General features: G+C 61.0%; 161 protein-coding genes (2 of these 161 only partly in view). 34 read left to right on the forward strand and 127 right to left on the reverse strand.

Annotated elements, in window-relative coordinates:
• The 7 genes from KB449_RS25180 to KB449_RS25210 form a co-directional block, all read right to left on the reverse strand.
• On the reverse strand, positions 1–694 hold the 5' portion of the coding sequence (locus KB449_RS25180; RefSeq protein ID WP_282910997.1) for a sugar phosphate isomerase/epimerase family protein. 158 nt of this gene lie to the left of the window's left edge; 694 of the gene's 852 nt are visible here — the first part of the coding sequence; it begins with the start codon at positions 692–694; the stop codon falls past the left edge of the window.
• 30 nt (positions 695–724) lie between these two features.
• Positions 725–1,900: an N-acetylglucosamine-6-phosphate deacetylase gene (locus KB449_RS25185; protein WP_282910998.1), complete on the reverse strand. Its 1,176-nt coding sequence runs from the start codon at positions 1,898–1,900 to the stop codon at positions 725–727.
• Positions 1,897–2,676 carry a glucosamine-6-phosphate deaminase gene (locus tag KB449_RS25190; RefSeq protein ID WP_282910999.1) on the reverse strand — a complete coding sequence of 260 codons (780 nt, stop codon included), beginning with the start codon at positions 2,674–2,676 and terminating at the stop codon, positions 1,897–1,899. Before KB449_RS25190 ends, KB449_RS25185 begins: the two co-directional genes overlap by 4 nt.
• Positions 2,673–3,719 carry a Gfo/Idh/MocA family protein gene (locus KB449_RS25195; RefSeq protein WP_282911000.1) on the reverse strand — a complete coding sequence of 349 codons (1,047 nt, stop codon included), beginning with the start codon at positions 3,717–3,719 and terminating at the stop codon, positions 2,673–2,675. Before KB449_RS25195 ends, KB449_RS25190 begins: the two co-directional genes overlap by 4 nt.
• A 2-nt stretch (positions 3,720–3,721) precedes the next feature.
• A complete protein-coding gene (locus KB449_RS25200) occupies positions 3,722–4,576 on the reverse strand; it encodes a sugar phosphate isomerase/epimerase family protein (RefSeq protein ID WP_282911001.1) in 855 nt (284 codons plus the stop codon).
• Positions 4,577–4,754: 178 nt separating this feature from the next.
• Complete coding sequence (locus KB449_RS25205; protein ID WP_282911002.1) at positions 4,755–4,952, reverse strand: DUF4177 domain-containing protein; 198 nt, start codon at positions 4,950–4,952, stop codon at positions 4,755–4,757.
• Between the two features lie 24 nt (positions 4,953–4,976).
• Positions 4,977–5,297 (reverse strand): hypothetical protein, encoded by a 321-nt coding sequence (locus KB449_RS25210; RefSeq protein WP_282911003.1) that lies wholly within the window; start codon positions 5,295–5,297, stop codon positions 4,977–4,979.
• Positions 5,298–5,619: 322 nt separating this feature from the next.
• Here KB449_RS25210 and rpoD point away from each other — a divergent pair, with 322 nt between their 5' ends.
• Entirely contained in the window at positions 5,620–6,513 is an 894-nt protein-coding gene (gene rpoD, locus KB449_RS25215) for an RNA polymerase sigma factor RpoD (protein ID WP_255374041.1), read from the forward strand.
• A gap of 276 nt (positions 6,514–6,789) precedes the next feature.
• On the opposite strand, the gene KB449_RS25220 is transcribed toward rpoD, so the two are convergent.
• Positions 6,790–7,917, reverse strand: a complete 1,128-nt coding sequence (locus tag KB449_RS25220; RefSeq protein WP_282911004.1) for a D-alanine--D-alanine ligase — start codon at positions 7,915–7,917, stop codon at positions 6,790–6,792.
• Positions 7,918–7,968: 51 nt separating this feature from the next.
• Positions 7,969–9,051, reverse strand: a complete 1,083-nt coding sequence (locus KB449_RS25225) for an amidase domain-containing protein (protein WP_282911005.1) — start codon at positions 9,049–9,051, stop codon at positions 7,969–7,971.
• 378 nt (positions 9,052–9,429) lie between these two features.
• Here KB449_RS25225 and acnA point away from each other — a divergent pair, with 378 nt between their 5' ends.
• Together acnA and KB449_RS25235 are read left to right on the forward strand one after the other, a co-directional pair.
• A complete protein-coding gene (acnA, locus tag KB449_RS25230) occupies positions 9,430–12,144 on the forward strand; it encodes an aconitate hydratase AcnA (RefSeq protein WP_282912902.1) in 2,715 nt (904 codons plus the stop codon).
• A 126-nt stretch (positions 12,145–12,270) separates the two neighbouring features.
• Complete coding sequence (locus tag KB449_RS25235; RefSeq protein WP_282911006.1) at positions 12,271–13,437, forward strand: SepM family pheromone-processing serine protease; 1,167 nt, start codon at positions 12,271–12,273, stop codon at positions 13,435–13,437.
• A gap of 150 nt (positions 13,438–13,587) precedes the next feature.
• Here KB449_RS25235 and KB449_RS25240 read toward each other — a convergent pair whose 3' ends face one another.
• Complete coding sequence (locus KB449_RS25240) at positions 13,588–14,331, reverse strand: IclR family transcriptional regulator (protein WP_282911007.1); 744 nt, start codon at positions 14,329–14,331, stop codon at positions 13,588–13,590.
• 212 nt (positions 14,332–14,543) lie between these two features.
• On the opposite strand from KB449_RS25240, the gene KB449_RS25245 reads away from it, so the two are divergent.
• Together KB449_RS25245 and KB449_RS25250 are read left to right on the forward strand one after the other, a co-directional pair.
• Positions 14,544–15,584, forward strand: coding sequence for an alpha/beta hydrolase (locus KB449_RS25245; protein WP_282911008.1), 1,041 nt, complete (start codon positions 14,544–14,546; stop codon positions 15,582–15,584).
• Positions 15,585–15,666: 82 nt separating this feature from the next.
• Entirely contained in the window at positions 15,667–16,809 is a 1,143-nt protein-coding gene (locus KB449_RS25250; RefSeq protein WP_282911009.1) for a superoxide dismutase, read from the forward strand.
• 116 nt (positions 16,810–16,925) lie between these two features.
• Here KB449_RS25250 and KB449_RS25255 read toward each other — a convergent pair whose 3' ends face one another.
• The 4 genes from KB449_RS25255 to KB449_RS25270 all read right to left on the reverse strand — a co-directional run bounded on the left by KB449_RS25255 (position 16,926) and on the right by KB449_RS25270 (position 33,579).
• A complete protein-coding gene (locus tag KB449_RS25255; protein ID WP_282911010.1) occupies positions 16,926–24,614 on the reverse strand; it encodes an S-layer homology domain-containing protein in 7,689 nt (2,562 codons plus the stop codon).
• Positions 24,615–24,744: 130 nt separating this feature from the next.
• On the reverse strand, positions 24,745–29,931 hold the full coding sequence (locus tag KB449_RS25260) for a hypothetical protein (protein ID WP_282911011.1): 5,187 nt from the start codon (positions 29,929–29,931) through the stop codon (positions 24,745–24,747).
• 768 nt (positions 29,932–30,699) lie between these two features.
• Positions 30,700–32,304 carry a sensor domain-containing diguanylate cyclase gene (locus KB449_RS25265; RefSeq protein ID WP_282911012.1) on the reverse strand — a complete coding sequence of 535 codons (1,605 nt, stop codon included), beginning with the start codon at positions 32,302–32,304 and terminating at the stop codon, positions 30,700–30,702.
• Between the two features lie 198 nt (positions 32,305–32,502).
• The gene (locus tag KB449_RS25270) at positions 32,503–33,579 is read right to left on the reverse strand and encodes a Gfo/Idh/MocA family protein (protein WP_282911013.1); all 1,077 of its coding nucleotides are present in this window, start codon (positions 33,577–33,579) and stop codon (positions 32,503–32,505) included.
• Positions 33,580–33,783: 204 nt separating this feature from the next.
• Between KB449_RS25270 and KB449_RS25275 the strand changes: the two genes are divergently transcribed.
• On the forward strand, positions 33,784–34,536 hold the full coding sequence (locus KB449_RS25275; RefSeq protein WP_282911014.1) for a GNAT family N-acetyltransferase: 753 nt from the start codon (positions 33,784–33,786) through the stop codon (positions 34,534–34,536).
• Between the two features lie 75 nt (positions 34,537–34,611).
• Here the strand turns inward: KB449_RS25275 and folE are convergent, their stop codons facing one another.
• The 5 genes from folE to KB449_RS25300 all read right to left on the reverse strand — a co-directional run bounded on the left by folE (position 34,612) and on the right by KB449_RS25300 (position 39,650).
• Complete coding sequence (gene folE / locus KB449_RS25280; protein ID WP_282911015.1) at positions 34,612–35,205, reverse strand: GTP cyclohydrolase I FolE; 594 nt, start codon at positions 35,203–35,205, stop codon at positions 34,612–34,614.
• Positions 35,206–35,262: 57 nt separating this feature from the next.
• Positions 35,263–35,499, reverse strand: coding sequence for a YneF family protein (locus KB449_RS25285; protein WP_282911016.1), 237 nt, complete (start codon positions 35,497–35,499; stop codon positions 35,263–35,265).
• 224 nt (positions 35,500–35,723) lie between these two features.
• A complete protein-coding gene (locus KB449_RS25290) occupies positions 35,724–36,743 on the reverse strand; it encodes an HD-GYP domain-containing protein (protein WP_282911017.1) in 1,020 nt (339 codons plus the stop codon).
• Between the two features lie 187 nt (positions 36,744–36,930).
• The gene (locus tag KB449_RS25295; protein WP_282911018.1) at positions 36,931–39,021 is read right to left on the reverse strand and encodes an S-layer homology domain-containing protein; all 2,091 of its coding nucleotides are present in this window, start codon (positions 39,019–39,021) and stop codon (positions 36,931–36,933) included.
• Positions 39,022–39,035: 14 nt separating this feature from the next.
• Positions 39,036–39,650, reverse strand: coding sequence for a hypothetical protein (locus KB449_RS25300; RefSeq protein WP_282911019.1), 615 nt, complete (start codon positions 39,648–39,650; stop codon positions 39,036–39,038).
• 177 nt (positions 39,651–39,827) lie between these two features.
• On the opposite strand from KB449_RS25300, the gene KB449_RS25305 reads away from it, so the two are divergent.
• Positions 39,828–41,918, forward strand: coding sequence for a helix-turn-helix transcriptional regulator (locus KB449_RS25305; protein WP_282911020.1), 2,091 nt, complete (start codon positions 39,828–39,830; stop codon positions 41,916–41,918).
• Positions 41,919–42,110: 192 nt separating this feature from the next.
• Here KB449_RS25305 and queG read toward each other — a convergent pair whose 3' ends face one another.
• The 4 genes from queG to KB449_RS25325 form a co-directional block, all read right to left on the reverse strand.
• Positions 42,111–43,250, reverse strand: coding sequence for a tRNA epoxyqueuosine(34) reductase QueG (queG, locus tag KB449_RS25310; protein WP_282912903.1), 1,140 nt, complete (start codon positions 43,248–43,250; stop codon positions 42,111–42,113).
• Positions 43,251–43,337: 87 nt separating this feature from the next.
• The gene (gene lepB / locus KB449_RS25315) at positions 43,338–43,922 is read right to left on the reverse strand and encodes a signal peptidase I (protein WP_282911021.1); all 585 of its coding nucleotides are present in this window, start codon (positions 43,920–43,922) and stop codon (positions 43,338–43,340) included.
• Entirely contained in the window at positions 43,919–44,515 is a 597-nt protein-coding gene (locus KB449_RS25320; RefSeq protein WP_282911022.1) for a DUF402 domain-containing protein, read from the reverse strand. The genes lepB and KB449_RS25320 overlap by 4 nt, the downstream gene beginning before the upstream one ends.
• Before the next feature lie 148 nt (positions 44,516–44,663).
• Positions 44,664–45,086, reverse strand: a complete 423-nt coding sequence (locus KB449_RS25325) for a GNAT family N-acetyltransferase (protein WP_282911023.1) — start codon at positions 45,084–45,086, stop codon at positions 44,664–44,666.
• 475 nt (positions 45,087–45,561) lie between these two features.
• Between KB449_RS25325 and KB449_RS25330 the strand changes: the two genes are divergently transcribed.
• Positions 45,562–46,173 (forward strand): superoxide dismutase, encoded by a 612-nt coding sequence (locus KB449_RS25330; protein WP_282911024.1) that lies wholly within the window; start codon positions 45,562–45,564, stop codon positions 46,171–46,173.
• Between the two features lie 348 nt (positions 46,174–46,521).
• Here KB449_RS25330 and mutY read toward each other — a convergent pair whose 3' ends face one another.
• Together mutY and KB449_RS25340 are read right to left on the reverse strand one after the other, a co-directional pair.
• Entirely contained in the window at positions 46,522–47,907 is a 1,386-nt protein-coding gene (mutY, locus tag KB449_RS25335) for an A/G-specific adenine glycosylase (RefSeq protein ID WP_282911025.1), read from the reverse strand.
• A complete protein-coding gene (locus KB449_RS25340) occupies positions 47,904–48,803 on the reverse strand; it encodes a helix-turn-helix domain-containing protein (RefSeq protein WP_282911026.1) in 900 nt (299 codons plus the stop codon). Before KB449_RS25340 ends, mutY begins: the two co-directional genes overlap by 4 nt.
• A 79-nt stretch (positions 48,804–48,882) precedes the next feature.
• Here KB449_RS25340 and KB449_RS25345 point away from each other — a divergent pair, with 79 nt between their 5' ends.
• Entirely contained in the window at positions 48,883–49,248 is a 366-nt protein-coding gene (locus tag KB449_RS25345; RefSeq protein WP_282911027.1) for a c-type cytochrome, read from the forward strand.
• Between the two features lie 220 nt (positions 49,249–49,468).
• On the opposite strand, the gene acpS is transcribed toward KB449_RS25345, so the two are convergent.
• The 5 genes from acpS to KB449_RS25370 all read right to left on the reverse strand — a co-directional run bounded on the left by acpS (position 49,469) and on the right by KB449_RS25370 (position 53,237).
• Entirely contained in the window at positions 49,469–49,864 is a 396-nt protein-coding gene (gene acpS, locus KB449_RS25350; RefSeq protein WP_282911028.1) for a holo-ACP synthase, read from the reverse strand.
• Between the two features lie 7 nt (positions 49,865–49,871).
• A complete protein-coding gene (nadE, locus tag KB449_RS25355) occupies positions 49,872–50,681 on the reverse strand; it encodes an NAD(+) synthase (protein ID WP_282911029.1) in 810 nt (269 codons plus the stop codon).
• 130 nt (positions 50,682–50,811) lie between these two features.
• Positions 50,812–51,246: a BrxA/BrxB family bacilliredoxin gene (locus KB449_RS25360; RefSeq protein ID WP_282911030.1), complete on the reverse strand. Its 435-nt coding sequence runs from the start codon at positions 51,244–51,246 to the stop codon at positions 50,812–50,814.
• A 131-nt stretch (positions 51,247–51,377) separates the two neighbouring features.
• Positions 51,378–51,506, reverse strand: coding sequence for a hypothetical protein (locus KB449_RS25365; RefSeq protein ID WP_282911031.1), 129 nt, complete (start codon positions 51,504–51,506; stop codon positions 51,378–51,380).
• 63 nt (positions 51,507–51,569) lie between these two features.
• Complete coding sequence (locus tag KB449_RS25370; protein ID WP_282911032.1) at positions 51,570–53,237, reverse strand: ATP-binding protein; 1,668 nt, start codon at positions 53,235–53,237, stop codon at positions 51,570–51,572.
• 176 nt (positions 53,238–53,413) lie between these two features.
• Here KB449_RS25370 and KB449_RS25375 point away from each other — a divergent pair, with 176 nt between their 5' ends.
• Positions 53,414–54,700, forward strand: a complete 1,287-nt coding sequence (locus KB449_RS25375) for a BaiN/RdsA family NAD(P)/FAD-dependent oxidoreductase (protein WP_282912904.1) — start codon at positions 53,414–53,416, stop codon at positions 54,698–54,700.
• Between the two features lie 1,066 nt (positions 54,701–55,766).
• On the opposite strand, the gene KB449_RS25380 is transcribed toward KB449_RS25375, so the two are convergent.
• From KB449_RS25380 to xylA, 5 genes are all read right to left on the reverse strand, one after another.
• The gene (locus KB449_RS25380) at positions 55,767–56,171 is read right to left on the reverse strand and encodes a hypothetical protein (RefSeq protein ID WP_282911033.1); all 405 of its coding nucleotides are present in this window, start codon (positions 56,169–56,171) and stop codon (positions 55,767–55,769) included.
• 63 nt (positions 56,172–56,234) lie between these two features.
• Positions 56,235–57,566: an ABC transporter permease gene (locus KB449_RS25385; RefSeq protein ID WP_282911034.1), complete on the reverse strand. Its 1,332-nt coding sequence runs from the start codon at positions 57,564–57,566 to the stop codon at positions 56,235–56,237.
• Positions 57,563–58,330 carry an ABC transporter ATP-binding protein gene (locus tag KB449_RS25390; protein WP_282911035.1) on the reverse strand — a complete coding sequence of 256 codons (768 nt, stop codon included), beginning with the start codon at positions 58,328–58,330 and terminating at the stop codon, positions 57,563–57,565. The genes KB449_RS25385 and KB449_RS25390 overlap by 4 nt, the downstream gene beginning before the upstream one ends.
• A 223-nt stretch (positions 58,331–58,553) precedes the next feature.
• A complete protein-coding gene (xylB, locus tag KB449_RS25395) occupies positions 58,554–60,050 on the reverse strand; it encodes a xylulokinase (RefSeq protein ID WP_282911036.1) in 1,497 nt (498 codons plus the stop codon).
• Between the two features lie 42 nt (positions 60,051–60,092).
• Positions 60,093–61,412, reverse strand: a complete 1,320-nt coding sequence (xylA, locus tag KB449_RS25400) for a xylose isomerase (RefSeq protein ID WP_282911037.1) — start codon at positions 61,410–61,412, stop codon at positions 60,093–60,095.
• A 190-nt stretch (positions 61,413–61,602) separates the two neighbouring features.
• Here xylA and KB449_RS25405 point away from each other — a divergent pair, with 190 nt between their 5' ends.
• A complete protein-coding gene (locus KB449_RS25405; RefSeq protein WP_282911038.1) occupies positions 61,603–62,769 on the forward strand; it encodes an ROK family transcriptional regulator in 1,167 nt (388 codons plus the stop codon).
• 176 nt (positions 62,770–62,945) lie between these two features.
• Here KB449_RS25405 and KB449_RS25410 read toward each other — a convergent pair whose 3' ends face one another.
• The 4 genes from KB449_RS25410 to KB449_RS25425 all read right to left on the reverse strand — a co-directional run bounded on the left by KB449_RS25410 (position 62,946) and on the right by KB449_RS25425 (position 68,831).
• Complete coding sequence (locus KB449_RS25410) at positions 62,946–63,380, reverse strand: RbsD/FucU family protein (protein WP_282911039.1); 435 nt, start codon at positions 63,378–63,380, stop codon at positions 62,946–62,948.
• A 242-nt stretch (positions 63,381–63,622) separates the two neighbouring features.
• Positions 63,623–63,907 (reverse strand): hypothetical protein, encoded by a 285-nt coding sequence (locus KB449_RS25415; RefSeq protein WP_282911040.1) that lies wholly within the window; start codon positions 63,905–63,907, stop codon positions 63,623–63,625.
• Positions 63,908–63,965: 58 nt separating this feature from the next.
• The gene (locus tag KB449_RS25420) at positions 63,966–64,424 is read right to left on the reverse strand and encodes an RrF2 family transcriptional regulator (RefSeq protein ID WP_090109055.1); all 459 of its coding nucleotides are present in this window, start codon (positions 64,422–64,424) and stop codon (positions 63,966–63,968) included.
• 138 nt (positions 64,425–64,562) lie between these two features.
• Positions 64,563–68,831 carry a fibronectin type III domain-containing protein gene (locus KB449_RS25425; protein ID WP_282911041.1) on the reverse strand — a complete coding sequence of 1,423 codons (4,269 nt, stop codon included), beginning with the start codon at positions 68,829–68,831 and terminating at the stop codon, positions 64,563–64,565.
• Positions 68,832–69,018: 187 nt separating this feature from the next.
• On the opposite strand from KB449_RS25425, the gene KB449_RS25430 reads away from it, so the two are divergent.
• A complete protein-coding gene (locus KB449_RS25430) occupies positions 69,019–72,135 on the forward strand; it encodes a hybrid sensor histidine kinase/response regulator (RefSeq protein WP_282911042.1) in 3,117 nt (1,038 codons plus the stop codon).
• Positions 72,132–73,253 carry a response regulator gene (locus tag KB449_RS25435; protein WP_282911043.1) on the forward strand — a complete coding sequence of 374 codons (1,122 nt, stop codon included), beginning with the start codon at positions 72,132–72,134 and terminating at the stop codon, positions 73,251–73,253. Before KB449_RS25430 ends, KB449_RS25435 begins: the two co-directional genes overlap by 4 nt.
• Before the next feature lie 60 nt (positions 73,254–73,313).
• Here KB449_RS25435 and KB449_RS25440 read toward each other — a convergent pair whose 3' ends face one another.
• The 7 genes from KB449_RS25440 to KB449_RS25470 form a co-directional block, all read right to left on the reverse strand.
• Positions 73,314–75,140 (reverse strand): extracellular solute-binding protein, encoded by a 1,827-nt coding sequence (locus KB449_RS25440; protein WP_282911044.1) that lies wholly within the window; start codon positions 75,138–75,140, stop codon positions 73,314–73,316.
• The gene (locus KB449_RS25445; protein WP_282911045.1) at positions 75,137–76,561 is read right to left on the reverse strand and encodes a response regulator transcription factor; all 1,425 of its coding nucleotides are present in this window, start codon (positions 76,559–76,561) and stop codon (positions 75,137–75,139) included. The genes KB449_RS25440 and KB449_RS25445 overlap by 4 nt, the downstream gene beginning before the upstream one ends.
• Entirely contained in the window at positions 76,539–78,293 is a 1,755-nt protein-coding gene (locus tag KB449_RS25450; protein WP_282911046.1) for a sensor histidine kinase, read from the reverse strand. Before KB449_RS25450 ends, KB449_RS25445 begins: the two co-directional genes overlap by 23 nt.
• A 199-nt stretch (positions 78,294–78,492) precedes the next feature.
• The gene (locus KB449_RS25455; protein WP_282912905.1) at positions 78,493–80,283 is read right to left on the reverse strand and encodes a type 2 periplasmic-binding domain-containing protein; all 1,791 of its coding nucleotides are present in this window, start codon (positions 80,281–80,283) and stop codon (positions 78,493–78,495) included.
• Positions 80,284–80,463: 180 nt separating this feature from the next.
• The gene (locus tag KB449_RS25460) at positions 80,464–81,360 is read right to left on the reverse strand and encodes a carbohydrate ABC transporter permease (protein ID WP_282911047.1); all 897 of its coding nucleotides are present in this window, start codon (positions 81,358–81,360) and stop codon (positions 80,464–80,466) included.
• 18 nt (positions 81,361–81,378) lie between these two features.
• Positions 81,379–82,347: an ABC transporter permease gene (locus KB449_RS25465; protein WP_282911048.1), complete on the reverse strand. Its 969-nt coding sequence runs from the start codon at positions 82,345–82,347 to the stop codon at positions 81,379–81,381.
• 628 nt (positions 82,348–82,975) lie between these two features.
• Positions 82,976–84,220 carry an MFS transporter gene (locus tag KB449_RS25470; RefSeq protein ID WP_282911049.1) on the reverse strand — a complete coding sequence of 415 codons (1,245 nt, stop codon included), beginning with the start codon at positions 84,218–84,220 and terminating at the stop codon, positions 82,976–82,978.
• A gap of 272 nt (positions 84,221–84,492) precedes the next feature.
• Between KB449_RS25470 and KB449_RS25475 the strand changes: the two genes are divergently transcribed.
• Together KB449_RS25475 and KB449_RS25480 are read left to right on the forward strand one after the other, a co-directional pair.
• On the forward strand, positions 84,493–85,116 hold the full coding sequence (locus tag KB449_RS25475; protein ID WP_282911050.1) for a TlpA family protein disulfide reductase: 624 nt from the start codon (positions 84,493–84,495) through the stop codon (positions 85,114–85,116).
• A gap of 136 nt (positions 85,117–85,252) precedes the next feature.
• Positions 85,253–86,248, forward strand: a complete 996-nt coding sequence (locus tag KB449_RS25480) for an oxidoreductase (protein ID WP_282911051.1) — start codon at positions 85,253–85,255, stop codon at positions 86,246–86,248.
• An 83-nt stretch (positions 86,249–86,331) separates the two neighbouring features.
• On the opposite strand, the gene KB449_RS25485 is transcribed toward KB449_RS25480, so the two are convergent.
• Entirely contained in the window at positions 86,332–87,015 is a 684-nt protein-coding gene (locus KB449_RS25485; protein WP_282911052.1) for a queuosine precursor transporter, read from the reverse strand.
• Positions 87,016–87,559: 544 nt separating this feature from the next.
• A complete protein-coding gene (locus tag KB449_RS25490) occupies positions 87,560–90,208 on the reverse strand; it encodes an S-layer homology domain-containing protein (RefSeq protein WP_282911053.1) in 2,649 nt (882 codons plus the stop codon).
• 185 nt (positions 90,209–90,393) lie between these two features.
• On the opposite strand from KB449_RS25490, the gene KB449_RS25495 reads away from it, so the two are divergent.
• The gene (locus KB449_RS25495) at positions 90,394–93,027 is read left to right on the forward strand and encodes a winged helix-turn-helix domain-containing protein (protein WP_282911054.1); all 2,634 of its coding nucleotides are present in this window, start codon (positions 90,394–90,396) and stop codon (positions 93,025–93,027) included.
• A gap of 62 nt (positions 93,028–93,089) precedes the next feature.
• Here KB449_RS25495 and KB449_RS25500 read toward each other — a convergent pair whose 3' ends face one another.
• Positions 93,090–93,296 carry a helix-hairpin-helix domain-containing protein gene (locus KB449_RS25500; RefSeq protein WP_282911055.1) on the reverse strand — a complete coding sequence of 69 codons (207 nt, stop codon included), beginning with the start codon at positions 93,294–93,296 and terminating at the stop codon, positions 93,090–93,092.
• A gap of 198 nt (positions 93,297–93,494) precedes the next feature.
• Between KB449_RS25500 and KB449_RS25505 the strand changes: the two genes are divergently transcribed.
• Positions 93,495–94,799, forward strand: a complete 1,305-nt coding sequence (locus tag KB449_RS25505) for a beta propeller repeat protein (RefSeq protein ID WP_282911056.1) — start codon at positions 93,495–93,497, stop codon at positions 94,797–94,799.
• 72 nt (positions 94,800–94,871) lie between these two features.
• On the opposite strand, the gene lspA is transcribed toward KB449_RS25505, so the two are convergent.
• The 3 genes from lspA to KB449_RS25520 all read right to left on the reverse strand — a co-directional run bounded on the left by lspA (position 94,872) and on the right by KB449_RS25520 (position 96,778).
• Positions 94,872–95,393: a signal peptidase II gene (lspA, locus tag KB449_RS25510; RefSeq protein WP_282911057.1), complete on the reverse strand. Its 522-nt coding sequence runs from the start codon at positions 95,391–95,393 to the stop codon at positions 94,872–94,874.
• Between the two features lie 129 nt (positions 95,394–95,522).
• Positions 95,523–96,359, reverse strand: coding sequence for a M56 family metallopeptidase (locus KB449_RS25515; RefSeq protein ID WP_282911058.1), 837 nt, complete (start codon positions 96,357–96,359; stop codon positions 95,523–95,525).
• 2 nt (positions 96,360–96,361) lie between these two features.
• Entirely contained in the window at positions 96,362–96,778 is a 417-nt protein-coding gene (locus KB449_RS25520; protein WP_282911059.1) for a BlaI/MecI/CopY family transcriptional regulator, read from the reverse strand.
• Between the two features lie 160 nt (positions 96,779–96,938).
• Here KB449_RS25520 and KB449_RS25525 point away from each other — a divergent pair, with 160 nt between their 5' ends.
• The 4 genes from KB449_RS25525 (at position 96,939) to KB449_RS25540 (ending at position 100,637) form a co-directional block, all read left to right on the forward strand.
• Positions 96,939–98,063, forward strand: a complete 1,125-nt coding sequence (locus tag KB449_RS25525; RefSeq protein WP_282911060.1) for a carbohydrate kinase — start codon at positions 96,939–96,941, stop codon at positions 98,061–98,063.
• A gap of 37 nt (positions 98,064–98,100) precedes the next feature.
• Positions 98,101–99,012, forward strand: coding sequence for a pseudouridine-5'-phosphate glycosidase (locus KB449_RS25530; RefSeq protein ID WP_282911061.1), 912 nt, complete (start codon positions 98,101–98,103; stop codon positions 99,010–99,012).
• Positions 99,013–99,384: 372 nt separating this feature from the next.
• The gene (locus KB449_RS25535; RefSeq protein WP_282906615.1) at positions 99,385–99,705 is read left to right on the forward strand and encodes a transposase; all 321 of its coding nucleotides are present in this window, start codon (positions 99,385–99,387) and stop codon (positions 99,703–99,705) included.
• Between the two features lie 11 nt (positions 99,706–99,716).
• On the forward strand, positions 99,717–100,637 hold the full coding sequence (locus KB449_RS25540; RefSeq protein ID WP_282912706.1) for an IS3 family transposase: 921 nt from the start codon (positions 99,717–99,719) through the stop codon (positions 100,635–100,637).
• 336 nt (positions 100,638–100,973) lie between these two features.
• Here the strand turns inward: KB449_RS25540 and KB449_RS25545 are convergent, their stop codons facing one another.
• The 19 genes from KB449_RS25545 to KB449_RS25635 all read right to left on the reverse strand — a co-directional run bounded on the left by KB449_RS25545 (position 100,974) and on the right by KB449_RS25635 (position 133,573).
• The gene (locus KB449_RS25545) at positions 100,974–102,011 is read right to left on the reverse strand and encodes a glycoside hydrolase family 88 protein (RefSeq protein ID WP_282911062.1); all 1,038 of its coding nucleotides are present in this window, start codon (positions 102,009–102,011) and stop codon (positions 100,974–100,976) included.
• 136 nt (positions 102,012–102,147) lie between these two features.
• Positions 102,148–102,954 carry a response regulator transcription factor gene (locus tag KB449_RS25550; protein WP_282911063.1) on the reverse strand — a complete coding sequence of 269 codons (807 nt, stop codon included), beginning with the start codon at positions 102,952–102,954 and terminating at the stop codon, positions 102,148–102,150.
• A 2-nt stretch (positions 102,955–102,956) separates the two neighbouring features.
• A complete protein-coding gene (locus KB449_RS25555; RefSeq protein ID WP_282911064.1) occupies positions 102,957–104,918 on the reverse strand; it encodes a cache domain-containing sensor histidine kinase in 1,962 nt (653 codons plus the stop codon).
• Between the two features lie 87 nt (positions 104,919–105,005).
• Positions 105,006–111,164, reverse strand: a complete 6,159-nt coding sequence (locus tag KB449_RS25560; RefSeq protein ID WP_282911065.1) for an S-layer homology domain-containing protein — start codon at positions 111,162–111,164, stop codon at positions 105,006–105,008.
• An 86-nt stretch (positions 111,165–111,250) separates the two neighbouring features.
• A complete protein-coding gene (locus tag KB449_RS25565) occupies positions 111,251–112,930 on the reverse strand; it encodes an extracellular solute-binding protein (protein ID WP_282911066.1) in 1,680 nt (559 codons plus the stop codon).
• 87 nt (positions 112,931–113,017) lie between these two features.
• Positions 113,018–113,893 (reverse strand): carbohydrate ABC transporter permease, encoded by an 876-nt coding sequence (locus KB449_RS25570; RefSeq protein WP_090109118.1) that lies wholly within the window; start codon positions 113,891–113,893, stop codon positions 113,018–113,020.
• 18 nt (positions 113,894–113,911) lie between these two features.
• Positions 113,912–114,901 carry an ABC transporter permease gene (locus tag KB449_RS25575; protein ID WP_282911067.1) on the reverse strand — a complete coding sequence of 330 codons (990 nt, stop codon included), beginning with the start codon at positions 114,899–114,901 and terminating at the stop codon, positions 113,912–113,914.
• 159 nt (positions 114,902–115,060) lie between these two features.
• Positions 115,061–116,839 carry a glycoside hydrolase family 36 protein gene (locus tag KB449_RS25580; RefSeq protein WP_282911068.1) on the reverse strand — a complete coding sequence of 593 codons (1,779 nt, stop codon included), beginning with the start codon at positions 116,837–116,839 and terminating at the stop codon, positions 115,061–115,063.
• 163 nt (positions 116,840–117,002) lie between these two features.
• Complete coding sequence (locus KB449_RS25585; RefSeq protein WP_282911069.1) at positions 117,003–121,199, reverse strand: Ig-like domain-containing protein; 4,197 nt, start codon at positions 121,197–121,199, stop codon at positions 117,003–117,005.
• 219 nt (positions 121,200–121,418) lie between these two features.
• Positions 121,419–122,423 (reverse strand): DUF4432 family protein, encoded by a 1,005-nt coding sequence (locus tag KB449_RS25590; RefSeq protein WP_282911070.1) that lies wholly within the window; start codon positions 122,421–122,423, stop codon positions 121,419–121,421.
• A gap of 101 nt (positions 122,424–122,524) precedes the next feature.
• Positions 122,525–124,111 (reverse strand): extracellular solute-binding protein, encoded by a 1,587-nt coding sequence (locus KB449_RS25595; RefSeq protein WP_282911071.1) that lies wholly within the window; start codon positions 124,109–124,111, stop codon positions 122,525–122,527.
• A gap of 58 nt (positions 124,112–124,169) precedes the next feature.
• Entirely contained in the window at positions 124,170–125,117 is a 948-nt protein-coding gene (locus KB449_RS25600) for a carbohydrate ABC transporter permease (RefSeq protein WP_282911072.1), read from the reverse strand.
• Positions 125,118–125,154: 37 nt separating this feature from the next.
• A complete protein-coding gene (locus KB449_RS25605; RefSeq protein ID WP_177244178.1) occupies positions 125,155–126,066 on the reverse strand; it encodes an ABC transporter permease in 912 nt (303 codons plus the stop codon).
• 826 nt (positions 126,067–126,892) lie between these two features.
• Positions 126,893–129,178: a helix-turn-helix domain-containing protein gene (locus KB449_RS25610; RefSeq protein WP_282911073.1), complete on the reverse strand. Its 2,286-nt coding sequence runs from the start codon at positions 129,176–129,178 to the stop codon at positions 126,893–126,895.
• A gap of 172 nt (positions 129,179–129,350) precedes the next feature.
• Positions 129,351–129,800: a CBO0543 family protein gene (locus KB449_RS25615; protein WP_282911074.1), complete on the reverse strand. Its 450-nt coding sequence runs from the start codon at positions 129,798–129,800 to the stop codon at positions 129,351–129,353.
• A gap of 26 nt (positions 129,801–129,826) precedes the next feature.
• A complete protein-coding gene (locus KB449_RS25620) occupies positions 129,827–130,285 on the reverse strand; it encodes a hypothetical protein (RefSeq protein ID WP_282911075.1) in 459 nt (152 codons plus the stop codon).
• Positions 130,285–131,073: a hypothetical protein gene (locus KB449_RS25625; protein ID WP_282911076.1), complete on the reverse strand. Its 789-nt coding sequence runs from the start codon at positions 131,071–131,073 to the stop codon at positions 130,285–130,287. Before KB449_RS25625 ends, KB449_RS25620 begins: the two co-directional genes overlap by 1 nt.
• Positions 131,074–131,269: 196 nt before the next feature.
• The gene (locus KB449_RS25630; RefSeq protein WP_282911077.1) at positions 131,270–132,265 is read right to left on the reverse strand and encodes a Gfo/Idh/MocA family protein; all 996 of its coding nucleotides are present in this window, start codon (positions 132,263–132,265) and stop codon (positions 131,270–131,272) included.
• Between the two features lie 186 nt (positions 132,266–132,451).
• Positions 132,452–133,573 (reverse strand): Gfo/Idh/MocA family protein, encoded by a 1,122-nt coding sequence (locus KB449_RS25635; protein WP_282911078.1) that lies wholly within the window; start codon positions 133,571–133,573, stop codon positions 132,452–132,454.
• A gap of 153 nt (positions 133,574–133,726) precedes the next feature.
• On the opposite strand from KB449_RS25635, the gene KB449_RS25640 reads away from it, so the two are divergent.
• Complete coding sequence (locus KB449_RS25640) at positions 133,727–134,635, forward strand: AraC family transcriptional regulator (protein ID WP_282911079.1); 909 nt, start codon at positions 133,727–133,729, stop codon at positions 134,633–134,635.
• A 231-nt stretch (positions 134,636–134,866) separates the two neighbouring features.
• Here the strand turns inward: KB449_RS25640 and KB449_RS25645 are convergent, their stop codons facing one another.
• The 10 genes from KB449_RS25645 to KB449_RS25690 all read right to left on the reverse strand — a co-directional run bounded on the left by KB449_RS25645 (position 134,867) and on the right by KB449_RS25690 (position 145,616).
• Positions 134,867–135,031 (reverse strand): hypothetical protein, encoded by a 165-nt coding sequence (locus tag KB449_RS25645; RefSeq protein ID WP_282911080.1) that lies wholly within the window; start codon positions 135,029–135,031, stop codon positions 134,867–134,869.
• A 157-nt stretch (positions 135,032–135,188) separates the two neighbouring features.
• Positions 135,189–136,439, reverse strand: a complete 1,251-nt coding sequence (locus KB449_RS25650) for an acyl-CoA dehydrogenase family protein (RefSeq protein ID WP_282911081.1) — start codon at positions 136,437–136,439, stop codon at positions 135,189–135,191.
• Positions 136,440–136,455: 16 nt separating this feature from the next.
• Positions 136,456–137,826: an LLM class flavin-dependent oxidoreductase gene (locus KB449_RS25655; protein ID WP_282911082.1), complete on the reverse strand. Its 1,371-nt coding sequence runs from the start codon at positions 137,824–137,826 to the stop codon at positions 136,456–136,458.
• Positions 137,827–137,846: 20 nt separating this feature from the next.
• Positions 137,847–138,884 (reverse strand): ABC transporter ATP-binding protein, encoded by a 1,038-nt coding sequence (locus tag KB449_RS25660; protein ID WP_282911083.1) that lies wholly within the window; start codon positions 138,882–138,884, stop codon positions 137,847–137,849.
• On the reverse strand, positions 138,865–139,884 hold the full coding sequence (locus KB449_RS25665; RefSeq protein WP_282911084.1) for an ABC transporter ATP-binding protein: 1,020 nt from the start codon (positions 139,882–139,884) through the stop codon (positions 138,865–138,867). The genes KB449_RS25660 and KB449_RS25665 overlap by 20 nt, the downstream gene beginning before the upstream one ends.
• A gap of 76 nt (positions 139,885–139,960) precedes the next feature.
• Entirely contained in the window at positions 139,961–140,869 is a 909-nt protein-coding gene (locus KB449_RS25670; RefSeq protein WP_282911085.1) for an ABC transporter permease, read from the reverse strand.
• A 22-nt stretch (positions 140,870–140,891) separates the two neighbouring features.
• Positions 140,892–141,836 (reverse strand): ABC transporter permease, encoded by a 945-nt coding sequence (locus KB449_RS25675; protein WP_282911086.1) that lies wholly within the window; start codon positions 141,834–141,836, stop codon positions 140,892–140,894.
• Between the two features lie 81 nt (positions 141,837–141,917).
• The gene (locus KB449_RS25680; RefSeq protein WP_282911087.1) at positions 141,918–143,546 is read right to left on the reverse strand and encodes an ABC transporter substrate-binding protein; all 1,629 of its coding nucleotides are present in this window, start codon (positions 143,544–143,546) and stop codon (positions 141,918–141,920) included.
• A gap of 156 nt (positions 143,547–143,702) precedes the next feature.
• Entirely contained in the window at positions 143,703–144,893 is a 1,191-nt protein-coding gene (locus tag KB449_RS25685) for an amidohydrolase (protein WP_282911088.1), read from the reverse strand.
• 18 nt (positions 144,894–144,911) lie between these two features.
• Positions 144,912–145,616 (reverse strand): carboxymuconolactone decarboxylase family protein, encoded by a 705-nt coding sequence (locus KB449_RS25690; RefSeq protein ID WP_282911089.1) that lies wholly within the window; start codon positions 145,614–145,616, stop codon positions 144,912–144,914.
• 161 nt (positions 145,617–145,777) lie between these two features.
• On the opposite strand from KB449_RS25690, the gene KB449_RS25695 reads away from it, so the two are divergent.
• Positions 145,778–146,743 carry a LysR family transcriptional regulator gene (locus KB449_RS25695; protein WP_282911090.1) on the forward strand — a complete coding sequence of 322 codons (966 nt, stop codon included), beginning with the start codon at positions 145,778–145,780 and terminating at the stop codon, positions 146,741–146,743.
• 129 nt (positions 146,744–146,872) lie between these two features.
• Positions 146,873–148,228, forward strand: a complete 1,356-nt coding sequence (locus tag KB449_RS25700) for an LLM class flavin-dependent oxidoreductase (RefSeq protein ID WP_282911091.1) — start codon at positions 146,873–146,875, stop codon at positions 148,226–148,228.
• A 122-nt stretch (positions 148,229–148,350) separates the two neighbouring features.
• Here KB449_RS25700 and KB449_RS25705 read toward each other — a convergent pair whose 3' ends face one another.
• From KB449_RS25705 to KB449_RS25715, 3 genes are all read right to left on the reverse strand, one after another.
• Positions 148,351–154,431 (reverse strand): immunoglobulin-like domain-containing protein, encoded by a 6,081-nt coding sequence (locus KB449_RS25705; protein WP_282911092.1) that lies wholly within the window; start codon positions 154,429–154,431, stop codon positions 148,351–148,353.
• Between the two features lie 246 nt (positions 154,432–154,677).
• On the reverse strand, positions 154,678–157,233 hold the full coding sequence (locus KB449_RS25710) for a winged helix-turn-helix domain-containing protein (protein WP_282911093.1): 2,556 nt from the start codon (positions 157,231–157,233) through the stop codon (positions 154,678–154,680).
• Positions 157,234–157,332: 99 nt separating this feature from the next.
• Positions 157,333–158,208 (reverse strand): helix-turn-helix transcriptional regulator, encoded by an 876-nt coding sequence (locus tag KB449_RS25715; RefSeq protein ID WP_282911094.1) that lies wholly within the window; start codon positions 158,206–158,208, stop codon positions 157,333–157,335.
• 147 nt (positions 158,209–158,355) lie between these two features.
• On the opposite strand from KB449_RS25715, the gene KB449_RS25720 reads away from it, so the two are divergent.
• Positions 158,356–160,326 carry an alpha-amylase family protein gene (locus KB449_RS25720; RefSeq protein ID WP_282911095.1) on the forward strand — a complete coding sequence of 657 codons (1,971 nt, stop codon included), beginning with the start codon at positions 158,356–158,358 and terminating at the stop codon, positions 160,324–160,326.
• Between the two features lie 166 nt (positions 160,327–160,492).
• On the opposite strand, the gene KB449_RS25725 is transcribed toward KB449_RS25720, so the two are convergent.
• From KB449_RS25725 to KB449_RS25780, 12 genes are all read right to left on the reverse strand, one after another.
• The gene (locus tag KB449_RS25725; RefSeq protein ID WP_282911096.1) at positions 160,493–164,380 is read right to left on the reverse strand and encodes a CARDB domain-containing protein; all 3,888 of its coding nucleotides are present in this window, start codon (positions 164,378–164,380) and stop codon (positions 160,493–160,495) included.
• A 300-nt stretch (positions 164,381–164,680) separates the two neighbouring features.
• Positions 164,681–165,244 (reverse strand): NADPH-dependent FMN reductase, encoded by a 564-nt coding sequence (locus KB449_RS25730; protein WP_282911097.1) that lies wholly within the window; start codon positions 165,242–165,244, stop codon positions 164,681–164,683.
• A 214-nt stretch (positions 165,245–165,458) separates the two neighbouring features.
• Positions 165,459–166,457, reverse strand: coding sequence for a type I glyceraldehyde-3-phosphate dehydrogenase (locus tag KB449_RS25735; RefSeq protein WP_282911098.1), 999 nt, complete (start codon positions 166,455–166,457; stop codon positions 165,459–165,461).
• A gap of 47 nt (positions 166,458–166,504) precedes the next feature.
• On the reverse strand, positions 166,505–167,479 hold the full coding sequence (locus tag KB449_RS25740) for a ring-cleaving dioxygenase (RefSeq protein ID WP_282911099.1): 975 nt from the start codon (positions 167,477–167,479) through the stop codon (positions 166,505–166,507).
• Between the two features lie 51 nt (positions 167,480–167,530).
• Complete coding sequence (locus KB449_RS25745) at positions 167,531–167,932, reverse strand: DoxX family protein (RefSeq protein ID WP_282911100.1); 402 nt, start codon at positions 167,930–167,932, stop codon at positions 167,531–167,533.
• A 1,017-nt stretch (positions 167,933–168,949) separates the two neighbouring features.
• Positions 168,950–170,158 (reverse strand): low temperature requirement protein A, encoded by a 1,209-nt coding sequence (locus tag KB449_RS25750; RefSeq protein ID WP_282911101.1) that lies wholly within the window; start codon positions 170,156–170,158, stop codon positions 168,950–168,952.
• Positions 170,159–170,251: 93 nt separating this feature from the next.
• Positions 170,252–171,607: an ABC transporter substrate-binding protein gene (locus KB449_RS25755; protein ID WP_282911102.1), complete on the reverse strand. Its 1,356-nt coding sequence runs from the start codon at positions 171,605–171,607 to the stop codon at positions 170,252–170,254.
• 185 nt (positions 171,608–171,792) lie between these two features.
• The gene (locus tag KB449_RS25760; RefSeq protein WP_282911103.1) at positions 171,793–172,674 is read right to left on the reverse strand and encodes a DMT family transporter; all 882 of its coding nucleotides are present in this window, start codon (positions 172,672–172,674) and stop codon (positions 171,793–171,795) included.
• Positions 172,675–172,776: 102 nt separating this feature from the next.
• On the reverse strand, positions 172,777–173,337 hold the full coding sequence (locus tag KB449_RS25765; protein ID WP_282911104.1) for a Uma2 family endonuclease: 561 nt from the start codon (positions 173,335–173,337) through the stop codon (positions 172,777–172,779).
• A gap of 138 nt (positions 173,338–173,475) precedes the next feature.
• Positions 173,476–174,888 carry an alpha-galactosidase gene (gene melA, locus KB449_RS25770; protein WP_282911105.1) on the reverse strand — a complete coding sequence of 471 codons (1,413 nt, stop codon included), beginning with the start codon at positions 174,886–174,888 and terminating at the stop codon, positions 173,476–173,478.
• A gap of 24 nt (positions 174,889–174,912) precedes the next feature.
• Positions 174,913–175,962 carry a Gfo/Idh/MocA family protein gene (locus KB449_RS25775; RefSeq protein ID WP_282911106.1) on the reverse strand — a complete coding sequence of 350 codons (1,050 nt, stop codon included), beginning with the start codon at positions 175,960–175,962 and terminating at the stop codon, positions 174,913–174,915.
• Between the two features lie 5 nt (positions 175,963–175,967).
• Entirely contained in the window at positions 175,968–177,053 is a 1,086-nt protein-coding gene (locus KB449_RS25780) for an FG-GAP repeat domain-containing protein (RefSeq protein WP_282911107.1), read from the reverse strand.
• Positions 177,054–177,207: 154 nt separating this feature from the next.
• Here KB449_RS25780 and KB449_RS25785 point away from each other — a divergent pair, with 154 nt between their 5' ends.
• The gene (locus KB449_RS25785) at positions 177,208–178,035 is read left to right on the forward strand and encodes an AraC family transcriptional regulator (RefSeq protein ID WP_282911108.1); all 828 of its coding nucleotides are present in this window, start codon (positions 177,208–177,210) and stop codon (positions 178,033–178,035) included.
• Positions 178,036–178,782: 747 nt separating this feature from the next.
• On the opposite strand, the gene KB449_RS25790 is transcribed toward KB449_RS25785, so the two are convergent.
• From KB449_RS25790 to KB449_RS25820, 7 genes are all read right to left on the reverse strand, one after another.
• Positions 178,783–179,682, reverse strand: a complete 900-nt coding sequence (locus KB449_RS25790; RefSeq protein WP_282911109.1) for a hypothetical protein — start codon at positions 179,680–179,682, stop codon at positions 178,783–178,785.
• A 145-nt stretch (positions 179,683–179,827) separates the two neighbouring features.
• Positions 179,828–180,955, reverse strand: a complete 1,128-nt coding sequence (locus tag KB449_RS25795; RefSeq protein WP_282911110.1) for a CapA family protein — start codon at positions 180,953–180,955, stop codon at positions 179,828–179,830.
• Between the two features lie 463 nt (positions 180,956–181,418).
• Entirely contained in the window at positions 181,419–182,186 is a 768-nt protein-coding gene (locus KB449_RS25800) for an SDR family NAD(P)-dependent oxidoreductase (RefSeq protein ID WP_282911111.1), read from the reverse strand.
• An 18-nt stretch (positions 182,187–182,204) separates the two neighbouring features.
• Complete coding sequence (locus tag KB449_RS25805) at positions 182,205–183,044, reverse strand: fumarylacetoacetate hydrolase family protein (protein ID WP_282911112.1); 840 nt, start codon at positions 183,042–183,044, stop codon at positions 182,205–182,207.
• Positions 183,045–183,058: 14 nt separating this feature from the next.
• The gene (locus KB449_RS25810; protein ID WP_282911113.1) at positions 183,059–184,057 is read right to left on the reverse strand and encodes a galactitol-1-phosphate 5-dehydrogenase; all 999 of its coding nucleotides are present in this window, start codon (positions 184,055–184,057) and stop codon (positions 183,059–183,061) included.
• A gap of 13 nt (positions 184,058–184,070) precedes the next feature.
• The gene (locus KB449_RS25815; RefSeq protein WP_282911114.1) at positions 184,071–185,222 is read right to left on the reverse strand and encodes a mandelate racemase/muconate lactonizing enzyme family protein; all 1,152 of its coding nucleotides are present in this window, start codon (positions 185,220–185,222) and stop codon (positions 184,071–184,073) included.
• Positions 185,223–185,343: 121 nt separating this feature from the next.
• Complete coding sequence (locus KB449_RS25820) at positions 185,344–185,979, reverse strand: GntR family transcriptional regulator (RefSeq protein WP_282911115.1); 636 nt, start codon at positions 185,977–185,979, stop codon at positions 185,344–185,346.
• 87 nt (positions 185,980–186,066) lie between these two features.
• Here KB449_RS25820 and KB449_RS25825 point away from each other — a divergent pair, with 87 nt between their 5' ends.
• Entirely contained in the window at positions 186,067–186,696 is a 630-nt protein-coding gene (locus tag KB449_RS25825; protein ID WP_282911116.1) for a GntR family transcriptional regulator, read from the forward strand.
• Between the two features lie 134 nt (positions 186,697–186,830).
• Complete coding sequence (locus KB449_RS25830; protein ID WP_282911117.1) at positions 186,831–187,724, forward strand: SMP-30/gluconolactonase/LRE family protein; 894 nt, start codon at positions 186,831–186,833, stop codon at positions 187,722–187,724.
• Positions 187,725–187,983: 259 nt separating this feature from the next.
• Here the strand turns inward: KB449_RS25830 and KB449_RS25835 are convergent, their stop codons facing one another.
• The 10 genes from KB449_RS25835 to KB449_RS25880 all read right to left on the reverse strand — a co-directional run bounded on the left by KB449_RS25835 (position 187,984) and on the right by KB449_RS25880 (position 204,915).
• Positions 187,984–189,228 (reverse strand): IS4 family transposase, encoded by a 1,245-nt coding sequence (locus tag KB449_RS25835; RefSeq protein ID WP_282906628.1) that lies wholly within the window; start codon positions 189,226–189,228, stop codon positions 187,984–187,986.
• 743 nt (positions 189,229–189,971) lie between these two features.
• Positions 189,972–193,241: a DUF6259 domain-containing protein gene (locus KB449_RS25840; protein WP_282911118.1), complete on the reverse strand. Its 3,270-nt coding sequence runs from the start codon at positions 193,239–193,241 to the stop codon at positions 189,972–189,974.
• A gap of 35 nt (positions 193,242–193,276) precedes the next feature.
• Positions 193,277–194,776 (reverse strand): glycoside hydrolase family 32 protein, encoded by a 1,500-nt coding sequence (locus KB449_RS25845; protein WP_282911119.1) that lies wholly within the window; start codon positions 194,774–194,776, stop codon positions 193,277–193,279.
• Positions 194,777–195,658, reverse strand: coding sequence for a carbohydrate ABC transporter permease (locus tag KB449_RS25850; RefSeq protein ID WP_282911120.1), 882 nt, complete (start codon positions 195,656–195,658; stop codon positions 194,777–194,779).
• Positions 195,659–195,676: 18 nt separating this feature from the next.
• Positions 195,677–196,576 carry an ABC transporter permease gene (locus KB449_RS25855; protein WP_282911121.1) on the reverse strand — a complete coding sequence of 300 codons (900 nt, stop codon included), beginning with the start codon at positions 196,574–196,576 and terminating at the stop codon, positions 195,677–195,679.
• A gap of 134 nt (positions 196,577–196,710) precedes the next feature.
• Entirely contained in the window at positions 196,711–198,435 is a 1,725-nt protein-coding gene (locus tag KB449_RS25860; protein ID WP_282911122.1) for an extracellular solute-binding protein, read from the reverse strand.
• 142 nt (positions 198,436–198,577) lie between these two features.
• Entirely contained in the window at positions 198,578–200,263 is a 1,686-nt protein-coding gene (locus tag KB449_RS25865) for an extracellular solute-binding protein (RefSeq protein WP_282911123.1), read from the reverse strand.
• A 103-nt stretch (positions 200,264–200,366) separates the two neighbouring features.
• Positions 200,367–202,073 carry a response regulator gene (locus tag KB449_RS25870; RefSeq protein ID WP_282911124.1) on the reverse strand — a complete coding sequence of 569 codons (1,707 nt, stop codon included), beginning with the start codon at positions 202,071–202,073 and terminating at the stop codon, positions 200,367–200,369.
• The gene (locus tag KB449_RS25875) at positions 202,070–203,827 is read right to left on the reverse strand and encodes a sensor histidine kinase (protein WP_282911125.1); all 1,758 of its coding nucleotides are present in this window, start codon (positions 203,825–203,827) and stop codon (positions 202,070–202,072) included. The genes KB449_RS25870 and KB449_RS25875 overlap by 4 nt, the downstream gene beginning before the upstream one ends.
• A 128-nt stretch (positions 203,828–203,955) precedes the next feature.
• Entirely contained in the window at positions 203,956–204,915 is a 960-nt protein-coding gene (locus tag KB449_RS25880) for an alpha/beta fold hydrolase (protein ID WP_282911126.1), read from the reverse strand.
• 120 nt (positions 204,916–205,035) lie between these two features.
• Here KB449_RS25880 and KB449_RS25885 point away from each other — a divergent pair, with 120 nt between their 5' ends.
• Together KB449_RS25885 and melA (KB449_RS25890) are read left to right on the forward strand one after the other, a co-directional pair.
• The gene (locus KB449_RS25885; RefSeq protein ID WP_282911127.1) at positions 205,036–205,908 is read left to right on the forward strand and encodes an AraC family transcriptional regulator; all 873 of its coding nucleotides are present in this window, start codon (positions 205,036–205,038) and stop codon (positions 205,906–205,908) included.
• Between the two features lie 137 nt (positions 205,909–206,045).
• Positions 206,046–207,437 (forward strand): alpha-glucosidase/alpha-galactosidase, encoded by a 1,392-nt coding sequence (melA, locus tag KB449_RS25890; protein ID WP_282911128.1) that lies wholly within the window; start codon positions 206,046–206,048, stop codon positions 207,435–207,437.
• Positions 207,438–207,672: 235 nt separating this feature from the next.
• Here the strand turns inward: melA (KB449_RS25890) and KB449_RS25895 are convergent, their stop codons facing one another.
• Complete coding sequence (locus KB449_RS25895) at positions 207,673–207,870, reverse strand: hypothetical protein (RefSeq protein WP_282911129.1); 198 nt, start codon at positions 207,868–207,870, stop codon at positions 207,673–207,675.
• 158 nt (positions 207,871–208,028) lie between these two features.
• On the opposite strand from KB449_RS25895, the gene KB449_RS25900 reads away from it, so the two are divergent.
• From KB449_RS25900 to KB449_RS25910, 3 genes are all read left to right on the forward strand, one after another.
• Positions 208,029–208,508, forward strand: a complete 480-nt coding sequence (locus tag KB449_RS25900) for a carboxymuconolactone decarboxylase family protein (protein WP_282911130.1) — start codon at positions 208,029–208,031, stop codon at positions 208,506–208,508.
• 310 nt (positions 208,509–208,818) lie between these two features.
• On the forward strand, positions 208,819–209,370 hold the full coding sequence (locus KB449_RS25905; protein WP_282911131.1) for a TetR/AcrR family transcriptional regulator: 552 nt from the start codon (positions 208,819–208,821) through the stop codon (positions 209,368–209,370).
• Positions 209,371–209,545: 175 nt separating this feature from the next.
• Positions 209,546–210,286: an SDR family oxidoreductase gene (locus tag KB449_RS25910; protein ID WP_282911132.1), complete on the forward strand. Its 741-nt coding sequence runs from the start codon at positions 209,546–209,548 to the stop codon at positions 210,284–210,286.
• Here KB449_RS25910 and sigJ read toward each other — a convergent pair.
• The gene (sigJ, locus tag KB449_RS25915; protein WP_282911133.1) at positions 210,283–211,197 is read right to left on the reverse strand and encodes an RNA polymerase sigma factor SigJ; all 915 of its coding nucleotides are present in this window, start codon (positions 211,195–211,197) and stop codon (positions 210,283–210,285) included. The genes KB449_RS25910 and sigJ overlap by 4 nt on opposite strands.
• Positions 211,198–211,421: 224 nt before the next feature.
• Here sigJ and KB449_RS25920 point away from each other — a divergent pair, with 224 nt between their 5' ends.
• Entirely contained in the window at positions 211,422–212,057 is a 636-nt protein-coding gene (locus KB449_RS25920) for an NAD(P)H-dependent oxidoreductase (RefSeq protein ID WP_282911134.1), read from the forward strand.
• A 969-nt stretch (positions 212,058–213,026) separates the two neighbouring features.
• On the opposite strand, the gene KB449_RS25925 is transcribed toward KB449_RS25920, so the two are convergent.
• The 12 genes from KB449_RS25925 to glpK form a co-directional block, all read right to left on the reverse strand.
• Positions 213,027–214,586, reverse strand: a complete 1,560-nt coding sequence (locus KB449_RS25925; RefSeq protein ID WP_282911135.1) for an extracellular solute-binding protein — start codon at positions 214,584–214,586, stop codon at positions 213,027–213,029.
• Between the two features lie 80 nt (positions 214,587–214,666).
• Positions 214,667–215,554, reverse strand: coding sequence for a carbohydrate ABC transporter permease (locus tag KB449_RS25930; protein ID WP_282911136.1), 888 nt, complete (start codon positions 215,552–215,554; stop codon positions 214,667–214,669).
• A 2-nt stretch (positions 215,555–215,556) separates the two neighbouring features.
• The gene (locus KB449_RS25935) at positions 215,557–216,507 is read right to left on the reverse strand and encodes an ABC transporter permease (RefSeq protein WP_282911137.1); all 951 of its coding nucleotides are present in this window, start codon (positions 216,505–216,507) and stop codon (positions 215,557–215,559) included.
• 182 nt (positions 216,508–216,689) lie between these two features.
• Positions 216,690–218,297 carry a response regulator gene (locus KB449_RS25940; RefSeq protein ID WP_282911138.1) on the reverse strand — a complete coding sequence of 536 codons (1,608 nt, stop codon included), beginning with the start codon at positions 218,295–218,297 and terminating at the stop codon, positions 216,690–216,692.
• The gene (locus tag KB449_RS25945) at positions 218,294–220,099 is read right to left on the reverse strand and encodes a sensor histidine kinase (protein ID WP_282911139.1); all 1,806 of its coding nucleotides are present in this window, start codon (positions 220,097–220,099) and stop codon (positions 218,294–218,296) included. Before KB449_RS25945 ends, KB449_RS25940 begins: the two co-directional genes overlap by 4 nt.
• On the reverse strand, positions 220,096–220,974 hold the full coding sequence (locus KB449_RS25950) for a helix-turn-helix domain-containing protein (protein ID WP_282911140.1): 879 nt from the start codon (positions 220,972–220,974) through the stop codon (positions 220,096–220,098). The genes KB449_RS25945 and KB449_RS25950 overlap by 4 nt, the downstream gene beginning before the upstream one ends.
• A 148-nt stretch (positions 220,975–221,122) precedes the next feature.
• On the reverse strand, positions 221,123–221,572 hold the full coding sequence (locus KB449_RS25955; RefSeq protein ID WP_282911141.1) for a Rieske (2Fe-2S) protein: 450 nt from the start codon (positions 221,570–221,572) through the stop codon (positions 221,123–221,125).
• Positions 221,569–222,699, reverse strand: coding sequence for an amidohydrolase family protein (locus KB449_RS25960; RefSeq protein ID WP_282911142.1), 1,131 nt, complete (start codon positions 222,697–222,699; stop codon positions 221,569–221,571). The genes KB449_RS25955 and KB449_RS25960 overlap by 4 nt, the downstream gene beginning before the upstream one ends.
• Positions 222,700–222,870: 171 nt before the next feature.
• Complete coding sequence (locus KB449_RS25965) at positions 222,871–225,987, reverse strand: fibronectin type III domain-containing protein (protein WP_282911143.1); 3,117 nt, start codon at positions 225,985–225,987, stop codon at positions 222,871–222,873.
• A gap of 246 nt (positions 225,988–226,233) precedes the next feature.
• Complete coding sequence (locus tag KB449_RS25970) at positions 226,234–227,508, reverse strand: prolyl oligopeptidase family serine peptidase (RefSeq protein WP_282911144.1); 1,275 nt, start codon at positions 227,506–227,508, stop codon at positions 226,234–226,236.
• 24 nt (positions 227,509–227,532) lie between these two features.
• Entirely contained in the window at positions 227,533–229,290 is a 1,758-nt protein-coding gene (locus KB449_RS25975; protein WP_282911145.1) for a DUF5605 domain-containing protein, read from the reverse strand.
• Positions 229,287–230,686 carry the 3' portion of a glycerol kinase GlpK gene (gene glpK, locus KB449_RS25980; protein ID WP_282911146.1) on the reverse strand. 127 nt of this gene lie beyond the right edge of the window, so 1,400 of the gene's 1,527 nt are visible here — the last part of the coding sequence; the start codon falls outside the window, past its right edge — the gene reads right to left on this strand; the stop codon is at positions 229,287–229,289. The genes KB449_RS25975 and glpK overlap by 4 nt, the downstream gene beginning before the upstream one ends.

Genomic DNA, 230,686 nt, shown 5'->3' on the forward strand with positions numbered 1-230,686 from the left:
GCCGGCTCTGCAGGAACAGCTCCCTGCCGTGGCGGGTCGTATCCGCGAACGTGCCCGGCGCGCCGAGCTCCGCGATGCGAAGCTCATCCTTGACGTGGACGTGCATCAGGCGGCGGCCCAGCCGCAGAACGGATTCCCGGCCGTAATCCGTGTCGGTGATGTACATGTTGCCGGCATCGTGAATCATTCCGACGTTGTCGCGCCCGATCAGGTCGAGCAGGCGCAGGCTGCTGTCCACCGTTTCGACGAGCGAGTTGTTGTGAATCTCCATGAGGACGTTCACTTGATGCTTATGCGCTTCCTCGGCGCACAGGTTCATCCAGTAGGCTGCTTTGGCATAGTGATAGTCCTGCGCCTTGAAGGCGTTGGGACCGCCGGGGAAAACGCGGATCATGCGCGTGCCCAGCACGCCGGCGATCTCGAGCAGCCGCTTGAATTCCTCGAAGTAACTCTCCGCCTGGCTGTCGTCGGCATCGGAAAAGCCGCCGATATAGCTGGCCAGCACGGGGATCGGGAGCGCCAGACTGTCGGAAAGCGCCTTGACCTCTTTGACCCTCGTCATGCTGCTGGATGGGGAGATATGAGGCTCCCGTACCGCGATCTCGATGCCGTCCAGGCCCAGCCGCTTCGTTAGCTGCATCGCCTCCTGGATGCTGTGCTCGATGAAGACGCCGCTGAATGCCGCGAATTTCATTTGCGTTCCCCCTGTTCTCGATTGACGCGCTTATCGTCCGTTTGCATTCGTGTTGTACCGGTATACGACTTTGCCCGCCTTGCAGGTCTGTTCGATACGCAGCTTGCCGCCGTCGTGCCGGAACAGCACGATATCCGCCGGAGCGCCTACGGACAACCCCGCCGCAGCGGGCAATTTCATGAATCCCGCCGGCCTGACCGACGCCATCTCCCAGGCGTCGGCCAGGCTCGCGATGCCGCGCTCCGTCATCTGCCGGATGCCCCAGAGCAGCATCTGCGCGGATCCGGCAAGCAGCCCCTCCTGCTCGGCCAGATGAAGCCGGCCTTGCGGCGTCAGAACGACGCGTCCTCCGATGTGCGTCTCGTATTCGCCCGGCGGCATGCCGCTCAGATAGACGGCGTCGCTGACCAGCATCGCCTTCTCGCCCTTTACCTTGAGGACGACCTTCAGCACCTGGTCGGGCAAATGGAACCCGTCCGCGATCAAACAGCTGTACAATTCGTCCTGGGCCAGCTGTTCCCAGAGATAATTCGGATGGCGCGGCAGCATCAGATGGGCCCCGTTGCCGAAATGCGTGGACATGCGCGCGCCGGCCGCCACCGCTTCCTTGATCTGCTCCGCCGTTGCGGCCGTATGACCGATGGAGACCGTGACGCCGTTATCCGCGCAGCGGCGGATGAACGCGTCGCTGCCCTGCCATTCGGGCGACAGCGTGACGATCGAGATCCGGCCCCCAGCCGCCTCCTGCCATCTGCAGAACAGCTCCCAGTCGGGCGCCCTGACGTATTCCCGCGCATGGGCGCCCCTCGCGCCGTCTTCGGGCGAGATGAACGGCCCCTCCAGATGGATGCCTGCGATGCACGCTGCCGCATCCGTATCCTGCTCGCAAGCCTCGGCGATAGCCGCAACCTGGGAAGCGATTGTCTCCGGCCCGTTTGTGACGACGGTCGGATAAAAGGCGGTGACGCCCTCTCGCCGCAGCTCTCGCGCGACCGTGCCCGGCAGCGCCGTAGACAGCGGCGACCGGTTGAAGTCATGCCCTGCGAACCCGTTGATCTGCAGGTCGACCAAGCCCGGCGCTGCGTACGGCAGCGCATCCCGTTCGGCTCGATCCGTCTCCGCCGGCGCGATCCGGGCGATTCTGCCCGCCTGGACCTCGATGTCTACAGGTTCGCCAGTCCGATAGTGGAGCGCTCTGAGGATCATCGTTCCTCCGCTCCGTACGAATCGACATCCGCATACAGCGTGCAGTCCGGATGCCTCCGCAGAATCGTTGAAGGACACGCGGTCGAGATCGGTTCGCCGAGCGTCCGGCCGACAGCCTCCCTTTTCGTAGGGCCCGGCACGACGCAGAACAAATGGGCGCCGGAGAACAACGCCGGTACCGTCAGCGTCAGCGCATGGGTGGGCACGTCGTCCATTCCGGGAAAACATCCGTCGTTCACCTGCTGCCGCCTGCAAACCTCGTCGAGCTCCACCGGTTTGACCAGCAGCGGATCGTCGAAGTCGGCGACCGGCGGATCGTTGAAGGCGATATGCCCGTTCTCGCCGATGCCGAGGCAGACGATATCGATCGGCGATTCCGCCAGCAGCGCCGCGTACCGGTCGCACTCCGCCGCGCCGTTCGAGCTGTCGATCAGATGGACCTTACCCGGCTTCACCCGATCGAACAGCCTGCCCTGCAAGTAGCGGCCGAAAGCTTGGGGAGCGCCCGGCGGCAGTCCCAAATATTCGTCCATATGAAAAGCGGTAATCCGCGTCCAATCGATCTCCGGATCGGCCGCAAGCGCATCCAGCATCTCGTTCTGCGAAGGGGCTGCCGCGAAAATCATGCGGATGCTTCCCTTTGCACGAAGCAGCTCTTTGATCTTCACAGCGGCGTCCGCCCCCGCCGCTGCGCCCATTTCGCCGCGGGTCCGGTACACCCTTATTTTCAAATCGCCCGCCTTCTTCTCCTTGACCGGCTGCTGCAAGCTCGTCATTCGGCTCGTCCCTCCTCTAGTCGGTCTCCGATCGCAATCTCCGTCCGGCGCCTCGCGCTCTCATAGATCGCTTCGACCAGCCTGACCGCTCTCCAGCCGTCCTCGCCCGAGCTGAGCGGCTCGATTCCCGTCTCGATGGCGGCGATGACGTCGAGCAGCTGGCTCTGATGAAATTCGGCGACGATGCTCTTCGGATCGGTCACGCCGCCGTACGCTTGCTCCTGCGCCCAGTTCGGCTGCTCCCAGCCAGGCACGCTCCAGCGCACGAGCGAGCTGCCCTCGAGCTTGATCGTTCCCTGCTCGCCATAGAGCGCGATCGTCGCGGGATAGCCGGGCTGCACGCTGGTCGAAGCCATCACCGTGCCGTAGGCGCCGCTCTCGAACTGCACAATCGCGAGTCCCAGATCCTCGGCCTCCATGCGGTGCGTAAGCGTGGCTGTTTTGCCGAACACCGTGCGCGCATCCCCCGCGAACCAGAGCAGCAGGTCCAGCCCGTGTATGCCCTGATTCATGAGCGCCCCGCCGTCCTGCGCGATCGTCCCCCGCCACTCGGCGCTGTCGTAGTAAGCTTGGCTGCGGTAAAAAGGCAGTGTCATCTCCGCAAGCAGCAGCCGGCCGAGCGCGCCTTCGTCAAGCACCCGCTTGATAAGCTGGTTGTTCGCCTCGAATCTGCGCTGGGCGATCGACGAAAGAACGAGCCCCCGCTCGCGGGCCGTATCCGCCATTTGCCGCGCGTCGCGCGCGCTCATGGCCATCGGCTTCTCGACGACAAGGTGCTTGCCGGCGTTCAGCACGTCAAGCCCCACGGACGCATGACTGCCGCTTGAAGTCGTCACGCAGACGATATCGATATCTTCGCGCCTCAGCAAGTCCGAGTAGTCGGTGACCCAGTCGCAGCCTTCCCGCTCCGCGAACGTTCTTGCCCGGCTCTCGGTCCGGCTGGAGACGGCGACAAGCCTTGCATCTTCGATCTGACCGATCGCCTCGGCGTGTCTCTCCGCGACGTCGCCGCATCCGATTATGCCGAATCTCCATTGCGCCATCCCTATACCTCCTTCGCGAGCGCGCGCAGCGCGTCCAGCGTCATGCGAGTCCCGGTCATCCGGCTGCCGTCTCTGGGCACATAGTGCGTCTCGATGGTAAAAAGGCCTTCATATCCATCCGCGGCAAGCGCTCTCAGCTGACCGATGACCGGTACATCCCCGGAGCCGAGCGGTACGCACCGCGCCTTGCCGTCGGGTCCGAAGCATGCGTCCTTGAGATGCACATGAGCCGCATAGGGCTTGATCGTCTCGTAACCTAGCGGGTATGCCTCCATGCCCGCATGCGCTTCGTTGCCGGGATCCCATAGCGCGCGCAGCGCCGGCGAACCGACCGTTCGCACAAGCTCCGCGACCTCTCGCGCCGAACCTCCATTGCACGAAGATTCATTTTCCAGCAGCAGCATTACGCCTTCCCTATGCGCGATGTCGGCCGCCCGCCGCAAATGTCCCGCGATCTCCTCGGCATAGCGCTCGGGTTCCTGCTCGCGCCAGAAGGAGAAAATCCGGATCCGCTCCGTACCCATCAGCTTCGCCAGCGCGATGACCCGCGCCAGCTTCGCGAAGTGGGCGTCCACGCTCTCTTCGTCCTGACCGAACGTATCTCCCGATGCGACCGGCCTCTCCGGATCCAGCGCGCACTTGAACACCGGCGAGGCGATCGCGGATATGTACAATCCCCTCGTTTCCGCCTGACGGCGAACCTCCGTTGCCTCCGCGTCGCTCAGGCTCGCGGCATTCCGCCCATCGACGACGCGCACCTCCACGTGCGACAGCCCCTGCTCCGCCGCCCAGTCCAGCGCTTCCTCGTAGCGGTCGGACACTTCATCCGTCAGCACGCCCAATCTGCTTGTGAACACTCGCTCCGCTCCCTTCGCTTGACGCTTTCTTCCTCTACTATAGCAACTTCGTCCGGAAAGAAGTTGACGTATTTTGCGAAGGATTTTTACATTTTTTAAGGATACAAAAAGCCCCCGGCCTTAGCCGAGGGCAGCAAGCGTATGTAAGTCGAGCGGGACTGCCGCTCTATGTTCGCTTCTATAGTTGGCGCTTGAAGACGACGATAATGTCCCGGGATGCGCCTTGACCCTGGCTCGTGTCGAAGCAGGACACCAGCTCCCAGCCTTCGTAGCCGTAGCGGTTAAGCTCATCCTGGAACTCCTGCTCGTCCACCTTGCCGCCTAGCCAGCCGCCGGTCTTGTATTTCAACGTGCAGTATTCCCACTTCGGCCCCATCGCGATTCTCCTCCCGGTCTGCGCCTAGGCTTGCTGCTCCCCGAAAAACATCTCGTGCGCGAGCGCGGTCTGCACGCGCGACTCCTCATCCGTGAGCTTGCGGATCAGCTCCATCTCGACCTGCGTCACTTCTTCGCCCTGGAAGTTGATCTCGGCGATCGAAGCGACGATGCGGACGATGGCGACCGCCCGGTTGTCCGGCGCGTAGGCGATGACCTTCTGTCCCGTAGGGAAGACGCGGAACTGCTTCTTGACCATCTTGCCCCGCCCGTACTCGAGCAGCTCGTACAGCTCTTGCTCGGACTTGAATTTGCACACCGAATTGAACTCCGTCTGGAATCCCATCTGCATCCCTCCGACCTTGGACTTTTGCTGCTATTATAAACCGTAGGCCGCATGCAAAGAAAGTAACGGCGTCCGAATCCAACCAAAAAGGACCGGCACCCGGCTCGTCCGAAAACGAAGCGCTGGGTCCGGTCCAAATTTATTCGAAGTACTTGTTGTATAAATGCCCACTTGGTGATATAATGAGAAATGGTACTTATCAGACATCCAAAGCATAAACTTCCTACTTCAGGATAGCACATACTTCATCGGATGTCAATTCCCGTTATTCTATACCGTTCCGCCCCAGCACTTTTACCGGATGGAGGGATGCGCTTTGACGATGGATACCGATTCTCCCGTTGTCGACTTCATGGACGACGGCGACCTGAAGGTGCCTGCGGGCATTCGGATGGACGACCCGGTCCGCATGTATTTGAAGGAGATTGGCCGCGTGCCCCTGCTCACGGCCGACGAAGAGATCGCGCTCGCTCATCGGATTGAGGAAGGCGACGAAGCAGCCAAGCAGCGTCTGGCCGAAGCCAATCTTCGGCTGGTCGTCAGCATAGCAAGACGATATGTCGGACGCGGCATGCTGTTCCTGGACCTGATACAGGAGGGCAACATGGGCCTGATCAAGGCCGTCGAGAAGTTCGATTACCGCAAGGGCTTCCGCTTCAGCACATACGCCACATGGTGGATCCGTCAGGCGATCACCCGCAGCATCGCGGACCACGCCCGCACGATCCGGATTCCCGTCCATATGGTCGAGACGATCAACAAGCTCGTCCGCATCTCCCGGCAGCTGCTGCAGGAGCTCGGCCGCGAGCCGACGCCCGAGGAGATCGCCCAGGCGATGGACATCACGATCGACAAGGTCCGCGAGATCATGAAGATCTCGCAGGAGCCCGTGTCGCTAGAGATGCCGATCGGCGAGGAGAACGATTCCCGGCTCGGCGAGTTCATCGAGGACCAGGACGCGCCCGAGCCCGCGGACGCCGCGGCTTTCGAGCTTATGCGCGAGCAGCTCGAGGACGTGCTCGACACGCTCACCGAGCGCGAAGAGAGCGTGCTGCGCCTCCGGTTCGGCCTCGACGACGGCCACACGCGGACGCTTGAAGAAGTCGGCAAGGCGTTCGGCGTCACCCGCGAGCGGATCCGGCAGATCGAAGCGAAGGCGCTGCGCAAGCTGCGCCATCCGAGCCGCAGCCGCAGGCTGAAGGATTTTCTTGACTGAGACTTAGGCAAAAAAGCACCGCCGTCAGCGCTGACGGCGGTGCTTTTTTGTAGTTGATGGTTTTTCCCGGCTAACTTGCTCGAACGTGGCTTGATATGCCGGACGTTACGCGATTTTTTCCGGCTAACTCGCGCAATCGCAGCTCCATCCGGCGCAGCTGCGCGGTTTTTCCGGCTAACTCGCGCAAATGCAGCTCCTTCCGACGCAATTACGCGGTTTTTCCGGTTAATTCGCCCCGCCCGCATAACCGTAACTCCCAGCCGCGTTCGAACGCATTCAGCCGCCGTAATCGATCAGCTGCTTCTCCGCGTGACGGGCAAGCGCGAGCGCGATCAACGTGTCCAGCAGCTCGCGGTAGGAGACTCCCGTCTCCTGCCAGAGCAGCGGATACATGCTGAACGGCGTGAAGCCCGGCAGCGTGTTAACCTCGTTGATCAACAGCGCGCCGTCGCTCTTGCGCAAGAAAAAGTCCGCGCGGCACAGCCCCGAGCCGTCGATCGCCAGAAAGGCGCGGACCGCCATCTCGCGGACCGCCTGCGCGGTCTCATCAGGGATCTCCGCCGGAATGATCATGGCGGATTTGCCGTCGATATATTTGGCCTTATAATCGTAGAATTCGTTCGAGCTGACGATCTCGCCGGCGACCGATGCCCGCGGCTCGTCGTTGCCGAGGACGGCGACCTCGATCTCCCGCGCGTCGACGAACTCCTCCACGATGACCTTGCGGTCGTACCGCAGCGCTTCTTCTACCGCAGCAGCCAGTTCCTCGCGATTGCGCGCTTTGGATACGCCGACGCTGGAGCCGAGGTTCGCGGGCTTGACGAAGCTCGGATAGCCGATATCCCGCTCAATGCCGTCCAGCAGCGCCTCCCGCTCTTTGTTCCAGTGAAAACGCGTGAACGCCTTGTACCCGACCTGCGGCAATCCTGCCGCCGCGAACATCGTCTTCATCGCCGCTTTGTCCATGCCGACCGAGGAAGCGAGCACGCCCGCTCCTACGTAAGGCAGGTTCGCCATCTCGAACAGTCCCTGAATCGTCCCGTCCTCGCCGAAGGTGCCGTGCAGCAGCGGGAATACGACGTCCACCGAGCCGATGCCCTCGTGGCGGCCGACTTCGGCTACCGCCGTTTCCGCCATCCCCTGCATGAGGGGAATGAGCGACGAGCCTGTCTCCGCCGATTCGCCGGTCCGCTCGAACTGCAGCTCCGCGACGGCCGCAGGCGGCGCCGCAAGCAGCGAGCCCGAACGCCATCTGCCTTCCTTCGTTATATAGTAAGGAATAAGTTCGTATTTGTCGTAATCGAATGCCTTCAGCACCGCCAGCGCGGTCTGGAGCGATACTTCATGCTCGCCCGAGCGGCCGCCGTAGACGAGCCCTACGCGAATCTTCTGTCCAGTTCCCATTGTCAGCTTGACCTCCGCCTTGTTCGACTGCCTCGTATGATTGCCTGCCGATCAAAAAATCGCCTCGACATGATAAAAGCGATACCGGGTATTCTCCGTCCAGGCGTAGGAATCGCGATAGTCCCAGTATCTGTGCCTGCTGGGCACGGTGTTGGCGTTGACCAGCGGCATGCCGTCGCCGTCGGTTGCCGTCACGATCGTATTGTGCCTGAATTGGCCGTTGCCGTCCCAATCGTAGCAAATGACGTCGCCCGGCGACAGCTGCTCGGGGCGCTCGACGCGCAAAGCCCGCAGCCCTGCCGGCCGCGGCTGGCTCAAAAAATGCTGCAGGCTGTTCGCGACCGCCCAGCTGTAGCTCCAGCGTTCCTGGCCGCCCGACAATCCGTGATACCACCAGCCCGATTCTCTTTTCCCAGTATAGTTCATGGGCGCGCCCCCTGCAAAGAGACACTGGGAGACGTAGTTGGTGCAATTCACCTCGAAAAGCTCGTACGCCGGATTCGCCTTATCCCACCATGACTCGGCATACGCGACGGCGGCTTCACGGTCGTAGGGCCCGCTGCGCGCGGGCGATCCCCCGTAGGGATTCGCCCAAGGCGCGGCTTGAACGCCGCCGCTCGCGGTCCCTTGCCACGCGGCATACCCGTCCCGGGTCGGAATAAACGGAACGGACGGCGCCACCGGCCACTCGTCCCCCGGGCCAAACGCTCCCTCGGCGCCGGTTCCCAGCAATGCAGCGGACGAGCGTTCGTCGCCCAGCGGCTCCGCGCGGTCCAGCCGCCACTCGCCGCCGAAGGGCACGAGCCGGATTCGCTCGCGCTCGATCCGCTCTTCGGCATAGACTGCCTCGCCGGTGCCGCAAGCTCTTGCGATCCGCAGCTGCAGATCGACGAAGGCTTCCTTTTCCCCGGCGTTCCAGCGCAGGACGCGAGCGCGGATCTCGCCTCTCCGCGGTCGAGACGACGATACGGCGTCCCGGCGCCGAATAGCGCGCGTCCTGCGCTGCAGCCGCCAGCGGTGCGCCTCGTCGCCAACCTGCGCGAGCGCTTCAGGCGAACGGTTCAGATCCGCCTCGTTCACCGCATTTACATATTCAACCAGCGCCCTCTTTATCCGTTCGTCCAATTCCGGCACCGGACACCCCTCCCGTACGGCACAGATTGCATCCGTTCAAATGTATGCGGGCGAAGGCGGTTCCATGCTTGGGGCGAGGGGATGTACCGTCACTGCAAACGCCAGCGCGCCGTCACTCTTCCCACGCTTTATTCGCATCCGTTCCCGGATGATCCATCGCGTTTGCGGCATGCTAAACCTAGGACAACGCAGGCCGTTTTTACCCCTATTGGTAACAAACTGGACACAATCTCTCTTTACTGTACGCCGGGATAACGCTATAATAATGAGGAAGGTTTATTTTGAAATCGGGTTTCACAGAATGAAACGTAAACGAGAATGCTTCTCATCCTCGCAACGCTTTTTTTCGAAATCCGTGCAATCTTATCTAGGAGGCCGATTATTTTGTCCACCCTTCCGTACAACGTACAGGCCGACCTGCAGGCAGCGGGCAACTCGTATCGCTACTACAACCTGCAAGGTCTGGAAGAGCAAGGCCTGGGCCCCGTGTCCAAGCTGCCTTTCTCGATGAAAGTCCTGCTTGAAGCCGCAATCCGCCAGTTCGACGGACGCGCCATCACGCTGGAGCATGTGAAGCAAATCGCCAATTGGGCGAACGGCCGCGAAGATAAGGAAGTTCCATTCATCCCTGCCCGCATCGTGCTGCAAGACTTCACCGGCGTACCGGTCGTCGTCGATCTCGCCGCGATGCGCGAGACCGTGAAGCAAGCCGGCGGCGATCCGAAGCGCATCAACCCGCTCGTTCCCGTCGACCTGGTCATCGACCACTCCGTCATGGTCGACGCATTCGGCACCGCGGACGCGCTGCAGACCAACATGGACCTCGAATTCGAGCGCAACGAAGAGCGCTACCGCTTCCTGCGTTGGGCGCAGACCGCGTTCGACAACTTCAGAGCCGTTCCTCCGGCTACAGGTATCGTCCACCAGGTCAACCTGGAGTACCTGGCATCCGTCGCGGCAACCAAGACCAAGGACGGCGTCATCGAAGTCTACCCGGATTCGCTCGTGGGCACGGACTCCCATACGACGATGATCAACGGTCTCGGCGTCGTGGGCTGGGGCGTCGGCGGCATCGAAGCCGAAGCCGGCATGCTCGGCCAGCCGCTTTACTTCGTTATGCCCGAAGTCATCGGTTTCCGCCTGACCGGCAGCCTGGCCGAAGGCGCTACGGCGACCGACCTCGCGCTGACCGTCACCCAGATCCTTCGCAAGAAGGGCGTCGTCGGCAAGTTCGTCGAGTTCTTCGGTCCCGGCCTGTCCAACATCAGCCTGGCCGACCGCGCGACGGTCGCCAACATGGCGCCTGAGTACGGCGCGACGATCGGCATCTTCCCGGTCGACAACGAGACGCTGAACTACCTGCGCCTCACCGGCCGCGACGAGAAGCAAATCGAGCTCGTCGAAGCATACTACAAAGCGCAAGGCATGTTCCGCACCGACGCCACGCCGGATCCGACGTTCACGGACGTTATCGAGCTCGACCTTTCCACCATCGTGCCTTCCCTTGCAGGTCCGAAGCGTCCGCAAGACCGCGTCGAACTGACGGCGATGAAGGAAGAGTTCAACAACATCATCCGCACGCCGATCGACAAGGGCGGCTACGGCCTCTCCGACGAGAAGATCGCCCAGACCGCGCCGGTCAAGCACCGCAACGGCCAGGCGAGCACGCTCACGACGGGCGCCGTCGTCATCGCGGCGATCACGAGCTGCACGAACACGTCCAACCCGAGCGTCATGATCGGCGCCGGCCTCGTCGCGAAAAAAGCCGTCGAGCGCGGCCTGACGAAGCCTGCATACGTCAAGAGCTCGCTGACTCCGGGTTCGCTTGTCGTTACCGACTACCTGGTGAAGGCCGGCGTGCTTCCTTACCTGGAGAAGCTCGGCTTCTACGTCGCCGGCTACGGCTGCGCGACCTGTATCGGCAACTCCGGCCCGCTGCCTGACGAAGTCAGCCAAGCGATCGCCGACAACGACATGACCGTCGCCGCCGTCCTCTCGGGCAACCGGAACTTCGAAGGCCGCGTGCACGCGCAGGTCAAAGCGAACTATCTCGCTTCGCCGCCGCTCGTTATCGCCTACGCGCTGGCCGGTACGGTCAACATCGACCTCGCGAACGAACCGATCGGCTACGACCCGAACAACGTGCCGGTCTACCTGAAGGATATCTGGCCGACCAACGAAGAGATCCAGCAAGCCGTCGCGGCTTCGCTCGATCCCGAGATGTTCCGCAAGAAGTTCGAGAACGTCTTTACCCAAAACGAACAGTGGAACAAAATCCCCGTGCCGGAAGGCGAGCTGTACGAGTGGGACGACAAGTCGACCTACATCGCGAACCCGCCTTTCTTCACCGATCTGGGCGACCAACCGGGCGACATCGGCGACATCAAGCGCGCCAACGTGCTGGCCCTGCTCGGCGATTCGGTCACGACGGACCATATCTCTCCTGCGGGCAACATTAAGGTCGACAGCCCTGCCGGCGAATATCTGATCAAACACGGCGTCGACAAAAAGGACTTCAACTCGTACGGTTCCCGCCGCGGCAACCACGAGGTCATGATGCGCGGTACGTTCGCCAACATCCGGATCCGCAACCAAGTCGCTCCGGGTACCGAAGGCGGCGTGACGACGTACCTGCCGACCGGCGAGATCATGTCGATCTATGACGCATCGATGAAGTACCAGAAGAACAAGACGAACCTCGTCGTCATCGCCGGCAAGGAATACGGCACGGGCTCCTCGCGCGACTGGGCGGCCAAGGGCACGTTCCTGCTGGGCGTCAAGGCGGTTATCGCCGAGAGCTTCGAGCGTATTCACCGTTCGAACCTTGTAGGCATGGGCGTGCTGCCGCTGCAGTTCCAACCGGGTAACGGCTGGAAAACGCTCGGCATCAGCGGCCACGAGAAGTTCGACATCGAAGGCCTTTCGAACGACGTGCAGCCGGGCCAGACGGTTACCGTTACCGCTACGCGCGAAGACGGCACTACGTTCTCCTTCCCTGCCATCGTCCGTCTCGACTCGATGGTCGACGTGGACTACTACCGCAACAGCGGCATCCTGCAGACCGTTCTGCGCCAGATGATCGCGAACCAATAATTCGTATCGCAACCAGCCGTATCCCGGGGTCGCTCCCGGCGATGCGGCTTTTTTCATGCGGCAACGTCGGGCTGACTTGATCGGTTTGGGAAACGGGATACGGATGCGCTATAATGAGGGACGGAGGTGACGATCGCATTGACAACCGAGAATAAAGGTTTTATCCGGCGTTACAGACCGGCGATCATCCTCGCGGCGCTTATCGTCGTCGTGGTCGTCGCCAGCAACTGGTCCTTGCCGTACGTTCTGTACGGACCGGGTTCGGCAGAGCCCGTGCATCCGCGCGTCGAGACGGACCACAAGGTCGTACAGAAGGGCGAGCTGCTCTTCACGACCGTATCGTCCTACTCCAAACCGAACGTTTTTTCCATCATATACGCCTGGCTCAATCCGAAGATGGACATTCAGACCCAAGCCACTGCTACGGGCGGCACGGTCAGCCTTAGCGCCTATCGCAACCTGATGGCCTGGATGCGGGACAGCTCCGAGGCCAACGCCCTGCTCGCCGCCTATACGGCGATGGACAAGAAGATCGACGTGAAGGAGCAAGGCATCATCGTCAATTCGTTCATCAAAGAGACGAAAGCGCGGGAGCATGGTCTTCAGGAGGGGGATATCATCACCTCGGTGGACGGCGTCAAGGCGAACAACGCGGAGGAGCTGAGCAAGTACCTTTCTTCCAAAAAAGCGGGAGACACGGTTAAGCTGACGGGTACCCGCGGCGGCAAAGCGTTTGAGGCGAAGGTGCCGCTTATCTCAATGCCGGGCACGGGCAAGCCTGGCGTCGGCTTCACCAATCAGACCGTGCTCAAGGTCACGCCGCCGGACAAAGTGAAGTTCGACTTCGAGGACACGGGCGGTCCGTCCGCCGGTCTGATGATGACCCTTGAGATTATCTCTCAGCTGCAGGACAAGGACCTGACCAAGGGTTACCGCATCGCGGGCACAGGAACGATCGCGGCCGACGGCAGCGTCGGTCTCATCGGCGGCATCCAGTACAAGCTTATGGCGGCCGATCGGGAAAAGGCGGACTATTTCCTCGTCCCCTACACGCGCGTAGCCGCCGACCATTGGCAGGACAACGAAAAAATAGCGCCGAAGGACGCGATCAACGCCGTGCTCAACGGCTTCGGCAACTGGAGTCTCGCGCAGCAGACGGTTGCCGATCTCAAGCTGAAGCCCAAGCTCGTGCCCGTCGCCTCGCTGCAGGACGCGCTGGACTTCCTGAACGGCCTGGAGCCGAAAAAAGACGAGAGCGCAGCGAGTCCGGCGCCTAGCGCCAAAGCTTCCTGAAGTTAAAAAGAGCCTTGATTGCCGGTTTAAGCGGCGAGCAAGGCTCTTTCTTATGGGGCGGGCGGATACGGGATCCGCTATTTCTGCTTTGATCGCGTTTTTGCAGCGCTCACGGACCCCGAGTCCGCTATTGATGAGCGCGAGCAGCCGCTAGTCGAGCAGCGCGCCCATGCGCGTTGCGGCGCCGACGATCGCCGATGCGCGCTCCTCCATGACGTCCGGCGTAAGCCTGTTCGAAGGGCCCGAGACAGCGAGCGCGGCGTACAGCTTGCCCGTACGGCTGAAGATCGGGGCCGCCAAGGCGGCGGCGCCCGGCTCCCGCTCTTCGAAGCTGGTCGCATAGCCGGCGGCCACGACCTCGTCCAGCTGCTTGGCGTAGGACGGCCCGCGTAGCCCCGCGGGCCATGCCGGATCGCTCAGCAGCGCCTCGCGCGTATTGCGCTCCTCGAACGCCAGCAGCACCTTGCTGGACGCGCCTACGGACAGCGGCAGGCGGATGCCGACCTGCGCGACCCGGCGAATCGCCTGTCTGCTCTGCACCGCCTGAATCCGCACTCGCTCGAGACGATCGCGAATATAGAGGCTGACCGTCTCCCCCATCTGATCCCGCAGCTTCTCCATCTCGCCGATGAGCACGACCGTCGGATCGTCCGACCGCGCGAAATGCGCGGACAGCTCCAGGACGCGCAGCCCCAGCCTATATTTTTCCGTCGCGTCGTCCCGAATGACGAAGCCCTTCTCCTCGAGCGTCGCGAGCAGCCGATGCACGGTGCTCTTGTGCAGCTCGCACTTCGCCGCCAGCTCTGTCAGGCTCCATTCGCTCCCTGTCGTGAAGACGAGCAGGATGTCGAGCGCGCGTTCGACGGCGCGCACGGTTTTCTTTTCCTCTTCCAAAGGGCCCACCTCCGTTTCACCACATGAAACCCTGTTACACACAGTATAACTCACTGCAGTCCCAACGTAAATCTCCAAAGCTAGTATTACAGTTCGATTACATGTACCTAACAAAACGACAAAGTCCGTTGACGCCTTAGGACATAAGCACTAAATTTGAATTATCAGATAATAATGCGCTTTCAGTGCTAGATTGATAGGAGGCGATCCCCATGAGCACCACCGTCCTGACCCCTATGCCTCTTCACGCCGGATCGCTTCACCTCGAAGAAGATTCCCCGCGTCTCACTGCCGCCCGTCGCCTGGCCCGTATTTTCGGCGCCGTCACCGCTTCGCTCGCCTTCGCCGCCGTACTGATCGTCTTCGTACTCTACGGCTATATGAGCTGGCGCTTCACCCACCCGCCCGTCGCCGCGCTTAATACCAACCCGATGTCCGCCATAGGACTGCCCTACGCCGACGTCTCCTTCCCCGCCGCTGGCGGCGGCCGCGAGACCGACGGCTGGTGGATTCCCGCGCAGGCCGACAGCGCCCGCACGGTTGTTCTCAGTCACGGCTTCGGCGCCAACCGCGAGGAGTATTGGGTTCCGATGTACGATATTGCCGCCATGCTGCACAAGCAGAACTACAACGTGCTGATGTTCGACTACGGCTATGCCGACCCAACCGGCAGATCGGCCGCGACGTTCGGCATCGGCGAATCGAAGCAGCTCATCGGCGCCTTGGAATATGCGCGCGCGCAGGGCTCGAGCGAGCTGATCGTCTGGGGCTTCTCCATGGGCGCCGGCACCGCGCTTCAAGCCGCCCTGCAAACGTCCCTGATCGACGGAATGATCCTCGACAGCACCTTCGTGACGAACGCCGATACGATCGCCTACAACCTCAAGCAGTACGGGGCTTTGTCCTCCCGTTTGACGATGAACCTGCTCTCCCTCTTCACGCCGCTCTGGGCGGGCGTTCGGCTCGATCAGATTCCGTCCGACGAGATTCAGTCCACGGCCTACAGCTTCCCGCTGCTGCTGATCCATGGCACGCGGGACGACAAAGCCCCGTACGAAATTTCCGAACGGATCGCCAAGTCGCAGACGAACGCGGACTCTTCCCTCTGGCTTGTTAAGGATGCCATCCATGAGATGGTGTTCCGCACGCATCCGGAGGAATACGTCGCCCGCACCACCGCCTTCCTGCAAACCGTCGATACGGACCTCGCGGCGAGCCGCGCCTCGAATATGGGCATGCTCGAGTCCGCCTGACCCTTTTACCGGAATGGGACAGCTTTCCCCCCGCATACGATGGGAACGAAGCCATCATCAGGGACGAAGGGAGGCTGGTCCAATGCTGCCAGGCAAGCTGCTTGCCCAACTGATCGACAGCAAATGGCGCGAATACCGGCATGCGGAAGCGCTGCTCGAAGCGGTGCCCGATCTGGAGCCGCCTTATGCCGAGCTGCTTCGGCAGTGGGAAGCCGCATTCGGCAGGACGATCTCGGCCGCGCAATTCGCCGCGCAGGAGCAGGCTGCGGACGACGCGCAGGGCATTTACGTCGAAGCGCCTGTCCGAGAGGCAAGGCTTAGGAGCCTGATCGCCGAATCGATGCTCCAGACCCGCGAATTCGGCAAGCACCTGCTGCTCATGGGGAGCGGCAGCGAGGCCGTGCGACGGTTCGGTCGAGATATTCGGCTCCCCGCCGACGATTCCGATTCGGTCGAGAACGGCGACTATACCGGGCCGGAACCCGCGGATGCCGCTCGGGCCCCCGCCGCCAAAAAAGCGGCGGGCCAACCGCAAGGCAGCGGCGCAGGCTCGAATGCAGCCGCGCCGCTATCCGCAGCAGCGAGCCCCGGCTCCGCGCCCGTGCCGATCGGCGGCCACAAACTGCCGCCGCTGCCCTACGCTTACAATGCGCTGGAGCCCTACATCGACGAGAAGACGATGCGCATTCACCACGACAAGCATCACCAGGCGTACGTCGACGACCTGAACAAGGCGGAGCTCAAGCTGGCGGAGGCGAGGCGCAAAAACGACTTCGAGCTCGTCAAGCATTGGGAGCGCGAGCTGGCGTTCAACGGGGCCGGCCATTACCTGCACACGTTGTTCTGGGACACGATGACGCCGGGCGGCGGGGGCAATCCCACCGGCTCTCTCGCGGCTCAAATCGCGAAGGACTTCGGCAGCGTCGACGCCTTCAAGCGGCAGTTCTCCGAAGCGGCCGGCAAGGTCGAAGGAGGCGGCTGGGCGATTCTCGTCTGGAGCCCAAGGGCGCACCGCCTGGAGATCTTGACCGCCGAAAAGCACCAGAACCTGTCGCAATGGGATAACGTGCCGATCCTCCCGCTCGACGTATGGGAGCATGCCTACTACCTCAAGCACCAGAACAAACGGCCCGATTATGTGAAAGACTGGTGGAACGTCGTGAACTGGCCGTACGCCAACGCCCGGTTCGAGGAGGCAAGCAAGCTGAAGTGGCCGCCTTACTGAAGGCGCCAAGACACGCAAAAGCCCCGCCGTACCGAAGCTTGCGCTCGGTATTGCGGGGCTTGCTTTGCTTTATTGCAGGATGGAGGGGCGCGAGTCAGAAAAATCTCGCTGTCTTTTTAATCAATCAAGTTCGCTTTTTGCAGCATTCTGCGGACAGCCGTGGCCAGCTCCGCTCGCGTCATGTTCGCTTTTGGCGCTAGCTTGTCCGCCGTCTGTCCGGCGATGACGCCCGAGGCGACGGCAGCCGCGATGCCTTCCTTCGCCCAGGCCGATGCCTGGGACACATCCTTGAAGCGGCCTAGCGGTCCTGCTGCTCCATTGGCGCCCGGCGCCGCGTCCGCGCCGGCCAGCTTCATCGCCTTCGCGAGAATGATCATCGCTTGCTCGCGCGTGATCTTGTCGCCCGGGCCGAATCGGCCGTCGCCGTAGCCGCCGATCAAACCGTACCCGCTAGCCGCGCGAACGGCATCGTAGTACCACGCCTGGCGGGACACGTCCGTAAATGACGTCCGGTCGTCCGCCGAGGTCTTAAGCCCAAGCGCCTTGACGAGGATCGCCGCGAACTCCGCCCGCGTCATCGGGCTGCCGGGCTTAAACGTGCCGTCTCCGCCGCCCGACACGATCAGCCTCGAGGCCAGGTCGCCGATCGCTTCAGACGCCCAGTGACCCGCGGTATCCGTGAACTTGCGTTCGCTGCGCACAACGGCGTAGAGACTGTTCGTCAAGCTGGACATTTGCGCATAATATTGCCCTTCTCTGACCGACACCTTGGTCGGCACCTGGCGAAGGCTGCCGTCCGCCTCCAGCACGACCGCCGTCGTGAAGTCTTTTTCGGTCTTGCCGGCCGGCAGCGGAATTTCTCTTGGCGCGAACGCCGCGAGCCGCTCGATCGCCTTGGTCGCGCCGCCTGCGGCAGCCGTGAGCGAAAAGCTCGCGGGCGCGCCGACAAGCGCGATGCCCGGACTGTCGCCGGCTTTGCCGGCAAGGGCCAGCTCGGCGTCGGAGGGCTTCGCCACCGACAGCGTGATCGCGATATCCTTGAGCTCGATGCCCGGATACGCCTTCCGGAGCGCCGCCAGATCGATCGCGCCTGCCGGCAAGGTATACCGCCCGCTATCCGATTCAATGTCCAGCGCGACGTCTTTTTCCTGGAGCACCCGAACCAGCTCGGCATCAAGCCGGAAGGCCAGCTGCTTGATATTACCCTTGATCGGCAGCGACAGCGTCTTGCTTCCGCTTTCGACCGCCGCAAGCAGCGCTTCCCGCACCGGCTTCGCCAGAATGTCCAGGCCGCCGTCCGTCTTCTTGATGTCGGCCTCGATCAAGCCTTGCGTCAATGCGCCGCCCAGCAGAATCGGCAGCTTCACGTTGGCGCCGCCTTCTCCGAGATCGATCTCGGTGCCGCCAATGACGATCTTGCCGTCCGGCAGGCTCGGCTTCGCGACCGACTCGTAGACGTACGCCCTTGCAGGCGCCGACACCGCCGTCGCCAGCTTCGGCGCATCGGACGTCCGCTTCGCCACGACGACGCGGTCGCCGTCCTTCGCTTCGATGACGCCGTCGGCCGGAAGCGGGCTCCATGTCGAGATGTCCTGCTCGAACACAGGGAGCTGCACCTGCTTGGCGTCCGCGTACACTCTGTACGCCAGCTCGCTGCCTGCCATATTGCCGCCGTGTCCCTTGTCGGTTACGATGACCCGCGTTTCGTCTTTTTTGCCCGTGCCCGCCGTTACCGCGCGGATCGTCGCCATCTCGGTCGGCGCGGATTCGCCTTCCGCCGCTTCGACCGCGACGACATCGGTGCCCGATACCGTCAGGCCTTCCCACGGCTCGTAGGCGGCCGTGATCAATGCGCTGCCGGCCTTGCGGCCCGCCAGCTTGCCGTCCTCGGACAGATTGACGTTGGCGTCTCCCATGTCCACGGAGAAGCTCAGCTTCGCGCTGTCCGCTTTTTCCTTGCTGCCGTCCGTATATTCGACGACCGCTTCAAGCTGAACGGGGCTGCCGCCTGCGACGAGCGTATCCGGCAGCTTCAGCGACAGCTTTCTAGGCAGCTTCAGGTCGTCGTTGAACGCTTCGACGACGGCGCTGTTCGCATTGCCCGCGGCATCCTTCGATTCGATTCGCAGCGCGACCGTCTTGGTCGCAGACGTGACCTTTATATCCTTCGCGAACTCGCCTTTGTCGTCCGGCTTGAACGCGGCCAGCACCTCGTCCGTGTCGGCGTTCGTCACCGTCACCGCGGCGTCCGTATTCGTCGTTCCCTTAAGCGCGAGCTTGCCGCCGGCGATCCGGTAGCCGCTCTCCGGCGTATCGAGGTAAATCATCGGCGCCGTCGTGTCGACCGTAAGATAGAGCATCGTCACGCCGTAATCGCCGGTCGTTTTATTGCGCGCGTGCAGCTCCACGGCATAAGTGCCGTCCGTGTCGAAGCCCGCCAGCGACAGCTTGCCGCTGTGCCCCGTGCCCGCCAGCTCGGCGCTGCCGAGCGCGCCGCCGTCCGCGTCGACGGCTTCGACCACAACGCCGGCTTGATCCGCGCTCAGCGCGAGCTCGTGCTTGCCGCCCGCGACCGTCAGGTCGTACCGCCCGTTCGCGGCCGGCTTGCCGTCGATCGAGAGCGTCGGCTTGGACGGCTTCGGCAGCAGCTTGCTGCCGGAATACACCGTCTCCGAGTAGCGCATGTTGTCGCTCGCGCCGTCCTGCTCGTTCGGCACCCGCACCGTCGTCACGCCGACGCTGTACATTTTGCCCGTTTCCAGACCGGTATAGCGGTCCTGCACGTTCTCCATGACGATGCCGCCGTTCGCGTCGCGCATCAGCGAGCCGCTCTCGTCCAGCTTCGGCTTGCCGACGAGCGTCCAGCCGCCGACATTCAAGCGGTAGCGTCCGTTCTTGAGCGAGCTCTCCAGCTGGTCCTCGGTGTACATGACTTCGCCGAACGGCTCGTACAGCCGGCCTTTGTCGTCCAGCGCCGTGAGGAGATAGCCGTACTGCGCATCCTCTTGGCCCGCCTTCTTGACGGCCTGCGGGAACTCGACCTCGAATTGGCCGTTGCCCGCCGCCTTCAAGCCGACTTCGCCGACCGCCGCAGGCGCCAGCCCGTCGACGAGCTTGAAGGGATCTGCCGATGTCAGCGCGGAAAATGCAGTCTCTGTCTTGAGCTCCGTGCGCAGGTAATAATCGCCCTGACGCAGCAAGCCCCGGATATCGGCGCCGTCCAGCGATGCCACCCTGCGCACGTCGATCGTCAGCTCGCCCGAAGCGGTGCCGTCCGGACCGATGTCCCCGGCCTTCACAGCAATGTCCCTGGCGATCAGCAGGCCCGGGTCGATCTCCGCCGTCGGGTCCGGCCGCTCGGACAGCTTGTCCTTGGACAGATACAGGCTGACCGTGTCGCCTGGCGACGCGTTCTTGACCGTCCAGCTTGCTTTGAATACATCCTTGTCGGACTGCGTCTCGATCGCCGTATCCGTCAGCGACGCCTGAACCGGCAGGTTCATCAGCTTCGTGCGGATCTGCTGATCCGACGTCAGCGTCCAGCGGCCGGTCTTGGCCTCGTCTGCCGGAACCGCGATATACAGCCTGCGCACGTCCGTCGATTGCAGCGCATCCAGCTTCGTCGCCTTCGTGCCGTCAGGCTTAAGTTCGCCTTCCTTGACTGCTTTGACGATCTGCTCGAAGGCCGTCGCGTTCGGCGTGGCGCCCGGATTGGCGACATCCCCCACGACGATATCGTAGCTGCTGCCGTCCGCCCGCTTGAAGGTAAGCTTCGGACGCTTCGTCTCGAAGTATTCGACCTCAAGCAGCGCGTCTCCGGACACCTTGTCCATCGGAATGCTGTGCACCTTGGAGCCGTTCGACGTGACGATGCCGCCGATGCCGATGTTCTGCGAGCCGTCGTCGATGATATCGACGCCTTCGCCGACCGCCGTGTACTTGATCTCCTGTTGTTCGGGCTCCTCGTTTTTCCAGGACGTCGCAATGACGCTCGCGCCATTGCCGATCGCCATGACCCGCGGCCCGAGCTCAGGATCCTGGACAAGCAGGTACATGAGCGCGTCCTTGTCCTCCACGGAGCCGTTCGTGCCGAACTCGATGCCGCCGCCCCAATAATACGTAATCCCGAGCGTCACGAACAGCAAGGTGATGCCCGCCCATACTTTGTCGTTGTTGGCGCCGGCACGCACGCCGAAGCCGATGCCGCCGACGACCGGGACGCTGCTCGGCACCTGAATCTTCGAGCTGATCATGCCCTCGAAGTCCGTGCGATGCTTCTCCAGGTTTTGACCGATGAACAGGCTGGCTTTGCCGACGATAATGTCCCACCCGCCGATATCGACCGTTGCGCGTGCCGAGAGGAACATCGGGGTCACCCATTGGGTCTGGATGAGCGCTTCGGTCAGCATCTTGAGGACGTCGTCGCCCTCGCCGAGTCCGAGCGAGCCGGCGACCTTGAAGCCGGTCGTCTTCAGCGTGAGATCGACCGCGCCGCTGAACACAGCGGGCTTCACGCCCATCTTCATGTCGATGCCGGCTTCGAGCGTCAGCGGCACGTTGTGCTGGCCGCCCGCGATCGTGTTCGCGAGCTCACGGATCGCGCCGCGAATGCTCGTAATATAAGTCGCGACGCCGACGGCGACGCCCGGATCGGGCAGATCGCTGCCGAAGGCGATGACGTCGGGCAGAATGCGCCCGTCCGCCACCTGCTTGAACGCCAGCTCCGCATTGATCGACATGACATTTTCCAGCTTGGCCTCGAAGTTGATGCCGTAGGTGTTTTCGACGCCATACTTGTTCGGATCCTTGAAATGCGTAATGTCGATGCCCCCGCCGACCGAGTCGTCGCCGTCCGGCTTGAACAGGCCGATCGACTTGTCCAGCTTGAACTTGAGCGAGGTCTCGATGCCGACGAAGCCCGATTGGTTGAACATGACGTTCTTGACTTCCCCGTCGACGATGTACAGCTTGACGGCACCGCCGAACGATACCCCGTCCTGGCGGAGAATGAAGTCCGACAGCTGCAGGCCGAAGCCGGATACGGAGAAGCTCGGCGTCGCGAACAAGGTATGCTTGTTAAAAAATACGTTGGACACGAGCAAGTTCTGATACGGGTTGATCGCGTCTCCGATCAGGCCGTTCGCCCAGCTCAGGTTGCCGTTTACCGAATCGTCCTGCGGATTTCTGGCCTCCTCCCACGCCTCCTGCTCGGGCGACGTATCCGCCAGCCCGGTGCCTAGCGTCTTGTCGAAGCCGTTGTAAAAATCGATCGTCCATTCGCCCTTGTGGAACACGAACCCGCTGTTGGCCACGCTGAGCGTGCCATCGCCGGACGCGTACAGCGTATGCAGGAACGGCGTGTCCGTGCTGACGCTAATACGGGAAGCAAGCGCAAAGTCGCCCGCCGGGAACGTCAGGTCCTTGCCCTTGTAGGCGACGCTCTTGTTGATGATCGCCGGCTCGGTATCCGTGTTCACCGTATACTGCGCGTTCTCTCCCTCGCCGGACAGCACAATATTGCCTCTGACCTCGAGCACGATTTCCTGCCCTTCGTCCTCTTCCTGGAGCGAAGCCGCGAACGCTTCGAACTCGGCCTCCGTTGCGAAGGCTTTGATGCCGTATACGGGCACGGCGGCCATGTCGACCGCTTTGTCGAGGCTAAGCTTCGGATTGATGCGCTTGGCCGCCGCAGCAATCGCCTTGCTCGCAGCTGCCAGCACCGCTTTGTCCGATAACAGCTTGGCGCTGAACGCGCCGCCGTCGAGGCCGCCGTAGTCGGCGGGCAGCGCTGCGGCGAAATGCGCCTGGTCCGGGCTGCCCGTCAAGTCGAGCAGCATTTTGTAGACGGCCAGCACGCCGGCCTTGCGGACGCGCGTCTCTTCGTTCTGTCCGACCTGGAACGTCTGTTCCGTCTTGAAGCTCAGCGCCTCCGCGACGTCCGGAACCGACTTGTCCTTGAAGTCCACGGACACGGCATACTCGCCGAGCGGCAGCTCCTGCGCGTTGATCGTTCCGATCGTCAGTCCGTCGGCGTCCACCTTGTCTCCGCCGCGGAACGAGACGCGCATGTCGCCGGCGAAGCCGTTGCCGAGCGGCTGCGTCTTGACAGACTGGGACACGGGAACCTTGTAGCGGTCTCCGTTTTTAACATTGACCAAATAAAGATCGAAGTTCGCCGCCGCGCCCGTCTCCTGATTGCCCGGATCGTAGGCCGCGATGTTCGATACGTTCACCGAGATGAGCTTGTCGTCCTTGTAGAAGGTCTCCTTCGGCGTCATGCCGTACACGATCGTCGGACGCAGCTCGCCCACCGGCGGCAAAAAGACGAAGTTCGACTTCGACGATTCGTAGATCGCGCGGATCTCAGCCTCCTGCGCCTTCCCGGCCTCCGCTACCTTGTCCTCGAGCTTGGCCTCGGTCTCCGGGCTGCTGACGGTGACCAGGTACTGACGCGTCGTCGGCCAAGGCTTCCCGCTGGCCTTGACACGCCATTTCGCGGCGATCGTCTCGCCCGGCTTGTAAGGGATGACCTCGATGCCCTGAGCGGCTTCCTCCGGTGGAATTTCCTTGCGGAATTCCATCGTCTGCGATCTCGCGCCCAATTCCTTGCCGTTTTCGTCCACGAACGACAGCCCGTTCTCGAGACTGATCGTGACCTTGATCTTGCTATGCGTCATATCGAACATCGCGAGATTCTCGATCTCCGCGTTGATCTCGAAGATGCCGTCGCCGACATAGCCGGTCTCGTCCGCGTTCGTCTCGAGCTTCTGGACCGGGTCCAGATAGCGGATGTCGAACACCTTGTCCGGCACGACGATCTCGCCCAGTCCGTAAACGACCTCGTAGGTCTGGCTTTCCCCCGCCTTTATCGCGGCCGGCTCCCAATAATAGGCGACCGCGGTGTCGGCCGTGCCGTACGTGTTGGTATCGGTCGTGAAGTCCAGGTTCTCATTCGGCTCGTAAGCCCACTTGGTGGCGGCCAACCCGCTCCAGTGGCCGACGATCATCTCGTCGACGATATGGATGCCGCCCTCGAACAGGTTGTTGAAGCCGTAGGCGATCACGTTCGTCGCAAGCGGATTGGACAGGTCCAGCTTGTCGCGCATGACCCAGTAAGCGGGCAGCTTGTGCAAATTGTACGCCTGCTCGTCCTTTTCGATATCGTAGCCGAGCTTCTCGGGCTCGTGCACGAGCTTGCGCTCGACGGTCAGCGGCTGCCGGTAGTTTTGTCCGATCTGAAAAGCGGGACCGTCGTTGCCGCCCACGGACGTATCGAGCAGCACGCGCGTGCCGACTTCGACCGACGCTTTGGTCGTGTTGTCGACTTTGTAGGAGATGCGGGCGTTGCCGGCGTTTTCCAGATCGTCGCCCAATATGAGGGTGATGACCTGGCTGATCCGGATGCCCTTGATTGTCCATACGGTGATCAGGCTCTCGGTGCCGTCCGCGTTGCGGACGGTCTCGGGTACGCTGACTTCGGAAAACCATTCGGGCGCCAGCTTGTACGGGTTCCCGAAAATAAAGTCAATGCCGTCGATTTTAAACGTCGTGAAGGAGCTCTCCGGATTGTCTCCGCCGAACGTCAGCTCCATGCCGTTGTCCTTCTTGCGGATCGGCTGTCCGTCCACGGTCCGCACGCTGAACCTTCCGGTCGCGTTGTCGACGGTCGCCTTGACGAATTCGTTCTGGATCGATGTCGTCTTCGGCGCGGCGACGACAGCGGCGATCGCGTGCAGCGGAATGCTCGATAGCAGCATCGCGACGGCGATCACGGCCGCGATCGCTCTGTACGCCTGTTTCTTCATTGCAAAGTCTCCTCTTTAGCCGCTATATGCTCCGTTCCCTCCCGGAGACGCGGCTTTCGAATGGGTCGATCGCTCGCTAGACGGTTAGATCGTGTTGGCTCATTTGGGCGAATCGCTTGCTAGCGTTCGTTTACTTTACCTTGCTGACGAGCAGCGTCGCGTAGATTTGCTCCCGCTCCTGGTTGCGCACGATGATGGTATACCATCCGGCTTTCGGCAGCTGCACGGTGAAATTGCCGCTCAGGAGCTGCTCGTAGGTGAGCTTCGTCGCGATATATTTCAGCTGGCCTTCGCGCACCAGCCCCGGCACGTACAGCAGATCGAACGTACCCGCTTCGTTCTCGAGCTTGCCGCCTCCGGTTCGAACGATGTTGAAGTTCTCTACCTTGAACGTCACGGTCGCCGTATTCAGAATCGCGGTCTCCGTCTCCGCCTCGGAGAGCGGGATGCCGTTCGCGGTGACGAACATGCCGTCCGTCGCGGTGACGTAGACGAGCTGCGTCGCATAGCCTTCGTTGCCCACCTGGTCGACCGCGATATACTTCACGGTGTGCTTGCCCGGCTTCGACAGGTCCGGCACGGTGTCGACGTACTGGCCGTTTTCGAGCCTCTGCTCGACGACGCGAACGGCAATATCCTCGGCCGCGGACAGATTGTCGGACACTTCGTAGCCGCCGAGACCGGCGATAACGTCAAAGTCCGGCTTCGCTTGCATAATGGAAACCGACGGCTTGTTCAGCTTGATCTCGGGCGCCTTATTGTCCAGACCTTCGACCGTAAGCGCATAAACGTAACGGTTGCCAAGCTTGTCGGTCAGTACGAGCGACTTCTTGCCGTTGTCCGTATAATCGCCGCCGAATTCGGATACCGGCACGCCGCTTACGGACACCGTATTGCCCTGCACAGGCGGCGAAGCAAGCTCCAGCGAGATGCGGATCTTGCCTTTGGAATACACCTTTCCGTCGATGGTAACGGTTTTCCCGCCCGGAATCGCGTTGCCTTCCGCGTCGACCCGGCTCGCCGACACGCGCTTGATTTTCGGAATGGCGCTTGCCACGCTTGTCAGCTTGACCGATTCGACCGTCGTCGTATTGCCCGCCGCATCCGCAATCGTGAAGGTAGCCGCGCCGTTCTGCCGGACGACGATCGAGGCGTCATTGGTGCCGGCGCTGTTGCCGACGACCTGATAATCCTGCTGCTGCCCCGTCTTCGGCCTGACCTCGGCCACGACGAGGTTGGCGGCAATCACGTTGTCCGTCGTCGGAAATGCGTAGAACTTGTGCTCTCCGGCATCATCGTAGCCGTAGCCGGAGCTGTCGACGACGACTTCCTTGCCATCGAAGGAGATGAGGGCGAGCATATCGGGACGATCGTAATGAAGCACGACGTCGGCTTCCGGCGGCGTATTGTCGATGTTGCCGACGACCGCTTCCGCCGTTCCGGCGAACCCGACCGCATCCTCGTATTCGAACGTAAAGGAGCCGTTTTCCTTGAACGTTTTCGTAGACTTGTCGAGATTCGTGATGCGGATCGGCTTGCTCGACTGCAGGCTGGCGACGACGCTGCCGCTCGTCTTGGCGATCTTGGAGTACTTGACGGATACGACCGGCGGCGTGTCGTCAAAGTTGGAGACGACGATGAACACGGTCGACGACTTGCCTCCGTCTTCCACGGCAAAAGAGTAGCTGCCGTTCTGATAGACGCGGTACCGCTTGCCCGCTTCGATCGTCTCCGGCATCTCCGGATTCGCTTCCGTCGGCGCCAGCGTCTTGCCGTCCGTCTCATCGAACACGATGTCGAGCCCGTCGTTCTGCCCGCCTTCCGCGCGCTTGTCGCCGCCCCGGACGGGCTCGATCTTGTCGAGCGACGCGAGCGCATAAGCGGGCGCATCCTGCAGACGGACGCCAGGCGAATAGAGCTCGCTAATGTTGGTGCCGTAGTAGCCTTTGAACTTCACCTTGATGTTGTTCTTAAGATCGGTCGCGTTGTTCGTGTCGACCGGCACCCCAATGTAGTTTGTGTACGGGCGCCAGGTGCTCCAGTTGTCCCCGCCGTTGGTGGAGACGGAATAGAAATAGCCGACCTGCGAAGGCACGTCAATGCCGAGTTGGAGAATGGCCGAGTAGCCTTCCGTCTTGTCGCCTGCGACATAGATCAGGTCCGCGCTGCCGACCGGCGGCTCGTCGCTGAGCAGGAAGGTTGCGAACAAGCCGCTCGTCTTGTAGATCTTGCCGTTGCCGAGACTGTCCTTGGCATATACGTACAGCCGATAATTGCCGTTGTCTGCCTTGTCTTCTACGGTCAGCTTGATGTCTCCGTCCTCCGGCGACTGGCGCCAGCCTTCCGAAGCTTCCGTCGGCGCTTGTTCGGTCTCGCCCTCTTTGACCTTGATCCATTGGTACAAAATGTTCTTGCTGGCGACGCCGGCGAAGTCGACGAGCGTATCCTCGACTGCGATCGTCACGCTTTGCTCGGGCATCGGATACAGGTAACCTTGCGAGCCAAACGTCACGGTCGGCGGCAGATGGTCGAACTTGTACTCCTGATAGTAGTAATAGTAACGGTTCATGTCTTTTTGCTTGACGCGAATATGCGCATAGACGGTGCCGTTCTTGGTTTTATCTGCGGGGATCTGATATTTGAAGCCCGTCTCGCCCTTCAGCGTCGCATCCTCCGGCGCAGCGGAGACCGGCTGCCATCCGCCGTCCGGCCTTGAAGAGGTGTCCGTGTATTGATACGCCACGGAATCGACCGGAACGCCGGCGATCGTGAAGTGCGGTCCGTCGTTGATGGCATACGTGCCGGGATAGCGCTGGAACTCGTTGAAAATGACGAGCACGTCCGCCTCCTGCAGGCGCGACTCCTTGACGTTGCCGGCGATATCGGTGGCTCGAACATACAACGCGTACTTGCCGCCTTTGTCGATCGCGGGATCGCCGAGCGTCGCCACGGTCGCCGAGCCTTGACCGTTAAGGTTCGCTTCCTGCCAGCCGCCGGCTGCCGGGGAGGCATCCGCCTTTACGAACTGATACTGTACCTTCCCGTCCTTGATCGTCGAAGTCGGATCCCAGGCTTTGAACGTCAGACGGACGTTGTCCGTCATGTTGTCCGCCACGCTGCCGGCTTCGATCTCGGGAAGATCGTTGTCGAGCGTGATCGCCGCGCGATGGTACGACCAGTTCGAGTCGTCCCGGCTGAAGTCGGACAGCGGCCATTGCGCGAGATCGTCGTACTGCGCGAGCTTCGGCATGATGTTCTGCCGGAAGTTCGTCTCGGTGTCGGCCGGCGTCGCGTCCGGATGCTCCGCCAGATATGCCGCCCGCTCGACGGCGCCCTTGTCGTACTGCATCAGTTGCCGCGACGAATCCCAGGTCATGTCCGCGGTCCAAGTATGCAGATACCAGGTGCCGCTTTGACCTTGCGCTTCCGGCGGCAGCGATACCGTCGTACCGTTTTGCCCGACGCTAAGCTCGACATTTTCGAAGCCGCTCGGGTACAGATCTTCGGACGGCTGCTTTTGCGTCAACGAATAGCGTTTGACGGCGGCGAAGTTGTCGTTTTTGTTCGCGAACGGATCGTCCGGACTTTGGCTCAGCCAGTAGTAGACAAGTCCGGAGCCGCTGCCGGGACGGAACAACCCCTTGCTCGGTTGTCCGTTCAAGTCGGGATCGTAGGCGTTGATCGTAAATGAGCCGCCCTTGACGTACTGTCCCTCGGGCACTTCGGTCCCCTTTTCGTTTTTGTACACGTAATTGACGAGCGGCGCGGTATTGTCGATGGACAGGTCTGCCCATGCGATCGACTTGACCGACTCGATCAGGTAGTTATGCGCATAATCCCATAGCGCCTTGCCGTCGCCGGGATTGGACGGGTGCTCGAGCGCCTTCGTATTCAAGGCGTTCGTCTCGACCGTCGTGCCGTCCGGCACGACTGCCGTGAACGTCCAGACGTCGCTGTTCGAGCCGCTTGTATACGCTGCGGTCATGCCGTTGGCGAACGACAGCTGGGTCGACTCGAGCGGCGCGTTGGCGGCGACGACCTTCTCGTTCAAGTTGACGTTAAAGCTGACGCTCCGTCCTTTATTCAGCACGAGGCCGGTGAGGATATTCGGTTGAACGCCGTTGCGTACGGCGGAGTATTGCGGCGGACGGGCGTCGACGATCGTCCGGTAGGTGCCGCCTGGGGCGGCATTGTCCGCCAGCGGACTGGTGCCGATGCTGCCGAGCGTCTGCACCGGGTTGCCGGCGCCGTCGACGAAGGCCGCATCGTTGATCCGCTGCAGCAGCGTCGGACGCTCGTCGTCGGACGACTTGGTCAGACGCGCAGGATCCAGCGGCACGTTGCCCGTGCTGTCGTTGGCCGCGGCCGTATATTTCATGTTAAAGGTGGTGCGCGAGTTATTGTTTAAAGTCAGTGCGCCCGAGCTGAAGCCGTCGAAGCCGGCGTCCGCGCTCTTCAAGTAGTAAGTGGAAGGCGTGAATCCGTCTCCGCCCGGATTGCTGTACAGCTCGGTGCGCATGAGGCTGTATTTGTTGTCGACCTTGTCCGAAGCCAACTCGGCCATGGAGGGGAACACCGGCTCGCTGAAGTTGAGCGCCATATTCATGTAGGCGTCCTGCTTCAGGAACAGCTCGTTTTTTTGTACGGCCGGATCGTCGTTGAATCGGACGGCGCCGTCGGTCGTGAAGGTATTGCCGTTGTATGCAGGTGCGTCGATGTCGGCGAAGTAGAGCTGAACATCCTGGATAACGCCTGCGCTGAGCCCGTGGAAAAAATATACGGTGATCGTATCCGTCGCTCCGAACGAAATCCAGCCGGTATTGATTCTCCCGCCGTCCTGGATCGAACCGCTTGACTTGGAGCTGCCGTTGATGCTGACCCCGTAGCTGAGGACCCAGCCGTCCAGCTTCCCCGTCCGCAGCATGAGCTTCGCCGTGCCGCCCTGTGCGAGTCGTTTGAGCGAAGGATTATCGGCAACCTTGATGTCGGCCTCGAAGACGTTTGCATCCCAGCTTGCGAATTCAACCGAGTTGTTGGTATACGACTTGACATCCGACCGCGTCACCTTTGTGCCCGCCGCCTTGGCCTTGAACAGGCCGAAGTTGTTCGCCTCGTCCAGCGTAAAGCTGTTGCTCCAGCTCGTCATGTTCTCGCGATTGACGATTTTGCCCCCGCCGCCCGGGATATAAATATCCATATAAGACGGCGCCGCCGCGGCTGCGGCAGGCAGCGAGCCTCCATAGCTTAGCGGCCAGCACAAAGCGACGGCCAGCGCGGCCGCCATTATTTTTGCGAATATCGAATGCCGTTGCGTCATTCCCGTTCCCCCTGAATCCTGTTCTGATGTCTGCCACGAAAAATGGAAAGTTTACATCGTAAACTAGTTTAATAAATGACACTTAAAAAACGCTAAAAAATAAGGAATAAATTACCTTTAAAAAGTTGATTTGCGAAAACGCCTATTGATGGCTCATCCGACAACCGTTCCTAGGGGCACACGTAATCCCGCCCGCGTATTGCCGCCCACGTATTGCCGCCCGCATATTGCCGCCCTCGTACGCCGCCTGCGTAATCCCACCCACGTAATCCCGCCCGCGTCAGCCCGACCTCGTATTGCCGCCCGCGTAATCCCGCCCTCGTATTGCCGCCCGCGTCTTCCCTTGCCGCAATGCCTGCAAATATACATCTTTTTTTATCGATGTCGACCCTTTTGTACTGAATAGATGCCAAAACGCAGTTATTTCCCTTCATCAGTCGGAATTCCGGCTTGCGCTTTGGATTTACCTGCACATTTGCAGGTATTTCATCACGTGTCACACATCGGCAGAAAATACATGTTCAAATGCAGGTTTTTCGCCCTGCCAAACTTCAGAAGAAGCTCCGACACGCCGATAAGTGCGAGCGCCTGTCCTCGACTTTACGCAGCCAGATTCAGGAAGAAACGCAAAGCCTCTTTCTCTAATTTTCGATAACCTGACGCAGACCTGTCGTTTTATACCTTCTTAAAGGTTCAAAAAAAAACGTCAGCAACCCGCGCGGTCGCGAGTTTCTGACGTTTTGTGAGCCCGATTTTGTAAATGCGATATTATGGATTTGACTGGATTGACGCCGCATACATGACCGAACGGTTTCGCCCTTTTTCCTTGGCCTGATAGAGCGCCAAGTCCGCACAGTGAACGACCTCGGCGGCGCTCGCGCCGTCTTCCGGATAGGAGGCGACGCCCAGCGACAGCGTGACCGGCTTGCCGATCGGCGCATCCTCCACCATCAGGGCGATGCGAATGTTCTCTGCGAGCTGATAAGCCAGCTCTTTGTCCCCGTAAGGCAGCAGCAGAACGAACTCCTCCCCGCCGTACCGGCATGCATAGTCGCCGTCCCGCTTGCCGGCGATCAGCCGCGCCGCCAGGAAGCGCAGCACCTCGTCTCCTTTAAGATGGCCGTACGTGTCGTTGACGGACTTGAAGCGATCCAGATCCATGAGAACGACCGCATAGGGCATCTGCTGACGATCCCAGGAAGCAAGCAGCGAGTCGAAAAACCGTCTGTTATGCAAGCCTGTAAGCGCATCCGTCTGTGCTTCGAGAGAGAGCGCCTCGGTGCGGTCGCCCATCACGCGGAAGGCATCGATCACCGCTCTGTTCAATTCATTGGCTTCATAAATCAGATGATGCCGCAACCGTAGAGCGGGAACCTTGTCCGTCTCCCCCTTATTAAGCAGGGAGGCATATACCGCCAGCCGGCGAAGCGGAAAAGCGAGCCGGTGTGATACGCCGATGACGAGCAGCGCGAGCAGCAGAATAAACGGCATGGACACCAGGGCCATGCGGGCCACGATGCCTCTGACGCTGTCGGTCACCGTTGCGGCAGGCGTCTGGGAGACGATACCCCACTGCACGGACGGCACGATGGCGTAACCGGAGAGCATCGGAACACCCTTGGTGTTCACGAGCTTCATATGACCGCCTTTGCCTGCCATGATCTCGGCGACCGCGGGATTCGACGCGACGTTGTCCCCGATTCGAATTTTCTCCGGGTGATAGATGATATTGCCCTTCTTATCGACGACATAGTAATAGGAGCCGTTGAGATTCGGACCTTGCTTGCCGAGAATCTTGTCCAATACGTTGCTGCCGTGCAGGTAGATCGTACCGCAGATAAAGCCGCGATACGTCCCGTCCCCGTCGAAAATCGGCTGGCTGACAAGCACGATCAGCCGGTTGGTCACGGCTACGTAAGGCTCGGATACGAGCGGCTTGCGCTCGGTCAACGCCTGCTTGGAGGCGGCCGACTTCAGCACCTGTCCGACCAGGTCTCCGTTGTCCGGCGAGGCTGCGGTAATCTTGCCGCTCTCGTCCACGAGCGCCAGCGAGTTGAAGAAGGACATGCTGCCCCTGACAAAGTCCAGCCATTTGGCTGCCTCCTTGACTCTATTTTCCGAAATCGAAAAGTGGGCGCTCGCCGAGTTCAGGGACTGTGTCATGGAGTCGAAAATCGTATCGACGGCGACGCTCAGCTCGTTGGCCGTGATCTGGTTCAGCTCGAGCGTATTGCGGGACAACGAATCCTTTTGCGCCTCGAAGCCCACGATCGTATTCAGCGCAGCCGTCAACGTAACGGACAGTACGACGACGGCGGTGAAGATGACGGATAGATGGATCCCCTTGCCCCGCCAAAACCTTAATCTATGCATGGACGTTCTCCAGTCTTTAAAATAGCGGAACGCGTCTCTTTTAACAGCTTTCGACAACAATCCAACGAACCGTATTCTACCACACATTGATAGATCAATATAGTTAAAGTAAAAACAACCACAGTCCGAAGCCTGCGGCTTCGGACTGTGGTTGCGTGACGGAACGGATGATGCGCGCGCAGAACGGAAGATCGCCGCTTACAGCGACCAGTCGAGCTTGACTTCGCCGCCCGTGCGCGACGATTCGTAAATCGCGTCGATGATCAGATTGCTGCGGAGACCGGTCTCTGCCGAAGTGATCGGCGTCTGTCCGGTGACAACGCAGTCGATGAAGTGACGGCTCAGCTTGACGCGGGCTCCCTCGTCCTCGATCGGAGCGATGAGCGGGATGTCGACGGGCTGGTCGAAGCGCTCCGTTAGAAACTTTCCTTCGTTGCCCTTGAGGAAGGCGCCGCCCTCGGAGCCCATCAGATGGACGAACGGCGTGCTGTCGGTGTCCATATGGACCGCCCAGCTGACCTCCAGCGTGAGGGACGAGCCGTCCTCCATCTTGATGATCGCCGTCGCCAGATCTTCGACGTCGTAAATGCCGTTCCAATCCGGCTTGCCCCAGCTCCCGATCCCTTTCTTGCGGGGGCCGAACTCGGCATACGTCGAGCCGTATACAGACACCGGCTTCGGCTCGCCCATCAGGTAAAAAGCCAAATCGAGCATGTGCACGCCGATGTCGATCAGCGGTCCGCCGCCGGATTGCCCGTGCTGCGTGAACCAGGTGCCCCATCCCGGTATGCCTTTGCGCCGGTACCAGCCGGTCTTCGCCGTGTAGATATGTCCCAGCTCGCCGCGATCGATCTGCGACTTCACGAGCTGCGGGAGCCACTCCCAGCGCATCTGGTGAGCGACCATGACGGTCTTGCCGCTCTTCTGCTGCGCCCGTACGATGTCCTTGGCCGCCGCCGAGTCCAGACCCATCGGCTTCTCGACCAGCACGTGCTTGCCGTGCTCGAGTGCGCTGATCGTCAGCGACGCGTGACTCTGGTTAGGCACCGCCACGATAACCGCATCGATATCGAGACGCTCGATAAGCGCCTGCGGCGTCGGGGCGACGGACTCGATGCCGTACTGCTGCGCCCTGGCTTCCGCAAGCGGAAGATACGTATCCGTAATGGCGACGATCTCGCAGATCTCCGCCAGCTTGCCGAACTCCTGAAGGTGAACGTTGCCAATGTTGCCGGCGCCGATCAAGCCGATGCGGACTTTATTCGAATTTCCCATGATAGCCTCCAATGGATTGCGGTTTTTAATTCCTGTGATACCGCTATCATAGCCCAATTCCACCGGCCCGGCGATGAGCGATTTAGCCCTGTTTTTATCCGGGTTAGGCTTTGACTGGCTGCATGCGATAGGGTTTGCATATTTATAAATAATTATGTATATTTATTCTTATCGAATTTGATTGATAGGGGAGGCGCGTACGCCTTGCACGATGACATCCGCGTCATAGAGACCAAAGCGCTGAACGCCTGGCCCGCCCTGCAGCAGATGTCGCATGACGGCTGGCTGCTCAGGCAGTCGAAGGGCTACACGAAGCGTTCCAATTCCGTGCAGCCGCTGCGGACCGATCCCGGCGCGGACCTCCGCGCGATGGTCGGCTACTGCGAGGATGCGTATCATCGCGCGGGTCTGCCGACGATATTCAAGATTACGCCGCTGTGCGAGCCATGCGGGCTCGACGGTCGCCTGGAAGAATACGGATACGCTGCGGCAGATCGCTCCCAGGTTCTGACCAGACCGCTTGAGGAGACCCTCGACGAGGCTTCCGTGGAAGGGCTGCGTGTCGACGCCGGCCTGACGGAGGAGTGGATGGCCGCCGCCGCCGCGATACTGTCGCTCAAGCCGGAGCAACGGGGGACCTCGTCCGCCATGCTCGCGGACAGTCCGCTCCGCAGAGCTTTTTTCCTCCTACGCTCGAAAGATACTCCCGTCGGGATCGGAATCGGCGTCGTCGACGGCGGATATCTGGGGCTGTTCGATATCGCCACGTCGTCCGCCTATCGGAACCGCGGATTCGGCGAGCGGCTCGTCAGGCAAATCCTGCGCTGGGGCCAAGCGCACGGCGCGCACACGAGCTACCTTCAAGTCGTGGCCGGCAACCTGCCCGCGCAGCGCCTGTATGCCAAGCTTGGCTATCGGAGACTTTACGATTATTGGTATCGCGTGCGATGGCCGTGACCGTCTGCGCTATCTTATCGATACAAAAGCCGCGCTACCGAACGCCGTCTGCGGCCGGTAACGCGGCTTTATCGTTTATTCTTTTAACAGAGAGAGGAACTCCGAGCGAAGCGCAGAGCTGCCCCGGAACTGCCCCCGCACGGCCGAAGTGACGGTCTTGCTTCCGTACTTTTTCACGCCGCGCGAGCACATGCACAGATGCTCCCCTTCGACGACGACCATGACGCCGTTAGGCTTCAGCACGTCGTCCAGGATGTCGGCGATCTGCGAGGTGATCCGCTCCTGGACTTGCAGCCTGCGCGTCACGGCTTCGACTAGCCGCGCCAGCTTGCTGAGGCCCGCGATCTTGCCGCTCGGAATGTAGCCGATGTGCGCCTTGCCGAAAAACGGCGCCATATGGTGCTCGCACTGGCTGTAATACACGATATCCTTGACGATGACGAGCTCCTCGTGCTGCTCGTCGAACGTGACCCCAAGCGCGTCGCGCGGATCGATCGCATACCCGCCGAAAATCTCCTCGTACATGCGCGTGACGCGAGCGGGCGTGTCCAGCAGGCCTTCGCGCTCTACGTCTTCGCCAATCAGCTTGAGAATCTCGCGCACGTGATATTCTACCTGCTCGCGGTTGCGCGTGACGTTCGTATTCAGATAGTCCTTCAGACCGGCCATCTTATACCCTTCTTTCATCCTTGGCGGCGATTACGGTATCATCGCGCCGCATATCGATTATCTGCGGGGCTTAAAGTTCTGGTTCTGATTTTGGTTTTTCATCATTTGCTGCGCCTTCTGAAGCTGCTGCTTGTTCATATTGTAACCCATCTGCTTGGCCATCTTGGCCAGCATGTCCGGATTGTTCTGCATCTTCGTCATCTGGCTGCGCAGATAGAATACGCCGCCGAGGAAGCCCAGCACAAGTCCGACGATCAACGTCAGAACCGGAATCAGAATATCCCAAAAGCTCATCTGCCATACCTCCAAATTTTACGCATAAGTGCGTGTGTGCAGTCCTTGTAAATCTGCGGGACAGCCAGCCTATAATAGCATGAGCCCGGCAGGCGAATCAACCACGATCGCAGGCAAAGCGCGGCCGCAGATTGCCTGGACCGGGTTGGGCCAGGTCTGCTTGGCTCGGCTTGGCCCGGCTTGGCCCAGCTCGTATCCGGCCGCGATCTTGCTTGATCGCGCCGTCAATTGATGACGCCTTCGATGAACAGCGTCGGCAGCTTCGCCAGATCGAGCTCGCGCGCGGCGGAGGACTCGCCCTCCCGGGCGATGACGCGTACGATCGGCCTGCCCGGCAGCCCTCTGTGCTGGGCCACGACGATGCCGATCAGCCGGTTGGACAGCCTTACCGAGACGCCATTCGGGTAGACGGACACGATTTTCAAAAATTCGATAAGCGTATCGCGGTCGAGCGTCGTGTCGGAGAGCGCGTGAAGACGCTCGATCGCCTCGTGCGGCTGCAATCTGGGAAGCTCCGCCGTGCCGTGCACGAAGTTGTCGTACATATTGGCGACTGCGGTGATCTTGGCGTAAATATGGATCTCTTCGCCGGTTATGCCTCTGGGCTGGCCGCTTCCGTCCGGAGCCTCGTGATGCTGGAAAGCGACGTGGGCGGTTAGCAGGCTGTATTCGCGCTTCAGCTTGAGCAGCTCGAAGCCCCGCCAAGCGTGATGCGAGCGCCCTTCCTCTGCGCCGGTCGCCCCCAGCTTGCCGATGTCGTGCAGCAGCGCCCCGATCGCCAGCTCCTTCAGCTGCAGCATATTCAGCCCCATGTTGACGCCGACCATCGTCGCCATCATGCAGACGTTCATGCTGTGCAAGTAATGCGCGTTGTCCGCGGTGCGGATGTCGGAGAGCTGGATGAGCACGTTCTGGTTGCGCAGCACATCCTCCATCAGTTGATCGACGGACAGGCTGATCGCCCTCGCGCTGAATTCCTTGCCGGAGCGCAGCGCGTTGAAGGTGTCGGACATCTGCGCGATGACCGCCTGCTTGGTCTGCTCGGACAGCACCTCGTCCGGCTGGATCTCCTGGGCGCCCGGCTCCGAGATATAGACCATCGGCACCCCGAGCCTGCGAAGCGTGCTGATCATGAACACGGTCAGCTGCACGCCCGCCGACAGCAGCACCGTACCGTTTTCCGAAAAGAGCGTCTTCCCGAGCAGTTGCCCCGGTTCGAGATTGTCGATGTCAACCAGCTTCATATCTCATGTTCTCCCGTGGATGCGCCTGACGTTAAAGGCCGGATTTTCTTCCTATATGAATATATTATCCGCCGGTTGTCGGTTATAGCAAATAAAGATTCGCCTGCAAGCGCTTGTCCGCAAAAAAAAAGGAGAAAATGCGCAATGCATTTTCTCCGTATCGGCGATCGAATAGGACTTTGGACTTCTACTTCCGGCCCGCAGCGTCCAGCATCCGGACGATCCAGGCCGCCGCTTCGGCCCGCGTGGCGAACGCGCCCGGGGCGAAGTCGCCGTCCGTCCTGCCGCCGACGACGATAATGCCGCTTTTCTCGGCGGCGGACACCGCGCCTCTGGCCCAGTCCGGAATGTCGGCATCGTCCTCGTATGCGGTGGCGGCCTCCGCTGCGGGCGGCAGGCCGGAAGCTTTGAACGTCATCGCCGCCATCTCGGCGTGGTTGACGTTGGCCGCGGGTCGGAACGTCCCGTCCGGATATCCGCCGACGATGCCGAGCGCGACCGCCCGCGAGATCGCCGCGGCTGCCCAGGCCGGAATCCGGCTTCGATCCTCGAAAGCCAGCGCCTGACCGGCCGTTCCGTTCTGCAAGGCGTTCATGAGCATGACGGCGAACTCCGCTCTCGTGACGCCACCCTCTGGACGGAAGGTGCCGTCCGGGTAGCCTTTTACGATTTTCATGGCAAAGGCCCGCTCAATTTCTTTGCTTGCCCAATGATCCTTCGTATCGGAAAACGATGGATTGGACGACGACCCGGCATCCGAACCCGCGCCTGAACCGCTGCCCGGCCACGCGCCCGATCCGTTGCCGCCGGTCCCGCCGCCAGCCACCGCCATAACCGTTACTTCGCAGTCCGCGATCAAGCCGCCGTCGTCGCTGCGAGCCGCGACGATTGCCGTTCCCGGCGACACGCCCTTGACGTTGCCTTCGTCGTCCACAGCGGCGATCGCCGCATTGCTGCTCGTCCAGGCCACCTGCTTGTTCGTCGCGTCGACCGGCGACACGATCGCGGACAGGCGCGTCGTGCCGCCCATCGCCAAGGACTGCTTCGTCTTGTTCAAGACGATGCTCGAGGCCTTGATCCGCAGCGCGTAAACGCCGAGCTTGACGCCCTGCGTGGCGACCGCATAGACCGTGCCGTCCCGCCCGACGCCCGGCGCGACGACGCCGTTGGGCGTGCCGAGGCCGTACCGCCACCGCATATGCCCGTCCGCGGGATCGAACGCGCTCGCGCGCCCGTCGTCGGCCAGCATGTAGACCATTCCGTCCTTGCCGACGGCAATGTCGGCCGATGCGGCCGTGACGGCAGCCTTCCACTTTCCCTTGCCGTCGGGCGCTACGGCGTAGAGCGCCGGGTCGGCCGCGGCGGCATATAGCGTCCCGTCTGCCGCGGCCGCGAGAGATACCGGATTGCCGACGAGCGCGAACCGCCACTGCAGCGAGCCCGCAGGCGTAACCGCGTGCACCTTGCGGTCGTCCGTCGCGATGTAGACCGAGCCGTCGGGGCCGACCGCGGGTCCGGCCTTGATCGTTCGAGTCGCCCGGTATATCCATCTTGTACGGCCGTCAGGCGTCACGGAGGCGAGCGTATCGCCGCCGCCGGCAACGTAGAGCGTACCGTCCGGAGCGATCGCGATCCGGGGCGTGCCCGCGAACAGCGCACCGAGCCGCCACTTTTCCGATCCGTCTTCCGGCCGAATGGCGCTCAGCGTCCCGTCGCCTTCCGTGGCGTACACGGTGCCATCGGTGCCAAGCACGAGCTTCGCCTTGGCGCCGCCCCGCCCCGCGGACGACCATTTGCGCTTCCCGTCCGCGCCGACGGCTACGATCGCGCCGTCGCCGCCGGCGGTGCCGACGCTCGCGTAAAGCGTGCCGTCCGGTGCCGCGACGGCCGGGCCGAGAAGCGGCGCCGGCAAGTCCGCGCTCCACTTCGGCTTGCCGTCGTATCCGAACGCGATCGCTTTGCCGAGTGCGTCGCCGAAGATGGACACCGCATTATACGTCAAGTAAACCGTGCCGTCGGCTGCCGCTGTCGCCGGACCGCTCGGATCGGCGATCGAGCCGCCGTCCGACATCCAGGACCAGACCAGGCTGACGTCGGCCCCCTTGACCGGCTTGATGACGATATCCGGGATGACGACGCCGGGCAGTTCGATCGGCGCGACCGGCTTCACGATCTCGACTGACGGGACGGCCGCGGCAGCCCCTCCTTCGATTCCCCCGACCGCGGCGAGACAAGCTGCGAGTCCCAACCAGCCTTTTTGCCGCCAACGCAAGTTCATCCCCGCGGCCTCCCTCACATATTCGCCGTTATATCGATGCTGATCTGCGCTTGCCTGACTTGCGTCGGATCCTCCGGATTTTTGAAAATACTGATCGTCAGCTGCCCGGCCATGCCGATCGCTTCTCCTAGCGCCTCGCTCGTATAGGTGATCGTCTGGATTTTGGACTCGGGGTTCTCCTCTTCCTTCGTCTGAACGGCGTCTGCAGGCAAAAACTGCTTGATAAACGCCAGCGCGTCGTCCGGACTCGCCATCTCCTTGCGATCCACGTACGCATTATAAATGTTGAATGCGCGGCCCTGATCCTCCGTCACCTTGAGCTTTCCGTCCATATAGCTCACGATGATGCCGTCGTCCTGCCGGGCGCCTGCGCCGAACTTTTCGTCGAAGTATCGAAGCTCGCCGCCTACGACCGCTTTCTGCATGACCGAAACGTCCGCTGCGGACGCTCCGCCTTTGTCGCTGTTATGACTCTCCGCGGCGGCGGTTGGCGACGATACTGAAGTCCCGCTCTCCGAAGAAGCCGGCTGGGACGCGCCCCCTTCGCCGTTCCCGCCGCAAGCCACGAGCAGGCAGGCCAGCGCAAGCGCCGGCACGACGGCGAGCGACCGTCTTCTTTTCCGCTTCATGATGCACCCCGTTTCCGCATATTCGAATTCAATCGAGACTACATTAGCACGTCGACCCCCAAGCGAATACGACCCGAAGGGAGTAAAAAAGGAGTATTTTGCACAGACGCGGCCTTCGATTAGGAAAAAAGACTTTTGTCTAATCCTCACCCAATTGATAGGATATTTGTAAAATGCATGCCATTCGAAGTCGGGACGGTGAACCCGCGCGTCATGTCTCCTTATTATTCAAACGCAAGCACCGGCAACGAGATCGAAAGACTGGAACAGCATTATCTGGTCGGCCGCGAAACGGAGAAGGCCGCCTATCTCTCCTGGATTGCGGATGCGGCGCCGCGCCGGAAGATCCTCAACCTGTTCGGGACGGGAGGTATCGGCAAAAGCTACCTGCTGAACGAATTCCGCAGGCTGGCCGACGGCGCCGGCGCGCGGTTCGTCTCGATGGACTGCCGCTCGCTGCGAACGCCGGAGGACTTTTGCCTCCTGCTGCTGAGGCGGCTGCGGTACAGGACGGAGACGATCGAGCGCGATGCCGACGCAGACCGGCTGGCCGCGGTCTGCCTGGAAGCGCTGGCCGAGCAAGCCGGGCTGCGCAAAACCGTACTCGCGCTGGATACGTTCGAGGATCTGGGGGAGCTGGAGCACTGGCTGCGGGAAGCGTTCCTGTCGCGCATAGCGCCAGGCGTGCTCGCGGTCGTGTCCGGCAGATCGCCGCTCGGCGGGCCTTGGCTTACGTCGCCCGCATGGCGGCAGTGGATCCACCGGCTCCCGCTGGCCGACTTGGACTTCGATGCGGTCAGGCTGTACGCCGAGCGATCGGGCGTGACGGGCGAGGCGGACCAGCGGACCGTCTGGCAGAAGACGAAGGGACATCCGCTGACGATGTCGCTGCTGGTGGCGACGATGATGGCGCATTCGCCCGGGGGGCAGGCCGCTCCGGAAGACGGCGCCGTATTCGGCCGTGTCGCAGCGGCCTGGCTGAGGGAAGTACCGGAGCCCGCGATGAAGGAGCTCGTCGAGGCGGCGGCCGTGCTGCGGGTGTTCAACCAGGAGATCGTCGGCTATGTGCTGGACAGGGAGATCGGAGCGGACGATTTCCGCAGGCTGGCCGAATACTCCTTCGTCCAACGCATCGACCGCGGCTGGCTGCTGCACGACCTGCTGCGCGAGGCGATCGCCGAAGATTTGCGGCTGCGCGTGCCGCAGCGGTATGAAGAGCTATGGAAGCGATGCGTGCTGTATTACTACCGCAAGCTCAAGCGCTCGGCGCGAAAAAAAACGATATCGTGGGAAAACGCGGAGTGGTTTTACTATATCGGCAACCAGCTGATCCACGCCCTGTTTTACCAACAGTCGGTCACGCACCGGATGGAGCCGCTGTCGCCTGCCAACTGGGAGGAGGCGCTGCGCTACGTAGAACAGCGGTACGCCACCGTCCGGGAATATCCGGTTCGGCGCGTCGACCCCGTCTCGGGGCAGACGTTCGACTATTTGTACACGGTGCAGGACAGCTTGTTCGGCCTGAAGCACATCCATCTGGACTCGCTCTATGCGCTGGATCCGGGCAGCGTGAAGCTGGCGCGCGATCGCCACGGCACCGTTTGCGGCCTTTTCGTCTTCATCGCCATCAACGCGCGGACGATCGATTATCTGAAAAGGGAGCCGCTGTCCGCCGCCTACTTTTCCAGCCTGGACGAATCCAGGCTGAACGAGCTGCGCGTCCCGGGCCACGAGCGCGCAGGCTACTTCGTCAAGACGCTCGACGTCTGCGATCCCTCCGACGGCGCGATGATGCAGGCCGCGGGCATCGCCTTCATCACCCATATGCTGTCGGCCGGCTTCGTCGTGGCGGCGCCTCCGCCCCATCCGCTGCCGAGGGATATCTTTCTGAGCTTCGGCGCGGAGATTCCCGACGTCGTTCATTACGATTACGACGAGCGAATCGCGACGCCTTATTACGTCCTGGACACGCGCGGGCCCAAGCTGCAGGACTACTTGAACCGGACGATCGCGGCGATCGGTCTCGCCGACGAGACCGAGCTCGAGACGGAGCCGGAAGCGGCGCCGGGGCCGTATCTCACGAGCCGCGAGCGCGGCGTGGCTGACCTGGTCGCCGAAGGGCGTTCCAACGCCGAGATCGCGGAGCGGCTGTTCATCAGCGAGACGACGGTCAAAAAGCACGTCGCGCATATATTCAAAAAGCTGAACGTGAGAAGCAGGGCACAGCTGATCGGCCTGTATGCGGCGCGCGCTAAGCTCAAGCCGTAGCCGGCCGCACGCGGGCCGTCCGGCATGCATAAGAAAGAACCTTCAGGGAATTCGAATATCGCCCCGAAGGTTCCTTCGTTTCGCAGCCGCGCAGTAGTCCCGCTCCAGTCCTGCTCCAGCCCTGCTCCTGTGAACGCGCCATTCGTTATAAGCGCTTCATCCCACGACTCCATCATGCAGCTTTCGCCGTCTTTATTCGCCGGCGCGTCTTCCCCGCTTCGGCGCAGGTTCCGAGAGCGCTGCCAGCGCGCGGCTGGCCGCCGCGCGGACGCGCTCGTCCGCGTCGGCTTCGGCGGCCTCGGCCAGAGCCGCCGAAGCGACGTCGCCGCGGATGCGTCCGAGCGCCCAGGCCGCCGTCGCGCGCAGCTCGAAGCGCGGATCCTCGCGCAGCACGCGGGCGACGTCGCCGGCGGATGCCTCGTCGCGGAAATTGCCGAGCCCGATCAGCGCGTTGCGCTGGATCGGCTTGCGTCCGCGCCAGGAGGCGCTGCTCGCGCCGTACGTCTCCTTGAATTCGCGGTTGCCCATCTGCAGCAGCGGACGGAGCAGCGGCTTCGCCACCTCCGGATCGGGGAGCGTCTCGGCCTGATGCCTGGAATCGATGCCCCGGTTGATCGGACACACGATCTGGCACGTATCGCAGCCGTACAGCCGGTTGCCCATTTTGACCATCGCGTCCTCGTCGAGCAGCCCCTTGCTCTGCGTCAGATAAGAAATGCATTTCTGTGCGTTCAGCTGACCCGGGCCGACCAGCGCTCCCGTCGGACAGGCATCGATGCATATCGTGCAGTCCCCGCACTGGTCCAGGAGCGGCGCATCGGGCGGCAGCGGCAAATTCGTAATCATCTCGCCGAGGTACATCCACGACCCGAGCTCATCGTTCATGATCATGCAATTTTTGCCGCTCCAGCCGATGCCGGCGCGTTCGGCAACCGCCCGGTCGGAGAGCGCGCCGGTGTCGACCATGGACAACCACCTGAGCTCGGGCGCCCGCTCCGCCAGCCATTCGGCCAACCGTTCGAGCCGCCTGGCGAGCACGCGATGATAATCCTCGCCCCATGCCGAACGCGATAAAATGCCGCGGCGGGCACCCGGCTCGGATACGGGCGGATTTTTCAGCTTCGACGGATAAGCGACCGCGATCGCGACGATCGAGCGAGGCGCCTCGAACAACAGGGACGGCTGCGTCCGCTTGTCCAGATCAGGCTCCTCGAAGCCCGACTCGTAGCCGAGCGCCCGATGCAAGACTAGCCTCTCCCGCAGCTCCGGGAAAGGCTCGGCCGACGTCACGCCGATCCGGTCGATGCCGAGCGACTTCGCCGCTGCGAGCATATCCCTTTTCAATGACGACCAATATGCGGGGCTGCGGTTAAATGCCGCCACGCCCTTGTTATCCAACGTCAGGTCTCCCTTCCCGCGCTACAGGCTCTTCCAGCGCACGATCGGCCACATGATGAATTCCGTCCGCCCGAGCAGCAGCGACTTCGGCACTTCCCCGAACGTTCGGCTGTCCTTGCTCGCGCCCAGACGACGATTGTCTCCCATAATAAAGTATTTCCCGTCTTCGACTTTAATCGGTCCAAAGTCTCCGTCCTCGATCGGACTATCGGTATATGGCTCGACGCGCAGCTCGCCGTTCACGTACAGCTGTCCGCCTCTGCCCTCGACCGTATCGCCCGGCACGCCGATAATTCTTTTAACGAGAAACTTCTTCTTGTCCGGACCGTCGCTCGGATCCTTCAAGATAACGACGTCGCCGGCCTTGGGCTGTCCAAGCTCGTAGGCGACCTTGTTGACGAACAGCCACTCGTGCTCGTACAGCGTCGGCTCCATCGACTCCCCCTTGACCGTCGACAGCCGGAATACAAAAGCCCACAGCAGAATGACGATCGTAAAGGCGATGCCCAGGGCGCGAAGCCACTCCCACAGCTCTCGCCGCAAGGCGGATTCGGGCTTGACCGAGCGGGATCTGCCCGGCTGCGGGATGCTTGATGTCTGCTTCATGGATACGACTCATTCTCCTTCGCCTGGGGGCTGTCTCTCCACTCGCGGTAATAGCGTCGCGCTTCCTCGTCGCCGAACGGCTGTCCGAACGTCGCCACGCGCTCATGCAGCGCACGCAGTCCGTCCTCCACCTGTCCGCGGACGGACACGCTGTAACGGTATTCTTCCTTGTGCTTGTCGTATTCGTCACGGTCCAGATCCAGTACGGAGCCGCCCGGCAGGAGCACGACATCCAGGTCGTAGTCGATATAGGTCAGCACGTTGTGGTACCGATAAGGCGGCGATGCCACATTGCAATAATAACGCACGCCCCGGTCCTCCAGCAGCGCCACCACGTTAAACCATTCGCCCGGCAGAAAAAAAGAAACGGCCGGCACCCGGCTGATCCATTCTTTGCCGTCGGCTTCCCGAATCGGCGTATGGTCGTTCACGTATACCATAATGCCCGCTTCCCGATGCGCGGGATGGAGCCTGTCCTCCGGGACCTTCCAGTTCTCGAGCCACATGCGGTGGAGCGAGCCGTTGTGCTTAAAGCTCTTGATCGTACAGCTCTCGTATATAGATGTAGATATTAGGCCGCCGCTGCGCTCCATGCCAAGCCCCCTGCCGTAGAACCAAATAAGATAATATAAGAAAAGCATATCTTATGGCCAAAAGCAACCGGTTTTCGGCGCCTGTCGACACGTAAGATATGCTCTCCTGATGGTAAGGCCGTCTTGCGAGGGACCTTGCGATGGGCGTTTAGCCTGCTACGATGGATAGTGGACGCTGAGGCGTCACGAGATCGAGCATCTCTTCGCTCAAGGACTGGTAGAAAGGAAGCAGCATTTCGTTGTGCTTGTCCACCGCGACAAATACCTTTTGCACGTTCCGCTGGCGGAATCGCGCATTCATGGCGGTGACGAGCGTGCGGCCTACGCCTTGGCGGCGACGATCCGGATGTACGGCGATGCGGTAAACATAACCTTTGCTGTGGTCGATCGTGCCGATCATGATGCCCGCCAGCTCGTCATCCTTCAGTGCCACGAGCACGAGCTCGCTGTCCCAGGACAATTGGCGGGATAAGGCCGACATAGTTTCTTCACAGCATTCCTCCGACAAAGCTACCTTCAGAAGCTCGGATACGGAACGATAATCCGACAATTGAAAAGTCCGAATCTGCATATGCCTGTCTCCCCGGATTCAGTTAAAGTAGAGGCTAAACTGTGAACATCGCTTTAACGTCTTTTTATATTACGACAAATACGTGATAATTTCATGCTATTTTAGGGATATCGCCTAAATAATTTTGGAGAATCGGCGCGCAACACCGTGTAAACGCTTTAAATAAAGCGTTTACATATGAATAAATCTAAAATATTGCCGAATTTCGCCGAATTCGCGCCAAAATCGGGATCGTTCCTTTTTTTCGTGTTTTTACTGGAACTAGATGAGCGAATTTACATCTATGTATCAAGCATTACTTTATGGACAAAATTTACTGGTATAATCCAGGAAAAAGTGCCCATGCTGATGGAGCGCGATGCCAAAATCGGCCGGAGACTTTCTAAACACCCATGTTGATTTAGTATTTGAAATCAGGGATAATACAGAGGTAGATTTCCATTCCAGATTCATAATCCAAGGAGGCTGTTCCATTATGGCACACGTATTGCCCGCTCTTCCTTACTCCAACGACGCACTCGAGCCGCATATCGACGCGCTCACGATGGAGATCCACCACGACCGCCATCACAATACTTACGTAACGAACCTCAACAAAGCCCTCGAGTCCGCTCCCGAGCTGGCAGACAAGAGCCTGAACGATCTGATCTCCGACCTGAACGCCGTGCCTGAGGCCATCCGCACTGCCGTTCGCAACAACGGCGGCGGCCACGCTAACCACTCCCTGTTCTGGGAGACGATCGCTCCTAACGCTGGCGGCGCTCCTACCGGCGCTCTGGCTGCTGCGATCGACAGCGAGCTCGGCGGCTTCGACAAGTTCAAGGAAACGTTCGCAGCTGCGGCTACGACCCGTTTCGGCTCCGGCTGGGCGTTCCTGGTTGTAGGCAAGGACGGCAAGCTGAAGGTATACAGCCTGCCTAACCAAGACAGCCCGATCTTCGAAGGCGAGACGCCGATCCTGGGCCTCGACGTCTGGGAGCACGCTTACTACCTGAAGTACCAGAACAAGCGTCCGGACTACATCGGCGCGTTCTGGAACGTCGTTAACTGGGAAGAAGTCGGCAAGCGTTACGACGCTGCCAAGTAATATTCCTTACGAAAAAAGCCAGCGCCGATTCAAGCGGCGCTGGCTTTTTTGCGTGCGGCGGGTTGTTTGCGCGTGTCATGGCGCCCGCTGATCTGCGTCCTGCGCAGCCAGTCCGAGGAACGAAGGAGATAGCTGGAAGAAACCGGATGAATCGGACTTAAGGAGCCGTTACTTCGGCGAAATGGGTCCATTCAACGAGGTTTACGGACGCAGGGGAAGTTATTTCCGCCTGGAGGTGCGTTTGCGGGCCTGCTGGAGGAGAATAGCGGATCCACTTGTCCGCCAGCCATCGTTTATCGGACCTCAAACACAAAAGAACGGCTCTCCGGTCCGATACGCCGGGAGGCATCAGCGTTTGGGTGCGATTTCGTACAACGTGCCGCTGAAGTGCGCGCCAAGAAGTTTGCTGAACACGTTCGGCCAGGCGAGGCGCTCAAATTCGGCAGCATCGATCCATCGATAGCCCGGCGGCAGCGAGGCAGCTGCGCTGGTACCTTCGCCCGGCAGCGGCGAAGCGGCAGCTCCGGCACCATCGCCCGGCCGCGGCGAAGCGACGGGGCTGGTGCGATAGCCTGCCTTATCTTCGGCTGCCGCTTCTACTCCGCCTGACGCCGCAGCTGCCGTAACTTCGGCCGTCGCAGTCGCAACTGCGTCAGCCGCAGCCGCAGCTTCAGCAACCTCAGCCGCCGCAGTCTCTGCTTCCGCATCCGCAGCCGCCACAGCAGCCTCTTCGGCTCCTGCGCCATCAACGCTCCGCCCAGCACCCAGCACGCGCAAATACCAGTGCAAATGCGTGAACACATGCTCCGCGTCGGCCACGTGGCGCAGCGCGTCGGCGCGAACGCCCGCGAGCCCCTCGGCATCCAGCGAAGCCGCAAGCAGCGCCCCTCCCAGCGAGTGGGAATCCCAGACGCCCCGCTCGGGCGCCACCACATGCGGCAGCTCCCACATGCGCGCGAGCAGCCCGCTCTCCGGCCGCTGCCGCACGAGCACGCGGCCCTTCGCGTCCTGCAGGAGCACGGCGAGGCGGTGCTCCGGCCGTGGCGGCTTGGCTTTGCTCTTGATCGGCAGCTCCGTCTCGCGGCCAGCCAGCCGGCCCTGGCAATGCGCCATGACCGGGCACAGCAGGCAGCTCGGCGACTTCGGCGTGCAGACAAGCGCGCCTAGCTCCATGAGCGCCTGGTTAAAGTCGGAAGCTTCCCCTTCGGGGATGAGCTCCCGGGCCAGCCCTTCCATGCCGACGCGCGTGGCCGGCTTCGCGATGTCCTCGTCGATGCAGAAATAACGCGACAACACGCGCATGACGTTGCCGTCCACCGCCGGCTCGGGTCTGCCGAAGGCGATGCTGAGGATCGCGCCGGACGTGTAAGGGCCGACGCCCTTCAGTCCCGCGACGACGCTCTTGTCGTCGGGAAGCCTGCCGCCGTGGTTATCGGCGATCTCGCGGGCCGCGGCCTGGAGATTGCGGGCGCGCGAATAGTAGCCGAGCCCTTCCCAGGCCTTAATCACCTCTTCTTCCGGCGCCTCGGCCAGCGCCGTTATCGTCGGAAACTTGGTCATGAAACGGTTGAAATAAGGGATGACCGTATCGACACGCGTCTGTTGAAGCATGATCTCGGACACCCAGATATGGTACGGATCCCGGCTGCGCCGCCAGGGCAGGTCCCTCTTGGCCTGCTTGTACCATTGCAGCAGCTCGCCGCTGAAAAACGATTTGATCTCGAGTTCGTTCAAGCTCCCGGCCCTCCCTTTTTTTGCGATTCGGCATGGCCCTCGTCGTCTTTGGCCCCGCCGGCGCCGAGTCCGAGCACCAGCTTTTTGTAGCGGCTGGGCGTGAGGCCTGTATAGGCTTTAAACATTCTCGAAAAGTAGTAGATCTTCATGCCGATGCGCGCCGCGGCGTCCGACACGTTGCAGGCGGGATCCGCGAGCAGCGTCCGTGCGATCTCCAGCCTTCGCTGATTCACATATTGTATCGGCGAGCAGCCCATCAATCCTTTGAAAAAAACGATAAAATAGTTTGGATGCAAATAAATGAGCCCCGCCAGATGCTCAACGGTAATCGTGTCGGCCAGATGCTCGTCCACATAGCTAAGCACGATCTCCAGCTTTTCGAATTCCGGGGACAGCGGCGCCCGTCTCTCGGAGTCGGCGACGAAGTAATCGATGAATATGCCGATAAGCTCCATAAAGGAGGTCTTGATTCGAAGTCGGGCCGACGGCTGCTGCGAGAACAGGTTGCTCCGGATCCGGGCGAACATCGCGATCGCCTCGCGCGGATCGGGAATGCGCACATGCTCGGGCAAGCCGATTGCCTGATAGAGCGCCCGGTCGGCATAACTCGCGCGGAAGTGGCACCACCAATACGACAGATTATCGCCCGGGCTGGGCTCGATCCAATGCGCCTTGCCTGCCAGCAGGAAGCTGAACGTCCCCGCATCCATGGAAAAAGACCGGTCTTCCATATGCAGCAGGCCGCTGCCGCCGGTCACGAGCAACGCCCGATTGCAGTCGTAAACTTCCGGTCGTCCCTCTTCTACGCCCGCATGTTCCTCGAAGGAAGCGGCGGCGACCTCGAACTGCATCTTTTCGAGATGATTCATTAATATGTTAAAATAGCGTATGCTCATCGTTTGCACTCCAGGAAGCTTGTCTTAAGATGTCTATTAGGTTCTATTTATTATACTTAACATTGGGAGTCGGGTAAATTTGAAAAAATATGCCTTCGCGCGTCGCGGATTGCGGATCGCAGCGGCTTCTGCCTTGATCGGGGCTCTTCTATTGACGGCGGCTTGCGGCAAAGGCAAGACGGAGGAAAATGCCAAGCCGTCGCTGCCGGCCGGCCCGGCGGAAACGATCGCGCTGTACCGCAGCAATTGCATCTCCTGTCATGGAGGCGGCCTTGAAGGCACAATGGGGCCGGATACGGATCTTCGCTCCGTCGGCGCGCGTCTGACGGAGGTTCAGATCGCGGCCCAGATTACGAACGGGGGACAGTTAATGCCCGCCCTAAAGGATCGCCTTACCTCGCAGGAGATCGATAAGATCGCCGCCTGGCTGGCCGCCTTGCATTGATTCGTTTCTCAAAAACATCATACAACCGCCACACATAATCGTCCTGGTATTTATTCGTTTATTTGCACAAATTATTTTAATTTATCGAATATTCTCTCGGGTTGTATTGAATTATCCAATATCGACATCCAGTACCGATCCGACAACTTGCGATCCGTCGATTAAAACGTTCTGATAACAAGCACGAGCCCGGCCAACAAGGACCGGGCTCGTGCTTGCCTTATTCAATTCGTTCCAGTGTAGCCGTCGCTGCCGCGAGCCGCCGTTCGTGCGTAATCGCCACGTGTACGCGATACGAGCGCTCTGCCATTCCAAGCCGCTCCCAGGCCTCCGGAGAGAGCCGGCAAGACGGCCGGCCTCGCTCGTCCGGCAGCACTTCGATGTCGCGAAAGCCGACGCAGCTGCCGATGCCGCAGCCGATCGCCTTGACGACCGCTTCCTTGGCGGCGAACCGGCCTGCAGCGAATTCGACCGCGCGTCGCGGCTGCATCTGCGCATACCGATCGAGCTCGCTTGACGTCAGCACGCGCGCGGCGAATTTGCCTCCGGTGTCTCCCGCGAGCAGCTTGGCCATCCGCTCCATCTCGACAACGTCGATCCCGATCCCCTCGATCATCCTTATCTTAGATGCCAGGGATCGCTTGACGCTTGTGCTGTGTACGCTGGTAATGTTTCTCCAGAATCTCCCGCGCCGCGTCCGGGATCTGCTTGCCCTCGAGGTAGTCGCTGTTGTCGTCGTAGCTCACGCCCAGCTCGGCCTCGTCGGTCTGGCCTGCCCACAATCCGGCCGTCGGCGCCTTGTCGACGACATCGGCCGGCACGCCGAGCGCGCGCGCGACCGCGCGTACCTGACGCTTGTTAAGCGAGCTGAGCGGCGTAATATCGACCGCGCCGTCGCCCCACTTCGTATAGAAACCCGTCAGCGCTTCGGACGCGTGATCCGTGCCGACGACCAGCAGATTGAGGTCGAACGCGAGCGCGTACTGCACGACCATGCGCGTGCGCGCCTTGACGTTGCCCTTGCCGCCGCGGCTGATATGTCTGGACATACCCAGCGACTTGAAAGCGTGCTCGGTCTCGAGCGAGATCTCGTCCACCGCTTCCTCGATGTTCGTCTCGGCCTTGTACTTGAGATCGAACGCTTCGGCCACGGCGTAGCTGTGCGCGATATCCTCCTGCTGCCCGTACGGCTGGAATACGCCGAGTGTCATGTATTCCTTGCCCGTCTCCGCTGTCAGCTCGTCCGTCGCGCGCTTGCACAAGCCCGCTGCCACCGCGCTGTCCACGCCGCCGCTGATTGCGATGAGCAAGCCGGACGCGCCCGCCTTTTTCACATACTCCTTCAAAAATCCGACTCGCTTTGCGATCTCGGCTTCCGGATCGATCGACGGCTTCACGCCAAGGAGCGAGATAATATCCTGCTGCAAACTCATACCAACGCCTCCAATCTATAGGTTCCTTAGTTATGTAAGACGTACGGGCTCGTATGAAACAATACGGCCCGCCGTCGTCGTCATACGAAAAAACCGCGGATGCGCAATGTCATCCGCGGCGGCGCTCCTGTCAACGGCAGAAACGGTCGAACGCGTCGGTCAAATCTGCGGCGATATCGTCCGCGCTGCGGTTCTCGATCTGATGGCGTTCGATGAAGTGCACGAGCTCTCCGTCCTTAAGCAGGGCGATGGAGGGCGAAGACGGCGGATATGGCGCAAAGTACTCTCTGGCCTTCGCAGTCGCTTCCTTGTCCTGTCCCGCGAACACGGTGTACAGGTGATCCGGCAGCACTTCGTGGCGAAGCGCCTCAGCTACGCCCGGGCGCGCCTGGCCGGCCGCGCAGCCGCATACGGAATTGATGACGACGAGCGTCGTGCCCTTGCTGTCCGGCAGCGCCTGCTCGACTTCCTCCGGCGTTCTCAGCTCCGTGATGCCGACCCGGGTCAGGTCGTCTCGCATCGGTTGGACCATGTCCAGCATATATCGTTCGAATGACATCGACATGTCTATCCCTCGCTTTCGGTAGAATCGCAATTCGGCGGGCGTGCCGCTTACCTTATTATAGCGCGGCCATGCGCGAACCGTCAAAAGCGGCACGAGCCCGGCAGCGCCGGGACCCGCCTCGATTCATGCGCTTAAGTCGAAGGACGGTTGGGACCGTCGAGCTTCTTGTCGTATCCCGCGGACAGCGGAGACGCGTCCTCTTTCCCTTTCGAAGATGCCGGCGCGTCGGCGCGTCCTTTTTGCTTGGGCTGCTTGGCCATCGCAATCCCTCCTCCCGCATCTTGTGTGGTTATCGGAGGTAGTGTAAGCCGGAGGCGGCCCGCTTATTCGGCGGCAACCCAGCATTCGTAACCGCTTTTGCAAAAAGTAACGATAAAGGTCGTCCCCTGCCCCACCGCGGATTGCACTTCGATGCGGCCGTCATGCCGCTCGGCGATGCTGAGGCAAAGCGCGAGCCCAAGGCCCGTCCCCTGCTCCTTCGTCGTATAAAACGGCTCGAACAAGCGCTCCACCTTTTCCGGGGGTATGCCGTTGCCCGTGTCCGATACGTACAGCTGGACCCGGTCTTCGAGATCGCGCGTCCCGATCCGAAGCACGCCTTTTTCGTCCATCGCCTCAAGTCCGTTGCGCGCCAGGTTCAAGATGAGCTGCTTGATCTCCTTGCCGTTGAGTTCCAGCACGTCCTGTTCCTCGCACAGATCGAGCTCGACGGATTGTCCGCGCAGATTGGCGTCCGCCCAGATGAGCGGCAGCATGTCCTTCAGCACCGACTGCAGGCTGCTCGTTTCCTTTTCCACGATGCGGTTCTGCGCCAGCGACAAAAAGTCGTTGATGATCGCGTTGGCCCGGTCCAATTCCTCCATAACGATGCGAAAATAGGAACGCTGTTCCGAGGGACTACGCTCGTTGAGCAGCTGGACGAAGCCCCGGATGACCGCCATCGGATTGCGGATCTCGTGCGTGATGCTGGCGGCCATCTGACCGACCAGGCTCAGCCGCTCCATTTTATCCAGCTCGTCCTTCAGCCGCTGCGTATCCGTCACGTCCTGGGCGATATAGACGACGCCTTCGGATAGACCTCTGGCTCCCGTGTCGGTAACGGAACTGGCCGTCGCAAGCATCGTCCGCCCCTGGATCTTGAACATTTCCGAGGATACGCGCTCCCCCTTATTCAGGATCAGTTGAATTATGGAGGCGGTTGCATCAAGTCCCATAAGGCGGGCCAGCTCCGTGTAATGCATCCCTACGACGTTGTGGGCTACATTTTTACCCATCTCCAGCGCGATTTCGTTCACGTGCGTGATAATGCCTCTGGCATCGATAAAAATAACCGCAAGGGGCACCATATCGAGAAAACGGCGCATGCGGATCGATTCCGATTTATATTGACGGGTGAGATCGAGCAGCTGAGACTGCAGGCTGACCCGTTCGTAAGCGATCTCGATAAAATAAACCGAGAGATGCGCGATGAGGATAAATGCGATCAGATACGCGGCGCAGGCCAGGAGAAAGCCCGGATCGCGTTCCGCGGTGTCGTCTAAGTACAAAGCGACTGCGGGAACTAAAAACGATAGCGAGGCGACGGCCCACAGCAAAGCGACGGTTCGCATTTTCGCATAACGGTTTTTGATGTGGAACGCGGGAGAGACTTTGTACAGAATGAAGTGGTAGACGAGAAAAAAAGCGAGAAAGCCGACGATGTCCGCTATACTCTCCCCATGGACATGGAGCAGCATGTAGGCCGCGCTGAGCAAGACCGCGAACGGAAAGCCGCTGTACAGCGAAGCGGTGATGACGGCAACAAAGCCTAAATCAAGGATGACCGGGCCATTCTGAATCATATAGAAATGTCCCAGCAGCATGCAAAGTCCGCTGACGACGCCGATGAAAAGGCGGGAATGGCGAAGCTGGCGCTGGCGAGAAAACCAGACCTGAAAAGTGCCAACTGGCAGCAGGGCGATAAGAACCTGTAGAAGCAGGCTGTTAACCAAAGTGGATCCCCCCGCAACGAACGTCCGTTATACTTAAACAATTCAATCTGATTAAAACATATAAACAATCCGCTTACAATAATAGGAATATAGTTTAGACTATATATATCGAGAATTAAACCTGCGGCGGCAAAACGGAGAGGAACGAGCACGTGGAGTATACATTTAGTAACCCAATTGAAGATAATTATAACATCGTTATTATAGGCGGAGGTTCGGCGGGCTTGATGGCCGGTATCGCAGCCAGCCGTTCGGGCGCAAGCGTCCTGCTGCTCGACAAAGGAGACAAGCTCGGGCGCAAGCTGGGCATCTCCGGCGGGGGGCGCTGCAACGTTACGAACGCCAAGGAAACCGACGAACTCATCCGGCATATTCCGGGTAACGGGAGGTTCCTGTATTCCGCGTTGTCGGTGTTCGGAAACCGGGATATCGCGGCTTTTTTCGAAGGAATGGGCATCCGGCTGAAGGAAGAGGACAACGGGCGCATGTTTCCCGTATCAGACAAGGCCAAGACGGTCGTGGACGCGCTTGTGCGCAAAGTCAGGGAACAAGGCGTGCGGATTGAGACGCATGCACCGGTAGCCGAGGTACTGTATGACAGCGGGAGCGTCACGGGCGTTAGACTTGGCGACGGACGCGTATTCGCCGCGCCTTCCGTCATCGTAGCGGTCGGCGGAAAGTCGGTGCCGCATACCGGGTCGACCGGCGACGGATACGCCTGGGCCGAGCAGGCGGGGCATACGATCTCCGAGCTGTTCCCGACCGAGGTGCCGCTGACTTCCTCGGAGCCGTTCATCCGCAGCCGCGAGCTGCAGGGCTTGTCGATGCGCGACGTCATGCTGACGGTATGGGGCGACAAGGGCAAGCCGCTCGTCTCGCATCGCGGGGACATGATCTTCACGCACTTTGGCCTGTCGGGGCCGATCGCGCTGCGCTGCAGCCAATTCGTCGTGAAGCAGCGGAAAAAGACCGGGGGCGGTCCGGTCCGGCTCACGCTGGATCTCTATCCGGACAAGAGCGTCGCGGAAGTTTACGACGATACGTACGCTTTGACGAAGGCTGAGCCCAAGAAAGCCGTCAAAAACCTATTAAAAAGCGTCGCAGCCGAGCGCCTGCTGCCGCTATTGCTGGAGCGGGCCGGGCTGGACGGCGATACGACGCATGCCAACATTCCAAAGCAAGCCTGGCAGAGCCTGGCCGGGCTGCTGAAGGCCTTCCCCGTCGATGTCGATGGGACGCTGTCCATCGAGGAAGCGTTCGTCACCGGCGGCGGCGTCAGCCTGAAGGAGATCGATCCGAAGACGATGCAGTCGAAGCTCATGCAAGGCCTGTTCTTCGCCGGCGAGGTTCTGGACATCCATGGCTACACCGGCGGCTACAACATTACGGCGGCGTTCTCCACCGGCTACGTGGCCGGCTTGAATGCAGCCATGCATGCGGAGGAAGCGGCTGGCGCGCGGTAAGCTTGGCAGCGCACGCGGCGCTTGCGTGGCGCTTGCGTGGCGCTTGCGTGCGCGCTTGCGTGGCGCTTGCGTGCGCGCTTGCGTGCGCGCTTGCGTGGCGCTAGCGTGGCGCTTGCGTGGCGCTTGCATGGCGCTTGCGTAGCGCTTGCGTGGCGCTTGCGTAGCGCTTGCGTGCGCGCTTGCGTGGTGGGCCGGGGCGCACGCGGGGAGGGTCAGCGCGCACACGGGGCTCCCCACTCCCCACGCCGTCGCCGACAGCTGCGGACAGCAGCTGCTAATTCCTCTCATAGCCACTTTTTTTGACAATCATCTTGCAAAGAAGTGACATCACAGTCGGCGTTAGTGCCTTTATGCGCTTATCGGCACCTTCTTGAGCGACTCGAAGGCAGCGTTAGTGTCTTTATGCACTTATCGGCACCATCTTGAGCCACTCCAAGGCAGCGTTAGTGTCTTTATGCACTTATCGGCACCATCTTGAGCCACTCCAAGGCAGCGTTAGTGCCTTTATGCGCTTATCGGCACCATCTTGAGCGGCGCGGAAGCGGCGTTAGTGCCTTTACTCGCTTATCGGCACCATCTTGAGCCACTCCAAGGCAGCGTTAGTGTCTTTATGCACTTATCGGCACCATCTTGAGCCACTCCAAGGCAGCGTTAGTGCCTTTATGCGCTTATCGGCACCATCTTGAGCGGCGCGGAAGCGGCGTTAGTGCCTTTACTCGCTTATCGGCAACATCTTGAACGTCCCGGAGCGGCGTTAGTGCCTTTACGAGCTTTATTAGCACAGAGTTACACGGTTTTTCCGTGCAATTCTGCTCCCGGCTGCGGTTGCCGCGACAATTACAAGATTTTTCCGTGCACCGGCGCTATTGACTGCGATTTCAGCGACAGTTACACGGTTTTTCCGGGCACCGGCGCTATCGACTGCGAATTCAGCGGCAGTTACACGGTTTTTGCGTGCAACTGTTCTCGTCCTCGTCGTTTCGCTACCAATAGCAGAGGAAGGGGGGACGCCGCAAGTCGCGTTTATTTTCCAAAATGTCGCCTCGGAAATCAGCTGCTGCTCTCTCTAGTATGCCTCGAAATGATTGTAGCTGCCGTCGTCCGCCACTTCTTCGCCGAGCCGAGCCGGCGCACCTTCGTATGCGCTCCCCGGTGCAGCCTCATCCGGTTCGGTGCCGAAGTATGCCGGATCCCAGTCCTCGTTCACGGTGTGCGCGGGAATCTGCAGCTCGTCCAGCGCGTATGCGTTCGCCGTAAGCTCCTCATCGACGGCCGGCGCTTCGGACAACAGCTCGCCGCCGTGGCTTTGGGCGATTTCCAGGGCGCTTGCGAGATTATCGCCGTCGACATGAATGTGAAGCCTGCCGAAGCCGTGCGGCTGCGGCTCGTACCCCAGCTCGTCCAGCGTTCCGCATGCCTTGTGCGCGCTGCCTTCGTCCGGAAACTGAAACATCAGTGCTCTATAAGCCATTTGAAAATCTCCTCTTCTCGGTTAGCGGTGGAATGTCTGTAGCATATCCGCCCGCAGCCGCGTTCATGTAGGTGCCTCAGTATCCTGCCGCGACCTCCCCGCCCGCCGGGCAAAGAACATATCGGTTGCCGTGCGATTCATGCGGCTCAGCAACGGATAGCCCACAGCAGGGAGCAGCACGACCGCGAGCCACCACAGCCCCCCGTACATCCATCCGGCATGCAAGCCGAGAATCGCGCACCACGCCAGCGCGATCGGACGGAGCAGCAGCGATCGTCCGATTTCCCGCCCTTCGCTCCGAAGCTCCTTTCGCCAATCGTACAATCCCATATAACGCTCCGTTTCCCACTTGCCCCACAAGCCGTTGAACCACAAGATCAGCAGCGCGCACATGCCGAGCCAGGCGATTGCCGCCAGCCAGAGCGGAGACAGCCAGATCGCCACGATGCCGAGCGCAGCAAATTGAAGCAATAAGCGCATCGTTCCCGCCTCTCGCAGCATGGCGCGCAGCCACAGCTCGGCGACGCGAGCCGCCTCGTCGCGTCGCTTCAGCAGCGGCCGGGAATTGCGCAGCACCCAGGGCCTGCGCCCCGCAGGCGGTCTACTCGCCTGCTCCGTGTCCATCAGCACCCAGCCGACGTTGTCCGCATAGGCTTGCCGCTCCGCCTCAAGCTCGTGCGCGAACGCGCCCGTGAGCCCCGCACGGCGCCAGCCAACCCAAGCGCAGATCGCTGCCAGCAAGGCAAACGCCGCTGCAGCTGCAATCGGCTCGTCCCCGCGCATCCCCCATGCCGCCGCAGGAATCCACGCTGCGACAAACGCGGCTCGCAAGCCGTAGACGGCCAGCACGCGCCTCAGGCCATGCCATCTCCGCTCCGCCGCGTCGCGGATGACAGCCCAGACGAAGCCCATCAAGCCGGCGGCCAACGCGAGGGCGGCGCCAGCGCCGAAGCCCCAGCCCGTCGCGTGCGACAGCAGCGGCAGCAGCAATCCCGCACCCGCTCCCGACACGGCCATGCGGGCGACCAGCGTATAACAAAGGCCGGCCATCGTCATACCCTTCACCCACCCGCCGTTCGAGCGCAGGAACAGCCCGTCGCCATACTCCGCGAAGGTCCGCAATCTGCCGCGCACCATGATGATCGCCAACACGACGATCGGCATCTGCATGGGCACTCGGCCGATCCAGTCCGGCGGATGCCGCAGCAGATCCAGGTACATCCCTCCGGCGACCCATAATGCAGGAACAACGAGGTAGAGCAGCACGGTCCAGTCGAGCGTCAGGCGCCAGGCGCGGATCGATTTGAGCCAAAAGGCGCCGCAGCGGCCCGCTGCCAGCTTCGCCGGCCCGCTTTTCCCACGAAGCCGTCCGACCCTGCCTCCATCCGGCTTCATAATCCCTCCGCCGCCCGAGTCAGGCTGTGAAAACAATCGAACAGCGGCGTACCGTCGGACATGCCTGCCGCCGCCCGAATATCGGCTACCGTCCCCGACGCCGCCGCGCTTCCTTCATGTACGAGCACAAAACGGTCGCACAGCCGCTCCGCCGAGTCCAGAACGTGCGTCGTGAGCAGCACGCCTGCGCCACGGGCACGTTCCTCGTCGAGCGCCTCCAGCAGCTCGATGACCGCGGCGGGATCGAGCCCGATGAACGGCTCGTCCACGAGATATACGCTCGGTTCGAGCAAGAAGGCGGCTACGAGCATCGTTTTTTGCTGCATGCCCTTCGAGAACTTGATTGGATAATCGTCCCTCACATGCCCCAGGCGAAATCTGGCCAGCAGCCCCTCCGCCCGCTCGGCGAGCCGCTCTTCCGAAATGCCGCACACCGCTGCGGCTAACTGCAGATGCTCCCACAGCGTGAAGCGCTCGTAGAGGATCGGCTGCTCCGGAATGTACGCAAGTCTGCTATTCATGACGCCTCCCGACCCTACGTTATTCTCGCCTGAAGCTCCTCGCCATTCGACATTCGCCACCCAATACGGCAGCTGTCCGAGCAAGCCCTTCATCACCGTGCTCTTGCCTGCGCCGTTCGGCCCGAGCAAGCCGACGCGCTCTCCCCGCTTCACCTCGATCGCCACGTCCCGAAGCACCGCCTTGCCCTGCTCGTATCCCGCCGCTTCGATCGCGGCTCGCATCAGCCATTCTTCGCCGTTCATCGAACCCCACCTTTGCATCTTGACCTCGTCTACCAATAACTACGAGGCGCAAAGCCGAGAGTTGCGGACGACCGGCGTCGTTCCGGCTCCGTTCGAATGTGCAAATCCACGCCAAAGAGCCCCTCATCCGGTTACCGGCCGGATCATACGAGGGACTCTCTCACTATAGGGAGGCACCCGTCCGCAAAGACAAGCTCCTCCCGTCTATCTTATCACCGCACCCTCAGATTCGGAAAGGCTGCAGCGCTTCGTTCAGCGGCTTCGTGGCGTCGTACACGTCCCGATAGATGTCGAACAGCTCGCCGTAGCGGCGCGCCCGCGCAGCGTCCGGCACATACGTGGCCGCGTGTTTGACGAACGCGTCCGCGCACGCCTCCAGGCTGCCGTACCAGCCGGCGCCCGTCGCCGCCAGCATCGCGGCCCCTAGACCCGGTCCCTGCTCGCTCTCAAGCCGCACGACCTCCGCATCGAACACGTCCGCCTGCATTTGCAGCCAGTCCGGATTTTTCGCCCCGCCTCCGATGGAGACGACCTTCGTGACCGACTTGCCGGCTTGACGGAAAACGTCGACCGACTCGTTCAGCGAGAACGTGATGCCTTCAAGCACCGCCCGCGCAAAATGCGTCCGCGTGTGCGAGCCGTCCATGCCGACGAAGCTCGCCCGGATGACCGCATCGGCGTGCGGCGTCCGTTCGCCGACCAGATAAGGCGTGTACAGCAGGCCGCCGGCTCCCGGCGCGATGTCGCCGATGCCCGCGAGCAGCCGTTCGTAGGGCTCGCCGGCCGCGAACGTGTTGCGGAACCAGCTTAAGGAATAGCCCGCCGCCAGCGTCACGCCCATTGCATAAAACGCGCCGGGTTTGCCGTGGTTGAAGAAGTGGACTTTGCCGGCATAATCGGCCGACGCGTCCGGCTCATGCGTGAGCACGACCCCCGATGTTCCGATGCTGCACAGCGTCAGGCCCGGCTTCAGGATGCCGGCGCCGATTGCGCCGCAGGCATTGTCGGCGCCGCCTGCGAACACGCGCGTCGAGGCGGGCAGGCCGGTCTTGCGCGCCGCAGCATCGTCCAGCGTACCCGTCTCTGCGACCGACTCGACGAGCGGCGGACAGAAGGAGGCGGGGATACCGAATGCCGCCAGCACTTCCTGGCTCCACACGCGATCCGCAACGTCCAGCATCAGCGTGCCCGCCGCGTCGGAGAGATCCATGTGCACGGCACCGGTCAGTCGGTAGCGCACGTAATCCTTGGGCAGCAGAAACGATTCTGCCTTGTCGTACAGCTCCGGCTCATGCTCGCGCACCCACAGCAGCTTCGGGAGCGTGAAGCCCTCAAGCGCCGGGTTGCGGGTCAGGCTGAGCAGCGACTGGCCGAGCGTGCGCTCGATCTCGCGGCATTGTTCCGTCGTGCGCGTGTCGTTCCAGAGGATCGCCCTGCGCAGCGGCTTGCGGTCCCCGTCCAGCAGCACGAGGCCGTGCATCTGGCCGGAGAAGCTGATGCCGTCGATGCTGCCGCCCGCGGCCGCCGTCTTTTCGCCTAGCTCCTTCAGGACCTCGATCGTCGCGCGGACCCAATCCTCCGGATCCTGTTCGCTCCAGCCCGAGCGCTCGTGGTACAGCGGGTATTCGCGGGAAGCCTCGGCAGCCACCGCTCCGTCCTGCCCGACGAGGAGCGCCTTGACGGCGCTCGTGCCGAGATCGATGCCGATGACATAGTTCATGTTAGGCCCGTCTCCTTCGATTGCTTATAAGCTTGCTAAGCTTTATACGCTGAAAATAACCTCGTTCACCGCTTGGCGAATCTGCTCCAGACGGCCGGAACGGTTTACGATCGGCTTCTGCCCGCTCAGCACGTAGGCTTCGAGCGACGCGAGGGTATGCTTGCCCGCGACGATCTCGGCGCCGATGCCTTCGCCGTAGCTTGCGTAGCGGCCGTCGACGATGGCGTCCAGCGTCTTGTTCTCGATCAGCTTGGCGGCGGCCTTCAGGCCGTGCGCGAACGAATCCATACCCGCGATGTGCGCGAAGAACAGATCGTCGTCCTCGAAGGAAGTGCGGCGAACCTTGGCGTCGAAGTTGACGCCGCCCTTGCCGATGCCGCCTTCGTTTTTGAGGATTTCGAACATGGCCAGCGTCGTCGAGTACAGATCCGTCGGGAATTCGTCCGTGTCCCAGCCGAGCAGGTAATCGCCTTGGTTGGCGTCGATCGAGCCGAGCGCGCCGTCCAGGCGGGCGACGCGGAGCTCGTGCTCGAACGTGTGGCCGGCCAGCGTGGCGTGGTTCGCTTCGATGTTCAGCTTGAAGTGGTCCTTCAGACCGTACTTGCGCAGGAAGCTGAGCGTCGTCGCGGAGTCGAAGTCGTACTGGTGCTTGGTCGGCTCCTTCGGCTTCGGCTCGATCAGGAATTGCGCCCCGAACCCGATCTCCTTGGCATAGTCGACAGCCATATGCAGCATGCGGGCCAGGTTGTCCAGCTCGAGGCCCATATCCGTGTTCAGCAGCGACTCGTAGCCTTCGCGGCCGCCCCAGAAGACGTAGTTTTCGCCGTTCAGCTCCTTGCCGACTTCGAGCATCTTCTTGATCGTCGCGGCGGAGTAAGCGAATACGTCCGCATTGTTGCTCGTCGCGGCGCCGAATACGTAGCGCGGGTTCGTGAACAGGTTGGCCGTGTTCCAAAGCAGCTTTTTGCCGGTGGACTGTTGGAATTCCTTCAGCTTCGCTACGATGACGTCGATGTTCTTGTTCGTCTCGGCGAGCGAAGCGCCTTCGGGCGCGATGTCGGCGTCGTGGAACGCGTAGAACGGTACGCCCAGCTTTTCGAGCAGCTCGAAGTTCGCTTCGACGCGAACCTTGGCCCGGTCGAGCGGAGACAGAGAATCCCAGCTGCGGACCGCCGTGCCGGCGCCGAACGGATCGGTGCCGTTGGCGTTGAACGTGTGCCAGTAGGCGACGGCGAAGCGCAGGTGCTCCTCCATCGTTTTTCCAAGGACGACCTCGCTGGCGTTATAGTGTTTGAATGCGAACGGATTGTCGGACTTGCGGCCTTCGTACTTGATTTGCGGCACATTCGAGAACAGGCTCATAATTACGGTATGCCTCCTTAAGGATGTAAAGTTGTTGAATTCGTTTACAAGCTGAGTTAAGCATAGCACCCGAAACTTAGTTTGTCTATTGGCTAAACTAAGTTTTATGCTATGATGACGTTAACGATTAATGGGACGAAAGAACGACGCGTAAATCGGAATCGCCCCGCGCGAAGGAGCCGCATGCCGCATGAAGACCCCGACAGGAGATCAAGCGCTCATCAAAAGAATGAATACCGCCATCGTGCTCGAATCGGTGCTGCAGGGGGCACCGCTGTCGCGCGCGGACATTTCCGCGCTCACGGGCCTCAACAAGGCGACCGTGTCCAGCCTCGTCCAGGATCTCATCGACAGCGGCCTGGTCCGCGAGATCGGGACGGGACAGTCCAGCGGCGGGCGCAAGCCGGTTCTGCTGGAATTCGTGGCGGAGTCGGGCTACGCCGTCGGCGTCGATCTCGGCGTCAACTATGTGCGCGGCGTGTTGACGGATTTGCGGGGCAACGTCGCGGTCGAACGTACGGCGCAGCTGTCCAAGACATCGCCGGATGAAGTATTCGGCATATTGCGTCCCTTTATCCAGGCGCTCGTGGACGAGGCGCCGGAGAGCGCGTTCGGCGTCGTCGGCATCGGCGTCGGCGTACCCGGGCTCGTGGACCGGGGCGGCGCCGTGCTGTATGCGCCCAACCTCGGCTGGCGGGACGTTCCGCTGCAGGACGCGCTGAACCGGGCGTTCGGCATTCCCGTGCTCATCGACAACGAAGCCAACGTCGGGGCCATCGGCGAGCGCAAGTTCGGCAGCGGGCGCGGCATCGGCAGCATGATTTACGTGAGCGTCGGCATGGGCATCGGGACCGGGCTTATTTTGCAAAAGGAGCTTTATAAGGGGGCGGCGGGCTTCTCCGGGGAACTCGGACATCTGTCCATCGAGGCCAGCGGGCCGCCTTGCCGCTGCGGCAACCGGGGCTGCTGGGAGCTGTACGCCTCTGAGCAGGCGCTGCTCGCCCGCGCGTCGGAGGCCGGCATCGGCGAAGGCACGCTGGACAGCCTGCTCGCGCTTGCCGAAGACGGCGACGAACAAGCGCGCGCGCTGTTCGCCGGCATCGGCGAGTCGCTTGGCGTGGGCATCGCCAACATCGTTAACGTCTTTAATCCCGAAGCCGTCGTCATCGGCAATACGATGAGCCGCGCGCGGCCTTGGCTCGAGGAGGCGATGAGCCGCACGACCGAAGCCCGTGCGCTGAACTTCCATCTGCGCGGCATCCGGCTGCTCTTCGCCGAGCTCGGCGACCGCTCCGCAGTCATGGGGGCCGCGGAGACCGCGATCGCCGCGTTTTTCAAGCGGCTGCGGTCGGCTTGAATCAGCCGCGGACCGATTTTGTTTCTAGCCTGCAGCACCAAGACGCTTCCTTGCCGCCGCAAATCGCTTGTGTTTCTCTTCAGAGTTATGCACAAAAAAAGCCGGGTACCCTCTCCTGCCGCCATAGGCGCAAAGAGAAGTATCCAGCTTTTTCGGTTCGTCATGCCTGTTTGCGGCTATTCGGCCGTGATGACGCCTTTTTTGAGAATGATGTTGGCGTACAGCGCGCCTTCGCCCGTCGCCACGATTGCGTAAGCTTGCTTCGCCCGCTCGTAAAACGCGAATCGCTCGACTTCCTCGAACGGCTCGGTCAGACCGGACCGATCGCGGATAATCTCGCCGTAGCGGCCCCAGATCGGCGTCTCGACCGTATCGCCTGGCACGATCTGCATGAGGGCGGCCGGCCGCGCCGAGTACTGGTCGAGCGGCATCAGCTTCAGCACCGCGTCGAGCAGTTCAGGAACACCGTGGCCGTCGCAGCGCACGAGGCGCTGCGCGTGGCTGGCCGCGGGGAAGTTCCCGTCGCCCAGCACGATCTCGTCGCCGTGCCCCATTTCCATCAAAATCTTAAGCAGCTCTGGCGACAATATCGCCGGAATTCCCTTCAACAATCCAATCGCCCTCCCGCCGGCTTCTGCGCATGCACACGGTCAGAACGCGCGGGCCGCCCGATCCGGACATCTGCCCCAGCACCAGCCGGAGCTCCCGATTCTGCCGTCTTCTGCCAGTATAACCGAAGCGGTCCGCCTTGTCTTTATCGAGCCGCGCCCGCCAGCGCATCCGAAATGACCTTAACGCCGGTTCTGCGATCGATCGGCCCCATTCCCAGATACTTGCGGAACTGCGCCGAAAATTACTTTGGCCCAAGCACAAGCCCATGCCGCTCCGCCAGCCGGTGAAGGGTGATCGGTTCCGCATTGTGCGCATGAATCAGCTTGAGCGTCTCGCTCACCATTTGCGAAGCTGGACCTTGTTTGACCGCGCGAGCGGACATGAGCAGCCGATTCTCGAGCTGAGTTGGCCGCTCTATGTGATCCGTATATGCCGAATCGGCTGCGAGGGTCGTGCGGTAAACGCCGTGAACGGACAGGTTCGCGCCTTCGAAAGCTTCAGCCAGTTGTTCGCACGTGTAGGACATGTTCGCGCTGCCTCGACCTTTTAAGCAAAATATAAAGGGCGGCACCGCCGCCCGCGAATTATACCTTCTGCCCGAATACCTGCCCGATCATGTCCGCGATCGTACGGCCGTCGAGCACCTCCATCATCCTGCGCTCGGTCTCGCGAATGACGTCGCCGAACGCCTCCTTCATGCCCGAGCCGAGCGCCGTGCAGTCGTCCGCGCTGTCCAGCATACCGCTGTGCAGCGGCTCCGCGATCTCGAGCGCCCGGTATACCTCGCCGAGCGTGATCGCCTCAGGCGGCTTAAGGAGGAAGTATCCGCCTTCCCTGCCCTCGCGCGCGCCGACGATCTGCGCCCTGGCCAAACGCGAGAGAATGCGCCGCATAAGCGTCGCCTCCGTCGCGCAGTTGCCCGCGATCTCGCCGCTCGGACAGCGATCGTCCCGGTCGGCGTGATGGGCCAAGTAAACGAGGGACTGCAGCGCGTAACCGAACCATCTCGGCGTCGCTACGCCTCCGCATTTATCGATTGCCATAAACACACCTCCATCGGCGTAATCGCTCATTAACACAGTATAGCGCATCGGGACGCAAGCTGTCTCTTGAAAAAGAAGATCTTCATCGACCGCATGCGGACAATGAAGATCGATTTCCATAAAACGGAATGGCCGCGCCTATTCGGTACGGGATGCGGCCTGGATCGCGCCGTATGCCCAATGTGCCGCGGTAACGTCGAAATAAAGCGGCGCGGGCGACCGATCGTCTTGACGCCCAAGCACTTTGTTCAAGATCGTGACCGCCTCCGCTCGCGTCAGCGGCCGGTCAGGGAGGAACTTGCCGTCCGCATAACCCCCGATAATGCCGGAGGCTTGCGCTTGAACAATGGCGGATTCGGCCCAGTGGCCTTGAATATCGGTAAAGCCGGTACCGGCCTGCTGCGCGCTCTTCATTCCGAGTTTATGCAGGAGTACGACCATCTCTGCCCTGGTCAGCGCAGCGTCGGGTCGGAATTTCCCGTCAGGATAGCCGCTCATCCAACCGTGCTTCGCAGCTTGGGCAATTGCCTGCGATGCCCAATGCGTCTCAGGAACGTCCTGGAAATGCGCTTCGGCGCCGGCATCGACGACGTTGCCGAACAGCTTGGTTAAAATGACAGCCATCTCTGCGCGAGTAAGGCCGGCATTGGGTCTGAAAAGGCCGTCGGGATAGCCGCCGATGTAAGCGATCCCCTTGTCCGGCAGATTTCCGCTTGTTTGACCAGGTCCTGGGCTTGGACTTGGGCTTGGGCTTGGGCTTGGGCCAGAACCGGAGTCCGGCCCGGGGCCTCCATCGTCTCCGCCATTAGATGCGCTTAAGGGCGTAACGGTGTTGGAGGCGGCCGAAGGTTGCGATGCTCCCTTCACGTTCACGGCCTTCACCGTGAACGTGTACGCCGTGCCGTTCGCGAGACCCGTCACAGCGACGGCGATCCTGCCGTCAGCCGCCGTACCTGGGCTCTCGACCGTCTTCGCTTCCGCGCCGTTCGACCATGCCGTCACCTTGTAGCCCGCGATCGGCTTGCCGCCGTCGTTCGAAGGCGCTGAGAACGACACCGTCGCCGATGCATCGCCTGCCGACGCGCTTACTCCGGTCGGCGCATCCGGCACCGTGGACGTATCCGGCACGATCGGCGCCGTCGGCGTCACCGCGTTCGATGGTGCCGAAGGCGACGACTCGCCGTACTCCGTCTTCGACATCACGGTAAACGTGTAGGTGCGCCCATTCGTCAGATTCGAAACGGTGACAGTGCTCGAATCGCCCGTCGCCCGGCCGGCTTGCTCGATGCCGTCCCAGGCGGTGACCTCGTAGCTTGCCTGCGTTCCTCCATACAGCTGTCCGGGGACAAAGCTTATCTCCGCGGAGGTGTCTCCGGCAGCCGCGGTCACCTCCGTCGGCGCATCGGGCGAGCCGTAAGGAACGACAGGCGCGGCTGCGGCAAAGTCGGACAATCCGATGTTATTTCCGGCCGCCACCTCGACCGTATAGGAAACGCCCTTTTCCAGTCCGCCAATAGTGCCCGAACGTTTGTCAGGAGCGATGGTTCTGGCAGAAACCTCCGCGCCGTCCTTCATCGCGCGGATCCGGTAAGCGACGACCGGCGTGCCTCCGTCCGCCTCGGGCGCTTCGAACGTGACCGTAGCGCTTCCCTTGCCCGGCACAGCCACGACGCTCCGCGGAATTCCCGGCTTGCCTAATGGGACGACCGGATCCGTCAAGTCCGATTCGGCGGACCAGCCGTTCGCATTCAATGCCCTGGCGGAGAACTTGTAGGCCGTCCCGTTCGTCAGCCCGTCAATGATCGCCGGCAGGAGATTGCCTTCACCGTCAGGGTCAAGATAAAGGTCCCTGATATACCCGCCGTCCTCGTCGTAAACGGTGATCTGATAGCGCGTAACCGCTGCTCCGTTTTCCCAGCTGGGCAGCACGTCCACGGACGCGCCGCCGTCTAGCGGATTCGCCGATACAAGCGGCGGCACGGGCTTGCCGCTCGCCACCGCCCGTGCCGACGGCAACGAGTAATCCGACAGGCCCACGGCGTTTTTCGCCTGCACTTTAAACGTGTACGCATACCCGTTGGACAGTCCGGTGACGACGATTGGACTGCCTTCGCCTTCCACGGTTTTCAAGATCCGGTCATTCTGATCGGGGAGTATGACCATCACGACGTATCCGGTAACCGTGCTGCCGCCGTCGTCGCCCGACAGGAATTCGATCTCGGCCTGCTGGTCCCCGACGTGTACGACGCTTAACGACGGCGCCTCGGGCGCGACTGCTGCCGCCGTATCGAAGCGCCAGCCCTGATCGTTCTCATAACCCGCGAAGGGATTCCCCTCCTGATCCTCGAACGCGCCCGGATCGACGAGCACGTAGACGGTTGACTGCGCAGGCAGCCGGCCGGGCAAGTTTATCGTCGCTTTTACCCCGTCGATCGCGGTCTTCGACGCATCCACCTCGGCGAACAGCGTATCGGGGCCGCTTCCGTTTTTGACGTAGACCCGGATCGATTTCCCCTCGACGGACCTGACCGCCTTGTCGAAGGTCAGCTGCAGCGCGGCGACGCCCCTCGCTCCCGTCGAATTGGCGACTGGTGTCATCGTGTACACGCGAGGCGCATTCTCGTTAAACGGGGAGAACGTCCACGCCGTTTTATCCGCGATTCCCGCGAACGCGATGCCTGCCTCATCCTTGAATGCGTCGCCGTCGATCAGCACGTAATAGCTTGCGCCGTCAAGCGGCAGCTCCGCGTTGCCCGAGACGACCAGCCATTCGTCCAGCAGCACCGTGCTGCTTGAGGTCACATGGATGCGATCGATCTCGGCGTCGTCGGACGCGCGGTACACCGTCATATAGCCGTCGTCAGGCACCGTTTTTTCGTCGAACTTCAGCATATAGAGCGGCCTGTTGGACGCGCTGCCGACGCCTGCGGGAGCGCGCTCGGTAAGAAGAGGAGGACGGGCGGCTACGGTGAAGCGCCATCCGCCGGACAATCCGGCGTATGCATTGCCGCTCCTGTCGGCGAACGCGCCTGCCTCGATCGTCGCGATCAGCGTCGCGCCTTCGCGCCATTTGCCGTCCGGGGCGATCTTGACCGTTTCCCCGTTCGCCTGAACGCGGACGTCGGAGGCGTCGATCTGTTCGCAGACGGCCTTTTCGTCGCATACGACGATCTTTTTACCGGCCACGCCCCTCACCGCTTCGTCGAAGGTCAGCTCCAGCGTACCGTCCTCGGCGAAGTCCTCGCTTCCGTCCGCAGGCAGCGTACCGATAAGCGACGGCGGCGTCGTGTCCATATATCCGGCGACCCGAAGCTCGTCGTCTGCCGATACATAGGCCACGTAGGGCGTTCCGTCCGGGCCGACGGCGAGCGACAACGGCATATACCAGGAATTGTCCTGCAGCGACAGCGCGCCCAGAGCGGGCCATGCCGAGCCGTCCCACTTGACGACATGCACGCTTCCTCCGGGATCGCGCGTCTCCCTGTACGCGACGACGGGCCGGCCGTCCGTCGGGTCGACATTCATCGCGCCGTCGAATCCTGCGAATTGGCCGATCAGGCTCCATCCTTCGGCCTGCGTCCATTTCCACACGTAATTTTGATTGTTGGTGCCGTTGCCTCCGTTATAATACAAAAACAATTCGCCATGCAGAGCCGGCTTCAGCGTGTAGGAATTTCCGCTGATGTAAGTAGATAGTCCGGTTGAACTCCACGGCTCGTTCGCTTCGCGGGACTTGACGACCGGCTCGTAGTATCCGCTGGCGCCGTTGCCGTAGACGACGAACGTCCGATCGGATTCGTCGATCGCGATCGCGGGCCGGAAGCCGTTGTTGCCCGATATGACTTCGGGCTCGCTCCAGACGCCGTCTTCCATTTTGCGCACCGTTGCAGCATCGCCGTTGTTCTTGTCTCTGTAGACGATGCTGATGCCGCGTTGCGAATCGACCGCGATGCCAGGCGGCTCATCGGAGGCGCCCTGCGGGATCGTGCCTCCGAGCTTCTGCCAAGAGCCGCTGCCGTCCGGCGACGCGACGGCGATCTTGTTGCCGTCGACCCGATCCTCATAAGCGATATACGGCCTGCCCCTGGCCGTGACGAACAGATCATAATCCCATACATTTTCAATCGCATACGTATCTTCGCTATCAAGCTCCCAGCTCCCCCCCGCCAGCTGATAGACCGACAAGCCGTTGCCGGACGTCAAGTACGACATGTAAAGTCCGCGTTCTGAAGCGGCCAGCTTGTAGCTCCGCGGGCCGTCGACGGGCAGCGCGCCGCCGACGGCCTGCCACGCTCGGCCGGTCGAAGCGGCGGCCTTCTCCGCCGTCCCAAATCCGGCCGCAAGCTGCAAGAGCAGCGCGAGCGCAAGGCCCGCGAGCAGCGGCCGGGATCTCTTCTTTCCGTTCATGAACGAAATCTCTCCTTTTCGTCCGATTCGGACGTTTGTCTGCATTTGTCGAAGATAGCACCGGCCGCTCACAAATCGCTCCCAAAAGAAAGAGAGATTTGCCATAATAGCGTTGAGAGCGTTTTGGGAGCGCAGAATTGTAAGCTATCGGGTAGACGAGTGCAGGCGGGGCGAGGACGGGATGACGATGGGACGCGGGAAAGCGGGCAGAGACAAGAAAATCTTCTACATAACGCTGGGAATGACGATCATTCCGCTGCTGTCCTTTGCCATATTGACCTGGATGTATCAATTCACGGTGCCGAACCGGGACGCGCCCAAGGCCGTCCGCGGGTCGCTCGACCTGAGCGACTGGGATCTGGGCGCGCGCGGGCTCGTCAATCTCGACGGGGAATGGGCTTATTACGCGGATCGTCTGCTTACGCCCGATGATCTAAAGGGCGTATCCGCAGCCCGGCCTGACACCTATATTCGAATTCCGAACGCCTGGGGAGGCGGCAAAGCGCCGGATCCGGCAAGCGGAGCTCGCCTTGGCACTTACAGGCTGAAGGTACTGCTGGGCGGGACGGAGAGCGGGTACGGCATTCGGGTATCCAACGTGAACCGGGCGCATCGGCTGTACGTGAACGGCGAGCCCGTCGGCAGCGGAGGCGTCCCCGCTGCCGACGCGAATACGTACGTGCCGGGCAACAAGCCGTACACGACGTTCATCCGGACAGGAGAGCGCGAGCTCGACGTGGTGCTACAAGTGGCCAACGACAGCTATTCGTCCAAGGGCGGCTTCGACGACATGCAGCTCGGCCTTCAAGACGCAATGCAATTCAAAGGCCATATCCAGTTCGCAGTGGAATTTTCGGGTCTATTTATCCTCCTTCTGTTCGCGGGGTACCACCTGAATATTTACGCGCTGCGGCCGCAGGACAGGGCTTATCTGTACAGTGCGCTTTACTTTCTCACGCTGCTCGCCCTGATCGTGATGGACGGGGATAAACTGGCGCTGCAGCTGTTCCCCAGCTTCTCCTACGAGGCATCGCGGAAAATATACAGCGTCGGCGGCTTCGGCAACATCGTCGTGCTCGGCTTGTTCCTCCACTCCCTGGACCGCCGGCTGCTGCCGCGAAAACAGCTGGCGATCGCATCGGCGCCGCTGGCGCTGACGATCCTCGCGGCGCTCGTACTGCCCTCGCGCTTGTTTTCCTACGCCGGCAACTGGCCATGGAACTACGTTTTGCTGCTCGTATCCTATTATCTGTTCCGGGCGATACGTCACCTTTTCCGGCAGGACGGACAGTTGGACCGCAAAGAGACGGCGCTGCTCGCCGGCATGATCCTCTCCATCGTCGCGATCGACGTGTCCGGCCTGTTCTACTCGCTTGGCATGCTGGAGACGGATCTCATCCGCCGCATCTCCTTTCTCTCGGTCATCTCTTTCATGAACGCGCTGCTCGCGCTTCGCCTCGTCCACGCTACGGGACGTACCGAGCAGTTGACGGAGCAGCTGATTCTGCGGGACAAGCTCAAGGACGAGTTTCTGGCCCAGACCTCGCACGAGCTGAAGACACCGCTGCACGGCATCCAGAACATGACCGCCTACTTGCTGGACGGCAAGGCGGGCGCGCTCACGGACCGGCAGCGGGGCGAGCTGTCGCTGATTCAGGACACGTCCACGAAGCTGGGAAGCCTGGTGAACGATCTGGTAGACGTCGTGCGGCTTAAGCACGGCGACTTCCAGCTTAAAAAAACCGTACTCGATCTTCGCGTCGCCGCGCGTACGGCGCATCAGGTGCTGGAGTACGAACTGGCCGGCAAGGATGTCCGCTGGGAGAACGCCATTCCGCCGGGCACCTGCTTGCAGGCCGACGAGAACCGGGTACGTCAGGTGCTGTACAACCTGATCCACAACGCGATCAAGCACACGCGGCAGGGTCGAATCGAGATCGGCGCTGCCGCGGAAGGCGAGCTGGTCAAAGTGTGGGTGGAGGATACGGGGGTCGGCATACCAAAGGAGAATCACGAGGCGATCTTCGGTTACTTCGAGCAGGGAGAGACGGCGCCGAGCCACGACGGCTACACCGGCATGGGGCTCGGACTCTATATCAGCCGCCAGCTCATCGAACGGATGGGCGGGACGATTGGCGTGGAGCGGTCCGCGCCAGGGCAGGGCACGCGGATGTCGTTTACGCTGCCGGCCGCCGCAGCGCCGGAGGTGCCGGACGGGGCGACGATCGAGGCGGCGGCCGCGGCGGAGCCGCCCGTTCGCTTCGCGCCGGCGACGCTCGACATTGTAGACGGCCTGCGGGCGCAGACTGTGCTCGTCGTCGACGACGAGCCGGCCAACGTCAGGGTGCTGCTCAACCTGCTCGGCGAGCAATACAACGTACTGGCTGCGCTCTCGGCAGGCGAGGCGCTGGCCAAGCTGGATCGGGCGGCGCGCGTGGATCTGTTGATTCTCGACGTGATGATGCCCGAAATGTCGGGGCTCGAGCTCTGCCGGATCGTCCGGGAGCGGTTCCCGGCGATGGAGCTGCCCGTGTTGTTCGCTACGGCGAAGGACTCCCTGCACGATATCGAGTTGTGCTTCCGCGCCGGCGGCAACGACTTTATCGCCAAGCCGTTCGATCCGCGGACGCTGACGGCGCGGGTCCGTACCCTGCTGTCCATGAAGCAGTCCATGGACCGGGCGCTGCGCAGCGAGATCGCCTTCCTGCAGGCGCAGATCAAACCGCACTTTTTGTACAATGCGATCAGCAGCATCGTCTCCTTCTGCTATACGGACGGCGAAAAAGCCGCGCATCTGCTCTCGAAGCTGAGCCGCTATCTGCGCATCGTGTTCCAGCGGGACCAGCGGACGGCGGACGTGCCGCTCGGCATCGAGCTGGAGCTGATCGGCGCCTATGTCGAGATCGAGCGGGCCCGCTTCGGAGAGCGTCTGCGCTTCCGGCTTGTGTGCGATCCGGGGCTCGAGGCGGAGACGATCCCCTCGCTTGCGATACAACCGTTCGTCGAGAACGCCATCCGGCATGGCTTGTTCGACAAGGACGGTCCCGGAACGGTGACGCTCGCGATCGCGGACGGCGACGGCTATATTCGTTGCGAGATCGCGGACGACGGCGTCGGCATGGCGGACGACCTGCTGTACCGGCTTCGCACGGGCGACCCGCCGGAAGGCGCGGGTATCGGCATCGTGAACGTCCGGCGGCGTCTGGCGGCCATGCCGGGCACGAGCCTGCTGATCGAATCGAAGCTCGAGCAAGGAACGACGGTCACTTTGTTTCTGCCGAAAAAAAGGAGAAATAGCCCATGATACGCGTCATCGTCGTCGAAGACGAAAAACCGACGCTAGAGCTGATGACTTTGCTCATCGGCCGCCATCCCATGCTGGAACTCGTCGGCGCTTATACGAGCCCGTTCGAAGCGCTCGAACGCTTCGCCGAGACGAGGCCGGACGCCGCGTTCCTCGACGTCGAGATGCCCAAAATGGGCGGCATCGCGCTGGCGGAAAAACTCAAGGCGATCGACGGGGAGCTGCAGGTCGCCTTTACGACGGCTTATCCGGCGTATGCGGTCGAAGCCTTCCGGGTCAGCGCCGTCGATTATTTGCTGAAGCCGGTGACGCCCGACGACCTCGCGCGCGTCGCCCTTCGCTTCGGGCGCAGTCAAGAGATTCGTTCGGCGCTGAAGTCCGCCGCTCCCTCGGGGAAGGCCCCCGCAGTACGCTGTCTGGGAACGTTCGAGACGCGCGGCGCGGACGGGCGTCCGATGAGCTGGCCTACCCGCAAGACGGAGGAGCTGTTCGCCTACCTGCTCGCCTATCCTGACCGGCTTCACGGGAAATGGCAGCTGGCCGATTTACTCTGGCCCGAGCTGGATGAAGAGCGGGCGCTGCACAATTTGCACAATACGGTATACCGCCTCAAAAAGTCGCTCAAGACCGCCGGCGTCGGCATCGAGCTCGCGCACGGCAATCAGGGATACCGCTTCCGTGCGCAAGCCGGGCTCTCGGACCTACAGCTGCTGAGGGAATATGGCGGAAGCGAGCCGGACACGGTGGCGGTCGCCCGCGAAGCGCACGAACGGGTGCTCATGCTGGTCAAGGGAGAATTATTCGCCGGCAAGGATTACGCCTGGAGCGCCGGCCTCGCTGTGGAGGTTGCCTCGCAGCAGGCCGCGCTGACGAGAAGGTTTGCCGCCAAACTGCGGAAAAGCGCCCCTTCGCTGGCCAAGTCGCTCATGTTCGCCTACTTGTCCGAGTCCCCGCTCGACGAAGAAGTGAACGAAGAGCTGCTTGAACTGCTCGCCGAGCTCGGCGAATCGGCCCTTTTCCACCGGCACTATACGCAATACGCAGAAAGGCTCGGCGCCGAATTGGACGCCGAGCCGTCGGCCGCGCTGCGGAAGCTCGCCGCGCGGATGAATGGTTAGTGGTTCCTGCCGCCTTCGGGAGGCTTTTATATCAGTCCGGCACGGGCCTGCGTCCGCGCCCTACCCGCGGTTCGCCTCCCGCACCGCCTCGGTCATCTTGTCGCCGCCATCCGCGTGCCAGCGCTGCGCATAGTCGTCGAACGCCGACAGCGGCAGCTCGCCCGTGATGATCTTCGCGTACGTCTCGGCCTCGAGACTCTGCAAGTTCGTCCACATCGTCGCGAGCGACGGCGGCGGATCCGCGAAGAAGCTCCCCACCTTGACCGTCTCCGCCTGCCCGACGCCGCCCCACAGCCGATAAGCCGTAGAGCTGGCCCAGGCGTCCAGGTTTTTCAACGGATAATCCCGCTCGGTCAACGAATCCTCGTACAAGCGTTTCGTCTCCTGGTCCAGCTGCTCGGGATCGAGGTCGCCGTTCAGCGCCTGCGTCAAGCGGTCGTGCCGCTGGGCGATCGCATCCGGATAGTCGAGCAGCAGGTCGAACGGATAATAATTGCGGAGCTGCGTGTCCAACTGCTCGGTCACCGCCAGCAGCCCTTTGGCTCCCGGGTCCTGATTGCGCTCGATCCGCGTGAACACATTCAGCAGCTTGAGCGCGGCTTCGGGATGCTCGTAGCCCTTGCGAACGACCAGATAGCGGTCGGTGACCGGCGATTCGCTCACGTTGAACCGCCCCGTCTCGTCCACCGGTACGGCATAAGCCCGCCAATCCGCCTTCGTATCTTGCGAGATGGACTTGGACAACGGGTAATACGGCGCCCACCATGGTCCGAAAAAGATGCCCGTCTTGTTCTCCGTCACCAGGTCTTGCGAATCCTGCCGCAGCATGAACTGCTGGTCCAGCACGCCTTCCTTGAACCACGCGGCGAGCAGCTTGAGGGCATCCTTGGCCTCGCGCTGGACCGAACCGTATACGGGCCGGCCGTCCGAACCGGCGATCCACTTGCGCGGATAAGCGCCGAAGGCCGCGAAGACACCATTCAGCCCGTTGTTGCCGGTCTTCTCCCCGTAGACCATCCCCCGATCGACCGGGATGCCGACCGTATCCGCTTTGCCGTTGCCGTCCGGATCGATCTGCCGGAACGCCTTCGCGATCTTGGCGATATCGTCCAGCGTCTTCGGCGCTGCGAGGCTCAGCTTGTCCAGCCAGTCCTGGCGCACCCACAGGTACGTCGGCGCGTCCGCCTCGATCGCGACGTTCGGCAGCCCGTACAGGCGTCCGTCTATCGATGCCTCCTGAAGCGCCTTGCCGCCGGTCGCGTCATAGATCGACTTGACGAGGGTGGACGCATACTCGCCGTAGGTCTGCGTAAGATCGGCCAGCTCGCCGGCCTGCGTCAGCTCGCGGAACTGCTGCCGGTCGACGACGAACGCGTCCGGCAAGTCGCCGCTGCGGATCGCGTAGTTCATCGTGGCCGCATACTGCACGCCGCTCGGCGTCTCCCAGGCGTACTTGATCGAGATGCCCGTCTGCTCGCCGAGATACCGGCTAACGAAGTTGTTCTCGCTCGTGTCGCCCTCGGGCAGGACGATATCCGAATATTGATGCGGAATGCGCAGCGTGACCGGCGTCTCGTACTTGGCGAACGCCTGACGGTCGGCCGGATCGACGCTTGCGCTCGCCTCGTCCTTGGCCTTGCTCCCGGCGCCGCCGAAGCAGGCGGTCAACGACAGCGCGCAGACCGCCAACGCGCAGGCGATCTTCGATAGCGCCGCAATCCCGGGCGCCCCGCCGTTGCGCACGCCCCTCTGGCTCTCTTCGGCGAAGCGTGCCATGCTCTGCTTCTTCGGTACGGCCGCAATCCCGGGCGCCCCGGCGGCGCCAACACCGCTTGCGGCCTCTCCGGCCATGCGTGCTTTGCTTTGCGACTTCGCGGCGCCGTTCACGGACGGCCTCCTTCGTGCAGCTCCTGGCCCGCGCTCCGGTATTCGGAAGGGAGCAGTCCCGTTCGGTCGCGGAACAAGCGGCTGAAGTACTTGTCGTCCTCGAAGCCGACGCGGCCCGCGATGTCGCGAATGGGCAGGTCCGTCCCGACCAGCAGCTCCTTCGCCGCCGTCAGCCGAAGCTTGCGAAGCGCGTCTCCGAACGCTTCGCCGGACGCGAACTTCTTGAAGCACTGGCTGAAATAGCTGCGGCTCATGCCGATGCGCCGCGCCACTTCGTCCTGGTTGAGATCGCGGCCGGCGTTGCTCTTCATATAGAGGACGGCGCGGATGAGGCTGCCGAACACCTCCCGCGACAGCGACAGCTCCGCAAGCCGCTGCTGGGTGAGAAGCGCGGCGGCGGACAGCCAGCTTTTCCACTGCTTCCAATCGTTCAGCGTCTCCGGGTCCCCGAGAACGTCCGCCAGCCCTTCCTCGTCTCCCGCACCGCCGCGCCATCCCAGATACGACGCCCCTTCGACCGCGAGCGAACGAAGCCACTCCTGCAAGCGAGCCGGATCGACCTGCCACTGCTCGACCCGCGCGGCGAACTTGCGCCAGTCCTCGCCGTACAGCAGCCAGCGGCATTCGGACCACTCCGCGAACGCAGCTTCCAGCTCGGCCGGCGCCGGCCCCGCATCGGCCTTGAGCTCGCTCAGCGCGACCGCGCGATCCGCCGCTTCGCCGCCGCGATAGAACAGATGGACCGGCAGCCGCTCCGCAATCGTGCGCTCCGCCTCCCGCGCCGAGACGCGGTCGTGCTCCCCGGCAGTCACGAGCGCCGCCTGCCATCTGCCTGCGACATGCGCCGGCAGCTCGCGCAGCCATGCCTCGGCCTGCTCAGCCTCCGCGGTCCAGATCCACAGCCCGCCTTCCAGACGGCGCGGCTTGCTCTCGGCCGCCAGACTTGCCGGCGGCGTCTCGTCCCTTGCCGCGCGTCCCTTGGGCGCCAGCACCATCGCAGACTCGAACGGACGCTGCGCCGTCCCTGTCGTCTGGCGCCGCTCCCATTCGAAGCGCTTCACGATGCGCTGCAGCGTTTCGTCCACGTTGCTCTTGTTCAGCAGCGTCTTGACGATGTAGTCGATTGCGCCAAGCCGCAGCGCCTCCTGCACGTAGTCGAACTCATGGTAGCAGGTCAGGATGACGGCCCTCGTCTTCGGATAGCGGCTCCGGGCCTGGTCGATCAGCTCGAAGCCCGACATGCCGGGCATCCCGATATCGACGAACATCATGTCGACCTCGAGCTCGCCGAGCAGCGTCAGCGCGGACGCCCCGTCCTTCGCCTCGCCGACGATGGAGATGCCGTAGGCGGACCAGTCGGGCAGCGCGATGAATCCGCGGCGCACGCGTTTTTCGTCGTCAACGACAAGCGCTTTGATCATAGAGCTCCACCTCGCTTCGAATCGGTATATGCACGGACAGCGTCGTTCCCTCTCCGGGCGCGCTGCGAATGCGCAGCAAGTCGCCGCTGCCGTAGTAGCTCTCCAGCAGCCGCTTGACGTACTTGAGGCCGATGCCCATCCCTCTGCGGGAGGCCCCCTCGTCCTCGAGCAGCGCGGCAAGCGTCTCCTCGTTCATGCCCGGACCGTTGTCGGTGACCCGGAGCGTCAGCATGCCCGGCGCGTCCTGCTCACGCTCGACGACGATGCGGATCTCCCCGCCTTCCTCGCTCTGTCCGTGGTAGATCGCGTTCTCTACGAGCGGCTGCAGCAGGAAGCGCGGCATCGCAACCCGCTCCGTGCCGGGCTCAACGTCAATGCTGAAGGTCAGCTCGTCCTCGTAGCGATAGCTTTGCAGCTCAATATAATGGCGCAGCGCCTCGAGCTCCTGCCCGACGGTGACGATCAGGCTGTTTTTCCCCATATTGTATTGAAGCACCTGGACGAGCAGCGTTACGATCCGGTCGATCTCCTCCTGACCGCCCGCTCTGGCGACCCATTGCACCGTATTCAGCGTGTTGTGCAGAAAATGCGGGTTGATCTGGCTCAGCAGCTTCTCCGTCTCCAGCTGGTACTTCGCCCGCTCGTTCTGGCCGATCTCCTGGATCAGCCCGTTGACCGTCGTCTTCATATGCTGGAAGCTGCCTAATAGCTGATCGAACTCCTCCACCTTCATATACTGGACCGGCGCTTCCCGGTCACGGGTCATGCGGACGATCTCGCGGTTCACCTTCCGGATAGACCCGTATACCTTGCGCCAGACGAGCATGGCGAGCACGATCGCGAGTCCGAATGCGAACGCGAACAACAGCGCCAGCCGTCGGAACCAGTCGTTGATCTCCCGGTTGAATTCGTTTTTGCTGACGGCCGTCATCAGCTTCCAGCCCTGCGGGCTCTCGTAGCCGAACAGGTAATAGCCGCGATAAGGCCCGCCGTCCGAGGCGGCGATCTCTTCGTAGCGCAGCTGCTTCGGATCGAGCGGCGGGTCGCCGTCGTCTGCGTACAGCGCGTCGCCCTCCTCGTCGAACACGTAATGCGATACCTTCATGCCATACAGCGCGCTGTTTAAAATTTTGCGGAACAGATTGTAATTCGATTCCAAATAAATGTAAACCGGCGTCTGCTGCTCCGTACGCACGACGCGCAGGGACGAGATGACCGTATTGTCGCTGTTCTTGTACTGGGTGCGGTGCGGTCCATGGAAAACGGCGCCCTTGTACTGCACGAACGGCGGCAGGTTCTCGATCGAGAAGCCTTCCGCTACAGGAAGGTTATTGAAAAGTACCGGCTCCGCGGCCTTCGGCATGTAGTACACGGTGAGTCCCACGTTCGGGCTTGTGAAGTTGACCAGATTCAAGCTGTCCTCGATATCCTGCTTGATCTCCGCTTTATCGTAGGTCTGGCTCGTCTTCAGATAACGGTTGACCAGCTCGGCCAGCCGCCCGTCCAGCGCGAATTGCTTGGAGACGAAGTCCAGGTCGTTCAGCATGTTCTCCATCCCCGTCGCCTCCTGCTTGAGGCTCGCGTCGATGCCGCTGCGGATCTTGCCGGTCAGGATGGAGTGAAGCGACGAATACGTGTAGGCCGAAAACAGAATCGGCGGAAACAGACAGGCGATCAGCAAATAGATGACGAGCGTACGTCTCAGCGTGCCGGACTTGAAGGGATGAGGCATCTTCAGATATCGTGACAGGAACAGTTGCGTGCATCCCCTCTCGTTGCGTCGGGCTCGCCGCCCCTGTATACGCTTTCTAGTTTAACAAATTGCGCGACTTCCCGACAGCGGAAGCCGTTTCCCGGCGACAATGCCGGAAAAGCTTACCGCCACCCCGACGAGGGCGGCGATAAGCTTCAGGCTCCGGCGTTTTCCAATCTTACTTGTTGCGGTACTCGAATACCTTTTCGTTCTGCGCTTTGTTCCAGTTGAAAACGTCGTCGTAGCCGAGACCCTTGGCCTTCGTAATCATTTCCTTCTTGAGCTTGTCGAACTCGGCCTGGTTCTTCGCGAATACCATCTTCCAGGAATATTGCTTGATGACCTGCGAGACCTGGCCTTGCTTCTGCGACAAGTCGTCGGAGATGACTTCCGGCGCGGTGCCGGTGAAGATTTGCTTGTTGATCGCGATCTTGTCGTTCTTCTGCAAGTAATCTTTGGCGCTCGTCGCGCCGCCCATCGCGGCTCTCCAGTTTTCCTCCAGCTTGTTCGGCGCCGCTGCGAGCGTCGAGGTCCACAGCGTATAGTCGTACGGATCGCCAGTCTCCGGATTGATGCCGGTCATCTTCAGCGTCGTGTTGTTGATCTGGTTCTGGCCGTCCTTCCACGTGCCGCCGCCGAACTCTTCCGGTACCGCCGTAGCGTTGGACGGGAGCGCCTGCTTGCCGAAGTCCGTCAGGACGGGCTTGCCGTTTTCGAGCTTCCAGTTGAGGCCTTCCGGACCGTAGTTGGCGACCATCGTGCCTTCCGGGCTGTACATCCAGTCGAGGAACTCGAGCACGCGCTCCGGATGCTTCGCCTTGGCGCCGATCGCCCAGACGCGGTTGCCGCCGTACGGATTGTAGCCGTAGGAGAACGTGCGCTCTTCTTCGAACGGCACGAGCGCGAAGCCCTTGCCTTCGGCCAGACGCTCAGGCGTATTGTACGTGTTGAGCCACGGGAACCAGGTGAACAGCAGCTGGCCGTCCGTCATCTTATTGACGACGTCGTCGAACTTTTGCGTCATGGAGTCCGGATCGACCAGTCCCATTTGGTTCGCGTCAAAATACAGCTTCAGACCGCGCATATAGTAGCCGTCTTCGTCGAGCACGCCTTGCACTTCGCTCTTGTCGGCCGAGATCAGCGTGAAGCCGCCGTTGTTGAAGCCGTCCGTCTCGTCGAAGCCGTTCAAGCCCGCCCAGGCCTTGGTGTTCATCATCATATTGCCGTCCCAATCCTGCCACATCGAGAAAGCGTAGGTCGGCCGGCCAGAGTCGCTCTTCGGCTCCAGCTCCTGCATCTTCTTGAGCACGGGGAGGTAATCCTCCATCTTGGTGATCTTCGGACTGCCGGCCTTCTGGTACAGGTCGAAGCGCAGGTTCGGGTTGTAGGTCATGTCCTTGCCTTCCGATGGACCGTCTCCTTCGCCGACGTCGAAGCCGATGCCGTATACCTTGGAGCCGCCGCCGAAGTTAACTTTGTTCTTCTCGATCGCTTTGGGCGCGTACTTCAACAGGTTCGGTCCGTACTTGTCCAGCAGGCCGTCCTGCGTCCAGTCGAGCAGCATGCCCGCCTTGATCGCATCCTGATACTTCTGCCCGTCGTCGCCGAACACGACCAGATCGCCCAGACTGCCGGCCGACATCATCGCGGAGAACTTCACGTCGCCGCCGCCCTCGAGATTCGAGGAGATGATGTTGAGGTCGAGATTGAACTTGTCCTTGACGACCTTGGCAAACCAGCCCTGCTGCTCGCCCGAGAAGTTGGACAGCATCGAGAACACGTCGATCTTATAGGCGTCGCGCTGCGGCGCGCTCGACGCGGAAGCGCTTGCAGAAGCGCCGGACGATGCCGAGCCGGATGGCGCTGCGGATGGCGAAGCGTTGTTGCCATTGTTGCCGCCGGAGCAGGCGGCGAGGCTCGTCGCGAGCAGAACGGCGACGGATGCGGTTAGCGCTTTTTTCTTTTTCATCTGAACCACGGGGTAGTCCTCCCTTTGATAGATAGCTATTGGTAAACGCGGTCTACAACATGAAGCTGTCTGCCATTCCGGTCACATCGCGGGCTCCGGATTCACCTCCTTAGGTGGGCCCGCTGGGACTGTCGGGGATTGCCGGCGACTGCCGTCTACTGTGAGCCGACGTTTCGACCCTCAGCCTTTAACCGCGCCGATCATGATGCCTTTGACGAAAAAGCGCTGGAAGAACGGGTAAACGAACAAAATCGGGATGACGACGATCATCGAGACGGTCGTGCGGATCGAGGTCGCCGTCTGCATCTTGGACAGATCGACGTTCGCCGATCCCCCGCTGCTGCGGATGATGGCCGCGAGCGAGTTGGATTCGTTCAGGTACTTGTAGAGCACGAATTGAAGCGTGTAGTACTTCTGGTCGGTCATGAGGAACACGGTGTCGATAAAGGAGTTCCACTGCGTGACGGCGGCGAAAATGGCGATGGTGGCGGCGATCGGCATGATGAGCGGCATAATGATGCGGAAGAACAGCGTCATCGTCCCTGCGCCGTCGATCTCGGCCGATTCCTGCAGTACGTCGGGCAGCGATTCGACGAACGTTTTGACCAGGATTACGTAGAAAGGCGAGACGATCATCGGCAAAATATAAGCCATGAAGTTGTTGGTCATGTGCAGCTTCAGCATGATGACGTACCATGGGATGATGCCCGCGTTGAAGTACATCGTGATCATGATGAACCGGTACCAGAACGTGCGGCCCCACATCTTGCGCTTGGTGAAAATGTAGCCGAGGAACGCGGAGCCTGCGACCGTAGCCAGCGTCCCGATAACCGTGCGTCCGACGGATACGATCGCCGCTTGCGACAGGCCTTTGAGTTTCAGCACCTGAAGGTAGTTATTGAAGTGAATTTCCTTCGGGTACCACATGACCATGCCTCTTGAGCTTAGATCGTTGCTGCTGATCGTATTGATGAACAGATAATAGAACGGAAACAGGCACAGCAGCGTAAAGATAGCGAAGAACAGGTAGTTGAACGTGTGGAACACTTTGTCCCCGGTCGAGCTGCGGATCTTCAAGTTCGGCCCCTCCTTTGCTTAGATGATCGATTCCCCGCGCACCCACTTCGACAGCCGGTTGGCGAAGAACAGCAGCCCGATGCTGATGATCGACTTCAGCATGCTGACGGCCGTCGCGAAAGAGAAGTTGGTGCCGAGCATGCCCGTGTTGTAGACGTAGAGGTCTAGCACCTCGATATGGTCCTTGTTGATCGGGTTCTGAAAAACGAAGTACTGCTCCATCCCGTTGTTGATGAAGTTGGCGATCGAGAGCAGCAGCAGCACGAAGTACGTCGGCATGATGCCCGGCACCGTGATGTTCCACATCTGGCGGAAACGGCCCGCGCCGTCGACCTTGGCCGCATCGTACTGCTCCTGGTCGATGCCGGTGATGGCCGCGATGTACATGATCGCGCCCCAGCCGAGACCTTTCCAGGTGGCCCACAGAATCATGGCGAGCCAGGTGTGGCTGTCGTTCGCCAGGTAGTTGAAGCCGCGGTCTTGAAGTCCGAGCTCGATCAGGAGCCGGTTGATAAGACCGTTATCCACGTTAAACATCATGAAGGCGATTGCATAAACGAGCACCCAGCTGATGAAGTTCGGCAGCGTCGTCAGGATCTGCACCGTCTTCTTGAAGCGCATCGACCGGATCTCGGACAGCAGGATGGCGAAGGCGACTGGCAGCACCGAGGTCAGAATGCCGAGCGCGCTCATCGCAACAGTGTTCTTCATGACCCGCAGCACCTCTTGGGTCTGCGTCGGGTTGGCGAAGATCGAGCGGAACCACTGCAGGCCGACGAACGGCGTGTCGCTCAGCTTGAAGCCGGGCCGGTAATTGTAGAGCGAGTAGATCCAGCCGTACAGCGGCATATAGCTGAATATGAACACGAGCGCAAGGAAAGGAAGCGCATACAAAAACAATCGGTAGCGTTCCGCGATGCCGCGTTTTTTGGCGGCTGGCTGGACGACGGTCTGAGAATGCTGCGAAGTGCCGACAGCCGAACTCATAAGATTCCTCCTTCTGGGATTGCGGATTGCGGGATTGCGGGATTGCGGATTGCGGGATTGCGGATTGCGGGATTGCGGATTGCGGGTTGCGCCTTCGGTCCGATCGAGACGTCCGGCAGGCTTGCTGCGTTAGAAAGGGCGCTCGGCGGCGGTGGCTGATGAGAATGATGACGGAAATCGTTTTCCATCCTGCGGCTCGCCATCCCTTTCCGCTCTTCTACGCCTCTTATTGTATCTGGCGCGAGTTATGTAAGGGGATACAAAACGGTTGCTGCATGCGGGACAGCCGTCGCCAGACATCGAACGGGATTCCGCCGGTTGTAAACGATTTTCTACCTTCGGGGACGTACCGGGAAGACGGCATGCCCTGCTCCAGCTCACCGCCGTGGTGGGAAATCCGTCGGTTGCGGCGTCTATCCGGGCTATTTTTGCGCATTTGAACGATATCCCCTTCGCACAGGAAGGGGGACGGCAAGCGCTTGGGGGAGGTTTGGTGTACAGCGGCGGATAGCTTGGAGCGGCGGGTGTGCCCGGTCCGGGAGCTGAAACCGCAGATTTTGCGCTTCATTGCATATAAAAAAGTACAGTGCCTCCAAGTTTCTCACCTGGGCACTGTACTTTTTTTGCATTATGCGGTGCGTTTGCGGTCGGACGGCAGCAGCATGGCCAGGAATCCGACGACGGGCAGGATGCCGATCGTGTGCATGACCTCTGACATGCCGAAGACGTCGGCGGCTTTGCCCAGGACGACGGCGCCGATGGCGCCCATGCCGAACGCGAGTCCGGTCGTCAGGCCGGAGGCCATGCCGACCTTGGTGGGCAGCAGATGCTGCGCGTAGACGACGGCGACGGAGAAGCCGGACAGCAGGATGAAGCCCATGATCGCGATGGCGGGATAGATCGCCCACAGCGGCAAATACGGCAGCGCGAGCGAAAAGGGCAGCGCCCCCACGATCGAGAGCACGATCATTTTTTTGAGCCCGATCCGGTCCGCCATGACGCCGCCGAAGAAGGTGCCTGCCACGCCGGTCGCTAGGAACAGGAAGAGCGGGATCTGGGCCGACGACTTGGACAAGCCGTAGTGGTCGATCAGGTAGAACTGGTAGAACCCGCTGATCCCCGAGTGGTACCAGGAACGGCCGAATACGATGAAGACAAGCAGCGTCATGGCGAACAGCGCTCGCGGATGGTTCGTCAGCTCGGCTGCGGCAGCGCCTGCTTTGCGCTTCGCGCTGGCCGCTGCGCTTTTTTCCCGCCAGGCGTTGAGCTGTCCCTTATACCACGGTATCAGCCACATCAAGGCTGCGATGGCGAATGCCGCGAACAACGTCCCCCAGATTGCGCCATGCTGACCGAAGGGGATAAAGATGGCCGCCGCCATAAGCGGCGCCAGCGAGCTGCCTGCGTTGCCGCCGACCTGATAGATCGATTGGGCCAGTCCTCGCTTGCCGCCCGCCGCGAAGTAGACGACGCGCGAGCCTTCGGGATGAAAAATGGAAGAGCCGAGACCGATGAACATGACGGCGATCAGCACGCTCCAGAAAGCCGGCGCGAAGGCGATGCCGACCATGCCGATCAGGCTGAGACACATGCCGAGCGGCAGCAGGTACGGCCTTGCGGTCTTATCCGTGTAGGAACCGACGACCGGCTGCATGACCGACGACGTCATATTGAGCGCGAACGTGATCCATCCGACTTGGGCGAACGACAGGCTTAACGACTTTTCGAGAACGGTGAACATCGCGGGGACGACCGCCTGCATCGAATCGTTCATCATATGAACGAAGCTGATGCAGAGCAGCACTGGCATGACGGCGAGAGAGGCGTCGCGGGCGCTGCCCGGCTCGGCGCGCGTCGATGCGGTGGATGCCATGAATGATTCCTTCTTTCAGTTTCTTTCGGATTTTTCCGCTTGTGAAATTAAAGTTTAGGAGCGGTTCTCCATGAAGTCAAGCGAAGAATATCGATCGGGGCCATCGGAATAAAACATGCATGGACGGACAGCCGCCGATGCGCCCTATGTCGATTCGTCCGTGGAGGGATTGCCGATGTTGGAAGCGGACATATTGACTACTGAGACGCTCTTCCGTATTCGTTTTCGAGGAGGTCTCTCCGATTAAGCGACATTGGGAGGCTAGACCGAACGTGCAAAAGCAAGTATTACGCGATTGGGCGATGCTTGCCGTCTTCGTGACGGTTGCGATTGTATTGATGCTGTCTTACCGCGGTCCCTCACAAGCCGCACATGGCTCCGCGTTGTCTGTCGGGGACGGACAGGTCAGCGAAGCCGCCGCCGTCCGGAACGTAGCGCTCTCCACTCGTCCTGCGGCTCCCAAGCTGCTGGACATGGCCCCGGACTTCTCGCTGGAAGGCTTGGACGGCGCCACGCATTCCTTGTCCGACTACCGGGGCAAGCTAGTTGTTCTGAACTTTTGGGCTTCCTGGTGCGGCCCGTGCAGAGAGGAAGCTTCGGCCCTCGTCAAGACTGCCGCGCACTATAAAGACAAAGCGACCGTCGTAGCCGTCAATCTGACCGCCTCCGATGACGAATCCTCCGCACGCTCCTTCGCAACCGACCAGCATTTCGCGTTTCCCGTGCTGCTCGACCGCCTGGGGACCGTGGGAGAGCTTTACCGGATCCGGCCGATTCCGACGACGTTGTTCATCGACGCCCGGGGCGTCGTCGCGGACGAAGCGCTCGGCGCGCTCGGCGAGGACGAGTTCGCACGGCGCATTGAAGCGCTGCTCGCGCCGACGGGCCGGGGATAGTCCCGCGCAAGCGCCGGGACTATCCCCGTGCCATTGCAACCTGCACCCGGACGGTTAATAATGAAGGAGTACGGTCTTGAGCGCGCGACGCAGCGCGGGAAATGCCGTGCCATCACCGCCCGGGAGGCATTGCCAGATGAAGCATTATCGAGCCTTGGTAGCCAGATTAAGCGGAGAAGAAATTCTCGCTTCAGTCGAGCAATTGGAGCTGCCGTCTCTGAGGGACGGCGAAGTTCGCATTCAGGTCGCGTACTCTAGCGTGAACTATAAGGACGCCCTGGCGGTCAGTCCTCGCGGCAATGTCGTCAAAAGGTATCCGCACGTGCCCGGTATCGACCTCGCCGGCACGGTCACCGCTTCGAAGGACGCGCGCTTCAGCGAGGGAGACGCGGTGCTCGTCACCGGCTACGGCCTCGGCGTATCCGCGGACGGCGGCTATGCCGAGCTTGCGCAGGTGCCCGGCGACTGGATCGTCCCCCTGCCCGCCGGCCTCACGGCGCGGGAGGCGATGGCCTTCGGCACGGCGGGCTTTACGGCGGCGCTATCTGTGCTGCGCCTGGAGGAGGCCGGCCTCGCGCCCGGACAAGGCCCCGTCCTGGTGACGGGCGCCACCGGCGGCGTCGGCAGCGTCGCGGTGGCGATGCTGGCCGGCCTCGGTTACGAGGTGGCGGCCAGCTCTCGCAAGGCCGACGCCGAGGCGCAAGCCTTCCTGCGGGAGCTCGGCGCGAGCGAGCTGTTGCCGCCGGATGCGCTGCGCATGCCGGAAGGCAAGGCGATCGCGCGCGAACGCTGGGCCGGCGTCGTCGATCCGGTCGGCGGCCCGGCGCTGCGGGACGTGCTGGGCGCGGTCCGCTACGGCGGCGGCGTCGCGTTGAGCGGATTCACGGGCGGTGCGGACTTCGCCGCGAACATCTATCCGTTCATCCTGCGCGGCGTGAAGCTTCTCGGCATCGACTCGGTGCTCTGCCCGATGCCGGAACGGCTGCGCGCGTGGGAACGGATGGCCGGCGATCTGAAGCCCGCCGGCCTGTCGGACGGGATCGCGCGCGAGGTGGCGCTCGAAGAGCTGCCCGGCGCGCTTCGCGCCATCCTGCGCGGCGAAATGCGCGGCCGCGTGATCGCGAGGCTGTAACCGAACCGCATGAAGAACCAGTAAAAAGCCGAGCGCGGGGTAGACCCGTGCCCGGCTTTTTTTATAGGATGAAGTCGAACATCTTAACGTTCGTCCGCGAACTTGAAGCTCCGCGCCAAATAGATGACCGGCGTCGATGCGGCGGAGATGACGAACTTGAGCACGTAGGTCGTGATGGCGATCTCCCACCAGACGTCCCAGGGGTACAAGCCGATAAAGGCGATCGAGCTGAAAATAAGCGTATCGACGAGCTGGCTGATCCCCGTACTGCCGTTGTTGCGGATCCACAGCTGGGAGCGGCTCGGATAAGCGACCTTGAGGCGGCTGAAAATGCGAACGTCCAGGAACTGGCTGACGAAGTATGCGCACAGGCTGCCGAGCACGATGCGCGGCGTGATGCCGAAAATGGTGTGCAGCGCTTCCTGGCTGAAGTCGTCGGCGCCGGGCTTGAAGTGAAGCACCATCTGCATGATGACAAGCGACATGATCATCGTGAAAAAGCCGAACCAAACCGCCTTCCGCGCTTCCTTTTCCCCGTACTTCTCGTTCAGCAGGTCGGTCGTGAGGTAGATCGTGGCGTAAATGGTGTTGCCGAGCGTCATGACGATGCCGAATATCTCGATCGTCTTGACGACCTGGATGTTGGCCAGCAGCGTCGCCGCGCCGATCCAGGTGTACAGCCCGTTTTTGCCGAACAGGCGATAGCAGACGAGGAACAACGCGAAATTGACCGCGACGAATCCCACGCCCCAGAGCAGGTTAAACATATTGGACTTCCTCCTAGTTTTGATGACGCGGGAGGTCTCGAACCGCGGCTCCGTATCCCGGAGCAATGCCTACCATTATAGCATAGCGTTCCGTGCGCCCAGCAAGAAAAACCTGCAGGGAAGATTACGGACGGCGAAGGGCTCATCCTCATCAACGTTCCAATCGATCGGCTTATATGTCGCCTGCATCGTACTTTTGCCGTAATGCCTGCAAAAATACATCTATTTCCGCCCACGTTTACCCTTTTGGATAGTAAAGATGCAACGGTGCATGTATTTTCTACGATCGGCCCGAATTCGGGCTTGTGCTTTGAACATACCTGCGCATTTGCAGGTATTTCTTGACGTGCCGTTGGTCGGCAGAAAATGCATGTACAAATGCAGGTTTTTCGAATCGCCAACGATCCGAAAAGCTCCGTCACGTAAAAAGCACGCCTACGCGTCTACAAACCGCCGCCGTCCGAGTCAGGAAGTAAAAAATCCGGCTCTCTCGGCTGCCTGAGGACAGCCGGAAGAACCGGATGAACGAACGTGCGCTGAAGTCCTACTCGCTAGGCTCCAGCGGCGGAAGGGCAAGCGTCGAATATTCCGCGACGTTGGATCTTCCCTTGTTATAGCCGTCACCGACGACGAGACGGAACTTATAATTCAAGCCCGGCGTCAAACCGCTCAGCGTGACGTGGTCGGCGCCGCGATCGATGTCTCCTACATAGAACGTAAAGTCATCTTTATACGTTACCCCATCCTGGTACTCGATGAAATAATAGGTCGATTCGACAGGTTCGGAAAATTTTAAGGTAACCGTCGTCGCATCGTTCGGCTGGTTGTCGTCTACGGCCAAATCGGAGATCGGGCCCAGCGAATCGAGTTCCAGAGGGATGAGCACGGGGCTCAGCTCAAACAACGCGTCCTCCTCGGCTTGGGCCTCGGCATCGGAGATCCAGGCTTTTAAAATTAGATCCCGATCTTCCGTCGACGGATCGATCCAAACGGTATAGCTGATGTCGAACTGGATTCCGGGCGGAAGCGAGTACGGGGCCTGCGGGTAATGACCGACGAATCGATCGGTGCCTTCGACTCTCTCCAGGTAGAACCAATCGGATACGCCAGGATAGTCATAATCCACTTCCAGCTCGTCCCCGTCATAATTCGGAAGCGTCAACTCGATGCCGTTCACGGCATTTTGAAGGTCGAGGCCTTGATTGTCGATATGCACGTCAACCTGCAGCACGCCTTCGAACTTCGTGTAGTCGTAATCGGCAACACTTAGCTTGACGTCGGCCGACAGCTTGAAGCGAATGACGGTCTCGCCGCCCGCCGCATTCGTCGCGGTCAGCACGTAGGCGCCGCTCTCGTAGAGCGCGCTGCCGAGTTCGTAGCCGGCAATCGGATTGCCGTTCCTGGTCAACTCGATAAACGCGATATCCTGTCCATCGCCAAGTTCGGGCGTAACCGCAGCCGTGTAGATTTGTTCGTCTTTGACGCCAATAATGACCGGTCCGGGCGTCGGCGTCGGCTCCGCGCTCGGCGACGGGCTTGGCTCCGCGCTTGGCGACGGGCTCGGCTCCGCGCTAGGCGACGGGCTCGGCTCCGCGCTCGGCGACGGGCTCGGCTCCGCGCTCGGCGACGGGCTCGGCGACGGGCTCGGCTCCGCGCTTGGCGACGGGCTCGGCTCCGCGCTCGGCGTCGGGCTTGGCTCGGCGCTCGGCGACGGGCTCGGCTCCGCGCTTGGCGACGGACTCGGCTCCGCGCTCGGCGACGGGCTCGGCTCCGCGCTTGGCGACGGGCTCGGCTCCGCGCTCGGCGACGGGCTTGGCTCCGCGCTCGGCGACGGGCTTGGCTCCGCGCTCGGCGACGGACTCGGCTCCGCGCTTGGCGACGGGCTCGGCTCCGCGCTCGGCGACGGGCTCGGCTCCGCGCTCGGCGACGGGCTCGGCTCCGCGCTCGGCGAGGGGCTCGGCTCCGCGCTCGGCGACGGGCTTGGCTCCGCGCTCGGCGACGGCGTAGCGCTAGGCGCTGGCGTCGACGTGGCGCCCCCGCTCGAGGAAGATCCGCCGCCAGTGCCCGTCTCGCCTGCCAGCTGCACGCCGGCCTCGCGCTCCAGGCTGCCCGGCGCATGTTCGAACGACGAGCCCGAGACGAACAGACGGGCGTTCCCGATCTGGCCGGCGCCGGTGACGAAGATGATCGCGTGCGCGTTCAAGGTGCCTACGGTCGAGCCGGACGGCACGACGAGCAGCCCTGCCGTGCGGAAATCGAGCCGCGCGACAACCGTAACGCCCTCCAGCACGAGGCGGAGCTTGCCGCCGGGCTTGTTCACGACGACCTGTCCGAGCTTGGCGTCGGACAGGTGAACGCTGTGCTCGCCGCCTCCGGCGACGTTCAGCGTGCCGGCTACGGTCACGCCGTCCAACTGCGCGTCGCCCTCGCCCACCTCGGCGCCGATGGCCAGATCGCCGCGGACGACCATATTGCGCAGCGTCACGCCCGGCGCCGAGATCGATACGCTGCCGGCGATCTCCTGCGTGCCTTGGGCCGGTCCGTAGACGCCTGCCTTGTCGTATACCGTCGTGCGCGTCCGTTCGCGCAGCGCCCATGCCTTGTCCAGCGCAACGACGGCTTCCGCGCGGGTCATCGCCTTGGCCGGCCGGAACGTCCCGTCCGGATAGCCCCCGAGCAGCTTGGAATAGACAGCTGCACCGACGGAGGCTTTGCTCCACGACCGCAGATCCGCGGCATCCGTGAATGCCGGCTCGACGACCTCCGCATCCGTCAGCCCGTTCAGCTTCGCGAGCACGACAGCCGCTTCTTCCCGCGTCACGCTCCGGGACGGCCGGATCGTACCGTCAGGGTAGCCCGACAGAATGCCCGCACCTGCAGCCGCGTAGATCGCGCCCGCATACCAGCTCCCTTTACCGACGTCGCTATATTCCCCGGCGCCCGTACTGCCTGCTTGAAGCCCGAAAGCACGCACGGCCAGCGCCGCGAACTCGGCGCGCGTGACCGGCTGATCCGGCTGCAGCCCGCCGTTCCCCGCGCCCGCCAGCCACCCTTTGTCCACCCAAGCGTTCAGCGTTTCCGCGGCCCAGTGTTCCGAGAGCCCCGCCGCCGAAGCTGCGCCTCCCCAACCCGCCCCAAGCACGGACAGCGCGATGGCGCATGCCGACAGCCTGACTCCTTTTCCCCATGCCACGACCGATCATCCTCTCCTTGCAAGCTTTGTCTGGTGCCCATCCTACCAGGGAAGCGGGAGAGAATCGATTTACTTTCGTTAACTTTCGACAGCATCTGCCAAAAGGAAAAAGCCGCGCACGCGCCGAATACCTTTCTAGAATAGTATACGTTTGACACTAAACATGCCGAATCGAGGTATGCAGCTTGCCTTCCGATATCATCCTGCGAACGAAAATACGAATCCCTCCCGTTCGCCGGGACGGGATCGTGCGAACGAGACTGCTCGAACGGATGGACCACGCCTTCAACGGCAGGCTGACCGAACTCGTGGCCCCCGCCGGCTTTGGAAAAACGACGCTGCTGACGCAATTCTTGACGGAACGGAAGGCGCCGGCGGCATGGCTCTCGCTGGACGACACCGACAATGACCCCGCCAAATTTTGGCGATATTTCATTCAAGCGATCGGCGCCGTGATCCCGGAGCTGCCCGCGCGGGCGCTTCCGCTATTGGACGCGTACCCGAACGTTTCGCGAGAAACGATGGCAGACATGCTCCTTGGGGAAATCGACGAATTTACCATGCGGACCGGGCAGCCGCTGGCAATCGCGCTGGACGACTACCATGCCATCCATGACGAGCGGATCCACGACAGCCTCGCCTATTTTATCGATCAATTGCCCGACGGGGCGCATCTGATCATCGCGAGCCGCACGCAGCCCCCGGTCAAAGCTGCGAAGTGGCGCGCGCGCGGCCAGAGCACCGAGATCGCCGGCGGTGAATTGACGTTTACCGTCGATGAGACGCGCCGTTTCTGCGAACATACGGCCAAGCTCAGCTTGACGACCGAGCAGGTCGACCGGATCGTCGCTTGGACGGAAGGCTGGGCGGCGATCGTTCAGCTCTTGTCCGTATCGCTCGAAGGCAGAGACGCCGGATCCTTGGATCGGCTTAGCGGTCATGCTGCTGGCGGTCATGGAGACATCATGGCGTATCTGGCGGAAGAGGTGCTGTCGCGTCTGCCGGACGAGCTGCGGCGGTTTCTGCTCGACACTTCCGTTACCGAACGGTTCGATGCCGTCACATGCGACGCCCTGACGGGCCGCGACGACGGGGCGCGCATGCTGGGCGAGCTCCGCAGGCGCAATCTGTTTCTCGTTTCGCTGGACGACGGCGGCGTTTGGTTCAGGTATCATCATATTTTCCGCGACGTTCTGAAGAATGAGCTGCTGCGGGAAGATCCAGCGCGTGCCAAGCGTCTCTCCCGCGCAGCGGCGCTGCGCTTCAGCGAGCTCGGACTGTATGACGAAGCGATGGAACAGGTCGTCCAAGGAGGCAACGACGAGCTGGCGGCAGAGCTGCTGCAGCGCCATCTATACACAGTGCTCGGACGCGGAGAGTTTTCGACCCTGCTGCGCTGGATGCAGGCCATTTCGCCTGCGTCGCTGCCGGCCGAGTTGCATTTGCTCCACGCGTTCGCGCTCGTTGTCACCGGTCAATACCCCGCCGCGGAGGCTGCGCTGATCACGCTCGAGCGGGACATTCATGCGCTTCCCGACGACGGGCGGCGCGGACAATTGCAGAGCGGCCTGTTTTTCGTCAAAGTTAATTATGCTTTCTCTACCGGCGACTACGACCAATGGTTGAAGTACGCGGACCGCATTCCGGATATGCTGCCGGAGAGCCCTTTGTTCTACAACTTGAACTACAACAAGAGCGAGCCGCTTGTCAGACGCACGCTGTTCGGCCTGAACGGCGCCATCCCGCCGAATACGAACGTCATCGCACTGCGGATGGTCGACATCATGAACGCGCATGGGTGGAAACAGTCGTTATTTTCGCAATACGTGGTTCAATCCGTCGCCGAAGGTTACTTCGAATGGGACCGGGTGTCGGAGGCGGATTCGCTGCTGAAGGAAGTCGAGACGATTGCTTATCTAAAAAGATGCGCCGGCTTGTACGTTCCGTGCCGCATCACGATGGCCAGAGTCCTGCAGGCCAAGGGACGCGGCGCGGAGGCTCGCAGCCTGCTGCAATCGACGGCAGAAACGACCGGCGAATGGGGCGAATCGCGTTGGGAGATGCCGCTGGCCGCGTATGAAGCGCGCTTTGCGCTAGCCGAAGGCGATCTGGCCGGCGCCGAGCGTCTCCTGAAGCGGACCGGCGTAGGCGCTGCCGACACCCCGGCGCTTTATAGAGAGACGGAATATATGACGCTCGCCCGGCTGCTCGGCGCACGGCGCAAGGAAAAGGAAGCGCTGAGGCTGCTGGAGGGCCTGACCATGCTGGGCGCCCGCGAGCGCAGCCTTATTACGACGGTGGATGCGTCCGTTCTTCGCGCGCTGCTGGAGTGGCAGCGCGGACGGCGCGAGGCGGCGCTCGACCGGCTGCAGGAGGCGCTCGCCGCGGGCGCCGCAAACGGATATGTGCGCAGCTTCACCGGCGAAGGCAAGCCGATGCTGACGCTGCTGCAGGCGTATCGCGCCAAGCGCCTGCAGCCCGTCTCCGCCGGCGAAGAGATGCTGGCCGGCGATGACGTCGTTCCGGCTGCGTACGTGGAAGGCCTCATTGCCAGGCTTGAGGCGGAGCTCGAAGCGGCCGGCGCCTCGCCAGCGGAGGGAGAATATGGCGTCGAACGGCTGATCGAGCCGCTTACGGACAAGGAGCTGGCGCTGCTGCAGGAGCTCGATCGGGGCGCGACGAACCGGGAGTCTGCCGCGAAGCTTCAATTGACCGAGGGCACGGTCAAAGTGTACCTGAGCCGCGTGTACGCCAAGCTCGGCGTCTCGTCGCGGACTCAGGCGCTCAGCCGTGCGCGGGAGCTGCGGCTGTTGGATTAAATTGTCGGGGCGAGCGGGTTGGACGGGGCGAATCGCCTTCCGCAGTGGGGCGATTCGCCTCGTCACGCCTCTGCTTTTTTAAACGACAATCCCCGCTCCGCGAGCGCTTGCTCCAGCGTATCGATTCCCTTGCGGCCCATGCCGTGCAGCTTGAGGATATCCGCCGCCCGCCAGTCGGCGAGCTGATCGAGCCGCTGGATGCCCGCACTAGCGAGCGCGCGCAGTGCCGGCTTGGACAGCCGTTCGGGCAAATCGCGTTCATGCTCCATTTCGACGCCTCCTACTATAAATAAGTTAATCGAACCCTCCGGTACTATTTCATATTACCTTGCCCTTCCCTTCCTCTTCCATCCTGCATCGCCATTTCTGCTCCCCGTCATCCGATCGGCAACTTCCCTTGCCGTCGGTTCGTCTAACTTCTTGAAGGTTAAACTACTACCATCACGAAGAAACGGAGATGAAATGCTATGCCGAAATTCAAATGGTTCAGCCTCGTGCTGGCCTCTTCCTTACTCGCGGTACCGCTCGCCGCATGCGGCCAGAGCGACGGAGCCACATCCTCCGGCGATGCAAGTGCGTCTGTGTCCGCCACGGTACCGGCTTCCGACAGCGCAAGCACCACGACGTCCCCGACGGCTTCGGCCTCCGAACCCGCAGCCGCTTCTCCTTCGGCGATCCCCGCGGAGACTGCTTCTGCGGCCCCGAGCGCCTCATCGACCGCAGCGCCGTCCGCGGCGGCGTCCGAATCCGAGCAGGCGGTATTGAGAATGCCGACCGCGTTTCGAATGGCAGGCACCAAGATCGGCTGGTCGGGCGGAAAAGGCTGGATTGCAAGAACCGACGACGGCGGCAAAACCTGGCATACGCAATACAAGCATAATTACGAGGTTCTGCAAATTTTCGCTTTGAACGACCAGCAGGCCTGGGCTACGCTCGACATCGGCGACTCCAAAGCCGTGAAGCTCGTGAAGACGACCGACGGCGGCAAAAACTGGAGCGATGCGGGGAAAGTGCCGAGCTACGACTTTTTCCACTTTATCAATGAAAAAGAAGCGTTCAGCGGTTCATGGACGACCCGGGACGGCGGCAAGTCATGGCAGGAGCTCTCCGTTCCGAAAGACCAGGTCGGCAGCGTTTATTTCCACGACCCCAGCAATGGCTGGGCCGTCACTCAGACCGCCGGGAAAAAGTTCAGCTTCCTGCGCACGCAGGACGGCGGGAAGTCGTGGACATCCGTCTATTCGAAGGCTTGGGACGGGGAACTCAATGGCGCCGTCATCCGTTCCGCCGGCAAAAACGACGCCTGGATCGAGCTGATCGGCGGTTCGGGCATGACGCAGACGTCGTATTCGCTGTTCCACACCGCGGACGGCAAGAACTGGCAGCCTGTCGTCGCCAACAGCACAGCGGGCGCGGGGCCTGCTCCAGGCTTTAAAATGGACGACAAAGGCGTTCCTTCCAACGAAGGCAGCTCGCCGGGCACGCTGTACGTGGTCGACACGAAGACGGCCTTTCTCGGCGGCCAATGCCAGGCTTGCGACAACTCCAATACGTTGGGCTACACGACGGACGGCGGCAAAACCTGGGTAAACGACAAAACGCAGCTCCCCGGCTACGGCAAGCAGTTGATCGCGGCCGCCGACGCCAAGCACGTCTCTTGGATTCTCACCGACGCGGAGAACCCGTCCGTCCTGTACGTGTCGCAAGACAGCGGCGCGCACTGGACCAAAACGCACTCGTTCGCCAAACCCGAAGACAGCGCCTCAAAGTAACCGTCTAAAGAAAAGAAGCTTCAAGACCGCTTTATGCGGACCTGAAGCTTCTTTTTTTCTACTTCAAAATGCTCAGCATTCCCTCGGCTCTCCGATGTCGGGCTCCGGATCTTTCTTGGCCGCCCGCGCGTCCAGCAGCATGCCGACGACGCCAAGCAGCACGCCGATATTGATCGCGATGTCTGCCAGGTTCATGATGCCTCCGCCGACCGCCCACTCCAGGAAATCCGTCACACGCGCGAAAAGCAGCCGATCGATCGCGTTGCCGACGGCGCCGCCGGCGAAAAATCCCGCGCCCGCAGCAAGCCAGGGGTTGCTCAGCTTGCCCTTGCGCTGCGCGTAAACGACCCAGACGACGACCGCGATCGCGACCGGAATAAAAATCCGTCCCCAACCCTCGAACGAGCTGCCCGCTGCGCCCGTATTTTCGTAATGGGTAAATTGCAAAACGCCGGGCCAAAACGAATGGCTGTCGCCGACAGGCAACGTATGACGGACTACAATCTTGGACAACTGATCGATCGCGATAACGGCCAGGAGCACGATGTAGACAAGCCCGAATCGAGGGCCTCTGCCCGGTTTGACGCTGCGCATGGCGATCCCTCCTTTATGCCAAGTATACGCGATCGTGGAGTTGGGCGTTGCGCATCATCGGCGCGATTGCCTTCTCCGAGATGTCCCGTTAAGCCGACCAACACCGCGACAGGCCCGGAATATCCGTTTTTAACCTAATGCCACCATAAGCGCCAGTACGGCAAACGAATGCAGTGTCGCAGCGAGCGGTGGTCTCCAGGAAGGCTTGTACTGGGGATCGAGCAACAGCCTGATACGCACGTTGACAGATGCGTCGGCGAAGGATGCGCTCGCGGCGGGCATCCCGCCAGCTCCGCCTCGTCGCAGCAGCTTCAGCAGCGCGCTTCCGAGCTCCTTGGCGCCGCCGCTCGACGACGCGATCGCATGACGGTCCGCCAGCACCTCGACAGCCGTCTTGTACTTGTCCTCCGCCCAGCCGAGCAGCGGGACGTACCATAGCGCCGTGCGGCTCAGCGACAAGGCGAACAGCGCGAGCGGATCGCGCCGCTTCAGATGATGCCGCTCATGCGCGACGACCGCCGCAATCTCGGCGGGATTCAGCATCCCGAGCAATCCCGTGGACAGCACGATCCGCGGCCGGACGAAGCCGACGGTCATCGCGACGGGCGCGTCTGCTCGAATAATCGTCAATTGCCGCCGGCCGAATCCGTATCGGCGCGCATATCGCGCTGTCATGCGGGAGTCGGCAGTCCGCCGCAGCATGCTGCCGAATCGCCGGACGAAGACGACCTCCCGGACGAGCTGTCTGACGCAGACGGCTAGCGTCGAGACGAACACCGCGCTCATCAAGGGCATCGATATCGGAAATCCTATGTAATGGAACCAAGCGACGCAATAGTCGAACAGCACGAACGGCAGCCTGATCCGAAATACGACCTTGAGCACGAACATCGCCATCTGCGCCGCCACGAACGCCGAGATGGACAACGATGCGGCGAGCAGCCATCTCGAGCGCGCTTCCCACATGATTATCGTTCCTTTTTATGTTGTTCGAGCTGCCGCTCCAACTGGTCCAGCAGATCGGGATCGACCTGCTCCAAGGCATCGACCATGTGCGCGACGGCACGCGAGCCAAACTCCTGTACCAGCTCGAAGGTCAGCTCCTTCGACTGCGCCTCGAGAAATTCGTCCCGGGTCAGCACCGGCAGATAGCGATGGGATTTAGAAACCGCCTTTTTGCTCAGTATCCCTTTGTCCACCAGCCGGTTCATCACCGTCATCACCGTGTTGAAGCTCATTTCCTTGTCTTTGTTCAGCGCTTGCTGCACTTCCTTGATCGTCAGCTCGCCCTCAACGTCCCAAAGCGCGGTCATGATCCTGGCTTCGAGAGGGCCGAAAAATCGTTCGAGTCCGTTGCCGTGAAATTTGAAATTTTGCAGCTTCATGTTCTACACACCCTTCACACTACAGATTATAGTTTTCTGTAGGCCCGCTCGTCAATGCTCGCTTGATTGCCTGCTGGCTCGCTAGCAGCGGTTTCCGGGTTGCGCATCCCGAAGACAATTGTTTATAATACAGACATAAGTTTACGATAAGGAGCTGCCTATGGACCGCGAGCAACAGATTATGTCGTTCATCCGGCGCAATCCCTTCGTCAGTCAGCAGGAGCTCGCAGACGCGATCGGCATCTCCCGCAGCGCGGTCGCAGGCTACGTCGCTGCGCTGACCCGCAAGGGCAGCATTCGCGGCCGGGCTTACGTGCTTGCTGAAGAAGGCTCCGTGCTCTGCATCGGCGGCGCGAACCTCGACAGCAAAGCCCGCGGCAAGCAGCCGCTGCGGCTCGGCGCCTCCAATCCCGTCGCGGTCGCGGAGAGCTGTGGCGGCGTCGCGCGCAACATCGCGGCCAACCTCGCTGCGCTCTCCGCCCGCGCCTCGCTGCTCACGGCGGTCGGCGACGACAAGGCGGGCCGCTGGCTGCTCGATCGCACGTCGAGCCAGGGCGTCGACATCGGCCCGTCCCTCGTGCTGAGCGGCGAGAAGACGGGCAGCTATACCGCCATTCTCGACGAGGGCGGAGAGATGTTTATCGCCTTCGCCGACATGGAGATCTACGAGCGGATCACGCCGCACACGCTCGAGGAGAAGTGGCCGCACATCGCCGCCTCGAAGCTGGTCGTGGCCGATGCGAATCTGCCGGCCGATAGCCTGGCTTGGCTGGCACGCCGGTGCGGCGACGCCGGACTCCCGCTGTTCGTGGATCCGATCTCGCCGGAGAAGGCCAAGAAGCTGCCGGCCAGGCTGGACGGCATCGCGGCCGTATTCCCCAACCTGGCCGAAGCGCGCCAGTTAGCCGGCGAGGTCGGCGGCGAGGTCGGCCTCGAAACGCTGCCTGTCGAAGGCGAAGCGGAATGGGCGGCGCTCGCCCGCAGCATCCTGGCGCGCGGCGCAGGCCATGTCCTGATCACGCTCGGCAAGCACGGCGCCTACTGTGCGGGGCCGAACGGCGGCCGGCATCTCCCGGCGCTGCCGGTCCAGGTCGTCGACGTCACCGGTGCGGGCGATGCGTTTCTCGCTGGCGTCGCCTATGGCGTGCTCCGCGGAGAATCCTTCGCCGACGCATGCCGATCCGGACTGGCCGCCGCGCGCATCGCGCTCGAGACCGCGAGCTCCTCCTCCGAGCACCTGAACGAAGAACGGCTGGCCGAAGCCATCCGCAACGCGCAAATTTAATTTCCCCAAATCCAATTAGCGGAAGGAAACGATCCCCATGAACCCATACCTTCAATTGACCAAGGAAGTCCAGGAAGCGCTGAACGAAGGCAAGCCGATCGTCGCGCTGGAGACGACGATCATCTCGCACGGCATGCCGTATCCGCAAAACATCGAGATGGCCCGCAAGGTCGAAGACATCATCCGCGAAAACGGCGCCGTCCCGGCGACGATCGGCATCATGAACGGCCGTATCCGGATCGGGCTCGACGCGGAGGGGCTCGAAGCGTTCGCCAACTCGCCGCAGGTCGAGAAGGTCAGCCGCCGCGACTTCGCGCACATCCTGTCCGCCGGCAAGATCGGGGCGACGACCGTCTCGGCCACGATGATCGGCGCCGCGATGGCCGGCATCGAAGTGTTCGCCACCGGCGGCATCGGCGGCGTTCACCGCGACGGCGAGAACAGCATGGATATCTCCGCCGACCTCACCGAGCTGGCCCAGACGAATGTCGCCGTCGTCTGCGCAGGCGCGAAGTCCATTCTCGACATCGGCCGCACGCTCGAATACCTGGAAACCCAGGGCGTCCCCGTCGTCGGCTACCAGACGGACGAATTCCCTTCGTTCTACGCCCGCGAGAGCGGCTTCGGCGTCGACTTCAGGCTCGACACGCCCGAAGAGGTCGCCGCCATGCTGCGGACGAAGTGGAACCTCGGCCTCGCCGGCGGCGCGATCGTCGCCAACCCTGTGCCGGCCGAATACGCCCAGCCGGCGGACAAGATGGAAGCCGTCATCCGCCAGGCGTTGGACGAAGCCGACGCCCAGCATATTGCCGGCAAGCGCGTAACGCCGTTCCTCCTCGGACGAATCAAGGAGCTGACCGGCGGCAGCAGCCTCGACACGAACATCCAGCTCGTGTACCACAACGCCAAGGTCGCGGCGGAGATCGCCGTGGCATTGAAGGCGAAGTGAGTTGCTGCCCTCATGTTGTTGCCTCAAGAAGAACCGTCAGGGCAGATCGCCCTGACGGTTCTTCTTAGGTGGCGGGTTTCCAAAACATGATTCGCTCGGACCGCTTATCGATAGCTCATCCCACAGCAGTTTCGACCGGTTAGCCTGTCGTCGCCGCGTCGTTCTTTCACCGTAATGCCTGCAAATATGCATCTAATTTCGCCGATGTTGACTATCTTAGACTGGATAGATGCAAAAGCTCATTTATTTTCCTCCGTCAGCCAGATTTCCGGCTTGTTCTTTGAATTTACCTGCATATTCTCCTAGGCCCCCTAATCGAATTGGAGTCCCCCCCTACAATGATTTAAACTAGGGATAAGGGAGATGAGCGGGATGGGAAAAAGGTTAAAGGAAGAAACACGGCTTAGAATTGTTAAGGAAGCATTGGCTGGGGTTAAGGTGGGGGTGCTTGCTCGCATGTACGACATTCACCCCGAAACCATTCGTTTGTGGATACGCGAGCATCGTGACTTTATTCCACCGGAGGACATTCCCTCGGCAGACGAGCATTTGCAAGAAATCCAGCGGTTGCAGGAAGTCGAGCAGCGGTATGACAGAGCGGTTAAAGCGCTTGGTGAAAAAGAACTCGAAATTGAAATTCTGCGTGAACTGCTAAAAAAAACAACCCCCGTTTATCCGAAAAATTCGAAGTAGCAGAACCATTTATTAAACGGGGGGAGCCTGTAGCACGGGTTCTGCGCATTCTCGAGTTGAATGAGTCCACCTATTATGAGCGGCGTAAGCGTGCCGCTCAGCCTGACGCAGAACGCGTCGAGCCGGTCCGCAGGGGACGCCCTGTGCCCGGATACGCCTACAACGAATCGGGCGAGAAAGTCTGCGACGAGCAAATCCAGGAATGGCTGTTGCTACTGCTGGAGGGCGAAGAGCACGTCTATGGCTATAAGCTGTTAGCGCGCTGTATTCGCAAGCAGTACGGGGTGAAGCTGAACAAGAAAAAGGCTTATCGCATGTGCAAGGCACTCGGCATTCTTCAAAAAAAGCGGCAACGCCTACAGACGCATCCTCGGCGATTGCCGAGAAATCACACCATCACCGCATCGAATCAACTTTGGCAAATGGATATCAAATATGGCTATGCCTTGGGTCAGGAGCGTTTCTTTTTCGTACTCAGCATCATCGACGTGTTCGACCGCGTCGTCGTAGGGCAATACCGCGGCCCTGTTTGCGAGGCCAAGCACGCGGTGCAGACCCTGGGGATCGCGCTGCAGCAGCGCCTTCAGCCGGGTGAAGCACTGCCTATCATCCGCACGGACAACGGCCCCCAGTTCGTCAGCAAGCTGTTTCAAGACATGTGCGAGTGCTGGGACATGGTCCATGAACGGATTCCGCCGCGGACACCGAATATGAATGCCTACATCGAGTCTTTCCACAGCATCCTTGAGCGTTGTTTGTTTAGCAATCGTACATTCATGACGCTGGAGGAAGCTTATGAAGCGCTCGACCAATTCATGGATTTTTATAACAACCGTAAGATGCACGGCAGCCTAAAAAACATGGCTCCAACAGCGTTCGCAGCGTGGGTTAAGACATTGGACGATGCTTCAGCCTTTTACAGATCGGTGTAATCGCTTGAAATAACGAGCTGCGCTATGAAATTGGAATCATTGTAGGGTATGACTCCAGTTTTAGGGGGCCTAGCCGTATTTGCATGTATATCATGATGCCTTGCCGTTCGGCCGAAAGTAGATGTACAATTGCAGTTCATTCAACCCGTACACCGCACACCTAGCACCAGACACCATACACCGCATACCGCCTACCGAACACCGCACACCAGACACCAGACACCAGACACCAGACACCAGACACCATACACCGCATACCGCACACCGCACACCTAGCACCAGACACCGCACACCATCCACGAAGATCCGGCTCTCCGAAAACGCGCTTGCCGTGCTCTACTTCTCCTCGCCCGCCTCCGCCAATGCCTCCGTCAACAGAAGCAATGTCAGCCCCTGTCCGTACAGCGTCGGGAAGATCGGAACGTCGCCATAGGCTTCGATGCTCGGGAGCACCGGCGTGCCGCCGGAGACGCCCCCGACGGCGCCGTCCGGCCCGATCGTCGCGAGCACGGCAGGCACCGCCCGGACGGCATGGGCCAGAAGCGCCACAGGCACAAGCCCCATGCGCGCCGCCTTGTACAGGCCGCAGGCGATGCCGGCTGAGCCCGACGTCTCCGCGTAGAAGCCGGGGCGGTCGAACACCGTTGGCCACAGGCCGCCTGCATGCTGCCGCTGAACGAGCGCATCGGCCAGCCGTGCATAGCGCCGTTTTATCTCCGCGAGCAGCGCGTCGTCCCCGCACAGCGCCTCCGTCTCCTCCAGGATCATCGGGACGCCGACGGCGATCCACGCGTTGGCCCGGTTCCAGCGGGCGCCCGACATCCAGTTCCCGGCCTCGCAGTCCCAACCGTGGAACAGCAGGCCCGTCTCCTCGTCCTGCAGCGCTTCGAGGTGAAGCCGGACCTGACGCAGCGCCTCGAGCGCGATCCGGCCGTCGCCTTTCATCCGCGCGGTACGGGCGAGGAACAGGACGGCCATGAAGATCGTGTCCGCCCAGATCTGCTCGCTGAACGACGCCTTCTCCGTCACCGTATGCTCGAATGCGCCGTTTTTCGTTCGCGGCGCTTCATCGATCAGCCACCGGGCCACTTCGCCTGCCTTATCCGCATAGAACGACCGCCCCGCGATGCGATGCAGCAGCGGGAACACGGCAAACGGCGCGATCGAGTTGATCGTCAGGATCGACTCGGACTGGCCGATATTGCGCTTCACCCATGCCTCGACCTCTCGCACGATCTCCTCGTTTTCCGTCTTCGCGCCGAATTCCGCGGCTGCGATCACGCCTACGCCCGCATTCCAGTCCCATCGGTCCGCGTTCATCGCCCAGTCGGTCCACGCGTGTCCGCCCCATTGCTCCGGCTTGCTGTGCATCATATAGCGGTAAACGCTGCGCGCAGCTTCATAAATTCGATTTCTGTTCCCATTCCCATTCCCATTCCCATTCCCATTCCCATTCCCATTCCCATTCCCATTCCCGCTCAAGCTAAATCCTCCTCTGTTCCAGTCCGCGCTACAAGCGGCTGTTGCGGTATTCGGTCGGCGTCCGGCCGTACTGCTTTTTGAACACCTCCCGGAAATAATCCTGGTCCGTATAGCCGATCCGCTCGCAAATCTCGTAGATGCGGTTCGCCGGATCCTTGAGCAGCCGCGCCGCCTCCTCCAGGCGGTGCCGGACGATCCACGCATTGATCGTCGTCCCGGTCACCTCTTTGACGATCAGGTTCACGTACTTCTCGCTAAGGCCGACCGCGTCCGATACGTCCGAGAGCGCGAGGTCGCCGCGCGCATAGTTTTGTTTGATATAACCGATCGCCTGCTCGACGAGGCGCTTCTTCTTCAAGCTGCCCGACCATTCGTCGGGCGGCAGCGCCCCGGCCAGATTCGGCAGTTCGTCCCTCAGCTTGCTCTCTGCGACCGCCAGCTCATCGCGCTGACGCCGCTCTCTGCCCAGCTCCCGCACGACCTCGGAGAACACCCGGGTGATCTCGTCGGGATCGATCGGCTTCAATATATATTGCTGCACCTGCAGCGAGATTGCCTTCCTGGCGTGCTCGAATTCGTTCAGCCCCGAAAGGATGATGCAGCGGATATCCGGATTGCGGGCCTTGCACGCCTCAATCAGCTCAAGACCGTTCATCTTGGGCATCCCGATGTCGGTCAGCAGCAGGTCGGGCGTCTCCAGCTCCAGCCGGGCGAGTGCGGCTTCGCCGTTCTCGGCGGTGCCGAGAAGCGAGATTCCGATGCTCTCCCAGGGAACGGAGCGGGCCAGCGCATCCCGGACCGTCTTCACGTCTTCTGCGATGAGCAGCTTATACATGCTCAGTCCTCCCTTGATGTTGTCGCTGCGGTCAGATTCGGGCGAAACGGCAGCACCGCTTCGACGCAGGTGCCTTCCGCCGTTTGCACGTACTTCAGCCCGAACGCTTCTCCGCAATAAAGTCGGATGCGCCGATGGACGTTCAGCGTGCCGTAGCCCGAGCCGCTCCCAGCCTTCGCATGCCGCGACGCGACAGCCGGATACTCCGCAGCAGCCCCGACCGCCTCGTCCGCATCACCGCCGCTTGCGGAATCCGATCCCAGGCGCCCGGTCGCCGCCGTTACTGAACCGTCCGCTCCCGGGACTCCCTGCGGCAGCTCCTCCAGCATCCGGTTCATCGCCTCCGCATCGCAGCCGACGCCGTTGTCCTGCACGCGAAGGCGGAGCGAGATACCGTCGAGCCGCGCCTCAATGACGATCCGGCATCCTTCGGTCCGACCGGCGAAGCCGTGAACGATCGCATTCTCCGCGAGCGGCTGCAAGCAAAAGTGCAGCATGGTCGCGGTCAGCAGATCGTCCGGCACCCGAATATCGACGGCGAGATCGTCCATGAGCAGACGCTGGATATGCAGGTAAGCCTCGACATGCTTGATTTCTCCCTCCAGCGAGATCCAGGTCTGTCCCCGGTTCAGGCCGTACCTGAACATGTTGGCGAGGGCGCGTACGATCCCGCCCGTCTCCTTGTCGCCCGACAGAATGGCGCGGCAATTGATGAGATCCAGCGTGTTGTACAAAAAGTGAGGATTGATCTGCGCCTGCAGCAGCTCCAGCTGAAGCTGGCGGCGTTCGATCTCTTCGGCGAAGGATTTCTCGATCAGTCCGTGGAGCGTCACCAGCATCGTCGCAAACTTCTGCCCCAGCTCATCCACTTCGTAAATGCCCGAATTTTGCTCCGGCAGCGGCTCCTTGAACGCCAGCACCTCGGGACGATGCATTGCGCCGACGAGCCGCGTGATCGGCACGGTAACCCGCACCACGATCCGGTTTAAAATGAAGCCCGCGATCAGCAGCGCAACGATGGCGGTCGCCGCGCCGATGGCCGATATCGCGAACGTGTACTGGCTGAAGTGGCTCTCCGGCACGATGGTCAGCAGCTTCCAGCCGTTGGCGAATGTCTCGTACATGACCCGGTGCGGCTCGCCGTCGATTTTCCGGACCAGCGATCCCGAAGCGCCGGCTGCCGCGTCCACATAGGGCAGGTCGCCGGCCGGCGTCAAAAACGCATAACGCTCGCTGAAGATGACCCGGTCGCTCTCGTCCAACAGCAGATGGTAGCCCTTTGCCAGCTTCGCGTTCTCGAATATGCTCCGAATGCTGCCCGTGTCCGCCCCGACGATAACGGTGCCGATATGCCGTCCGTCCTTGATGCTCGTCTTTTTGCGCGCCGCGTAGATCATGGCCGGATTGAACGCGCCCGCCCGCTGGCCCCACCATTCCGCCTGCCGCTTCCCGTCGCTCAAATTGCGGTACCAGTCCTGATTGTGCAGATCGACGGATTTGTAAATCCCGGTAGACGGGTCGTAGCGGTCCGGCGCCATGGCATATAGCCCGCTGGAAGGCTCGAGCGCGATAGATACGACGTAAGATCGGGTCGGCACGCGATCGGACCCGAGGCCGTTAAGCAGCGACAGCAGCGATAAATTTTGCAGATTCGTCTGCAGCGCGAAGAAGTCGTCCACGGCCTCGTAAGCCGCCGGATATTCACTCTCCAGCAAGCCTTCGATCGACGGATTGGACAGGATAAAAGCCGCGACGTTGTTCATCGTGTCGAACTGGTACCAGATGTTGCGGTAGACGAACTTCATCGATTGCTCCGCCGTGTCGCGCGTATGATCGTTCTGCACGCGGATGAGGATGTAGCTGGCGGCCGTGGCGAAGAAGGCGATGATGACGACGATCAGCGCAAAAATCGGCAGCCGGAGCCGCGACAGCAAGCCGGCGCTCTGCTTGGAGCGTCCATGCACGATCGTTTCCCCCCCTCTCCTTCTAGCCGGCCGAAAGCCTCCGGGCCGCCATAAGGCGGCAAGGAGGCCCTTCCGTGCATCCGTTATTTATGGGTTCGATTCGGAAAATAGCAGACTGCCGATCATCCGGGCAGCCTCGGCGCGAGTAGCCGTGCCTTTGGGGACAAACAGGTTGACGCCCCTGCCCTGCGTCCAGCCGAGCGCAGCCGTCTCTCCCACGTAGGACAGCGCCCAAGCCGAGATGCCCGCTTCATCCGCGAATGCGGCTGCCGACGCGGATGAGGGTACGGATTCAGCCGGCTTCCCATGCAGCAATCGATAGGCCCTCATCGTCAGCGCCGCCATCTCTTCGCGTGTCAGGCGTCCGTTCGGATCGAACGCAGTCGCGGTCTTGCCCGAGGCGATGCCTGCGCCGTAAGCGGCGGCCACCGCCTCCGCGTACCAGCTGTTCGCAGGGACGTCGGCAAAAATCGTCTTGATCGGGACCGCCGAGTCGGCGGGCTGCGAGAGCCTGAGCGCCTTCGCCAGCATCGCCGTAAATTCGGCGCGCGTGACCTGGCGGCCCGGCTCGAATGCGCCCGAGCCGCTGCCCTGTACGATGCCTCGGGCGGCCAGCGCCCGAACCGCGTCGTACGCCCAATGCGCGGCCGGCAGATCGGAGAAATCCCGCTGGACCTCGAGCACCGCATAGATGCTGAAGTGCCGGACCTCCGCGGTCAGGTAGCCGTCGTCCCGCTCGCCGCCGCCCCATACCGGGCTGCCGTCCTCGGCGATGGAATAGATCGCCGACAGCTTCGGATCCAGCGACGGATCGATCTGGAATCGGATTGTGACCGGCTCTTCAAACGGCGTCAGCCGAGTCGTGCTCCCCGACGCCGTTTGGATCGACAATGCCAGTTCGTACGCTTCGCTGCCCGCGCGAACGGCTGTCCCCGGCGCTTGCGCCTTGGCAAGGAGCGCCTGCGAAGCGTCGGACGCCAGCGGGCGGAAGCTGAGGGAGAGCGTGCTGCCCTGCCGAGCCGCCGCCGGCACCTGCTCCGTCAGCTGCTTCAGCACGCCGGACGGAATCTGCAGGACAAGCTTGCCCGCCTTCACTTCAAGCTTGTTCGCACCGAGCAGCGCGGAGGCATCGGCCGGCAGCCTGAGCTCGGTCGTGCCGACCGGCGCTTCGACGATGCTGACGCCGTTTGCGGCGCTTTGCAGCGCTGCGGCCGATACCGTCAGGATGCCGGCAGAAGTCGCAGGCTGCCTCGAAACAGTGCTTGTCGTAGGCTGATTGGACGGCGATTCGCCGTCTTCGCCGCCATTATCCCCACCGCCCGGCGGCAGCGGAACGTCCACGAACGCGAACGCGTCGTACAACGACGTGTTCTTCGAATCGGCGGTGCCCTGCGTCCATTGGATGAAGTTGTCCCGGCCGTTCTGGTAGTCGGCGTCGTTGACGGCGACGTTGAAGCCGAGCTTGCCGCCGAGCGCGGGCCTCAGATCCTTGACGTAGGCGCTCGGAATCTTGAATTCGTATCGCGTGCGCTTCGCCGCCTCGTCGCGAACCGCTTCGAACGGCACATTGCCGCTCATGTCGCCGTTCGGATTCGGGGCCGTCGAGTTGAAGACGTTGACCAGATGCGTGCCGTCGTCGGCGAGCGCGAAGCTCCATTCCACGTCGTCCGCCCCGTACGGAGACTCCCGGTTGTTGAGCGGATCGAGGCTGATCTGCACGGAATCGTTTTTCCACATGTTCGCGGCATTCTCCGACTGCTTGTGCACGTCGTCCCGCACGTCGACCGCGACGTACAGGCCGTCCGCAGCCCACTTGGCATAAGCCGTCGCCTCGAGATTGACCGAATCCTGGTAACCCGTCGCATTCTGGTCCTTCCTGCGAAGATGGACCGGATAGGCGTCCTGCCAATCCGCCAAATTCCCGTCTACCGCGATCGCGACCTCGTCCGCCGACTGAATCAGATCGAAGTCCAACGGCAGCTGCGCATCGTGGAAGATGCTTCGGCCGTCCGAAGCTTCGTCTACCTCGAGGTCGACCTTGTATTCATTAAAGGGGGCCGTCTGGCCGTACGTCCATCGGAAATCCAGTTGGAGGCGGTCGCCCTTCTTCAAATCGCCGAACGCGTTCGTCGTCACCGGCTCGAGCAGGCTGCCGTCCGGCCCCTTGAGCGTGACCGTGCCCGACTTGACGGCCGTCGACGTGCCGGTCAGCTGCACCGAGACGATGTCGAGATCCTTGATCGTCTTCGCGACCGGGAGCAGCCTCACGTCAAGGCCGTCCTCGACGGTCAGCTCCACCTTTTTCGTATCGAAAAGCGCGCCGCCGTGCTCGATCTCGAACGCGACCTCGTAACGTCCCTTGATCGCGGACTGCGGCACGTTTACGTTGTAGATCCGATCTACCGCGTCATGCGCGGGAATCGTAAGCTCGACCTCGGCCGGCTCGGTCTGGGCGGATGTCCAGCCCGCCGGCACCTTGAGCCTGGCCTTCACCTGCTGCGGCGCGTCTGTATCGTTCACGAGCGAGAGCGTCAGCGGCGTCGCGTAGCCCGCTTCGCCGGTCGCCACGCTTGGCGTGACGTTCGCCATGACGCCGATGAATTGCGCAGGCTCGGAGGCGATCATCGCCGTCGCCGCGCCGACGAATTCGCGCGCCAGCAGATTGTAGGCGTAGCTCTCGCCGTAGCTGCCCCGCGCCTTCGCGGCTTCAGCCAAGCGACCATAACGGTTCATGCGCAGCACGGCCGACGCGGACACCGGCATGACGCTGTCGCTCCCCTTTTTGCTCTGGAAGGCGGCGTCCGCAGCCTGCGTGGCAGCGGCATAATCGAGCGCGTTCGCTCCGATGCCGTCCTTGGCGTAGGCCAGCGCGACGGATGCGGTCTCGGCGTAGTTGTACAAAGCCTCCAGCGTCACGTATCCCGGCGCGGCGATCAGATCACCCGCTTCGATCTGACCGGCCATCTCCGCCATGAGGGCATATATATCCTTGATGCCTTGCTCTAGTCCGACGGCTGGCGACGCTTCTCCGGTCGCCGTCTGCAGCGCGGCGGCGATCCGGGCGATCTCGGCCGCGTCCGCGTCGACGAGCGTCCCGTTCGACGCCGTCCGCGTCAGCGCCAGCTTGGCGAGCGCCTCCTGCTTCTTGACCTGCAGCAGCTGCGCGGCAGATGCGTAGACGAACTCGGCCGGCGCCCCCGTCACGTAAACCGGCGAACCGGATACGACGAGCTGCAGTCCGGCGCTTCCCGCCGTCGCCGGCAGCTCCACGCCATTGATGTCCATCACCTTGGCGCCGGCCGCCGCGAACGGCAGCCCGATCTCGCTCGTCGGCGGCTTGACGGCCGGATCGTCCTTGTGGTCGACCTTCTTCCAGGCGACGACGACGGGCTTTCCGTCGTTCAGGAATACCTGGACCGCGACGTTCGGATCCCCCGTATTCCAGGTGCCGACATACCGCGCGCGATCCAGCTCGGTCATCAACTGGTTCACCGCGGTGTAAGCCAGCTTGGGCCGGCCGTCGTTATCCGTGATCCCCCAGAAAATATCGTAGTACCGGTCGTCCGTGCCGTCGTTTTTATAATCGTAATATTCGTAAGCCTTCACCTGGTCCGTGACCATGTAGTTCAGGAAGGCGCGGACGATATAATCCCGCTGGACCTCTTCCGATACCGAAGGATAGCCGCTTCTCGCCGTCGGCCACCCGCCTTCGGTGAGATAATAATCTTTCCAGCCGCCATATGCGTTAACGAGTGCCTTCACGCCGTCCGTCAGCTTCTGCAGATTGCCGTCGGGCATCGCATTATAGACATATGGGTGGTAAGAATAAGCGTCCGCAAAATCGTACGAGCCGAGCTCGAGCTCCTTCGGCAGCACGCTGAGCACGCTGGACGTATGGTCGCCCGCGAGCAGCATCGCGTTGGGATCGGCCTTTTTCATGTTCAGGTAGGCGACCTTCTGCAGCTGCACGAACTCCGCCGGAATATACGGCTTGGAGAAAATCTCCGGCTCGTTGGGCATCTCCCACTGGCGGATGCGATCCTTGTACTTCGCGACCGTGTTCGCCACGAAGTCGCCCATCGCCTTGAGCGAGGAGGTCGTATTGGCGATGCCCGCCTGGTAGTTTGCGTTTTTCTCCAGCGACAGCACCGTAATCTGGTTGAAGCCGTAGGAAAACAGCTTGTCGAGCGTCGGATCGATCCGGCTGTAATCGTAAATGGGGGCGCCGCTGCCGTCCTTGGCGTTTTTGTCGACGTCCTCCCAGACGATGCCCGAGCGGTGGCTTCGCGCCCCCAGCTTGCGGGCCCCGTCGATGATGTCGTCCTTCCAGTTGAGCGCGTAGTGGGTGTTGAGCCCGAACTTGCTCTCGTTGTCCAGATCGATCCCCTGGACCGGCGCGGCTTCCTTCGCGATCGCGAGCCGCATCTTCTTGGACTTGCCCGGTTGTGCGACGCCGTCCACCTCGAAGTCCGCCGTTACCTCATAGGTGCCGATCGCGACGAGCTGCGGGTCGAAGGGGATGAGCTCCCGTTCGTTCGCGTACTTTGCCAGATCATAGGTACGCGTGCCAGTGGCCACCACCGCCTTGTCGCCGTCGGCGCGGCGCACGGTGTAATCGATCTTGAACGTATGCGCCGCCGCACCCGCGTCGAGCGCCAGATCCAGCCCCGGCGTATCGCCCGGCGCGTAGATGCCCGAGAAGTTGCCCGACGGCTGCAGGTCGATGACGTAAGGGGGCAGCATCGGCTCGATCGAGAAGTCGTCGATCATCAGGTTGATGCCGCCGACGACGTTCCATTGGAAGTAGCCCTTGAGCGGCGCGAGCGGATCGGAGTCCTCGCCGGACACCGTCTCGACGCCGTCGATGAACAGCTTGTGCGTGATTCCGCTGACCTGCAGCTCATAATCATGCCATTCGTCGAGCAGCGACTTCACATAGTTGGCGATATAATAGTTGCCGCCGAGCGTCGTTTTCCGCATGATAAAGTACTTCGAATTGTGCGTCGCCCACTCCAGCGCGTTATTGTTGTTGTCGTCCTTCGCGCGGTAGCGGAAACGCCACGTATTTTGCAGCGCGGTGCTCGTGCGCTCGTACTTGACCTTGAACTTGACGATAAAGTTGTCCGCGTTCTGGTACATCGGCAGATTCAGCCTGGCGCTGCCCGAACCGTTCAGGTTCAGCACCTTGTTGCCGTCCGGCAGCTGAATCACCTTCGTCGCGCCGCCTACGGTCCAGCCCGGCGGCGCGGCATTCGCCGTCTCGCTATCGAAGTCGTTGACGTAAGGTTCGATTGCTCCGATGGCGACCGTCACTTCGCCGGTTGCCGGGTAGCGCGCCTCGCCGCCCGTCCCGTTGTGCGCGGCGATGTAGTAATGAATCAGGTCGGCTCGCGCCGTCCCCGGGATCGTTCCGGAAAACGCGCCGCTGCCAAGCTGCGCCGCGGACAAGATCCGATCCGGCGCCTCGTCTCCATAGCCATAGTGGATCTCGGCCGTCGTCGTCCCGTAGGTCGCGTCCGTCACCGAAAATGAGACGGCTAAATCCGCGTTATACGGCACCTGCAAGAGCGGCGCATGCGTGATCGCGTATGCCGGCGGTGCCGCGACGATCGGCAGCACCGCGATGTCGTCAACACTCAGATTAACGGCCGGGCCGATGCTCCTTAGCCCGAAGCCGACGCCCCCCGCTGCCAGCGAAGCGTCAGTGAATACGGTTACAAGAGCGCCGTCGATCGACAGCTTGAACTCGCTTCCCTTGACCTCCAGGCTGTATTGATGACGCTCGGCCACGTTGAAACCCGGCAGCGTCTGCGCGATCGGCACCGGTGCGCCGACCTGCTGGGCCGTGGCGGAGTTCGGATACTTCCACAGCTCCACGCTGCTCGTGTTCTTAAATTCCAGGAAGTAATAGGCCGTCCCGGACGCGTACCTGAACATCACGCGGAAGCGATCCCCCTGCGCCGCGAAGGTCAGGTTGTAGTCGGTCGATGCGTAAGACAGCTTGGCAGGCTTCACGATGGCGCGCTGGGGATTGCCGCCCGCGATCGTGCCCGTCAGGCGCGCTTCCGCGCCGCTGCCCTGAACCTGCCAGGCGTTACTGCCGAACAAATCCCAGTTGCCGAGTCCGCCGGCGAAGCTGTCCTCAAACAGCGGTGCCGGCGCTTCGGCTCTTGCTGCTGCCGGCAATGACGGGAGCAGCAGGGCTGCGACGAGAAGCATGAACAGGCTGCGATATCTTTTTCTCATTCGTCCAACCACCTTCTTCGGCAAGAGTTAAAGCCCCCCGCGGCTTCAACTGGCGAATGCGGGGGACTTTTCGGATCAAAAGGCTGTTACTTGCCTGCTTTCTTCTGGAAGGAAGCTTCGAGCTCGCTCAAAATTTGCGTGCCGCCCTGGGATTTCCACTTTTCGACGAAGTCGTCGAACTTCTTGATATCCCCGCCCATGATGATCTGCGTGAAGACCGAGTCGCGCATCGTATCGAGCTCGACCAGCTTGGCGACCTTGGTCGGCGAGTCGAGGTAGTTGGACGCGTCGGTGATCTGGTACGGGTTGTTGATCGCGACGTCGAGCGATTGGGAGAAACGCAGCGGCAGCGACTCGAGGTAACGCGGCCAGCCGTTCAATCCCGGCGCGAACAGGTAGCTCTGCGTGCCGCGGTAGTGGCCATTCTTGTCCTGCTTGGTCGTCGGATCGAGCAGATCCGTGACGGTGACCATCTTGCCGTTTTCGATGTTGTAATCTTCGCCCTCAATGCCCCAGACGGTCAGCATCTGGTTTTCGGGAGACAGGGATTCCTCGATGATGGACAGCACTTTCTTCGGATCCTTCGTCTTCGCGCTGATCGCAGTCATCTGGGAGAACGGCGCGCCTGCCGGAGCGACCGCCTTGCCATCCGCGCCTGTCAGCGAACCAGTCAGTGACAGATACTTGAACGGCTCCTTGGATTGGTCGGGAAGCTTCTCGTTCGCGCCGAGCTTCTTGTTCTTGATCAGCTCGCTCGTCTCGACCTGCGTATCGTAATCGCTCGCCGTGGACCACCAGCCCATCCAGGAGAACAGCTTGCCGCTGTACAGCTTGGCGCGAAGCTGCTCTTCCTTGATCGTGGCGAATTCCTTGTCGATCAGGCCTTCCTTGTACATCTTTTGCAGGAACAGCAGCGCGTCCTTCATTCTCGGATCGATATCGTAATTGCTGAACTTGCCGTCTGTCTCGGTGAAGTAGCCCGGGGTCACGCCGAACGCGCCGAAAATCTGGTCGAAGGAGTTGTTGGCGAACTTCACCTGGCCGATCTGCGCCGTGTAGCCCCCCAGCGGGATGACGTCCGGGTGGTCCGCTTTGATCTTCTTCAGCAGGTTGTAGTACTCGTCGAGCGTCTTGGGCACCGAAGCGCCCGCGGCCTCCAGGTAATCCTTGCGCATGACGAGATCCCAGCGATAGCCGGCACCCGGTCCGCCCTGATACGGAATGCCGTAGATGCGGCCGTTCACCTTCGCCTGCTCGAACACCTCGGGCGGCACCTCGCGCATGATGTTCGGCGTGTCCTGTTCGTTGATCAGGTCGGTCAGGTCGACGAAGGCGCCGAGCGGCGCGTACTTCTGGAAGTCGTCGGCGAAGTCGATCCGCACGACGTCGGGGATGTCCTCGCTGGACATCTTGAGGTTCAGCTTTGTCTTGTACTGCTGGACGTCGACCATCTCGGCGTCGATCTTGACGTTCAGCTTCTGCTCGATCGCCTGCTTGACGACGTCGTTCTCCGGGTCGTAAGGGACGGAGATGTCCTGCGCCTTCAGCCACTTGAGCGTGTAGGGCTCCGTCGACGCGCTTGCGGAACCGGACGGCGATGCGCTAGCGGATGCCGAGGCCGATGAAGATGCCGGCGCCGACGCGCTCTCCGAGGCGGCGCCTTTGTCGCCATTGCCGTTGCTGCAGCCCGCGACGGCGAGCGTGCCGACGAGGACGGCGGATGCCAGGCCGATCGTCTTTTTCTTTTTCTTTTTCTGATGAGACATGTTCAAGTGACCTCCTAATAATGAGCTGTATATTTACCCTTGGGGGATAAACCGAAGTGAGTGCCCAGCCGCGCGTTTGCGACTGCCCTACCCTTTGACCGAGCCGACCATCATGCCCTGATCGAAGTACCGCTGAATGAGCGGATAGATGATGAGCATCGGCAGCGCGACGATGACGATGGCGGCCATCTGAATGCCGACCGTCGGCGGCGGCGTGCGCCCCGCGGTCTCGAGCAGCTCGGGCGGCAGGCTGGAGCTCGCGATGATCGAACGAAGCACGAGCTGTACCGGCGCCTTGTTCCAGTCCGAGACGTAGAGCATGGCGCTGAAGAAGTCGTTCCAGTAGACGACCATGTAGAGCAGGCCGACGGACGCGATGGCGGGCATCGACAGCGGGAGAATGATCTGCCGCAGGATGCGGAACTCCGAGGCGCCGTCGAGGGACGCCGACTCTCTCAAGCTCTCGGGGATGCTCTCGAAAAACGACTTCATGATAATCATGTTGAAGGCGCTGAACGCCATCACGAGGATGAGCACGTAGTTCGTGTTCAGCAGGCCGAGCTGCTGGATCGTAATGTAGGTGGGGATCATGCCGCCCTTGAACAGCATCGTGAACACGAAGATCAAGATGATGCCCTTGCGGCCCGGCAGCCTTTTCTCGGCCAGCGCGTAGGCGACGGTCGTCGTCAGGAACAGGGCGAGCAGCACGCCCGCGACCGTATTGCGGATCGTATTGCCGTAGGCGTGATAGATCAGCGAGCCTTTTTTCAGCAGATAAGTGTAATACTCGAAGCTGAAGGACGTCGGGAACAGGACCATGCCGTCCTTGGCGCTGAATTCGGAGTAGGGCGTGATCGATACCGTGATGACGTACCAGAACGGAAGCACGATCACCAGCGTGAGCAGCGTGAGTACGATATAGTTGGTCGTCGCGAAGGCGGATTCGCCTCTTGTGAGCTTCATCTGTCGTCTTCTCCTTCGTCAGAAAATGCCGGAATCGGAATCGATCCGCTTGGCGATGCGATTGGCGGCCAGCACCAGCGCCAGACCGATGACGCCCTTGATCACGTCGGCGGCGGCGGCCAGGCTGAGGTTGAACTGCTCGATGCCGATACGGTAAATATAGGTGTCGAGGATGTCCCCCACTTCGAACACCATCGGGTTGTACAGGTTGATGACCTGGTCCAATCCGGCGCTCATGACGAATCCGACTCTCAGAATGAAGATGACGATGATCGTAGAGGCGATGCCGGGCAGCGTGACGTGCACGATCCGCTTGAAGCGCGTGGCGCCGTCGACGACGGCCGCTTCGTACACTTCGGGGTTCAGGCCGGCGATCGCGGCGATGTAGATGATGGCGGCCCAGCCCATCTCTTTCATGGCGTCGGTAACGACGAGGATCGTGCGGAAGTACGCGGGCTCGACGAGCAGGTAAGCGGGCGTGCCGCCGAAGAGGCTAATGACTTTGTTGACGATGCCGGTCTCCGGGGACAGCAGCAGCGTGATGATGCCGCCGTAGACGACCCACGATACGAATCTCGGCAGGTACACCGCGGTTTGCAGCGTCTTTTTGAACCAGCGCGTCCGGATCTCGTTAAGCGCGAGCGCCAGCAGGATCGGGGCGACGAAGCCGCTGATCATCTTGTACAGGCTGATGAGCAGCGTGTTCTTGAACGCGTGGACGAACATCTCCGACTCGAACAGCGCGCGGAAGTGCTTGAGCCCCGCCCAGTGGCTGCCCGAGAAGCCCTGGATGACGTTGTAATCCATAAAGGCGATGCTGACGCCGTACAGCGGCAGGTAGTCGAAGACGAGCACCCACAGCAATGCGGGCAGCAGCAGCACGTACAGCAGCTTAAACTTCCAGATGCGGCGGAATCCGGGCCCCGCCTTCAGCCTCGTTCGTTCCGTCTTGCCGGCGGTCTTGCCCGTCGTCTCTCCGGCGGCCGTGCCGGGGGTTGCGAGCTCCATGCGGTAATCCTCCTATCCTTCTCTCTGTCTCTCTGCGTATGGCGCACCTTCGCTTTGAAAGTGCTTACAGTAGCCAGTTTATCGGATAGAACTCGGCCGGAACACCGGAGCGGAGAACGATATACCCGGTGAAAAGTCGCATTGTCGCAGCTGCCTTTCCTACTTCCGCGTCAACGTCGCATGGCCGGCCGGCGGCACGTTCACCAGCTCAACACCTGCACGTGGCGCCCACACGGAACGCTCCACCGTTTTTCCCCGGCAATCCCGGATCTCCACTTCCCATTCGCTCTGCTCACCTGTCGTCTCCACATACACGCCGTCGGCCCGCGTGCCGTTGACGAGGATGACCGTCTGCGGCAGCTCGCGGTTCAGCGGAACGATCGTGCGAGGCTGATAGACGGCGGCAAGCAGCTTGAATGCGTTAGACGCGACGACAAGCGGATACAGCAATTCCGGTTGATGCGGCTCCAAGTGTCCGTCCAGCAGAACGTCCCGGTGTTCCTTCCAGAAAGTGAGCAGGTATGCAACCATCTCCGCATGAGCGGCTGGCAAGCGATCGAGCCGCACGGAAATTTGGGGCACCGCGAACAAAACGTTGATCAGCTGCAGCGCCGCGCTCTCGGCCGGCTCGTCGAGATGCCACATGAGCATGTCGGCGTGGGCCGCCGTCTCGCCGCACAGCAGACGGATATCCAGCGTCCGCAAGCGGTTCTCGACCGCGTCGTTCGGGCAGTCCGCCGCCCTGAACATATTGCCGTACTTGCGCATATAGGGGCCTACGTAGGCTTGGCGGAACTCGATCATCACGTCCGGATCGATCGCGGAGAGCCTCGCCATAATATCCAACATGAGGCGATCGACCGCCTCCGGCACGGCATCGAAGTCGCGTCCGTCCCCGAACGCGAGCTCTCGATCCGGAGGCAGGTTGAAACTGTCGATGAAGTCGAGCTTGAAGCCGTCGAGCTTCCACTCGCGCATCGCCCGCTCGTAGATGCCGATCAAATATTCGCGTACCTCCGGGAACCGCGGGTCGACGATACCCCAGCCGCGCTCCTCGACCGTGTACAGCATTTTGCCGCCAAACCGCTCCCAAGTCCGGCTATGCACGCCGACAAACGGCACGGAATACCACAGCATGTACTTCATCTCCAGCGCATGAACGCGCTCGATATGGGCCGCCATGTCCGGCATCTTCTCCGCGCAAGCCTCCCAGTCGCCGCAATACGCGTACCCGCGCTCGTTGTTCGCCGTTTGCCAGCCGTCGTCCACAATTACGGTCCCGCAGCCCAGCGCCGCGGCCTCGCGGCATTGCGTCTCGATCGCTTCCGGCGTCAGATGTTGATGCAGGCTGTACCAGGTCGAGTACATCGGGTCGCGCGCCGCCGCGGGCACCGGCGAAGGAGCAAGGCCGGGAAGCCCGCTCCACCATCGCTGCACTTCGTTCAGGCTGTCATAGTAAGGCAGCTCGCGCAGGTCCATCCGCAGCGTCGCCTCATAACGGTCCAGCGGGGCGCCCGGCTCCTCGAACAGCGTCACCGAGCAGTGGAATTCGGCTGTCTCTTCATGGACGCCTGCTTTGCAGACGACGGGGTTCAGCGTATCGGAAAAAGCGAACGTCATGCGGCTGCGCCCGTCCCCGCCGAATAGGCAGACGACCGGCGCGGAGCTTGCGGCATTGCTGCGGAAGCCGGCGAACCAGTCCGGCGACAGCCCGCGGTTCCGGTAGCCGTTCGGATGCCAGACGCCCTGGACATCGACGATCGGACGCTTCCAGGACAGCCGGATCGCCGGCGGGATGCCCGGACGGTCCGCAGTTATTTTCAAATGCACGAGCTCGACGCCCGCCTCTTGAACCTCGACGGCAAGCGTGGCGCTGAACCGGTCGTCCGCGCCGGATATACGGTACTCAAGTGTGCTTTTGTTGTGTGTTTGCTGCATCGGACTAGAACCTCCGCTTTGGTAAATGAGTTGATGACTCGAGCTGCAACGGCATTGCAGCATGCCCCCGACGCGCTGCGCGTCGACGGCATGCTGGCTCCGTTTCGAATTCGTTACACGCGCGCTGCGTCCTGGGACGCACAAGCGGCGGATCGCTGCTGCATTACACGTTCGGCATGACCGTCACGTCGTCCACGAGCAGCTGCACGGGCGTCGTGCCCGCTCCCTTGACCGAAAACCCGATGCCGCCGGCGGTCAGCGAAGCGTCGGTAAACGTCGTCACTGTCACGCCGCCGATCGACAGCTTGAACGCGCTGCCGTCGATTCTGATCTCATACGCATGATGCGCCGTCATATCGAAGCCCGGAATGACGCTGCCGATATCGACGGTCGTCCCCACCTGCGCCGGCGTCGAGGAGCCCGCATATTTCCACAGCTCGACGGTATCCGTATTTTTGAACTCCAAGAAGTAATAGTTCGTGCTTGAGGAATAACGGAACAACGCCCGGAACCGGTCGGACTCGGCGCCGAAGGACAAGGTATAATTCTGCGCGCTGTACGGGAGGACGGACGTCTTGGTCACCGCCCGCTGAGGACCGGTCGACGTCGTCGTGCCCTTCAGCACGGCCGCCTGCCCGGTGCCCTGGATCTCCCAAGCCGTGCTGCCGAACAGATCCCAATTGCCGAGGCCCCCGGCAAACGTATCCTGGAACAGCGGCTCGGCGGTAACGGTGACCGCGGCGGTCGCCGTAAAAGCACCGTCCTCCGTCGTCGCGGTAATAACGGCGCTGCCCGGCGCGATACCCGTCACCGTGCCGCTGGCGCCGACCGTGGCAACGGACGGGGAGCTCGAGCTCCACAGCACCTTCTTGTTCGATGCGTTCGCGGGCGAGACGACCGCGGTCAGCGCGGCGCTTTTCCCCGCACCTACCGTCAGCGCCGAAGCGCCGAGCGCCACGCCGGAGACCGGCACCTGCGCGGTCGGATCGCTGGCTGCGATCGTCCAGCTGCCGAAGTCGTAGGTCAGCCGTTCATTGCCCTCGGTCGCCGTAAACGTCGTGGCGCCGCGCTCCTGCTGCAGCCATGGCGTATCGAACAGCTTAAACGCCGCATAGTCAATCGGCTGGCCGTTCACCTTGTGCGTGCCGGCGTAGGCGCCGGAAGCACGGTCGAAGGTGATGTCCATCGTATCGCCGCTCAGATTCGTGTAGATCAGCCGCGGATTGTTCTCGTCGATATGCGAGCTGTCGACCGTCGTGCCCATCAAGACGGCGTTTTTAAAGGCCGCGAAGTCTGCATATTCGGAGGCTCCCGCCGTCTCCAGCACCCAGCCGTTTTTGTCCGCCTGACTGCGCAGGATGTTGTAGCTGTAGGACAGCTGCGCGGTCGGATGGAGCTGTGTCGTCGTCTTCACCTTGTTGGACGGATCGGTCGGCGACTGCGTATACCAGGCGTACGGCTTAATCATCTTGAAGGCGAAGTACATCGGACCTGTCTTGCCGAACACCCAGCCGCCCTGTTCCTCCTTCGCGAGGATCGACCCCGTATCCGGGAACATGGCGTTCAGGTAGTTATCGGTCGCGCCGGCTCCGCTCAGCGATTTGTAGACGCCCACCGCCGTCTTGCCGTCCTGCATGATCCGGTGATTCTCGATCTGGTCGTAGTTGCCGATCGGGCTGTTGCCCTGGTCCGCGTTGATTCGGAACAGACTGTCGGGTTTGTCGGACTGCCAGCGCAGCACCGCCTGCATGTTCTCGATCCAGTTGTCGACCCGGTTGTACGTCACCTCGGTGGCGAGACCCCAGGTCGGCTTCACGTAAGCCTGGCGATAGACGTTCATCGCGCGCCCGCTGGAATTTTGCAGGTTCGTTTTGCGGGACTCGTAATCCTTGTCGGTCTTCTGTCCGATTCGAACCGCCATGGCAGGCGGCGTATAGCTCATCGAAGGCGCGAGCACCATGCCGACGTATTCCAGAAACGGCCGATAGGCTGCCGGCACGCCCGCGTCCGTGTCGCCGAATCCCTGCTGCGCGCGATGCGCGCCGAAGTACATCCAGGACAGCAGCGTATGGTCGGCGCCTCTCCAGGTCGGGTCGTTGGCGGAGGTGGCGTCTCCCTTGGACCGGCTCGTGCTGGAGATGAAGTTGCCGTCGATCCAGTCGTTCGCCCACTCGAACCACATGACGTCCATCGCCATCTTGACCTTTTGCTTGAAGTCCGGTTCGTCCGAATACTGGTAGAGCGCGTTCAGGCAAAAATACGTCATAAACGTGTACTCCGGACTCTCGTACTCCGCCCAGCCGCCGCGGACCGCCGCATCGAGCATTTCCTCGATGTTGGCCCGGTTCGCGCTCTTCAGCGCCGCGCCGGACGCGCCGTTCAGGTCGACGACGTCGGGCAGCAGCTGGCCGACCAGATAGCCCGCCGTATAATTGCTCATCCGCAGGTTCTCGGTCTGCGGAAGCTTCGCGTACGCATAACCCGCGAAGTAGCTTTTCACGTGGCCGATCATCGTGCTATCCATCTTGTCTCCGGCGAGCAAGTAGGCGTACATTTTGCTGACCGTCTTGTACTGCTCCCAGTCGTAGGTTTGGAACATCGTGTCCAGCTTCTGCAGGTTGACGGCGACATTCTGATTGTCCACGAGCTGCGCCGCGATCTGCGCGATGTTGGGTACGCCGCCCATCTCGGACATCGACTTCGTCTTGTTCCAGAGCCACTGCTTGCGCGTCTCGAGCGTGCCCGGGAACGGCGCGTAATTGCTGTCCGCCGGCGGAACCTCGCCCACCGCGACATGGTCGAACTTCGTCGTGCTGAGCCTGTTGGCGTCGTGGCTTGTCAGCGCCAGGCCGATGTATACCGTCTCGGGCAGGTTGACGGCCTCTCGCTTGACGAGATTCCAGGCGACCCCATCAGAAGACTCGTAACCGCTGATGACATTGCCTACGCGCGTCAGCTTCACCCAATAAGGCGCCGGCGACTTGGTGCCCGACGTCAGCACCGTGGCCCCTCCCTGCGTCAGGCGATCCTCGAAAATGACCCCGTTCGTCGGCGACACGGCCATCAACGCATGCGGTGATTGACTTGTTATATTGGCCCTGATCATGACGCCCGCCTTGGTCCAGGCGACCGTGTTGGTCATCTCGCCCACGCGCGCCACGATCTGGCCGTCGCCCGTCCACGGCCGGTATACGTAGTGGAACGCGTCGTCCGTGCCCCAGATGTCTGCCCCCGAGGCTTTCACCGTAAACGTGCCGTCGGCAGCCGCATAGCTCGCGCTGCCCGCTACGTTGACGGTGCCGACATCGCGGTCGCCGAACGGTTCCGGCAATCCCGACGCAGACGGGTTGGTCGTTACCGCCAGCGCAGCGCTCTGGGTTGATGCGTTGCCGGCCGCGTCACGCGCCTTGACCGTGTATTGATAGGTCTTGTTCGGCGTCAGGCCGACGGCGCTGTAGCTCGTTGCGGTTCCGGGCGCGGAGCCTGCGAGCTGGCCGTCCTGATAAACATCGTAGCGGTTCACGCCGACATTGTCTGTCGAAGCCGTCCACGAGAGGCTGACGCTCGTATCGGTCTTGGCCGCGACGGCCAGGCCGGTAGGCGCCGTCGGCGCTTCCGTATCCACGGCCGCATCGTGCGTCGCCTCGTACACCGCCAGGTCGTCGACGACGATCGCTTCGTCGGTGCCGCCGGTGTTGACCCGGACGCCAAAGGCGATCTTGATCGAGCTGACGAGTCGTTGCCCGCCGTTCGGCACGATCTGGAACCGGTAGGATGCGATATCGTGATCGTTAACCGTCTTCAGTTCGTTCGGCGTCGTATTGAGATAAGCCGCCGTTCCCGTGATCGTTTGCTTGTCGGGTACCGGAAACCGCGGGACCAGCACGTTGTCGTAATTGCCGAATTGCAGCTGGCTGTAAATGTCCGCATTGACCGGCTTGTCGCTCGCCGCACTGCGCCTGAGCCGGTATTCGTATACGAACTCCACCGGCTCCGCCCCCGTCGGCAGCGAGTAGATCGCGTTGATCCGCGATAGGAGCGCTCCGCTCGACAGCTGATAGTAAAAGTAGCTGCCTGCGTTCGAGCCCAGCGAAGCATCGCGGAACTCGATTGCATTGTTTCCGCTCACCTGCACCACGGACTGTGAAGTTCCCGCTATGTTCGCATCGTACACAAACGGGCTGACGCCGCCGTCGAACCCCGTATCCATATCCTGCTTCAGCCAGTTAACAAGTACCTCCTCGCCGCTTGCGGCGGCTTTGTCGGCGGCCGGCCAGTAGCCCAGCGCCAGCGCGCAGAGCAGCAGGCTGCAGACGGCTTTTTGAGTAAGCGCGGCTAGTTTGTTCGTTCTCATGCTCATTTTCGGTTAACCTCCTCATGAAATGGGTGCTACCGATTGCCGGAGAAAGCGCTTGCGAATGATGCCATCGGAGCGCGTCGGCTCCGTGGCGGAGGGCTGGCGAGCCGCCGGGGAGGCACTTAGCGGCACGGAATGCCGCTATGGGTGCTCGCGTGCTACACGCTTGGTGCTCTCAGCTTCCGGCGAGGCAGCTTCACTTGTGCGCACGCCCAAAATGCCCTACGGCTGCTCTACGCGCATGTTTAACCAGAACCGCCGTTCCTCTCGGGGGGCCAACGTGATGCAGTTGTCGTGGCGCACGCAATCCCCGATATCCGAGTACCATGATGTCGACGGTTCCAGCGCCACCGTGTACAGATCATCGTCGTTGTTCGACCAGTAACGGAGACATGGAAATAAGAGATGGTCCCACTCCAGCAGCAACCTCACGTTCAACGCCGGCTGATAGATGCCCGCGAGACCCTCTTCCAGGTTTTTTAGCGGCATATAGCAGGCTTCCCCGTCCGGCGCCGGCGGGTCCACCGCTCGCAGGTCCTTGTTGCTCCCGCTCGGCAAACGAACCGCATCCACCGCTTCTTCAAAGCTCGCTGCAGGCGTCGTTTCCCGTTCACGCTCGTACCGCACCACGTTAAACGCGCGGCTGCCCTTCGGCAGCAAGATCTCGGCCCCCTCGCCCACCAGCGGGCTGCCGAATGCCGGATGATGCGTCCATATAAAATGGACGTCATCCCGCCCGACGTTGACGACGCGCTCGGCGATGCGCAGAACGCTTTCGCCCGCTGCCAGCGAGAGCGTCTTTTCCACCGCCAGCGGCGTGTACGGAAGCGTGAGCCGACAGCGCAGCGTCACGCACGAACCGCCGTCCTCTTCGACGGCATAATCCCAGGGCACTCCCGCCGCCTCGCCTTCCCGGTCCCGCCCGACTTCCTGCCGCCCGCCTTCGAAGGAAGCCCGGTTCGGCAAAATCTCCTGCCATCCGCCCGGGTAGTCTTCGGCGTAATGCGTCAGTCTGTTTTTCCTCAAATCCCTCCCTTCGCAGAGCGACAAGCCGGCCCGCGTCTTCATCAACAGCTGCAAGTTCAACGGCTTGTAAGTCAGCTCCCAAACATCGGTGCCTTTGCCTACCAGGATTACGGCGCTCAGCCATCCGTTTTCCAGCCTCACCCCCTCGATGCCGTTTACCGCGACGACCGTCGCCGCGCAAGTTTTATCCTCGCGAGTCATGCATTCATCCCGCCGATCCCTGTTCAAATGCGGAGGGCATCCGGTGCGAGATGCTGCCGAATGCCCTGCCGCCGTGCGCTTAAACGATAGGTGCCCGAATCTTACTTCTTCTGCGCCAGGAAGGCGTCGATCTGCTTCTGCAGCTCGACCTGGATCTTTTTGGCGTTGGCCGCGCCTTCCTTCTTCAGCGAAGCCCACGTGCTGTCCGGATCGGTGACGCCGTCGAACAGCGAGTTGTAGTACTTGGCCTCCGTCGCATTGTAGAGCGAGATCTCGTTCATGACCGGCGTCGGATCGAACGAGAAGCCGGTGAGGATGCTCGGCGTCAGGTTGGCGGCGTCCTTGTTGAACTGGTAGTGCTTGATCGTTTCTTCGTCAAAACCGGCGTTCAGTCGGTCCGTCGTCGGATTCCAAACCCACGCGTACGGGAAATACGAGTAGTCGGTGCCGATCTGCTTGTACTGGTCGTCGCCGACCGCCTCGTAGTTTTTGCCTTCGATGCCGTAGGCGAGCAGGTCGTAGTTTTCCTTTTGCGCGGTCCAGTTGAGGAACATCATGGCGCGCTCTTTGTTTTTGCTCACTTTGGGGATCGCCTGGAAGTTCGCCTGCTTGAAGTTGGTGATGTTCGCGCCCTTCTCCATCTTCACGAAGGTGACCGCCTCCAGCTCCGCGCCGGGAACGTTCTTGGCGAGCGCCGTGTTCAGGCTGGACGGAACGCCGAATTCGTTGTATACGGCCGCGCCGACCTTGCCGGAGTTGATGACCGAGTCGATGTCCTTGAGCGCCAGCACGTCCGGATGGATCAGACCGTCCGTGTACAGCTTCCGGGCGTCCTGGATCCAGGACCAGATCGTAGGCTCCATTTCGTCGAACAGGTTGTAAACCTTGCCGTCGTTGTTCTTGTAGTAGAGCACGAGGCTCTGTCCGAGCGCGTCGGAACGGATGTACTGCGGGTATTCCATGTATTCCCGGAATGCGCCCCAGGCCTGGTCCGTCGAGGCGCCCTGGCCGTAAGCGAGCAGCGGGATGACGTCCTTTTCGTTTTCTTTGACTTTATAAGCGTATTGGATCAGTTCGTCGTAGGTCTTGATCGGCTGCAGCCCGTATTTCTCGCGCAGGTCCTTGCGGACCAGATACGTCCGGCCGGCCAGGTGCGTGTTGCCGAGCGGCAGGCCGTAGATCTTGCCCTGGAACTTGTTGGCGTCGAACATCTGCTGCGAGCGGACCTTGATCGCGTCCTGCCCGTACTGCTGCAGCAGATCGTCCATCGGCTCGTAGTAACCCGCGCTGATCATCTGCTCCATATGCAGCCACGGGGCGTCGAAAATCAAGTCGACATTTTCGCCCGATGCGAGCATGACCTGCGTCTTCTGCGCGAGATCCGACCAAGGCACGAACACCAGGTCGAGCTTGACGTTGATATTGTCGGCCATGCGCTTCTCGGCTTCCTTGATAATGACGTCCATATCCGCGGGCCGGTCGCCCGGCATGACGATTTTAAGCGTCACCGGATCCAGCTTGGTCGCCTTGCTCCCTTCGGATGCGGCAGCGGACGAGGCCGGGGCGGAGGACGAAGCGTTGCCCGCGTTGCCCGTGTCCGATTCGTTTGCTTTGGAGCTGCAGCCGGCGAGCGTAGCCGCGAAGGCCGAAGCGATCATGAGCGCGGTCAGGCTTTTTCTAGTTTTCATTCTGTGACCTCCTAGAGTGGTGGTGATCTATTCTCAACCGGATGGCTCCGAATCAAGACTAACCTTTCAGCGCGCCGATTGTAATGCCCTTGACGAAATATCGCTGAATAAACGGATACAGCAGGAAGATCGGGCCGATCGTGACGCATACGGTCGCCAGCTGGACGCTGTAGGTCGGCAGGGGCTGCCCGTAGTTCGTCTGGCTGCCGCCGACATAGGCGCCGATGTTGATGTTGGAGATGAGCTGGCGGATCATGATCTGCAGCGGATGCAGCTTGTAATCGTCGATGAACAGAAGCGCGAGGAAAAAGTCGTTCCAGTATTGCAGCGCGTAGAACAGGCCCACGGTCGCGATGACCGGCTTCGAGATCGGCAGGATGATGCCGAAGAAGATCCGCAGGTCGTTCGCGCCGTCCACGGTCGCCGCTTCGTTGATCTCGTAGGGCAGCGTCCGGAAAAACGACACCATGATGAAGGCGAAGAACGGGTTGAGCAGGTACGGCAGTATGAGCGCCCAGAGCGTATCTTTCAGATGGAGCCAGTTGGCGATCAGGATGTAGAAGCCGACCAGACCCGCGCCGAATATCATCGTAAAGTAAGTCAGGAAGGACAGCGCGCTGCGGTACTTTACTTTCGGATGCGCGAGCACATAAGCGTACATCGCCGTGATCAGCACGGCGAGCGCGGTGCCGGCTACCGTGACGGTCGTCGAGACCATGTAGCTGCTGGCCACCTGCTTGCCGCGGAACAGGAACTCGTAGGCGCCGGTGGAGAAAATTTTGGGAATCAGCTGATAGCCGTAACGCTTGATCGCGGACTCGTCGGCGAACGAATTGATCGCCACGATCCAGAATGGCAGCAGGCAGACGAGCGCGAACAGCCCGGTGAAGGCGTAGATGAAGCCCACGAACGCCCTCTCCGACGGGGAGCGGTCCGCCTTGATCTTCATGGCCTTTCCGGCTCGGCCAAGCTTGCCGGATTGCGCTTGGGTGATGGAGCTTTCCATGCGTGGATGCCGCCTTTCTATTGGACAAATTCAGAATCTAAAATAAGCTGGAGTCTTTGTCGATCCGTCTGGCGATGGCGTTGAAGATGACGATCGTCACAAGCCCCATCACCGACTGGTACATGATAATGGCCGATGACTTGCTGAAGTCGCCCAGCTGCCGCAGCGCCCGGTACGAATACGTGTCGATGACGTCCGTCGTCGGATACAGCGGCGCCGTATCGCCGACGATGCCGTAGATCATGCCGAAGTCGCCGTAGAAGATCCGTCCGACGCCGAGCAGCGCGAGCACGATCAGCACGTTGCGGATGAGCGGAATGGTAATATGGATGATCTGCTGGAACCTTGTCGCTCCGTCGATTTTGGCGCTCTCGTAATATTCGCCCGAGATGCCCGTGATCGCCGCGAGGAAAATAATCGAGTAGTAGCCCGCGAATTTCCACACATAGATGAACGTCAGCACGCCCGGCCAGATGCCCGGCTTCAGGTACCAGTTCTGCGGGTCCATCCCGTTGTCGATCAGCAAGCGGTTCAGGATGCCGTCCGTCGTATTGAGGAAGGCGAACGTCATCATGCTGACGACCAGCCACGAGATGAAGTAGGGCAGGAAAATGAGCGACTGCGCAATCTTCTTGTAGAGCCGGCTGTGGATCTCGTTCAGGAAAATCGCCAGTAGCAGTGCGATTCCGAGGCCGCAGACGATGAACAGTCCGTTCAAAAACACCGTGTTGAACGTCACTTTGTACCAGTCGCTGCTCATAAAGAAAAATTTGAAATTGTCGAAACCGACCCACTCGCTCCCCCATAATCCGTCGGCAAGCCGATATTTTTTGAACGCGATCAGGTGGCCGGCCATGGGTACGTAAGCGAATACGATCAGGAACAACAGACCGGGCAGCGCGAGCACGTATAAATATTTGTTGCGTACGATTTCTCTTACGATGGGCACCTTGAATCCCTTCTCCTCTCCTGCTGGCTGCGTTTGATTGGCGATGTCCCAAGCTTAGGTCCGGTCCGAACGGTCTGTATAGTTCTGGTTGAGGAAATGGGGCGGAAGCGGCGTTCTGCATACGGAAAAAGCCCGCGGCGGCGCGGATTCGTCAAGGTATTGAATGCGGAGATCGGGTTCGAAAACGGGAAATACCGCGGAAAACAGGGCTAAATTTCTCCCCTCTATCCCTTCGGCCTGCCGGTCCCCGCTCGTGTCGCCCATCGTGCTGCTTCCGACCGCAGATCGTCCGATCATTCGAGAGGAACCGTTACACGTCCGCTTCAACTCGCCAACCTGCCCAATCATCCGACAGCCATTCGGATGAGCCGGCCTAATGCCTGCCCGCGTCGTTCCTTCGCCATAAAGCCTGCAAATATACATCTAATTTTGGCGATGCCGACCCTTTCGAGAAGAAAAGATGCAAAAGCGCATGTATTTTCGTCTATCAGCCCGATTTCAGGCTTGTGCATTGCATTTACCTGCACATTTGCAGGTAGTTCATCACGTGCTGTTGATCGGCAGAAAATACATGTACAAACGCAGTTTTTTTCGCCCCGCCCTACGTCCGATAGTCCCAATCTTGTGGACTTCATGTCAAAAACCGCTCTTCAAGTCATTCACATGACTTGAAGAGCGGCTCGCTCCTTACCCGTTCGCTTTAACTTGCTTGTGTCACCTATGTCCTGGCGGGAAGCGCGACGCTCCCCTGACGTTCCACTTTACATCTATGTCTCTCATCTACGCCTTACTCGCTTTGCCTTGCCCAAATCGCTTCCCCCTGCCCCTATCCCCCCAGCGTGTCCCTGTATTGGGTGGGCGTCAATCCTGTCGCTTTCTTGAAGATCGTGAAGAAGTGGCTCTTCGTCTGGAAGCCCGCGCGCTCCCCGATGTCCGTGACCGTCCAGTCCGTCGTCGCCAGCAGCTCCTTGACCTTGGCGATTCGCTCCTGCAGGATGTATTCGGACAACGTCACGTCCAGCGACTCCTTGAACAGCTGCCTCACGTGCCGGGAGGAGAGCGAGACATGCTCTGAGATCTCCTCGATCGTGAGCATCGGATCGTGCAGGTGGTTGCGCACGTAGTCCACGATATCCCTCACGATCTCGTCCCGCCGGCTCGCTCCCTTCTTGCTGCTCAGCTCCTCGACAATGACGAGCAGCTCGCGCTCGAGCCATGCCCGTACGCCCGTCAGCGTATCGAACGACTCGAGAATGCTCTCGATCCCCTCGATCGACGAGACCGACGGCAGCTTGTTGAACGTCTTGAACAGCGTATACAGCATAAGCGACAGCTGAATCTTGCTCTGCGCATAGTGCATCGTCTGCATATGGGCGAACAAGCGATCCAACCCTGCGGCGGCTTCGTCGGCTTTGCCCATGCGCACGCTTTTGATCAACTCGTCGAGCAGTTGGTCGTCCGGCAGGGGCTGCACGCTGCGCATATAATTTTCAAAATCGCGTTCCAGATAGATCTTGTCCTCGCCTGAAACGAACTTGAGCATCGTCAGCTCGAGAATGTGCTGGTACGCGGCCCGGATATCGTCGCCGAACGCCCGCGCCTCGCTGACGGCAACCGTCACCCGAATCTGCGTCCACCGGTCGATCTGCGACTTGGCTTCCTCGAGCAGTCCAGTCAATCGCGCCGCCTGTACCCCGTCCCCGGAGAGCAGCAGCACGACATGGTCGCTTCCCAGGTCCACCGCCTCGGCGCCTCCGTTCCGCCGCAGAATCTCCTCCTCGATGTTGCCCATCGCGTACTTCATCAGCTTGCGCGAGGCAAACTCGTACTTCTCCTGAAACGCGCTGTACCCGTCGATGCGGATCACGCCGATATACAGGTTCCCGTACGCGAACAGTTCCGAGTGCTCCCGCAAATACTGCTCGACAGGCGGAATCAGCTTACCCTGAAGAATCCACTGACGCAGGTATTCCGACTTGATGACGTCCCGGTGCTCGCGCATCGAAGAGTCGAGCTCCACCATCCGGCTCTCCAGCATCTCGATGCCGTACCGGATGACGCTGTGCTCGGCCAGCGGGCCCTCGTCCTGCCTGCGTTGCAGCGACGGTCCGAGCTTGGTCTCCAACTGGCTCGCCAACTGGGAGAATGGCTTATAGGTACGCCTCGAATTCCAGAACAGGATGCCAAGAAGCAGCGCTACCAGTCCCGCCAGCACAATCATCAGCTTGGTGCGGAACGCGTAAAAGTCCGCATTGATTCCCTCCAGCTTGGCCATCTGATAAAGGGTCCAGCCCTGCGGCTCGATCCTGGCGTACTGTACGGACCACGATTCCTTTTCGAATCGCTGCTTGAAGCTGCCGGAAGCGCCGGAAGCGCGAGACGCGAGCTCCTTGTACAGCCCCTCGCTCGATCCGGACGCCTCCGCCGCTCCCGACGCGGCCCCCTCTTCATCCGGACCGAGCATCAGCCGCCCTTCCTCGTCGAGCATAAAGGAGATAAACCCCGCACCCTTGTTTTCCTTGAGCAAATACTGCTTCATCAGCGCGTCGTCGAGCAGCAGCACCAAATAACCGTACGAGGGCTGGCCCGACGGCACGGTGGGGATCATCAGCGCCAGCGAACGCGTACCGGACGTACGATGAACGAAAAAGCGCTGGTAAGCCTTGGCCGGCGTCTTCGCAAGCCGCAAAATGTCCTGGTCGTCAAAATCGGCGAACGAAGTAATGCCGTATGCGATGTCGATCACGTGCTCGGTACGCATATTGAGCAGGTACGCGTTTTTCAGAAAAGGCTCGGTCGTCCTGTACTTGGCCGCCGCCGCGATCGCCTCGATCTCGTGGTCCTGCGTCTCCGCATCGGCCGTCATCCAAGCCTGCACGCTTTTGTCGGCGTACATGGTGAAGCCGTAGGCGATCATTTTATCGAGGATGAAGGCTGCATTGTCCCGGGAATGCGTAATCTCGGTCTTGTTCACCTTGTCGATCTGGTTCAATGCGAAAATCGAGAACTGCCGAGTCATAAAAAACACGACGGGCACGGAGACGAGGACGAACAGCAGGCACGAGCCCAAGAAAATGCGGATATGCGTCCTTCTCGGCATAAGCTTCTTCATCGACGTCATTCTCCCCGCGCGCTGGTAAATTCATCTTGCCCATAAACCCATGTTCTTTTAGAACATTATCGCATGAAAAACAAACATTACAATCCCCCTAAAAGTCGTTCTTCCGCGCAAAAAAGACTCCACTCCGCGCTTGCCGGAGTGAAGTCCGTGTCCAATAAAGCTGTCAGCCTTCTTTACGCATAAAACGAAGATGCCATCGCAAGAACAGCAGGCCAAGAAAGTAAACCGCACTGGAATAGTAAAGCGACCACCCTTTATACACCAGATACCCCGTCTTGATCGACAGCCATTCGAAAAAGAGAGCCGCGGCGACTGCTGCAACTAGATAAAGCACGAACAGCTTTGGACCCGACGGCATGAAGTTCAAAGCCAATACGCCGGCGGTAGGCGGGAGCGCGATCTGCAGGATGAGATCGGACAGAGACACGTCGGGATTGATAAAATCGTAGAGATCGAGCAGCAAACCGAATGAGAGATCGGTATAGATCGTGAGCGCGATCATGACGAAATACGTGATATAAATTTCCTTCCCGGTTAGTCGCTTTGGCGAAAAAATCAGCGCGGCGACGGCCGCTGCGGCGCTGGAATAGGCAAACCAATTTCCGGCATGCATGGCATCACCTCCCGTTTCGATGTGGATTATTTCGTTTTGGCCAATCCGAGCGCCTTGTGGTCCCACAGGATATCGGTCACAATCGAGGTCTTATCCTCTTCGCAGGTCACCACCAGGATGACGTCCCCTCGGTTCCCCTTGAGGATCGCGGTCCGTCTTTTCCGGCGCTTCCTCAGATATAGAAGCCCGTTGATCGCGATGCCTAGAACGAACCCGGCAACTGCCCCGATAAGACCCCAAATGACCGGTCCCCAGGCCCAGACGAACCCTTTACTCGCCCCGACCGTAGCGAACATAAAGGCCAGGACCATGCCTTTGTCCAAGAAGGACAAGCCGTCCGCGCGGTGCAGGCTGTCCATCAGCCGCGGCTCTTCCTTGCGCATGTCGAGCGGCACTGCGTAGATTGAAGAGACGCCGTGCGCCTCCAGCTCCGTAATGGCAATCTCGAGCAGGGTCGAGTAATCGAACGTCGCGAATATCTGCATCAGTCCACTTTGCTCCCGATCGTTAATGTGACGCCTGGCGGCTGGTAGTTTTGAACGAGGTGGCGTTTTAAGGAATGGTCAAAAAGCTTGTTGTTCTCCACGGTGGTGACATAAGCGTCGTAGATCGTAAAAAAGTAAAATGAGGGAACGTACAGCAGCCACTGGGCGTCCACTGCCTCCTTGGACGACCGAAGATCGCCAAGAATCAGGTCGTGCACGGCGAGAATGATATGGGACTCGCGTACGAGCACGATCGTACTTATCAGAATAAAGGTAGCGAGCACAATGCGATGAAGGTAAAGCTGTCCGACGCTCGGTATGCCGATCGACCAGATGACTGCGATCCATGGCTTGCGCTTGTCGAGATAATTGACCTCGAGCGCGCCGATGCTGAATTCGCTGTACCTCGCGTTCTCCCTGCGCGCCAGCACGTACACTTTGTTCATATCGACCGCCGTACGGTAGCTGTCCCAGATCGCGAACAAATAGACGGGGATATACAGGGACATAAACCTGGGGTCCAGCGCGTCTCGCGCCGCTTGGAACTCGCCGTTGAACGAATGGATGATGGCGAGATTCAGGTGAATTTTCTGGTTGATATAAAACTCCCATAGGATCAGCAAGTACCCACGGATATATTTGTTCAGCAGCAGATGGCCGAAGCCCGGGAACGCCGTCGACCAAAAAGCGATCGTATACGGATTGCGTTTGTGAATCTGCGTCGTCCCGAACATGCTGACGTATGCCTGGTAGCGTCTGGCGCGAAAGGGATTGGAGAAGTTGTCCATCGATTCACCCCGAAGTCCATGACCGATATTAAGCGAAAGACGCGATTCGCCGCAACGCTCGCAATTGTAGATTGTTCCTTGGCAGGATGAATTATTCATCCATGATGCCATGAAGGAAGCGCAGCATAAAAAAGGACGAAAGAAGAGAGCCAGCCTCTTTATCGTCCTTTTTATGATACGGAATATTCTCAAACGGTCAGGCTTCGGTCGGATACTTGAGCCCCCACGGTTCGCGGACCCGGTCGAGCGTCTCCATGATGCGCACCGTCTCGTCGACCGTCAGCGTTTCGCTCTCCTTACGGCCCTCGCGCAGACACTCCATTGCCTCGATTGCCTGGTAGAAGTGACCCGAGGGCTCGAGCTCATGCTTGAAGTCGACCGGCTCCTCGCCGTTTACATGGAGCGTAGCGGCTTTTGCGAAAAGGAAGCCCGGCACGACGATGCGTCCCTTTGTGCCGTAAATAACGGCCTCGTTGGACATGGCCAGCCGAACCGCGCCGTGCAGGGAAGCCGTACGGCCGCCGCCGTACTCGAACAGCAGCGAGAACTGCTCGTCCACGCCCGTCTCGCCGATGACGACGGAGCTCGCAATCTTGGAAGGCTGCTCCCCGCCGTATACCATCGAAGCGAACGACACCGGGTAGATACCGGCGTCGAGCAGCGTGCCGCCGCCTTTTTCCTTGTTCAGCAAGCGCCCCTCGGGATTCCAGCCCGCGTCGAAGCCGAACTCCGCCTTCACGATGCGCACGTCGCCGATGACGCCGCTGTCCAGCCATTCCCGCACCTTGACGATCGCGGGCAGATAACGCGTCCACATCGCTTCCATAAGGAAGAGCCCCTTCTCGCGCGCCAGATCCGCGATTTCCTTGGCCTCGGCCGCGTTGATCGTGAACGGCTTCTCGCAGAGCACGGACTTGCCGCCGCGCAGCAGCGTCAGCGCGTTCTCCTTGTGAATCGGGTGCAGCGTGCCGATGTAGACGATCTCGACGTCCGGGTCGGCCGCGAGCTCCTCGCAGCTGCCGTAGGCGCGCGGGATGCCGAACTTCTCGGCAAAGGCCTGCGCCTTGTCCAGCGAGCGTCCGGCTACCGCGACGAGCTCCGCGCCCGGCGCGTGCGGCAGCTCCGTGGCGAAGTTGTCCGAGATGCCCCCCGGCCCCATAATGCCCCATTTTACGATGCGTTGTTCCGCCATGATCGAGTCTCCTTTTCCAATCAGATAACTCTACCTTAACCGATTCGGAAGAGGAAGCAAAGCGATTCGGCGAAAAATTAACACGTGTTCACAAACGAGCGGAAGCGAAGGGGATCTCGCCCCTCCGCTTCCTTAAGCACATGCAAGTTTAATGCCGCTGCTTGTAAACGCCGTTAACGCAACCGCTTATCGCAGCGATATCGTCCGTTTCTCCTCATGCGAGCGGACGATCGCCTCCAGCACCCGCTGGTTCTCGTAACCGACCGCAAAGTCCGGAAGTCCCGGTCCCGGCACGCCGGCGAGCATCGCCGCGAAGTCCTGCCATTGATTGAGCCGCTCGCGCTGCGGCGACCGTCGGATCTCCCTCACCAGCTCGCCCGTCTCCGCGTCCACGCGAATCCACGCGATCTCCTCCGGCCGCTCCGTACTCGCCATCAGCGTCCCCTCGTCGCCGAAGATCGACACCTCCAGCTGGTTGCCGGAGCCGATCGCATTGCGCGTCGTCTGGAACAAGCCTGCCGCCCCGTTCGTCATCAGCGACTGAAAGGATGCGAAGTCGTCCACCTCCACCGTTCTCGGCTCGCCCGTGCGCGGATCGGTCCGTTCGGGGATCAGCGTCTGCAGGCGCGCGGATAGCTCCTCGAACGTCCCGAACAGATAGTGCGCCAGATCGATCATATGCGCGCCGAGATCGCCGAGCGTCCCCGTGCCGGTGACGTTGCGGTCGAAGCGCCAGACGTACGGCGTCTTGTAGACGGCCGCGCCCCAGCCCTGCAGGTATTGGATCGAAAAGCTGCGCACCGCGCCGATGCGGCCCTCGTCCAGCATCCGCTTGACCAGCCGGAACGCCGGCGTGTAGCGATAGCTGAAGCCGATCATCGCGGGCACCGGATGCGTCGCGAACAGCGCGTTCAGCTCCTCGGCTTCTTCGAACGTACGGGTGAACGGCTTTTCGGATAAAAACGGCTTGCCTGCCAGCAGACACAGACGCATGACCTCTGCGTGCAGCGCGTTCGGCGTGACCGAGACGACGGCATCGACGGCTTCGTCCGCGATCAGCCTGCTGTAATCCGTATGGCGTCTCTCGGACGGAATGCCGAGACGCTCGCCGACTTCGTCCAAGGCGGTTTGCTGCACGTCGCAGATCGCCGAGATCGCGATTCCCTCCAGCTTGAGGAGGCCGTCGATATGGGCCATTGCCATGCCGCCCAGCCCCACGACGCCCAGACGCCGCGTCTGGCCGGCTCCCTGCGCAACCTGTGCGTCCGCAGCCTCTCCCGCCGGCCTGTCGATCGAAAAACCTGCCATCTATCGTCCATCTCCTTTGCCTATCTTCTGCCTATCGTTTGCCTATTGTTTGTCCCTCCCAGTATAGGCCGTGTTAAGATGAAGGAGAATGTCCGATCGAGACTGCTTTTGTACAAAAGCGACTTTTATAATTGCGAGAGAGGAGTGTGCCGCATGCTGTCCATCCGCGCAGACATGGTCCCGAGCATCAGGGTCGCGGGGTTCGTCTCCTACCGGACGCCATGGCTTCACTTCAAACGGAAAACGGACGAATACATCCTGTACTTCATCAAAAGCGGAGAACTGCATTTGACGGAGGACGGCACTGCCTTCAGGCTTAAACGCGGCGAAGCGGTCCTGCTGGAGCCGGGCTATGAGCATGAGGGGTTGGAAAAGCATGCTTGCGATTACTACTACATACACTTCAGCCATCCGGATATTCGCAGGCAGGACGACGACGATCGCGATACGGTCGCGCTAGCCAGACGCACGATGCTTCAGCAAGAAGCGGAGACGCGAGAGGACGGCGGGGACCGCGGGGACGGGAGATACTATCTCCCCAAGTTCATGTCTTTCGCGGGCAAGCCTTATGTGCATCAGGCGCTCCATGCGCTCGGCGAGCTCCTGCAGCTAAGCGGACGCAGGCAGTACAACCGCCATCTGACCGCGCTCAAGTTCGCCGAGCTGCTCGTCGGTCTGGGGCGCCAGCATCTGCTCGAGGCGCTCGCCGACTCCGGCGGACACGGCGCCAAGGCGCTGGTCAAGGTCAACGCCCTGCTTGAGTACATTCACCGCAACTATGCGCAACGCATCACGGGCGAAGAGATCGAGCGCGACCTCGGCGGCAACTTCGATTACCTGAACCGCGTCTTCAGGCAGACGACCGGCTTGCCGATCATCCGGTACATCAACCGCGTCCGTATCGGACATGCCAAGGAGCTGATGCAGGCGACGCCGCTCAGCTTCGGCGAGATCGGCTACCTGACCGGGCTGGGCGACCCTTATTACTTCAGCAAAGTGTTCCGCAAGCACGCGGGCATGTCGCCTACCGAATACTGCAGGACGGTGCGGGAGAACGGATGACGCCGGTATTTAACTGGCCACGACGTTAAAGGGAACTTTTTGCCCTTACAGCACCTTTTCGACCGCATCACCAGCCTGTAGAGTAACTTTTTGACCCTACAGACCTATAACGACTGCAGGAAGGCGCCCCCATACATTGTTCTTCTCGAACAGCTTGCGGGAATAGCCGGTCGCCACCGCGAGGCACGGCGCGAGCGCAAACAATAAAATGCCGTTGAGCGCCTGGCTGGGCTAAAGCGCCACGCCCCTAATGAAGTCCTTGCCGTATTGAAAAGCGAGCCACAGCGCCAGCCCGCCCATGTTCAGCACGATCGCCCAGAAGCAGCCGCCGCGCTGCCCTCTCGTATTCGCGTTCAGCGCTATCAAAACGAGCGATGCGACGATTTTGACTGCCACCTCCTCCAAGCTAGCGATGTCTGCAAGCGATCGAGCCCGTACTTATACCTATCAGGTTGTCTCCGCGATCATGCCTAGCTTTGGCACCGCAACCGATGAAGCGAGACATGCCAAGAAAAATGCGGGCAACAACTTGGTTCGGCGCCATAGCGTTTTTTCAGCGGCTTGTCCAGCGCGCCGCTGCGGCCAGTTCTTCCCTGCCGGCCGTTTCCCGCTGGCGGTCGACCGGGTCGTGCAGCGTCAGCGTCCTGGCATTGCGGTAGAAGCGGTCGATCCCGCATTCGCGCGTCGCCGCACGCGCGCCCATGACCTGGAACACCCCGCCGGTCACATCGAGCGCCGCATCGGTGGCGGCGATTTTGGCCTGGGACGCCGCGAGCCGGATGCCGCGCCGCAGCTCCGGGCCGCCGTCGTGCGTGCCCAGCAGCCGCGCCGCCCGCAGCACGAGCTCCCGCGCGCCGGCGATGCGCGTCGACATGTCGCCGACGCGCAGCAGCGTATACGGATCCTCCGCGGCGCTGCTCGCGCCCGGCCATGGACGCGCGCGCTCGCGGACGTAGGCCAGCGCCTCGCGGAGCGCGCCGGCGGCCATGCCGACGAACTGGGCCGCGAAGTTGATGTGGAACTGAACGGCAAAATACGCGGCATGTGCGCTGTACGCACCAGGTCCGCCCATCACGTGGGCGTCCGGCACGAAGACGTCCGCGGCCTCGACCTTGCCGCTGCCCGTGCCGCGCTGGCCGATGCCGTCCCAGTCGTCGATAACCGTGACGCCCGGCCCGGACAGCCCGACGACCGGCATCATGTACCGGTCGTCCTGCGAGCCCGCCGCTTCGGCGGACACCGAGCGCCAGAACGCCCATTTCGCCCCGGGCGAGCCCGTCGCGAAGATCTTGCGACCGTTCAACAGATAGCCGCCTTCCGCGCGGGTCAGCACGCTGGCCAGCGCCATGCGATCCGCGCCGGCCTCGCTGCCGAAGCTCGCGAACAGGTGGCCCGCCAGCGCCTCCGCGAAGAAGAACCGCCGCTGCTCCGCGTCGCCCATGGCATGGACGAGCTGCACGCCCGTGTTGTGCAGGGCGAACACCTGCGACGTCGATGAGCACCATGAGGCCAGCTCCATCAGCACGAGCGGGAGCAGCTCCGCGTCGCCCCGGTAGCCTGCGCCCCCGCCGCCTTCGGCGATCGGCACGCACAGGCCGGGCAGCCCCGCGGCCTTGAGCGCGTCGATCGCCTCATGCGGGTACCGCGCCTCGCGGTCGATGCGGATCGCCGCCGGCCCGATCGCCTCGATGCCGAGCCGACGCACGCGCGCGAGCAGATCGCGCTGCGACGGCGAGCGCTCGAGCAGCTCCTCGTCCGCGCTCAGCAGCCCTGCGTCTTCCAACGTTTCATTCTTCCGGGTCATCGTGCGCGCCCCCGGCTCAGGACAACCGCGACACGTCGCGGAACGCCGCGCCCGGATGGTGCTCAGGCAATCGGGCCACGCCGTTGCCGAACAGCCGCTCGCGGAACGTGCCCTCCCCGTACTCCCGCTTGAACAGTCCGCGCTCCTGCAGCACCGGCACGACCAGCTCGATGAAGTCTTCGTAGGAGGCCGGCAGAATGTACGGCTCCAGGTTGAAGCCGTCGACGTCCGTCTCCTCGACCCAATCCTGGATCTTGTCCGCCACTTCCTCCGGCGTGCCGACCACGGTCAAGCCGCGGAACCCCTTCTTCAAGAAATCGTCGGCCACCTCGCGGACGGTTTTCTTCGTCTTGCTGTGCTTGGTGAAGCGGTCCGTGTGTGTCTGGCCCATCTCGGTATGGATGTTTTCAAAGTACGAATCGGGGTCGAGCTCGGTCAGGTCGATGCCCGTGACGCCGGCATAGCTGGACAGCGTGGCCTCCGCGCTCTGGTAGGAGAGATACTCCGCGTGCTTGCGTTCGGCTTCCTCCTTCGTCGGCGCGACGACGACCGACAATCCCGTGAACACCTTCACGGCGGCCGGATCGCGGCCGTACTCGGCGGCGCGGCGGCGGATATCGGCGACCTGGTCGCGCAGTACCTCGATCGTCGGCGCCTTCAGGAACACGCCTTCGGCATGCTTGGCAGCGAACGCCCGGCCCCGCTCCGAGCTGCCCGCCTGGAAGATGACCGGCGTCCGCTGCGGAGACGGCTCTGCCGCGTGGTAGCCCGTCAGCTTGAAATACTTGCCCTCGTGCACGATCTTGTGCACTTTGTCCGGATCGGTGAAGACGCGGTTCTCGCGGTCGATGCGCACCGCGTCGTCCTCCCAGCTGCCCTCGAACAGCTTGTAGCTCACATCCATGTACTCGTCGGCCATGTCGTACCGCTCGTCATGCGGCAGGAACAGGTCCTCGCGGCCGAACAGGTCGGCGGCGGATTTGTTGCTGGTCGTCACGACGTTCCAGCCGATGCGGCCGTCCGTGACATGGTCGAGCGAGGAGAATCTGCGCGCGTTGGCGTAAGGCGCTTCGTAGCTCGTGGAGGTCGTCATCGTGAACGCGAGGTTTTTGGTCACCATAGCCAGCGCGGGAATGAGCATCATCGGATCGTTGCCCGGCAGGCCGGTCGCCTCGCGGAAGGCGAGCTCGGTCCGCGCCTTCGGATACCCGTACGTATCGGCGAAAAACATGAAGTCGAACTTGCCCCGCTCGAGCAGCTGCGCGATGTTTTTCCAATACTCGATCTTGCTGTAGTGAACCCGATTCTGATCGGGATGCGCCCAGATGCCCTGGGTGAGATGGTTGACGCTGTTCACTTCGAATACGCCAAGATGAATTTGTTTCATATCGGTTCCAGCCTCTCGATCTAGGTTAAGTGGCACGCGGCAGAATGGCCCGGCGCGACCTCGCGATAAAGCGGCGTCTCGGTCCGGCAGCGATCCATGGCAAAGGGACAACGGGTGTGAAAAGCGCAGCCGGACGGCGGATCGATCGGCGAAGGCAGATCCCCCTCAAGGACGATCCGCTCCGGCTTCGCGGTCGGATCCGGTACCGGGACGGCGGAGAGCAGCACCTGCGTGTACGGATGACGGGGATTCGCAAAAAGACTGTCCGTGTCGGCCTCTTCGACGAGCTTGCCGAGGTACATGATGCCGATACGGTCGGAGATATGCCGAACGACGGCGATGTCGTGCGCGATAAACAAATAAGTCAGCTTCAGCTCCCGCTGGAGCTTCTGCATCAGGTTGATGACCTGCGACTGGATGATGACGTCGAGGGCGGATACGGGCTCGTCGCAGATGACGATCCGGGGATTGAGGATGAGCGCCCTGGCCAGCCCGATGCGCTGCCGCTGTCCGCCCGACAGCTCGTGGGGCAGCCGATAATAATGCTCCATCTGCAAGCCGACCGTTCGCAAGATTTCCATCGCCCGATGGGTCCGCTCCTTGGCCGAACCGATGCCGTGGATCGCCAGCGGCTCCTCGAGCGCGAGGCCGACGATCCGGCGCGGATTCAGCGAGGAAAAGGGGTCCTGGAATACCATCTGCAGCTCGCGGCGGTACTTCTGCATGGCTTGGCGCGATTGCTTGAACAGATCGGCGCCCTTGTAGAACGCCTGACCTGCGGAAGGCTCCGTCAGGCGGAGCAGCGACTTGCCCAGCGTGCTCTTGCCGCAGCCGGATTCGCCGACAAGGCCGTACGTCTCGCCCTCGCGCAGCTCGAAGGAGACGCCGTCGACGGCCTTGACGACCGAGCGGCGGAAGCCCGCCTGACCGGCGACGTTATAATGCTTTTTTAGCCCCTCGACGCGCAGCAGCGGCTCACCCTTCGCGGCGGCTCGCGGCCGTGCTCGCAACTCGGCTTGCAACTCGGCTTGCGACTCCTTAACGTTCACGGTTGGCATCCGCCAGCCTCCCTTCGGCGATCTGTCCCGCGTACCAGCATCTCACCTGCGTATCGGTGCCCGGCAGCGTCTCGAGCTCGGGCATCTCGGAACGGCACCGGTCGTCCGCGAAGGCGCACCGCGAAGCGAAGCGGCAGCCCGGCGACACTTGGCCAAGCGTCGGGACGCTGCCCGGCACCGCCGGCAGCTCCTGCGTCCGGTCTCCGTCCAGCCGGGGCACGGACCGCATAAGGCCGATCGTGTACGGATGAAGCGGCTTCGCGAACAGCGTGCGCACGTCGGCGGCTTCGACCACCTGGCCCAAATACATGACGACAACGCGGGTGCACGCTTCGGCGACGACGCCAAGGTCGTGCGTGATCAGCATGACGCTCATGCCGAGTCGGCGGTTCAGGCCCGCGATCAGCTCGAGGATCTGCGCCTGGATCGTGACATCCAGCGCGGTCGTCGGCTCGTCCGCGATGAGCAGCTTTGGCTCGCAAGCAAGCGCGATCGCAATCATGACGCGCTGCCGCATGCCGCCGGACAGCTGATGCGGATACTCGCGCGCCCGGCGCTCCGGCGCGGGAATGCCGGTCATGCGCAGCAGCTCGATTGCGCGCGCCGCGGCCTCCTTCTTGCCGATCGGCCGGTGCAGCCGGAGCGTCTCGACGATCTGCTGTCCGACCGTATGGACGGGATTCAGCGAGCTGAGCGGATCTTGGAAAATCATCGAGATCTCGTTGCCGCGAATGTCGCGCATCTGCTTCGGCGACAATCGCAGCAGGTCCGTGCCGTCGTAGTCGATCTCGCCTTCATAGCTGGCGAGACGCTTCTCGTCGAACAGCCGCAGCACCGACTGGGCGGTCGCGCTCTTGCCGCAGCCGGATTCGCCGACGATGCCGACGATCTCGCCCTTGCCCACGTCGAACGATACGCCGTCCACCGCGGCCAGCCGGCCCCGCTCCGTGTGAAAGTATGTTCTCAGTCCTCTGATGCGTAAAAGGGGTTCGGCCGACATGCGCATCCTCCTCTCTCTGGCTCGCGTGCATCTTCTCTATCGCAACCGGCAGAGCGCTTTGCCCCTGCCCTCAAAATCAGCGCTTCTTGCCCGACCTGCGCGAATGGGGATCGAGCAGATCTCGCAGCCCGTCGCCGAACAGGTTCATCCCGAGCACGACGACGACGAGCGCGAGGCCGGGGAACACGACCATCCAGGACGAATTGTAAATGAACATTTTGCCGTCGGAGAGCAGGTTCCCGAGACTCGGCGTCGGCGCGGGAATGCCCGCTCCGAGGAAGCTCAGCGCCGCTTCGACGATGATCGCCTCGGCGAAGACGAACGTCCCCTGCACGATCAGCGCGGACAAGGCGTTCGGCATGATGTGCTTCCAGATGATCCGGGTATGGGAAGCGCCCAGCGCGTGCATCGCCTCAACGTAGGTTTGCTCCTTGGCGACCAGTACGGACGAGCGGACGATGCGCGCGATCGAAGGGACGAACACGATGATCAGGCAGACGATCAGATTGCCGACGCTCGGTCCGAGCGCCGCCATCATGGCGATCGCGAGGAGAACCGCCGGGAAGGCGAAAAGGCCGTCCATGACGCGCATCAGAATCTGGTCGAGCCATTTGAAGTAACCGGCGTAGAGGCCGATGACAAGTCCGATCGCCGAAGCGCCCGCGGCGACGGCGAACCCGACCTCGGCGGACATCCGCGTGCCGTAAACGACCCGCGTCAGCAGGTCCCGGCCGAAGTTGTCCGTGCCCAGCGGGAATGCGGCGCTCGGCGCCTTGAGCCGATTAATGACGTCGAGGGCATAAGGGTCCCCGCCCGCGATCCACGGCGCGAACAGCGACACCAAGGCAACGATCGCGATGAGCGCGCCGCCCGCCACGACCGGCTTGTTCGCCAGGAAGCGCCGCGCGAACAGCCGCCGGTTCTCCCGCTTCAGGCGCAGCCGCCCGGCCGCGATCTCGGCCGCTTCCGTTTCCAGTGAGCGCATAGGGTCTCCTCCTTTCCCTCCGTTATTTGAGCCGGATCCGCGGATCGACGGCCGCGTACAGCAGGTCCACGACAAGATTGACGAGCACGTACGCGAAGGCGACGAACAGCACGACGCCCTGGATGACCGCGTAGTCCCTTCGCTGCACCGAGTTGACGAGCATTTGCCTCATCCCCGGAATGTTAAAAATGGACTCGATGACGGCCGCGCCCGCGATCAGCGTCCCGAACGAGCCGCCGACGACGGTCAGGATCGGCAGAAGCGCGTTGCGCAGGACGTGCTTGTAGACGATGCCCCGTTCGCTCACGCCCTTGGCCAACGCCGTCTTGACGAAGCTCTCGTTCATCGCCTCAAGCATGGAGGCCCGGGTGACTCTCGCTAGCAAGGCGGCCTGGACGATGCCCAGCGACACGGCGGGCAGGATCAAATATTTAAGATGCGTCCACAGCCCGTCGGAGAGCGGTTTGTAGCCCGATACGGGCAGCCACTTGAGTTGGACCGAGAACAGCAGCACGGTGAACATGCTGAGCACGAAGCCCGGCACCGTAATCCCGAACAGGGAAAAGCCCGTGAGCGCCTTGTCCGACAGCGATCCCTGGCGGGAAGCGGCGCGGATGCCGAGCGGCACCGCGACGGCGACGGCGACGATCTCGGCCAGCACGGCGAGCGAGAAGGTCGGCCCGAGATGCTCGGCCAGCGCCTCGGAGACCGGCTGCCGCATGAAGAACGAATCGCCCAGGTTGCCCTGGAAAGCATGGCCGACCCACCGCGCGTATTGCGGAAGCAGCGGCAGATTAAGGCCGAGCTGCTCCCGCAGCGCCTCGATCGTCTCCGGACTCGCCCCGTCGCCGAGCATGACGGCGGCCGGATCGCCGGGAATCAGGTAGATGATCAAGAATACGATGACGGACAACACGAAGAGCACGGGGACCGTGGCCAGCAGCCGTCTTGCGATATAGAACGCCATCCTTCGCCCCTCCTTCGGGTTGCGTCTGCTAAGAACAAGGGCCGCATGAGCGCCTGTCGGCATCCATGCGGCGTGCTTGTCTTACTTCGCCAGCTTCGTATTGGCCAGGTTCGGATAACCCGCCAGCGTCGTGAGTCCCGTCAGCTTATCCCGCGTCGCGCTCTGGGAGTATGTGTCGCCGATCTTGACCGCCGCGAGATATTCCCATTCGTACTGCTGCAGCGCATCGTTCGCCGTCTTGATCTCTTCGTCCGTGGAAGCCGCGGTGAGCTGCTTGGTGAGCTCGGCCAGCTTGGCATCGTCGGCGAACCCGTACGTCGGGTTCAGATAGAGCAGCTGCGAAGGCGTCGACGGCATCGTGAACAGTCCGACGTAGATGTCCCAAGCGTTGGCGTCCGCGCGCTTCTTGAGCAGCGTCGCAAAGTCGTTGATGTCCAGCTTCGTCTTGACGCCGATCGACTCGAGCTCCTTCTGCACGACGATCGTCGCGTTGTAGAACGAGCCGCCGAGCTCCTTGGTCGTGAGCAGCGTCACTTCCTGCCCGTTGTAGCCAGCTTCTTGAAGCAACTGCTTCGCCTTGTCCGCGTTTTTCTGGTTATAATTTTCCTTGCCGGCTTCGCTGTACCAGGTTTTATTCTCCGGATACATGTAACTCGGGTTCAGACGGTACAGATCAGGCGAGTTCACCGTGCCGAGCAGAATCTCGTCGGCGTCCAGCACGGCCGCAACGGCCTCGCGGTACTTAACGTTCGAGAACAGCGGCGACTTCTTGTTGAATACGAGGTTGATGTCGGAGCCGAGGTTCTTGTTCAGCTTCACGTCGGACAGGCCTTGCACTTGCGGCAGGTTGTCCAGCGAGACGTCGACGTAATCGTAAGTGCCCGCGAGGAACGAGGAGAAGCGCGTCGCGCTGTCCGTTACGATGTCGAAGTAGACGTCTTTCAGGAAGGCTTCCTTTTTGCCCGACAGGCCAGACGGCTCTGCGGATACCGGCTGGTAGTCGTCGAACTTGGCCACGTGTACATATTGGTCCTGCTTCCACTCGACGAACTTGAACGGTCCCGTGCCGATATATTCCTTGACGCCGTCCGGTCCGGCCGCCTCGACGACCTCCTTCGGCATGATCGCGGCGTTGTTCAGCACGTGGCTCAGCTGGGCGAGAATGTCGTTGCGCGGTTCGCCGAGCGCCAGCTCGACCGTATACTCGTCCTTGGTCTTGAATTCGGAATCGCCCAGCGAGGCTTGCGCCCGTCCGGTGACCGACTTCCAGCGGTTCAGGGAGGCGACGACGTCCTCGGCCTTCATCTCCTTGCCGTTGTGGAACTTGACGCCGTGGCGCAGGTGGAACGTGTAGGTCTTGCCGTCCTCGCTCAGATCGTACGATTCGGCGAGCATCGGCACCGGCTTGAAGTTGGCGTCGAAGGCGAACAGTCCTTCGAAAATGTTGAGCGTCACGTAGACGTTCGTATTGAGCGCCAGGTGCGGGTCGAGCGTCGGCACCTGCTGCGCGAGCGGGAACCGAAGCTCGGTCGCGAGATCGGCCGCTGCAGGCTCGGCCGAAGCCGCAGTGCCCGTCGACGCGCCGGCGGAAGCCCCCGCCGATGCCGAGCCGGAAGAGCCGGCGTTGTTATTGTTCGAAGAGCAGCCGTAGACGGCGAATAACGCGATAACGAGCAGCGCCGTCAGGAGGTTGCGATACTTTTTATTCATTCGAGTTCTCCCCTTGTCTGAATTTCTACAAATCCGACTTCTGTAAAACTTATAATTCCAACTTGTTTAATTGGTTTTATAAAAGCAATAATAGCGGATCTTGTCGAAGTTGTACATTAAAATCTATTAATCGCAGCTATTAATAAAAGTAAACTATCATTCGTCCCACGCGAGCAGCTTCTCCGCGGCACGCACGAACAACCTTGCGCCGATCTCGAGCGCAGACTCGTCGAAGTCGAATTTAGGATGATGGTGCGGGTACATGATCCCCTTGTCCGCGTTGCCGGCGCCGATGTTGACGAACGTACCGGGCGCTTTCTGCTGATAAGCGGAAAAGTCCTCGCCGCTCATGCCCGGCGGCGTGTGCACGACGGCATCCGCGCCGACCAGCCCGACGGCGGCTTCCTCCAGGATTCGGGTCAGCGTCTCGTCGTTCACCACCGGACGGTAGCCGAGCACGTAGTCGAATTCGTATTCGGCGCCGTGCGCGGCCGCGATGCCCTGCACGATCCGCAGCAGCTGCTCCTTCGCGTCCTGCCGCACCTGCTCGCCGAAGCTGCGGACGGTCCCCTTCAGCACGGCCGAATCGGGAATAACGTTGTGGGAGGCTCCTGCGGTGAACTGGGTGACGGAAACGACGAGCCGGTCGAGCGGATTCGTATACCTTGACACGATATGCTGCAGGTTGGACACGATCTGCGCGCCGATCGCGATCGTGTCGACCGCCCGGTGCGGAAAGCCGGCATGACCGCCGTAGCCCTTGATCACGATCGTGAAGTTGTCGGGCGAAGCGGCCATGTCTCCGTAAGCGACGCCGATCTGGCCGACCGGCAGCTGCGAAGCCAGATGCTCGCCGAACACCCAGTCGACGCCGTCCATGACGCCCGCTTCGACCAGCTCGATCGCGCCGCCCGGCGGCAGCTCCTCGGCATGCTGGAAGATCAGGCGGATCTCGCCGTGCAGCCGACCCCTCCTTGCCGCCAGCAGCTTGGCCGCGGCCAGCAGCATCGCCGTATGGCCGTCATGCCCGCAGGCATGCATGACGCCCGGATTGCCGGAGGCGTACGGAAGTCCCGTCTCCTCGGCGATCGGCAGCGCGTCCATGTCCGCGCGCAGGGCCAGCGTCCGCCCGGGCTTCGGGCCGATCAGGCGCGCCACGACGCTCGTCGGCGTCGGCCGGCTGAGCTGAAGACCCTCGATGCCGGACAGAACCTCTTCCACGTAACGAGCCGTATCGACTTCCTTGAAGGACAGCTCGGGGTTCGCGTGGAGATGCCTTCTCCAGGCCACCAGCTGCTCCTTAAGACCTTCCGGCCATTCCTCGAATCGCTGCGTCGTTTCGCTCATCTCCCCGGCCCCCTTCCGTTATTCTCTCTCGAACGCCTGCAAGGCGTTCACGCGGTGCGCCATTGCGGATCCGGCCTTTAGCACGGTCGCGACGAGCGTCGTTTCCGCCAGCTCCTCGATCGTGATGCCGGCATCCTTGGCCTTGCGCGTGAAAATCTCGATCGAATAGGCGTTGCCCTCGGCGAGCGATGCGCCGACGGCGATCAGCAGCTTTTCCTTCTCGGCGATGCGCCCGCTCCGCAGCGAGATATGCACGAATTCGTGGAAGCCGTTGTACAGCGCCTCATTCGCATCCTCGAGCTTCTCGGCCAGCTCGATGTTCGACAGCGGGTACAGATCTGCCTCCTGGCTGCCCGCAAACGCTTTGAGCGCATTCGCGCCGTTGAAAAACGCGGAGTGGGCCTTAACCGCCGCAGCGACCGTGACCGATTCGAAGATCTCTTCGAACGAGGTCTGCTCCGCCTTGGATTTGCCGACGTGCGCTTCGATGCAGTACGGGCATCCCGTGATGTGGGAGACGGCGACGGCGATCAGTTCCTTCGTCTTGACCGACAGCTCGCCGGCGGCGAGCGCTTGTTTGTTGAATTCGCCGAACGACTTGAAGCCTTCCGGGGCGTAGCCGAAGATTTTGGCCGAGAAGCTCGGCGAGTGGCGCACGTACAGGCTTTCGCCGCCGGCTGCTGCGCCGTTTGCAGGGGATGTCGCGTTGGATGCATTCGTCATGATGGATAACCTCGCTCTATGGAATTTTTAATTCATTGTAATCCGCTTGGATTATTCGAGAACATGTCTGTTATAATAGAGCAAAAGGCTGGGCTTGTATAATTGATATGTATAAAGCGTTCCTTTAAAAATATTTAACTGTCAGAAAGAGGGCGGCCCCCGTGGAGATTCGGCTTATCAAAACCTTTCAGACGATCGTGAAGCTCGGCAACTTCCAGCGGGCTGCCGAAGCGCTGCAGTATTCGCAGCCGACCATCACGATCCAGATCAAAAAGCTCGAGGAGGAGCTCGGCGTCAAGCTGTTCGAGCGCGGCAAGACGATCACGCTGACGACGGCGGGCCGGCTGTTCCACGAACGGGCGGACTCCTTGCTGCGCGAATACGACGACCTGAACGTCGCGCTCGTCGACTATATCAAGGGCGAGGCGGGCCTTGTGCGCATCGGTGCTTCGGAGCCTTCGGCCAGCAACCGGGTGCCCGAGATTCTCGCCGCCTTCACCAAGCTTAAGTCGAAGGTGCAGGCCAAGGTGACGATCGGCACGACGAAGGAGCTCGCCGGCATGCTGCTCGAGGACCGGATCGACCTCGCCTTGTGCAACCAGCCGGAGCCTCATTTGGAGCTTGCATTTCACCCTCTAATGAACGAGACCTTCAAGCTGATCGTGCCGGACGACCATCCGCTGGCCGCGCGGGACGACATCCGCCTCCGGGATCTGCAGGACGAAAAGTTCCTGTTCACGCCCGGCTCCTGCGCCTTCCGCATCCGGATCGAAGAGATGATCACAAAGCAGATTGGCAAACTGCGTCAGAGCAGCATCGAGGTTGCCGGCATCACCGCGATCAAGTACTTCGTGCAGTCCAGGCTCGGCATCGCCTTGGCGCCCGAGGTGGCCGTAACGCCGGCGATCCCCGGAACCGCCGTCAAGGACGTGGCGGATTTGTCCGACGGCCCTTCGCTCGGCATTTTGACCCGCCGCAGCGCGTCATCCACGAGCCGGATCAGCCTGGAGCTGGTCGAGGAGATCAAGCGGATCTATGCCCCGCGCGGACTGGCGCAGGCTGACGGACCGGTACGGGCTGGCGAACAAGCGCAAGCCGGCGGGCAGGCGCGAGCTGCGGGAATTTAACGTTGCTAAACTCCGCGTTTAGTTCTTTCTATTGTACTTTCGGCCCGCGGTCCTCTATCCTCTCTAGTTAATGACGTGAATTCCGAGTGAATCGCAAGGCATTCGGATGGGAAGGATCGGTGGACGAGGATGAAAAAAATCCATTTGGGCATTTTCGATATCAATACGCTGAATCAGATGACGCAGGGCTTGTGGGCGCATCCGGACAATCAGTCCTACCGGTACAAGGAGCTGTCATTCTGGATCGAGCTCGCGCAAATTTTGGAGCGGGGACTTTTCGACTTCATGTTTTTCGCCGACTCTTACGGCTATCCGAATCACAAGACGGAGCTGACATACCGGGAGGCGGTCTATGCGCCTTCGAACGATCCGATGCTGCTCATCCCCGCGCTGGCCGCGGCGACCAAACACCTGGCTTTCGTCACGACGGCGTCCCCCGTCTACGAGCTGCCGTTCCCCAACGCGCGCCGGTTCTCGACGCTCGACCATCTGACGGGCGGCCGCATCGGCTGGAACGTCGTCGCCACCGGCGGCATCAGCGGCGCGGAGGCGTTCGGCCGCAGCGGCATTCTGCCTCACGACGAGCGCTACGAGCAGGCCGAGGAGTTCATGGCGGCCAGCTACAAGCTGCTCGAGGGGAGCTGGGAGGACGGCGCCGTCGAAGCGGACAAGGACAGACGGTTCTACGCCGATGCGTCCAAAGTGCACATCGTCCGGCATGAAGGCCCCTACTACAAGATGACCGCCGCTCATTCGAGCGAGCCGTCGGTCCAGCGGACGCCCGTGCTGTTCCAGGCCGGCAGCTCCAACAGAGGACGGGACTTTGCCGCCAAGCACGCAGAGGGCGTGTTTTTGAAGGCGCCGACGGCAGAGGCGCTGCGGGCGCAGGTGCAGGACATCCGCCGCAGGGCGGCGGGCTACGGCAGACGGCCGGAGCAGATCAAGATTTTCACCGGCCTGTCGGCCGTCGTCGGCAGGACGCGCCAGGAAGCCGAGCTGAAGCTGGCATCGTACAGACAATATGCCAGCCGCGAGGCGGCGCTGCTGACCTACGAGAACTCAACGGGCATCGATCTGTCGGCGCTCGATCCGGATGCTCCGTTTACCAATGTGAATACCGAGCAGGGCCGGACGCATACGGAGCGATATACGAAGCACAGCGGCGGCGTGAAAACCGTGCGTGAGGTGGCGGACAATTTCGCGTCCAAGGAATTCCGGGGCATTACGGTGGCCGGCACGGCGGAGGATATCGCGGACGCCATGCAGTATTGGGTGGAGGAAACCGGCGTGGACGGCTTTAACCTGGAGCGCTACGTGCTGCCCGGCGGCCATCGGGACTTCGTCGATCTTGTCGTGCCGGAGCTGCAAAAACGCGGCATGTTCCGAGAGCGTTACGAGGAGTCGACCTTGCGCGAGCGGCTGTTCGGCAAAGGCGAAGCCCGCCTGCCGGACACGCATCCGGGTGCGGAATACCGGCGGCTTTGAGGAAAATGGTGGTCCAAAAGCGCGTCTAACGAGGAATTTCCGTGGACAAAAGCCATCGCCGCCGCAAGCAAAAAGGACGAAGCGGGTAAACCCCGTTTCGTCCTTTTGCTTGTCTCAGCGCCTCAATCCGTACCGGAAGCGCTCTGATTGTTTTCGATCCCCGTCAAGGTCTTGCCGTAAGTCGCCGTCGGGTACCAGCTGCTATTGTAATAGAGCAAAAGCGAGGAAGCAGCGGACTTGCTCTTCGTGGCGAAGACGAAGCGCCCGCCCGATTCCGACACATCGACCACTTCGGACAGCTTCCTGCCGCTGCCGTCGCTCGCGGTCGCATTGTTGAACAAATCGATCATTTGACCGGAATTACGATAAGGGTCTGCCCCGTTCCATACCTCGAGCACGACCACATACGTATGGCTGACATCCGTGCCATCGACCCGGAAGTACAATGCCGTCGTAGTTTCGTTGATGTTGTAATTAAGATAATAATTGGCTTTGCCGACCACGACGGCCGGCAGACCGACGCGCTTGACGGTGACGGTGAACGTCTTGGATTGCGAGGCCCCGTCCGCTCTCGTGACAGTAGCAGTCAGGTGGACCTCGACATCCGATGCGCTATGGGCCGGCTGCGTCACGCTGCCCGTCACCGAGTCGATCGCCGCTTCATCCGAGCTCCATGTGATCGTCGTTCCGTATTTTCCTGACGTGCTAAGGTCAAGATTCGTCCTAACGTCACCCAGTCCCGTATTGGCGAGACGGATCGAATCCGCAGTAAGCGCCGCGTATGCCGCAGCGATCGCTTCGTCGTCGGTCGGATCGACACGCAGCACCGTCACAGGAATCGTGACCGTCTGCGGCGTGCCCCCTTCCTTCGAGACGACTGCGGTCAAAGTCACTGCCGTGTCGTCCGCTGTAAAGGCCGCGCGCGTCACTTCTCCCGTAACCGCGTCAATCGCCGCGTTATCCGAACTCCAGGCGATCGTCGTCCCGTATGTGCCTGCGGCAGCCAGACGAAGCGCTGACGTCACCGTACTCAAGGACGGGTTATTTTGAACGATCGCGACTGCAAGAGAGGCTGCGTCGGCCGCGATCGCTTCCTGTACGGACGGATCGACAGCCTTTACGGTGATATGGAACACCTTGGTCTGATCTGCTGCGCCCTCCAGCGAGATCGTAGCGGTCAAATTCACCACGGCATCTCCCGCCCCAAACGCCGGCCGCGTCACCATGCCCGTAGATGCATCGATGGCGGAACTGTCCGAGCTCCAGGAGATTGCCGTGCCGCCTATACCGTTCGTTGCCAGATTCAGCGTCGTCTTGACGGACGACAGCGCAACGTTGTCTTCTCGAATCGTATCCGCCGTCAGCGCACTTGCAGCGGCCGCAACGATATCGTCAGCCGTCTCTTCCAACTTAAGTACCGTGACGGCGATCGTCTTGGAGGCATCCGCGCCTCCCGCCTTGGAGATTGTCGCCGTGAGATGCACGATCAGATCGCCCTTCAGATAGCCGGGACGAGTCACCGCGCCCGTCGCCGCATCGATCGCCGCATTGTCCGAACGCCAGACGATTGTCGTGTCCCTTGCACCGCTCGTCGGCAGCTCAAGATTCGTCGTTATTTCGTACTGGCTTACGTTTTCGCCCAGAATAGCATCGGCTGTGAGAGACTCGAACGCAGTCTCTATTGCGTCATCCGCCGTCTCGTCCTGCTTGACCACGATTACGGTGAACGTCTTCGTCAAACTCGTGCCGCCTGTCTTGGATATCGTCGCCGTCAGGGTCGCAGTCGCATTGCCCTTGTTGTAGGACGGACGCGCGACCGCACCCGTGCTCGCATTGATTGCCGGACTGTCAGAGCTCCAGGTTATTGTCGTCCCCGCCGCGCCGGATGCCTTCAGATCAAGCGCGGTAGTTACGGCGTTCAAGTCTGGATTGAGCCCTAAAATCGTATCCGCATCAAGCGCCGCACGGGCGGCCGCAATGGCCTCGTCCGCCGTCTGATCGAGCTTGCGCACGCTAACTGTAAACGCTTTGGTTTGCTCTGACCCGCCTTCTTTGCGGAATGTTGCGGTCAGAATAACCGTCTTATCGCCCATACCGTAGGAGGGGCGCACGACCATCCCGTCCGTCGCTATAACGGTCGGCATGTCCGAGCTCCAGGATATCGTCGTGCCCTGCTCGCCCGTCGTCGGCAGCGTCAACGCCGTCGTCACGTTGCCGATCGTCGCGTTGGCTCCGCGGATCACGCTATCCGTCAAGGCGGAAGCAGCAGCCGCGATGGCGGAATCTACCGTGCTCTGATTATTCGTGAAGCCGGTTAACGTAGAACCGTAAGTGGCGGTCGGCCACCAGCTGCTATTGTAATAAACCTTGATCATCGAAGCCGCCGACTTGCTTTTGGTCGTGATCTGGAATCGTCCTCCGATGTCAGTGATCGTGGCCACACTCGACAGTTGGCGACCCGTGCCGTCCGTCGATTCCGCCGATTCCAGCAGCGCAATCATCTGGGCGGACGTCCTATACTCGGCCAAGTCTGCGTTCCAGACACTGATATCCTTCACGTACGTGTGGCTGGCATCAATGCCGTCCACCTGGATGTACAACGCCGTCGTCGTGCCGTTAATGTTATACCAAAGGTAATAGCCTTTTGATGCGCTCAGGATCGCCGGAAGCCCGTCTTTCTTGATGATGACGATGAACGTTTTCGTAAGCGCAGTGCCGTCTTTCTTGGAAATGACAGCCGTCAAAGTCACCTCGACATCGCCCGCTGCGTTGTTCGGACGCGTGACAATTCCCGTCTCCGGATCTACTGCGTCACTGCCGGAGCTCCAGACGATCGTCGTGCCATGCGCGCCAGACGTTTCCAGCGTCAAGTCGGTCGTAATCGCGTCCAGTGCGTCATTGTCGCCCAGGATGGATGCCGCGGTCAGCGCCGCCTTGGCTGCCGCGATCGCTTCGTCCGCGGTCTCGTCGAGCTTGAGCGCCGTGATCTCGAATGTCTTCGTCGCAGTCGTGCCGCCAGCCTTCGTAATCGTAGCGGTCAGCGTCGCCGTGACGTCGCCCGTGGTGAAGCTCGGGCGCTTTACTTCGCCGGTGGAAGCGTCGATCGCCGCATTGTCCGAGCTCCAGGCGATCGTCGTGCCATGCGTGCCGGACGTTTCCAGCATCAGATCGGACGTGACGGCTGACAGCGTGTCATTGTCGCCCAGGATGGATGCCGCGGTCAGCGCCGCCTTGGCTGCCGCGATCGCTTCGTCCGCGGTCTCGTCGAGCTTGAGCACCGCGATCGCGAATGTTTTCGTGGCCGTTGTGCCGCCAGACTTCGTAATCGTAGCGGTCAGCGTCGCCGTGACGTCGCCCGCCGTGAAGCTCGGGCGCTTTACTTCGCCGGTGGAAGCGTCGATCGCCGCACTGTCCGAGCTCCAGGCGATCGTCGTGCCATGCGCGCCGGACGTTTCCAGCATCAGATCGGACGTGACGGCTGACAGCGTGTCATTGTCGCCCAGGATGGATGCCGCGGTCAGCGCCGCCTTGGCTGCCGCGATCGCTTCGTCCGCGGTCTCGTCGAGCTTGAGCACCGCGATCGCGAATGTTTTCGTGGCCGTCGTGCCGCCAGCCTTCGTAATCGTAGCGGTCAGCGTCGCCGTGACGTCGTCCGCCGTGAAGCTCGGGCGCTTTACTTTGCCGGTGGAAGCGTCGATCGCCGCACTGTCCGAGCTCCAGACGATCGTCGTGCCATGCGCGCCGGACGTTCCCAGCATCAGATCGGACGTGACGGCTGACAGCGTGTCATTGTCACCCAGGATGGATGCCGCGGTCAGCGCCGCCTTGGCTGCCGCGATCGCTTCATCTGCAGTCTCGTCGAGCTTGAGTACCGCGATCGCGAATGTTTTCGTCGCCGTCGTGCCGCCAGCCTTCGTAATCGTAGCGGTCAGCGTCGCCGTGACGTCGCCCGCCGTGAAGCTCGGGCGCTTTACTTCACCGGTGGAAGCGTCGATCGCCGCACTGTCCGAGCTCCAGGCGATCGTCGTGCCATGCGCGCCGGACGTTTCCAGCATCAGATCGGACGTGACGGCTGACAGCGTGTCATTGTCGCCCAGGATGGATGCCGCGGTCAGCGCCGCCTTGGCTGCCGCGATCGCTTCGTCCGCGGTCTCGTCGAGCTTGAGCACCGCGATCGCGAATGTTTTCGTGGCCGTTGTGCCGCCAGACTTCGTAATCGTAGCGGTCAGCGTCGCCGTGACGTCGCCCGTAGTGAAGCTCGGGCGCTTCACTTCGCCGGTGGAAGCGTCAATCGCCGCACTGTCGGCGCTCCAGGCGATCGTCGTGCCATGCGCGCCGGACGTTTCCAGCGTCAGGTCGGTCGTAATCGCAGCCAATGCGTCATTGTCGCCCAGGATGGAGTCAGCGATCAGCGCCGCCTTGGCTGCCGCAATGGCCTCGTCAGGAGACAGCGTCGGCGTTGGGGTTGCACTCGGCGTTGCGCTCGGCGTTGCGCTTGGCGTTGCGCTCGGTGTCGCACTCGGCGTCGCGCTCGGTGTCGCACTCGGCGTTGCGCTTGGCGTCGCACTCGGCGTTGCGCTCGGTGTCGCACTCGGCGTTGCGCTTGGTGTCGCACTCGGCGTTGCGCTCGGCGTCGCACTTGGCGTTGCGCTCGGTGTCGCACTCGGTGTCGCACTCGGCGTTGCGCTCGGTGTCGCACTCGGCGTTGCGCTCGGTGTCGCGCTTGGTGTCGCACTCGGTGTCGCACTTGGCGTTGCGCTCGGTGTCGCACTCGGTGTCGCACTCGGCGTTGTGCTCGGCGTTGCGCTGGGTGTCGCACTCGGCGTTGCACTCGGCGTTGCACTCGGTGTCGCACTCGGCGTTGCGCTCGGTGTCGCACTCGGCGTTGCGCTCGGCGTCGCACTTGGCGTTGCGCTCGGTGTCGCACTCGGCATTGTGCTCGGCGTTGCCGTTGGCGTTGCGCTCGGTGTCGGTGTCGCGCTCGGCGCAACTGTTGGCGTCACCGTCTCTCCTCCGCCTCCGCCTCCGCCATTCGGTGCAAGCGTCGGTGTCGGTGTCGCTCCGGCAGATGTCTGTGTCTGCTCAGGCGGTTTTTCAAACGTCGCGCCCGCCGTGTTCACGGTAGCCAGCACAATCGTCCCTTGACCCAGCACTTTGACGATCGCGTTCAGAACGAGCGACTGAACCACCGTTCCCTCCGGCACGTCCACTTGAATTTGCTGCGAACTGACGTTAATCGTATTAAATGAGCCGATCAGCGTCACCTTTGAATTTTCAGGCAGATCGGCACTCATATCGATATCCCCGAAGCCAGTGCCTGTAGCGTTTACTTCTTGAAGCGTCGCAGGCGTATTCACCTTGACGAGCGCCACGGTCGTAGATCCCTCCGAGACAATCCGAACGATGCCCGTTCCGGATGTCTTGTCGATAATGATGTCGACAAGCGTAGAGTTGTTAAAGTGAATACTGTGCTCGCCGCCGCCCTGCACGGTGACATGCCCCTTCACCGTAACTTGGTTCAGGACGGCGTCGCCCTCGCCGATGCCCTCCCCGAGCAACAGGTCGCCATTGATGACCATGTTCTGCAGCGTGACACCTGCCGTATTGACGACAACGTTCTTGTTGATCGTCTCAACGCCGGTCTCCGGGCCGTACGTGCCGGGAACGTCATACGCGATCGTACGCGACTTGAGGGCGCGATCCAATAGGACGACCGCCTCCGCACGCGTCATAGCGGCCGCCGGCTTGAAGGTCATATCGCCGTAGCCCTTCATGAGACCGCCTTCGACGACTTGCCCGACCGCCGCCTTGCTCCAGCTGCCGATGCGGTCCGCATCCTTAAAGCCGGAGACCGTTGCGCCGTCCTTCGCTTGCAAGTTCAGCAGGCGGCTCAGCATGACAGCCGCTTCCTGCCGCTGAACCGGCTTGTCCGGTCCGAAGGTTCCGTTCGCATAGCCCGTGATGTATCCGGCTTTGACCGCTGCGGCCGCTTCGGGATAAATCCAGCTTGTCGCGCTTACGTCGGCAAATTCCACATCCGACTTTCCAGCAAAACCGAACGCACGATTAGCCAGCGCGATGAACTCGGCTCTGGAAATAGATTGATCAGGTTTGAACGCCCCGTTTTGATAGCCCTGAACAAGCCCCCTGTTTATCCAATCCGTCAGCTCGCCCTCCGCCCAGTGGCCTCGGATGTCCGACACAGAAGCAGTCGCCTGCGTGCTGGCCGCGAAAGCGGAACCGAACGGTGCGACAAGCATACATATTAATAGCAATCCGACTAGTAATTTAGATGACCTGTTTGTAAGCATATAGTCCTCCTCGCATTCTATCCCCCAACTATAGAACGATTAAAAAGACAAAAAAATCCCCCTTTCGGGGGAGAAGCTCCGGTGTGCAAAGGGGGAGGGGGAGAATGAGCGGGATGAGGGAATGAGAATTTAGGCCTTTTAGACCAAGTTAAGCTCTTTTGCCTGCTGCAGCGCCTGAATCCGCGTGCCGGCGTTCAACTTGCGGTATATATTTTTAATATGAGATTTCGCCGTCTCGCTCTTGATTCCGAGCGCTTCGGCGATTTCCCTGTTCGATAAGCCTCGGCTCAGCAATCCGATCACTTTCGCCTCTTGCCCGGTCAATGCGACTGAAAGCGGGGGTGCATCGGCGCTTTCGGGCTTTAGCGAACGGAGAAGCTCCCCCGCATATACCTTCTCGGCCGATAACGCGGAGAGCTTCGGACGTCCGCGAGGAACTCGCGTATAAGCGATCAACAGCTCGGTCATATCCGTTCCTTCATCCAGGAAACTGCGAATGTACCTCTGCGGCCGCGCCAGCCTCAGCGCCGCGTCCAACGCGGCGAGCGCAGCTTCCGCCCGGCCCGCCCGATGCTCCGTCAGGCTTTGCTGAATCTTTACCTTGATCCGGTCCCTTAATCGATCTTCGACTTGAAGAAAATGGTCCAACCGCCTCAGCAGCTCCAATGCCTCGCCCGCGCGGCCCAACGCGGCCAACACTCTCGTCAGAACGAGGTATTCCGGTACCCGATTCGGCGAGATCTCGTCCTCTGCAGAGAGCCCGCAGGTCTCAAGCCATTCCCGAGCCGGTCCCGGCTTGCCTTGCTGCAGAGACAAGTCGGCTTGCTGCGCTTCGATCTTGATCATGAACAAAGCACGATCGGGCGAGACAATCTTCTCTTTTAACTTCGCCAGCAACGCATGCGCCTCTTCTGGTTGGCCGAGCGCCTGCCGAATGCGGGATGCGGTCATTGCCATATGAATCTCGATTCGCGCGAAGGGCTCTACGTCTTTTCTGCCGAGCGCCCTGCCAATCACTTCAGCGGCTTCGTCCAGCCTGTTCCACTCGTACAGCAGTTGACTATATGAGGCATACAAATAACCGACAAAAGGATACTCTTCCTTGACGCCCCATCTTCCGATCCAACGGGTGAGAAAGACTTCTGCCGCACGCAGATCGTTAATATAGCCCAGATGGTCGTCGAACGAATCGAAGCCCTGATAACGATTGCGTCCCATTGTTTGAAAGAGGCTGCCCTCGGGCATGCAAGCCTCCATCCGCTCGAAGTGCACGGACATCTCTTCCAAATCCTTTTGCAGATAGGCCGATACGGCGCAAAAATAGTAGATATTGCCCATCGCCCGGTTCCATTCTACGGCGAGCATTTTGTCCTGCAGCCATTCATATCGCAACCGCGCCGCGGCGACTCTGCGGTAGGCCGCCTCCCACTCGCCGACACCGAACAGCACCGATATATAGAACACTTCGAGCATCGGCTTTTCCGCAAAGGCGTCGTCCGGCAAGGATGTAATCCATCTTTTCAATGACACGCTCTTGGATTGCATGAGGACGGCCATGTTCTGTTCGATAAGCCGAACGGCATCGGCATATCGTTTGCCGGCAATGTAATGCTCGACCGCTTCTTCGTCGAAGCCGGAGGCCTCCAGCCACTTTGCGGCCCGCTCATGAACCAGCAGCCACCGTTCGACGTTCATGCCGTACAAACGGCGCTGCAGATATTCCGACAACAAATGATGATATCTGTACCATTCTCTGTCCTCGTCAAGCGGTATGATGAACATATTGTAACTTTCAAGCTGCTCCAGCTGCGCCTGACAATCGAGCTTGCCCGTGACGGCTTCGCACAAAGAAGCGTTCATTCGGCTCAAGATCGAAGTGTCCGATAAAAAATCGCGTATCTGCTCCGTCTGCCCGTGCAGAATCTCCTGGAGCAAATCATCCGCTACCCTGTGCTGACGGCCCGCAAATCGCTCGACATATTTGGCGATATCGCGCGACTGCTTCATCGATAACGCCGCCAGCTGCAAGCCGCTGACCCAGCCCTCGGTCCGTTCGACTAGTTGTCGTACCTGTTCCCGCGTCAATTCCAGATTTGCAGCATCTCTGAAAAACGAGTAGCCCTCGTCCAATCGAAAACACAAATCCCTCATGTCGATCCGGACAACCTGTCCCTTGGCGAAAAGCCGGGCGACGCGAAGCTGAGGCTCGGCGCGCCCAGCCATATATATATGTATGCCTTCAGGCAAATGCGCGAGCAAGAAGCTCATCGAACGATGAATGGCCTCGAGCTCGATCGTGTGATAGTCGTCGATTACGATCGCGAGGCGGCCGGCCCACCGCTCCAGTTCGTTCAACAGCGTGCCGATCGCAGGTTCCATGAGCTCCGAAGGTCCCGATGCGAGCATCGAAGGGATCTCCGGACCAAAGCCGGGCAAGCGCTCTTGAACGGATGCGATCACATAGCTCCAGAACTGTATCCAATCATTATCTTGACGGTCCAGCGACACCCAAGCCACTGGTATCCCGCTCTGCTTCGCCCACTCGGCCATGGCGGTCGTTTTCCCGTATCCCGACTGCGCCGAGATCAGTGTCAGTCTGACCTCCATCCCCTCATCCAGTTTAGCGATCAGGGCAGGACGCGATACCACAGGAACGCTAGAATGCGGGATGCGGAGCTTGGTACGGACGATCATGGCTAAAGCCTCCCGGCAAGGTCAAACATAAGTAATATAATCCTACCATATAAAAACGTGAAAATGTCGAAATAAGTCGAGTCGCGGGCAAGGTGCGCTCTACGCGTAGCCGGCATGCAGCCTGCGGTACGCCGCGGGCGACATCCCCGTCTCCTTGCGAAACAGACGGCCGAAATAGTTGGGATCCGCGATCCCGACTGCCTCCGCGATTTGCTTCACGGACAGCTCGGGGGAATGCTCGAGCAGCCTGCGCGCGCGGTCCACCCTGACGTGGCGCACGTACTCTACCGGGCTCATGCCGGTGTGGCGTCTCATGCAGCGGGCGATATAGTCCGGGTGAAAATGAAATTCGCGTTCGAGCGCTTCGATGTCGAAAGGCTCGCAGGCCAGACGCCGCAAATACGCGGATACTTCCTCGGCCAGGCGGCTCGAGCGGGTCTCGGTCGCCGCGCCCCGGACGAACTGCTGCATGACGGACAGCAGCTGCACGAACGCTGCCTGCAGGCGCCATACCGCCTCGACCGTCAGCCTGTCATGCAGCTTGACCAGCCGGTCCAGCGCCGGCCAAGCTTCGTCCATCCGAAAAGCGCCGAACTTCGGAATATAAACGGGCTGCATGCCCGGCTGGAGATCCTTGTCCGTGCCCTTACGGAGCACGAGCGACCACGGGATCTCGTCCGAAGCAACGATCCGGTGTCCGGAATCGTGCTTGACGTGAAACCAATACAGCTCCGTCGGCACCTCGCAAGGCCGAAATCCCTCATGCGCCTTACCCGGCTCCAGCACCAGCAGACGGTTAGGCCCGATCGCATATTCCGCGCCGTCTTCCGTCATGTACAAGCATCCCGATTTCACGAATATAATGTCATAGAGATCGAAGGAACGCCGAAAATGTTGCATGCCGGGCCGCCAGGTTCCATGTCCCGCCGTCACCAGCTGCGGCATCGGCGGCACTTGCCACTGAATGCAATCCAACTCGTCCCTCCTCGTTCCTTGCGGCTTGTACCCATGATAAACTGAAAAGTCGTTATTGTGCTAGATATTGTCGTTCCTATAACTATCGGTCGGCCCGCGGACGCTCTACACTGAAAGGCAAACAGAACGTTATGCGGAGGTTATTTTATGAGATTTCGTCAGGTACATCTGGATTTTCACACGTCCGAGCTCATCGAAAGCATCGGCTCGTCGTTCTCGGCGCAGCAATTCCAGGACATGCTTAAGCTCGGGCACGTCGATTCGATCACCGTATTTTCCAAATGCCATCACGGCTGGGCTTATCATCCGACAACGGCGAACGAAATGCATCCGCATCTCTCGTTCGATCTGCTCGGCGCACAGATCGAAGCCGCGCACGCGATCGGCGTCAAGACGCCGGTGTATCTGTCGGCAGGCCTCGACGAGAAGCTGGCCCGCGTTCATCCGGAATGGCTGGTGCGCCGCGCAGACGAGTCTACGCAATGGGCGCCCGATTTTCTCACTGCGGGTTACCACGAGTTTTGCATGAACACCCCCTATCTCGACACCCTTGTCGCCCAGATCGAAGAGGTCGTCCAAAAGTACGACGCGGACGGCATCTTCCTCGATATCGTGGGCATCCGCAAATGCTACTGCCAGTCCTGCATCCGATCGGCGCGTGCAGAAGGCATCGATCCCCGCGACGAGAGCGCGATGCGGCCGCTGTGGGAACGGACCTACCTACGTTATGCGGAGCGGACGAACGAGGCCGTCCATAAGTATCGCCCGGAGCTCCCGGTGTTCCACAACGGCGGTCATATCCCGCAGGGCAGACGGGAGTTGGCCTTCCTGAACACGCACCAACTGGAGCTGGAGTCCTTGCCGACCGGCGGCTGGGGTTACGACCATTTCCCGCTATCCGCGCGGTACGTCCAGCAGCTCGGCCGTCCTTTTCTCGGCATGACGGGCAAGTTCCACTTGTCCTGGGGCGAATTCGGCGGCTACAAGCATCCGAACGCCCTTCGGTACGAGACGGCGCTGAGCTTGGCAAACGGCGCAGGCTGCTCCGTCGGGGACCAGCTGCATCCGGACGGCCTGATGGACGAAGCTACGTACCGGCTGATCGGCGAGGCGTACAAGGAAGTGGAGGCAAAAGAAGCATGGTGCGCGGATACGGTCAATGTCGCGGACATTGCGGTCTTTGGCCTCGAGGCTTCAGGCCGTTTCCGCGGCGTCGGCGGCAACGTTTTGGATGCAGACAAAGGGGCGGCGCGTATGCTGCTGGAGACCAACCGGCTGTTCGACATTGTGGACCTGCAATCGGATTGGACGGCCTACGCCGTGCTTATCCTGCCGGACCTGATCCCCGCCGACGCCGAGATCGAAGCGAAGCTCGCGGCCTATGTCGGTCAGGGCGGCCGAGTGCTCGCCACGGGAAGCGCCGGCCTTCGCCCCGACGGCTCCGGCTTCGCCCTCGACTTTGGCGCGCGCTGGATCGGCTCCAATCCGTACAAGCCGGACTACTTCGTGCCTGCCGCCCCGTTCGGTCCGGGCGAAGGCGCATCCGCCGTCATGTACGGCGAAGGCCAGCGCATCGAAGTCGCGGGCGGCCGGGTGCTCGGCTACCGCGAGAATCCGTACTTTAACCGGGACGCCTTCTCCTTCTCGTCCCATCTTCACACGCCGAACGACAAGAGCAGCCGCGAGCCCGGCATGATCGAACACGACGCCGGCATCTATATCGCCTGGAACGTCTTCGGCGCCTACGCCGAGCACGGCAATCTCGTGCTGCGCCAGATGGTGGACTATGCACTCGGCCGCCTGCTCGCCGCGCCGACGCTCGCGACCTCGCTTCCCGCGCAGGGCGTGACGACTGTGCAGGAACAACCGTCCCATCGTCGTCTCGTTCATCATCTGCTGTACGCCTCCCCCGTCCGCCGCGGGCGAAATGTCGAGATCATCGAAGACGTGCTCCCGATCTACGACGTCGCGTGCACGGTGCGCACCGACCGTCCGGTCGGAAGCATCTATCTGGCGCCGCAGATGACCGAGCTGCCGTTTACTGCGCAGGATGGCGCGGTCAGCTATACGGTCCCGGTAGTCGAGTGCCACCAGATGGTCGTGCTGCAGTTCGCGTGAGTGCAGCATAGGACATTGAAGCCTGTTGCGTCCGCAGGCGCAGATTTTGCTCTTGCAGCGCTGCTGCGGCCGTTTGCTGCGGCTGTAGCGCAAATACTAAAAAAGCTCGCCCTCCGCCTGGCCATGAAGGCCATGCGGAGGGCGAGTTATTTTTCCATCTTCCCGCTTAATGAATCGTCAGATTAAACCCAGGCTGCAGGTAATACAGGCTCGGATACGCAACATTGCTCGTCGTCAATCCGTTGAACGTCGCCGAGCCGTTGCCGGTGTAGGTGTAGATGGCCGCGCCTTGGTGCGGACCGGAGAAGCGCGAAGTCGTCACGCCGTCGAGTCCCGTGCCGTTGATGTTGATGTTGTTGAACACGATATTCTCGAAGCCGCCGCCGTAGCCGAACTGGATCGCGTCGCGCTGCGTATTGAGGATGTCGATGTTCGTGAACGTCACGTTGCGGATGGCGTCGTTCGACGCTTCCAGATCGATCGCGCCCCGTTCGCCGTTGTACAGGTCCTGGCTCGTGCCGCTATTAATGATCGTCGTGTCCGAGAATACGATGCCGGTGTTGTTCTGGAAATGGTAGCCCGGGAACACGGTGTTCATCCGGATGCCGGAGCCGCCGACCGTGTCGACGATCAGGTTGTGGTCCGCCTTGTGGCCGCTGCCGCCGAAGAAGGCGATGCCGCCCGCGCGCCAGTTGTTCTCGATCGTGTTGTAGGAAAACGTGTTGTTGACGCCGGCCGGCGCGCCGTTCGTGTTGCTGGTCCAGACGGCCAGCGCGTCGTCGCCGTTGTTGCGCAGATTGCTGTTGCGGACGATCGAATTGCTCGTGCCCTGGGCGAAGTTGACGCCGTCGGCCAGGTTGTTGCGGATGCGGCTGTTCTCGATCGTCAGTCCGTTCGCATAGATCGCGGGCGTATGCGCATAATCGCCGACCCAGAAGCCGCATTCGAAGTGCTCGACCCATACGTCGTGAATCGTGGAGTTCGAGCCGAAGTTATCCATGAAGCCTTTGTAAATCGCATTTTGGCCGTAGCGCGACCGAAGCTTGGAGTTCATATAGACGTTGCTGAAATCCAGCTTGCCGGAGATGCGCAGCGAGATGCCGCCGCCAGCCGCGTTGGGGTTCGTGAACTGGATGTTCGTATGCCAGATGCCCGCACCCGTAACGGTCAGGTTGTTGATCATGCTGCTGGCAGAGCCGATCTCCCACATGCTGCTCAGGTTAAACGTACCCTCAGGAATGTAGAGCGTCTTGCCGGCCGCGACGGCCGCCGTCACCGCGGATTTGAACGCCGCGAGATCGTCCTGTCCGTCATTCGCCACAGCGCCGTAGTCGGTTACCGATACGGCGCCCGACGGACGGGCAATGGCGGTCGGCACCGGCTCGATTTCCAGGAAGTCGACGCCGTATTCCAGGCTGTCCCCGTTGCCCTTCTGAATCCGGATCGTGTCGCCCGGCGCAAGCGGCGTATCCATCTTCCAGTGCACTTCGTCGAATCGGAAAAGCGGTCTTCCGCCGCCCGGCGCATCCGCCGGCATGTCGCCGGAGAAGTACTGCCAGTTGTAATACGACGAGAGCGATACCGTCTTCACCTTGGTCCCGTTGACGTAGACGTCAAGCGCGCCGTTCAGGCCCATGCCGTCGCCGGAGTCGGGCATCGTAAACCGCATCGTGACGCCCGCGCCGCCCTGTCCCTGGCGCACGGTCCACTGCGCATAGGAGCCGTTCGACGGCAGCGCCACGTATTTCTGGCCGGACGCCTCCGAGGCGATCAGCGCCTGGTCGAAGTTCGGCGCAGCCTGCAGCGTCGCGCCGCCCCCTCTCGTCGCATCCTCCGTGTCGTACCGGAAGTACGGCATGCTCGCGCCGCGCGCCGCATAGACGGTGAGCGTGGATGCGCTTGTATTATTGGTCTGCTTGGTCGGGACTTCGTTGCCGTCCGCGGCGACGGTCGTCGTCACCGTGTAGCTGCCGCTGCCCGCCGTCCACGTGCCCGGGATGGCGACGTTGGCGGAAGCGCCCGCTGCCAGCGATCCGCTATAAGAGCCGTTCAGCGTCTGGACGGTCGTGCCTGCGCCGTTTTTAATCGCGAGCGAGATCGCGTGCGCGCCGGCTGCCGAAGCGATCGTGCCCTGATTTTTCAAATTGACCGTGAAGCTGACGGCGCTATTCGCGGTCGGGGTGCCCGGCGACCACGATGTCGCGGCGACCAGATCCGAGCTAGAAACGGGCGCAACCGTAAGCGGTGCGGCATTTGTATAGCTGTTGTTCGCTTCGTTCTGTTCGATGACGGCGTTGTTCTCGTCGACCTTGGCCGAGAGCGTATAGGAAGCCGCGGTCTTGGCGCCCGCGCTCACCGAGACGTTCGCCGTAGCACCCGCGGCCAGCGCGCCGACCTGCGCGGTGCCGGCGGCATCTCCGTTCAGGTAGAAGTTGACCGTCGTGGCGGCGGATGCCGCCGTGCCGATGTTTTTAACGGTCGCGTTCAGTGTGAGAGCGTCGGTCTCGATCGGCGAAGCCGGCGACCAGGACATGCCCGTAATCGTCAGGTCCGGATTGGCGGCCGGCGTGCCGAACACCTGGAATTCGGCGATCTGTCCGGCCGGCGCGCCGGTATTCGCCGTGATGTTCAGCTGCAGACGCTTCACCGTTGCCGTCACGGGAATCGTCACCGTGTTGCCGGATGCCGGGTTAAACGTGTAGGTCTGCGAGGAGACCAGGTTCGAGAAGGTTGTGGTCGACTGATTGTGGCCGAGCACCTGAATCGTCTGGGTCCTCGTGCCCCATTCCGTAGCGGGGTTCAGCTTGAGCACGATGGAAGTGATATCCTGGTTGGCGCCGAAATCGAGCGTCAGCGTGCTCGGATTGCCGCCGCCTTCCCAGTACGTGGCGGTGTTGTTGTCGTTTGCGTTGGCGGCCACGAAGGATTGCGTATTTGAGGACGCAACGATCGATTTGCCGATCGCAATGTTGCCGCCCGGCGGCGGCGTAGCGGTCGGCGTCGCGGTTGGGGTTGCCGTAGGCGTCGCCGTCGGGGTCGCGGTTGGGGTTGCCGTAGGCGTCGCCGTCGGGGTCGCGGTTGGCGTTGCTGTCGGGGTCGCCGTTGGCGTGGCGGTCGGCGACGTGCCGGCATCGACCGTGATCTGATCCAGATTCACGTTGGCAGAATCGCCTGCGTCGAATTTGTACGCAATCGTATTGCTGCCGGCGTTCAAGGTCAAGGCTTCCGTTTGCGTGCCCCAGGTGTCCCAGTTAGCCAGACTCGCGAGCGTGGTCTGACGGATCTTGACGCCGTTGACGTAGACGGACAGCGTTCTGGCGGCGCCGTTCGCGTTGCCGTACTTCAGCGTCACGTTCCGGCTGCCCGCTGCGGCTGCGTTGACCGTGAACGTCGTCGTCGCCCCTTGCGTCCAGTAGCCGTCGACGAAACCCGTTCCCGCGTAGCCCGCATGGTCCGTATTCACCTTGGCACCGCCCGATAACGCGGCATTTTCTGCTTGGTACGTACCCGGAGGCGGCGTTGGCGTCGGCGTCGTGCCGGCCGCAGCGTAGATCTCGAACTCCGACAGCTGTGCCGCCGGCCAGCCCGTGTTGGCGGTCACGTTCAAACGAACGTACCGGGTGGACGTCGCCGTGAAGTTGATCGTGACGGCGTTGCCGGCTACGGCCGGGTTAAACGTATAGTTCGCAGAACTCACGATGTTGGCAAACGTTGAACCGTTCGCGCTGCCCTGAACGGCCAGCGTCTGCGTGCGCGTTTCCCAGCTTGACGGCAGCTTCAGCACGATCTGGTCGATGTTCACGCTCGCGCCCAGATCGACCTGAATCCATTGCGGGAAAGCGTTGTTCGCGCTCTCCCAATAGGTGCTTGCATTGCCGTCTTTGACGTTGTCCGGCGCATACGTCTGCGATTGGCCGCTCGCGGTAATCGTCTTGCCGATCGTCAGATTCGCGCCTCCGGCCGCGAACGCCGGAGAAAAAGAACCGGCGGCAGAGATCCATCCGGTGATCAGCACAATAAGAGCGAGCATCCATGCTGCGTGCTTTTGTCGCATTATAGTCCTCCTTAAATGGGATTGGGCCGATGTTCGAAGTCTCATTCGCAATGATAGCGGTTACAAGTAGTGACGAACCGATATAACCCGACTGCTTCGGTTTGCTCATGCGCGGCTTGCCTCCATCCTCCCTTCCTCAACTTTACGTACAGCTTTATTATAGTGAGGCGTTCCGCTTGACTATAAGGCGTGATATTACGAAGATGGTAGCCGATTCCAAGCACCTGGGAAACGAAACGTAAAAACAGGCCGACCAGGGATCCTGGCTGACCTGCATCGATAAACCGTTTATACGGCAAGTTACTGCAATCCCCGCGACTGGTCGATCCAGCGAAGCAGCGTCTGCACGTATCGCTTCAAATACTTGAGCGTCGTCTCGTCCGTCAGACGGCCGCGCTCGGCATCCACTTTTTCCATGACCTGAGAAATGTACATTTTCTGAAAAGGCAGCACCCAGGCCTGCGTCGCCTCCAGCGTCTGCCGGATCTGCTGCTGCGAAAGGATCGTGCCCTTGGGACCCGGCGTCGCGCCGACGATGCCGACAGGCTTGTGAATCAACGCGGCCGAGCGGGTGGGCGTGGACGCCCAATCCAGCGCGTTTTTCAGTACGCCGGGAATGCCCGAATTGTACTCCGGGCTCACGATCAGCAGCCCGTCCGCGCCCCGGATCGCCTCGCGGTAAAGCCGCACGGCCTCGGGGCCGTCGCCAACGTCGATATCCGCATTGTATAAAGGCAAATCCGCGATCGATATGTATTCGTAAGCCGCTTCTTCATCCAGGCTAAGCTCCGGCACGGTGGCCGCGATCATGCGATTGTACGACTGCTCCCTCAGGCTCCCCACGATGATGCCGATCTTTTTCATCCCGATACGCCTCCCCCTTAAGTTGAAGTTAAAAACCGCATATATACATCTATTTGCGCCGGCACGGCCCCTTTTAGGAAGCAAAGATGCAAATCAGCATCTTTTTCCTCCTGCCGCCCGGATGAACATCGTTTTCATCCAACCGAACGACTCCGGCACGCCGCCCCCGTAGAAAGGGACGACCGCTTGACTGGCCGGCCGTCCCTTCGTTGCATTAGCGGTTGGCGAGGTAAGCCGCGACTTCGGCGAGTCGCGAGGCGTAGCCCCATTCATTGTCGTACCAGGCTGCGATCGATACGATGTCTCCTTGTACCTGCGTCAGCGGCAGGTCGATGATCGAAGAATGCGAATCGCCGACGATGCGCGAGGACGCCCATTCGCCTTCCAGCACGTCCAGCACGCCCTTGAGCTCGCCTTCGGCAGCCGCTGCCCGGAACATATCGTTGATCTCCTGCGCGGTGACCGGCTTGTCGGTGATCAGGTTGAGCTCGGCGATGCTGCCGGTCCGGGTCGGAATCCGGTAGGCCTTGCCTGTAATCTGAAGATCGGGCCAGATGAACTTGAGCGCCTTGGCCGCGCCGGACGACGACGGAATGATGTTCTCCGCCGCTGCCCACGAGTCGCGGCGGTCCTTCATCGGCTGATCGGTCAGCGACTGGGTGTTCGTGTACGAATGGACGGTCGAGAACAAGCCGTGCTTAATGCCGAAGTTCTCGCGAACCAGCTTGACGACCGGAGCCAGCGCGTTGGTTGTGCAGCTCGCCATGCTGATGATCTTGTGCTTGTCCGGATCGAAGTGGTCGAGATTGATCCCCTTCAGCAGCACCGCGTCGCAATCGTCCAGCGTCTTGCTCGGGCCGCTGACGAGTACGCGCTTGGCGCCGCGGTCCAGGTGAACCTGGGCGACCGAACGCGTCACGGCACGGCCGGTACAGTCGATGACCAGGTCCACGCCGAGCGCCTGCCAGTCCGGCACCTCGCTTGCGGAGTTGATGTACTGGATGTCCCGGCCGCCGATGACGATGCTGCCTTCGCCGCCGGATACCGCCTCGGGCCACCTTTTATAGTTAGTGTCGACCTCGAACAGCGCGGCCAGCGTGGCCTCGTCCTTGATGTCCGAGATGGATACAGGTACGAACAGATTGTCTTGAAGGGCGACTCTGAGCAACTGTCTGCCGATGCGTCCAAATCCGAATACCGCTATTTTGCCCATGTTAACCCTCCGCTATGAATAGAATGAATTTTCCTTGCCTCTTCAATTTACACCGAATCCCGGTCGGATTGAAGAGCCTGGGGAATTAATTCGCGCACTTCGATCTGCAGCAGGTTAGCTTCGATCTGTTCGCGGTGCGGTTCGTACCACGAAGGGAGCATCAGCTTGCCGCCCAGCGTTTCCGCAGGCTCGTCGTTCGCGAATCCGGGCGGATCCGTGGCGATCTCGAACAGAATGCCGCCGCTCTCGCGGAAATAGATAGCGTTGAAGTATTGGCGGTCGATAACCTCCGTCGGGTAGAAGCCGGCTTCGCTTACGTGCTGCTGCCACTGTACGTGTTCTTCAAAGTCCTTGGCCCTCCAGGCGATATGATGAATCGTGCCGGCACCCGGCGTCCCCCAAGGCATGTCGGTCGTCGGAATGTCGACGATGTTGCCGATGTCGCCGAATGCCCGGAAGCGGGTATACCCGTCCTCTTCGCCGATGCGGGTCATGCCGAGCACATGCTCGAGGACCGCCCCCGTCTGCTTGACGTTTGCGCTGAACAGGATGGCGCCGCCGAAGCCCTTGATGGCCTTGTCAGCCGTGATGCCGCCGAACGACCATTCGCTGTTGGCGCCCGCTTCGCGTTCGACGAGCTCCAGGCGCAGGCCTTCGTTGTCCTCGAACTGTACGAAGTTTTCCCCGAAGCGCGACGTCTTCTCGAACGAAATTCCGAAGCTTGCGAGACGTTCTTCCCAGAAAGCAAGGGCGCCGGCCGGCACGACATAAGTCGTTACGCCGACTTGGCCGCCGCCGACCTTGCCCTTGCGGGAGCCGGGATGCGGGAAGAAGGTAATGATCGTGCCAGGGCTGCCGTTCTTATCGCCGAAGTAGAGGTGGTACACTTCGGGGGCGTCGAAGTTGATCGTCTTCTTGACGAGCCGGAGGCCCAGGACGCCGGCATAGAAGTCGACGTTTTCCTGCGGATTTCTGGCGAATGCGGTGATATGGTGGATACCTGCGGTTTGGATGGTAGTCATGATTGATTCACTCCTCGTTTATGTTAGGAAACGCACGATTGGGTTAGCCGATTAAAATAAGTTGAACACGTTGTCGAGCGAGTATGCGCCCGCGCCGGTCAGCGCCACGCCGATCGCGATGGCGAGCATGACGAGCGGGTATTCGTAGCCATTTGCCGTCGACCATACGCCGTTAGGAGCGTGGACCTTGATGGCGCCGATCATGGCAAGCGCGATCAGGACCGCGGCGACCGGCGTCAGCAGACCGACCGTGAACAACGCGCCGCCCAGGAATTCCATGAGCCCGGCGATGACGGCCATCGCGACGCCCGGCTTGATGCCGACCGATTCCATCCAGCCGCCCGTTCCCTTCGGTCCGTAGCCGCCGAACATGCCGAACAGCTTTTGCGCCCCATGCCCCACAAACAACAAACCTACAACGATTCGAATGATCAGCAATCCCGTATCCATCATGATAATTCTCTCCTTTAAAATGTTTATTTTAATTTTCTTTAATTAAAGATATTAGGTCGGCGAAAACTTGATCGTCTAAATCGGTTCGCGCCATCCCTCGCCTTGCTGCTGACTCACTAGCGTCGTCTTTTCCATCGTCGTTGCCATTGCCATCGTCCTTGCCATCGTGCCAGCCATTCGTTATTCCTCATTTCGCCGTTTGTTTTGGTTCGCTTCACTGTGTTTGTTTGGTTCGTTCATCTCTTGAATTAAAGATAATTGATTTGAAGCATTTTGTCAACACCCCTTTTAAAGGTTTTGGGAAGGCTCTCTTTCGCGCAGGCTCGGTTTGTTTCTAGTTAGGAGTTCTAGCGGTATGGCGACGTCCTCGAGGGTTGGTTTGTTTCTAGATGGGACTTCCTGCCACGTGGTCGCATGACGGAGGGCAGGTTAGTTTCTAGATGGGACTTCCTGCGATGTGGTGGTATCCTCGAGAGCGGGTTTGTTTCTAGTTGGGACTTCCTGCGATGTGGTGGCATCCTGGAGGGCGGGTTTGTTTCTAGTTGGGACTTCCTGCGACGTAGCGGCATCCTGGAGGGCGGGTTTGTTTCTAGATGGGACTTCCTGCGATGTGGTGGCATGCCGGAGGGCGGGTTTGTTTCTAGATGGGACTTCCTGCGATGTGGTGGCATGCCGGAGGGCAGGTTTGTTTCTAAATAAGACTTCCTAGGATGTGGTGGCATCCTGGAGGTGGGTTTGTTTCTAGTTGGGACTTCCTGCGATGTGGTGGCATGCCGGAGGGCAGGTTTGTTTCTAAATAAGACTTCCTAGGATGTGGTGGCATCCTGGAGGTGGGTTTGTTTCTAGTTGGGACTTCCTGCGACGTAGCGGCATCCTGCAGGATTGGTTTGCTCCCATATGAAGTGAACTGCGCCCTGCGCCGTCCGGACTCTCTTCCCCGCGTTTCCGTTTCGCGCAAAAAAACGCCGGAACCATCCATTCGGATGGCGCCGGCGGTTGATTGCTAAATCGATTGGTTCATCCGTGATGCTTGGGCACGAGCGTGCACAACCGGTTGGAAAACCGGCTGCCCCATACGGCGACCGCGATCAGAACGATTACGGCGGAGGCCGACAGCGCCAGCGGGGTTAGCGAGTGCGAGAACAGTGCGAGTACGGCCAGCGCTGCGAGTCCCGTTGCATGCGGTACAGCGAACATTCGGGATACGATCCATATAAAGATCGCGTTGCTCAGCAGATAAAGTGCCGGGGAACCCAATACGACCAACGCTACGCCGGGCTCCAGATGCCCGGTCGGATGCGCGAGCAGAAATTCGTCCGCGACGGCCGACAGCACGATGCCTCCCGCCAACAGCAGGTGCGTATACGTATAGGCCGCTCTCGCCAGCTGTCCCGGGACGCTCGCGTTTACGATATAGTGATGGCCGATACGCGAGGTCGTCTCAAAGTAGATCCACCACATAGACACCGTGCCCAAGAACGAGACGAGAAACGCCAGCACCGTCTCCGCGTTTCTCTCCAGCCCCGCAAAAGTGGCGCCCATGACGATAATGGACTCTCCGAGCGCGATAATAATGAACAGACCTGCGCGTTCCGCCATATGGGCGCCTTCGACCGCCCAATCCGCGGCCGTGGAGCGGCCGATCCGCGGCACCCAGAAGCCGAGGGAAGGGGCCACATAATCGATAAGCAGCGCGACGCCCCAAAGCGCCAGACGCATCTCGCCCTCCTGCGTCCCGCCCGCGACCCAAAAGACGCCCGACAAAATGAGCCAGCACAGGATGCGCACCAGATTGATCTGATTGACCGGCGCGCCATGCCCAAGCGCCCATACGGTGAAGGCGGTACGCCCGATCTGGAATGCGGCATACGAGATGCCGAAGTACAGTCCTGCATGCTCGAACGCCTCGGGTATCGAAGTGGACATGATCAAGCCGATCAGCATGAGCGCGAACAGCATAATGCGCACCGGGAGCGCATCCGGGCTCAGCCAGTTGATGACCCAGGTCGTGTAGTTCCACGCCCACCAGACGGCCATGGTCAGCATTGCCGTATGCAGCGCGCCCATCCACGTGAAGTTCTCAAGCAGCGAATGGGACAGCTGCGTGACGGCAAATACGAAAATCAAATCGAAAAACAGTTCGATAAATGAAACCTTGCCAGAATCGCTGAGGCCTCTGCTGCGAAAAAGCTCTGGTCTGTGATGTCTGCGATGCGCTTGCGCCATGCCGGCGATCCTCCTCCTGTTCGCTCTCTAATCATTTAAAGCTGAGTATAGCAGAGAACGCCGGCTCTTTGGCTAAAGTTTCGTCCTCCATCGTTATTCGCTACTCTGCGTCTGGGACGAAGCGATCCCCGAATTCTCGTTTTCGCGGTCCAGCGCCGACTGCATTTCGGACTCCATACGCTTTAACGCGTCGGAGACCGTCATATCCCCCGACATCGCTTGCGGCGTATACGTTTGAGAGATCTCTTCGATTCGGTTTATTACCGGCATCGGCAGCACACCTAAGGAAGCAACAGGCGACAGATTACGGCGCTGGAGCTTGTAAAAAACCGCCTTGTCATCGTCGGACTGGTCCTCAGCCGAACTTCTGGCCGCCAAGCTCGATGGATCGATGCGCGGGAGCACCTTGGCATAGTCCTCGCCGCCGATATATTGAAGGAGACGCCACGCCGCGGCAGGCTGAGGCGCATTTTGGGCGATCGAGAATACGTCTTCCGGCACCGCTGCCGCTCCCGTATCCGGCTCCCGCTCGCTAACCGGCACGGTTGCCATGCCCCATTCGAGCGACTCATATCCGCCCCCGCCCAGCGTTCGAAAGAGCCGCGAGTCCGAAATCGCCATCGCTACCCGCCCGGTCAGGAAAGGCATGGCATTCAACTGGCTTTCCTTCAGGTTTAAAGCCGCGGTCTTGTTCGTTTTAGCTCTGTCCAGGCAAGCTCCGGACGAGAGGCAGGACTTCACGTTCTGAAAAATACGTTCCCACGCCTCCGTATTTAACGTGAACTTGCCATTCGCATAAACGCTTATCCCGTCAGTTTCGCCAATATTTAACGCCATCATGAATGGATTTGCCGTAGAAGGGTAGTCGAGCCCGAATTCGGCAGGCTCATTGCCGGCGGGCGCCTTGGCGAATCGGTTCGCCAGGGTGAACACCTCGTTCCAGCTCATGTAGTCAGTCGGATAAGCGATCTTATAACGATCAAAGAGTGCCTTGTTGTAATAAAGCGCATATCCGGTAAACGTCGCCGCTATTCCGTACAGCTTTCCTTCCGCGCTTAACGCATCGGTTACCGCAGGGGCGATCTCCGCCAGATCGAACTTGTCCTTCTTGGCGAGATCGTCGAGCGGCTGCAGCGCGCCCTTGTCTCTCGCCCGCTCGAAAAAGTTGTGCGGAAGCGCAATCACGTCCGGGTTTTCCTTCTCGATCAGCTCGTCCACGACCGTATCAGGGTTGCCGCCGCCCGCTTGTTCGAGCCGCTCGACGACCGAGATGACTTCCAGATCGTCGTCGGGATGCGTCGCGATATAAAAACTGCCATATCTCTCATTGAACAGGTTCGCGTTCCAGGCGAGCACCTTGATCGTGGCCGGCTCCGGCAGCTCGGGCTCCTTGGCGCAGCCGGCGGCTATTAGAGAAACCATCGACATCGCGATTACGATTTTTTTCAACACCAGCACCCTCATTTCGATCATATTTTCCATTTTTTACTTTAAATGATGGTAAGGCGATTATCCACCTTTTTTACTTCAAACGGATAATAACAGCACAAAAAGGCCTCGGCACCGTGGCAGAGACCTTGTTATCGATCTTCGCAAATTAGGAACTTTCTAATGGCGCGCCCGGCTGGAAGCGCCTATCTCTCCCGCAGCCTGCCCGTCCTGCTCATCGGAACGACGAACGCTGCGAGCAAACTGCCGAACAGCAGCAGGATACCAGCCGACTGCAGCCCATCCGGCCGAAAGCCGTCGACGAGGATATCGAGCAGGATGGCCACCGCGGGATCGACAAAAACGAACACAGCGACGACCGGAGACGGCAAGCGGCGGATGCTGCCGAAAAAGAGCAGGTACACGCCCCCGGTATGGACGATGCCTGTCGCGACGGCATATAGCCATTCGCCGCGCGCGAGCTTTTCATAAGCTTCGAAATGCACGAACGGCAGCAGCAGCGCCAGCCCGATGGCCATCTGGATAAACGTCGTCGCATACACGCTCGTCTGCCGCACGCTTTTGCCGAACAGCATCGTCGCCGCGTAAAAAAAGGCCGCTAGTACGCCGCACGCCATGCCCTGCCAGCTTGAAGGGGCACCGTTGAAGCCTGCCGCCCCCATGATGAGCAGCGTGCCCGCGAAGCACCCTGCAAGCGACAGGATCGCGGTTCTGCCGAGCTTGTCCCGGAAGATGAGGCCGCCCGCGATCAGCGCGAGAATCGGAGCCAAATGATAGAGCGAGATCGCGATCGTCACGGATATAAGTCTGAACGCGGTGAACAGGAACACCCAATTCAGCAAGTTGGAAACGCCGCACGCGACGACGATGAGCGTCTCCCTGACGTCCCACCGCTCACGTCTAAAGCTGCCGGTGAGCAGCCAGGCCGCCAGCAGAATGGCGAAGGCGCAGACGCATCGGACAAATACCAATTCCACGGCCGGCAAGCCCGTTCGCGAAGAAAAGAACCCGACCGAGCCGAATATGGCCATCGCTATAATGAGCTGCGATAAAGCGGACTTGTGCATGATCTGGATGATTCTCCCCGGTGTCTGATGGACCTAACTCTACTATAGAAGCGGGGATCGGGACAACGCGGAAATCCGTGCCAGCGACACGGGAAATCCGAACTAAACCGTTTGCCGAAATACCTCCGATAAATTCATAGCAAGGCACGGAACTGCCGTTGAGACGATCTCGTCCTCCGTCGTCCAGGTTCTGAAGAGCCGGTACTCGCCTTCGGTCAGTACGAACTGATCGACCAGCCGGTACTCGGGTTCGACCAGCCAATATTCGGCTACGCCGAATCGCTCGTACGTCGCCTTCTTGATCGTCTTGTCGTTGCGCGCCGTGCTGTCGGACAAAATCTCGACGACCAGGTCCGGCGCGCTATAGACATAGCCGTCCCGGATGATGTCGCTGCGCGTCCGGCTAATATAGAGCAAGTCCGGCTGCAGGATGTTGTCCTTGTCGAAGTGAACGTCCATCGGTGCGAGCAGGATCACCCCGTCCTGCATGCAAGAAGCATTAAATGCTAGAAAAAGCTGTCCGAGCACATCCTGATGCACGAACTTCGGCGAGGTGAGAAAGTCGTACCGCACGCCGCCGATGATCTCGTAGCGTTCGTCGATAAAATACGTGCCGTGCGTCTCTTTGACCTTGCCGTTGCCTCCGCTTTTCTTTTCGCTCATTTTACCATCCTCCTCACGCAAAACACCCCGCAAAGCGCCGCGATCCATCGCGCGCTCTGCGGGGTGCTTCCCCGATCATTTCCCTCATTATGGTCGAAAAAGGACGAAACTGTCAATCCCCCGCGGCGGGATCCTGCTTTACTTTGCCAGCTCGCCGAACCGCGAGAACACCGCCAACGCCGGATCGATCGGCACTTCCGCCCGCTGCAAGCCTTCGGGCGTCTCGATCGTCGGCGTGGGACGCGGCAGGCGCCCTTCGAACTGCGGCAGCCACTGCTGCTGCGCCTTCAGCATCTCCGTGACCATGTCGCGGATTTCCTTCAGCGTCAAGACCGACGACGTGAGCGGATCGAGCGCGATCGCCTGCACGACCGTCTCCGGATCGCCGGACTTGGCAGCCAGCACGGCCAGCCGCTGCACGTTGATGTTGGTCATGTTAAGCGCCGCGCACTGCGGCGGAATCTCGCCGATGACCGTCCGGTGGATGCCCGTACGGTCCGCAAACACCGCGCCCTCGGCGCAGCAGTCTGCCGGGAGGTTGGCGATCATGCCGTTATTGCGCAGGTTGCCGCTGAACTTGAACGTTTTTCCCGTTTCCAACGCCTCGATGATATAAGCGCAATACTCCACGCTTCGGGGCGGCAAGTCGTACGATTCGTCCGCCAGAATGTCCTGGTCCTTGTACTTCTCGGCGACGTACGCGCACCAAGTATAGTACGCGCCGGACTCTCCGCCGAAGGAAGGCTCGTCGCAGTACAGGTCGAGCGCCTTTTGGTTTTTGCGGAACCACGGCACGTACTCGGACAGATGCCCCGTCGACTCGGTCATGAAGTAGCCGAAATGGCGGAACACCTCGCCGCGCACCTTCTCGTTGACGTAAAATTCAGGCTGTTCGAACTTGTCGCGAAGCGCAGGGTACAGATCCTCGCCTTTGTGGGACAGCTTCGTGAACCAGCCCATGTGATTGATGCCGGCGGAGACGTAATCGATCTCTTCCTTCGGCACGCCGGTATAGCCCGCGATGAGATCGAGCGTCGTCTGCACGCCGTGACACAGGCCGACATATTGAATGTTGGTCTCGCCGAGCGCCCAGCAGATCATGGCCATCGGGTTGACGTAGTTAAGGAGCGTCGCGTTCGGGCACAGCTCCTCCATATCCCGCGCCACGTCCAGGATAACCGGAATGCTGCGCAGCGCGCGGAATACGCCGCCTGGGCCGAGCGTATCGCCGATGCACTGGTCGACGCCGTACTTCATCGGAATCTTGTAGTCCAGCTCGAACGCGGACACGCCGCCCACCTGGAACGACGTGATGACATAGCTCGCGCCGGCCAGCGCCTCCCTGCGGTCGGTCGTCACGAGCACGCGCGACTTGAGCCCATTCTTCTCGATGACCTTGTCGGCGAACGCCTTGACCTGCGACGTTTTGCCCGTGGAAGGGGCCATTAATACGAATTCGGTGTCTTCGAGCTCCGGCGTCGCCATGATGTCGAGCATCAGCGTCTTGCAAAAAACGATGCTGCCCGCTCCGATGATCGCGACTCTTCTCATGGTACGATCCCGTCCCTTCGCGCTTTATTGGTATTGCTGCATCAAGCGGATGTAATCCCTGGCGAGCTTCAGATCTTCCAGCGCTTCCTTCGAGTCGCACGGCGCCGGCCGCTCGCCGCGAACCGCGGCGATGAAGTTCATCGCCTGCTTGCGCATGGCGTGCAGATTGGGCATCACAGGAATCTCGTAGGAAGGCGCGCCGTTGCCGTCTCGCATGATCGTGACCTTGCCGGCTTGCTGGCGGGCGAGCGGCGGCGGCAGATCGACGCGGACGAAGCCGCGTTCGAAGCAGACGAGCAGGCTCTCGTGCCATTCGATCGACGTATTGTACGGGGCCATCTCCAGCGCGATCGTGACGCCGCCGTCGCTCTCTCCCGCGAGCAGCACGCCGCGGCGGTCCGCATACGTGATCTTGTACGGCTCGCGCAGCAGGAAGCGGATGGCGTTGACCTGATGGATGTAATAGTTGACGAAGGAATCCAGATGGCGGGTCTCTTCGTCCGTGAAGTAATCGGGTCCCGGCTCGACCGCGACGTTCGGATACGGTTCGTCCGAGTTCAGCGGCGCGTCCGCGCCTCCGATCCAGTCGCCCGGCGGCATCGTGACCCGGACGTACTGCATTTTGCCGTACTCGCCGCTTGCCTTCCACTGCTCGATGACGGCGCTTGCGTACTCCATCGCAGGATCGGAGCGCTTGTGGTAGCCGACCATGTGCAGCGTCTTGTATTCGTCCGCGAGCCGGACCAGCTCCTCGCCGGCCTCGACGGTAAGCGAGATCGGCTTCTCGGTGAACACCGGGATGCCCGCTTTCAGGATGTCGGGGATGAGGTTGATATGCGTGCGGTACTGCTGCGGCGCGACGATCGCGTCCACCTTCGCGTCGCTGAGCAGCTCCAGATGATTGTTGTACACGGTCGGTACACCGTAGCGGTCCGCGACCGTGCGCGCGAGTCCCGGACGGACCTCGGCCAGCGCCACGACCTCGCACTGGTCGCGCAATACCGCGTAGTTGGACAAGTGCGCCATCTGCCCCATGCCGCCGACGCCGACGAATCCGATTTTCAATTTGCTCATCTCGCTCACTCCCTGGGTCCCAAGTTTTCGAATAAATAAAGGCCTTCCGTGCCGGGCGCGACGATGTCGGGGTAGCCGTTGCCGGTGATATCCTGGATCCACATATAGATGCCGTTGCCCGAGCCTTCGCCCGCGGGGCCGTAATCGATGACATGCTTCTCGAAGGCGCCGCCGTTGATCTTGAAGTAGTACAGGAACAGCGGATCGTCGAAGCCCGGATCGTTGTCGTGGGCCAAGTAGCGCTTGCCGGTGACCAGCTCCAGCTCTCCGTCGAGATCGAGATCGACGAGCATCAGATCGTGATACTGCGAGGCGGTCGTATCGATGTCGTGGCGGATCCAGCTGCGGGAGCCGTCCGCTTCCAGTCGCTGCTCGTACCAGTGCAGGCCGTAGTCATGCGCCTGGCCGACGATCAGATCGCACAGGCCGTCGCCATTGACGTCGTAGCCGAGCACCGGCACGCTGGCTGAGCCAAGCGAGAACTCGGGGTGGAACGTCCACGGTCCCGCGAACGGGTCTTCCGGCTGTTCCAGCCAGCCGTTCGACAGCACGATGTCCGTGCGCCCGTTGCCGGTAATGTCCGCAAAACCCATGCCATGCCCGCTCGGACCTTCAGAGATGACGGTCTTGCCGAACTTCCCCGTCCCCTTGCCGTTCTCGTCGACGATCAGCTTATAGAAGGCTTGCGGCGCTCCCGGCGTGTTGGGAAAAATCTCGGGCACGCCGCAGCCGTCGATATCGAAGTAGCGGATCGTCTCGATTGGGGTAGAGGGATCGATCTCGATCGTCTCCCATTCCGCGCCGGCGATCCCCGGGTTGCGTCGCCATTTGAGCGCGCCTCCCCACCAGGAGCCCGTCACGATATCGATCTTCCCGTCCCCGTCCACGTCCATCGGGAAGTCGGAAAAGTCGTCCCGGTAATGCGCGTAGGCCGCCAGCTCGCAAATCTTGTGTTTTTGGACGAAGTCGGGGCCCTGGTACCAGTAGCCGCCGCTGACGATATCGAGCGTGCCGTCGCCGTCGACGTCGAAGACGGAGCAGGCTTCGAACGTTTCGTCGCTCAGCTTTCGTTTGTTGAATTGAATAGGCATGCGCATGTTCCTCTCTTCGCAAATCTATGGATTCGTTGTGAAAGCGCTATTGAATCTTTCGTCGCTTATAATCTACAATACAGACAGATCAAGGAACAATGCGGAGAGTTGCGGGATTTAGCTATTGAAAATTGGGTTTTGGAGGCGTACGTGCATGAGGCACTCGATCATAGCCGGGAAGCCGGAGATTCTGAGCGGATCGCTCATTCACGGGAGCAAGGAATCGCCCTTCTACTTCCCGCTTCACCAGCACGAGCTGAACGGCGAGATATTCCTGATCATGGAGGGAGAAGGGGAATTCCGCGTAGACGGCAGGCAATACCGCGCCAAGGCCGGCAGCCTGCTCCTGTATAATCGGGGCATCTGGCACGAAGAACGGTCGATCAGCGACAAGTTCGCCGCCGTGTACGTCGCGTACGCGGGCCTGCAGCTGCAAGGCATGCTTTCCGACTGTCTGTCGAGTGCCGCCCAGCCGGCCATGCTGGAGCTCGGCGAGCACTTTTTGCCGGTGAAGAAGTTGTTCGTCGACATGATCGAGGAATGGAGCAGCCCGCTGCCCGAATCCGCCGTCGTCGCGAACGGACTGTTCCATGCGCTGACGGGCCGGCTCGCACGGCTGCTGCATTATTCGGCTGCGGATCAAGTAAAAAAGCGCCCGCATAAGGAGACCGTGCATCTCGCGAGGCGCTATATGGAGGAGAATTATCCGTTCGACGTGACGCTCGAGACGCTCGCCGGCCTGACTTATACGAATCCGTACCATTTTATCCACGTGTTCAAGGCGGAGACGGGCATGAGTCCGATCCAGTACTTGATCCGGTACCGCATCGAGGTGGCCAAGCAGTATCTGGAGTCGACGCGGCTGCCGATGGCGGAGATTGCCGAGAAGGTCGGGTACAAGAGCGAGACGTATTTTCAGAACTTGTTCAAAAAGACGACCGGGATGTCGCCGGGGAAGTATCGGGCTGCCAGCCGCGCATAATGGAGCAGGGGCTAAACGCTTCGCCTCGGCCGGTCCTGCGTGCGTGATCACAATCCGGATCGGTACAAATGAGCTACGCAAAAACCCTGCGACCGGCTCTCAGCTGACGTCGTGCCGTTCTCCCCGTCTTCGGCGTGCAGCACGTCGCCGGACATGGCCGAAGCGCGTCCGATCGTGTCGGAAAGCCGAGCCGAGCGCGGAGCCACCCTTGCGTCTATTCGACAGACGTTCCGATGAGCCAGCGTACCGCCGCCAATGTCGTTCTTTCGCCCGCCAACGGTCGCTCTTCACCAGACAACGTCGTTTTTTCGCCAGACAACGTCGTTCTTTCGCCCGCCAGCGTCGCTCTTTCGCCAGACAACGTCGTTCTTCCGCCAGCCAGCGTCGCTCTTTCGCCGCAATACCTGCATATATACATCTTTTCCAGCCAGTTTCAGCCCTTTTGAAGAGAATAGATGCAAACGTGCAGGTATTTTCCTTCATCAGCCGGATTTCCGGCTTGTGATCTGCATTTACCTGCACATTTGCAGGTATTTGCTCCAGTGTCGCGGGCCGATAGAAAATACATGTATAGATGCAGGCTTTTGGGGCCTGCAAGCTACCGAAAGCTCCACCATACCGAAGATGCGTCTACCTTCCTATGAATCGCCGCCAAATTTATACTTTCTGTTCTAAATAGCAAGAAAAAACCGCGGGATCGCGGTTTTTAGAGGAGTTTGCGCTCATCCGATTGAAAACTGAAAGGAGCTAGACGCCAACTGCCCGCTTCTCGCTGCCAGCCATCCGCGCCTCGCGCAGGACCCGGCGCAGCGCCGACGCGCCGGCGGCCAGCGAGATCAGGAAACAGACGCTCGCCGCGACCGGCAGCGGCGACCATTCCATCAATGCGCGGCCCTCTGCCGTCTGCCAGCCGATCGCGACGAGACCGAGCAAATAAGAGATGCCGGCGGTATGAACCAAGGCGCGCCGCGCCCGCCCGTTCGCGGTGGTACGCTCGACGAGCCATGCGACCAGCGGCACGGCCTGAAGCGCATGGAAGCCGAGTCCGTGCAGCCAGATGATGTTGCCTTCCACGCCGGTGAAGCGGCCCTGGTTGGCCGAGATCCAGATGCCGGCCGCGAACGAGACAGTAACGGCGATCATGGCGTAACGGATGCCGATCGCCATTTCCGGACGAAGCTTATAGACGTTCGACCGAAAAAATTGAATGCCCAGGTACAGGTAGAACAGCACGAGAAATAACGCGACGAACGTGAAAATGTTGCCGGCCGCTTGATCGAAAGCGGAATCGCTATCGACGAATCTCGGGTTGACGCCGCGGAAATTTTGAATCGTCTCCGCGCCGTATGAATAAAGAGCAAGACCGATATAAATCCTTCTGAACCAAAACCGGCTTCGTTCACCCATGGCCGACAGCGGCAGAATCGCCGCGGTCGACAGCAGAAAAATGCCCAGCGCCGCGTCGAATGAGAACGCCTTCGAGACGTCGCCGCCCGGCGAGACCTCGCCACCGTTAACCAGCGTCCAGATCCCGCACACCGCCGCCAGCACAAATCCAAGGAGGCCGGTCAGAACCAGCCCCTTTTCGCCTTCGAACAATCGCCTTCCTTGCTTCGTTCCTTGATCGTTGTCGCCCTGCACCCGCATATGCCCGCATCCCTTCCCGTGAGTTGATACCCTCACTGTACTGGAAAGGACTGGCATGCCGGAACGGCCCTGAGATGCGTTCGCGGCCGGACCTGAAGCGGTTCTTCCGATCCGCCGGAGGTCGTGCACGTGCGTCGGTCCGCGCTTATCTTTGTTCGAGAAACGCCTGATCGTGAAGCTCCACGCCGTAGGACAGGTCCTCCAAATATGCGAGCTGCGCGGCTTCGTACGCCGCATCTCGGTTCACGATCCGGTTGTTCCGGATGGAGAGCGGATGAAAGGAAACGCCGACTTTCCCTTTGTCCAACGTAAGGTTGAGCAGGCCCGTGTCCGCCTTCTTTCCTTTGACATAGTCGGGAAAAAGGAAATTGCCGATGGAGTACGCGATCGGTTTGCCCTTATGGAACTCGAAGCCCTGCAGCACATGCGGGTGGCTGCCGATGACCGCGCTCGCTCCCGCGTCGAGCATGTCCGCCGCCAGTTTGCGCTGCCAGGGCTGCGGAGAAGTCGTATTTTCAACGCCCCAATGGATAAAAATCAGGACATAATCCGCATCCTTGCTTGCGGCGCGAATCGCCGCCAGAATCTTGTCCGGCTCGTAAGCGCTCGCTACGCCTGGCTTCTTGTCGGTCGCTTTCCATGCGGTCGTCGGCATGAAGCGCGTCACCGCGCCTATTTTAACCGTAGCGCCGTTCAACTGAACGCTCTCGAAGCGAAACGCCTCCTCCTCGTTCAGGCCCGCGCCGACATGGCGCAAGCCGGCCTTTTCGACGTTTTTGAGCGTGTCTCTTAATCCTTTCTCCTTATAATCGAGCACATGGTTGTTGCCGAGCGAGACCATATCGAAGCCCGCATGCTTGATCCCGTCCAGCGAGCCCGCTTCCGATTTGAAATTAAAGCGCTGATTCAGATCTTTATCCGACGCCTCCGTTACCGACGTCTCCAGATTAAGCACGGCATAATCGGCCTTGCTTACCTCGTCCTTGATCTGACTGAACGGATAATCGGCGCCGTGCCGGCGAATCGCATCTTTGACGCTGCCGTCCATCATCGTATCGCCCGCGAAAATCATCTTGATCGGCTTCTTCTGCTTGACGGAAATCGGGATCGGCGTCGCTCCGCTCGCCGGGTTGCCGATCTGGGAGACAGCCTGGGAGATCGGTGCGCCGGCGTGCGACGCTGGCGGCGTATGGGGAGCGCCGGCGTGCTGGGCCGCCGAGCTGCCGGGCGGCTGCGCGCCGCATCCGCTCAGCGCCGCAACAACGGTCAACAAGACCAAGGGTCTGCGCCAACGATTCAAAGTCGATCACCTCGCAATCTTTTTCTATCAATGTATCAACCGAATATTTCAAAAATGCAGAAAGTTTGTATCCATTCGGTAACGAAGCGGTAAACAAATTGAGGCTGTCTCCAAGCCCGCCCGAAAGCTGAAACGAACCAAAAAAACGCAAACGGGACGAAGCAAGGAATTTCCCGCTTCGTCCCGTTTGCGTTTTTGGTCTATGGCCGCTTTCTTGAATGGGCTAAGCAAAGCCATCCGGTCAGCCTTTTTAATTCGAGTCAATAAAGTTTGCGCTCCGATAAGGGGCGTTTAAGCCGTTCGGGTCATGCTCCTCAATAGCACAATTTTGCGCTATTCTCGCATGCTCGGAGTTCAGTCGACCGCCGCCTGCTCGCTTCATGTTCGATAATAGCGCAAAAACACGCTATTCTCCATGCTCGGAGTTCATTTTCGACTATAGCTCCACCGTCATGCCGCCGTCGGCGACCAGCGTGGCGCCCGTCATGAACGAGTTGTCGGGGCTGGCCGCGAACATGACGACGGACGCGATCTCCTCCGGCTGCCCGACGCGGCCGATCGGCTGCGACTCGTCCCACTGCTTCATGATCTCGTCCCGCGGCGTATCGAGATTTTTGACGCTGCTCTCGAGCATCGGCGTCCGCACCGCGCCCGGCAGCACCGTATTGGCGCGAATGTTCTGCTTCGCGAAGTCGAGCGCGATCGCCCGCGTGAGCCCGGCAATGCCCGCCTTCGACGCCGCATAGGCCGAGTAGCCGTCCAGCGTCGCAAGCGCATGGACCGAGCTGACGTTCACGATCACGCCGCCGCCCTGCTCCAGCATGACCGGAACGACGCCCCGGCAGAACAGGAAGACGGAGGTGAGGTTGTTCGTAATGACGCCGTTCCACTGATCCAGGCTCATGTCGGTCAGCCGGACCTGCGGGCATACCGCAGCGTTGTTGACCATGACGTCGATCCGGCCGAACGCTTCTCGCGCATCCCGAATGACCCGCGTCACGTCCGCCTCGGACGAGACGTCGGCAGCCATCGCGACCGCGCGTCCGCCCGCCGCGGCGATCTCGTCGGCGACGTCCTGGACCTTCGACAGCGTGCGGCCGACCGCGACGACCGATGCGCCGGCGCCCGCGAACCGCATCGCCACCGCGCGTCCGATGCCGCCACCGCCGCCCGTGACGATCACGACTTTATTTTCCCAGCTCATCGCCGCACCTCGCCTATGTTAGATTCGCTCGGACACGAACGTATTGCGCAGCGTGCCGATCCCTTCGACCGTCGCCTCGACGACGTCGCCCGGCTTCAGCCACACCTGCGGCTTCTTCCCCATGCCGACGCCCGGCGGCGTACCCGTGCTGATAATGTCTCCCGGCTGGAGCGTCATCGTATTGGACAGAAACGAGACCAGGTACGGGACGTCGAAAATCAGTTCCTTTGTGTTCGAATCCTGCATCGTCACGCCGTTCAGCTTGAGCGAGATATCGAGCTTGCCCGGATCTCCGATCTCGTCGGCCGTCACGATCCACGGCCCCGTCGGCGCGAAGCCGTCGATCGCTTTGCCGCGCGTCCATTGGGGCTCGTTCAGCTGAATGTCCCGCGCGCTCACGTCGTTCAACACGGTGTAGCCGAACACGTAATCCATGGCCGATTCAAGCGGCACGCGCTTGGCCGTCTTGCCGATGACGACAGCCAGCTCTACCTCGTAGTCGCACTGCGTCACTTCGGCCGGGATGGCCACTTCGTCCTCGTGCCCGGTCAGACAGTTGTTGTATTTGGGAAACAGGACCGGCACCTTGGGCACCTGCATGTTGGACTCGATCACGTGGTCGTGATAGTTCAGCCCGATGCAGACGATTTTCTCCGGATCGGTGAGCGGCGACAGCAGCTTCACGTCCGAAAGGCGGTAAACGGCTCCTTGCTCCAACGCCCCGACGCCTCCCGACGCGATGACGTCCCGCATCGTCCCCGCCGCGTTCAAGGCGACGATCTCGTCTTCTCCTCTAAGCACGCCTACCTGAAGCTTGCGCGCTTCATTCTGCCGTTCGTAAAATTGCACGAGCTTCATCCTAGCTGAGCCTCCTATTCGATCGTTAAAAAGATTTTCGCGATTTTGCCCGGTCCGCCGATCAGCTTCTCGAAGGCGGCGCCGCCTTCGCCAAGCGAAGTCGTCTCCGTCCAGGGCAGCAGGTTGATGCGCCCCTGCCCGATCCAGCGCAGCGCCGTCTCGAAGTCGTCGCGCGAATAGGCGAAAGCGCCCTTCGTGCCGATCTCGGCGCGGATCATGTCGTTGACCGGCAGCCGGCTGTCCGCTTCGTGCAGTCCGGTGAAGACGACCGTCCCCCCGGGCCGCGCGGCCGCCACGCTCCGCTGCCGCGTCGCCTCGGCGCCGACGGCGTCGATGACCGCGTCGAACCCTTCGCCGATGCCGCCCGGCAGGTCGTCCAGGCTCGTTACCGCGATGCCGCCGAGCTCCCTGGCGATCTCGAGCCGCGACGCGTTCAGGTCGACGATGACTGCATCGCGTACGCCGTAGGCAGCCGCCGCCTGGAGTGCGAACAGTCCGATCGGACCGGCGCCATAGATGAGAAGGCGGTCGGTCGGCGCGAGCGCGAGCAGGCGGCAAACGTGGATCGCGCAGGCGTACGGCTCGGCCAGCGCGCCCTCCGCGAACGAGACATGATCGTCCAACCGGTATACGTTCCGCGCGGGCACCGCTACGAATTCGGCGAACGCGCCAGGCCGGTGCGCACCGAGCAGCTGGCGGGCGCCGCACAGCTGCGACGCCCCGTTCAGGCAATACCGGCACTGGCCGCAGGTGACCAGCGGATTCGCCGTCACCCGCTCCCCGACTTGGAAGCCTCTGGCCTGGTCGCCGACCTGCTCGATCGTGCCTGAGAACTCGTGCCCCATGATCAGCGGCGGCTTGCGCAGCGAATTGTGCCCGAGATATCCGCCCAGCTCGGAGCCGCAGATGCCCGCATGCGACACGCGCACGAGCACCTCGTCCGGCTGCAGCGCGGGCAGCGGAATGTCCCTCATATTCATCGTGCGCGGTCCTTCATACACTAACGCTTTCATGCCTGTTTCCTCCTCACGATTCGACCGGCTCCCGCTTCTCCCAGCCCTGCTTGAACAGCGGCAGCCAGTGACCCGGAGCGTACGGATACTTGGCGGCTTCCTTCAGGTTGAACTCGACGCCGAGACCCGGCCGTTCGGGCGGCTGGAGATAGCCATCAACGACCTTGAACGGCGGGCTAAAAATATCCTGTGCCCAAGAGTGGTTGAAATCGTCGAAAATCTCGTGAATGAAGAAGTTCGGCGTCGCCATGTTCAGGTGGGAGCAGACGATCGAGCAGATCGGGCCCTGGGCGCTGTGCGGCGCGGTGACGCCGTTGTGCGCGTGGACCATACCCGCAATCTGCTTCGAGGCGGTCAGGCCGAGGAACTGCGGCTCGAGCTGGATGATATGGACCGCATCATGCTTCAGCAGCTCGGCGAACTGCTCGCGGTTGTAATAGTCCTCTCCGCATGCGATCGGCACCGGACTGCGCTTCGCCACTTCGACGACCGACGAGACGCGGGACGGCGGCACGGGCGCTTCGAACCAGGTCGGGCTGTAGGGCGCCATCGCTTCCGCGAATTGCAGCGCGGTATGCACGCTGAACCGGTTATGCCCCTCGATGAGGATGTCGACGTCCGGTCCGACCGCCTGGCGGACGGCGGCGATGTTCCGGACAGCGTTTGCAAAATCGGCCCGCTCGACGGTGCGCCAGGCCGCGCCGAACGGATCGAACTTCAGCGCCGTATAGCCCTTTTCGACAACTTCCTTCGCCTGGTTGTAGAAGCTCTCTTCGTCGTTGCCGCCGCGGTACCAGCCGTTCGCGTAGCAGCGCAGCTTGTCGTGGCACCTGCCGCCGAGCAGCTTGTAGATCGGCTGTCCGGTGGCCTTGCCCATGATGTCCCAGCATGCGGTCTCGATCGCCGCCAGCGCGGAGCCTTGCACCTGTCCGCCGTCCGAATAGACGTCGCGGATCAGCTTGAGCGAGATCGTCTCCACGTCGAACGGATCCATGCCGAGCACGAGATGCTTCAGCTCGTGAATCGCCGCTTCGACCGTTTTGGCCAGTCCGTTCAGCGTTCCTTCGCCCAAGCCCGTCAATCCCTCGTCCGTATCCAGCTGCACGAACAGCCAGTTTTTCCACGGGTTCCCCACGATATAAGTGCGCACGTCCGTAATTTTCATGCCGCTTAACCTCCGTCTGAAAAGGATGGTTTAAACGTAGCACGACGGAATTAGACGCTCAAGATGTCACACTTGTATACATCAGCGAATCCGACGCATCGCGCATGAAAGCATGATCCCATCAGAGCATAATCTGCTTCACGAATTCGATATGATCGCGTATCAGCCGTTCGCTGCGCGACGGATCGTTGCCGGCCAGCGCGTCCCGGATTTCCCGGTGCTCCTCGAGACTGCCCCACAGCCGGCTTTTGTTTTTATAAAAAGTCGTACGCACGGCCATCAAAAACTTGTCCTGAATGCGCGACATCGCGTCCGCGTATTCTTCGTTGGCCAGCCCGGCGATGATCGCTTCGTGGAACTGCCGGTCCAGCTCGACGTAACCGACAATATCCTCGCGCTCCGCCGCCTCCGTCTGCTTGTCCAGATTTTCGTCCAGCCTGCCGAAAAAAGCCCTGTCCATGTTGCCCGTCAGCCTGCCGACCGCGAACGTCTCCAGCGACAGCCGCAGCTCGTAAATGTCCATGATCTTCCGCAGCGAGATCTCCTGCACGACGAAGCCCTGGTTCGGCATCAGCTTCACCAGCCCCATCATCTCCAACCGGTCGAGCGCCGACCGAATCGGCGTCTTGCTCATCTGCAGCGTCTCGCTGAGCCGCCGCTCCGACAGAAACGTGCCTCCGCCCCATTCCCCCTGAACGATCCGCTCCTTGATTTTCCGAAAAGCCTCGTCCCTTAAAGTCGTTCCGGTCTCGGGCATCGTCTGCGATCTTCCTTTCCGATTGCGCATGTTCTATGATTATCATACTCGATCCCATTGAATCTGCGAGAGAGAAGGGCTTCACGTATGGGCAAACCGACCTTGCGCCAACAAGCTTACGCGCGCATATTGGACATGATCGAGACCGGGGAATGCCCGAAAGGCTCGGTCACCTCGGAGGTGCAGCTCGGGCGCCAGCTCGACATGAGCCGTACGCCGGTCCGCGCCGCGCTGCAGCAGCTCGAGCTCGAAGGCTTCGTTCGGATCGCCTCCAAGCACGGCGTGCTGATCCTCGACTCCTCGTCGCAGCGCGTGGGCGATCTGCTGGAGCTCATTGCCTCCATGGCGTTATTCGCCGTCAGCGCAGTTTTCCCTGCCGGGCGGGAATCGCTGCGGGCGTGGTCGCGCGATAGAGCGGAAGCGTACCGCACCTTGTGCGACGGGGACCCTGAGAACCACGGCGCCTTGGCCGCGTTCGAATACGAGCTGCTGAACGGACTGGTCCAGCGCTGCAACAACGGCGAGATGACCAAAACCTTTCAGACATCCGCCTCCCGTCTGTTCTGGCATCGCAACGTCCGGCGGTGGCAGGCGCCGCATGCAGGCCGGACCCGCGAGCAGGTCGCCAAGCTGATCGAGACAGCCGGCGAGCCTCCGGAGGCTTTTAGGGAAGCGCTGTTCGACTACCTGCATACGCTCAAGCTGACATGGCAGTAGCGCCGCGCGTTCGCGTAGAGCTTTTTTTGCAAGCATCGTTCGCATGAATCCGAGTACGACCGCTTGAGCGCTGCGCGCTCGCGTGTTAAGTTAAGCGCATACAAGCATGAAAACAAAAATGGAGGTTCGATAGGATGACGGCAGATTCGAAAATAACGGCGGCGCTCGCTAGCGACGCGCAAGCACAGTTGGGCGAAGGGCCGATGTGGGACGCGCGCGACAACAGCCTGTACTGGGTGGACATTCTGTCCCATCGCGTGCACAGCCATCGCCCCGCGGAGCCGAATAGCGACCGCAAGAGGGAGCTATCGCCTTATGTCAGTTCGATCGTGCCGCGGCGCTCGGGCGGGTTCGCGCTTACGCTGCAGGACGGCTTTTACGGCTATGATCCGGCAACGGCCGAACTGACGCTGCTCGTCAAGGTCGAAGCGTCTCTTCCGGGCATCCGCTTCAACGACGGCAAATGCGATCCCGCCGGGCGCTATCTGGCAGGCACGATGGCGATGGACGAAGAGCAGGGCCGAGGAACGCTGTACAGCCTCGACGTGGGGCATGCAGTCACGCCGCTCGTGTCCGAAGTGACCATCTCGAACGGACTCGCCTGGTCGGGTGATGGCGCCACGCTGTACTACATCGATACGACGACGCGGTGCGTTTTCGCCTTCGACTACGACACGGCGTCGGGCACCGTGGCCAATCGTCGCGTCGTTGCGGAGATTCCCGAGGAAGAGGGCTTCCCCGACGGGATGACCATCGACGCCGAGGGCATGCTGTGGATCGCCCATTGGGGCGGCTGGCAGGTGTCCCGCTGGAACCCGGCGACCGGCGAGAAGCTGCTGTCCGTGCCGGTACCGGCCTCGCAGGTGACCTCCTGCGCGTTCGGCGGCGAGCAGTTAGACCGACTGTATATCACGACGGCACGCGTCGGTCTGGGCGAGGACGAACTGGCAGAGCAGCCGCACGCGGGCGGACTCTTCTGCGCGGATGTCGGCGTGCGGGGGCTGCCGACGAATCTGTACGCCGGCTGAGCCATGCACGGAGGACGCGCCGGTGGCCTTTGGCCGCCGGCGGCATGTCTCGAATGATGCCGCCGCACGCCTTGCCTCCGCCGCATCCGTGCACCATTTATGCACTAGCCTTGCATAAACCCTGACATCCAACCAGCTCAAGTTGTAAAATGTATGAAAAATACGAATGATGTATATTTTTACATTCGCGATTTTGCTCGACAATGCGAAAAGATTGAGCTCTACTTAGATGTAGACGTGAGTATCCATTTTCAGGAATTTATGTCTTCTTTCGCGGCTTCCGTTTTCTTGGATTCGAATTTCTTTCTTTAATCCATCCAACGCGGCTTTCAGGGGGCGAGTCGCGCGTAGTTGGTTTGCTCGCTCGCTGTCGTCCCCGAGAATGACGGCTTGCTTCACGGTTCATCTCTTCACATAGCTCAGTCCATGCCCGCATCAAGTATGCGTTTACAGCCTGCAGCACTTTCCAAGTTCGCTGACGCCAACCTTGCTCTTCTTGAAGCTTTAGGAGGAGCAAGCTGCAGATCAAGGCGAGAAACAACTGGTTCCAAATCCCCTGCGCCTTGGTGCTGTACAGCTTCGTCAACTTCAGATGTTGCTTCATCCATTTGAAGTACAACTCGATCCACCAGCGACGGCGGTAAATATCCGCGATCTCCTCGGCCGTCAGATCGAAACGCGTGGTGGCCAGACGATAACGGCGCGCTTTGTCGTCGAGAAACTCAACCACCCGCAAAGCACCTTTCATACGCTTGGACCCGCGGCCGAGCCGAACGATGGCGTCTAGAAGGATCGGTGATGCATGAGGCACTTCCCTTTGTTCCAGCAGGGTTATGCTCATGTTATGGTTGATGCGCATCACGAAACGTACGTTGTCATGGACCCATTGGTCCATCGTCTCATACTTCACGTAGCCACGATCCATGACGTAGGTGAGATCGGGATCGGTGACCATCGATACGGCCACTTCCCGGTCGTCATAATTGCGCGTCGATGGAATCATATGATCCGGATAGACCTCGTCGGGCGAAGCCGCTACGATTCGCAGGTGCATTTTTACACTGCTGTCGAACACGGAAAGCTTGGCGAAATCGTGTACCGAGTAAGGAACGTGAATCGACGTCGAATCAATGATGCCGAGCTTCCCAATCTTCTTGGAAATACCGCTTTTAGGCTCGACCGGACACTGGCGCTCCACGACCAACTGCGCGAAAAGTGTCTGAAAGAATTCCGTCGGAATCTCATTAAACTTACGACTGAGTTGAGAAGCGCTAATTTGCTTTAAATCCAGCGCCTGCTGCAAATAAGGGTTGGCACGCACTTGCATGGAAATCGCGTCGTAAGAGGGCCATTTGGCCATAACCGCAATCGCGAGCAGCCCCATCGTCTTAGCGACAGTAAGCTTTTTAGCACCGTGGTCGAAAAAGGAACACTTATGATCCATATCAAATGGAAGCAAAGAAAACAATTGCGATATGACGGTATTTTGAGTTATGATATCCACGCTGGTCTCCTAAGCTAAAGGGATGTGTGGATACACGTCGACCCCTTTAGATTAGGAGATTTTTCTATGTTTGTCCTTGAAGATAAGTAGAATACTTCAAAATATAGTAAGTTTAGTAGAGCAAATTATACATGTGAGGTTTAATGCAAGGCTAGTGCCATTTATGTGCATGGTTGCGCCCGCCGACTCCGCACGCCTCGCCTCCGCCGCATCCGTGCACCATTTATGTGCATAGTCGCGCCCGCCGACTCCGCATGCCTCGCCTCCGCCGCATCCGTGCACAATTTATGTGCATGGTTGCGCCCGCCGACTCCGCTCGCCTCGTCTCCGCCGCATCCGTGCACCATTTATGTGCATGGTCGCGCCCGCCGACTCCGCTCGCCTCGCCTCCGCCGCATCCGTGCACCATTTATGTGCATGGTTGCGCCCGCCGACTCCGCACGCCTCGCCTCCGCCGCATCCGTGCACCATTTATGTGCATGGTCGCGCCCGCCGACTCTGCTCGCCTTGCCTCCGCCGCATCCGTGCTCAATTTATGTGCATGGTCGCGCCGGCCGATTCCGCACGCCTCGCCTCCGCCGCATCCGTGCTCCATTTTTGTGCACGATCGCACCCCGCCCGCCTTACCCGCCCACGGTCTCCGCACTTCATACCTCCCCCCTCCCCGCAAGCGCACAAAGAAGCCGCTACCGAAGTCCATATCGGACTTGCGGCACGGCTTCTTCTCTTATTGTCGCGCCCTCTTAAGGCAGCGCCTCCAGCTTCGGCTCTCCCCAGAAAGCCCAGTCGTAGCCATAATCGCCCAGCGAGTCGGTAATCAAGGTGATGACGACGGTCTTGCCCGCATAGGCGGAAAGAGAGACGCTAAACGGCGTCCATGCGCCGCCGGGCTGCAGGTCGTCGGACCAGCGCTCGCTGCCATTTACGGCGACGCGGAAGCCGACGCCCTGCGAATCCTCCGCGCCGTCCTTGATGCCCGCGAACCCGGTCAGCTTCGCGCCGCCCGAAGGCAGCGTCACGACGTAGTCGATGCGCGTCTGCCCATGCTGCGGCGGATGCGCGTCGAGCCCCTGCTTCTGCACGCCCAGCACGGCGCCGGTGCCGACCTTGCCGCCGAACGGATCCTGCGGCGGCGCCGTCGATCCGTCCTCGAACTGCAGATTCGAGTCGAACGCCTGCGCGGACAGCGACAGCGGGAGCTGCACGGTCCCGCCCGCGCTATAAATCAGATACACTTGATCCGTCGCGGGTGCCGTGATTTTGTAGCGGTTCGCGCCGAGCGACGTGTACGTCGCCAGCCCGGACGCCGAAGCCACCGATGCAAGCTGCCGCGGGCTGACGAGCGTCAGATCCACACTGCGTGCAGCGCCCGTCTGCGACAGCGCAACATGCGGCGCCACCCAGACGGCGGAGTCGTTGTCGACTGTCGTGCCCGGATGCGTCTCCATGCGGATCGTAACCTCCTTGCCCTTGAACGACGACAGATCCAGCGATACCGGCGTCGGCGTCGCGCTGTGGCTGAACTGCTCCTTGCTCAGCACCGGCCGTGTGGCGGCGGGCGCCGCCTTTTCCCAGGCATACACCTTAAACGTCACGCCGTCGCTGCTCGCCACGTTCACCTCCGAGCCGAGTTGAACGCCCGTCTCGAACGTCGGCGTGCGGTCCGCGGGCAGCGTCACGTCGAACTCGAGCCATGTATGTCCGCCCTGCCACACGCCCGAGTACGGCGGATGCGCGAGGATGCGATCTCCCCAATGCTGCACGGTCCCGCCTTGCGCAAACGTATACGAGAATCCGTTCGTCGAGGAAAAGAACGTTGCCGTCTGATGAACCGTACCGTCGGCGAGCTTCTCGCCCGCGCGGATCGGACCGGCGTAGTTCATGAAGTCGACGCTCGCCGGCTGCTGCAAGTCCTGCAGAGAGAGCACGGTATGATTCGTATGGACGGCGACCGACTTCATCGCGACGTCTGCGGGCATCCCGTCGATATGGAAAGCCGTCTGATCGCGCAGTTCATCTTTATATAGATACGTCTTGCCGGGGTTCAGCCCGAAAAGTTTGGCGCTGTCATACAGATACCAGCCTGGGATCCGTCCCGGCAGCGTCACGCTGTCCGAGCCGTACAAATATCGCAGCACGCCGACGTCCCCGCCCGAGGCCCCGGCCCCGTAAGCGGTCAGCTTTTCCCCGTAGGCGTCCCGCTCGTACTTGGCCGACTTCCCGCTTGCCGTCTTGAAAGCGAACAACGAATTGGCATCCCACTGGCTGAAGTCGATCTGCGGCTTGTTATCCTGGTACCAGCGCGCCTCCGCGAACAGCTGCGCCATCAGCGGCGACGGGTTCGCGACTTGCGCGTAGTTCGGCCGGGTGAGCATCGGAATGGCGCCGAGCCGGTTCTGGACGACCTTGTGCCAGGCGATGAAATAGTCCTCGGTCAGCGGGTTCGCATGATCGGGATGTCCGTAGATGGTCGTATAAGGCGCGAAGATGGCCGAGCTCGCCGGTACGACCTGGTCGATCTTGCTGTCGTCCCAGGTGCCGGTCTGCGCAAAAATGCCGTACGCATGCCGCTGGGCGAACGACTCGTACCGGGTCGTAATCTCGTTGAGACTCTCGCCGCCGAGCGCCACATTAGATGGAAGCTGCTCTCTCAGCTCGCGGTGCAGCGCGATGTTGCCCTGCAGCATGTTGCGGCCGTCGATGGCGCCATTGGCATCGTTGTACATGAGCAGCGACTGGTCAAGATGGATGCCGTCCGGATGGAGCGACTGGACGAGCTGCGCCATTTTGCCGACGAACAACGTCCGCCAAGCCTGCGAAGCCGGATTGATCTGCGCGAACTTGATGTGACTCGAGCCCGCGGTATATTCGGAGAAAACAGGTTGGAGCGAGAAAGGATCCTTGACCTGGTAAGGCTGCATCGACGCGAACGCCGGATTGTTGGGGTCGACGCCGAAAATGTTGACGTACAGCATGACCTTGAAGCCGAGCGCCTGCGCCGCCTGAATCTTGGCCGCGATATCGGCCTTCGGCGTGTAGTCCGGGAAGTCGACGTCGTACGGATCCTCGCGCCAGCCGGGCACGACGAGCAGCGTCTGAGACGGTTCCACCTCCTGCGCCAGCGCGTTCAGCGTCTGCGCGTCCTCCAGATCCGTCAGCACGGTGAACTGCACGTCCTTGGCCCATGCGGGCTGCAGCTTCGACAGCTTGGACAGGTCGAACTTTTTGTCCGCCCACGTCCGGTACAGCGTCGCCCCGTTCACCCAATCGCCCGTATAAGCCTTCAGCCGCCAGCCGGTGGACACGGCCTTGCGCACCTGAGCGAACGGCGCAGGGGCGTACGTCTCCACGCCGACGTAAAAGTTGCCATTCTCGTGCTTCACGTGCAGCGACTTGAAAAACCGGGCGTCGTCGTCGCCGTGGACGAGCATGCCGCCGCCGCTGCCCTGGATGATAAACATCTGTGCTTCCCAGATGTTCGGATAGTCGAACTGCTGGAAGCCGTACGCCGCGTCCGGCGATTCGGCTGTCAGCCGGATGCCGCCCAGCACCGGGATGATCAGGTCGTACGTATCCGGCACGACGAGTCCCCACTGGACGCCCGATATGCCGCCCGCCTGCGTATCGGCGTTCTGGCTGACCGTGAGCGTGCCGTCGTACTTGGTCGCCACGGTCGTCTCGAGCTCGGCCAGGCTCTGGCCGCTGCCCCATGTCTGTCCGTAGGTCGTATGCCCCTTCTTGACGGTCGAGGCGGAGACGGCCGTGTCGTTCCACAAGCCGCTGCCACCGCCCAGCGTCCGGTGCCGGATGCCCGTCAGCGCAGTACCGCTCCCCTTGGCCAGCGTCACCGTGCCGTAGGTGAAATTCAAAGCGCCCGTCGAGGCGTTCAAGGTCACGGCGGGACCGTCGGCCGCAGCCGGGCCGCCCCCCGCGAGCGCGCCCGCCCAGATCATGACGGCCGCAAGCCCCGTCATCATCGTCTTCTTCCATTTCACGCTCCAACTCGCATTCATCGTCGCATCCCCTTCCGATCGTTGCTTTCCGAGCCTTACGGTTCAAGCAATACGGTTTCGAAGCTTGCGCTGCCTTCGCTCACGAACAGCCCCCATCCCCCCTCTCGGTGGTCGTACAGCCGCGCGCTCATCGCGACCGTGTCGTCCACGTACACCTCGCAAACCGTGCCGTCGATCACGACGTCGAGCCGGCAGGCGACGCCCGGCGTCAACGCGACCGGACGCTCGAGACCGACCTCGAAGGGAACGTCTCCCTTTCTCGGCCAGCGGTCGAAGACGAGGCGCTGCCGCCCGGGTTCGAGACGGATCATGTAGCCCCGGTCCAGCGCTGCGTCCGTCCGCAGCAGCACGCCGCAGCCGCGCGTGTCCGCCCCGAAGGTCACGGTCGCCGACAGCCTGCATCGGGAAGGCAGCGATGCCGCAGCGGCAGCCGCGAACGAATCCGGCGCTTCTGCGGCAGCCGTGCATACGCCCGCAGCTTCGCTACTCTCGCCGGCATCCGCCGCTCGAATCGATGTCGCGCTCGCCCCCCCGCTTATCCCCTCGCCTTCCCCGCCAATCTCCCACCTGCCCACGACCTCGCGCAGCGCAATCTCCGCCCGCCGCGTCATCGCCGCCCGCACCGTCTCGGGCATCCGCACCGTCAGCGAGCCGTCGGCCTGCTGCGCGAGCTCGTGCACGACCAGGTTGCCGCCCCACTGCCAGGTGCCTTCGTCGTGCTCGCCCTCCCGCGTCGGGTTCCAGCCGAACGCATAGCGCCGCTCGCCGTCGGTCCACGTTTTTGCAGCATAGAACGCCCGGTTGTCGAACGTGTCGTTCTCCGGCGCCAGCCAGGGCCCCGCCAGCGACTTGCTCATCCGGTAGTGCGTGACCGTGCGATCCGAGAACGTCGAGTACACGAGGTACCACCAGTCCCCCATCCGGAACAGATCCGGACATTCGTGCGTCGTATACAGCGACGGCGCCCAGAACGGCTCGCGCACCTCCCAGCCGCTCAGATCCTTCGAGGCGCACAGCGCGACGCAACCCCTTCTCCGGCTCGGTCCCTCCTTAAGCCGCGCGGCCAGCAGCATCCAGTACTCGCCGGCCTCCTCGTTCCAGAAGACGAACGGATCGCGCCAGTCATGCTGCTCGTAGCGGTCGGCGGGCGCATAGAAGGCGTCCTCCGGAAGCTTGGTCCAGTGAAGCAGGTCGGTGCTGGTCGCATGCATGACCGCCTGCTGGAGCTTGCCCTGGGCGGGATAATGGAAGTTGTTGCCCGTGTAAAAAATATGATAGAGCTCGCCGACCTTCAGGATGCAGCCAGTATAAATGTACAGATCCTGCTCCGACTCGCCGCCTCTCGGCAGCACCTCGCCGTATTCGGTATAGTTTACGAAGTCCTTCGTCCCTAGCAGAAACCAGGGCGTCCCTTCGCCGAAGTTTTCCTTGTCGCGCCAATCCTTCAGATACAGCAGCTTGAACTCGCCGTCCTCGTAGAACGGGATGACGTCCGCCAGCACGCCGTCCGCCGGCCGGTAAAAAAAGTCGCTCATTTACTCCTTCACGCTCCCCAGCACGATGCCTTTGACAAAGTATTTTTGCAAAAACGGATAAGCCAGCAGGATCGGCAGCGCGCCGACGATGATCTGCGCAGCCTTGGAGGTGCGGGTCGAGATCGACGCCAGCTTGTACAGGTCTTCCTGCTTCACATGAGAAAAGTCGAAGTTGATGATGATCGTCTGCAAATAGGAGGACAGCGGATAATGCTCCGGCTTGTTCATCAGAATCAGGCCGTCGAACCAGGCGTTCCAGTGCCCGACGATCGTGAACAGGCCGACGGTGGCAAGACCCGGCAGCGACAGCGGGACGTAGATCGTCCAGAGCGTGCGCAGATGGCCGGCGCCGTCGATGAAGCACGACTCCTCCAGCTCTTTGGGCAGGCCGCGGAAGAAATTCAGCAGCAGGATGACGTTGAACACGGGGACCGCGCCGGGAATGACGAGCGCCCACACCGAATCGAGCAGACCCGTATACTTGATCGTCATGTACCAGGGGACAAGTCCGCCTGCGAAAAGAATCGTGAAGACGAAGATCCAGACGTAAAACGTGCGCATCCGAAACGTCCGTACGTCCTTGGACAGCGGATAAGCGATCATGATCGTCAGCAGCATGTTGATGGCGGTACCGAGCAGCACCCGCTCGAGCGTAATGACGAAGGAGCGCATGAACTCGGGCCTGCTGATGATAAAGTCGTACGACTTGAGCGTAAAATCGACCGGCCAGAACGTGACCTGGCCGGCGGCGACCGCGGCGCTCTCGCTGAACGACACCGCGAGGACGTGGACGAGCGGCAGGAAGCACAAGACGGCCAGCAAGCTGAGAAACGCGGCGTTCGCTACTAGAAACACTCGTCTGGCCGGGGAGATATGATGCACGCGGGATCTCTCCTCTCTCTAGAAAATGCGATAGTTCGCCAGCCGGTAGGCCAGCCAATAGGAGACCGATATGAGCAGGAAGGACACGACGGACTTGAACAGGCCGACGGCCGTCGCCACGCCGTACTGCGCGTCGTTGAACGCGATCCGGTAGATCATCGTGTCGAGAATGTCTCCGCTCTCGTATACGAGCGGGTTGGCCAGGTTGAACACCTGGTCGAAGCCGGCGTTCAGCACGTTGCCGAGGCTCAGCGTCACCATGAGCACGATGATCGGCATCATGCCGGGCAGCGTGATATGGCGCGTCTGCTTCCAGCGTCCGGCTCCGTCCATGACCGCCGCCTCGTACAGCGTCGGATTCACGCTCGTGATCGCGGCCAGATAGACGATCGTGCTGAAGCCGAACTCTTTCCAGACGTCGGAAAGGATCAGCACCGCCGGGAACCAGCGATTGTCCGCCAGGAAAAAGATCGGTTCGATGCCGAGCTTGCCCAGCATGGCGTTTACGATGCCCTCGGACGGCGACAGCAGATCGATGAGAATGCCGCCCAGGATAACCCAGGATAGAAAATGGGGCAGGTAGATCAGCGTCTGCACGCCGCGCTTGATGAACGAGCGGGTCACCTCGTTGAGCAGCAGCGCGATGACGATGGGGACGAACAGCCCCGCGATAATTTTCATACAGGCGATAAACAGCGTGTTCCAGATGACCTGGCCGGTGTTCGGCATATCCAGCACGAACCTGAAGTTGTCCAGCCCGATCCACGGCGAGCCGAACCAGCCGCTGAAAATCGTGAACTTCTGAAACGCGATCACGACGCCCAGCATCGGCACGTAGCTGTACACGAGCACCAGGACGAGGCCGGGCAGGAGCAGCAGGTGCAAAGGCAATTCCCTCATCCATTTTGCCGTTTTCATTTCGTACATCACCGCCTTTTTTTTCCTAATCTCCGCTTTCGAACGCCGATTCGGGGCATGACGGAAGAAGGGGAGAATGGTCAGGACCGTCTCCCCTTCGCCTGTCTATGCTTCAAGCGTCCGCGCGTTCGCTTCTACTTCTGCGCGCTCAGCCAGTCGTTGATCTCCTTCAGGATCGCCTCGCCGCCGAGCTTGTTCCAGTCCGCCACGAACGTATCGAATTCGTCGACCGAAGCGGCGCCCATGATGATCTTCGTGAACGTCTCCTTCTCCAGCTTGTCGAGCGTCGCCCACTTGTCGGTCATCGTCGGCGTCTGTCCGCCGAACGCCGTCATGAGCAACCGGTCGCCGGTGTAATTGTCCATCGTGGTCACGAAGCCGAAGTACTGGTGGGCGACCGCCCAGTTTTCGATATTGCCCGTCTTGAGGTAGTCGACCGTCGGACCATACTTGTCGGTCTCCGTCAGCGCATCCTTCAGCAGGCTCTCGTCCTCGTTCTCGATCGCTTTGCGCAGTAGGGTCAGCGACTCCAGCACGCCTTGGTCGGAGACGCCGGACTGCACGAGCGACATCGGAGACGTATTGATTCGTTCTCCGTTCTCTTCGACGGTAATGAACTGTCCTTCATTGCGGCGCGAACCGTGCACGACCTCCTCGTGCAGGTTCAGCATTTTAATGGCCGCTTCCGGATGCTTGGCTCCCTTGCGCACGACGACGTAGCCGCTGGCAGAGAAGCCTACGTTCGCTTTGGTCGGGGTGCCGTCGACGGATGGCACGGGAAACGGCATCCAGTCCATGCCCGGATTTTTCTTGACGGCGTCGAGGAAAACGTACGGGTTCCAGTTCGCACCGAACGCCATGCCGAACTTGTTGGCGGCGATATCCTCCGCGACCTTGGTGCCGTCCTTGACGCCGAATTCCCGGTCGAGCTCGCCTGCCTTGTACATTTCCTGCAGCTTGGCCAGCGTCTGCTTCATCTCCGGCTGCGTCGAGCCGTAGACGACCTTGCCCGAAGCGTCCTTCACCCACGTTTGCGGGTAGGCGTGGAAGGCGTTGGACAGCCCCGTGATCGAGGTGATCGGGCCGTACAAGTAGTTGTTGACCGCCAGGCCGTAAGTGTCGGGCTTGCCGTTGCCGTCCGGATCCTGCTTCGTAAACGCTTCCGCAATCTTAAGCACATCGTCCAGCGTCTTCGGCTCGGACAGATTCAGCTTCTTGAGCCAGTCCGTGCGGATCCACAGCAGATTCGGCTCGTAGATCGGCGCGTTGACGACCGGGATGGCCAGCAGCTTGCCGTTAAAAGTTGCCGATGCCAGCGCCGCGCCGCCGTCGCCGTGCTGCAGCTCCTTCGTATGGTCGGAGGCGTACTGCTCGTAGACACCCGTCAGGTCCTCGAGCTGGCCGGCGTCCGCGAGCTGCTTGAGCTGGCTGGCCGATACGGAGAACAGCTCGGGCAGGCTGCCGGAGGCGATCGAGACGTTCAGCTTGCGGTTGTACTCGCTCGTCAGCGCGGTCCAGTCGTGTACGATCTTGATGCCAAGCAGATTCTCGTACTCGCGGTACCAGACATTGTTGTCGATGCTGTCGCCCTTCGGATAGGTCCAGGTCTGGTCGACGGCCCGGGCGACGTGGAGCTCGATCGGCGGGTCGTACTTGCCGAACGGATCCCCCTTCTCCGTCGGCGCCGATGCGGACGCCGACGCCGTGCCTGACGCAGTGCCGGATGCGGCAGACGAGCCGCTCGCCTTGCCCGACGGCTCGGTGCTTGCCGCGTTTTTGCCCGAGTCGCTGCAGCCGGTCGCCGCAAGCGCGCAAGCCAGGATGCCGCAGACGAGCGCGATTCGTTGATTTCTTTTCAAACTCGTTTCCCCCTTCGAGCTCATGAATGAATGCATCGTGCCTTGCATGAGCTCATTATAGAGCGGGCGCCGAATCGCTCTCTACTCGCCGATTTTTACATTCCACTATCCGTTTTGGATATTCGGGAAGTCTGCGATATTTTCACCCCTTCTGGGAATCGAGCCATTCGTTGATCTCCTTAAGAATGTCCGCTCCGCCAAGTTTGTTCCAATCGGCAACGAAAGCGTCGAACTCGCCGACGGACGCGGCGCCCATCACGATTTTCGTGAACATTTCCTTTTCCAACTTGTCCAATGTCGCCCATTTTTCCGTCATCGTCGGCGTCTGGCCGCCGAACGCGGTCATGAGCAGCCGATCTCCCGTATAGTTATCCAGGAGAACCTCCAGACCCTGGAACTGGTGGGCCATCGTCCAATTCTCTATTTTTTTGTCTTTCCTGTAATCGACCGTCGGTTGATAGAAATCCGTGGCGGTCACGGCGTCTTTCAAAAGACTGGCGTCCTCGTTGTTTACGGCTTGTCTCAGCAAGTCGATTGAATCGATCGCTCCTTCGTTGGAGACGCCCGACTGCACGACGGCCAGCCGGCTTGTGTTGATGCTGCTCCCGTTCTCTACGACCGTGATGAACTGACCTTCATCCCTTCTTGAGCCGTGTACGAGCTCTTCGAAAAGATTAAGCATTTTAACGACTGCTTCAGGATGCTTTGCGCCTTTGCGCACGACGGTATATCCGCTTGCCGAGAAGCCGACGTTGGCTTTGACCAAGGCGCCGTCCACGGCGGACACGGCATACGACTTCCATTCCATGCCCGGATTCTTGCGGACGGCATCGACGAGCACCGCCGGATTCCAGAAGGCGCCGAATGCCATCCCGGACTTGCCGGCCGCGATATCCTCGGCCACTTTGTTGCTGTCCTTGACGCCGAATTCGCGATCGATCTGGCCGGCCTTGTACATCTCCTGCAGCTTGGCCAGCGTCTGCTTCATCTCCGGCTGCGTCGAGCCGTAGACGACCTTGCCCGCGTCGTCCTTCAACCAGGTCTGCGGGTAAGCGTGGAAGGCGTTGGACAGCCCGGTGATCGAGGTGATCGGGCCGTACAGATAGTTGTTGACCGCCAGGCCGTACGTGTCGTCCTTGCCGTTGCCGTCCGGATCCCGCCTCGTAAACGCTTCCGCGATTTTGAACACGTCGTCCAGCGTCCTCGGCTCGGACAGATTCAGCTTTTTCAGCCAGTCCGTGCGCACCCACAAAAGATTCGATTCGAAGAAAGGCGCGTTAACGACCGGAATGGCCAACAGTTTACCGTTAAACGTGGCGGAAGCGAGCGCCGCGCCCCCGTCTCCCCCCTGAAGCTTCTTCGTATGGTCGGAAGCGTATTTCTCGTATACATCCGTGAGATCTTCCAATTGTCCGGCGTCCGCCAATTGCTTGAGCTGGCTCGCCGATACGGAGAATACCTCAGGCAGGCTTCCCGATGCGATCGAGACGTTCAGCTTGCGGTTGTACTCGCCCGTCAGCGCCGTCCAGTCGTGCACGATCTTGACGCCGAGCAGCTTCTCGTACTCGCGGTACCAGACATTGTCGTCGATGCTGTCGCCTTGCGGATAAGTCCAGGTCTGATCGACGGCCCGCGCGATATGGAGCTCAATCGGGGGATCGTACTTGCCGAACGGATCGGCATTGCCGGCCGTTGCCGATGCCGAGCCCGTCTCCTTGCCCGACGGCTCCGCGTTAACCGCGTTATTGCCGCCGTCGCTGCAGCCCGTCGCTGCGATTGCGCAAGCCAGCAAGCCGCTCATGAGCGCCTTTCGTTGATTGTTCTCCAAACTTTTCCCCTCCCATGGACTCCTGCAAGAGCAGGCTGCGTTCTCTTACTGAGCCCATTATAGAGGGGGGGCACAGACGTCCTCTACTCGCCGATTTTCATATTTAACGATCCGTTTTGGATATCGCCGACCGCTCTTTGTACTCCTGGGGCGTCAGGCCCATCTCTTTCTTAAAGAAGCGGTAAAAGGACTGCTCCGTCATAAATCCGACGGCCCTCGAGATGTCCTGGACGGTCAACTGATTGCCCGCGAGCAGCTTCTGCGCCCGCGCCAGACGGGTGGCGGCGATATAATCCGTCAGCCCCTCGCCGGTCAGTTGCTTGTACAGACGCGTTAGGTAATACGGATTGTAGCCGACGACTTCACCGATGCGGGTGAGCGACAGGTCGCCCGCCAGATTGTGCTCCACATAGCGCCGCACGTGGCGGATCAGGTCGTCCTCTCGGTCCGAACGTTCGGCGCGCTTGAGCGCGAACAGGCGCTCGGCCAACTCCGCGAAGTATTCCTCCGCCGCGTGCCAGGACGGATGGGCGTCGTAGCGGGTCAGCCTGCCGAGATCGACCGTCTCGCTCAGCTCCTCCTGGATGCCCCAGCGATTGATCTCCGACAGGAAGATCGGGACGAGCGAATAGTAGATCTCCAGCCTCAGCAGCTCGGCACGCTGCTCCTCCACCGCTCCCAGCGCCATCAGCCGCGCATACTCCGCAAAAAACCGCTCGCTCTCGCCGTTCTCCAAGTAAGCCGTCAGCGTACCGACCCTCTCGAGCCGGCTGCGCGTCTCGTGCGTCCGGACGTCCGGCTGCTCGCCGGCGACGTCCTGAGCCGCTCGATCCAGCAGGATCAGTTCCTGACCCAGGCCCAGGCCGCGGCCGAGAAGACGCTTAAGCGCGTGGAACTGCCCGGGGATCCGCTCCCAGTCCTTCGGCTCGTCCGCAGCCGCGAAGGAAACGCTTAGCTGCAGCATTTGCTTGCACGCCCCCTGGATCGTCTCGATCGTCCCCTGGACGAACCGGACGAGACGCTTGCGCGCGTCCTCACTCGCTTGCGGCCGACCGCCGGACGCGACGTCCTGCTCCGTCTCCGGCTCCGGCTTCGACTGAACGAACCACAGCAGCTTGTTCTGCTCGAAGCTCACGGTCGCGCAGAACAGGTTCTTGGCGAAGTATTCCTCGGCGATGTTCGCGATGGCGTACAGCATCAGATGCTTGTCCCCGCCGCTGAAGCCGTCGCGCCAATCGTCCACGCGCCCGAGGACGAGCAGCGTCTCCGCGCCGCCGTCCAGCGGCAGTCCGAGCTCTCCGAGCCGGGTATGGCGCTTGCGCAGCGCCTCCGGGTCGCCGCCGGCCAGCGCCAGCATGTATTCGTTTACGAGCAGCGGCCTGGCCAGCCGCATCTGACGCTCCGCGCTGAGGATCAGCTGACGCGACTCCACCGCCTCGTACAGCTGCGCCGCCGCCCGCTCCACGGCCGCGACGACCGCCTCGTGCCCCTCCGTCTTGAGCAGGTAGTCGACCCCGCCGCCCCGCAGCGCTTGCTGGATATAGTCGAAGTCGTCGTAGCCGCTCAGGAAGATGATCTTGCACCACGGCCACTGCCTGACGATCTCCCGCTGCAGCGCCAGCCCGTCCATGCCCGGCATCCGGATGTCGGACAGCACGACATCGATCTTCATCCGGCCGAGCAGATCAAGCGCCTCATGGGCGGAATACGCGCCGAACGTCTCCAGCTCGAGCTTGCCCGGGCGTCCGAACAGGTCCAGCAGACTGTCGACGATCCAGCGCTCGTTGTCCACGATCAGCAATCGAATCATGCCGCTTCCCCCTTGTCTTTTCGTATCGACAGCTCCGCCTTCAGCCCGCCGAGCGCGCTGCGCGACAGCGACAGTCCGCAGTCCGGTCCGAACTTGAGCTGCAGCCTGCGATGAATGTTCAGCAGACCTGTCGTCTCGATCGCCCGGTCCGCCGCGGAGATCGACTCGCGCAGCCGCTCCAGCCGAAGCTCGTCCAGCTCCTCGCCGTTATCTTCGATCTCGATGCGCAGCCGGCCGTCCGGTTCCTCCCGGAAGCCGATCCGCAGCCGACCGTCGCCGGTCTTGTTTTCGAGCCCATGCAAATAGGCGTTCTCGATCAGCGGCTGTACGATGAGGCGCGGCACTTGCGTTTGCGCCCATTCGGCGGGCAGCTCCTCCTGCTCCACCTCGATCGTTCCCGAGAACCGGAACTTCTGAATTTCCACGTACGAGCTTGCGTGCTTCATCTCCTGCTCGAGCGTGACCGTCTCCGCCCCGTTTCGCGTGATGAACTGGAAGTAGCTGCCCAGATGACGGAACATCTTGTCAGCCAGCTCATGCTCTCGCATCTGCACCAGTCCCTGGAGGATAAAGAAGCTGTTGTAGAAAAAGTGGGGATTGATCTGCGATTGCAGCTGCTTGAGCTCGGAGCGCTGCGACCGGATCTGCTGCTCGTACACCTCGCCGATGAGCGTCTCGATCCGCCCGAGCATGTGGTTGAACTGGTTGTACAGGTAATGGAACTCGTCCTGGTTGCGATGATAAACCCGGACGCCGAGGTCGCCCTTCTCCACCTTGCGGAAGGAGACGACCAGCCGCTTGATCGGCTTGTGGATGAGCTGGTGAATCCAGTAGGAGAAAACGACGACAAGCACCAGCGCGATGAGCGAGAGCAGCCAGATCCAATCGCGATGGCGGTTGAGCGGCTGCATCACCTTCTCCGCCGGCACAAGCACCGCAAGCGTCGAGTCGATAACCGAGGAATATTCGTGGGCGACGAAAAAGGACCCGGCCTCCGTCTTCATCGTGAACTGACCGGGCGCGGCGGCGCGGTCGTCCGCCCGCTTGGTCCTGATCGCCCCCGTCAACTCGGACAGCACCGTCGGCTGAAGGCCCGATGCCACGTCCCAAGTGCCGTCGGCGCTCAACCACACCGCGCCGCCCTGCTCCCCGTTCGCCATGGACGAAAGCGTGCGGACGATCTCCGCCTTGGACAGCTCGATCTCGATGGCCAGCACCGGCTGGCGGTTCACGTAGATCGCGTCCGGATACACGCCGCTCAGCAGCAGCCGGTCCCGGAAGCCGAAGACGGGCGAGCTCATGTTCCGCGGCTCGAGCATGGCCTCAAGCTCCGCCTCCGGAATCGCGTCGTCGTAATTGTTGGCCATAATGCTGCGTCCCAGCGCCGGAACGTACAGCTTTACGTTTTCCACGAAAGGGCTGGAGCTCTTGAGAAGATACAACTTGCTCTTCACCGACAGAATGGTACGCGAGCGCTCGAAGTCGTTCATCCGGGAGACCGCCGTGCCCAGGCTGAGCAGATCGTCGTCGCTCACGTACTCCATCTGAAGACGGCGGAGCCGGGCCAGCTCCGTCTCCAGAGACGACAGGTAAAAATGGACGCGCGACGCCATCGAAGCCGAAATCTGCTTTTTGACGACATCATGTCCCGACTGGTTCATGAGCAGGCTGGACAGATAGATGGGGATGATCATGAGCAAAAAGGACAACACGAGCTTGGGATAAATTGTTAGCGCTTTCAAAAATGTTCCCATGACAACCCTCCGCCGCGATCTGGCAGGGCCGGGGACATCGCCGGCCTGCCGCTTCAACAACAGAATAACAAAAAAGAGGGGCGGCGTCGCTCCTCTTCGTACCGCTGCGCGCCCCGCCCCCTCCCGCGCTACATGCCCAGCATGAATTGCAGCGCCTTGTCCTCGAAGTCGGCCAGCCGTTCGTGCACGTAATCGTGATAAATTTCCAGCCGCTTCTCCGCGACGATCTTGTTGTAGGCCGCGAACTGCGTGGACGGCGGACATACGGTGTCCAGCAGACCTACACCTATCATGACGTCTCCCCGGATCCGGTCCGCCAGATGCTGCACGTCAATATAGCCCAGCCGCCCGAAAATCTCTTCCTCGCGCTTATGCTGAGGGTCGAACAGGCGAAAATAGGTTCGCAGCTCCTCGTAGGCGTCTCTCGCCAGATCCATCTCCCATACGCGCCTGTAATCGCACAGGAACGGAACGCTCGGCGCCGCGCGCCGGATGCGCGGCTCGAGCGCCGCGCAGGCCAGCGCGAGCCCGCCGCCCTGCGAGCCTCCGATCGCGCCCACCCTGGCGGCGTCCACCTCCGGCAGCGACATCGCGATGCCGGCCAGCTGCGCCGCGTCGAGGAAAATATCGCGGAACAGCAGCCGGTCCGGATGGTCGTCGAGCCCACGGACGATATGCCCCCTGAACGTGGTCCCCTTGGTTCCGCCCTTGTCTTCGGAGCTGCCGCCCTGCCCGCGGCAGTCCATCGCCAGCACGGAAAAGCCCGCCGCCGCATAGCCAAGCTTGTCGATCCAGTCGCCCGAATGATGCGCGTAGCCGTGGAATTGCAGCACCGCCGGATGAGGCTCTTGGACGTTTTTCGGCCGGACGTACTTGGCATGAATGCGCGCGCCGCCTACGCCGGTGAAGTAAAGATGCAAGCAATCCGCGCCCGGAACCTTGAAGTCGCTCTCTACGATCTCCAGCGCCGGGTCGATCCCCTTCATCTCCGCGAGCGCCCGCTCCCAATAAGCGTCGAAGTCGGCGGGCTTCGGATTCCTCCCTGTATACATACTTAGCTGCTCGAGCGGCATATCGATCGTCGGCATCTTCCATCGCCCCTTTCCCGCATAGTACAATATTTGCAAATATTGCGTTGATAATTTTGAATGTAGGCCATATTTAACCTTACTTCAATCGCAAATAATTGAGATGGGGGTCGCATTATATTGCTCAGGACCAACTTTGGATTCCGGTATGCGGAGCCGACGGACGCCTTGATGGCGATTCGGACGATCGGCTGGGAGAGCGCCGTGAGCGACAGCTACCGCTGGAACGGGCGGACGCGGGGAGACAAGTTCGCGCTGTTCCAATATACCTTGTCGGGCGAAGGCAATCTGACGATCGGGGGCAAGCATTATCGCATCCCGAAGCATCACGGCTTTTTCGTCACCGTGCCGGACAATCATGAGTATTATTACAGCCCGGATGCGGGCGGCGAGCCCTGGGAATTTATATTTTTGACGGCGGCGGGCCGGCATGTCGGCGGCTACTGGAACGATATCGTCGCGAAAGACGGACCGGTCGTCTCCTTCAAGCCGAACGCGCAGCCGATCGCCATGCTGTGGGAGATGATGGAGAACGCGCAGGCGAAAACGGGGCTCGACAAGTACGAGCTGTCCGTCCGTCTGTACGAATGGATCGTCGCGTGTCTGCGCGCCGTCGACGGCAGGCCGGACGCCGGCCGTCCCGTTCCGGATTCGGTAGCCGCGGCCTTGAAGTTCATGGACGCGCAATACCACCGTTTCCTGACGCTGGAGCAGATCGCCGCCGAAGCCGGCATGTCCAAGTACCACTTTTGCAGGCTTTTCGTGAAGCATACCGGGATCACGCCGATCCATCATTTGACCAAAATCCGGATCGAAGCGGCTTCCCGGCTCCTCCGGCAGACCAACCAGCCCATCGCGGCCATCGCTGCGGCAACGGGCTTTGACAACAGCAGCTATTTTGGCAAAGTGTTCCGCAAGCTGATGGGCGCGTCGCCCCAGCAGTTCCGCGACAGCACAGACGACATCCCCGAGCATCACATTTTTATCGACTGACACACCGTTTGCGAACGGCGCAATATTTTATCAATCCGGTGAAAATATTATGCTATTTACGCCTCTTATATCAGGAATCTATGATATTAACCGAGAGGAAGTAATGCGCAATTATTTCATACGGAGGTCGATATAAAATGTTAAAAATCGCAATGATCGGGGCCGGAAGCATTAACTTCACCCGCAGGCTGATCATGGACTTGATGGCGGTGCCCGAATTCCGCGATACCGAATTCCGGCTCATGGACATCGATCCGGAGACGCTGGAGATGGTCACCAAGCTGAGCGAGCGCATGCTCGAGACGAACGGCCTGACGGACGTAAAAATCGTGCCGACGACCAGCCAGCGTGAAGCGATCAGGGACGCCGACTACGTCATCTGCCTCGCTCGCGTCGGCGGGCTCGAGGCGTACCGCCACGACATCGAGATCCCGCTCAAGTACGGCGTCGAGCAATGCGTCGGCGATACGCTCGGCCCGGGCGGCGTGTTCTTCGCGCTGCGCACGATCCCGGTGCTGCTCGACATCGCGAAGGACATGCGGGAGGTCGCGCCGAACGCGCTGCTGCTCAACTATTCCAACCCGATGGCGATGAATACGTGGGCCGTCCGGCGCGCCGGCGGCGTCCGGGTCGTCGGTCTATGCCACGGCGTACAGCACGGACACGAGCAGATTGCAGAAGCGTTTAACCTGCCGCAGGACGAGATCGACCAGATCTGCGCGGGCATCAACCACCAGACCTGGTTCATCAACATTTCGCACAAGGGCAAGGATCTGACGCCGCATCTGCTCGAAGCGTTCGAGAACCACCCGACGCTGCCGCAAAGAGAGCCGTGCCGCATCGACGTGCTGCGCAGGTTCGGCTACTACTCGACGGAGTCGAACGGTCATTTGAGCGAGTATCTGCCTTGGTACCGCAAGAAATCCGCCGACATGTCCAAGTGGATCAACGATAAGGAATGGATCGGCGGGGTTACGGCGGGTTATCTGGAGCACTGCCTGACGCGCTTCGTCGACTATAAAGAGATGTACCCGAAGATGCTGAGCGGCGAGATCGCGTCCATCCCGCTCGGACAGCGCTCGGAGGAGCACGGCTCGTACATCATAGAGGCGCTGGAGACGGGCAAGACGTACCGCGGCAACTTCAACATCGAGAACCGCGGCATGATCACGAACCTGCCGGACGGCGCCACGATCGAGATTCCGTGCTACGTGGATCGCAACGGCATCGCGCCGACGTACATCGGCGACCTCCCGATGGCCTGCGCCGCCACCTGCCGCGCCAGCATCAGCGTGCAGGAGATGGCCGTCGAAGCCGCGCTGACCGGCAATCGCGAGCTCGTGAAGCTGGCCGTGCTGCACGACCCGCTCACGGCCGCCGTCTGCAGCACCGAGCAGGTGTGGCGCATGGTCGACGAGATGCTGGAGGCGCTGGCTCCCTGGCTGCCCCAGTTCAACGGCGAAGGCCGCACCTGGCAGGACCTTCCCCAGCCGGAAGGCGGCATGTACCACTTCACCGGCACGAAATAAATCGGCGCGAAGTAAATCGTTGGCGGCAGCCCTCCCGGGCTGCCGTTTTTTTTGCGCGTTCCCCCGCCGCTCGGCACATCCGCCCAAATAACGTTCTACAGCGCCTCCTTGCCACCGCCGCTCGGATATTCGTCCAAGTAACGTTCCACAGCGTCTCTTCGCCCGCGCCACCTGGCACATCCGCCCAAGTAACGTTCCAAAGCGTCTCTTCGCCCGCGCCACCTGGCGTATCCACCTAAGTAACGTTCCACAGCGTCTCTTCGCCCGCGCCACCTGGCGTATCCACCCAAGTAACGCTCCACAGCGTCTCTTCGCCCGCGCCACCTGGCATATCCACCCAAGTAACGCTCCACAGCGTCTCTTCGCCCGCGCCACCTGGCGTATCCACCCAAGTAACGTTCCACAGCGTCTCTTCGCCTCCGTCACCAGGCACATCCGCCCAAGTAACGTTCCACAGCGTCTCTTCGCCACCGCCGCTCGAAGTAACTATCTCTTGTTTTCCTGCACGAAAATCCCTGTCACAGAATCCGCAGCTTAGTCGTCATATGCATGCAGAACAAAAACAACATTTCCGAGGAGGCCCATACCCTTATGACGCAACGAATCAATTACATGGCGCAATCGCCAGAGTTTTTCAAGAAAATGATGGAATTCAGCAATGCGGAGCACAACAGCTCCGTCGAACTGAAAATTCTCGATCTCGTTCACATCCGCGCGTCCCAGATCAACGGCTGCGGATTCTGCCTGGACATGCACGTCAAGCAGGCGAAGATCAATGGCGAGAGCGAGCTGCGCCTGTATCATCTGCCGATCTGGCGCGAATCGACTTTGTTCAGCCCCCGCGAACGCGCCGCATTGGCATGGACCGAGATCCTGACCAAACTGCCGGAGCATGGCGTGCCGGACGACGTGTACGAGCGCGTTCGCGGACAATTCTCAGAAAAAGAGCTGTCAGACCTGACGTTCTCCGTCATGGCGATCAATGCGTGGAACCGGATCAATGTCGCCTTTAAAACCGTGCCGGGCTCGGCGGACGCGGCGTTCGGATTGGCGAAGGCGGGCTTGAGCTAAGTCGGACGCGTTAACTACAAAAGGTACAGTCCCTTGGAACGTTCAGGGAACTGTACCTTTTGCTCGTTATTAAACTTATGCCGCGCCGGAGCACCGGAGTCGGGTTTCATCGCCGCACTAGACTCAGATTTTGAAGTTACAGTAACCTGTTCCTCCTTCAGCCGCCGACAGCGTCGCTCCAACCACGCATATCTCGCTTACAGCAACCCTCCCCTTTTGCAGCTGCCACATATCATGAACAAAAGTTGATTATTCAACCGATGTACATGATATTCTATTAGCAAAACTGCGCAGAGGAGATCGTGCGAAAATGGAGAAGCCGGCTAAGGTGGACAGACGAATCCTGCGCACCCGGGACGCCATTACGAAGGCGTTCCTTGCGCTCGTGTCGGAAAAGGACCTCGACCATATTACGATCAACGATATCGCCGACAGAGCCAACGTCAACCGGGGCACCCTTTACCTTCACTATGCGGACAAATACGACCTGCTCGACCAGTGCATCAAAGACCATCTCGACAAAATGCTCGCCGCCTGCGCCGCCGAGGACGTCAATCCGATCGACGATCTCAAACCGATGTTTTCCTACTTCGAAGCGAATTTCTCTTTTTTCTATACGATGCTGTCCAATCAGAAAACGTCCGTCTTCCGCGATCGCCTGCTCGAGAGCATCGCGGACGACACGAAGGCGAAAATCGGCGCTCATGCGACCCGGCAGCACATGGACTTGGAGCTGGTGTCCCGCTTCTTGGCCTCCGCCTTCGTCGGTACCGCGGAATGGTGGATCCTGAACCGGATGCCGCTGCCCGCAGAGCTCGCAGCCAGGCAGGTCGGCGAGTTGTTCGAAAAATACGTCATTTGACCGCAATGCCCGCTACGTCGCCCATGAGATATTAGACAATGCGCCCGCGAACGTCGGATATCGTACAAAACGGCATGGATTAACGATTGAACGGCCAGCGCTTCTCTTTATAATAATAGTTAACGATAGTCAGATATGCGACTGTTGTTGATTAAAATAAAGAGGAGTGGATTCCATGTCAAACGTAAACGATAAAGTCGTCGTCATCACAGGCGCTTCCAGCGGAATTGGGGAAGCGACCGCCAAACTGCTTGCGCAGCAAGGCGCCAAGGTCGTGCTGGCAGCCAGAAGGCAAGACCGGCTACAGGCCATCGCCGAAAAGATTCGGCAGGACGGCGGACAAGCGGTGTCGATTCAAGCCGATGTCGCCTCGTACGACGATATGCAAAAGCTCGCGGACTTCGCGCTGAAGCATTACGGCCGCATCGACGCGCTTGTCAACAATGCGGGCGTCATGCCAGCCTCCCGGCTCAGCGAGCTGCGGGTCGACGAATGGGACCGCATGATCGACGTCAACGTCAAAGGCGTGCTATATGGCATCGCGGCGGTGCTGCCCGTCATGAGAGAACAGCGCTCGGGGCACATCGTCAATCTCTCCTCGGTTGCAGGCTATCACGTCAATCCGACATCCGCCGTTTATAGCGCGACCAAGTTCGCCGTCCGGGCGATCTCGGAGGGGCTGCGGCAGGAAGAATCACCCGCTTCCGGCATCCGTTCGACCATCGTTTCTCCAGGCTTGACGGAGACGGAGCTGCTTCACTCGATCGGCAGTCCCGAGACCAAGGCGATGACCAATCAGATCGCCGGCATGGGCATCTCTCCGTATGCGATCGCCAGAGCAATCGCGTTCGCCCTTAACGAGCCGGATGATGTATCCGTGAACGAGATCGTCGTCAGGCCGACCGCGCTGCCTTAATCCAAGCGCTCGAACAATCCGATTTCCTCCGAAAATCCGCCTTGCGCCACATGCCGGAGCTTGTCCGGATTCCGAATCAGATAGAGCTCCCGAATGAGATTCCCCTCTACGCGCAGCAGCCCGAGGGTCAGGATGTCGCCCGTCTTCGACCGGATAACGAAGCCCGGCTGTCCGTTCATATGCCCCATTTCCATCAGCGCTTCGCTGCCAACCATCGCGGATTGAAGCACCGGACCGAGCAGGAACTTCGCCACGAGGTCGCGGGATACGATAGGTTGGGCGGCGGCGAGCACCTTGCCCCCTCCGTCCGCGACGAGTACGACGTCCGGATCGAGCATCGTCAGCACGCGATTGACGTTGCCGGCCTTGAGCGCGTCCAAAAAGCCGTTCACCCACTGTTGCTGCTCCGCTTCGGGCTGCGCAAGCTCTTCCTCATCCGACAGTCCCATCTTCGCGCTCGCGCGGCTGAACAGCTTGCGGCAGTTCGGTTCGCTTTTCTCGATGAGCTGTGCAATCTCCTTGTACTCAAACCCGAGCGCCTCGCGGAGAACGAACACGATGCGCTCCGACGGCGACAGCCGCTCCAGCAGGACGATCATGCCATACGTGAGCAGATCCTCGCGAACGACCGATTCCATCGCGTCGTCGTCCGAGCTGGGGAACGGCTCAGGCAGCCACTCGCCGAAATATTCCTCGCGCTTCCTGAGCGCGGATTTGAGCAGATCCTTGCAGCGGTTCGTCACCATTTTGCATAGATAAGCCTTCGGCTCGGCCAGCCGTTCGGGCGGCACGTCCGCGATCTTGATGAACACGTCCTGCACCGCGTCCTCCGCGTCGGATACCGATCCTGTCAGCTGATAGGCAAGCTTGAACAGCAACGCTTTATATTTCGTATATAGTTGCTCTTGCATGGATGTCTCCACTTCCATTCGTATGGGCTTCGGCGCAGAGTCCGCCTGTCAATAAAACGAGGCAGGCGCTTGCTTTGTGACAGGATTCGCCGAATTTTCCGCCTACGGTCACGCGTAGTCTTTCCTCGCGCCAGCTTCATATGCTCTCTGTCACAAAACGAAAACGACCGTCGTTCTATGTCCGTCATCCCGTAATCATACTCCCTTAGAAGGACGTGAATCTCATGAACAAAGTATTATATATTACCGCCAATCCGAGCGAAGACGAAAATTCCTATAGCCTCTCCGTCGGCAAGGCATTCGTAGAAGCATACCGCGAAGCAAATCCTAACGACGAGATCGTCCACATCGACCTGTTCCAGGCGGATATTCCGTTCCTGGACGGAGAAGTTTTCGGCGCCCGGTCCAAATTGCACGCAGGCCATGCCTTTAGTCAATTGTCCCCGCCCGAGCAGGCCAAGGTCGGCCGCCTCGACGAGCTGGTCGAGCAGTTTCTGGACGCGGATAAATATATCTTCGTTAACCCGGTCTGGAACTTCTCCTACCCGCCGGTGCTCAAAGCTTATATCGACGCCGTTTTCGTCGCCGGCAAGACGTTCCGCTACACGTCCGACGGTCCCGTCGGATTGCTCGCGAAGAAAAAAGCGTTCCAGATCCAGGCCAGCGGCAGCGTGCTGTCCGAGGGCGCATACGCGGACTTTGAAATGGCGCATCGCCATCTCGAGGCGGTCCTGAAATTCCTGGGCGTCCCGAGCTTCGAGGCCGTCTACGTGGAAGGCATGGCCGCGCAGTCCGACAAGGCGCAGGACATCAAAGCCGGCGCGATCGCGAAGGCTCGCGAGGCGGCGCTGAGCTTTTAAGGTCGGCGCTTTGTAAGCTACAAGATTGAATCGCCAACCATCAAGAGGAGCTGCCCCAAAAGTCATGAGCTGACGGGGCGGCTCTTCGCTTTTCCGGCTATCGCTGCCCAACCTGCGTTCATGTGAGCTGGCTTGGGCCAAAGCGTTGGCGTGGGTACGAGAATAGCGCAATTTTGCAATTTTGCGCTATGCTAGAGCATCATGCGAGCGGCGGGGAAACGGGCCGGGAAGTTGGTCGAGTATAGCGCAATTTTGCGCTATGCTAGAGCATCATGCGCGCGGCGGGGAAGCGGGCCGGGGAAGTTGGTCGAGTATAGCGCAATTTTGCGCTATGCTAGAGCATCATGCGCGCGGCGGGGAAACGGGCCGGGAAGTTGGTCGAGAATAGCGCAATTTTGCGCTATGCTAGAGCATCATGCGCGCGGCGGGGAAACGGGCCGGGAAGTTGGTCGAGTATAGCGCAATTTTGCGCTATGCTAGAGCATCATGCGCGCGGCGGGGAAGCGGGCCGGGGAAGTTGGTCGAGTATAGCGCAATTTTTCGCTATGCTAGAGCATCATGCGCGCGGCGGAGAAGCGAGCCGGGGAAGTTGGTCGAGAATAGCGCAATTTTGCGCTATGCTACAGTATCGCGCGAGCGGCGGGGAAGCGGGCCGGGGAAGTTGGTCGAGTATAGCGCAATTTTGCGCTATGCTAGAGCATCATGCGCGCGGCGGGGAAGCGGACCGGGGAAGTTGGTCGAGAGTAGCGCAATTTTGCGCTATTCTACAGCATCATGTGAGCGACGGGGGTGCGGGTCAGCGAGATGATAGGAATATAGCACGAGCGGCAGACGGGCACGGTGGCGGCTGCGCAAGCGAGCACACGGCAGGACCGCGCCTCCAACAAATACAAAGAGGCTCCATACAGAGCCTCTAAGCAGGGCGCGCCATGAATCAACACGCCGGGAATCTTTTAAGACACCTCTTGATTACTTACTCGCAAACCACGCGTTCATCGCATCGATCGCGTCCTGCCCGCCCTTGGCGTTGAAGTCCTTCACGTAGCTGTCGAACTCCGACAAGCTGCGCTTGCCCATGATGAACTTCATGGAATTCTCCTCCATGTAGTTGCGCAGCTCCGTGAACTTGGCGTCGTAAGCTTCGACGGACGGCGCGTAGTTCGTTTCTTCGCGCAGCTTCTTGTATTGGAGCAGCGGCTCGTAGTACGGCAGCAGTCCCTTGGCCTTCAGCCGCGCCGCGAACCCGGCGTCCGTGTCGCCGAGCGGGTAGATCGAACGCCATGGGATGTTGGCGCTTTGCTCCGGCGTTTGCGTGATGACGCCGTCCTTCTTCGTGTAGTCGGTGCCTTCGATGCCGTAATTGACGAGCTCGTCGGTCTCCGGCGTGTACAGGAAATTCAGATACTGCGCGGCGCCGAGCTTGTTCTTCGCCTGCTTCGGGATGATGATGTAGGTCGTGGAAATCGAGCTGTCCTGCAGGCCGGACTCCCCGTTCTTGCCGACCGGCGGCGCGATAAAGCCGACGGTCCCGCCTTCTTTCTTCTCCTTCAGCGCATTGTCGATCTCGGGTACGCTCCCCCAGTACATCGGGGTAAAGACGGCCGTGCCGTTGATAAGCGTGTCCTGCGTGCCCTTCTTGATCGCGAATTCCTGGTCGAGCAGGCCTTCGTCATACCATTTCTTCATCGTCTCCAAAAATTCCTTGTACTCCGGCTGCACCCACGAGAACACCAGCTTGCCATCCTTGATCTTCGTCGGCGTGGCGACGCCGAAGGCGGCGGCGAAAGGCGTGAAGCCGTCGAAGAAGTAGCCGGGATTGGACGTCGCGATCGACAGCGGCGCGATGTTTTTCTTCTCCTTGATCGTCTTCATCGTCTCGTAAAACTCGTCGAGCGTCCCCGGCTCCTTGAGGCCAAGCTCCTTCAAGACATCAGTTCGCGCCAGCAGGCCGTTGCCGACCTTCTGGGCTTGGCGATACGGAATCGCGTAAATCTTGCCGTCGAACTTGACGGCGTCCAGCGCTTCCTGGCCGGCCATGTTGGAGACGTTCGGCATCTCCTTGGCGATCAGATCGTCGAGCGGTTCAAGCGCGCCCTGCTTGGCCAGCTTGAAGTAGTCGGATTTGCCGGCGATCGTCATAATATCGGGCACGTCGCCGGAAGCGAAGATGATCGAGATTTTCTGGGACGGATTCTCGAGCGGGAGCGCTTCGTATTGGATGTTGAAGCCGGATGCCTCCCGCAGCTTGTCGATCAGCCGGTTGCTGTTGATCGTGTCGGCGCCCTTGAACGTCTCCATCGCCCCGTGATAGAGGCGGGTGATCTTCAGGTCCTTGAGCGCCTTCGCTTGCTCCGTGCTTTTAGCGTCTCCCTTGTCGCTCGCCGTTGCCGCGGAAGTAGGCTGCCCTTCCGTCTTGTCCGCGGTCTTGTTGCCGCTATCGTTCCCCCCGCATCCTGCCGCGAGCAGCATAAACGCCATGACGCCGATGCCGACAGCCGTTCTTTTCGTTCTTTTCTTTGTCTTCAACATGCTTGCGCGAGCCTCCCGTAAATGGAATGTCTAACTCTACACTTGCGACTGCCATATGCCGGCCGGGAAAGGAAGCTCCTCTACCCTTTCACCGCGCCGAGCATGATTCCTTTGACAAAATAACGCTGGATGAACGGATACACGCACAGAATCGGCAGGACGACGCAGATGATCGCCGCGGCCCGCATCGACTCCGGCGTCACGCCACTCAGCACGTCGTTGACGACCATGTCGGCCGGCTTGTCGTTCGACACCAGCTGCAGCAGGAACACTTGCAGCGGCATGAGGCTCCTGTCCGTGAGGTACATCATCGCCTGGAAGAAGCTGTTCCAATAGCCGACGGCGTAGAACATCGAGATCGTCGCGATGGCCGGCATGGACAGCGGCACGTAGATTTGAGCCAGAATCCGCAGGCTGGAGGCGCCGTCCATGCGCGCCGACTCCTCCATCGCTTCCGGCAGCCCGCTGAAAAAATTGCGGATCAGAATCAGGTTGAACGGCGCCAGCGCGCCAGGCAGAATGACAGACCACAGGCTGTTCAGCAGGCCCACGTCCTTCACGATCAGGTAGGTCGGAATGAGGCCGCCGCTGAAAAACATCGTGATGACGAAGATTAGCATCATAAAGCGTCTGTACGGCAGTCCGTTTCTGGCAAGCGGGTATGCCGCAAGCAGCGTGACCGCCATGCTGATCAACGTGCCGACGACGGTGATGAACAGCGAGTTGCCGAACGACACATAAAACTGCTTGTACGAGAGCACGAAGTCGTACGAGGAGAAGTTCAGCCCCCTCGGCCACAGCCACACGTCCTTCGCCACGACGTAGGACTGATCGCTTAGCGACTTCGCCGCGATATGAATGAACGGCAGGAGCATGGAAACCGAGATCAACGATAAAAACGCTGCGTTCAGGAGCTGAAAAACCGAATCGCCCCGGATGCCCTTGACGCCAAGCTTTTGCGTTTGCACGGTCAGTACACCCCCTCTTCGCCCATCCGTCTCGCCAGCGTGTTGGCCAGCACCAGCAGGATGCAGCCGATGATCGACTTGAACAGCCCCGCAGCCGCCGTCAGGCTGAATTGCATGGTGCCGAGCCCGACGCGGAACACGTACGTGTCGATGATGTCGGATACGTCGTAGACGGTCGGATTGTACATGACCAGCACCTGCTCGAAGCCGGCGTCCAAAATGTTGCCGATTCGTAGCAGCAGGATCACGATAATCGTCGCGCGAAGCCCCGGCACCGAGATATGCCAGATCTGCCGCCAGCGGTTCGCCCCGTCCACGGTAGCGGCCTGATAGAGCTCGTCGTTGATCCCGATGAGCGCGGCCAGGAAGATGATCGCGCCCCAGCCCGCTTCCTTCCAGATGTCCGACGCGATCAGGATCCAGCGGAACCAGCCCTCCTCGGTGAGGAAGAAGATCGGCTTGAAGCCCATGAGCTCGATCGCTTTGTTGACCATTCCGCTGCTCGGGGACAGCAGGTCGATCGCGATCCCGCCGATGATGACCCACGAGATGAAGTGGGGCAAATACGTCATTGTCTGGATGGTCCGCTTGAGCCGGATATATTTCATTTCGTTAAGCAGCAGCGCCAGAATAATCGGTACCGGGAAACCGAAGACCAGCTTCATCAGGCTGATCGCCACCGTGTTCCGTACGACCTGGGGGAACTCGTCGAACAGGAACAGCTCTCGGAAAAACCGGAATCCGACCCACTCGCTGTCGAGCACGCCTTGCATCGGGTTGTAGTCCTTGAATGCGATAATGACGCCGTACATCGGCAAATATTTGAAAATCACGATCAACGCGATCGCGGGCAGCGCCATCAAGTACAAATCCCAGTGCTTGCGAATCGCCCTCAGCGGACCGCCCGTCGCCGCCAAGTCGGGACGCGGCAGTCCCGTATTCGTTTTCGCCATGTTCGTCTCCTTCGTCAGCCGTTTGGGTCCCTGCATCAACTATAGCGCGGGCCCGATCGCGGCAGTAGACGAATGGTTTTACTTTAAACGCAACATATTTGCGGTTGTTCGCGAAAAACGGCATCCGACCGGGTTCGTCGAATGCCGCTGCCCTTGATTGCCTCTGCCTTGCGCGGTCAAGCTTACATGTCGCTCGGCTTGATGCCCCAATATTTCTGGAAGCTCTTGGAGAAATAATTAACGTGCTTATAGCCGACTTGCTCCGCCGCCTCGTACACCTTCGCGCCTCCCGCGAGCAGCGCCTTCGCTTTCTCCATCCGCAGGCGGAGCACGCTCTCCGAGAAGGAGCTGCCCGTCACTTCCTTGATGATACGGCTAGCGTACGAGTAATTGATATACAGCTTGGCCGCGACAATATAGAGACTGAGTTCCTCCTCGCCCAGATGCGCTTCGACGTAGGCCATGATCTCTCCGACGGTCACGTGCGTGCCGGATCGGCGCCGCTCGGCGACGGAGCGGCCGATGCGCGTCATCATCCGCTCGAGCCAGGTCATCACTTGCTCCTTCGTCAGCAACTGGTTGAAGTTCATAAAATCCTCGTAGTCGGCGCCAAGCGTCTCCCGCAGGCTCCAGCCGTGCGCATGGACGATTCGCGTGAGCAGCGCCGTAATCCGCAGCAGCATCTCCTTGGCGTCCGCGAGCTGGCGGCCGGGCGAGAAGCCTTTCTCCATGAGCGCCGCGATCAGCTCCGCCCGCCTACCCTCGCTGTCGGTATCGATTGCGATCTCGATCTCCTTTTCCACATCGTTCATGTTGAGCCAGGACGCGTCGGCCGGGACGTCGTGCCGATAGCGGATGATCGTCTCGCGGCCCAGCACGATCCGCTCCTGCAGCGCCATGCGGCACTGCTTGTACGCGACCGGCAGCAATGCGGGATCGGTCACCTCGGCACCGATACCCACACTCGCCGTCAGCTTCAGACAATCCTTCACCGTGCCGAGCAGCTTCCCGAGCCGCTGATCCGCAAGCTGGCGAAGCGCTTCTCCGCCGGCCGCGGACGAGGCGATAAAGATGACCGCCGTCAAGCCGTCGTCGTCCTGCAGCGCGATGGCCTCGAACGCTTCCTCCTCGGCATCCGCCAACACATCCTTTGCGATATTAAATAAAGCAAACTGCAGCAAGGCGCGCTCGTCCGACGGGAACCGGGCGTCGTCGCCCGCGGTCGGGTCCATGTCCACGACGGCGGACAACAGCATTTTTCCTTGCAGGGCAAAGCCGATCTCCTCGCTGCGTTTGGCTAGCTCCCATCCGGAGTAGCGGCCGTTCAGCCAGTTTTTGTAGAACAGTTCCCTCAAGCGGGGCAGATGCTCCTTCCACCGGCGTTCGAGCTGCGACAGGTTGTGGTGGTCGTACAGCTCCTGCTCGCGCAGCTGCTTGGCCTTGAGGACGGTGTCCAGGATCAGCTCGTTCTCCGCAGGCTTCACCAAATATTTGAACACGCCCTGGTCGATGCTCTCTCTCGCGTATTCGAACTGATCGTAGCCCGTCAAAATGATGACCTTCGCGTGCGCATAATCGCGCTTCAGCAGCTTGGCCAGCTCCAGTCCGTCGATGTCGGGCATATGGATGTCCGTAACGACGATATCGATATGCGCCTCGCGCATCGCGGCGATCGCTTCCCTGCCGTTCTCCACCGCCCCGGCCACCTCGATGCCGTGCGCCTCCCACGGGATGCCCAGCGCGATCCGCTCCCGGACGCGGTACTCGTCTTCGACGATCAGCAAGTTCATGCGCGCTCCTCCGTCCGGATCGGAATGATTAACGTTACCTTCGTACCGACATATTCCTCGCTCTCCACGAGCAGATCGGCCGCCTCGCCGTAATAAAGCTTGAGCCGGGACTTGACGTTCTTGAGCCCGAAAAACCGGCTCGACGGACTGTCCTGCGGCAGCCGGTACAGCTTGCTCGTGATTGCGCCAAGCTCCCGGCGAATCTCCTCCAGCCTGGACGGCGGCATGCCGGCGCCGGTATCCGCCACTTCGACGATAAGACCGCGCCGGTCCAGTCCAGACCGGATGCGCAGCTCGCCGTCCATCGCATCCTTTTCGATCCCGTGGATAATCGCGTTCTCGACGATCGGCTGCAGCAGCAGCTTCAGCATCGGAATGTCCTTCGTGTCTTCCGCAAGCTCGATATCCGCTGTAAAATGCGCCGTGCGCATCTGCTGGACGCGAATGTAATACATCAGATGCTCCGCCGTCTCCGCCAGCGTGAAGTCCTGCCTGCCCTTGCCGAGGCTGACCCTGAAAAACTTGGCCAGGTTCAGCACCATGTCGCTGATCTCCCGCATGCCGTGCTTGACGGCGACGGAATAGATGGAATCGAGCGTGTTGTACAAGAAATGCGGGTTGATCTGGGACTGCAGCAGATTAAACTCCGACTTGGCGATGCGCAGCTCCTTCTCGTAGTTCTCCTCGATCATGATCCGCTGGGCGGCCGCCATCTGATTGAATCCGTCCATGACATGGCCCAGCTCGTCGCGGCGGACGTGCTTGATCTGATGCGTCAGATTGCCGTTTTTGACCAGCTTGAACGCGCCGGACAGCTGATAGAGCGGCCGTAAAATCTGGATGTAGACGAGCCAGGCGATCCACATGGCAAGCAGGATGCTGAGCACGATCGTCAGGTAGGTGAACAGCTGCAGCCGGTGCGATTGCTTGAAGATCTCCGCCTTCGGCTGCTCCAACTGAACGGACCATGCGCCGCCCGACTCGCGAATCGTGAACAGCTCCTGTCCGCGGACGCGCGCCGCCCCGGCGTTCGTCTCGAGAATCCGCTTGTCGCCGTAGAACAGCGAGATGTTCATGTCCGCGGACGTCTGCAAATGCTGAATGATGTCCTGCAGCGCCGTCTTGCGGACGGCGAAGATCAGCACGTTGGGCTCGGGCGATTCACTCAGCACATCGAGCAGCCGGATGTAGTAAAGGCTGTCGTCCTTCAGATACCGGTTGGCTCCGCCGCCATTTCCACTGCCATCGTCATTGCCATCGTCATTGCCATCGTCATTGCCATCGTCATTGCCATTCCCCTCGCCGTCTCCGCCGCCGCCCGGTTCCGGGACGTACATCAGCAGCGCGCCGACACCGCGCACCGCCTGCCGGAACCAGGCTTCCTCCTTGATCCGCGGCCAGCGGATGCCGCCGAGCGTCGTGGAGACGCCGTTGCCGCTCTCGCCGTGCAGGATATAGGCCTCCTTGATCGAACCGTTGATGTTGGTCAGGGAATTCAGCTGCTGCTGCACGGTATGGACGTCGTACAGATTGTCCGGGGTGAACGGGTCCCGCTTGTCCCGCCAGATGTTGACGATGCTGGGGTTGGAGCTGACGAGCAGCGTCTGCTGATCCATGTTGTTCGCCATCTGTTCCATGTAGGCAAGCGTCGTCTGGAGGGCGCCTTTCGTACGCTCGCGGATCTGCTCGTTCATGATCCGCTGCGAGTAGTTGTTCGCGAAAAGACTGACGACCACGAGCGGGATCAGAATCAGGATAAAGGTGAGCGACAGCTTGAACTGCAATCCCTGCGTCTTTTTCAATCCGTCGCCTCCGTCCCGGCCTTACCCGTCTCGCCGCGCCTTGCCTTCCGCCAGTGGCCGGGCGGCATGCCGTAAAATTTGCTGAACGCGTGCGTAAACGCATAGGCGTCCGAGTAGCCGAGCATGGCGGCGATCTCCACGATGGCGTAGCCAGCGCTTAGCAGGTCGGCCGCCTTGTCCATGCGCAGCTTCTGCAAATAGTGGATGGGAGAGATCCCCATCCGCTCCGTGAAAAGCTTGGAGAAATAGGCGCGGTGCAGAGACAGGTAATCCGCGACGTCGTGAACGGAAATTTTCTCCGTATAGTGGGTATCCATATAGGCGACGCTGCGGGCGATCCAGCTGTCGATGCCTTGGCGCGTCCGCTCCGCCTCTCCCTGCGGAACAAGCAGCGCGAACACCTGGTATAGAATGGCGCACAGCTCGAGATGGCGTTTCAAGTCGTATTTTCGGGGATGAAAAAGCAGCCGCAGCGCGGCTTCGAGCTCCTTGCCCAGCACGCCCGTCAGGAAGGGCATGTGCCGGCTGAGGCCCGCGCGCTCGAACAGCCCGGGGACATGCGGACCATCCATGGAGATCCAGATCATCTGCAGCTCGCGATGGCCCGGCGCCAGGCGGTAGCGGTACGTATCTCCGGGGAACATGCCGAAGCAATCGCCCTTGGACAGTACGACCCGCTCTCCGCCGTGATCGAACTCGACCTTGCCTTCCGTGATAAAGTGCACGTTGTAGTATTCCAGGATCTTCAGGCCCGTCCGATAAGTCGGCTTGGCCACGTTTCGGCCGATGCGAAGCGGCCAGATGCCCCCTTTGCAGGCAAGATCGTCGGGGATGAACAGCTGCGATTCGAACCACTCGATGGCGGTCTCCTGCATGACGCCTCCCCTTTCCGCATAATCCCCCCTATTATAGCAAGCGCTTTCCAAACGCTGTCAATCGGCCTTCAGCATAAAAAACCTCATCGCCCGAAGAGGTTTCTTATGCTTCCATGCCGCTATCGATCATGCCGCCTCGTTCATGCCGCTATAGATGAATCATCACGTAGTCTTCTTCGACCGATACGCCGAATTTTTCCACGGTCACCTCGTAAGACTTCGTTCGCACCTTCCCGTCGACGACCATGCAGCCCGTCTTGATGTCGAACTCCCACTGATGCCACGGGCAGCGCACGATCTCGCCTTCCCGCTCGAAGCGGAAATCGCCCGGCCCCGAAGACACGACGGCCGCGGTCACGAGTCCCTTGCAGAGCTCCGCTCCCTGGTGGGGACAAACGTTGCGCAGCGCGTGAAAGGCGCCCTGGATATTATAAACGCCGATGCTGCGCCCTTCCACCTCGACGATCTTGCGCGAGCCGGGCGGAATCTCGGATACGCGCGCGGCGCGGAACCGCTTGTCTGACGAACCGGCCGGACGCATCGACTCGGCCGAATCCGGTCGCCGCGAATCTGAAAGCCGCCGCTCCGTCGCGCTCATCCTTCCGCCTCCTTCTCGCGCGGCGGCAGACCGTACAGTTCGGCGGCGTTGTCGTAGTAGACCCGATCCGCTAGCCCGTCGGCCAGCTTGGGCAGCGCCTGCTTGGGCGAATCGTAGTCCCAATGCGGGTAATCGCTGCAGTACATCAACGTTTCGTCGGCATGGATGCTGTCCAGCAGGGAGTCGAATATGGCCCGGTTCGGCGTCTCGTCGATCGGCTGCGTCGTGACGCGGACATGCTCGCGGAAGTATTCGCTCGGCCGCTTGCGGACCCACGGCGTCTGCACGCGCAGCCCCTTCCATTCCTGGTCCATCTTCCACAGCAAGGGCGCCAGCCAGAGGACGCCCGCTTCCTGCAGCACGACCCTGAGCGTCGGGAAGCGCTCGAACACGCCTTCGAAAATGAAGCTGGCCAGATGCGCCGCCATCGTCGACGGCCGCGCGCAGCGCGTCTCGATGTAATTCGTCACGTACCCGGCGCCCGTCGGCGGGCTGTTGATGCCCTCGCCTTCCAGGCCGACGTGGATCGTAAACGGCAGGTTGTGGCGCACGCACGCTTCATAGATCGGATCGTAATACCGGTTGCCGTAGGGCAGCGTCGCGCCGTTGCAGACGATGACCTGCACCATGTCGGCTCTGCCGCCGACGCGGTCGATCTCCTTCGCGGCGAGCCGCGGCTCCTGCTTCGGGATCATGACCGAGCCCCGCAGCCGGCTGTCCCGCGACAGCCAATGCTCGATCGTATAGTCGTTAATCGCGCTGCAGGTCGCAGCCGCGTAGTCGTAGTTGATCGTCGCCTGAATGCCGTAGCCTTCCCCGGTCAGAATGCCGTACGCGACGTTGTAGCGGTCGAGATGCTGCCGCTGCATGAGCGCCAGATCGCTGCCGGCGCGGCCGCCTTCCTCCGGATAAGCGTCGGCCATCCGGCCGCCGACCCCGCCGTTAAAGTGCATGCCGCCCGGATAGGCCGGTCCGTACGCCTCGACCAGCTCCCGGTAATGCCGCGGCAAATACGGCTTGATCTCTTCCAATCCCGAAATCTGGTGAATGTCGCAATCGATGATAGGTCGTTTGGCTTTGCTCTTCTTGTCCGCCGGCGCCGGCGTCTCGGCTTGCGAAGTCTGCATGCGAGGTGCACCTCCAAGGTTTCAACGGAACCGCCGGGCGGCGCTTAGAAAGGCGTCCGGCGATTCGATTGCTTGACCTTCATGTTAAAGCGCAGGTCCTCGAACGCCAATGCTGCCTTGTCTGGCGTTTTTGCGACTTTGTAAGGTCACCCTCCTTAAGGTTCTAACGGTTCATACCTGCTTCACGACGAAATCGTCGAAATACGCCTGGGCGAAATGGGTGTACGCGCCGATTTTCCCGCTTGCGAGGGAAGCATCCGTCGCGTTGATCTTGAGCGTTCCGTTGACGTAGGCCTTGATCGCGGTCCCGTTCACCTCGAGCTTGAAAAGATGCTGCGTGCCAGTGCTCAGCGTCAACGAGGTTGAAGCGACGGTGCTCTCCGTGCCGCCTACGACCTTGCGGAGCGTCAACTGCCCCAGATTGTTGTCGTAGTAGACGTAATAGTAGTTGTCTTTGTCCGCGAATCGCGCTACAAGTCCGATCCTCCCGTAGAGGCTCTGCCACTGGTCGGCTTTGATCTTGGCCTCCACGCTGTAATTCGTCCAGGCCGTGTCGCCGGCCGTAGACTTGGAGCCGCCTTTGTCGAAGTTGTCGGCCAGATAGGCGTACGAGCCCCCGTTCGTTACGACGCTGAAATTGCCCCAGGAGCTGGCGACCGTCCAGCCGGCCGCCGTGCCGCTCTCGAACTGCTCCTTGAACAGCAGATCGCTCGTCGTGACGGCGGTCGGGCCGCTTCCCGCAGAAACGTTGCCCGACGGATCGAACGCCTTCACGACATAGTGATACGTCGTAAGCCCCGTAACGCTCTTGTCGACGTAACGCGTGACGTTGCCGTTAAGCGAAGCAATCTGCGTACCGTCGCGATAAATCTTGTAGCCGGAGACGCCGACGTTGTCCGTGGATTTGGTCCACGACAGCTCCACCTTGGCGGCCGTGTCGGACACGGCGGTGACGCCGAAGGGCGCCGTCGGCGCGGTCAGGTCCGTGCCGGCGACCGAATCGTACACGAGCTCGAACGCATAGCCTTTGTCGGTTTCCAGCGGCACCGAGATCGTCGTGCCGGTCACCGTGACGGGCACCTCCGCCAGCCGCACGCCGTTCTGCGCGAGCTTGTAGGCTTTGTAAGCCGACGGCGTGCGCGTCGTATCGAGCTTGAACTCGCCCAGGCCGTACTTCACTAGCGTCGGCAGCGTGCCCTGGTGATACGTCGTGAGGCCGCCGGACGTCACCTCGTACTCGCCGGTCCCGGCGGCGTCGGTCGTATAGGTGAGCAGGATTCGGCCGCTCTCGTCCAGCGGCTCGTCGTCGAGCGACAAGGCTGACACCGTGCCGTGCGCCAGATCGCCCTTCAGCGTGACGGCGCCGAGCTCGTAGCCGCTGCCGTCCAACGTGCCCACGGCCGCCGCCGCGTAAGGCGTGTTGATCAGGTACGTATTCGTATTCATGTCGAACACGAGCTCGCCTGTATCCGAGACCAGCAGGTCGTCGTCCAGGGCATCCTGCATGGATGCCTTGAGTCCCGCGTCGTCGAGCGCGTCGATGAACGTCTCCGCGACCTCCTTCATCGTCATCGCGTTCGTAATCGTAATCTCGTTGGCGCCCGGGATGTCCCCCGCCGCGATATCCGCCGGCGTCAGGTCGGGCGTAATCTTGTAGATCGCGTAAGGCGCGGCCGGATGGTCCGCGTACACCGTCACCGTCTTGAACAGATGCGGAATCATCATGCGGTTGCGCTCCTGATCCTGGTTTTCGGTCGCGGAGCCATGCGTCACCACCCACGTTTTATCCCTGACGATAACGAACTTCGGATCGCTCTCCGCGACGTGTCCCCGTCGGAACAGCAGCGCGCTCTGATACTCGGACATCGTCGCCAGCGTATCCGTGACGGAGTCGAAGGAGATGGCGCCGCCGAGCGGCGCCTCGTTGACCGCCTCGTTCACCCGGCTGCTGAAGTCGAAGCGGTTCATCATATCCCAGCCGTTGTAAGCCCCGGCCGCGGACGAGATCAAGCCGAGCTCGTCTCGTCCGTCGGTCGGGAACTCCTGGTTGAACTCCGTCAGCGCGAAGGGCTTCCGGTACAGCTGGCCGAGCGCAAGGGCGGGAATGTAATTTTTGATAATGGATGAACCGTACTGTGGCACGTAGCTTGCCGCCGTCGCCGGATCGAACACGGTGCTGTAGCGCGGATGCGTGAGCGGGTTGTAACTAAAGACGCCTCTGCCGTTAACCAGCCCGTTGTACAGATGCGTCTCCTGAACGTCCGTCTGCGTCCGCCAGTAGTTGGCCAGCGAATCGTTAATGTAGTTGATGCCGCCGATCGGCGCCTGGACGCCGACAACGTTCTTCAGGTAGGACTTCATGTCGCCGTTGGCCGCGAACTGCTTCTCCGTAAAGTACGCAGTCATGAGGTCCCGGACGCCGGACGGCGCCCCCCAGAAGCTCGTCGGAAACGTCGACACCGTCGGCAGCCCTTTGCCGGTCAGATAGGCGTTGAAGTCCGTCTTGATCCAGTTGTTGAAGTTGGCGTCGGAAAAGCTGGCGTTGTAGAGCAGCGATTCGTTGACCGGAGAAAGTCCCATCAGCTGGGGATCGTCCTTCAGCGCAAGGCCGGTATACGGATTTACGTGCGACAGGAGCTGGCTCGCGAATGACTTCCAGATGGCGATCCCGTCCGGCATGAGCGTCGCCAAATACTTGGACGCGGTCGCGCCGTACGTATTCAGGCTCGAGACGCCCGAGAAATCGGCATACGCCAAAATGTCCATGTCGATATAAATGCCGCGCGCCTTGAGCAAAGCGTTGAAGTACTCGAAATTGTCGAGCTTGGCGGCGTTCAGCGTCACCGTCGTGGAGGTAGGCTTCGCCATCAACCCTTTGGCCCAGTCATAGTTCTGGTCTACGGAGGAATACCGCACGACGTTGTAGCCCATGGCGGCGAGCCGGTCCGCGATCACGACCATCTCCGCGTGCGTCGGATCGGTGCCGTAGCTGCCGTTCAGGTTGCCGCCGTAGAACTTCACCTTCTTCGCGGGTTCGTCATCAAATACGTAATCGCCGTCCGCGTCGATCTGGACGAAGCCCTTGTCTCCCGCGGGCGCGTCGTTCAGGAACGACAAATCCAGCGCGCTGCCGGGCGCCACGGCCATCGTCGTATCGATCGCCCGCCAGTCGCTGCCGGCCACGATCGGATCCGCGCTCGCCACCTCCGCCTTGCCCGCGACAGAAGCGACGGGGACAAGCAGGGCAAGCGACAGGGCGACGGCAGTCGGTTTGGTCATTCTTTTCATCATTCAAGCCTCCTCAGTAGGTTGAATACGCACATTGAAGGCGCTTACAAGTTATGCAGTCGCCTTCCGGCTTCTCGCGCTTCATCTCCTTTCCGCCATTTCAGCATTATCATAGAATCGGGCGGATCAACCGACAATGTTCGGCCGTCGGCTGTTTTTTGCGAGTTCGTCAGCTTGCCTTATTCAACAAAAGAGGCCAACCGGAAATCCGGTTGACCATCGACGAACGCTATTCGATTTTTATATCTATTTCTTCTGCAAAGCCAGCCATTCCATCAGCGACACTTCCCTGCCATTAACCACTACAGGCTGCCCGTCGTAGTCCAGGCGGCAGTCGTCGTTCAGCGCGTAGATCCACGAGAAATGCCCGTGATAGACAAACGGCTCTCCCCGCTCGTCGGCGAACCGGCCGTGAAGATCCGCAACCCGGTCGAAATACGAGAAATGCACGTCCTTCGCGCCGGCCTTGATCAAGCGCTCGTAGGTCGGCACCGCCGTCTCTTCCGGCCTCACGATCGAATCGTCCTTGGCATGCGTCAGCCAGATCGGCAGGTGTTTGATCCGCTCGATGTCCGCGTCGCCGATGACTTCGTCGTACAGCGCCTCGCATACCGGAAAAGCAGCCGCGAAGTACGCCGGGTAATCCAGCACCATCCGCATCGTCATGAATCCGCCGTTGGAGCAGCCGCCGATATAAATCCGGTCCGTGTCGATCGCGGCCTCGTTGAGAGCGACGAATTCGTCGATCAGCGCTTTTAACGCCTCAACGTACTTGGACTTCCCCGTCCTGCCGTATTGCCCGCTGCCGTCGTCCAGCCAAAAGGTCCGCGTCTGCGGCACCAGCACGAACGTGCCGCCGAGCTTGGCCTGAATGTCGTCGCCGGCCAGGTTGACCACATTGTTGCCCGTATAGGCGATGGCCGGATCCGTCCCGCCTTCCCCGCCACCGTGCAGCCAGATGAGGAGCGGCCTTTTTCCGTTTCCGGTCTGCGGCACGAAGTAGCCGTAGTTTAGCGGTTCCGCTTGAAAAGAAGAGATGCCCTGCAGAAACCGCTCCGCCTGCTTGGCTGTATTCCCCGCACACCGGTCGAATACAAGTCCCGTCAGCGCCTCCCCCGTTTCCGACGCGATTTCCGCGATCTGCGTAATCCGGTAATCGCTGACGATATATTCGTTCATGCCGTTCAGCGGGGCGATGGGCGCGGCCAGGGGATCGAGCGGTCCGTGCTTCATCTCGAGCGTCACGAACGCCCCTTCTTCCCCGCGCGCGCCGTCGATCCCGGAAGGATAGGCGTCGAGGATCGTGCCGTAGCCCTTGCTCGGCGCCTTGAGATCCGGCTCGGTCCAGCTCTTGGGAAGCAGGAGCACCTCGCCTTGTTTATCCTTCCGTTCCACGTAAACGCTAAAGCAGGCCGGTTTGACCGCTTCCGCCTTCACCACGGCCCGCATCGGCAGCACGAGCTTCGTAATAAACGGGCCGTAATCCGTGACTTCCGTAATCGTGTAGTAGATGCTTCCCATCTCGGCCTCCCCTTCTCCGGCGCGCTATTCCGTCTTCGTCAGCCTGACGGCCATAAATTGCTTGCCCGGCAGCTCGATGCGAAATGCGCCTTCATACGTCCCCTCGAGCCGCTCGATCGTCATGTTCCACGTATCGATGACGTCGACGGCATACTTCGTGCCCGGCTTGCGGCTGAAGTTCCGGAATCGTGGCTGATTGAAGCCGAAATAGTACAAATAGTATTCGTCCTTCACGCCGGCGCACGGCACGTCCCAATCGGACGGCAGCGGGTTCAGCACGCCACCCGGGCTCTCCTCGGTGATGCGGCGCAGAAAGGCGATCCGGTCGGGACTCGTGCCCGTCAGCTTGCCGCCTTTGGACCACCACAGCACCTCTTCGGTATTAAGGTACGTTTCCCCGTGTCCCACATATCCCCCGCGGACCGCGCCTTCCCAGAAGCGGCGCGTCATTTCTTCGCCGGTGATATTGCCCCAGCCCTGGTCGATGTCCCCTTCGTAGGCGCACTCGTCAATGACGATCGGTTTTTTCCACTTTTCCCGCCATTCGGTCGTCGCCTCGGACGTCTTGTACACGTCGACCCGCTGGATGCTGCAATGCGTGACCCAAGGCTTGCTGTAGTCGTAAAAGGCGAAGCAGTTGTGATTGGAAATGAGGTGTCCCGCGGGGTCGTTCGACGTGACGATCTCGGCGAAGCGCTCCCAGTCGGCCAGCTCCTTGTTCCACATGAGATCGTACTCGTTCGCCAGCGACCACCACACGTTGCGATAAGCGGACAGGCGGGCCGTGACGTAGCGAAGGTAACGGTCGTCGGCCGCCGGATTCATCTCCGAATAGCCCCAGCGGTCGTAAGCGTGGAAAAGGATCAGGTCCGCTTCGATGCCCAGCTTGCCCAGATCGGCGATCCGATCCTCCAGATGGCGGAAGAATACCGGGTTGAACCGCGTATAATCCCAGCCCTTCTCCAGGGAGCCCTCGAACGGATCGTAGACAGGCTCGTTCTCGTTGAACAGGTACGATTTCGGAAACACGCACATGCGCATTTTGTTGAACGGGGAAGCTTTGAGCGTCTCGAGCGTCTGCGCTTCTAAAGCGTCTCCCTGGTGCGTCCATGCATAACAGGTGGTGCCGACCGGGATATAGGAAGTGCCGTCTTCGTAGGCAAAATGATACGTGTCCTTCACGCGGACTGGGCCATGGTTGCCGGCGGACGGGGGCAAGACACGGAACGCGCCTCCGATGCCGTTCAGGGAACGGGCGTTGCTGGTCGTCCGGTACGTCCACGCGCCCTGCGCGTCCGGCATGAAGCGGATACGGTAGACGCCGTCTCCATCGTAGAAGCCGGCCATGCGGACGCTTTGGCCGCCGCTCGAGAACTCGGCCGCCAGTTCGACGTCCGTGAACGGATTGCCGTGGCTCGGTCCCTTCAGCTCGATCTCGTAAACGCCCCACTGCTCGGCCTCGTCCGGCGCTTGCACCGCCGCGGAGGCCTCGGGGACGTCAGCCGGCTCGTATTCGGCGGACGGCGCGACTTCGGCATCCGGCTCCGCAACTCCGCTATCGGACGCGACGGCGGCCAGCTCCGCCAGCGTCTCGGCGATCCAATCCGGCTGCCCCAATTCTTCCTGGCGGAAGGCGTATACCTTTTCCAGCGTCAGGCTCTTGAAGAGCGACAGCATATGGGGCGGCGAGGAAAGCAAGTCCGGCAGCCTGCGGGCCAGAACCGCACGGGCCGCTTCGTTTTTGTAGATGATGCCGATGCGGGTCTTTTCGGTAAATGTCATGCTTGTTTGACCTCCTCCAACGCGCTTGTTTTCGTAGGGGCGCCTATTACCGAAGCCGCCGCTTTTTGCCACCCTGCATATAATCGTTCGCGCTCGGCCGCTTCCATAACGGGTGCGTATAGATGTCCGGCCGCCCCGAACCGCTCGATCTCGTCCAGCGAAGCCCAGTAACCCACGCCGAGTCCCGCCATATAGACGGCGCCCATCGCCGACAGCTCCGCGACCGCGGACCGCGACACGGCCAGATTCAGCAGGTCGGCCTGGAACTGCATGAGCAGCGGGTTGCCGGAGGCGCCGCCGTCCGCATGGAGCTTCTTGAGCGGGATGCCCGTCTCGCGCGCCATTAATTCCGCCGCGTCGCGCACCTGGTACGCGATGCTCTCGACCGCGGCGCGGACGATATGGCCTTTGCCGGTCGCCCGGCTCATGCCGACGATCGCGGCCCTTGCGTACGGATCCCAATAGGGGGCGCCCAGCCCGACGAATGCGGGTACCAGGTAGACGCCTTCGTTGTCCGGCGTCCGCCTCAGCATGACGTCCAGCTCCTCGAACGAGTCGAACAGCCCAAGATTGTCCCTGACCCACTTGACGCTGTCGCCGGAGCTGCGGATGACGGCTTCAAGCGCGTAAGTCACCTGGCCGCTCTTTCCCCAAGCGATGGCCGTCACCAACCCGTTATCCGATACGACGGGGCGTTCGCCGGTGTTCATGAGCACCGAGGTTCCCGTGCCGTAGGTCGCCTTTGCCATACCCGGCTCGAGGCACAGCTGCCCGAACAGGGCCCCTTGAGAATCCCCGATGACGCCGGATACGGGGATTTTCTCGGGGAACAGGTCCGGGTCGTCCGTGAAGCCGAACGATTCGTCCGAGAACTTGACCTCGGGCAGCAACGTCCGCGGCACGCCGAACAGTCCGCACAGCTCGTCGTCCCAATCCAGCGTATGAATATTGAACAAGGAAGTCCGGCTCGCGTTGGTGTAGTCGGTCGCATGCGTTTTCCCGCCGGTCAGCTTCCAGATCAGCCAGCTGTCGATCGTGCCGGCGAGCAGCCGGCCTTGCGCCAGCAGCGGTTTAGCGCTTTCAATATGGGTTAGTATCCAATCCCACTTGGCGGCGGAGAAGTACGGATCGAGCATGAGTCCGGTCTTGGACCGTACCGTCCGTTCATGTCCGGCGACTCGCAGCGCCTCGCACCGGTCGGCCGTGCGCTGGCACTGCCAGACGATCGCGTTGTATACGGGATGGCCCGTCTCCCGGTCCCAGACGACAGCCGTCTCCCTTTGGTTCGTGATGGCGAGTGCGGCCAAAGCGGCGGGCTCGATGCCCGCCAGCTCCAGCGCTTCGCGCACCGTCCGCTTCACGTTGTCGTAAATCTCGAGCGGATCGTGCTCCACCC

It is taken from the genome of Cohnella hashimotonis, from assembly GCF_030014955.1.
Classification (GTDB): domain Bacteria; phylum Bacillota; class Bacilli; order Paenibacillales; family Paenibacillaceae; genus Cohnella; species Cohnella hashimotonis.

Bases quoted from the DNA above. Each gene is read 5' to 3' on its own strand.
- KB449_RS25520 (WP_282911059.1), bottom strand. From the start codon at position 96,778: ATGAAGCTGCAAAATTTCAAATTTCACGGCAACGGACTCGAACGATTT.
- KB449_RS25635 (WP_282911078.1), bottom strand. From the start codon at position 133,573: ATGGCAGGTTTTTCGATCGACAGGCCGGCGGGAGAGGCTGCGGACGCA.
- KB449_RS25925 (WP_282911135.1), bottom strand. From the start codon at position 214,586: ATGTTGAAGACAAAGAAAAGAACGAAAAGAACGGCTGTCGGCATCGGC.
- nadE (WP_282911029.1), bottom strand. From the start codon at position 50,681: ATGAGTTTGCAGCAGGATATTATCTCGCTCCTTGGCGTGAAGCCGTCG.
- KB449_RS25550 (WP_282911063.1), bottom strand. From the start codon at position 102,954: ATGTATAAGCTGCTCATCGCAGAAGACGTGAAGACGGTCCGGGATGCG.
- KB449_RS25245 (WP_282911008.1), top strand. From the start codon at position 14,544: ATGAGCACCACCGTCCTGACCCCTATGCCTCTTCACGCCGGATCGCTT.
- KB449_RS25290 (WP_282911017.1), bottom strand. From the start codon at position 36,743: ATGAAGCTGGTTGACATCGACAATCTCGAACCGGGGCAACTGCTCGGG.
- KB449_RS25430 (WP_282911042.1), top strand. From the start codon at position 69,019: ATGGGACGCGGGAAAGCGGGCAGAGACAAGAAAATCTTCTACATAACG.
- KB449_RS25855 (WP_282911121.1), bottom strand. From the start codon at position 196,576: ATGAAAACGGCAAAATGGATGAGGGAATTGCCTTTGCACCTGCTGCTC.
- KB449_RS25330 (WP_282911024.1), top strand. From the start codon at position 45,562: ATGGCACACGTATTGCCCGCTCTTCCTTACTCCAACGACGCACTCGAG.
- KB449_RS25560 (WP_282911065.1), bottom strand. From the start codon at position 111,164: ATGAGAAAAAGATATCGCAGCCTGTTCATGCTTCTCGTCGCAGCCCTG.
- KB449_RS25880 (WP_282911126.1), bottom strand. From the start codon at position 204,915: ATGCCGACGATCGATATGCCGCTCGAGCAGCTAAGTATGTATACAGGG.
- KB449_RS25660 (WP_282911083.1), bottom strand. From the start codon at position 138,884: ATGCCAACCGTGAACGTTAAGGAGTCGCAAGCCGAGTTGCAAGCCGAG.
- KB449_RS25515 (WP_282911058.1), bottom strand. From the start codon at position 96,359: ATGTGGGAAGCGCGCTCGAGATGGCTGCTCGCCGCATCGTTGTCCATC.
- KB449_RS25435 (WP_282911043.1), top strand. From the start codon at position 72,132: ATGATACGCGTCATCGTCGTCGAAGACGAAAAACCGACGCTAGAGCTG.
- xylB (WP_282911036.1), bottom strand. From the start codon at position 60,050: ATGAACTATGTCATCGGCATCGATCTCGGCACGAGCGCCGTCAAGGCG.
- KB449_RS25810 (WP_282911113.1), bottom strand. From the start codon at position 184,057: ATGAAAGCGTTAGTGTATGAAGGACCGCGCACGATGAATATGAGGGAC.
- KB449_RS25670 (WP_282911085.1), bottom strand. From the start codon at position 140,869: ATGCGCTCACTGGAAACGGAAGCGGCCGAGATCGCGGCCGGGCGGCTG.
- KB449_RS25405 (WP_282911038.1), top strand. From the start codon at position 61,603: ATGAAGACCCCGACAGGAGATCAAGCGCTCATCAAAAGAATGAATACC.
- KB449_RS25595 (WP_282911071.1), bottom strand. From the start codon at position 124,111: ATGAAAACTAGAAAAAGCCTGACCGCGCTCATGATCGCTTCGGCCTTC.
- KB449_RS25535 (WP_282906615.1), top strand. From the start codon at position 99,385: ATGGGAAAAAGGTTAAAGGAAGAAACACGGCTTAGAATTGTTAAGGAA.
- KB449_RS25195 (WP_282911000.1), bottom strand. From the start codon at position 3,719: ATGGCGCAATGGAGATTCGGCATAATCGGATGCGGCGACGTCGCGGAG.
- KB449_RS25720 (WP_282911095.1), top strand. From the start codon at position 158,356: ATGAGATTTCGTCAGGTACATCTGGATTTTCACACGTCCGAGCTCATC.
- KB449_RS25570 (WP_090109118.1), bottom strand. From the start codon at position 113,893: ATGAAGCTCACAAGAGGCGAATCCGCCTTCGCGACGACCAACTATATC.
- KB449_RS25390 (WP_282911035.1), bottom strand. From the start codon at position 58,330: ATGAACGGCGAAGAATGGCTGATGCGAGCCGCGATCGAAGCGGCGGGA.
- KB449_RS25325 (WP_282911023.1), bottom strand. From the start codon at position 45,086: ATGCAGATTCGGACTTTTCAATTGTCGGATTATCGTTCCGTATCCGAG.
- KB449_RS25285 (WP_282911016.1), bottom strand. From the start codon at position 35,499: ATGAGCTTTTGGGATATTCTGATTCCGGTTCTGACGTTGATCGTCGGA.
- KB449_RS25470 (WP_282911049.1), bottom strand. From the start codon at position 84,220: ATGGCATCCACCGCATCGACGCGCGCCGAGCCGGGCAGCGCCCGCGAC.
- KB449_RS25665 (WP_282911084.1), bottom strand. From the start codon at position 139,884: ATGTCGGCCGAACCCCTTTTACGCATCAGAGGACTGAGAACATACTTT.
- lspA (WP_282911057.1), bottom strand. From the start codon at position 95,393: ATGCGCAGCGTCAAACCGGGCAGAGGCCCTCGATTCGGGCTTGTCTAC.
- KB449_RS25775 (WP_282911106.1), bottom strand. From the start codon at position 175,962: ATGAGCAAATTGAAAATCGGATTCGTCGGCGTCGGCGGCATGGGGCAG.
- KB449_RS25900 (WP_282911130.1), top strand. From the start codon at position 208,029: ATGACGCAACGAATCAATTACATGGCGCAATCGCCAGAGTTTTTCAAG.
- acpS (WP_282911028.1), bottom strand. From the start codon at position 49,864: ATGATCGAGGGGATCGGGATCGACGTTGTCGAGATGGAGCGGATGGCC.
- KB449_RS25735 (WP_282911098.1), bottom strand. From the start codon at position 166,457: ATGGGCAAAATAGCGGTATTCGGATTTGGACGCATCGGCAGACAGTTG.
- KB449_RS25975 (WP_282911145.1), bottom strand. From the start codon at position 229,290: ATGACATTTACCGAAAAGACCCGCATCGGCATCATCTACAAAAACGAA.
- KB449_RS25565 (WP_282911066.1), bottom strand. From the start codon at position 112,930: ATGTCTCATCAGAAAAAGAAAAAGAAAAAGACGATCGGCCTGGCATCC.
- KB449_RS25815 (WP_282911114.1), bottom strand. From the start codon at position 185,222: ATGAAAATTACGGACGTGCGCACTTATATCGTGGGGAACCCGTGGAAA.
- KB449_RS25620 (WP_282911075.1), bottom strand. From the start codon at position 130,285: ATGCAGATATTCGCGACGTTCGATTACTCGACCCTGCTCGAGATTGCC.
- KB449_RS25185 (WP_282910998.1), bottom strand. From the start codon at position 1,900: ATGATCCTCAGAGCGCTCCACTATCGGACTGGCGAACCTGTAGACATC.
- KB449_RS25875 (WP_282911125.1), bottom strand. From the start codon at position 203,827: ATGGGAACATTTTTGAAAGCGCTAACAATTTATCCCAAGCTCGTGTTG.
- KB449_RS25590 (WP_282911070.1), bottom strand. From the start codon at position 122,423: ATGACTCGCGAGGATAAAACTTGCGCGGCGACGGTCGTCGCGGTAAAC.
- KB449_RS25935 (WP_282911137.1), bottom strand. From the start codon at position 216,507: ATGGCGAAAACGAATACGGGACTGCCGCGTCCCGACTTGGCGGCGACG.
- KB449_RS25765 (WP_282911104.1), bottom strand. From the start codon at position 173,337: ATGAGCGAAAAGAAAAGCGGAGGCAACGGCAAGGTCAAAGAGACGCAC.
- queG (WP_282912903.1), bottom strand. From the start codon at position 43,250: ATGCTCGCAGCGGCGAAGTCGCTCGGCATCGACCGGATCGGCGTGACG.
- KB449_RS25600 (WP_282911072.1), bottom strand. From the start codon at position 125,117: ATGGAAAGCTCCATCACCCAAGCGCAATCCGGCAAGCTTGGCCGAGCC.
- KB449_RS25965 (WP_282911143.1), bottom strand. From the start codon at position 225,987: ATGAAAAGAATGACCAAACCGACTGCCGTCGCCCTGTCGCTTGCCCTG.
- KB449_RS25790 (WP_282911109.1), bottom strand. From the start codon at position 179,682: ATGCGGGTGCAGGGCGACAACGATCAAGGAACGAAGCAAGGAAGGCGA.
- KB449_RS25260 (WP_282911011.1), bottom strand. From the start codon at position 29,931: ATGACGCAACGGCATTCGATATTCGCAAAAATAATGGCGGCCGCGCTG.
- lepB (WP_282911021.1), bottom strand. From the start codon at position 43,922: ATGAAGCAGACATCAAGCATCCCGCAGCCGGGCAGATCCCGCTCGGTC.
- KB449_RS25585 (WP_282911069.1), bottom strand. From the start codon at position 121,199: ATGAGCATGAGAACGAACAAACTAGCCGCGCTTACTCAAAAAGCCGTC.
- KB449_RS25320 (WP_282911022.1), bottom strand. From the start codon at position 44,515: ATGGAGCGCAGCGGCGGCCTAATATCTACATCTATATACGAGAGCTGT.
- KB449_RS25960 (WP_282911142.1), bottom strand. From the start codon at position 222,699: ATGCAGACTTCGCAAGCCGAGACGCCGGCGCCGGCGGACAAGAAGAGC.
- KB449_RS25295 (WP_282911018.1), bottom strand. From the start codon at position 39,021: ATGAACTTGCGTTGGCGGCAAAAAGGCTGGTTGGGACTCGCAGCTTGT.
- KB449_RS25525 (WP_282911060.1), top strand. From the start codon at position 96,939: ATGGACCGCGAGCAACAGATTATGTCGTTCATCCGGCGCAATCCCTTC.
- KB449_RS25745 (WP_282911100.1), bottom strand. From the start codon at position 167,932: ATGATGGATACGGGATTGCTGATCATTCGAATCGTTGTAGGTTTGTTG.
- KB449_RS25685 (WP_282911088.1), bottom strand. From the start codon at position 144,893: ATGAGCGAAACGACGCAGCGATTCGAGGAATGGCCGGAAGGTCTTAAG.
- KB449_RS25760 (WP_282911103.1), bottom strand. From the start codon at position 172,674: ATGCACAAGTCCGCTTTATCGCAGCTCATTATAGCGATGGCCATATTC.
- KB449_RS25385 (WP_282911034.1), bottom strand. From the start codon at position 57,566: ATGAAGCCGGATGGAGGCAGGGTCGGACGGCTTCGTGGGAAAAGCGGG.
- KB449_RS25675 (WP_282911086.1), bottom strand. From the start codon at position 141,836: ATGGCGTTCTATATCGCAAGACGGCTGCTGGCCACGGTCCCCGTGCTC.
- KB449_RS25725 (WP_282911096.1), bottom strand. From the start codon at position 164,380: ATGCGACAAAAGCACGCAGCATGGATGCTCGCTCTTATTGTGCTGATC.
- KB449_RS25845 (WP_282911119.1), bottom strand. From the start codon at position 194,776: ATGAGCGACTTTTTTTACCGGCCGGCGGACGGCGTGCTGGCGGACGTC.
- KB449_RS25445 (WP_282911045.1), bottom strand. From the start codon at position 76,561: ATGATCAAAGCGCTTGTCGTTGACGACGAAAAACGCGTGCGCCGCGGA.
- KB449_RS25700 (WP_282911091.1), top strand. From the start codon at position 146,873: ATGAAAAAAATCCATTTGGGCATTTTCGATATCAATACGCTGAATCAG.
- KB449_RS25610 (WP_282911073.1), bottom strand. From the start codon at position 129,178: ATGAAGAAGCTTATGCCGAGAAGGACGCATATCCGCATTTTCTTGGGC.
- KB449_RS25650 (WP_282911081.1), bottom strand. From the start codon at position 136,439: ATGACCCGGAAGAATGAAACGTTGGAAGACGCAGGGCTGCTGAGCGCG.
- melA (WP_282911128.1), top strand. From the start codon at position 206,046: ATGTTAAAAATCGCAATGATCGGGGCCGGAAGCATTAACTTCACCCGC.
- KB449_RS25750 (WP_282911101.1), bottom strand. From the start codon at position 170,158: ATGGCGCAAGCGCATCGCAGACATCACAGACCAGAGCTTTTTCGCAGC.
- KB449_RS25800 (WP_282911111.1), bottom strand. From the start codon at position 182,186: ATGAGCTGGGAAAATAAAGTCGTGATCGTCACGGGCGGCGGTGGCGGC.
- KB449_RS25270 (WP_282911013.1), bottom strand. From the start codon at position 33,579: ATGGGAAATTCGAATAAAGTCCGCATCGGCTTGATCGGCGCCGGCAAC.
- KB449_RS25465 (WP_282911048.1), bottom strand. From the start codon at position 82,347: ATGAGTTCGGCTGTCGGCACTTCGCAGCATTCTCAGACCGTCGTCCAG.
- KB449_RS25710 (WP_282911093.1), bottom strand. From the start codon at position 157,233: ATGATCGTCCGTACCAAGCTCCGCATCCCGCATTCTAGCGTTCCTGTG.
- KB449_RS25300 (WP_282911019.1), bottom strand. From the start codon at position 39,650: ATGAAGCGGAAAAGAAGACGGTCGCTCGCCGTCGTGCCGGCGCTTGCG.
- KB449_RS25220 (WP_282911004.1), bottom strand. From the start codon at position 7,917: ATGGGAACTGGACAGAAGATTCGCGTAGGGCTCGTCTACGGCGGCCGC.
- KB449_RS25505 (WP_282911056.1), top strand. From the start codon at position 93,495: ATGCCGAAATTCAAATGGTTCAGCCTCGTGCTGGCCTCTTCCTTACTC.
- KB449_RS25255 (WP_282911010.1), bottom strand. From the start codon at position 24,614: ATGAAGAAACAGGCGTACAGAGCGATCGCGGCCGTGATCGCCGTCGCG.
- folE (WP_282911015.1), bottom strand. From the start codon at position 35,205: ATGGCCGGTCTGAAGGACTATCTGAATACGAACGTCACGCGCAACCGC.
- KB449_RS25805 (WP_282911112.1), bottom strand. From the start codon at position 183,044: ATGAAGCTCGTGCAATTTTACGAACGGCAGAATGAAGCGCGCAAGCTT.
- KB449_RS25420 (WP_090109055.1), bottom strand. From the start codon at position 64,424: ATGGCAATCGATAAATGCGGAGGCGTAGCGACGCCGAGATGGTTCGGT.
- KB449_RS25210 (WP_282911003.1), bottom strand. From the start codon at position 5,297: ATGGGATTCCAGACGGAGTTCAATTCGGTGTGCAAATTCAAGTCCGAG.
- melA (WP_282911105.1), bottom strand. From the start codon at position 174,888: ATGAGAAGAGTCGCGATCATCGGAGCGGGCAGCATCGTTTTTTGCAAG.
- KB449_RS25615 (WP_282911074.1), bottom strand. From the start codon at position 129,800: ATGCATGCCGGAAATTGGTTTGCCTATTCCAGCGCCGCAGCGGCCGTC.
- KB449_RS25480 (WP_282911051.1), top strand. From the start codon at position 85,253: ATGAAGCATTATCGAGCCTTGGTAGCCAGATTAAGCGGAGAAGAAATT.
- KB449_RS25265 (WP_282911012.1), bottom strand. From the start codon at position 32,304: ATGCATAGATTAAGGTTTTGGCGGGGCAAGGGGATCCATCTATCCGTC.
- xylA (WP_282911037.1), bottom strand. From the start codon at position 61,412: ATGAGCCTGTTCTCGAATGTGCCGCAAATCAAGTACGAAGGCCGCAAG.
- KB449_RS25575 (WP_282911067.1), bottom strand. From the start codon at position 114,901: ATGGAGCTCGCAACCCCCGGCACGGCCGCCGGAGAGACGACGGGCAAG.
- rpoD (WP_255374041.1), top strand. From the start codon at position 5,620: ATGGATACCGATTCTCCCGTTGTCGACTTCATGGACGACGGCGACCTG.
- KB449_RS25820 (WP_282911115.1), bottom strand. From the start codon at position 185,979: ATGCCCGAGACCGGAACGACTTTAAGGGACGAGGCTTTTCGGAAAATC.
- KB449_RS25690 (WP_282911089.1), bottom strand. From the start codon at position 145,616: ATGACGAATGCATCCAACGCGACATCCCCTGCAAACGGCGCAGCAGCC.
- KB449_RS25950 (WP_282911140.1), bottom strand. From the start codon at position 220,974: ATGCAGGAGACCGCCATCGAGTGGTTCGAATCGCAGCTGTTCATCCCC.
- KB449_RS25740 (WP_282911099.1), bottom strand. From the start codon at position 167,479: ATGACTACCATCCAAACCGCAGGTATCCACCATATCACCGCATTCGCC.
- KB449_RS25910 (WP_282911132.1), top strand. From the start codon at position 209,546: ATGTCAAACGTAAACGATAAAGTCGTCGTCATCACAGGCGCTTCCAGC.
- KB449_RS25455 (WP_282912905.1), bottom strand. From the start codon at position 80,283: ATGAAAAAGAAAAAAGCGCTAACCGCATCCGTCGCCGTTCTGCTCGCG.
- KB449_RS25485 (WP_282911052.1), bottom strand. From the start codon at position 87,015: ATGTTTAACCTGCTCTGGGGCGTGGGATTCGTCGCGGTCAATTTCGCG.
- KB449_RS25340 (WP_282911026.1), bottom strand. From the start codon at position 48,803: ATGAGCATACGCTATTTTAACATATTAATGAATCATCTCGAAAAGATG.
- KB449_RS25625 (WP_282911076.1), bottom strand. From the start codon at position 131,073: ATGGACAACTTCTCCAATCCCTTTCGCGCCAGACGCTACCAGGCATAC.
- KB449_RS25840 (WP_282911118.1), bottom strand. From the start codon at position 193,241: ATGAATGCGAGTTGGAGCGTGAAATGGAAGAAGACGATGATGACGGGG.
- KB449_RS25250 (WP_282911009.1), top strand. From the start codon at position 15,667: ATGCTGCCAGGCAAGCTGCTTGCCCAACTGATCGACAGCAAATGGCGC.
- KB449_RS25500 (WP_282911055.1), bottom strand. From the start codon at position 93,296: ATGGAGCATGAACGCGATTTGCCCGAACGGCTGTCCAAGCCGGCACTG.
- KB449_RS25630 (WP_282911077.1), bottom strand. From the start codon at position 132,265: ATGGCGGAACAACGCATCGTAAAATGGGGCATTATGGGGCCGGGGGGC.
- KB449_RS25905 (WP_282911131.1), top strand. From the start codon at position 208,819: ATGGAGAAGCCGGCTAAGGTGGACAGACGAATCCTGCGCACCCGGGAC.
- KB449_RS25360 (WP_282911030.1), bottom strand. From the start codon at position 51,246: ATGTCGATGTCATTCGAACGATATATGCTGGACATGGTCCAACCGATG.
- KB449_RS25580 (WP_282911068.1), bottom strand. From the start codon at position 116,839: ATGCAGCAAACACACAACAAAAGCACACTTGAGTACCGTATATCCGGC.
- KB449_RS25365 (WP_282911031.1), bottom strand. From the start codon at position 51,506: ATGGCCAAGCAGCCCAAGCAAAAAGGACGCGCCGACGCGCCGGCATCT.
- KB449_RS25920 (WP_282911134.1), top strand. From the start codon at position 211,422: ATGAACAAAGTATTATATATTACCGCCAATCCGAGCGAAGACGAAAAT.
- KB449_RS25655 (WP_282911082.1), bottom strand. From the start codon at position 137,826: ATGAAACAAATTCATCTTGGCGTATTCGAAGTGAACAGCGTCAACCAT.
- KB449_RS25785 (WP_282911108.1), top strand. From the start codon at position 177,208: ATGAGGCACTCGATCATAGCCGGGAAGCCGGAGATTCTGAGCGGATCG.
- KB449_RS25780 (WP_282911107.1), bottom strand. From the start codon at position 177,053: ATGCCTATTCAATTCAACAAACGAAAGCTGAGCGACGAAACGTTCGAA.
- KB449_RS25205 (WP_282911002.1), bottom strand. From the start codon at position 4,952: ATGGGGCCGAAGTGGGAATACTGCACGTTGAAATACAAGACCGGCGGC.
- KB449_RS25970 (WP_282911144.1), bottom strand. From the start codon at position 227,508: ATGGGAAGCATCTACTACACGATTACGGAAGTCACGGATTACGGCCCG.
- KB449_RS25380 (WP_282911033.1), bottom strand. From the start codon at position 56,171: ATGGCTTATAGAGCACTGATGTTTCAGTTTCCGGACGAAGGCAGCGCG.
- KB449_RS25640 (WP_282911079.1), top strand. From the start codon at position 133,727: ATGCTGTCCATCCGCGCAGACATGGTCCCGAGCATCAGGGTCGCGGGG.
- KB449_RS25955 (WP_282911141.1), bottom strand. From the start codon at position 221,572: ATGAGCGCGACGGAGCGGCGGCTTTCAGATTCGCGGCGACCGGATTCG.
- KB449_RS25870 (WP_282911124.1), bottom strand. From the start codon at position 202,073: ATGATTCGATTGCTGATCGTGGACAACGAGCGCTGGATCGTCGACAGT.
- sigJ (WP_282911133.1), bottom strand. From the start codon at position 211,197: ATGCAAGAGCAACTATATACGAAATATAAAGCGTTGCTGTTCAAGCTT.
- KB449_RS25545 (WP_282911062.1), bottom strand. From the start codon at position 102,011: ATGATGCACAGCAAGCCGGAGCAATGGGGCGGACACGCGTGGACCGAC.
- KB449_RS25940 (WP_282911138.1), bottom strand. From the start codon at position 218,297: ATGAACTTGCTGATCGTCGAAGACGAGTACCGCGTCCGGGAGCGGATC.
- KB449_RS25825 (WP_282911116.1), top strand. From the start codon at position 186,067: ATGGGCAAACCGACCTTGCGCCAACAAGCTTACGCGCGCATATTGGAC.
- KB449_RS25415 (WP_282911040.1), bottom strand. From the start codon at position 63,907: ATGTCCTACACGTGCGAACAACTGGCTGAAGCTTTCGAAGGCGCGAAC.
- KB449_RS25530 (WP_282911061.1), top strand. From the start codon at position 98,101: ATGAACCCATACCTTCAATTGACCAAGGAAGTCCAGGAAGCGCTGAAC.
- KB449_RS25305 (WP_282911020.1), top strand. From the start codon at position 39,828: ATGCCATTCGAAGTCGGGACGGTGAACCCGCGCGTCATGTCTCCTTAT.
- KB449_RS25450 (WP_282911046.1), bottom strand. From the start codon at position 78,293: ATGCCTCATCCCTTCAAGTCCGGCACGCTGAGACGTACGCTCGTCATC.
- KB449_RS25425 (WP_282911041.1), bottom strand. From the start codon at position 68,831: ATGAACGGAAAGAAGAGATCCCGGCCGCTGCTCGCGGGCCTTGCGCTC.
- KB449_RS25830 (WP_282911117.1), top strand. From the start codon at position 186,831: ATGACGGCAGATTCGAAAATAACGGCGGCGCTCGCTAGCGACGCGCAA.
- KB449_RS25190 (WP_282910999.1), bottom strand. From the start codon at position 2,676: ATGACGAGCTTGCAGCAGCCGGTCAAGGAGAAGAAGGCGGGCGATTTG.
- KB449_RS25730 (WP_282911097.1), bottom strand. From the start codon at position 165,244: ATGAAAAAGATCGGCATCATCGTGGGGAGCCTGAGGGAGCAGTCGTAC.
- KB449_RS25680 (WP_282911087.1), bottom strand. From the start codon at position 143,546: ATGAATAAAAAGTATCGCAACCTCCTGACGGCGCTGCTCGTTATCGCG.